Genomic DNA, 228,513 nt, shown 5'->3' with positions numbered 1-228,513 from the left:
CGACAGAACCTTCAGGCGATCGGCTTCCGGATGCTGTTCGGCCGACAGAACTTTTGCGATAACGAAGGGTTTGTAGGCGGCCTTGTCGTCGACATCCTCGACTTCGAGGCCGATCGCCGTCAGGCGTTCGCAGATCTGATCCAGCGTTGCATCGGTCTCAAGATGGTCCTTGAGCCAGGAAAGGGTGAACTTCATTCGTTTTCTCCTGAGGGCCTCGGCACGGTCATTGTTTCCATCCGTGGCAGGCCGTCATCGATATGGAAGAAAGGAAGCTGCTCGTGCACATAACCGTGCACGCGCGGCGGATACATTTCCGGCGCATCCATGGCGCCGAGCATGAAGAAGATCCGGTCGGCAAGCCGGGCGTCGGCATAGGCGATCGGCGCGCCGCAGGTGCCGCAGAAGCTGCGGCTCACCGGCGCCTTGCCGTAGGTCGAGCCCGTCTCGCCCTCAAAGGTCACGTCTTCGGCGCGGAAGCCGACAAAGGCCGCCACCGGCGCACCACTCGCCCGCCGGCAGTCGCTGCAATGGCAATAGCTGGTGTAGATCGGATCGGCGCTCGCCTCGAAGCGGATGGCGCCGCAACGGCACCCGCCTTGATGAACCTTATCCTGTCGCGTCAGCATCTCGCTCATGGGCTATCCCGTTCGTCGGGGTTCCGGTTACTGGCTCAGACCACCAAACAGCGTCGGCATGTCGAGCGGGCGGAAACCGTAGTGGTTCATCCAGCGGACATCGGCGTTGAAGAAGTCGCGCAGGTCCGGCATGCCGTATTTCAGCATGGCGATGCGGTCGAGCCCCATGCCCCAGGCAAAGCCCTGATATTCATCCGGATCGAGCCCGCCGGAGCGCAGCACGTTCGGGTGAACCATGCCGCAGCCGAGGATTTCCATCCAGTCAGTGCCTTCGCCGAATTTCACGATCGGGCCGGAACGGTCGCACTGGATGTCGACCTCGAAGGACGGTTCGGTGAAGGGGAAAAAGGACGGGCGGAAGCGCATCGTCACCGACGGCACTTCGAAAAAGGTCTTACAGAACTCTTCGAGGATCCAGCGCATGTTGGCGACGTTAGACTTCTTGTCGATGACGAGGCCTTCGACCTGATGGAACATCGGCGAGTGGGTGGCGTCCGAATCCTGGCGATAGGTCTTGCCCGGAATGACGATGCGGATCGGCGGATCCTGCGCTTCCATGGTGCGCACCTGGACCGGCGAGGTGTGGGTGCGCAGAACCTTGCGCTCGCCCTTTTCATCAGCCTGGAAGAAGAAGGTGTCGTGCATCTCGCGGGCCGGATGACCTTCGGGGAAATTCAGCGCCGTGAAGTTATAATAGTCGGTCTCGACATCCGGGCCTTCGGCGATCGAGAAGCCCATGTCGGCGAATACGGCGGTGATCTCGTCGATGATCTGGCTGATCGGGTGAATACGACCGCGCTCGGCGGGCGACGAGCGGACCGGCAGCGACACGTCGAGCGTTTCTGCCTTCAGGCGCGCGTCGATCGCAGCGTCCTTCAGAACGGTCTTGCGCTCGGTGATTGCCTCGGTGATCTCGTTCTTCAGCGCGTTGATCGCCGCACCGCGGGTCTGGCGCTCTTCCGGCGACATGGCACCGAGCGTCTTCAGAAGCTCGGAGACGGAGCCCTTCTTGCCCATGGCGTTGACGCGGACGGCTTCGATCGCCGCCTCGTCTGCGGCTGCGGCGATGTCCGCCAGAAGGGAGGTTTTCAGATTTTCCAGATCGGACATGATGTCTTCCGTTGATGTTCGGAGAGATTATTTCGCAGTCGTGTCGGGCGTTTGTCGGTCGTGTCGTGCAGTCACAACCGACAAATGCCGCAAAAGAAAAACCCGCGCCAGCCCATGCCAGCGCGGGTTTCCCAAAATCGATAAGCTTAGTGAGCCTGGGAAGCGCTGGTTAACGAACCGCGCTTTCAAACTCGTTCTTGGTGCCGGCGTCCTTGAGGTAGGACAGAGCCTTTTTGGCGGCTTCGACGAGCGCACCGAATGCTGCCGGCTCATGGATTGCCATGTCGGACAGAACCTTGCGGTCAACTTCGATGCCAGCCTTGTTCAGGCCGTCGATGAAGCGGCCGTAGGTCAGGCCGGATTCGCGCACAGCGGCGTTGATACGCTGGATCCACAGAGCGCGGAAGTTGCGCTTCTTGACGCGACGGTCGCGGGTAGCGAACTGACGCGAACGGTCAACAGCAGCCTTTGCGGCGCGAATGGTATTCTTGCGGCGGCCGTAGAAGCCCTTGGCTGCCTTGAGGGTCTTGGTGTGCTTGGCGCGGGAAGTTACGCCACGTTTTACGCGTGCCATGTCATGATCTCCTTAAACTGTTCCAAAAAGCCGATTAGTCTCAGAGACCGTTGGGCAGGTAGTTCTTGATAACCTTCTTGCCATCCGGCTCAGCGAGGATCATCGTGCCGCGTGCATCGCGGATGAACTTGTTGGAACGCTTGATCATGCCGTGGCGCTTGCCAGCAGCGGCTGCAACGACCTTGCCGGTGGCGGTTACCTTGAACCGCTTCTTGGCAGCCGATTTCGTCTTCATCTTGGGCATTTTGCTACTCCATATATGTTGTATCGAAGCAAACTGACGAGGTCTGCTTCAAGCATTTAGAACGGCCACGGCATGCCCTGCCGGACCGTTCGGACGCGCGCTTATAACCGCAGTCGGTCAAAAGCGCAATGGGGGAAATCCTGATCGGAAACCGGCGTCGAACCGGCGAAGCCGCCCATGAACAGGCGGAAGGTCTGGCGCTTAACGCGGCGCCAGAACCATCATCATCTGACGGCCTTCAAGCTTCGGCTCGGCCTCAACCTTGGCGATCTCAAGCGTGTCTTCCTTGACCTGAAGCAGAAGCTTCATGCCGAGTTCCTGGTGGGCCATTTCGCGGCCGCGGAACTTGAGGGTCACCTTGACCTTGTCGCCTTCTTCGAAGAACCGGTTCATGGCCTTCATCTTCACGTCGTAATCGTGCGTGTCGATGTTCGGGCGCATCTTGATTTCTTTGACTTCGACGATCTTCTGCTTCTTGCGAGCTTCAGCCGCCTTCTTCTGGTTCGCGTATTTCAGCTTGCCGAGGTCGAGGATCTTGCACACCGGCGGATCATTGTTCGGCGAGATTTCTACCAGATCCAGTCCCGCTTCCTCGGCCATCTTGAGGGCCTGGTCGGTGGGTACTGCACCGAGATTCTGGCCTTCGGCATCGATAAGCTGGACCTTGGGAACGCGAATTTCCCTATTGGAGCGCGGCCCCTCCTTGACGGGGGCATCGGCTTTGAATGGTCTGCGAATGGTCGTATTCTCCTAGATTGTTTCGGGCTCCGGCGACGACAAAAACTGCGCGCGGCCCGGGGCCGAGCGGAATGTCGTGATCGCCGAGGCGAAGTCAATAGCATATCGACACGAAAAAATCACCTCCTGACAACCGGTTTAAATCTGATTTATAGCTCCCGCAGTTTGCAGGAGTGAAATTCATGACCAAGGTCACAGCCCCGGACTCCACCACGATCACCGTCGGGACAGGTGCCGACAGCCGCGAGATCGCCATTATACACCGGCCCGCCACGACGCGTCCCGACAAGCCGGCGCTCGTCTGGCTCGGCGGCTATCGTTCCGACATGACCGGCACCAAGGCGATCGCGCTCGATGCACTGGCGGAAAGTCACGGCGTCGCCTGCATCCGGTTCGATTATTCCGGCCATGGCGCATCCGGCGGCGAATTCCGTGACGGCACGATCTCGCGCTGGCTGGAGGAATCGGTCGCCGTTCTCGACGCGTTGACGCCGGAAAAGGTCATTCTCGTCGGCTCGTCGATGGGCGGCTGGATCGCCCTGCGGCTGGTGCAGGAACTGAAGAAGCGCGGCTCGGGACCGTCCGTCGAAGGCATGGTGCTGATCGCACCTGCACCGGATTTCACCGCCGAACTGATCGAACCCCACCTGACCGACAAGGAGCGCCAGTCACTTCAGGAGCGCGGCTATTTCGAAGAATTTTCGGAATACAGCCCGGAGCCGAACATCTATACGCGCGATCTGATGGAGGACGGGAAGCGCAACAGCGTGATGACCGGGATCATCGAAACGGGCTGCCCGGTCCACATCCTGCAAGGCATGGCCGATCCGGACGTACCCTATCAACACGCGCTCAAGCTCGTGGAATTCCTGCCCGCCGACGATGTCGTGCTGACCCTGATCCGAGATGGCGATCATCGCCTGTCGCGCCCGCAGGACCTAGAAAAGATGGAGGCTGCGGTGGCCGGCCTAATTCTTGATGATCAAATCCTGGGCTGAGACGCAAATGCCGCAGTCTTAACCATATTTGTAAAGAGCTCCAGATTAACAAAAGCTGAACAATTGACTTCCACCCCCGTCCCCTCTTAACTTTTCGTTAGGAATTTAAGGGACGGGTCAATGAATTTAGCCCTGATGGCACGGCGTGTAGCCGTGATCCTCGCCGCTATGCTTGCGCCTGTGAGTGTCGCGATACCGGCTCCGCAGGCGGCAACGTCGATGGTAACGGGTGCCGTGACATCACAGCCGATCGGCCATTACGAGTTCTGCCAGCGCCTGCCGGCCGAATGCAATGTGAAGAGCCGTTCCGCAACGGCTGCCCGCCTTGATGAAAAGGCATGGCAGGCTGTCCGCGACGTCAACCGCGCCGTCAACGCCCGTTACATCGCCAAGACCGATATCGAAGCCTATGGCCGCGAAGAGTTCTGGACCTATCCGACCGTATTTGCCGATTGCGAGGATTACGCACTCGAGAAGCGCAAGGAACTTGCCGATCTCGGCTTCGCCCTTTCCAACCTGCTGATCACGGTCGTGCGCAAGCCCGATGGCGAAGGCCATGCGGTGCTGACGCTGCGCACGACGGAAGGCGACTTCATTCTCGACAACCTCGATAACGAGGTGATGGTCTGGTACGAGACGCCCTACACGTTCCTGAAGCGCCAGGCGACCTTCAATACCGGTCGCTGGGTCACCATCGAGAACGGCCGCGACGTTCTGGTCGGCGCCCTTCGCTGACACCTAACCTCATAGGTGAATTGTTAAGCATATAACCCGCCCTGCTTGCAGGCGCGGGTTCTTCTCTCTACTCTCTCGCGAAACAAAAAGACATTTGCCCCATAAGCCTCAAGGCCATGGAGCGTAACGATCGATCGGTTACAGGCTTGATACGTCCCCTGATACGCCCGCACGGGACCGCCCGACCGTCGCTTCCCCTGTGGCTGGCTGGGGTGCTGGTTGCCGCCGTCCTGAGTGTCGGGGCGCTGATCGTCTACGAGAACTACAATAACGCAATTCGCGAGGGCGAAGCCCGTGCCGTCTCCTCCGCCCATGTGGTCGCCGCCCATATGGAATGGATGATGGAGGCGAGCGACCTTGCCTTGCGCCGCATCGAGGCTGCGATCGGCGGACGACCGATCGACAGCTCTGCCGACCTTATCACCGACATGGAACGGGCCGTGGGCGAACTGCCCGAGGGTTTCGAGTATTCGCTTCTCGATCAGGACGGGCAGATGCGCTATTCGAGCGCGCCCGACACGGTCCTGCCCAATCATGGCGAGCGCGCCTACTTCCTCCGATTGAAGGAGGGAGGCGATCCGCTCACCTTCACCCGGCTGCTCGACAACGAACGAGCCGGAAAACCCTCCTTCATCGTCGCGAGACGGATCAGCAATGGTCCGGAATTCAGCGGCGTCGCATCGATCACCATTCCGAACGACAATCTCGATCGTTTCTGGGCCTCGATGAATCTCGGGCCGAATTCGACGATCTCGGTCATTCGTGACGATGGCTGGCTGATCGCCAGGCGACCGCCCGCCATGCAGTCGGTCGATCTCAGCAAGACAGAATGGTATCCGCTGACCCGTGAAAAGCCGACGGGCTTCTACCACAATCCGGTCTCGCAGATCGACGGTTATGCCCGCATCGTTGCCTTCTGGAAGGTGCAGGACTGGCCGCTGATCGCCCTTTCGGCCATCGAGCGGCAGGAAGTGCTGGACCAGTTCTGGAGCAACCTGTTTGCCGACGCGCTTCTCGTCGTGCCGCTGATGGCGATCTTGGTCGGCGCCTCGTTCTGGATCTATGCCCTGCTCTACAAGACTGCGACGCGCAACGACGAGCTGGAAGAGGCGCTGGAGCGCAACCGCTTCCTGCTGCGTGAGATCCATCACCGGGTGAAGAACAACCTGCAGGCCGTGCTGGCACTTCTGCGGCTGCAGAAGCTGCCGGTCGAAGCGCGCGAAGACATGTCGCGGCGCATCGGCGCGATGATTGCCGTCCACGAACAGATCTACACGACCGACCAGTTCGAGGAGGTCGAGGTCGCGCCCTATGCGACCCGGCTGATCTCCGACATCGCCTCGGGCTACGACATGCCGGTCGAACTCGATCTCGATCTCGCGTCGATCGCGCTCGACCGCGAACACGCGCTGCCGCTCGGCATGATCATCAACGAAGTCGTCTCGAACGCCTTCAAATACGCCTTTGCCGGCCGCAATGCCGGCAAGCTGACAGTCCGCATCAGCCGTGAAGGAAACGAAGTGCGCCTGATGATCCGCGACGACGGGCCGGGCGTCGCCGAAGACGCCCGCACCAACGGCATGGGCACCAAGCTGATCACCAGTTTCGTACGCCAGCTCGGTGGGCAATCGTCGATAGAGAACGACGGCGGCGCCGTATTCACGCTGACCGTGCCGCTTGCCGAGACATCAGAGAAGGACGCGGCCTGAGGTTTGACGAGGGCTGATCGGGTGATGACCAAGGAAGAGTGCGTTCGGTCTCTCATTTATCTGATCGAGAAATACGTCTCGAATGAAGATGAGAAAACCAGATTATCGAGCGTCACCAGGGAGCGTAGCGAAAGCCCTCCCGCCAAAGGCGTGGTTTACGCGATCTTCAAAGCCTACGACGGAAAGTTCTCCGCCGATGATAAAGCCCTGATCGACGAGATCAGCTTCTTTTTCGGATGACCCAGATCGCTTCCGCCGCAGGCACGCAACCCGATCACGCGTTGCCGATGAAGATGCCGGCCGCCAGCACCAGCGACCCGCCGAAGACCACCTGGAAGACGGCCCGCATGAACGGGGTCTCCATGTAGCGGTTCTGAATGAAGGCGATCGCCCAGAGTTCGAAGAAGACCACGATGGCCGCAACGATCGTTGCCGTCCAGAAATGCGGGATGAGATAGGGCAGCGCGTGGCCGAGACCGCCGAGCGCCGTCATAATGCCCGAAGCGAGACCGCGCTTGAGCGGCGAGCCGCGGCCGGAAATCTTGCCGTCGTCATGGGCAGCTTCGGTGAAGCCCATCGAAATGCCGGCACCGACCGAGGCCGACAGGCCGATCAGGAAGGTGGACCATGTATCGCCCGTGGCAAAGGCGGCGGCGAAGATGGGCGCCAGCGTCGAGACGGAGCCGTCCATCAACCCTGCCAGTCCCGGCTGCACATAGGTGAGAATGAACTGCCGGCGAGCGCCCTCGTCCTCCTCACTGCGGGCGTCGTCGGAAACGTGCTTCTCGGTCAGCATGCGGGCGATATCCTCATGCCCTTCCTCGGCCAGCGCGAGATCGCCGAGCAGCTTGCGGGTGGAGGCGTCGGAGACGAGCTTGGCCGCTTCGCGATAGAAACGGGCGGCCTGCGCCTCCATCGCCTCGGCCTCCTCCCTCACCGTATCGAGGGCCAGGTTGTTGCGCAGCCAGGTCGGCTTACGAACATAGAAACCCTGGACATGCTCGCGGCGGATCAGCGGAATGCGCTCGCCGAAGCGCATGCGAAAGATCTCGATCAGCGAATTCTTGTGGGTCTGCTCGACCTCGGCCATGTCCTCGAACACCTTTGCCGATGCCGGATACCGGTCCCGCAATCCGTCGGCATAATCGAGATAGATGCGCGCATCCTCTTCCTCGGAGGCGATCGCCAGAGCAAGAATTTCCTGCTCCGACAGGGTTTTGAACGGCCGGCGGGATGACGGCAGGATGCGGCTAAGCATGATCGACTCCGTTTAGAACAATTCTAAACTATGCGGAATCGGACCGTATTTCAACTGCTTCCACCGGGCGATGGCGAAAAGATTGTTCGAGCTCCGTGACGCAAGCCACGCGGCGCAACTTCCCGAAAGAATTTCTTTCCTCGATGTAATATATGAGAATTTCTACTTGCTCGGCATGAAACAAACAGCCTATGAGCGAATTTGGGGGGCGCCGGGAACGGGCGTGCCTATTCACTGGGAGGCTCTTTATTTCATGAACCGTAGACACTTCTTCCGCCAGGCCGCCACCGCAGGTGTTGGCGCCGCCGCCGCAACTGCTCTGGCCGCCCCGGCAATCGCGCAGGAAAGCCCTAAAATCACCTGGCGCATGACGTCGTCCTTCACCAAGAACACCGACATCCTCTGGTCCGCCAGCACGGATATCGCGGCGAGCATCAAGGAAGCCTCGGACGGCAATTTCACCATCAACACCTTTGCCGCCGGTGAGATCGTGCCTGGCCTGCAGGCCGCCGACGCCGTGTCCAACGGCACCGTCGAGATGGCGCATACCTGCTGCTACTATTACATCGGCAAGGACCCGACCTTTGCGCTCGGCACCGCCGTTCCGTTCGGGCTCAACGCCCGCCAGACCAATTCCTGGTTCACCATCGGCGGCGGCAACGAGTTGCTGAACGAATTCCTCGCCGGCCATGGCCTCTATGCCCTGCCGGCCGGTAATACCGGCGCGCAGATGGGCGGCTGGTACCGCCGCGAGATCAACACGGTCGCCGACCTCAACGGCCTCAAGATGCGCATTGCAGGCCTTGCAGGCCAAGTGATGCAGAAGCTCGGCGTCACACCGCAGCAGATCGCCGGTGGCGATGTCTATGCAGCGCTGGAAAAAGGCACGATCGACGCCACCGAATTCGTCGGTCCCTATGACGACCAGAAGCTCGGCTTCGTCAAGGTCGCCAAGTATTACTACTACCCGGCATGGTGGGAAGGCGGCCCGGCCGTCCACGCCTTCTTCAACCTCGAAAAATTCAATGCCCTGCCGAAGAGCTACCAGCGCATGCTGAAGGATGCCTGCGCCAACGCCAACCAGAACATGCTGGCCCGCTATGACGCGCACAACGCCAAGGCGTTGCGCCAGCTGGTTGCCGAAGGCGCCGTCCTGAAGCCGTTCACCTCGGAGATCCTGGAGGCGAGCTACAAGGCCGCCCAGGAGGTCTATGCCGAGATCAACGGCAAGAACGCCGCATTCAAGAAGATCTATGACAGCCAGCAGGCCTTCAAGAAGGACGGCTATCTGTGGAACCAGATCGCCGAATACAGCTACGACACGTTCATGATGACACAGCAGCGCAAGGGCACGCTGTGACATCTAAGCGAAGCTGATTTCCCACAGCAAAGCCCGGACATCTTCCGGGCTTTGCTTTTTTGACAACACGCCGAGAAAAGCGCCGTTGCGCCGGGTTTTCGGCTTGTTCTTGCCAAACCTATACGCTTAACAAGTCGCCATAATCTCAAAGGCTTTTCACCATACACGGGAGGAAGAAATCCATGGATCGCAGGCACTTCATCAAGCGGGCGACGACAGCCGGCATCGGCGCCGCGGCATCGACCGCGCTTGTTGCACCCTTGGCAACCCCCGCGATCGCCCAGGTGAGCCCCAAGATCACCTGGCGGATGACCTCCTCCTTTCCGAAAAGCCTCGACATCATCTTCGGCGCCGGCAACGAACTGGCGCAGATCGTCCGTGATGCGACCGATGGCAATTTCAACATCCAGACTTATGCCGCCGGCGAGCTCGTGCCCGGCCTGCAGGCCGCCGATGCTGTCGCCAACGGCACGGTCGAAATGGCCCATACCTGTTCCTATTACTATATCGGCCAGGATCCGGCCTTCGCGCTCGGCACCGCCATCCCCTTCGGTCTCAATGCCCGCATGACCAATGCCTGGTTCGAAAACGGCGGCAATGACATGATGAACGAGTTTCTGGCGCCGCGCGGCCTCTACGCGCTGCCGGCCGGCAACAGCGGCACGCAGATGGGTGGCTGGTTCCGCAAGGAAATCGTCACGATCGACGACCTCAAGGGCCTGAAGATGCGCATCGCCGGCCTCGCCGGACAGGTTCTCTCGAAGGTCGGCGTCACACCGCAGCAGATCGCCGGTGGCGACGTCTATGCGGCGCTGGAAAAGGGCACGATCGACGCCACCGAATTCGTCGGTCCCTATGACGACCAGAAGCTCGGCTTCGTCAAGGTCGCCAAGTATTACTACTACCCCGCATGGTGGGAAGGCGGCCCGGCCATGCACGCCTTCTTCAACCTGGAAAAATTCAACGCCCTGCCGAAGAGCTACCAGGCAATCCTGAAAGCCGCCTGTGCTGCGGCCAATACAAGCATGCTTGCCAATTACGATGCACAGAATGCGACCGCATTGCGCAGGCTCGTTGCCGAAGGTGCGGTGCTGAAGCCGTTCAGCCGCGACATCATGGAGACCTGCTTCAAGGCCGCTCAGGAAGTCTATGCCGACCTGTCGGAAAAAAGCCCGTCCTTCAAGAAGATCTACGACCACCAGCAGGCGTTCAAGAAGGACGCCTATCTTTGGTCCCAGGTGGCCGAATACAGCTATGACACGTTCATGATGATGCAGCAGCGCAACGGCGCGCTCTGAGCTTTTTCGGCGCACTGAGCGAAATGATCTGCAAGGCCCGGAGTAATCGCTCCGGGCCTTTTTGTCTTCAGATGCAAAAGCCTGGTTTAAGAGGAATTAATTCCGCGATTTCATTGATATTTCCGATCGGAAACCCATATTAGCTTCAACGAGATTTCAATCGCCTCCGCATCCGGTGCCGTATCTGCGGTGCACAAGCGCTGGCATGGTTGAATGCCACTCACTTCTCCTGACCGCGGATGTACCGGCAGCGAGACACAAGCGGGTGGTCCCGGAAAGGTCGGGTTTTTCCCGGCCTTTTTGTTTACCGGGCCGTCCAGACCCGAAAGGATATATTTTGCAGGTTATCGTCAGGGACAACAACGTCGATCAGGCCCTCCGCGTGCTGAAGAAGAAGATGCAGCGCGAAGGCTTGTTCCGTGAAATGAAGGCGCGCAGCGCCTACGAAAAGCCGTCGGAAAAGCGTGTTCGCGAAAAGGCCGAGGCCGTTCGCCGCGTGCGCAAGCTCGCGCGCAAAAAGATGCAGCGCGAGGGCCTGTTGCCCGCGCCGAAAAAGGCGGTTCGCACCCGCTGATCCAGAATTCTCCACCGTCCCATCTGTAACTCTGGGACGTGCCCGAAGCCTTCAGGAAGGAAGAGATCATGACCGCGATCAAGGAAGAACTCGCTACCCCCACCAAGCTTTCCTCTCGGGAAAAGGCCGCGGTGACCGACGAGACCGCGCGCGCCATCATCGCTGCCGAGGTCAATTCGCGCGAGGAAAAGACCGAAAGACTGCGGTTGCTTCGTCTCCAGCGCGAAGCTGCCGAGACGGAAGCCGCGCCGGCCAAGCGCAAGCGGCGCAACCCGAAGGATCACTGATCCACCCACAAAAAGGCCCGGACCGTTCCGGGCCTTTTGCTTTTGCGGGCATCACGCCGGCTGCAGCTTCTGATCCTGCCGATCGGGCAAGGGCGGAAAGGCCAGGGCGATCACAACGGCGCCGAGACCGACAAGCGCCGAGCCCAGGAACAGCCAGTTGTAATTGTTGAACGCATCGAATGCCCAGCCGCCGGCAAGCGGGCCGAAAGCCATGCCGATGCTTGACAGCATGGAGGCGGCTCCAAGCACGGTTCCAAGGATCTTCGCGCCGAAATATTCCCGCGCCAGCACCGCATAAAGCGGCATCACCCCGCCATAGGTGCCGCCGAAGATGATCGCCAGCAGATAGAAATGGGTGAGATCGGTCGCCATCGTATAGGCAGCGATCACCAGCGCCTGGATCAGCAGGCCCGCCATCAGCACAGGCTTGACGCCCAGCCGGTCTGCGAGCACCCCGTAGACGATACGCCCGCCGAGACCCGCCGCACCCTCGACGCTGTAGATAGAGACGGCAGCCATCGGTGTCACGCCGCAGAACATCGCATAGCTGACCATATGGAAGATCGGCCCGGAATGGGCCGCACAGCAGGCGAAGAAGGTGAAGGCGAGCGCCAGGAATTGCGGCGAGCGAAACACTTTACGAGCGGCATGCCGGCCCCCTCGGCCTGCGGCCCCTCGGCCGCTTCCGCCTCCGCCGGCGGATTGCGCACGAGCAGCACCGTCGGCAGCAGGATGACCCAGGCGCCGATACCGATCACCAGCATGGCGGTGCGCCAGTCGCCGAATTCGGTGATCAGCAGACGCGCCAAGGGCGAGATCGTCATCGGCGCCATGCCCATCCCGGCGGAGACCAACGACACGGCAAGGCTTCGCTGGGACTCGAACCAGCGCATGGTGAGCGAGATCATCGGCGCCATGAAGGCACTGGCCGACAGGCCGACAAGGCAGCCATAGGTGATCTGAAAGGCGAGCAGGCTTTCGACCCGGCTGGCGAGCACCAGCGACAGCCCGGCCAGCAGCGATCCGATCAGGACGACGATCCGCGTGCCGTAGCGATCGCTCGCAGCACCCCAGAGAAAGCTGCCGAGGCCCATGACGATGAAGTTGACCGTCATGGCGCTCGAGATCGCCGCGTGCGACCAGCCGGTCTGGCGCGCGATCGGCTCGAGAAAGACCGCGAGCGAGAACATCACCCCGACCGCCACGCAGCCCATCAGGCCGCCGGCAAACACGATCACCCAACGATAGCTGCTGCTCATCTCCTGCCCTCCCGTTCAACTTCCTCCAGGCGAACGATCTCGCCACGATACACCAAGGACGAGCGGACGGCAGGCTTGCCGACAGGGGACCAGATAATTTTTGGAAGGCACCCGGTTCTGTTCTCAGCACCGCGCTGCCTCCGTCATGCTCGGCCTTGTGCCGAGCATCTGCCGACGTTTCAGCCGACCGCGACGTGGATGGATCCTCGGGACGAGCCCGAGGATGACGAGCGTTGCAGCAAGGCGCCCAAAAGAAAAGGCCCCGCACGCGGCGGGGCCCCTTCGAAACTCAATGAGACATGACGTCAACTACCGCTATTGGTCCGGTTGTTGCCGACGTTGTTGTTCATCGACGACGTCTTACCGTCCGGGTTCTGGCCGTAATATGTACCACCGAGGTGGCCGCCGGCACTGGTGTTTTCCACCTGGCGCTTGGCGCGTTTTACGGCTGCTTGTACGTCACTTTTACTCATATCTGTCCTCCAGCTTTCAGGTTGGTGACACTGGTCCAACCCTTCACGTCGCGAACTGTTCCGATTTTTTCCGTTCTTTTTCGCCCCGCTCCCGCTTGACCCGCAGCGTCGTGAAGCATATTAGGAAACGATCGTTTCCCAATTGAGTTTGCGACCATGAGCCTCGATATCGATCTCGGCACCACCGCCCGTTCCGCCGGCCGCCCGCGCGAATTCGACATCGATACAGCGCTCGACAAGGCGATCTCCGTCTTTACCGAACGCGGCTATCACGGCACCTCGATCTCGGACCTGCGCGACGCGATGGGGCTGACCGCCGGAAGTTTGTACAAGGCCTTCAAGGACAAGCGTGCCATCTTCCTCGCGGCCTTCGACCGCTACAAGCAGGTGCGCAACGCATTGCTGGACGAGGAGCTGGCAAAGGCATCGAACGGGCGCGACGGCGTCTATCGCATGCTCTGCTTCTATGCCGAGAACGCCCATGGACAATCGGGGCGCCACGGCTGCATGGCGGTCGGCGTCGCGGTCGAAATGGCCGTGTTCGACGATGAGGCAGCAGCCAAGGTCGAGCGATCCATGGATCGCTTCGAGGACACGTTCGAGGCCCTGATCCGTCGCGGGCAGGAGGATGGTTCGGTCAGCCGATCGATCGAACCGAAGGCGACGGCGCGGCTTTATCTTTCCGTCGTGCAGGGCCTTCGCGTGCTCGGCAAGACGAGCCCCAATCGGGAGGAGACCTTTTCCGTGGTCGACGTGGCGATGAAGCTGCTCGACTGAAACCATTTCCGTTGCATCCAAGGACACCCTCCATGACCACCTCGTCCGCGGCGATCGATACGCCCGCAAGACATAACCAGATGAGCGCCGCGCTCACCTTCATCATGGCAGCCGCCTGCGGCCTGATCGTCGCTAATCTCTATTATGCCCAGCCGCTCGCCGGTCCGATCGCCGCCGCGATCGGCCTGCCGCCGCATCTGACCGGCCTCATCGTCACGCTGACCCAGATCGGCTATGGCCTCGGCCTGCTGTTCATCGTGCCGCTCGGCGACCTCCTGGAAAACCGCCGGCTGATCGTGATCATGATCGGCGCCGCCACGGTCGCGCTTATCGCGGCCGGCCTGTCGACGGATGCCGTGCCCTTCCTCATCGCCTCGCTTGCCATCGGACTTGCCTCCACCGCGGTGCAGATGATCGTGCCCTTCGCCGCAAGCCTTGCGCCGGAAGAACATCGCGGCCGGGTGGTCGGCAATGTCATGAGCGGCCTGATGATCGGCATCATGATGGCGCGGCCGGTCGCGAGCTTCATCACCGGTCTCTCCTCCTGGCACACGATCTTCTATCTGTCGGCTGCCGTCATGGTCGTGCTCGGCTTCATCCTCGCCATCCGCCTGCCGAAGCGCGTGCCGCATACGAAACTCTCCTATGGCGCACTGCTCGTCTCGCTCGGCACGCTCTATGCCACGCAGCCGGTGCTGCGCCGCCGCGCCTTCTACCAGTTCTGCCAGTTCGCCGCCTTCAGTCTGTTCTGGACGGTGACGCCGCTGGTACTTGCCGGCCCCGCCTTCAATCTCAGCCAGGCCGGCATCGCCATCTTCGCGCTGGTCGGTGTCGCGGGCGCCGTCGCCTCGCCGATCGCCGGCCGCTTGGCCGACCGCGGCCTCAGCCGCCCGGCCACCGTCTTCGGCATTGCCTCCGTCGGCATCGCCTTCCTGATCACCCATATCGCGCCGGAAGGCTCCATCGCGCTCATCCTGCTCGGAGCCGCCGCCGTGCTGCTCGATTTCGGCGTGGCGATGACGCTCGTCATCAGCCAGCGGGCGATCTATTCGCTTGGCGCCGAGCTTCGCTCGCGTCTGAACGGCCTGTTCATGGCGACCTTCTTCCTCGGCGGCGCGCTCGGCTCGGCCGTCGGCGCCTGGGCCTTCGCCCAGGGCGGCTGGCTCTTCGCCTCGACCATCGGCATCGCACTGCCGGTCGTGGCGCTGGCCTACTTCCTCGGCGAAAGAAAGCCGCGCCAGCACAAGGCGTGACAGGCTCGGCCATCTTCCATCCGCGAGCCGCATAAACGCCGCAAGGCCAAGCCGGTAATTAAACGACCTCGATTGCGTTCGAGGTCGTTTATCCCGTCAGCCTCTCCCATGCTCGGAGCCGTTCTCCAACAAGGCGAGGCTTCAATGAGACTGACAATAACCCTCTTTGCCCTGGCGCTCTGCGCTGCTGCGCCCGTGGCTCACGCCGCCGATCCGATCGGCGTGCGCAAGATCAGCGTCGTCACCCAGGATTATCCGAGGCCGCTGGCCGTCACGGTCTGGTACCCGTCGAAAGGTGACGGGCACAAGGTTACCCGAAATGACGACAGGATTTTCCGTAGCGATCCCGTTTACGCGGACGCCACGATCCGCGATGGCCGTTTCCCGCTCGTGCTGCTTTCCCATGGTTCAGGCGGTCGGGTTGAAGGCATGGGCTGGATCGCGGCGAAACTCGCGGAGGCCGGCTTCATCGTTGCCGGCCCCAACCACCCGGGCACGACCAGCGGCGATTCCACGCCTGCCGCCAGCCCGAAGATCTGGGAACGCACCCAGGATATTTCCGTCCTTATCACCGCGCTTGCCGCAGACCGCCGCTGGCAATCCTCCCTGGACCCAAGCCGCATCGGCGTTCTGGGCTTCTCGCTTGGCGGCATAACGGCGCTGGAACTGGCTGGAGCACGGCCCGATCTCGATGCTTTCATCCGATATTGCGACGAGGAGAAGCCTGGCCTTCTGGATTGCAGCTGGTTTCGCGGCAGGCGCGGTTTTGCCGGCGGCGAATTCGTCAAGGTCGAACCTTTCGATCTGCGTAGCATCGACCGCAAGCGCTTCGAACAATCCAACCGCGATCCGCGCATCACTGCGGTTGTCGCGATCGATCCGGGCCTCTCGACCGTCATAAAGCGGGAAAGCCTCAAAACCATCGATGTCCCCGTCACGCTGATCAATCTCGGCAGTCCCGGCAAGGTGCCGCCCGCCGTGATCGCCGATCAACTGGCAATGGATATTACCGGCGCACATTATGCGCAGATCCCGGATGCCGATCACTACAGTTTCCTGCCGACTTGCCAGCCGGGTGCCTTGGATTTCCTCAAGTCGATGGGCGAAACGGACCCGATCTGCGATGAGACGGCCCGCCCGCGCGCGGATATTCACGCCGAGCTCAGCCGGCTCATTGTCGACGCCTTCAGGAAAACATTGCGGGCAGACAACTGATTGACGGGCACGGCGGCGTTCGCCGCCGGGCTCACCCGATCCGCTTGTAGAACAAGGTCGTGCCGCAGAAACCACCCTGTGGCCAGAGCGCGTAGTCGGGAATGGTACCGACGCGTTGCCAGCCGAGGCGCGGATAGATCGCCTCGGCATCGCTGCCGGTCGCGGTGTCCAGCACGAGCAGCGTGCGGCCGCGGCTGGCCGCCTCCTTTTCCACCGCTTCCGTTAGCTTGCGCGACAGGCCGAGGCCGCGGGCCGACTGATGCACAAGAAGCTTCATCAGGTCGCCGCGATGGGGCTGGTTCGGCTTGGAGGCAAGCCCGATCTGCACCGTGCCGACGACCCGGCCATCGACCTCCGCCACGCCGAGAATGATGCCGCCTTTTTCCACCTGATCGGCAATGTCGTTCCAGTAGGCCACCCCGTCCTCGGGCACGAAGGGCAGCATGAAGCCCAGCGACGCCCCGCCATTGATGCAGTCGGACAGGACTTCGCAGAGATCCGGAATAGCGGCTCTGGCGCTACCGGCGTCGAGGATGCGGATGGTGGCGGTCATGCACGTTCCCTTGTTTGTGTCTCAGCGTCCACGATGCAGGACCACCGCATAGCGGGCAGGTGCGTCGGACGGGTTGTGGAATTCGAAGGCGTCGCCGATATCCATGAACAGGCAATCGCCGGCCTCGAGATGATAGGTCGCTTCCGGCAGGACCATGTCGAGCCTGCCTTCGAACAGCCAGATATGCTGGGTCATCACACGGCTTTCCTCGCGCGGCGGAAAGCTCACACGGCTGCCCGCCGGAAAATCGACCTCGACGATATCGACCGGGCTCGGCATGCCGGCGGGCGAGACGGCCCGGCGCAGATAGCCGGTCGCCGGATCGCGCCACAGCTGCTGCATCTCGCGCCGGGACAGCCGCGAGGCCGGCCGGTCGTCATCGGCGAAGAAGGCCGAAAGCGTCAGCCCCAGCGCCTCTGAAAGCCGCGCCAGCAGGGCAGCCGTCGGGCTCGTCTCGGCCCGCTCGATGCGCGAGATCATCGCGCGGCTGACACCGGAGCGCTCGGCAAGCTGGTCCAGCGTCAGCCCGGCCTTTTCCCGCAGCAGCCTGACCCGGGCGCTGATCGCTTCGGCAATGTCCTTGTCCTGACCTTCCATGATCTGAGATTTTCATTCTCATATGATGGAGTCAAGTGGCTTGAGTTTGGCCGTTTGGACTTGGCGTGTTTCAGCGCAATTCCAGCAAAACCGGTTCCCACTTTTGCTGGAATTGCTTTAGCGTCTGAAAATTATCGCCGGTGGCGTTTGTGCGATAGCTCATGGACATGATGTTAGGCTATGGAGGCCGAATGTGCCGCTCCGCGAAGCGGTCTTCCGGAGATTTTTCATGACGGGTCAGGCCCAGGTCAGAGTTTCGCCCCTGTCGATTGCCAGCATCGTCATTTCCATGACGATCGCCGCGATCGGCAGCGGCATCATGTTCGCCTATGTGCCCTTCATGCTGACCCGCACGGACACGTCCTGGGCGGCGGGTGCGGCCGTGACCGCCGTCGCCTTCGGCGGGTTGGTCGGCTGCGTCGTCGGCGGCCCGCTGATCAAGCGCGTCGGCCATGCGCGCCTGTTTTCCTGCTCGATGGCCATGGTCATCATCGCCGCCGTGCTGATCGCCGCAGACCTGCCCGCCTATGCCTGGATCTTCGCCCGCGGCATCTATGGTGCCGCCGCCAACGTCAATTTCATCATCGCCCAGAGCTGGCTCAACCATGCCGCGTCGAACGAATGGCGCGGCAAGGCCATGTCCTTCTTCTACATGGCCTATGTTCTCGGCCTCGGCTGCGGCGCCTGGCTGTTCGGCCAGATCCCGACCGACGGCAATCTGGCGCCGCTCGCAGTCGTCTTCTTCACCGCCATCGCCATCCTGCCGATCGGGCTCACCCGCCTGCCGAACCCGCCGGCGCCGGCGCGCGTCAATGTCGACATCCCGATGGCCTGGAAGATCTCGCCGGTCGGCCTCGTCGGCGTTCTGGCCTCCGGCGGCCTGTCGATGGTGGTCCAGGGCTATGTGCCGATCTACGCCTCGACCAACGGCGTGTCGCAGACCGATGTGGCTATGCTGATGTTCGTCATGCAGACCGGCCTGCTCTTCGTGCAATATCCGCTCGGCATCCTGTCGGACCGGATGGACCGCCGCTATGTGCTTCTGATCACCTGCATATTGATCGTCATTGCCGGCTGCGGTGCCTTTCTCTCCTCGTTCTCGCATCTCTATCTGCTGATGATCGTCTTCCTGATCTTCGGCGGCGCGGTGGAGACGGTCTATTCGGTCGGCAATGCGCATGCCAATGACCGCGCCGATCCCGGCGATTTCGTGCCCTTGTCCTCCACCCTGCTCGTCGCCTGGTCCACGGCGGCGACCATCGTGCCGCTGGCGGTCACCATGCTGACGCCGGTGCTCGGCGACCGCACCTTCATCGTCGCCGCCATTCTGGTGGCGATCGCCTATGCCGCCTTCATTCTGCAGCGCCTGACGGAACGCGGGCCGGCGCCGGAAGGGGATCGCGAAAGCCACGAGGTGCGCAGCGCGCAGCTGCCGAATGCCGCCATCCTGACCGAACCGGGTGCCGCCCAGGCACAGGCGGAGGCGCAAGCCCAGGCAGAGGCTCAGGCACAAACGGAGGCTGAGGCGGAAGCACGCAACAGCTGAGTGCCGGACGCCATCGTCAACAAAGGGTTATCTTTCCCCTTTGCGGCAGGGATTCGCACTGCTATATGCGCGAGCCATGAGCACCAATTCCCGCACCCCGCTTGACCATATCCGCAACTTCTCGATCGTGGCCCATATCGACCACGGCAAGTCGACGCTGGCCGACCGTCTGATCCAGACGACCGGCGGCCTTGCCGAACGCGACATGTCGGAACAGGTGCTGGACTCGATGGATATCGAGCGCGAGCGCGGCATCACCATCAAGGCCCAGACAGTTCGCCTGCATTACAAGGCGAACAATGGCGAGACCTATATTCTCAACCTCATCGACACGCCCGGCCATGTCGACTTCGCCTATGAAGTCTCTCGATCGCTGTCGGCCTGCGAAGGCTCGCTGCTCGTCGTCGACGCCTCCCAGGGCGTGGAAGCCCAGACGCTCGCCAACGTCTACCAGGCGATCGACAACAACCACGAGATCGTCACGGTCCTCAACAAGATCGACCTGCCGGCGGCCGAACCCGACCGCATCAAGGACCAGATCGAGGAAGTGATCGGCATCGACGCGTCCCAGGCCGTGCTGATCTCGGCCAAGACCGGCCTCGGCATTCCCGATGTCCTCGAAGCCATCGTCCACCAGCTGCCGGCGCCCAAGAGCGAGGCCGGCGACAAGGGGCCGCTCAAGGCCCTGCTGGTCGACAGCTGGTACGACACCTATCTCGGCGTCATGGTTCTGGTGCGCATTCTCGATGGCGTGCTGACCAAGGGCCAGACCATCCGCATGATGGGCACGGACGCCAAATACCAGGTCGAACGCGTCGGCGTCCTGACCCCGAAAATGCTGGCGGTGGATTCACTCGGCCCGGGCGAGATCGGCTTCTTCACCGGCTCGATCAAGGAAGTGGCCGACACCCGCGTCGGCGATACGATCACCGAGGACAAGAAGCCGACGGCGAAGGCGCTGCCGGGCTTCAAGCCGGCCCAGCCAGTCGTCTTCTGCGGCCTCTTCCCGGTCGATGCGGCCGATTTCGAAGACCTGCGCGCGGCGATGGGCAAGCTTCGCCTCAACGACGCGTCCTTCTCGTTCGAAATGGAATCGTCCGCCGCACTCGGCTTCGGCTTCCGTTGCGGCTTCCTCGGCCTCTTGCATCTCGAAATCATCCAGGAGCGTCTCGAGCGCGAGTTCAACCTCGACCTCATCGCGACCGCTCCGTCCGTCGTCTATCATCTCCACATGACCGACGGCTCGATGAAGGAGCTGCACAATCCGGCCGACATGCCGGACGTGGTCAAGATCGCCTCGATCGAGGAGCCGTGGATCAAGGCGACGATCCTGACGCCGGACGATTATCTTGGCGGCATCCTGAAACTCTGCCAGGACCGCCGCGGCATCCAGACCGAACTCACCTATGTCGGCAAGCGCGCCATGCTCACCTATGAGCTGCCGCTCAACGAAGTCGTGTTCGATTTCTACGACCGCCTGAAATCGATCTCCAAGGGCTATGCCTCGTTCGACTATCACCTGCACGGCTATCAGGAGGGCAACCTCGTGAAGATGTCGATCATGGTGAACGGCGAGCCGGTCGACGCGCTGTCGATGCTGGTGCACCGCTCGGCTGCCGAAAAGCGCGGCCGCGACATGTGCGAGAAGCTCAAGGACCTGATCCCGCGGCACATGTTCAAGATCCCGATCCAGGCGGCAATCGGCGGCAACGTGATTGCCCGCGAAACGATCTCGGCCATGCGCAAGGACGTGACCGCCAAGTGCTACGGCGGCGACGCCACCCGCAAGCGCAAACTTCTGGACAAGCAGAAGGAAGGCAAGAAGCGCATGCGCCAGTTCGGCAAGGTGGATATCCCCCAGGAAGCGTTTATCGCGGCGCTGAAGATGAAGGACGATTGAGGGGCAGACCTCGACGTCCAGAGAAAGGCGCCTCCGGCGCCTTTTTTGTTGTGCACTGATGTGCCCTGAAGAGCCGAGTATGATGCCGCGGGCCGGGCGGCCATCAGACGCGGTTATTCCCGGCTTCCCGCGCCCGCTGCACCTCGGCGATATTGGCGATCGCCCATTCCCGCAGCGGCTCGATCAGCTCGACCAGTGATGCACCGAGCGGCGTGATGTTGTATTCGACGGTGACGGGCACGGTCGGGTAGACCGTCCTGGTCAGGAAGCCATTATATTCGAGCCTGCGCACCGTCTGGGTCAGCACTTTCTGGCTGATGCCCTCGACTGTGCGCTTCAGCGCGTTGAACCGGATGGGCCCGCCAGACACCGCCATCATGACCAGCATCGACCACTTGTCCGCCAGTTGATCCAGCAATTCCCGCGTGGGGCAGGTCGCCGAGAAGGGTCCGCGCAAATCCATGGACAGTTATCTCCGGGTATCCAGGTGACATATTGGTATCTTCTTGAAACTATCTGGTCGAAATGGCAAGTCCTTGCCTGACAATCAAGCAAGGAAGTCATTTCATGTCCGATACGCCCGGCAATTTCACCCTCCGCGACATCGAGGCCAATGGCACCCGCGTCAGCGTGGCGTCGGCAGGCTCGGGTCCGCCGGTCCTCTTCTTCCATGGCTGGCCGCATACCTGGGAGATCTGGAGGCCGGTCATGGAACGACTGCAATCGCAATACACCGTCATCGCGCCGGATCTGCGCGGGCTCGGCGCCAGCGAGAGGGCAAAATCCGGTTATGACCTCCATACGCTGGCGGACGATGCAGTGGCCGTGCTTGATGCGCTCGACATCGAAACCGCAGGCGTCGTCGGCATAGACCTCGGAACGGCCATTTCATGGATGTTCGCGATGCGTCATCCCGGCCGTGTGAGCAAGCTTGCCGTTATGGAAGGGCTGGTCGGAGCGCTGCCGGGAGCGGAAGGTTTTCTCAGCAAGGGACCGCCATGGTGGTTCGGCTTCCACGGAACACCCGATCTCGCCGAAACCGTCCTGCAGGGCAATGAGGCAGCCTATATCGACTGGTTCCTGAAGGCCGGAACCAAAGACCGGCGCGGCGTGGACGCATCTTTCCGGGATGCTTTCGTCAACGCCTATGCTTCGCCGGACGCCATGCGAAGCGGCTTTGCGCATTATCGGGCCTTTGCGGAAAATGCCCGCCAGATCGATGCAATCGTTGCCGCCGGCATTCCAGACCTGCCCATCCTCGCGATTGCCGGAGGGGTGGTGGGCGATGCGCTGGCGGGCCAACTCCGCCCCATCTCAGCAGCACTGCAGGAAGATGCCATTCCGGACTGCGCTCACCTCGTTCCACTTGAACAGCCAGCAGCGCTGGCAACGAAGCTGGATACTTTCTTCAAGTAGCGGTTCTCACTGTAGTCCCGGGGCGATTGGCACATTCACTGACGGTCCGCCCTCAGGCGCATACAAGCCCCTTGAAGCATGGGCGAGATCTCCGGACCGATCTCGTTCATGGCTGCAACCTCCCGCTACATTTGAAATGCAAACTGTTTTGACCAAAATTACATAACATGTTATATAACTTCTTATGTAGAGCCTTGGAGCGCGATCTTGGTCGAAGACGTCGTCAAATCATTCGGCTATCTCACCCTCGGCACCCGGTTGCGGCGCATTGGCGAGAGGCTGCAGGCGGATACGCAGCAGATCATCGAGGAAGCCGGGCTGTCGATCCAGACGGCGCATTTTCCGGTTATGGCAGCGATGGATCGCCTCGGGCCGCTTACCATCGGTGACCTTGCCCAGGCGGTCGGGATCAGCCAGCCGGGCATTACCCGGTCGGTGTCCCAGCTGGTGCAGCTCGGCTATGTCGATCTAAAACCCACCGCCGAGGACCAGCGCCGCAAGCTCGCCTCGCTGACGGCGGCGGGGCAGGAGTTCATCGATCATTCGAAACGCGCCGTCTGGCCGCGCATCGCTCAGGCGGTCGCCGAGGTCTGCGATGGCCTTTCCGGGCCCCTCCTCGACCAGCTGGCAGCTATCGAGGCGGCACTTGCGGAGGTGCCGCTCGTCCGGCGCGGCAGCAAAACAGAGCCATCATCGGGGCGCGAAGAGCCCGCCATCAGGAAGCAGACGTCATGAGCCACATTCTCGACCGCCCGGCCTGGAGCGCCCTGACCAGCGTCCACGCCAATCTCGCCGAAGGCAATAGTCAGGCCCTACGCTATCCGCCGTCGATCGTCCCCTTCGCCGCTGCCATCGATGCACGGCCGAAAAGCCTCACGGCACTGTCGAACCTTCTGGCCGAGGGTGAGACCCTGGCCATCTTCGAAGCGGGCCCTCTTACCATTCCCGCGGAATTGACCGTCGCCGTCGAGAGCAAGGGCGTGCAGATGGTCGCCCAGCAGCCCTATGAGCGGATCAGCGACAGCCGGATCGAACCGCTGACGGAAGCGGATGCGGCCGACATGCTGGAACTGGCACTGCTCACCAAGCCCGGCCCTTTCACGCTGAGAGCGCAGATGCTCGGCACCTTCTGGGGCGTCAAGGTCGATGGACGGCTCGTCGCCATGGCCGGCCAGCGCATGCGCCAGCCGGGCTTTGCCGAGTTGAGCGGGCTCTGCACCCATCCCGATTTCCAGGGCCGCGGACTCGGCAAGCTGCTTTTCCGGTATGTCGCGGGAGAAATTTCGGCGCGCGGCGACACGGTCTACCTGCATGCCTATGCATCGAACACGCATGCGATCGCGCTCTATGAGACGCTTGGTTTCCAGCTCCGCGCGGAGATGGCGATCGCCTTCCTGACCCGTCCATCGGCGGAGCAGGCCCGACGGCAATAAGGACGCCGCGGCGGCCCGGACAAGATTCCGGCGCTAGAGGGCTCGGCGCTCCGGCGGGATCATGCCGTCCGGCGTCAGCCCGTCGACGGCATCCGGCAGGCTCTTCGCCAGCCGCTGCAGCACTTCCTCTTCCGACAGGCCGGTCTTTTCGGCCACTTCGCGCAGCACATCCGGACCGAGCGCCTGCTGCAGATCGCTGTCCTCGATCGGCTCGTTGCTTCCGGTATTCACCCAGCTGTCTGCCTTCTGCCCCTGCCCTGCCTGGCGGAACTGGTCGACGAGATCGGTCAGGCCGCCGTTGAGGATGGAGCCGAGGCCGCCGCTGGCACCCAGTCCCCCGAGAATGCTGCCGAGCCCGCCGAGACCACCACCGCCCGAGCCACCGACACCACCCGTCAGGCCACCGAGGATATCATCCAGGCCAGGCATGGCCGAACCGGATGCAGATTGGCCCGCAGAAGGCTGACCGGGAGATGCCTGGCCTGGGAAAGGCGCGCCGGGAGACGCAGCCTGTCCACCGCCGCCATTCGGCTGCGGCATGCCGCCCTCTGTCGCCCGTTTGATAAATTCGCCGATCTTGTCCCGGTTCTGGTAGCCGGCGACGGCCAGAACCGCCAACAGCGCCTTCAACGATCCGCTTGCCATGCTGCACCTCGCTCCGCTTTTCCTCGAGCTTCTTGGCTCTTCCAGCGGCGGCAACCCTTATGGACTGCCGCCGCCGCTCCCGGTCCGCCTTGCCTCGTGCCGCCTGCGCGCATGGCTCGCCGGGAATAACCCCGCTTCTTCAATGAGCCCTTCTTCAATGAGCCTGCACGCGCGCCGACCGCGCCTCGAAGACCATGTTGAACGGCGTTTCCGTCGCCCGGCGGAAATGCTGGAAGCCCGCATCCATGGCGACCTTGCGCAATTTCATCTCGCCGGCCTGGGCGCCAAGCCCAAGGCCCACATCCTGCGACAGCGAGGCCGGGGTGCAGATCATCGTCGAGGCGCCGTAATAAACGCGGCCCACGGGGTTCAGATTGTCTTTCAGCCGGTCATGGGCGAAAGGCTCGACGATCATCCACGTACCGCCCTCGGCCAGCGTGTCGCGCACATGCCGCGCGGCCCCCACCGGGTCGCCCATGTCATGCAGGCAATCGAACATGGTGACGAGATCATAGCCGCCATTGGCATCGCTGGCCGAATAGTCGGACGCCGCGCTCTGGCGGAATGTCACCCGGTCGGAAACGCCCGCCTCCTCGGCCGCCACCTTCGCCCGATCGATCGACGGCCCGTGATAATCGAAGCCGGTAAAGCGCGCGGCGGGAAAGGCCTTGGCCATCAGGATCGTCGAGGCACCGTGGCCGCAACCGACATCGGCAACATGGCCGCCCTGCTCCAATCTCTCGCTGACACCGGCAAGCGACGGTATCCACTCGTTGACCAGATGGGCGTTGTAGCCGGTGCGGAAGAAACGTTCGGTGCCGCGAAACAGGCAGGTGCTGTGCTCATGCCAGCCGACGCCCTTGCCGCTGCGAAACGCGTCCGCCACCTTCGGCTCGTCCATCCACATGGACTGCACGATGTCGAAGGCGCCGACGAAATAGGCGGGGCTGTTTTCGTCGGCAAAGATCATCGCCTGTTCCGGTGTCAGGCTGAATGTCTGGTTTCCGTCGTCGAAGGTGACATAGCCCGCGGCCGCCTGGGCGCTCAGCCATTCCTGAAGATAGCGCTCCCGGACATCCGTTCTGGCGGATAGCTCTGCGACGGTGCGCGGCACGCCATCGGCCATCGCCCTGTAGAGACCCACCTGGTCTCCGAGCACGACCAGCGCACCGGACATGGCGGCGCCGACGTCATTGACCAGCCGCCCCACGAGTTCATCAAGTTTCTGCATGTCAGGCTCACGCATGGACTCCTCCCCGGGCACATGATGAGATGCTCATAGTCTACGCCCTTGCAGTCGATCCGGCAAATCAGTCCGTGGGCTTACACGCTATGGTCATCAGCCGAACGGCGTAGACACGCTCGCCATTTCAGAAGGACGGAGGCGGCGCGGCCAGCCCGTCTACGGGGAGACGGAAGACTGGCTGCTGGCCATCACGATCCTCATGCCTGCTGAAACAGCCGCAACCCCGGGGACGTTCCGGCGCCCCATTTGAGCAAAAACAATCCCTTACGACAATCTTCATCCCCACCCTCTCGCCTCATGCCTACACTCCCTCGTCCCGTCGCGGATACACCGGAAGGCGTTCCGGCGAGGCGGGGCCGGCATCGGTGGTGAAGGGACGACGTGAACCGTCATCATCGGGGTCCGTTGAGAAAATGGTTGCCCTCCGACGACCGGGAGGCGCGGGATGAAAGTCGGACCGACATCCCGCATCACTTCCCTGATGGAGCGTCGGGCGTGCCTGTGAGGCACAAAGGGTGGCGGGACGGCGCCATGGGGCGTTCGCGGATGTCTTCGGACATTCGGCAAACATGGCGCAGGTGGATGACGTGGCCCAAGGTCGTCATGGCCCGGGTCGGGTTCCGTAAAAGGGCGTGCATGACACTCGATAATGAGACACGCCCCCGTGCCCACTGTCCCGTCCATCGCAGAGCAACCGGAGTTCACGGATAGAAACTGCCGAACGGGGCGCTGAGAGGTGTCACTTTAAACTTAAACTTACGAGGCAGCTTTCAGCGCCCCGGCCGACTTCGGATTAAGCCCGAACTTGAAAATGCCAAAGATCGCCAAGGGCGGACTCCGTCCTTCGTCCACCAAACACTCCGGAGCAGATCCATGAGGACCCGCGAGCCAACCTCCCTAGATTTTACACTTGAAACCCCTTGGAAAAAGGCGCCTTTGATCCATATAAGCGCGGCTTATTGCATTCTCATGCGTTTGGGGACTTCATGAACCATCAGGTCGTATCCGCCCATTGGCCGATTGGCGGAGGCGAGGCAGGCGAGCTCGTGCGGCAGTTCGATTGGTCGAAGACCTCGCTCGGGCCGATCGAGGCATGGCCGCAAAACCTGAGAATCAAGGTCAATTCCATCGTCAATTCGCCCATTCCGCAGGTGCTGATGTGGGGCGACGACCATGTGATGATCTATAATGACGGCTATATCGAGATCGCCGGCAACTACCATCCCCGCGCACTCGGCGATACCGTACCCGGCATCTGGCCGGAAATCTGGGACTGGAACAGCAAGATCCTGCAGGCCGGCTTCCGCGGCGAGGTGCAGTCCTTCCGCGACCAAGTGATGACCCTGCACCGCCACGGCGCGCCCGAAGACGTCGTCTTCGATCTCTTCTACACGCCGATCTATGACGAGAGCGGCAAGGTCAACGGCGTGCTCTGCACCGTGCTCGAGAATACCGAGAAGGTGAAGGCCGTCGGTGAACTGGCGCAGAGCCGTGAGGAACTGAGCCGGCTGACCAACGCCCTGCCGATCCTGGTCGGCTTTCTCGACCGTGATCATTTCTATCGCTTCGCCAATGAAGGCTATTCCGAATGGTTCGGCCTCTCGGCCGCAGAGGTCGTCGGCAGGCATGCGCTGGAGGTGATCGGCCAGGATTATTACGGCGCCCGCAAGCCGATGCTCGACCGGGCCATGGCAGGCGAGCGCGTCATCACCGACACCGTGATCCGCAAACCTGATGGCATCGACCGCATGGCGGAAGTCCGCTACCTGCCGCGCCATACCGCAAAAGGCGAGATCGACGGCATCTATGTGCTGATCATCGATATCGAGGATCGCAAGCGCTCCGAGATCGCGCTTCTTCGCAGCAACGAGCGATTCAGGGCCGCAGTCAACGCCATCCACGGCGTATTGTGGACCAATACGCCGGATGGCCGGATGATCGGCGACCAGCCGGGCTGGGCCGCGCTGACCGGCCAGAATGCCGAGGAATACCAGAATTACGGCTGGGCGAATGCCGTGCATCCCGACGACCGTGCCAGCTCCGTCGCCAGCTGGCAGGCCGCTGTCGCGTCGAAGGACACCTATATCTGGGAACACCGGGTGCGCCGCCACGACGGCGTCTATCGCACCTTCGCCATCCGCGGCGTGCCGATCATCAATGCCGATGGTGACATCGAAGAATGGGTCGGCGTCCATACCGATATCACCGTGCAGCGCGAGGCGGAAGCGAGCCTGCAGGAACATGCAAGCGACCTGGAGCGCCAGATCCGCCATCGCCTGCGTGCAGAGGAACAACTGCGACAGCTGAACGAGAGCCTGGAAGCCCGTGTCGAGGCCGAGATGGCCGAGCGCCACCAGGCGGAACGGGCGCTGCAACAGGCCCAGAAAATGGAATCGATCGGCCAGCTGACCGGCGGCGTCGCCCATGACTTCAACAACCTGCTGCAGGTCGTCGCGGGCAACCTGCAGCTTCTCGCCAAGGATATCGCCGGCAACGAGCAGGCGGAGCGACGCGTCGGCAATGCGCTGGCCGGCGTCAACCGCGGCGCCAAGCTCGCCAGCCAGCTGCTCGCCTTCGGTCGCCGCCAGGCGCTGGAACCGCGCGTCATCAATATCGGTCGCTTCATCGCCGGCATGGACGACCTTCTACGCCGGTCGCTCGGCGAGGCGGTAGAAGTCGAGGTGATCGCCAGCGGCGGATTGTGGAATACCTATGCCGACCCGACCCAGATCGAGAACGCGCTGCTGAACCTCGCGATCAATGCCCGCGATGCAATGGCCGGCTCCGGCAAGCTGACGATCGAGGTGGGCAATGCCTTCCTCGACCAGGATTACGCCCGCACCCATGCGGAAGTGTCGCCGGGCCAGTATGTCCTGCTTGCCGTTACCGATACCGGTTCCGGCATGACACCCGACATCATGGAAAAGGTGTTCGAGCCGTTCTTCTCGACCAAGCCGGAGGGCAAGGGCACCGGCCTTGGCCTGTCGATGGTCTATGGCTTCGTCAAGCAGTCCGGCGGGCATGTGAAGATCTACAGCGAGATCGGCCAGGGAACGACGGTGAAGGTCTACCTGCCCCGCTCCGCGGCCGATGAGGACCGCGAAGTGGCGGTGCAGACGGGACCCGTGGTCGGCGGCAACGAAACCATACTCGTGGTCGAGGATGACGAGGAAGTCCGCACCACGGTGATCGAGACGCTGACGGATCTCGGCTACCGGGTTCTGGCCGCCAAGGATGCCATGGCCGGCCTCAACGTGGTCGAAAGCGGCATCCCGATCGACGTGATCTTTACCGATGTCGTCATGCCCGGCCCTCTGAAGAGCCGCGAGATGGCACGCCGCGCCAAGGAGCGGCTGCCCAACCTCGCGGTGCTGTTCACATCCGGCTACACCGAGAACTCCATCGTCCATGGCGGCATCCTCGATGCCGGCGTCGAACTTCTCTCAAAGCCCTACACGCGGGAAGCGCTTGCCCGCCGCATCCGCCATGTGATCTCCAACCAGAAGCAGATCGAGCAGGCGACGGCGCCAAAACCCGAAACGTCGGCGGCAGGCATCACTTCGCAAACCGAAGGCACCGCCGAACGGCTGAGCATATTGCTGGTCGAAGACGACTTCCTGATCCGCTCCAATACCGCCGAGATGCTGGCCGAAATCGGTCATGACGTCATCGAGGCCGGCAACGGCCGGGAAGCGCTGGCGGAACTGACGTCGTCGGCAATCGACGTGCTGATCACCGATATCGGACTTCCCGACATCGATGGCGGAGAACTGGCGCGCCAGGCGGTCGTCCTCAAGCCCGGCCTCGCCGTGATCTTCGCCACGGGCGAGAACCGCAAGCCGGACGGCTCGCCCGCCAACGCCGGACTTCTGCGAAAGCCCTATGACGAGAGGGATATAGCCGCAGCGCTGAACCAGGTCATCGCCATGGCCTAACTCGCCCGGGACCTGGCAAGCCCTTGCGCGCCTGAAAGCGCTATTGTGCGGTGGGATGCGGCAGGTCGGAGGGCGTGATCCAGACCCGGCCGTCGAAGGCGACTTCGCCGTGGTCGAGCTTGCGGCTGGCGATCGTCTCGATCAGTCCGAGCTTGGAGCGCACGTCGCCGATCAGACCGTCGTTGACGACGCAGATGGCGTGGCGGGTAACATCCTCCTGCATCAGGACGAGTGTATGATGGGCGGTCTGGAAAATCCGTCCGGGCAGCGTCACAAGCGTCATGCTCTGCTCCTTGCCAATAGGGTTGTCTGGAGACGTGGCCAAGGCAGGAGGGTCGGACAACAGGGTTAACAAATAGTTAACGACAGCACTCGAAAAACAACCATCACGTGTATGATGCGCGCTTTGTCAAAAACCGTACAAAAGAAATAGAGATCGCAAAATTATACTTTAATTAACAGTGGAATACCAACGTATATCCCCAACAAAGGACCAAATTTTACATTATTCTTGGGGAGTTTTATCGTGCCGTTGTTCTCGTCCGGATCAGACCAAATATTGACAGCCCTCGATCTGTCGATGGCCATTATCGAATTCGATATAGAAGGCCGCATCCTCAAGGCAAACAAGAATTTCTGCGATGTGATGGGTTATCAGCCTGCCGAAATCGTCGGGAAACACCATAGCCTGTTCGTCGAACCAGCCTATGCCAAGTCGCCGGAATATGCGGCCTTCTGGAACGACCTGAAGAAAGGCCAGTTCTTCTCCAGCGATTTCAAACGCATTGCCAAAGGCGGGCGGGAAGTCTTCATCCGCGGCAACTACAACCCGGTGAAGAACAGCAGCGGCAAGGTGCTGAAGGTCGTCAAATTCGCCAACGACATCACCGAAAGCAAGCTGCACGCCCTAGACACCGACGCCAAGATCGAGGCGATCTCCCGCGCCCAGGCGACGATTGAATTCAACACCGACGGAACCATCATCACCGCCAATCCGAATTTCCTCGCCACGCTCGGCTATTCGCTCGACGAGATCCAGGGCCGCCATCACCGCCTGTTCGTCGACCAGGCCTACGCCGCCTCGGCCGAATACGCCGGGTTCTGGAAGCGTCTGCTGTCGGGCGAATTCGTCGCCGGCGAATTCACCCGTATCGGCAAGGGCGGACATCGGGTCTTCATCCAAGCCTCTTACAACCCCGTCTTCGGTGCCGATGGCAAGGTGATCAAGGTCGTCAAGTTCGCCACGGACGTGACGAACCGGGTGGAAAATGTCGAGCGCCTTGCCGCCTGCCTGACCAATATGGCGCATGGCGACCTGTCCCAGGTGATCGACCAGCCATTCATCTCTTCGCTCGAGAAGCTGCGGGTCGATTTCAATACCGCGTCGGCCAAGCTGCGCGACGCCATGGCGAACGTGGCGGAAAACGCCAAGGCGATCGCATCGGGATCGAACGAGGTCCGCGTCGCGGCCGACGATCTGTCGCACCGGACCGAACAGCAGGCCGCCTCTGTCGAAGAGACCGCATCGGCGCTGGAAGAGATCACCACCACCGTGAAGGATTCGAGCCACCGCGCAGAAGAATCGGGCGCCCTCGTCAATCGTGCAAAGACCCATGCCGAAAAGTCGGGCGAGATCGTGCGTCAGGCGATCCAGGCCATGGATTCGATCGAGACCTCGTCGCGAGAGATTTCCAACATCATCGGCGTGATCGACGAGATCGCCTTCCAGACGAACCTTCTGGCGCTCAATGCCGGCGTCGAGGCCGCACGCGCCGGCGAGGCCGGCAAGGGCTTTGCCGTGGTCGCCCAGGAAGTGCGCGAACTTGCCCAGCGTTCGGCAGCTGCGGCCAAGGAAATCAAGACGCTGATCAATGCCTCCAGCGATCATGTCGCAAACGGCGTGCAACTGGTCAGCAAGGCGGGTTCCGCTCTGCAGGAAATCGGTGGCCACGTCCATCAGATCAACTCTGACATTGTCGCCATCATCGACGCCTCGCGCGAACAGTCGGTGGCGCTCGGGGAGATCAACAAGGCCGTCAACCAGGTGGATCAGGGCACCCAGCAGAACGCTGCCATGGTGGAGCAGCAGACGGCCGCAAGCCGCAGCCTGGCGCAGGAATCGCAGGCATTGTTCGCACTGCTCGACCAGTTCCGCTTCGGCCAGGTGACGACCGCGCGTGCCAACGACGCCGTGCCGCAGCCGGCGTCGATCCCCTTTGCGGCGAGACAGGCCGCACGCCCCGCCGCATCGGCCGCTTCACCGCGAGCCACGACACAGCTGCGGACATCCGGGTCCGCGGCGCTTGCGGCCGACCCGGGCTGGGAAGATTTCTGATCCGGCCAGCGGAAACCGAAGACCGGATCTCGGAAACGAGAAAAGGCCGTCCGCTCATGAAGCGGACGGCCTTTTCGTTTACATCGATCCGATGCGTTACTGCTGCGGCGTGGTGGTGGAACCACCGCCCGTTGCCGGAGCGGCCGGAGCAGCAGGCGTAGCCGGTGCCGGGGTTGCCGGTGCGGCAGGCGCTGCAGGGGTTGCCGGTGCCGGCTCAGCTGCCGGCGCTGATGTCGACGAGGTCGTGGTAGGATCGGTCGAAGAGCCACCCATCTGAGACCAGACGAAAGCGCCCACGACGATGACCGCGAGGACTGCGACCCAGCCCATCCAGGAAGAGCTTTTGCGTGTCTCTACCGGGGTACGCAGGTCAGGACGGTTGTCATTCGGATTAGGATCATAAGCCATTTTCGTTTCCTCCATTTCGGCAGGTAAAATGCGCGTGACGCGAGATTGTTCCAAGCTGACCCATTTCTTTCAGTTGTAGGATCGAGGGAATGGCGTTCGCGGATCAAAGCGAATAGGACCATTCCTATCCTAATGAGCAGAGGAGTCGTGTCGCATGGAGCCCATCCGCATCGGTATTATCGGCCTCGGACGCATGGGCCGCGCCATGGCGATCCGTCTCGCATCCGAGGGTCTCCCGGTCACCGGCTGGAGCCGCAGCGGCATGCCCGCAGGCCTGAGCGACAGCGGCGTTACCACGGCGCTGGACCTGAGCAGCCTCGTGGACAGCTCCGACATCATCCTCCTCGCCCTGCTGGACGATGCCGCCGTCGACGCCGTCGTCGGCACGCTGGAAACATTCGATCTTGCAGACAAGCTGATCGTCGATACCAGCACCGTCAGCCCGCTTACGCTGCGCGCCCATCGGCCTGCGGTCGAGAAAGCCGGCGGGCGCCTCGTCGACGCGCCGATCTCCGGCGGCCCGGAAATGCTGCTCGCCGGCAAGGCCGGTTTCTACATCGGTGGTGCGGAAGAGGATTTTCGTCGCTTCCTGCCGGTCGTCGAGGTCCTCTCCGATCGCATCCACCATGTCGGCGATCTCGGCCATGGCGCGGTGGCCAAGCTGATGAACAACATGATGCTGAGCGGCATGTGGGAAAGCCTGAAGGAAGCACTGCTGCTCGGCGGCAAGGCAGGGCTCGACCGGGCGCGGATGATCGATGTCCTGTCAGGCAGTCCCGCCGCGAGCCCCGCCATGAAGGGCCGGCTTCCGGTCGTACTCGGTGAAACGGATGCCGTCGGCTTCCCGGTCTCCGGCGTGATCAAGGATGTAAGCGTCGTGCGCGATTTCGCCGCCCAGATCGATGTCGCGATCCCGGCGATGAAGGCGGCGCTGGCAAGCTTCGAGGGCGCCGCCGAGGCGGGCTTTGCCGAGGCTGACCTTGCGACCATGGTGAAGCTCGCGCTGGATGGAGCGACATCCGGCGCCAAAACGCCGACGGCAAGTGCCGCGATTGACAGGCCGCGGATCACCATTCTCTACTGCACCCAGTGCAACTGGCTGCTCAGGGCCGGCTGGATGGCGCAGGAGCTGCTGCAGACATTCGGCGACCAGCTCGGCCAGGTCGGGCTCATTCCGGGCACCGGCGGCGTGTTCGAAATCCGAATCGACGGCACGCTGATCTGGGAGCGCAAGCGCGATGGCGGTTTTCCCGGTCCGAAGGAGCTGAAACAGCGGGTGCGCGACGTGATCGACCCCGACCGCGACCTCGGCCATCTGGACCGGCATGCCGCAAAAACCGAGGCTGGCGGCACTGCCTGAGATGTGTCTCCAAAAGTTTTTCGACAACTGACACAGAAACTTGAAAAACCCGGTTGACAGGGAGGGGCCGCCCCCGTACATCGCTCTCCGTCGCCCAGATGGCGGAATTGGTAGACGCGCCAGCTTCAGGTGCTGGTATCCGAAAGGATGTGGAGGTTCGAGTCCTCTTCTGGGCACCATTCCCATTGTTTAAAGTTGAACATTTTCAATGTTCTCAGGATGTTAGCCTTCCCACCGGTACACAAACCGGTACAAGGGAAGGTACATTATGGGGCTTGTGTTGAAGTACGTCCAAGAGCCATCGGCGAGCCGAAGGCAGTACCGATATCGGCGCAGAGTTCCCGACGATCTCCAGTCCATAGCAGGCAAGAAAGAGCTGATCGCCACGCTTGGTGACAGCGAAAAAGAGGCCCTTAAAGCCTACCCTCGCATCCATGCAGGGTTTGAGGAGGAGCTTGCCCTTGCCCGCAAAGCTCTGGTCGCCGAAAAAGCCAAACTTCCCTTCGCCGAACTCTCCGATCGCGAGCGCTATGACATCCTTCTCGCCCGACTGAGGGAGTTGGGTGTCGATAATCCAGAAGCTGTCGCCAGCAATGATGAGCAGGGTTTCCAACGCGAGATAATCGCCGAGGGCATTGCTGCTCGATACCCTCATGACGAGAAGACGGGGAACCCGATCATCACCGATAAGGCGGATGCGTTCCTCATTCAGTCCCTCATGTCCAAGGCTCCGCGTAAACCTAGCCCGTCACTGGACGATGCGGTCAAGCTCTACCTGAAGGACAAGGTGGCTGGCAGCGCGTTTGATGTGAAGAAGAACACGCAGCGCGTTGAGCGTGTCATCTCGCGGCTGAAGCGGGCGTTGGGCAAGACCCCTCAAGTCGATAAGATCACGCGTGACGATGCCCGCAAGGTCAGAGATCATCTACTAGGTCTTGGCAGCTTGACACCAGCGTCAGTGCGCCGAGAGCTGAACATCGTCAAAGCAATCATCAACCATGCGATCACGGAGTTCGAGCTGGGCGGTTGCAACAATCCATTCCGAAAGCTGGACATCGCGGGTCTCGACGAGGAGAACGAGGCCGACAAGCGCTATCCGTTCCCGGCAGATATGCTCATTGAGGTCAGGAACCATATCCTCTCAACCGTAAATCCCGATCTCCAACTCATCTGGCGCTTGCTCGAAGGAACGGGCTGCCGAATGGCGGAAGTCTCCGGCCTGCGAGTGGATGATGTGACGATCATCGGCGATACACCAAACATCCGGGTCACATGGCATGAGGATCGACGCATTAAGACGAAAACATCGAAGCGTCACGTCCCCCTAGTCGGCGATGCCCTCGCAGCAGCGATTGAGGCCTTGGCTGCGGCTGATGCGGGACCAATGGTGTTCAGCCGTTACAGTGACGAGAACGGCCCCACTAACGTCTCCAAGGCGCTAATGGACCGAGTGAGGGAGATCACCGATAACTCGCGGCTGGTTGTTCACTCGCTGCGCCACAACATGAAGGACAGGCTGCTGCTGGCAGGGGTGGCGGAACTGGACCAGAACATTATACTCGGTCATTCGCTCGGAGGGGTAGGCAATCGAACCTACGGCGGCGAGCAGGCAAAGTTGGTGGTGACAACGGCAGCGATGAAGAAGGCGTTTGGGATAGCCTGATGTTCGCTTTGCCTGCCGAGTGCCTGCGGCAATACGAAAGAGCGCATAGTCCCATTACTTCGGAAAAAGTTCAGCTAGGATCGGTGCTGTAGCAAAACGATTCCTACCGTAAGAACGAAGGGCGCTGGGCCTTCTACGGAGACCGCACTCATGGAAGACTTTGAAGCCGAGTACAGACAAGCCGTACAAGCGGGACAAAGAAATATACGGGCTAAAAAGCTTCTAGAAAATTGGTGTTACCATGCCGAATTCGCCAGAACTGGCGGCGTCGGGATGATCGAAGCCAACACCGGCCTTCCGATTGGCCATATGGGGGTTCGGTGTAAGTTCTCCAAAAAGAACTCAATGTTCAGCTGGTTACTAGAAGACGCAGTGTATGACTTCTACCTGAGCAATTGCAAAGGATGCGACAAGCGAGTTCCTGTTGGGCTTCCGAACATCGCGGAGTTTATAGAGCCTCGCGAACGCAAAGCCTTGCAACGCAAAGCTCAACAACAGGCTGAGCGGGACAAACAAGATCATGCCAAAAAAGCAAGGAAGCAGACGCGTGCTGCGTTGCGGAGCGAGCTTAGCTTCGAGGAAACCCACGTACTCGATTTAATAGACGAACTGGACGACGAGAATATCACTCACGATGACCCACGGCTTGAGCAGTTCGCAAATCTCGCGCCTGAGGTCTTCGGGCAGAAGATCATCACATATCTTCTGCCTGCTGCGATTCATGAGAATTTTCCCTATTCGCTCCACGCTGCCAAAGCGCTGATAAAGGCCCCGCTTGAGCCCACGGATAAACTAGCAGTCGCGGTGAGGCTTCTAGAGAGCTATGTCAGGTCGTCAGAGGCTACCAGCTACGTTTTAGCTGAGTCTGACAAACTCAATTCGAAGCAACTATCTTCCATCATCAGCCGATTTGTATCGATGGCAGTCACTCCCCCGCCTAGCTCGAGAATCGGAGCGGAGCGGAGGGAGTATGATGACGGGCCGATCAGACAGCTATTCGAGAACAGAAAAGACGACCTAGTCAACGAGATCGACGCTCTTTTCGGGGCGTCTCAGACCGGGCAGATAGCGGCTGCCGTACGGATAATTTTAGCACTGTCGAGCGACGAGTTGTTCCGAAAAAACGCTCGTAACATCTTTGGCAAGTTAATGCGACGGAGGCGATTGCTACAGAGTGAGGGGAGGAATAGCGAGGTCCTATTTTATCTGCGCGAAGCCGCCTCTGAATGCTTCAGACGAAGCCCAAATGAAGCGGACTCAATAATCCAGTCATTCCTTAAAGATAACGACGACACCGGAAAGCAAGAGGCCATTCGTGTGTATCGCACTGCGTTCAGGCATAGTTATCGAGAAAATCCTCAGATAGGCGAGCCGCAAAAGATCGCGTTCAGAAGACTACTTTGGGCCGCCGTGGACGAGGCCGAGACAACTATGAACGAGGCAGGGCAATTCTTCAGACATGCGCAGGATGAATACGCGGCCTTAGCTGTAGAGCATCTAGATGAGCTTATAGGCGCGGCCGCGACTTTGAGTCAGAGGTACGATTCCATCGGCACCTCAAACCAACTGGAAAGCTCGGGCAATTGGTTGGCTCAGATGGAGCGCCAAAACAGTCGCAGTGCGATCGATAATTTGCAGGGCGCATTGATAAAGTGGGCCGCGATCGGCGCTCGCTTCAAGGGAAAGGATGGCGTGGACGACTTTCTAACTCTCTATCGCCACCTGCCCGAAAGTCAGACACAAATGCGCGGAAACATGATGGTTCATGTATCGGAGCTGCTGAGCGGCGTTGATAGCCTGAACGCAGTTCTCTCTGACTGGTATAGGGCGCTGATGGACGAGAGCGCCCTTGTCCGCGCAAGCGCTGTACAGGCGTGGGAAGGCATCCCGCTCGGACTCAGGGACAATTTTCCTGATCTTTTCTTCCAGGCAATCTCGGTGCTTTTGACTGATCCTTATGTGATCGTGCACAAATCAGCAGTCAGGGCGCTAGCTAGGCGCTCCTTCCCGGCGGAAAAGCGGCAACTACTGAGTTCTCCAATGTGGAATCTCATCGCCTATTATTCGCAGGCGGGCCAAGACAAAGGTTTTCTGGTCGAGTGTATTCGATTGTTTGCAAAGCTCTGTCTTACCGACGACCAGCTAAAGGGTAATTTTGGTGTCTTTCTCACTAATCTCCTGCTGACCTTAGATGATGATGCTCTGTATAAGGCTGTCGACGATCTGGTCTTCAGCTTCCAAGATGTTCCCGGCTTCACGAAAGTCGCGCTGAAGGCTCTCTCAAGCGACTACACACGCTCCATTTCCACGGAGGATTGCGTAACGGCAATAGTGCGAGCGCCGATTAAAGATGTCCGCGAGTGCGGTGACGAGATCGAGAAAGCATTCGACGTATTGAATCCATTCCGCATCAATGAATTCAGCGAAGCTCTTCTCCTCCTCTCGGCATTGACTAAGGCGAATAGATTTCAGGCTGCTCACGCTCGAGCCGTGAAGATGGTGGAGGCCATACCCGAAGAAGATCGAAATGCGCAGTGGCGTATTGAGGCTTCATTGCTTGAAACCGCCACAGCTATTGAGACCGCTCTGGCTGAGGATAAGCCGGTCGAGGAGCTGGTAAACCGGTGGAAAATATTGATCGCTGAGCTGGAGAAAGAGAATGCGGAACGAGCCGAATACCCACATGTTCCACCGCGCTTTCTCTTCGAGAATTAGCGTAATCCAATCTCTCGATAGCTCGCTGACCACAATACCTCAAGCTGCGGAAGAGCTGCGGACAGCCAGCTCCGCATTTGAACAGGAGGTCGCAGTTCTCGGCGAAGGCGATGTAGAAGATCAGTATCGAGCATACTCATTCGCCATAAACATTTTTACGCTGCTGGCGCAATGGAAGCATGCCATCCGCGCGGCGGAACCCGACGCTCAGCGCTTCCTTGCTGCCGCCAAGATGAAAGCGTCGGAGCAAGGTCAGAATGCTAAGTTCGTCGAGATCGAACCCTTAGGCTCGTTTTTGGCTTTGGTTGCAAGCATTCAAGACACGAATGATCTCGCAAGCGTCCAAGCCGCTTTGAGAGGCTGGGCTTTGCCACTACTGATGTTTGCAAATATATCAGTAAGCGGCTCAGAGAAGCAGTATCCATCTGCTGAGAGAGAAAAATCGCAGCCCACGGTAGCGTTTCTCAAATTCGATATAGATGGGCAGCCCGCACAGCAGTGGAATTATCTGAAACCCGCGACAGCCTATGACCTGACCGTAGAAGTTCGCGTATCAAATTGGCCGGACGGGGCTGAAATTCTCTCGCTGGTCCCGATCACGATCGACAGCCGTGAACGCGACTGGCTCCCGCAATTCAAGTTTGGAAGACCCGACGGCTCTGGTCCTTTCATATTCACGGGAACAGGCCGCGCTGTACTCGAAATCGCTCATTCCTTCGGTGCAAGGCCATACGAATTTTTATATGCAGCCGAATTCGACAGCACCGTGCACCATCGGAGAGTCGAGGTAGTGGGGCATCGACGCTTGGTTTTGGAAGGCAGTGACCTTTCATCCAATCCGCTAACCGGATTTCGCAATGTCGATCTTCACCTGCTGAAAATCCGCGATCGCCTCAGGTCAATGCCCGGCATAAATCAGGGTGATCTAGCTGATGCAATGGTAATTCTCGGGGGATTTGGCAGCATTGCTGCGTCAGCATTGCGTGATGCGAGTTTTCCAGAAAATTGCTCCGAAAAAGATTTTCAGTCTGAGGCGGTTAGGATGTTGCGAATGCGCCATGACATTGGCGGCGACCTTCATGGCCATCCAGAGGCTGCTGGTGGAATAACGGACTTGACCTTTCGTGACATCCCAATCGAACTCAAAGTCGAAAACACCAAAGTACTCTACCCTAAGGATTTCGCCAAATATTTTGATCAGACTGCAGCCTATGCTTTAGCGTTAGGGAAAAAGATTGCGCTTCTAGCGGTTCTGGAATCTTCTAATAAGTCGGCGCCAGTTGGAAATGTCGACGATGATATTGATGTCATCCCGCACCAAATCGGCAATTCCCTACTCGCGATCATCGTCATTGTGATACGCGGTGGGTTTCCTAAGCCCAGTTCCTACTCCAAGCGCTAAGCGAGAAAATCTTCGGAGTCTGATTAACTGCTGCCGCTCGTGGCCCGGCACAACGGATTGCCCCACCCTTTAGGACAGAGCCGCTTTACGGCAACCTCTAGCCATTGCTCGTGCCGTGTCGATTTGCACGCACATATGGAGAACCACGCGCTCACGCGTCGCGCAGCATCGGGGTGAGGCCCTCCTCCTCAAGCATCAGAACCGCGACATCTCGGGATTTTCTGCCGAGGAGATGGCTGAAGGCTTTGGCCGCGATCTCCGGCCTCTTGGCAAGGCGCTTGCCGAACTCCTTGCCCAGCCGATCGACGATCTTCATGGCTTCCGCCTCCTGCCAGCTTCCATCGAAGTCCTGATCTCCATCCTGCAGGCCCTTCTTCCATTCCGTCATTGCATCCCGCCAACCCGGCAGGCTGACAGCTCGCACGCCCAAGACTGAGAAGGCGGCTCGCATGTTATCGATTGTACCCTTGGCGATGTTGGCTCGCCTGACGAGCTGCGCCTTGGACAACTTGCCAAGAAGTTCGGCATGGACCACCAGCTTCCATGCGTAGTTCGATCGCTCCTCGTAGGTGATGCCAAGGCTCGCCTTGCCGTTGACCGCTTCGGCATGTTCGATGGCCTCATCGACGGAGCCCTTGAAGAAAACGACAGGCAGCTCCTTGGACTTCCGCCAGAGCCGGTAGGCGGCAATCCGGTGATGACCATCCACTGCGAAGTTTCGGCCACCGCAGCGCCAGACGACGATTGGATCGAGCGCACCGTGGATGGTCAGGGCCTTGACCAGATCACTGACATGCCGATCGTCCACTTCGGCGCTCCTGATCTGGAACACCTTCGGCAGCTCGACGAGCTGTGAAAGCGGGAGACGGTTCGGCTCATCATCGAGCTTGGCGGTGGCCTTCTGGGCCTGCCTGAGGGCGTCCAGCGCCTTGCTGAACGTCAGCGCCTTCAGATCATGCGGAAGGCTGCAGGCGGCTTCCTGAGCCGGTGAGGAGGGTGTTGTGCTGTTGGGTTCTTGCATCTTCGTTCTCGTCATAGGTTCTTTTTGTGATCGTCCGTCGCCAGCACGGCAGAAAAAGGCCCCGGTAATCGATCTGATCACCGGGGCTAAGGCTGAGACGAACGTGAGCGGTTGAACCAACTCCCGGTTATCGGGTCTGAAGATGGCAATGAGATCGATGATCTGGATAGCTACGAGCGGCCCCTTCGCGAGCCGACAGAAATCCCGTTCTGACCCCTTTCCTGCCCACTGCTCAGGTGCCCATTTTGGGCAGGTGACAGACACGATCGCGGCCTTGGCCTGCCTCTTCAATTGCGAGGGGCGGGCCGAGGTCGGGTAGTTTTCGGCAGAAAATTCCGAGAGGCCAATCAGATATAAGGCTAGGGCCGGTTCCCCCTGTGCCCCGGCTTGCCCTCGCATTCGGGAGCCATCGCGACCGCGACCCACCATGCTTGATGAGTTGAGCAAGCCGCTGTCGGCGATGTCAGCATGTCCGATAGGGCATACTGTAGCGGACACGGCAACACATTCTCCGATCTCGTCCGATAGGGTTGACATCGTTCTTTCGGACACATATCCATTCGGACGCAATCCTATCGGACATTCGGAGTAACCCTTGGCAACCTTCCTATACGCTCGCGTCTCTACCTCTGAGCAGACCCTTGATCACCAGAAGACCCAAGCCGAGAAGGCGGGCTTTCGGTTCGACCACATCATCGCTGATCAGGGCGTATCAGGTGTGTCGGTCTTGATGAGGGACCGCCCGGAAGGCAAGCGCCTCTTCGACATGCTGCGAGCTGGCGACACGTTGGTCGTTCGGTGGGTCGATCGCCTTGGCCGAAACTATGCGGACGTGACCGACACCATTCGAGAGTTCATGAGACGTGGTGTCGTGATCAAGACTGTGATCAACAACATGACCTTCGACGGCTCAACATCTGACCCCATGCAGATGGCGGTGAGAGATGCGATGATCAGCTTTATGGCCGCATCCGCGCAGGCGCAGGTCGAAGCCACGAAAGAAGCCCAGAAGGCTGCTATCGAGGCCCTGAAGGCGAAAGACGACGGCGCGTATAAGGGCCGCAAACCCAGCTTCACGCGAGCCGCATACGAGACGGTGGTCAATCTGCTTGGCAAGAACGCAAGCGTGTCAGAGATCGCCCAAGCATCAGGCATCAGCCGCCAGACGGTCTACAGGATCAAGGAGAACCCAGCGGCAGCGGAGAAGGCATTGGCGCTATGGTCGCTATAACGATCTGGCTGAATTTCTGATCGCCGGTTTGCCTTACCCCGATAATGTCTTTTCGGCCTGCCCGTGGTCAGCCCTCAGCGGCCTGAAGATTTCCGGTACACAAAACCGCCACCGCGTGGTACACACGCTCCACAGTGCCGGTGAGGAAGCCATCTCGCAAGACATTGAAAACGTGAAACTTTAAGACGCAGAGATGATGCCCTCGGCAAGCTTGGCTCGCCTCTTCTGGGCACCATTCCCATTGATAATGCTTAGTAATTGGCCCGCTCGCGGGCCTTTGCTGTTTGTGGCTCAAGCGTAGCGAAAACGCCCTTTCCTGTGGCTGCAACGGCCTCTTTCCGCCAAACGGCACATCTTGCAAATTCTCGCAGAATGGCGTCATGGATAGGTTGAAGAACCGATCGATCACGGGCAACCGGTTGTGACCAACGAGACGCTCAAGGGCCTCTTTCTCGCGCACCAGGGCGAACTCCAGGCCTATCTGATGAAACAGCTGCGGAATGCCGAGGCAGCCGCGGACCTGACACAGGAAACGTTTCTGCGCTACGCGGAGCGTACACCTACCGCCGTCGCATCGATCGCCAACGAACGCTCCTATCTCTACCGCACGGCGCATAACCTTGCCGTCGATTATGTGCGTCAGCAGTCCCGACGTCGGACCGACCTCACCGCGGGTGAAGCCTTTTCCGATATCGCAGACGACCGGCCGAACCTCGAGGAGGAGACGGCGGCGCGCCAGAGGCTGGCGCAGATATCCGCCACGCTTGCCGAACTGCCGGAGCTGACCCGAAAAATCTTCATCCTGAATCGGGTGGACGGGCTTACCTATGCTCAGGTCGCCGAGCGGCTTAGCATCTCCGACAGCAGCGTTCAGAAGCATCTCGCCAAGGCGCTCGCCCTCATCACCAGGCGGTTGCGGGAAACAAATTCAAGATAAGGGCCAGACGGCTTTCCCTTTACCGGGTCGGCGGGCGTCAGACGTCCTATTGCCGAAGAGGTCGATCACAGAATCAAGACGACATGCAGGACGAAGACTTGGGGCATAGCGAAAACCGGCAAGATATGATCGACGAGGAAGCCGCCCGCTGGGTCGTGCTCCTCGGCGGCGGGACCGTGCGCGATGCGGACCGGCGCGCCCTGCAGCACTGGCTGGATGCCGACCCGCGCCATCAGGCCGCCTTCGCGGAGGCAAGCGGCACCTGGCAGGAACTCGGCGAGATGGGGCAAGCGGGACAGTTCGGCTCGATCGCGCAGCCGGTCCAAAAGCCGAGCCATCATGGGACGGAGCGGCCGGTCCGGCACATTCCGGTCGCGGCGCGCCCCGCCCGGCCAGGGCCTTCGCATCGTCGGGGACCTGTGGTTCTGAAACACGCATTGGCACTGGCGGCCTGTCTCGTGGTCGCGGCCGCGGCGACGTTCTTCTGGTACGGCAATCCCACCGTCCTACTCACGGCCGACTATGTGACCGCTCCGGGCGAGAGCCGGACGATTGAGCTGTCGGACGGTACGATCGTCGATCTTGGTTCCGACAGTGCGCTCGCCGTCGATTTTTCCGATCTGGAGCGCCGGGTCGAGCTTCTTTCCGGCCGCGCCTATTTCACGGCTGCGCCCAAGGCCGGCCCGGAAGTCCGGCCCTTCGTCGTCGCAAGCTCGATCGGCACCGCGACCGCCGTCGGTACGCAGTTTTCCGTTGACCGGATCGACGAGGCCGTCGAAGTGGCGGTTGCCGAGCACAGCGTCTCGGTCGGTCTTAACGACGGCACGAAGGCAAGCGTGATGCTCAACGAGGGGCAATCGGTGCGCTATGCGCCGGAATGCGGGCTCGGCTCGGTGGAAACGAAGAACATGGATCAGGCGACGGCCTGGCGGCGCGGCAAGATCATCTTCAGCGACGTACCGCTGTCGCGCGTCATCGCCGAACTCAACCGCTACCGACGCGGTCGGATCGTCATCGTTTCCGACAGGCTGGCGAGCCTGAAGGTGAGCGGTGTGTTCGACACGAACGACCTGCCCAATGCGCTCGGCCGCATCGTCCGCGAGCTCGATCTCAGCATGTCTTCCGTGCCGCCGCTGGTCACCGTCATCTACTGACGAGCGCCGATCGCGAGGCTCGGAAATTTTTCCGAAAAAACCTTTACCGAAAAAGATGACTGGATTCGTCTTATTTTCAGCGCACCCCGAAATTGAAGGGGACGCATGGGGATATTCGAGTACCAGGGGCATTTCAGATGGGCATTTTCGGGGAAGGCCGGGCGCAGGTTCCGGCCATGCTGCGGCTGTTGGGGACGGCCAGCATATTGGCACTGACGACGGGTGCGGTGCTGGCGCCGACATCGGCAGAGGCGCAGGGGACGACGGGGCGGGTCGCGGCCGCTACGGTGTCACTCAACATTCCGGCGCAGGATCTCAACGGCGCGCTCCTCTCCTTAGCGGACCGGGCCGGAGTTCAGGTATTCTACGACACGGTGCGGGTGCGCGGTCTCAGGAGCCAGGGCATCAACGGCACGTTCACGGCGGCGGAAGGGCTTTCGCGCCTGCTGGCCGGTACCGGGCTTTCCTACAGCTTCACCGGCAATGCCTTCACAATCGGAACGCCCGGCCAGGCGGCGGATGCGGCAGGCGGTGACGCGACCAACCAGCTGCAGCCGATCATCATCCAGACCGACCGGAAATTCGGCGCGACGGACGGCTATGTCGCCGAACAGTCGCTGACGGCGACCAAGACCGGAGCGTCGCTGATCGAGACGCCGCAATCGATTTCCGTCGTCACCCGCAAGCAGCTCGACGACCAGAATGTCCAGTCCGTGTCCCAAGCGCTGCGCTACACGGCCGGCGTCACGCCGGAATCCCGCGCCGGCCGCTACGACTATCCGAATATTCGCGGTTTCGGCGCCCCCGGCGGGGCGGATGCCAATTTCGTCGGCCTGCTGGACGGGATGAGGCTGCCGCGCGGCGTCTACTACATCGCGCCGTCCGTTGACCCCTATATGCTCGAACGCGTCGAAGTGCTGCGCGGCCCCTCCTCCGTTCTCTATGGCGCGATCAATCCCGGCGGCGTGGTCAACCTGTGGAGCAAGCGTCCGACCGAAGAGACGCTGCGCGAGGTGGAGCTGCAATACGGCACATTCGATCGCAAGCAGGCGGGCTTCGATTTCAGCGGGCCGGTGACGGAAGACGGCAGCCTGCTCTACCGCCTGACGGGCGTGGCGCGCCACACCGACACGCAGATCGATTTCACTGAAGAGGAACGTTATTCGATCGCACCGGCGATCACCTGGCAGCCAGACGCAGATACGAGCCTGACGGTTCTCGGCCATATCCAGAACGATCCAAGCTCCGGTGCCTTTACCTACCTGCCCTATGACGGAACAGTTGTGGCCAGACCCGAAGGGTTCCGCTTCGACCGCGACTTCTTCGAGGGCGATCCGAGCTTCGACCAGTCGCACCGCAAGCAGAGCGCCATCGGATACGAGTTCGAGCACCGGTTCAACGATACCTGGACCGTGCGGCAGAACCTTCGCTACATGCATCTGGACTACGACTACCAGGCGGTTTTCTCCAATGGCTGGAGAAGCCCCACCGAGCTTGCCCGCGGAACGGTTGCTTCGGATGAGACGACGCGCGGGTTCACGGTCGATACCCAGGCTCAGGCCGAGTTCGATACGGGCGCCGTCCACCACACGGCTCTGTTCGGCCTCGACTACCGCCGCAACGTGGCCGAAACCCGGATCGGGATGGATGTCAGCGACACGGCGGCTCCCGATCTCGACGTCAACAATCCGGTCTACGGCCGGGACATCGTTGCGCCGGCCATGGGGCAGCTTCCGGACCAGACGCTCAATCAGGTCGGGTTCTATGCCCAGGATCAGGTGAAGTGGGACAATCTCACCTGGCTGGTCGGTGTGCGGGCGGATATCGCCGATATCGAGATGGAAGCGGGTGGTGTCACCACGGATGATCAGACGGACCACGTCTTCACCTGGCGTACCGGCCTCGTCTATCAGTTCGACAACGGCATCGCTCCCTATGCGAGCTACGCGACCTCCTTCGAACCCGTCGTCGGGGTAAATTTCGCGGGCGACACGTTCAAGCCGACGGAAGGCGAGCAGTTCGAGATCGGCGTCAAATACCAGCCGACCGGTTGGTCCGGTTTCCTGCAGGCCTCGCTGTTCGACCTGTCGCAGACGAATGTCAGAACGGCGGATAGATCCAATCCGCTGAACACGATCCAGACCGGAGAGGTGCGTTCGCGCGGTCTCGAACTGGAAGCGCATGCGAACATCACCGACGATCTGAGCATGATCGCGACCTATTCCTATATCGACATCGAAGTGACGAAGGACACGACCTATCAGGGCAAGAAGCCGATCGGTGCTCCGAGCCATCTCGCATCGCTCTGGGCCAATTATGTCGTACCGACCGGCGCACTTGAGGGGCTGAGCTTCGGCGGCGGGGTGCGCTATGTCGGTTCGTCCGCCGGGGACCCGATGAACGACATCGAGGTGCCGTCCTACACACTGGTCGACGCGGCGCTGCGCTACGACTTCGGCGCGCTGGACCCGAAATACAAGGGCACGACGCTGTCGCTCAACGCGGCCAACCTGTTCGACAAGGAGTATGTCGCATCGTGCTGGAACCAGACTTCGTGCTTCTACGGCAACGGCCGGACGATCACGGCCAGCCTGAAGGTTCGCTGGTGAGGGGTATCACCTGCGGATCAATGGAACGAGGGCCTAAGGCGCGAGGACCGGGAAGGCGTGGAGCGATCCGCGCCCTCCTCTGCCTGCTACTCTGTCTTCTCGGTTCAGGCCATGCGCTTGCCGCGCCTGTTGAATTCACCGACATGGCCGGGCGTCAAGTTAGGCTCACGGACACCCCGAAGCGGATCGCGCTCGGCGACGGCCGGCTGCTGACGGCCTTTGCGCTGGTCACGCCAGAGCCGGTCGCCCGGGTGATTGCCTCGACCGACAATCTGAAGCGCTACGACCCTATGACCTATGATGCCTATCTGGCAAAATTCCCTGCGCTTGCGGATGTGACCGATCTCGGCCCGCCATCGGCCGATCTTTCGGCGGAGGGGCTGCTGTCCGTGGCGCCGGATCTGGTACTTTTGCCGCTCTGGCTGCATAGCGACCGGAATAGCGAGGAGACGCTGACAGCGGCCGGGGTGCCGGTGGCCTATGTCGACTTCTTCTCCGATCCTGTGGCCGGATTGCCGGGCGCCTTGCGCGTCATCGGCGCGGTGCTGGAGCGGCGGAAACAGGCGGAGGCCTATCTCGCCTTCGTCGAGCGGCACATGGAGGTGATACGTCAACGGCTCGCGGATGCCGGGCCGAAACGGCCGAAAGTCTTCCTGCATGCCCGCTCGGCGGAATGGGACTGCTGCTGGTCGGCGACGGGAAAGGTGGGCGAGATCATCGCCTTTGCTGGCGGCGAGAATATCGCGAGCGGCATGATGGGTGGACAGACCGGCCAGCTCAGCCTGGAATTCGTGCTCGGCGCCGACCCGGATGTCTATATCGCCGCGGCGAGTTCGGGAGCCAGCCGGCCGGGTGATTTTCCGATCGGAGAGGGGGTGGCGGCTGCTGACGTACAGGCGGCGATGAAAGCCATCCGCAGCGAGCCGGCGCTTGGGACGCTGACGGCGGTGACGAAGGGTAACGGCCATGCGCTGTGGCTGTTTTTCTTCCAGTCGCCGACCTATGTGATCGCCATCGAGGCGATGGCGAAGTGGTTTCACCCGGAACTGTTTGCCGATATCGATCCCGCTCGCACGCTGGCGGAGATCAATGCTACCTATCTGGCCGTGCCGATGACGGGGACGTTTTTCGCGGATATGGAGCCGGCGGCTAGGCCGTAAGCTCAGCGGGGCAGGAAATGCGGGCTGATGCCGGGCACCCACTCGGTGCTTGGCATGCGCGTGCCGGTATAGGTCGCGCCGTTGGCCGCCTTGCAGTGATAAAGGCGAACCGGAACATCATCCCAGCGGAACACATCGTGGCGGCTGCGCGAGCGGGAGACATAACCGATGTCGCTGGTGCACTTATAGTCGTCCGGCTTGACGCGCTGGGCTTCGGGCACCACGCCGGGCAGGCCTTCGAAATAGGTGCCCATCGACCGGCCGAAAGGGTTGCCGTCCGCGGCAAAGACCACCGACGGCACGGCAGCAAGGATCAGCGCGGCGAACATCACGGCGGGCAATATCCAGGCACCTTTGAGCATATGGCTGAACTCCATACCATTGGTCTGCGATTCACGTGAAAGATAGGTGCAAGCCTGGAGTGATGCCATGAAGGCCTACCCAACATTCTCGTGATGACCCGCCTTTGGCCGCCATGGTGTGGCGCGGCGGCGTCAGGTCAGGCGGCGATAGCCGGTAGGCTGTTCGTAGAGCCAGCCGATGCGTTTCACCGCCGCCTCGAAATTTTCCCGCGACACGGTCATGGTGTGGCCGTTGGCGTGCAGAAGCGTCGTCTCGTCTTCCATGATGCCGACATGGCCCTTCCAGAAGACGAGATCTCCGCGGCGCAAGTCACCCCTGCCGATCGTCTCGCCGAACGAAGCCTGCATGTCGCTGTCACGCGGTGCCTTGCGCCCGACCATCATCAGGGCGAGCTGCACCAGGCCCGAGCAGTCGATGCCGAAGCCTGAGCGGCCGCCCCAGAGATAGGGCGTTTCCACGAAGCGGGCGGCCACGGCGACGTAGTCCTCCCCCACCGTTTCACCAACCGGGATACAGTGGGCGGCGATGACGGCACCGCCGTCGGCCAGGGTGAAGTAGCGGGTGCCGCGGGTTTCCGCCTCTCCAATCACGGTGACGAGACTTCCCATGGAGAGGGCCCGGGTCACGGACTTGCGCAGCTCCGCTTCGGGATAAACGAAGGTGCGCGGGGCGGCGATGCGATGGGTCGGCTCGACCGGCGCGCCGATCATCTCCTCCGGCAGATAGCCGACATAGCCGTCGAAATCCGCCTGGACCCAGGCAAAACCGTTGGCCCGATCGAAGACGCGCAGGCTTTCGCCGTGCAGAAGCTCGGTATCGATGCCACGGGCAAGATCCGCATGGGGGCGAAGCGGCGCGACCGACGTCACGACCGTGGCAGGCTCGCCCGGCACGAAGCGGGCCGCCTCGACCTGTCCCTTCAGCGTCTCGGCCGCAAGGTCCGGCCGGAAGGCATTGAGGCGTCTGTCCAGTTCCATGGTGCAATCCTTCAAGAAGCGATGCTTCTTCCTTCGCGCATGATCAGGTCGCCGAGCCGTTCGAGATAGATGGCACCGCCGACGGTTCGTTTTATCACGACATTGCGGCGATCGCGATCATCCCGCATGCGTTCAACAAGACCCATCTCGCCCATCGTATCAAGTGCGCGGGTGATGACCGGCTTTGTGACGCCGAGCGTGGCGGCCAAACCACGAACGGTATGGGGCGGCGGGACCAGGTAGATATGCAGCAGGATCGCCATCTGCCGCAGGGTCAGGTCATGGGCCTCGCCCCTGACCTGTTGCAGCGATACGCGATACCATAGCCCCAAGGCTTCCGTCGCCGACAGTTCAACCGACATTTCGGCACTCCAAGCCGATACCCAATACGGATGCCGATCCTAGAGCCAAACCGTTACCGGTGTGTTTTCAGCTCTTCTTTCCCGCCATGTCGCGGATGACGCGGTAGAGCGCGCGGATGGCGAAAGCCTCGCCACCCACCGGCGCATGGGGCTTGTCGGCGAGGTTCCAGCCGTAGATGTCGAAATGGATCCAGCTCTGAGCCGCGGTGACGAAGCGTTTGAGGAAGAGGGCCGCGGTGATCGATCCCGCCATGCCGCCGGAGGGCGAATTGGTGATGTCGGCTGCGCGGGAGCGGATGTCCTTGTCGTAGCCCATCCACAGCGGCATGCGCCAAACGGGATCGACCGCATCGCGTGCCGCAACCTGCAGCTTGCCGGCCAGCGCCTCGTCGTCAGTGAAGAACGGGGCGAGCTCCGGGCCGAGCGCCGTGCGGGCAGCGCCGGTCAGCGTCGCCATGTCGATAAGGAGATCCGGAGGAGTTTCGTCGGCATAGGCCAGCGCATCGGCAAGCACCAGGCGGCCTTCGGCATCGGTATTATCTATCTGGACGGTGATGCCCTTGCGGCTCTTGTAGATATCGCCCGGGCGGAAGGCATTGCCGGAGACGGAGTTTTCGACGGCCGGCACGAGGACCTGCAGATCGACAGCAAGGCCGGCATCCATGATCATCAGCGCCAGACCGAGAACGTTGGCGGCGCCGCCCATGTCCTTCTTCATCAGCGCCATATTGGCGGCGCCCTTCAGGTCGAGGCCGCCGGTATCGAAGCAGACGCCCTTGCCGACCAATGTCACCCGCGGATCACCCTTCCTGCCCCAGCGCATTTCGAGCAGGCGCGGAGCGGAAACGCTGGCGCGGCCGACGGTGTGGACCAGCGGGAAATTCCGCTCCAGGAGATCATCGCCGACGGTGGAGGTGACGGTCGCGCCATAATGCTCGCCGAGCGCGCGGAAGGCTGCGTCCAGCTCGGCCGGGCCCATGTCGTTGGTCGGCGTGTTGATGAGATCGCGGGCCAGGAAAATGCCGGCAAGCTGCCGTTCGATATCGGCGGCGTCAACGCCTTCGGGCATGGCGAGGCGAACATCCCTCCCCTTTTCCGACTTGTATTTCGCGAAGGAATAGGAGCCGAGGCCAAAGCCGAGGGCAATGTGTTCAGCGTCGATGCCGCCTGTCTGTACGGACCAGTCGCCGCGTGGCAGCTGCTTGAAGAGCTTGCCGGAAAGGAACGGCGTCTCCCGCTGATCACTGCCGAGACCGAAAAGCGCGCCTGCGACGGTTCCGCCCTCGCCCGGAACGGCGAGCAGGGTTCCGGCTTCCGCTTTGAAGCCCGCTGCCTTCGCCCAATCCGCCGCTTCCTTTGGCAGCGTTGCAGCGTCGAGATCGGCCGGGGTTACCGCCGTAACCGGCTTGGTCGCCGCACCGGCGGGGCTGAAAACTGAAGGGCGGAAGATGTGCTGGAAAGGGGTCATGACGGTTCGCTCGGGCTTTCATTCAAGGCTGTGGTGACCTTCGGCGGGCATGTCCGGAATCACTGCTCTTAACGGTCTGTTAGGGTTAACAGTTTATTGCAGAAGGGGAAATGCGCCACCCGTCATTGCTGTCATTCGGCGGCACCGACACCGGATCGACGAGACCCCGATGACAGCTGCAAAGACATCCGCCCCGCTTTCCACGATGGCACGCGCCGCGATCTTCATCTGCCTCGCGATTGCCGTTACCGGCTGCGCCTCGACCAAGCGCGACAATGACAATCTCACCACCGGCTCCATCCCGAAGGTCTCCTCGGCACCGCTGGACGGCATGAATGCGGTGGAGCTTGCAGCCACCGAGAAAGCAGTCGGCGGGGCCTATATCAGGGATCCGAAGAACCGGGATGTCGGCATGCGTTATGCAACCGTGCTCGGCATGACCGGAAAACACGCCCAGGCACTCGCCGTGATGCAGCAGGTCGCCATCGCACATCCCACGGATCGTTCCGTGCTGGCCGCCTATGGCAAGGCGCAGGCCGGCGCCGGACAGCTGGAGCAGGCGCTTGCCACGATCGGCCGCGCACAGACCCCGGACCATCCGGACTGGCGGCTGATCTCGGCGGAAGGCGCCGTGCTCGACCAGCTCGGACGCGCCGACGAGGCCCGGCAGAAATACCGCATGGCGCTTCAGACCCAGCCCAACGAGCCGAGCATCATGTCGAACCTCGGCATGTCCTATGTGCTCTCGGGCGACCTGAAGACGGCGGAAACCTATATGCGCGATGCGGCAAAGCAGCCGGCCGCCGACAGCCGCGTCAGGCAGAACCTGGCGCTCGTCATCGGCCTGCAGGGCCGCTTCTCCGAAGCCGAGCAGATCGCCCGCCAGGAATTGTCGCAGAGCCAGGCGGATGCCAATGTCACCTACCTGCGCTCGATGATGAGCCAGCAGAATACCTGGCAGAAGCTTGCCGCCAACGACAAGGCCAGGTCGGCCACGAACTAGGGGTTCCTTCTCCCCGCCTCGCTCAGGGTTGAGCTGAAAGACCGCATCGCGCATAGTCGGATGACACCATGGTTCTCGTCATGAGCGCCATGGCCCGCCTTATACGATAATCACAATGCGGAGCCCTGATGGCCGATACCGAAACGACGCCGATCTCCGGCACCGTCACCCTCAACTCCGCCGACAACATACGCATTCTGCTGCTCCAGCTTCCTCGCCTGTCGCTGAGACTGATAATTTTGATCATCATCGTCTTCGGGCTCGTGGGAGCGGCCGCAATCGCCTTTGATAGCCGCCTCTCTTTCACCGAAGCCCCGTTCGAAGCCATGAGTTTTGCATTTCGGCAGCTCTGGCCCTTCGCGATCGGCAGCTTCTTCTTCGTTCTTTTTCTCATGCTGATCACCAGTATGTTCAAATGGAACCGCTTTCCCGAGCAGAACAAGATCGTTACCTACACTGCCACCGAGCTTGGCATGACCACGACGGATGCTGCGGGAGCTTCGATCCACGTGCCGTGGTCGATGGTCAGGAAATCGAGGCGGACGAGCAGCTATATCTTGATGGAAACGAAGCCGGGCGCTTTTCGCTTTGCGCCATTCAGCGCGTTTTCAGCCGACGATGGCGAGAGGCTGTGGCAGCTCGTCCGCACCCATACGCCGGCTAAATAGATCAGAAGCGGTCGGCGACCTGGATGCCGGCTGGGCCGAGAATGACGGCGACGAGGACCGGCAGGAAAAACAGGATCATCGGCACCGTCAGCTTCGGCGGCAGGGCGGCCGCCTTCTTTTCCGCCTCGTTCATCCGCTCGTCGCGCCCTTCCTGGGCGAGAACACGCAGCGCCTGGGAAACCGGCGTGCCGTATCGATCGGCCTGGATGAGTGCCTGGGCGACGGCACGGACGATATCGAGCTGGGTGCGGTTACCGAGGTTTTCCAAGGCGGTACGACGGTCCTGAAGGAAGGACAGCTCGGCGGTGGTGAGCGCGAGTTCTTCGGCGAGTTCCGGCGACTGGGTGCCGATTTCCTCGGCCGCGCGACGCATGGCGGCTTCGATCGAGATGCCGGATTCCACGCAGATCAGCATCAGGTCGAGCGCGTCGGGCCATGCACGCTTGATCGAGGCCTGGCGCTTCTTCATCTTGTTGGTGACGTAGATATTGGGCGCGTAGAAGCCGAGATAGGCAAAACCGACGACCGCGATGATGCGGATGCCCATGGGCCTCGAGGCAAGATTGCCGAGAGCGAAGACCCAAATGGCGGCGGCGGCGAGAAACAGGAAAGGCAGGAGAAAGCGCGCGACGAGGAAGAGGTTGAGCGCATTCTGGCTTCTGAGGCCGGCCGCGCGCAGCTTGTTGATCGTGCCCTGATCGACCAGCGCCTCGCGAAGATTGAAGCGCTCGACGATCTTGCGCGCCGAGCGGTTGTTCTGGGCACGCAGGGTTCCCTTGGTACCTTCGGTGCTCATGCGGGCGCGTTCGCGGGCGCGCAATTCCTCGCGCTCCGTCGATACGGCCTTCATCCGCTTGCCGAGATCTCCGCGCTCCATGTAGGGCACGGCGAGCGAATAGAATGTCGCGAAGACGGCGACGGCGACGAGGATCGCCAGGAGGGTCGCGGGGTCGGTGATGGTTGCTGCCAGATCTTTCATCAACGCCCCCTCAGATGTCGAAGCTGATCATGTTGCGCATCACCAGAATGCCGATCGACATCCAGACGCCGGACACGAGCAGGATGATGTGACCCCGCGGATCGGTGAAAATGATCGAGATATATTGCGGCGACGTCAGGTAGACGAGCAGCGAGACGATGAAGGGCAAGGCGCCGATGATGACGGCAGAGGCCTTCGCCTCCATCGACAGCGCACTCACCTTCGCCTTCATCTTGCGGCGTTCGCGCAGGACTTTGGACAGATTGCCCAGCGCTTCGGACAGATTGCCGCCCGCCTGGCTCTGAATGTTGATGACGATCGAGAAGAAGTTGACTTCGGAGAGCGGCATGGTCTGCAGCATGCGCGAGCAGCCTTCCGGTATGCTGAGGCCGATCTGCTGGGATTCGACAATGCGCTGGAATTCACGCTTCACCGGCTCTTGGCCGTCCGAGGCGATCAGCCTCACTGCGTCGTTCAGCGGCAGGCCCGACTTGATGGAGCGGACCATGACATCGAGCGCGTTCGGAAATTCCTCGAGAAACTTGTTCTGTCGGCGCTTGACCAGAAAGCCGATGACCCATCGCGGCAGGCCGAAGGCAAAGACGAAGCCGGCACCGAGGGCCGGCAGCAGCGAGAGGCCAGCGATGAACGCGATGATGAAGATGAAAACGCCGAGGCCGATGGAGAAGGCATAGAAGCGTCCGATCGTCAGCGGCAGGCCTGTCTGGGCCAGCCGGGACTTGAGGCTCTTGTCGCCGACATACTTGTTCTTTTCCTGCTGCTTCTTCTCCAGGTCCTTGAGAGAATCCTGCAGCGACTTGCGGCGTTTCGACAGCTCCTGCACGCGGTCGCGGCTCGCCTTTGCCTTGTTGATATCGGTCTCGGCCGCCTTCACGCGCGAAAGCCGCGCACCGGCCTTCTTCTCCGTCTCGATGCGGGAGAACAGCAGGGCATAGCAGACCGCGGCCGCCGCCACGGCGACCAGCAGCACGATCGCCAGCATGGTCATATCAAGCCCGAACATGGGAACTGTCCCTCAGGTCCAGAGCATTTCCGCCTTCCTTCGAAAGGCGAAACTGCTCCATCTAACTGTTTCTACACAATTCCGGATGCAAAACCGGTTCCCGGTTTCGCTGGAATTACCTTAATCTCTCGCCATTTCCATCGCGTCGAGGGCGGCAGCCAGACGCCGCTCTTCGCCGAAATATCGCACCCGGTCATGGAAATGCGGCTTGGCGATGCCGGTCGAGACGTGCTTGCCGATGATGCGGCCATTGGCGTCTTCGCCGTCCATCTCGTAGCGCATCAAATCCTGGGTGATGATCACGTCGCCTTCCATGCCGATCACCTCGGTGATCTGGGTGATGCGGCGCGAACCATCGCGAAGACGGGCCGCCTGGACGATGACGTCGACCGATCCGCTGATGATCTCGCGCACCGTCTTGGCCGGCAGCGTGTAGCCGCCCATGGCGATCATCGATTCCATGCGGCTCAGGCACTCGCGCGGCGAGTTGGAGTGGATCGTGCCCATCGAGCCGTCGTGGCCTGTGTTCATCGCCTGAAGCAGGTCGAATACTTCCGGTCCGCGCACTTCACCGACGATGATGCGTTCGGGGCGCATACGCAGGCAGTTCTTGACCAGATCGCGCATGGTGATCTCGCCCTCGCCTTCGATGTTCGGCGGGCGTGTTTCCAGGCGTACGACATGCGGCTGCTGCAGCTGCAGTTCGGCCGTATCCTCGCAGGTGATGACGCGCTCGTCGGCGTCGATATAGCGGGTCAGGCAGTTCAGAAGCGTCGTCTTGCCCGAGCCCGTACCGCCGGAGATGACGACGTTGCAGCGAACGCGGCCGATAATCTGGAGAAGCACCGCGCCTTCGGGCGTGATCGCTCCGAACCTGACCAGCTGGTCAAGCGTCAGCTTGTCCTTCTTGAACTTGCGGATCGTCAGTGTGGGGCCGTCGAGCGCCAGCGGCGGGGCGATGACGTTGACACGCGAACCATCAGGCAGACGGGCGTCGCAGATGGGAGAGGATTCATCGACACGGCGGCCGACCTGGCTGACGATACGCTGGCAGATGGACAGAAGCTGCGCGTTGTCGCGGAAGCGGATCTCGGATTCGATCGTCTTGCCGGCAACTTCGATAAAGGTCTGGCCGGCACCGTTGACCATGATGTCGGCGATATCGTCGCGCGCCAGAAGCGGTTCCAGCGGACCGTAACCCAGAACGTCGTTGCAGATATCGTCAAGCAGTTCCTCCTGCTCGGAGATCGACATCGCGAAATTCTTGATGGTGATGATGTCATTGACGATGTCGCGGATTTCCTCGCGCGCGCTCTCGGTATCGAGCTTGGCGAGCTGGGAAAGATCGATCGTGTCGATGAGGGCGGAAAAGACCTGGCCCTTGGTATCGTAATACTGTTCGGTGCGCGCCGGGCGCTTGCGAGCGGCAGCGGCAGGCGCCAGCGGCGGCGGGGCAACCGGCTGACGAGGTGCCTCCAGCGGCGCGGCCGGTGCGGGAGCATCCGAACGCGTCGAGCCAGACACTGCGGGCGAATGCGCAGCAACGGGCGGCGACGTGATTGTCCCGCCCTTCCCGAACCCTTCGTTTCCGCGCTTTCCGAACATTTTGAAGACCTAATTCTTTTCTGGCTTAAAGCTACTTGCGACCCAGCATGCCGAGGACCTTGCCGAGGCCGCCCTTCTTCGCCTTCTTGACCGCAATGCGGCCAGTCACGATGTGGGAAATCTGCGAGAAGGTTTCGGCGATCGGCGACTTGCCGTCGATTTCCGAAATCATCCGGCCGCTGTTGGCGGCATTGCCGAACAGGCTGGCGTCGAACGGGATGATCGCGATCGGCTCGATCTCCAGCGGCTCGATGAAGTCCGAAGGGTTGATTTCCGGACGCTTGGGCATGCCGACCTGGTTGAGGATCAGATGCGGCGCGCGATCATTCGGCCTCAGCTTCTTCAGCGCATCGAGCATGTTCTTGGTGTTGCGCAGATTGGCGAGATCGGGCGCGGCGCAGATCACCACTTCATCGGCATCGGCCAGAATGGCGCGGGTCCACTCGTTCCAGACATGGGGAATGTCGAGAACCGCCATCGGCGCGCTGCGCTGCAGGATCTCGATGACCGGCTGGAAGGCGCCGTTTTCAAAATCATATGCGCGATCGAGGAGAGACGGTGCCGCGAGCAGCGACAGGTGATCGGAGCATTTCGTCAGAAGACGGTCGAGGAAAACCTCGTCCAGGCGCTCGGGCGCAAACACGGCCTCGGCGATGCCCTGGGTCGGATCCTGGTCGAAATCGATATTGGCCGTGCCGAAGGGCAGGTCGAGATCGGCCAGGATGGTCTCTGTCGAAAACAGGCTCGAAATGCCGAAGGCGCAATTATGGGCGACGGTCGAGGAGCCGACGCCGCCCTTGGCGCCGATGAAGGCGATCGACTTGCCAAGCGGCTCGGCATCCGGATCGACGAAAATCGACGATATCGCCGCCATCATGTCAGCCATGGCGACGGGCGCAACGAGATATTCGGAAATGCCGTTGCGAACGAGATCGCGATAGAGCGAGATATCGTTGTATCGGCCGATGATGATCACCCGGGTCGACGGATCGCAGACCTCGGCCAACGGAGCCAGTTCCGCCAGCAGGTTGCGCGGCTCCGCAGTCGTTTCGAGGATGATGAGGTTCGGCGTCGGCGACGATGCAAACATGTTGGCGGCGGCGGCGATGTTTCCGCTTGTGACGCGCAGATTGACCTTGGCCATGCGGCGGTCACGCCCCATCTTGTCGATGGTGCGCTGGACCTGCTCGCTTTCGCAGAAGGCATGGATGGAGATGCGCGGAAGCGGCCGCACTGCTTCCAGCTCGGCACCCGCCGGATGATCCTCGCCAAGCTCTCCCGGCGAAGCCTCACCCCTCATGTCGTAATTGACGGTGCTGATCATCGCATCACGCTCCAACCGTTCGACCGGCTCATCAATTGTCCTCCAGCTCGGTGAAGGCGCCGCGATAATTCTCGATGACCTGGCCACGCTGCTCGCCATCGGGCGGCGTCATGCGGCGCGGCCCGAGAACGTCGCTCGGATTTGCCATCTGAGCGGCGAGGTTGCTCTGGTTTGCGCAGCCGAAATTGTAATAGTTCTTGTTGCTGAACGTGTTCAGCGTCATGTCGGCCGGCCATTCCCCGCAGGGGCCTGCCTTGGCGGCGATCGCCACATAGCTCAGGCGCACGGGCGCGGATTCGCCGAAATCGGCCTGGAAGCCGGACTGCAGGATCTTTTCCTTCGGCACGCCCATCTTCACCATCATGCGACGCATGGAAGAGGCGGCAGCAGAAGCCGCGCCTTCATTGGCGGAGCCGCGCGGCGTGATGATCTGGATGATGCCGTTCGCGGAGCGGCGATATTCGGCGACGAAGCCGGCAATGACCTCTTCCTGGCCGCGGGTCAGCCTGGAGTCACCGGCTGCGACCGGGATATCCATCGTCTTTTCGGCCTCTCCGACGACGATCGGGTGGCGCGTGCGGTAGTCATCCGGCAGGGAGCCCGTGCTCATGCTGTCCTTGCCCGCGCAACCGGAGAGCGCCGCCGCAAGGCCGATCACAACGGCGATGGGGAAGGCGCGGCTTCCGGATATGGTCTTTCTGTCTCGCGGATCCATGGAAGGATGCCTTTCCTGCGGGTAAACGTCGCCGAACGGGTAGGGCTTGAGGTTTCTGGTCATTTGTAGATGAACCCGACATTGCCCTGGTAAGGTGCCGGCGGCGGCGCCTCCTTGCGGCCGTAGATCTTGTTGACGCGACCAAGGAAGACGCTTTCGGCGTCACTGGCCGGCTGGAAATTGTCGTCCGGGCGGGACAGTTCATTGCGCGCCACCGGGCGGACCAGATAGGGCGTCGCGATGATCACTAGTTCCGTCTCGTTGCGCTCATAACGCTTCTCGCGGAAGAGCGCGCCGATCAACGGAACCTTTGAGGCGACGGGTGTGCCGCTCATGTTCTGCTGGATATCGTCGCGGATCAGGCCGGCGAGCGCGATAGAACCGCCGGAGGGCAATTCGACCGTCGTTTCCGCGTCGCGCTTGCGATATTCGACGCTGGTGGTGCTGGCGACCGGTTCCGACACGCGGGTCTGGATCTTGAGGCTGATGCGGCCAGAAGAGAGAACCGTCGGCGTGAAGCCGAGCGAGATGCCGTATTCGTAGGTCGTGACCGTGGTCACGCCGTCGACACCCGTGGTCGTATAGAGACGTTCGCCGCCTGAATTGAAGGTGGCTGCCTGGCCAGAGATCGCCGTAAGCGTCGGTTCTGCCAGCGTGCGGATGGCATTGGCCTGTTCCAGCGCGCTGAGGACGGTATCGATGCCCAGCTTACCGATATCAGCGGAAATGGTGCCCGTCACACCGCCGGCGCCGGTGGCGAAGTTCAGAACGTCGAGCGCGTTCCGGGACGTGCTGTTGCGGGCGAAATTGTTGTCGAAACCGAGCTGCTTGATGATCTCGCGCCGTACTTCGGCGACGGTGACCTTCAGCGTGACCTGGTCCTCGCCCTCGACAGTCAGCATGTTCTGGATCTGCGACTGCTGGCGTCCTTCGGCAAAAATGGCAGCCCCCCCGCCATTGCTGCCCGTCGCCGTTTCCGTGCGCGTGGTGGCCTCGCCGCCCTTCAGGAAGATCCCGGCAAGCTGTACCGCCTTGGCCGAATCCTGCGGCGTCCTCACGCTACCGCTCAGCACGATATTGTCGGAGATGATCTCGACCTTGATATTGGAATCCGGAATGAAACGACGAAGATTTTCTTCCAGGCCGGAGATGTCGCGTTCAATCGCGACTTCGAGGGTGACGATTTCCTCACCATTCGGGCCGAAGACGAAAATGTTGGTCTGGCCGACGGTCTTGCCGAACAGGTAGATGCGGCGCGATGTGCGGGTGACGGCATCCGCCATGGATGGGTCTGCGACAAGAATGTCGTGCGCATCGGAAGGCAGATCGATGACCAGTGCCTTGTTCAAGCCGAGCGAAAGCCGGCGCTTGGCGCCGACGCCGCCCTGGGCGATACGGATCACACCGCTATCGGCGGCAGCCGCATCGCGAACCGTCAGAATGCCATCGAGCGTGCCCGGAGCGAAACCTCCCGGAACGCCGGAAAGGGTCAGGCAAAGTGCCAGCCCCACGGATGCGGCTCCACGAGTTTTGCTTTTCAAACTACCCACGTTACCGCTCCGTTCACTTCGCCTGCTGTGTCGAGCCGGTGATGATCGATCCCGACTTGATGACCTGGATGTCCGACTTGCCCCCACCGTGCAGGAGGTAATCCGCCCCTTGCGTATCCGCCTCCTGGGCGTCGGCGACCGAGCGCAAGGCAAGCGTCAGCCGATCCGCCATCTGCTGGGCCACAACGATGACCTTCGCCTGATCCGGCGTCAGTTCCAGCGTCGCGGTGGTGCCGACAACGGACTTGCTGCCGTCCGGCGCTTCCTGGATGTTCTGGTCGATGGCGAGCACACGGACATTGTTCAGGACGTTTTCGGTGATGAAGGCACCGCCGCCATCCTTGTCGGCGCGAACCATGATCACGTCGACGCGGTCGTTCGGCAGGACGAAGCCGCCTGCGCCGGTCGCAACCGAGATCTCGGTCGCCACGGCGCGCTTGCCGGAGGGAAGCAGCGACGACATGATGCGGCTCGATGAATCCGCAACCTTTTCCGAACGAATAGGCTCGCCCTTGAAGATGGGAAGGCGGACGACGGATCCTTCAAGCTCCTTCACGGCATCCGGGCGGGCTTCGTTGGTGATGAAGCCTTCGGCAATGCCGTCCTTCGGCCAGTCGAGCCACTGAAGAGTGTTCTCGTTCAGCCGGCTGCCGACAGGCAGGTTTTCGGCAGATACGAGCACGCGCACGGTCGGCGCCCTTTCGACGACCGTTTCCACCAGCTGTTCAGGCCGATTGCCAGTAAGGCTCATGGCCAGCAGGCCGGCGAGGCCTGCGGCCACGACGGCCACCGCGAGAATGATGATGCGAGCGGGCTTCATTGCCTCTTCCTGGAAGAATCTTAAACTTCTCCGCAGGATGGGCCGCAATGGTGTACTTATGGTTAATGGGATGCTTACAATTCTGGTTAATGCAGTATTGCTAGAGCTTTAACTTCAGAATGACTGCAGGGCCATAAGCGCCATGGGTGCATACGGAAATGCCAGAATACCCCCGATTGCGATGGCGATGCCATAGGGTATCTTCCTGGCTTCGACGACGGACATGGGCAGCGGAATGCCCATGGCGAGCACCGCGGATGCGCGCCAGCGCAGAAGAAGGAAAAGCAAAGTCACCACGCCGCCGGCATAAGCGACATAGACCAGAAAGCTGATGAGTGCGGGCGTCAGGCCGAACCAGAGGCTCGCTGCGGTCAGGATCTTTGCATCGCCGCCGCCCATGACATTGGCCGCGAAGAGAGCAAAACAGACCAGGAATACGCAAGTTGCAGCCGCCAGGCTCAAGCCCATTTCGCCGAGCGAAAGGCCAACGAGCGGCGCAAGGATGACGAAGGCGCAAACCAGCCCGATCGAAATCCGGTTGGAAATGGTCATCGTCAGGAAGTCCGTCACAGCCGCCCAGAGCAGCGCGACGGGTAGAGAGATCAGCACGGCAAGGGCAACCACTTCACCCAGCATGGACGGATCTTTCTTGCAATACGATCAGCGCTTCGACTGAAACGGATATAAGCCGCCCCACAGGGCGGCTTGAACCGTTGTCATCGTGCCGAACCTGGCGCCGATTATCGGCCGGCAGCAGTGGTGTTCGCGGCGCTCATCTTGCCAGAGAGAGTCGTGAACGTGTTGGCAATGTTGTTGCCGAGAGTCGAGGCGCCAGCGATCAGGGCGACGGAGATGAGCGCTGCAATCAGACCATACTCGATGGCAGTCGCACCAGATTCATCCTTACGAAAACGAGCGAAAATCTTGGACATGAGGCTCTCCTATTTCCAAACTTGTTGTTCAGCACTTCCCGACAACTGTTGCCGTTGCTCGGATGACTGAAAACTACATTAGGACGATTGCCATCCACTTAAAGAACAAGATTAACAATGTCTTAAGTGGAGCAAGTCATATTGGATGGTGAGCGTTTCGTCATTAAAATCACTCAAATGCGATCCATGTGCCAAGCACTGCTTAAGCGCTGTAAAAGCGATATTTTATCACAGTTTCGACGCCATCGCAGCGGGCCCGATATTGTAACGTTAGAAACTACTAACATATTAATATCAAACGATTTCGGGACAGCCGCTCCGACTTAAAGCTTCATTCACCATTCGGCGTCATCCTTATTAATCAAAGAATTTCGTCCGGGGACTTTCATGGCGCTCCGTCGCATGCTGACCGCATTCATCGCCGCTACCTGTGTCATCTCGACCGCCTATGCCGCCGAGGACCAGGATCTGCTGCGCGTATTCATGAATCACGCGCGCGTGCTGAAGCTCGATCGGCCGGTCGCCAAGGTGATCGTCGGTAATGCGGAAGTGGCGGATGCGACGGTGGCCGATCCGACCACAATCGTGCTGACCGGCCGCAGCTTCGGCACCACCAATCTGGTCCTGCTCGATGCCGACGGCAATGCCATTGCAGACGAACGCGTGCTTGTGTCCATCGACGAGGGCAACACGGTGCGCGTGTTCAAGCAAACCGAACGCTCGGTTCTTTCCTGCACCCCGAATTGCGAACAGCACGTGGAAGCCAAGAGCGCCACGCCCTGACCGGCGATTTGCACCAATTTGCATCAGTCGGGAAACGGATTTTCAATATTCGTTGAGTATGGTCGCTGCCTACTCCCGCCGTTCGCCGGAAGGAAGACATGCAGCAGGATCATAAGGGAACGGCCGATGGTCCTTCCGGGAAAAGCCGCTCGAAATCCGGGCTGAGACGTCTGTTCCGATCGAAAGACGGCGCGGCGGCCATCGAATTCGCGCTGCTTGCGATCCCCTACTTCCTGATCGTCTTCGCCATCATCGAGACCTTTGTCGCCTATACGGGCGAGCAGCTGGTCGCCAACGCGGTCGACACGATGGGCCGAAAGCTGCGCACCGGCAACATCACCTTTACCGACACCAGTGCATCGACATACATGGACAGAACCAAGTTCCGCCGTGCGTTCTGTGGTGAAATTTCGATCCTGATCCAATGCGGCGAAGCCGAGATAACCACGCCGAACAAGCTGTGGATCGATGTGAAGAGCTATACCGATTTTTCGGCCATGCCTGCAACCGTGCCGATCAATTCCAGCGGCGATCTCGACACTTCGGCCACCTCCATCTCCTACGCGCCGGGCGGACCGGGCACGAAAAACATGCTGCGCGCCTACTACAAGTGGGACATCATCACCGACCTGCTGCGACCCTATATTTCCAATGTCCGCCCGACCCAGGGATCCAAATATTTCCTGATGGTGGAAACTTCCGTCTTCAAGAACGAGGACTATCCGTGATGGGGCCGAAGGCACGGCGCAGGCTCTCAAGCCTGCTATTGTTCGATCGGCTCGGCCGTCTGCGCGACGACGTCCGCGGTATTGGCGGCGTCGAATTCGCGTTGATCGCACCGCTGCTGCTCAGCCTCTACATCACCTCGTTCGAGCTGACGATCGGCCTCAGCGTCTCGAAGCGCGTGACACGCACGGCAAGCACCATCGCCGACCTCGTGACGCAGTCTTCCACGGTGACCCCGAGCGACCTGCAGCAGATGATCAACGTCACCAACGGGATCTTCACGCCCTATTCGCCGAAGGACCTGTCGTTGAAGATTACCGGTGTCACCCTCGATACATCCGGCAATCCGACGGTCGCATGGTCCTGGGCCCAGAATGGATCACGGCCCTATACCAACGGCTCCGCCGTGAACGTGCCGACGGACATGCGTTCGGCAAGCACCTTTCTGGTACGCGCGGAAGTGTCGGTTACGCACCAATTGCTGATGTTCATGCCGGGCATCATGCCGGCAAGCCTTCAGACTATGACGCTGAGACGTGAATTCTATTACCGGCAGCGCGTCGGCTCCGCCATCACCTGCAACGGTTGCTGACCGTCTGTGACGTGCTACCTTTGCCAACCGCGTCGCGGAACTATATGTATCGCGATTCAATCCGATCATGAGATCGTGAGATGCGGCAATGAGATAGCGGTTGCAGATGGCGCGTGCCTTCCTCTTCGTACTTGATTCCTTCGGCGTCGGTGGCGCCCGTGATGCGGCAGATTATGGCGACCTCGGGTCGAATACGCTTGGTCATATCGCCGAGTTCTGCGCGGCCGGTGCGGCCGACAGGGCGGGATTGCGGCAGGGACCGCTGAAACTGCCCAATATGTCCTCGCTCGGGCTGCTGGAAATTGCCAAGCTGGCAAGCGGCAGCCACCCCGCCGGGATGCCAATTCCCGAACGTCTCTTCGGGCTTTACGGCGCCGCGAATGAACTGTCCAACGGCAAGGATACCCCTTCCGGCCATTGGGAAATTGCCGGAACACCCGTCATGTTCGACTGGGGATATTTCCCGAGCGAGGGAGATGCCTTTCCGCCTGAGCTGGTGCAGGCGATCTGCCGTGAGGGCGACGTTCCCGGCATACTGGGCAATTGCCATGCCTCCGGTACCGAGATCATAGCGCAGCTGGGCGAGGAGCATATCCGCAGCGGCAAGCCGATCTGCTACACGTCGAGCGACAGCGTGTTCCAGATCGCGGCGCACGAGGTTCATTTTGGTCTCGACCGGCTGATCGATCTTTGCCAGGTGGTGCGCAGGCTGATCGATCCGCTCAATATCGGCCGCGTCATCGCCAGGCCCTTCGTCGGCGAAACGCCGGATACGTTCGAGCGGACCGGCAACCGCCGCGATTTTTCGGTCCTGCCGCCGGAGCCGACCCTGCTCGACCGGCTGGTGGAGGCCGGCCGCACCGTGCATGCCGTCGGCAAGGTGGGCGATATCTTCGCCCATCAGGGCATTTCCCGCGTCATCAAGGCGAATGGCAATGCCGCGCTGATGGATGCGACGCTTGCCGCCATGGACGAGGCCGAGGACGGCGATCTGGTTTTCACCAATTTTGTCGATTTCGACATGGTCTACGGCCATCGCCGGGATGTGCCGGGTTATGCGGCGGCGCTCGAGGCCTTCGATCTCAGCCTGCCCGACGTGCATCGGCGTCTCAAGCCCGGCGACCTGGTCATCCTGACCGCCGACCATGGCTGCGACCCCACCTGGCGCGGCACCGACCATACGCGCGAACGCGTGCCAATCATGGCCTTCGGTCCCGGCATCCGCACCCGCTCGGTCGGCATCCGATCCTCCTATGCCGATATCGGCGAGACCGTCGCCGCACATCTTTCCATACCTTCAGGCCGCCATGGATGGAGTTTCCTGTGACGCAACATCTGCTGAAAGCCGAAATCCATTGTCACATCGAGGGCGCCGCGCCGCCCGCGCTGACGAAGGCTCACGCCGAGAAATACGGCGTCGATACCAGCGCCATCCTGCGTGACGGCGCCTATGTCTGGCGAGATTTTGCGGAATTCCTCGTCGCTTATGACGCGGTCGCGAGCCTCTTCAGGACGGCAGGCGACTATGCGCTGCTGACCGAGACCTACCTGACCGAGCTTGCGGCGATCAACACGATCTACAGCGAGATCATCGTCTCTCCCGATCACGGCGACCGGATCGGGCTCGGGGCCGACGCCTATCTTGCCGGCATTTGCGACGGCATCGTCGCGGCGAAGGAGAAGACCGGCATAGAGGCCCGGATCATCGTGACCGGCGAGCGGCATTTCGGGCCGGAGAGTGTCATCTCGGCGGCGGAATATGCGGCGCGCGCGAAAAATCCGCTCGTGACCGGATTCAACATGGCCGGTGAAGAGCGCATGGGAAGGGTGGCCGACTATGCCCGCGCCTTCGATATCGCCCGCGATGCGGGCCTCGGGTTAACGATCCATGCCGGCGAGGTCTGCGGTGCGTTCAGTGTGGCGGATGCGCTGGATCTGGTGAAGCCGAGCCGCATCGGACACGGAGTGCGGGCCATCGAGGATGCGGCGCTGGTCGAGCGGCTGGCCGAACTCGGCACCGTGCTCGAAGTATGCCCCGGTTCTAATATCGCGCTCAGTGTTTTTCCGGATTTTGACAGCCATCCGCTCAAGGCGCTCAAAGCCGCCGGTGTAAAAGTCTGCATCAATTCGGACGATCCGCCCTTCTTCGATACTTCACTTGCCCGCGAATACGAGATCGCCTCGAAGACGATGGGCATGAGCGACGAGGAGATCAATGCGATGACGCGGACGGCGCTCGAAGCCGCCTTTGTCGACGAGGCGACAAGGACGGCCCTTCTGGGACGCTTCGATGGCCGGATCTAGCGCCTATTGGGGATCATGCGACGACCGTGATCTCGACACTTGCGGAACGGGACGTTTTTCGAAAAAGAAGAGACAAGCAACGAAAAGGAAAAAGGCCATGGACGGCGTCACAGTCATCAATCACCCGCTGGTGCAGCACAAGCTGACGATCATGCGCAAGAAGGAGACGTCGACCGCCGGTTTCCGCAGGCTGCTGCGCGAGATCTCGATGCTGCTCTGCTACGAGGTGACGCGCGATCTGGAGCTGACGCTGGAGACGATCGAAACGCCGATCACGCAAATGCAGGCGCCGATCGTGGAAGGAAAGAAGCTCGTCTTCGTTTCCATCCTGCGCGCCGGCAACGGCCTTCTGGAAGGCATGCTGGAACTGGTGCCTTCTGCCCGCGTCTCGCATATCGGCCTCTACCGTGACCATGATACGCTGCAGCCGGTGGAATATTACTTCAAGGCGCCGGACGATCTGGACGAACGCCTGATGATCGTCGTCGATCCGATGCTGGCGACCGGAAATTCGGCGATTGCCGCGATCCAGAAGCTGAAGGAACGCGGCGCCAACAACATCCGCTTCCTCTGCCTGCTGGCCGCCCCGGAAGGCATCAAGAATTTTCAGGAAGCCCATCCAGACGTGAAGATCTACACCGCGTCGATCGACAGCCATCTCAACGAGAAGGGCTATATCGTGCCCGGCCTTGGCGATGCCGGCGACCGAATGTACGGTACGAAGTAAGGCTCTTCAGCAATTCCTTACCAAAACTGAAGAAGGCGGCCGACCGATAAGGTCCGGCCGCTTTTTCGTAAACCATTGGCGTTAGCATGGATGTCCCGAATCCGAGGACAGACCATGCTTCTCCGTACCGCGATCTTTGCGGCCGTCGTCGCCGTGCTGGCAACGCAGATCCCCGCCTTGCTCCCGCAAGGCGACAGCGGAGCACCACCCGAGACGGCACAACAGACCGAGCAGACACCACGGACACCTCAGGCGCCCGCTCCCCAGGTCGCGGCACGGACACCTCAGGCGCCCGCTCCCCAGGTCGCGGCACTGACGCCGGGCAGCACGGTGCTGGCTGCCGACGGGCGGGGCCACTTTACCGGCACCTTCCGGCTCAACGGGAAGTCCGTGCCGGGCATGGTCGATACGGGGGCATCTCTGGTTGCGATCAACGAGAGCACGGCCCGCAAGCTCGGCTTCGGCGTCAACGGCCTCGAATTTCGCTATGAGGTGAATACCGCCAACGGCAAGACGGATGCGGCGCTGATCGTGCTCGACCGGGTCGAGATCGGCAATGTGCGGGTGCGGGATGTCGAAGCCTTCGTGCTGCGCGACAAGGCACTTGGCGATACGCTGGTCGGGATGAGTTTTCTCAAGAAGCTCAAATCCTACCAGGTGAAGGGCGAAAGCCTGACGCTCGCCAACTGACCCTTCGTTTCTTCAGCCTATCCGCTCGATGATGACCGGCGACAGTTCTGGTGTTTCCGTATCGATACGGTAGCCGGCCAGCACCGTTTTCGATGCCTGCTCGGCTTGTTCCTGCGAGGCGGCGTGCACGCGGGCGATCGGCTGGCCTTTCGATACAGCCGAGCCGAGCGGCAGAAGCGCGCTCAGGCCAACGCGGTGATCGATCGCGTCCGAGACCTTGCGACGACCTCCGCCAAGATCCACGACCGTGAGGCCGAGAGCGCGGGCGTCGCAAGCGACGAGATAGCCGTCGGCCGGGGCCGGGACATCGAGTGTGATCGGCGCTTGCGGCAGATAGGATTGCGGGCGATCGCAAAAATTACCGGGGCCGCCGAGTGCGTGGACCAAGCGGGCAAAGACCTCCATCGCCCGGCCGGATGACAAAGCCTGGCGTGCGAGGCATTCGCCGGCCGAAGCGCTTGCGACCAGCCTTGCCTGGAGGAGCATTTCCGCAGCCTCGGCGAGAACCATGGTTTCCAGCCGTGTGCCGGACTTCCTGCCTGCAAGGAAATCAACGCAGTTGGCGATCTCGACCGTGTTGCCCGCGGCATCCGCCAGCGGCTCGTTCATGTCGGTGATCAGTGCGGCCGTCGGGACCCCTGCCCCGCCGGCGACTTCGACCAGCGAGCGGGCCAGCACGCGGGCTTCCTCGATATCCTGCATAAAAGCGCCGGTGCCGACTTTCACATCCATCAGCAAAGTCTGCAGGCCGGCTGCCAGTTTCTTCGACAGGATGGACGCGGTGATCAGCGGCACGGATTCGACCGTGGCGGTGACGTCGCGGATCGCATAGAGGCGGCGGTCGGCCGGGGCGAGATCGGCCGTCTGGCCGACGATGGCGCAGCCGACTTCCCTGACCGTTCTGACGAAGCGCGCCTCATCGGGCGCGATGTCGTAGCCGGGGATGGACTGCAGCTTGTCCAGCGTGCCGCCGGTATGGCCGAGGCCGCGGCCGGAGATCATCGGCACGGCGAGGCCGCAGGCGGCGGCGATCGGCGCCAGCATCAGCGAGACATTGTCGCCGACGCCACCGGTCGAATGCTTGTCGACGATCGGGCGATCGATGCCGGACCATTTGAGTACCGAACCGGAATCGCGCATGGCGAGCGTCAGGAAGACGGTCTCGTCACGGGACATGCCGCGGAAGAACACCGCCATGGCGAAGGCGGCGGTCTGGGCGTCCGATATGCTCTCGCTCGTCAACCCCGTGATGAAGGCGGCGATATCATCCCGCGAGAGGGACTGGCCGTCCCGCTTTCTGCGGATGATCTCCTGCGGGAGCATCCGGTCAGTAGCCGCCCGCGGCTGCGCGCGGCGACGCGTTGCCGCCGAGAACCGCCAGGATATCATCCAGCAGGCTGGACGCACCGAAGCGGAAGGTCGACGGCATGATCCAGTTGGGACCCATGATGGTTTCGGCAAGCCGCAGATAGAGGTCCGCATCGGCGACAGTGGAAATGCCGCCGGCCGGCTTGAAGCCGACCTTGGCCTTGGACTGACGGATGGCCGTCAGCATGATGTCGGCGGCTTCCAGCGTCGCATTGACCTGAACCTTGCCGGTCGAGGTTTTTATGAAATCAGCACCGGCGGCGATCGCAAGCTCGGATGCGAGGCGCACCAGTTCCCTGCTCTTGATCTCGCCTGTTTCCAGGATGACCTTGAGGCAGGAATTCGTGCAGGCGGCGCGCACGGCGGCAACCATGGTCGTGACCGCATCCTCGTCGCCGGCGATGAAGGCCTTGTAAGGGATGACCAGATCGATCTCGTCTGCGCCGTCCTGAACGGCCTTGCTGGTTTCCGCGACGACATCTTCGACGGCAAGTTCGCCGGACGGGAAGTTGACCACGGTCGCGATGCGCACCGCATGATCGGACCCAAGAATCTGGCGGGCATGGGCGACAAAGCGCGGCCAGATGCAGATCGCGGCGGTATTGCCGTAAGGGGTCTGCGCGCGCAGGCACAGGTTTTCGATCGCGGCATTGTCGCAATCGTCACGCAGGTTCGTCAGGTCGAGAAGAGACAGGGCAAAAGCCGCCGCCTCGCGCGGGCTCTGGAGTTCCATGGTGTCCTCCGCTTTTAAGTGAGGGGCTATCTTTAGCGTTCAATCGATTTGACGCAACCCGCTCATTCTTATGGATTGGCCCAGATGCCGCTATGGCTCTGATAAGTCAGATGTTGTTTGCAACCATTTCGTACAAAACATTGGCCAGGCGCGCGCCACCTATTGGCGCCATGTCCTTGGTTTCCTCATGGCTGAGTTCCGCACCGGTCATGCCTGCCCCATAATTGGTGATGACGGAGACGGCTGCAACTCTAAGCCCAAAATAGCGGGCGAGAATGACTTCCGGCACAGTGGACATGCCGACGGCATCGGCACCCAGCGTGCGCGCCATGCGGATTTCCGCCGGCGTTTCGAAGCTCGGGCCGGAAAACCACATATAGACGCCTTCGAAGAGCGGCACACCGGCGCGGATCGCGGCATTGCGCATTTTCAAGGCCAAGTCGGCGTCATAGGCGCTGGTCATACCGACGAAACGGCCGTCGCCATGCTCGCCGATCAGCGGGTTCATGCCGGAATAGTTGATATGGTCGGTGATCTGCATGACCGAGCCGGGCGGCATGTCTTCGCGTACCGAACCGGCGGAATTGGTGAGGATGATGGACTGGACGCCGATGCCCTTCACCACCTCGAGCGGGAAGCGCATGGCCCGCGCATCGCCCTTTTCGTAATAATGCGCGCGGCCGGAGAGCATGATGACCGGCTGGCCGCCGAGATAGCCTGCTACCAGTTCGCCTGCATGGCCGGTGACGCCGCTGACAGGGAAGCCGTCGAGCTCGCTATAGGAGATGCGGACCTGATCGGTGATGCCGTCGACCAGCGAGCCGAGGCCGGAGCCCAGCACGATCGCCACCCGCGGCACCAGGACGCCCAGCCGTTCGACGAGCAGATCGCTGACCGGGCTCATCCGATGACATCCGTCTCGAAGGCGTAGGGGAGGAGATCCGCCATGGTGACGGTCTTCGCCACGCCGGTCTCGTCGCAAAGATAGATGCGGGTGTCGGCCGAGGCGAATTCGGAGATCTTCTGCCGGCAGCCGCCGCAGGGCGTGCAGAGCGGCAGCTTTTCGGCGATCACCGCCAGCTCGACGATCTTCTTTCCACCACCCATGACCATGGCGCCGATTGCCGTCGGTTCGGCGCACCAGCCCTGGGGGAAGGAAAGGTTCTCGATATTGGCGCCAAGATAGACCTTGCCGTCATCGGCCTTCAGCGCGACGCCGACGGGGAATTTCGAATAGGGCGCATAGGCCTTGGCCATGGCCTCGCGGGCGGCTTCGAACAGCTCATGAGACCTGGGATCAGAAGACATGGGTTCAACGCTCCTTGGAATAGGCGACACCGCCGGCCTTGGGCGGGCGGGCGACGCCGATGAAGCCCGCAAGCAGGACGCAGGTGAGGATATAGGGCAGCGCCTGGAAGATCTGCACCGGCACCTCGCCGATCAGCGGCAGCGACTTGCCCTGCATGAAATTGGCGAAGGCATCGAGGAAGCCGAAGAGCAGGCAGGCAAACATGACCGGCACCGGCTTCCACTTGGCGAAGATCAGCGCTGCGAGCGCAATATAACCCTTGCCGGCCGACATGTTGTTGATGAAGGCGGCCGACTGGGCGATCGCGAGATACGTGCCGGCAAAACCGGCGAGGAAGCCGGTGACGATCAGCGCACGGTAGCGCAGCCAGGTGACCGAGATGCCGGCCGTATCGACCGCGCCCGGATTTTCACCGACGGCGCGCAGGCGAAGGCCGAAGCGGGTGCGATAGAGCACCCACCAGGAAATCGGCACCATGAGGAAGGCGATATAGGTGAGGATGTTGTTGCCGGAGATGACGTTGGCATAGAGCGGGCCGATGATCGGAACCTCGCGCATCATGTCGGCGCCCGGCAGGACGATGCCGGAGAAACGGCCTTCCGGCGGCACCTGACCAGTACGGCCGCCCTGGTTGAACCAGGCGGTGCCGAGCACGATCGTGAGACCCGCCGCAACGAAATTGAGCGCCACGCCGGAGACGATCTGGTTGCCGCGATTGGTGATCGAGGCAAAGCCGTGCAGCATGGAGAAGATGATCGACACCACGATGCCGGCGCCCAAGCCCGCCCAGGCATTGCCGGTCCAATAGGCGGCGCAGGCGGCGGCGAAGGCGGAGGCCAGCATCTTGCCTTCCAGCCCGATATCGAAAATGCCGGCGCGTTCGGAAAAGAGACCGGCGAGTGCCGTGAACAGCAGCGGGATGGAAAGGCGGATCGCAGAGCCGAGGATGCTGACGAATGTATCGAAATATTCCATGGCTATCTCCCCTTCGCCGTCTGGTAGAGCCTGACCATGGCCGGGCGCAGCATGTATTCCAGCGCACCGGCAAAGAAGATGACCAGGCCCTGGATGACGACGATCATGTCGCGGGTGATGCTCGGCATTTCGAAGGAAAGGTCGGCGCCGCCCTGATAAAGGATGCCGAACAGGAGTGCGGCGAAGATGATGCCGACCGGGTGGCTGCGCCCCATCAGCGACACGGCAATGCCGACGAAGCCGGCGCCGGCGACGAATTCCACCTGCAGGCGGGCCGACGCGCCCATGACGGCGTTGAGCGACATCATGCCGGCAAGGCCGCCGGAGATCAGCATGGCGATGATGACGGTGCGGACGTAAGGGATGCCGGCATAGACGGCGGCTGTCGGGCTGATGCCGAGCGTGCGCATCTCGTAACCCAGCTTGGTGCGCCAGATCAGCAGCCAGACGAGGTAGCACATGACGAGCGCGATGATGAAGGACACGTTGAACGGTGCCGGGCCGAGCTTCAGGCCGAACAGCGCCATCAGCCAGTCGAGTTTCGGCAGTTGGCCACCGGGCAGGAAGGTGCGGGTTTCCGGCGCCATCTTGCCGGGCACGATCAGCACATGCACGAGCAGATAGACCATCAGCGCCGCGCCGATGAAGTTGAACATGATGGTGGTGATGACGATATGGCTGCCGCGCTTGGCCTGCAGCCAGGCGGGGATGAAGGCCCAGGCCGCACCGAAGACGGCAGCGCCGACGATCGCAAACGGCATGGTCACGTACCATGGCACGTAATGATCGAGCGACAGCGCCACGAGAGCCGCGCCGAGACCGCCGACATAGGCCTGGCCTTCCGAGCCGATGTTGAACAGGCCGGCATGGAAGGCGACCGCGACGGAGAGGCCGGTAAAGATGAAGCTCGTAGCATAGAACAGCGTGAAGCCGATCGCGTCACCGCGGCCGAGCGCGCCCTGGATGAGGAATTTCAGCGCCTCGAACGGGTTCTCGCCGATCGCCCAGACGACGAGGCCGGAGAAGAAGAAGGCGAGGACAAGGTTCAGGAGCGGGATGACGCCATAGGAAATCCAGCCGGGCAAGGGAACGGATGCGGTGCTCATGCCACGCTCCTCGTCAGGCCGGCAGCCATGTGTCCGTCACTCATTGCGTACTCCAACACTCTCTCGAGGGCGCGCATCATCATGCCGCGATCCCCGCCATCATCAGGCCGATGGACTGTTCGTCGGCATCCGAAGGCTTTTCACCTACCACCTTGCCGGCAAACATGACGAGGATGCGATCCGACAGGGATCGGATCTCGTCGAGCTCGACCGAGACCAGAAGCACGGCCTTGCCTGCATCGCGCATCTCGATGATGCGCCGGTGGATGAATTCGATGGCGCCGATATCGACGCCGCGGGTCGGCTGTCCGATCAGCAGCATCTTCGGATCCCGCTCGATCTCGCGGGCGACGACGATCTTCTGCTGGTTGCCGCCGGAGAAATTCGCTGTCTTCAGCCGCGCATTCGGCGGGCGGATGTCGTATTTGGCGATCTGTTCCTCGGCGCTCTTCCTGACGGCGTCGAGGTCCAGCATCGAGCCGCGGCCATAACGCGGGTCATGGTGATAACCGAGAATCGAGTTTTCGTATTCCTCGAATTTCAGCACGAGGCCCATGTGATGCCGGTCTTCCGGGATATGGGCGAGGCCAAGTTGGCGCAGCAGCGCCGGATCGGCGGCCTCGACGACCTTGCCGTCGACGAGAATCTGGCCGGAGACGGGCTTGCGGATGCCGGCGAGCGCTTCCAGAAGCTCCGACTGGCCATTGCCGGCGACGCCCGCAATGCCGACGATCTCGCCGGCGCGGACATCGAAGGAGACGTCGTCGACCATGGTGACGCCGCGGCCGTCCTTCACCGTCAGGTTCTTCACCGACAGGAGAACCGGGCCGGGATTGGCATCGCCCTTTTCGACGCGCAGCAGCACGCGGCGGCCGACCATGAGTTCGGCCAGTTCCGCCACCGTCGTCTCCGAGGTCTTGCGGGTCGCCACCATTTCGCCGCGGCGCATGACCGATACCGTGTCGGTGATCGCCATGATCTCGCGCAGCTTGTGGGTGACGAGAATGATCGTCTTGCCCTGGTCGCGCAGGACTTCGAGAATGCGAAACAGGTGATCGGCCTCGGCCGGCGTCAAGACGCCCGTCGGCTCGTCGAGAATGAGGATGTCGGCACCGCGATAGAGGGCTTTCAGGATCTCGACGCGCTGCTGGCTGCCGACCGGCAGTTCCTCGATCAGCGCATCCGGATCGACCTCAAGCCCGTAATCCTTTTCCAACCGCTTCAATTCCTTGCGGGCACCGGCAACACCCTTCGCCAGCAACTGGCCGCCTTCGGCGCCGAGCATGACGTTTTCCAGCACGGTGAAATTCTCAACCAGCATGAAGTGCTGGTGGACCATGCCGATGCCGGCCGCGATCGCCGCCTGGCTGTCCTTGATCGTCACCGGCTGGCCCTGGATACGGATCTCGCCCTCGTCGGCATGGTAGAAGCCGTAGAGGATCGACATCAGCGTCGACTTGCCGGCACCGTTTTCGCCGATGATGCCGTGGATCGAACCCTTGCCAACGGAGAGGTTGATGTTCTTGTTCGCGTGGACAGCGCCGAACTTCTTGTCGATGCCGACAAGTTCGATGGCCGGCTCTTTCGCGGGCTCATGGGAAGATTGGAGGCTCAATGGTGGACCTTTCGCCTGATACGCAAAAAGGGCGCGTGGCGGAAACCGCCACGCGCCCCTTCGATAATAGGCTTAATTCGGGCAGGCGTTGTCCGACATGTAGTCGTGCACCTTGACGGTGCCGGCAACGATATCAGCCTTGGCCTTATCGACAGCTGCCTGCATTTCCGGCGTGATCAGCGACTTGTTGTTTTCGTCGATCGCAGCGGTAACGCCGTCTTCCTTGATGCCGTTTGCCTGGACGCCGGCGGTGAACTTGTCTTCGGCCGTGTCCTTGTAGGCGTTGTAGACGGCGAGGTCGACGCGCTTGACCATCGAGGTCAGGACCGAGCCCGGATGCAGGTGGTTCTGGTTCGAGTCGACGCCGATCGAGAACTTCTTGTTGTCAGCTGCGGTCTGCAGCACGCCAAGGCCGGAAGCGCCGGCTGCCGCATAGACGACATCCGCGCCCTGGTCGATCTGGTTCTTGGCAAGCTCGCCGCCGCGAACCGGGTCGTTCCAGGCCGCACCTGTCGTGCCGACCATGTTCTGGAAGACCTGCGCGTCAGACTTGACCGCCTTGACGCCCTGCGCATAGCCGCAGGCGAACTTGCGGATCAGCGGAATGTCCATGCCGCCGACGAAGCCGACCTTGCCGGTCTTCGACGCCATGCCGGCCAGGATGCCGGTGAGGTAGGAACCTTCCTCCTCCTTGTAGACGACCGAGCGGACATTCGGCAGGTCAACGACGGAATCGACGATGACGAACTTGGTGTCCGGGAATTCGGCTGCGACCTTTTCCATCGCAGACGTCCATGCGAAGGACACTGCGACAACCGGGTTGTAGCCACGGCTTGCGAAGTTGCGGATCGCCTGCTCGCCCTGCGTGTCGCTGGTCGGCTCGAAATCGCGATATTCGGTGCCAGTTTCCTTCTTGTAGGCCTCGGCGCCTGTAGCGGCCGCTTCGTTGAAGGATTTGTCGAACTTGCCGCCGGTGCCATAGACCAGCGCCGGCTTGATCTCGGCCGCCAGCGCGGTCGTGGAAATGGCAGCCACGGCAAGAAGGCTCAAAAGGGTATTCTTCATCATGCAGCCCTGTTTTTTAGTGTTTAGGTCCTCCCGCGGATTCACCCAAAGGACGCCACGCGGTCACCTGCCCCCCTCTTTAGAAGGCTTGGCTGCATATACTCTTGCATGTGCCGCTGAAAAATTCACCAGATTTTTTTCAACTGGTAAAATAGCCTATCCCTTTGGCAGTCTGCACGAATTCGTCGCGGACCCTGCATAAATCCGCGGCGTTATACTTTTGCTCACAATGGTTCCCGGGTGGCTTTAGCCCACCGGGCAGGAGACGCCGGTACCTTTCAGGCCACAATAGCCGCCGGGGTTCTTGGCGAGATATTGCTGGTGGTAGTCCTCGGCATAATAGAAGTCCGGCACCGGGGCGAGTTCCGTCGTGATGACCGTATCGCGGCCGGCCTTTGTCAGCGCGTCCTGGAAGGCATTAAGCGCGTCGCGAGCTTCCCGTGCCTGGGCATCGCTCGTCGTATAGATGGCCGAGCGGTAGGTCGTTCCGATATCGTTGCCCTGGCGCATGCCCTGGGTCGGATCATGCTCCTCGAAAAAGACCTTCAACAACTGCCGGTAGGAAACGACCGACGGGTCGAAGACGACCTTGACGATCTCGGCATGGCCGGTCTGGCCCGTCGTCGTCTCGTGATAGGTCGGGTTGGGCGTGATGCCGCCGGCGTAACCGACCGCCGTCACATAAACGCCCGGGATCTTCCAGAACAGGCGTTCGGCACCCCAGAAGCAGCCCATGCCGAAATAGGCGACTTCGAGGCCTTCCGGATAAGGCTCCATCAGCGGCCGTCCGTTGACGAAATGGATGTCCGACGTCGGGATCGGCTCGGGACGTCCCGGCAATGCGGTTTCAGCGGACGGCATTGCCGTCTTCTTGGAGAAGATGTCGATCAGGTTCATTGTCTTGCCTCCAAATCCGGCGGGTTCGCCCTCGCCGCTGCCGGATCACGTCGACTGACGGATCAGGCCGAGAAGCGTCCGGCAAAGGATGCTCTCTTGTAGCCGATGATCCAGAAAACGAGTGCCAGCAACAGAAACACGGCAACGGCTGGCTGAGCCAGGACCGGTGCCACGAAGGGTCGCCATATATCGGCGCTGATATAGTCATTCGCGGCGAATTCTGCCAGTGTCAGGCTTTCGGCATCGAGATTGAGCCAGGCATTGCCGAGGCTGGTAAGTACGATCTCCGATGTCGAGACCGACTGGATCGAATCGATCGTGCCGACGAGGATAGCCGCCGCCAGAGCCACCAGGCTGAGAAAGTGGAAAACTGCCCGCAAACCGCTCACCGCGCAGATCTTCCTTCCTTGCAACAGACTTCTTTGACAGCAGGATAGCTTTCACACCCCGGCTTTGCAACGCGAAGGACGCATTCCGTGGGAGATGTCAAAAATCCTTCAGAATCGGGTTGATCCTTCAGCAATGATCGGTATATATCGCGGCCGTTCCAACGTTTTGCCTCGAAGACGGCGCAAAACATCCTAAAGGACAGGTGGCCGAGTGGTTTAAGGCGCACGCCTGGAACGCGTGTGTGCGTGAAAGCGTACCGTGGGTTCGAATCCCACCTTGTCCGCCATTTTCCCAAACCAATTGTGAAATCTTCAGTCGGCTGCTCGCCAGCAGAAGACCATATGCAAGACGATCCTGCCGCGCGCCTCCTTTCTCAGCCCGAGACCGGGCGAAGCGGGAAGAGCCTGCCGCGCAGCAGGAGGCCGAGCGTCAGGGCGGCAAGAAGCCCGATCAGTGCGTTGACGACCAGAAAAATCGGCATGGCGAGCGCGGGAACGGGTCCGACATCGCCGCGCTCGGACATTCGTACAACGGCGGTGGCAAGAGCGGTCAGTCCGAAGGAAAATGCCCAGTAGGCTGCCGTGAAGGGCTGTTTCAGCAGCCAGGGCAGGATGCGGATCATCAGCAGCGCCTGCAGGAGGCCATAACCCAGCATGGCGTGGGCCAGCATGTCCGGCAGGCCGGTGGTGGCACTCAGATAGGCGACAGTGCCGACGGTTGGCGGTGCGAGCTGGATGCCCATCGTCGGCCGGATCGGCTCAACCATCTCGCCTGCCGTCAGCAAGCGGTTGAGCAGCACTGATTCGATGGCGAGCCACGAGAAAAAGCCGGCGCCGAAGACGAGCTGGCCAAGCCCCTCGTAACCCAGCGCGCTTCCCACGATGCCGGTGACAAAAGAGCCGGCGACTGTCGGCAGGTAGAGGACCGCGGTGGTGGTCGATGGATCACGCTCGCCGCGCCACAGGGCGCCGGTGCGCCAGAGCGCGAAGAGTGCCGTCCAGAGAAAGCCCAGCCAGAAGAGGGCCTCGGCCAGCATATGGGAGAAAGGCAGCGCCACATTGGCCACCAACATGGTCGCAACGCCGACGAGGCCGACGAAGCAGCACTGGACCGGATGTTCCAGTTCTTGGAGCGCATCCTGCCGGAAAGCCATCCACTTCAGGGCATAACAGACGATGAGAGCCAGCCATATGGCAGCGCCAATCATTCCGATGATTTCACCGACCAGGGCGGAGACGCCCCAATAGGCCGTTGCGGCCCGCCAGCTGCCTGCAAGGCCAACGACACCCAGCACCATGCCGAAGGCTGCGACCGGAACGACCGGCAGCTGTATACCGGCGGGGACGGGTTGAGAACTGCTATCTGAAACCATGGCCTGTTCCTCGGATCTACGCTGCTCCACGGCAGGATGCGGCCGTGCCCGCCGCCCTGCATATCCGGCGGAGTGGCCGATCGCTTGCACGATCGGCCTGACAAATGATCCGGTTGTCTCGAGTTTTGACAGGATGGCATGGGCGCCGCCTCATCGTTCCAGCAGCAAAGCCCCCGCCTCTCCCATCGCCCCGGCGGCGCCTTCCGGCGGGCATATTTCAGTCAGTGGAGCCGATAGACGTCAGACACCCTCATAGACGAGCTTGGTGAAGAAGTCGGGGCCGATGACGAACTGGCCCCATTTCTCGTCGAAGACCTTTGTTGGCTTCTGGGCCTGGGTCTCGGCCAGGCTCAGCCCTTTGGCCTTTAGACTGGCAACATTGTCGCGAATTGCGACGAGCATGTCATGAAAGGCCTGCATCTCGACCACGTTGCTGACCGGCGCGCCATGACCGGGAATGATGATCGTGTCGCGCTCCGCCAGGCCGAGATTCTTCTCCAACGCACTGATCGTCCCGTCGATGCTGCCGCCGGTCGAATAGTCGATGAACGGATAGATGCCATTCCAGTAGGTATCGCCGACATGCAGCACGTTGCTTCTCTCGAACAGGACGAGGATATCGCTGTCGGTATGGGCGCCACCAGCGTAATAATCCAGCTTGAGGGTGTCACCGTTGGCCGAGATCTCATGGCTGCTGGCGAATGTCTCGGACGGCAGTGCCTTGGGCGGTGCCGGCGGAAAATCGAAATCCCAGTCTTCGACGCGTTGGGCTGCCTTCAGGTGCACCAGGGTTTTCTCCTGGGCAATGATGCGCGCGCCGTCGCTTGCAATCCATTCGTTGCCGTCCGCGTGATCGAAATGCCAATGGGTATTGATGAGCTGGCGGATCGGCCCGGCGCCCAGATCGGCAAGGGATTGCCTGATATGCGGCTGGGAGGCGGTGATGCCGGCATCGACCAGCAGGGTTCCGTCCGCGCCGGAAGAGACGAGGATGTTGCCGCCGGAGCCTTCGAGCACGGCGAGGCCGCCGCGCAGCTTGTGCGTTACGATCTCCGCCTCTGCAGCTGCATCCCGCATGTTGTCGACAATACCCTTGGCCTTGGCAAAAACCTGACGTGGAGAAAGGGACACGCCACTGGCCGCCAGCGTCATGACACCGACGCAGCAGAGGCAGAAATTGCGACGAAGAACTCCTTCAGACTGAACGGACATTTGCAAATCTCCCTGGTGATTGAAACGTTGCAGCGTCACAAGTCCTCGCGCCGCAAAGCTGTCAAAAGCGATGCGATCCTGGCAGACCAGTTCGATGGTGCGCTGATGGGGAGAGGTTAGCGGATCAGGAGTAGTTCGCTTGTACATTCCGCTCAAAACACGCAAGGCGTGCATTTCTGCAGATCTGCGGCCCGAGCCCCTGCAGCATCAAGGGCCGAAAGACCCGCGAACCGCCGCGTATCGCTATTGAACCGCTCTTACCTCCCCGAACAGTCATGATCCTGTAGCTCTTCTGCTGAGGCGAGATTGAAATCGAACAGGTCCCGCTCGGTGGCCAGCAGGATGACCTCGCCGTTTTTCGCCGCTGCCATGGCGATAGACACGCGGTCCATCGCCATGGCAGCGCGCGGCATTCCCAGCGCAACGACACGAAAGGCTCCGACCTCCTCGAACTGGGTGAGGCTTATGCGCCGGACGAAATAGTCATGTCCTTCCAGATCCACCGGGAACTGGGACCAGAATTCGGGAATGTTGCCGTCGAACCGTGCAAGAAGCTGGCCGACTTCCGGCTTGACGCAAGCAATGTGGATGTGGAGCTGCCCCTGCGATCTGCCGAATTTGGAATTTATCGCCAGGAGCACATCCTGGTCGGGCAACGGTGCCTGGCGGCCGATGGACAAGACCTTTCTGGCGGACCAGGCAAGCTCGAAATAGTTGGGAAGCGTGCCGGAGAGAAGTTCTTCGTTCTCGACGCCGGAAATGCGTCTGGTCGGCAGCAGGAGGTAGTGGCTGCTGCCCTTGCGGTCCTTGATCAGAACATAGCCTTCGAACGGATCGGCCAGGATGCAGGGAGGATCAGTCGTTCCGGCCGGGCTTGCAAGGCAGGCCTGCTCGATCCGCCAGAGCGCGTTGGCTTCCAGGTTGAAGATGGTGGAGCCAAACATCATCCATGCGATGAAGGCGACCAAGACGACCGACACCGGGGCTGAAATGACAGCCCATACATATCCTCTTTTCAAGATTTTCCCCCTGCCTGTTTTCATGCTGATGGATCGGACGGTGGTAAAAGTCGCGCGCAGCACCGCAATGCCACCACTGCGAAACATGAGCTAACCCAATAGCTGGATGCCCATTCTCTCGGATGCGGCCACCACCCGCTGCATCAGTTCCTCGGTGAATTCGACCGGCTTGGCTTCGGTTGCCGTATCCGACAGCGGCTCGCCGACCTCGCGCAAAAACTGCGCATGCCGTCCACCCGGCACCGATGTACAGATCATTCGCGCACGCTTCGACGTCTCGTTGCGAAAGGCATGCGGCACGCCGGGGACGCCGATCACGAAGGTCCCCGGATGCGCGTGGATCGTCTCATCCCCCAGATTGAAGGTGACGACGCCATCGATGACATAGAAAGACTCGGTCTCGACCGAATGAACATGGCGTGGAGTCCCGCCGCCGGGTGGCACGGTGACATCGAAGAGATCGCTTCCCTGGGTCGATCCCGCATCCCAGACGATGCGCACGAACGTGCCGAGCACGTTCCAGTTTTCTACCTTCACCTTGTCCATAATGTCTCTCCGCGGCAATTCGATCGTGGCGGGAAGCTCTTCGGTACCGATGACAGGTTTGTTTCCGGGCAGGTGGCATCCGTTACAATTGTCGCGCGGGCTCGAGGCCCCCTGCATGCGGCAAGTCATGGACCCTGAGGCACGGCACCCTATCTTGGCCATCGGGACGATACCCTGCCGGTCCGGCCGGGTTCGATGCGAGGCTGCTAGTAGCGAGGATCTGGATTGATATTGCGGCTTATGGGATCCTTATGTGCCACGGGCACATTGCTCGCGCTCTTCTTCTTCGCTGGGTCGCTCACGCCGAGCCTCATGCCGCGCTCCTACATTGTCCAGGGGCTGCTATCGGGCATCTGTGCCGCGGTGGGATATACAATCGGCGTGTTCCTCAGCTGGTTATGGCGCTATCTCGAGCTGCCTTGGCTCTCGAGACATGCCTTGCCGCTACGCGCCTTCACCCTTCTGGCGGCACTCATCATAGCCGCCATCTTTCTCTGGCATGCCGTCGGATGGCAGAATTCCATTCGCTCACTGTGGGGGATGGAACGGCTCGACAGCGCGGATCCGGCGCGTCTGGCCGCCATCGCAGCCGCTACGTTCGCTCTGCTGTTTGCCATCGGCCGGCTGTTCCGCCTTGCCGCCAACCGGCTCTCCGACTGGCTGGACGCGGTCATGCCACGCAGGGTGTCCAACGTGATCGCGTTTGCGCTGGCGATCGTCCTGTTCTGGTCCATCGGGCAAGGCCTATTGCTGCGATGGGGCCTGAACGCAGCGGATGCATCGTTCCAGAAGGCCGACGAAATGATCGTGCCGGACGAGAAGCCTCCCGCGGGCGTCGACGTCACCGGCGGGGATCAATCGCTCGTCGCCTGGGACGATCTCGGTAGGCAGGGGCGGTCATTCGTCTCCAGCGGACCACGCTCCCAGGCGATCGGCGACTTCTGGAAAACGCCGGCGCTCGATCCGATCCGCGTCTATGTCGGGCTGAACAATGCAGAGACGGTCGAGGATCGTGCAAAGCTGGCGCTAAAGGAGCTGCAGCGGCAGGGAGGGTTCGAGCGATCGCTGCTGGTGGTGATCGCTCCTACCGGAACCGGCTGGGTCGATCCTGCCGCCATCGATACGCTGGAATATCTCCACAGGGGCGATATCGCGAGCGTCGCCCTGCAATATTCCTATCTCACGAGCTGGCTTTCCCTGCTGATCGAGCCGGAAAGCGGCCAGGACGCGGCCAAGGCCATGTTCCAGGAGGTCTACAAATACTGGAAGACACTGCCCGCCGATAAACGCCCTCGCCTCTACCTCCATGGCCTCAGCCTCGGCGCGCTGAACTCACAGCTCTCCACCGATATTTACGACATCGTCGGCGATCCGTTCAACGGCGCTCTCTGGAGCGGGCCGCCGTTTCGAAGCCAGACGTGGAACTATATAACTGCATCGCGCGAAGCCGGCTCTCCGGCATGGCTGCCGCGTTTCAGGGACGGATCCGTCGTCCGCTTCGCGAACCAGAACACCACCGCAAGCGGCGACTTTGCTCCCTGGGGAGCGATGCGGATCGTCTATCTCCAGTATGCCAGCGACCCCGTCGTGTTTTTCGACCCGTCGTCGTTTTTCCGCGAACCGCAATGGCTGAAGGGCGCGCGCGGTCCGGACGTATCGCCCGATTTCACATGGCTCCCGATCGTGACGGCACTGCAGCTTGTCGTGGACATGGCGATCGCCACCAGTTCGCCGGTGGGATATGGCCATGTCTACGCGCCTCAGCACTATATCGATGCGTGGATACCGCTGACCGATCCGCGGGATGTTTCGCCGACCGACATCCCGCGCCTCAAGGAGCATCTGAAATCGGTCGCCGGCTGAGCCCGGCCGACGCCCGCTACTTGTCCAGGCCGGTCGCCACGACCGAAACGCGGAACTTGCCGTCGAGATTGCGGTCGAAGATCGCGCCGACGACGATATCGGCTTCTGCCTCCACCTCGTCGCGGATACGGCTTGCGGCCTCGTCGACCTCGAAGAGCGTCATGTCGGAGCCGCCCGAAATCGAGATCAGGACGCCCTTGGCGCCTCTCATCGAGATGTCGTCGAGCAGCGGATTGGCGATCGCGGCTTCGGCGGCCGCCATCGCGCGGTTGTCGCCAGAGGCTTCGCCCGTGCCCATCATTGCGCGGCCCATGCCGCGCATGACCGATTTCACGTCGGCGAAATCGAGATTGATCAGGCCTTCCTTGACGATCAGGTCGGTAATGCAGCCGACGCCGGAAAAGAGCACGCGGTCCGCGATCATGAAGGCGTCGGCAAAGCTGGTCTTGGCATCGGCGATGCGGAAGAGGTTCTGGTTGGGAATGACGATGACGGTGTCGGCCGCATCACGCAGTTCCTCGATGCCCGCTTCCGCCGTCTTCATGCGACGCTGGCCTTCGAAGGTGAACGGCTTGGTGACGACCGCGACCGTCAGGATGCCGGCGGCGCGAGCAGCACGGGCGATCGCCGGCGCTGCGCCAGTTCCGGTGCCGCCGCCCATGCCGGCGGTGACGAAGCACATATGCGAGCCTGCCAGATGATCCATGATCTCGTCGATCGATTCTTCTGCGGCCGCACGCCCGACATCCGGCAGCGAGCCCGCGCCGAGACCTTCCGTCACCTGAGCGCCGAGCTGGATGCGGCGCGATGCCTTGGATGTGGCGAGAACCTGTGCGTCCGTGTTGGCCGCAACGAATTCAACGCCCCTCAGGTTCTCTTCGATCATGTTGTTGATCGCGTTGCCGCCGCCGCCGCCGACGCCGATCACGGTGATCTGCGGCTTCAGCTCGACCAGACCGCTTCCAAACTCCGCCATCTTCGTCTCCTTCGACTGTCTCTGATCGCCCTCGCTGCGGGGCGACGAATCACGCGACAGGCTATCCGCCCAAGACGTCAGAAACTAGGAGATCATCGAGCGTATATGCGAAGGAATGCAGTCACCGGAGAGCCGATGACTGCGAAGACACACGCTCAATCCGCCAAAGCCGCCCTGATCGCCTTCCAGGACGCCTTGTCCGGTGCCGCCAGCAGGTGGCCTTCGGTCATAGTCGGCCTGTAGATTTCGCCCGCCATCGTGGCCGCATGGCCGCCCGCTTCGGCATGGATGAGCACGCCCGCCGCATGATCCCAGGGCTTCAGGCTCTCGTTGAGGCAGAAGCTCATCGCGCCGGTCGCCAGCATGCGATATTCCCAGGCCGAGCAGCGCCAGGTGGTGATGCGCAGGAAGCGCAACAGGCGCGGCGCGAGCTTGTCCCGCAGATCCGGCTCGAACATATGCAGTGGAATGAAACCGTGCATCTCACCGACGGATGTGGGTTCCGCTACGGAAAGCCGTGTCTGCGTGCCGTCGGCGGCGACATGCCAAGCGCCCTGCCCCGGTCTCGCAACCAGGAAATCGCCGAGAACCGGGTAATGGATCAGGCCGGCGATCGTCTGGCCGCCGGAAACGATCGCAAGGATGCTGCCGAACATCGGCGTGCCATGGGCAAAATGCCAGGTGCCGTCGACCGGATCGATGACGGCGGCCAGTTCCGCCTCGGCAAGGCGCGCCAGGATGGAGGCATCGTCGGAGACCGCTTCCTCGCCGATGATGGTGATGCCCGGCAGGCGCGCGTTCAGCTTGTCGCTGATCATCCTTTCGGCAGCGATATCGGCATCCGTGACGATATCGTCGGCAATGGTCTTGGCACGGATGGTATCCGAGGTGACGGAGCGGAAGCGCGGCAGGATCTCATTCTCCGCCGCTTCGCGCATATCCGCCATCAGGGCATTGAGCAGTTCGTCGCTGACGGTCTTCATGCGCGGCGTCCTTCGATATAGGCCTTGAGCGCTTCCGGCTCGTCGGTCTGGAAGACGCTGACGCCGGCATCCATCAGCCGGCCCCAGATGCTGTCTGGATCAACGAGAGCCGTCTTGTCCAGCCACGTGCCGCTTGCTGCCATGTTGAGCGTGTTCATCCACAGGGCCATGCCCGAATGGTGGAACATCTGCCTGTTTTCGCTGATCGTTTCGATGCGGTCGAAGCGCATTTCACACATGAAGGGCTTGATTTCGGACAGGAGCGCCATCGTATCCGGCAGGTATTCTGCGGTAAAGGTGGCCATCGCCATGAAGGGCACGCCGTCAATGTTCTGGGCACGCACCCAGTCGAGCTCCTCGCGGGTCATAACGCGCGTCTTCAGGTCGACATAGGAGGCGGCGTTCATTTCTCGGGCGCAGGCGGCGACCTCGGAAAACAGGCCGCGATCCTTCAGGTCGAGATCGGCAAAGATACGGCCGCGGAGAACCTCAAGCGCCTGCTTGAGGGTCGGGATGCGCTGGTCGGTCGTCGTGCGATGTTCGCCGCCATCGTCTTCGCGTAACGCAATCGCCTGCAGCTCGGCAATGGTGAAGGTCTCGGCGTCGCGGTCGATACCAGCCATGCGCTTGAGCGTGTCATCATGCATGATGAATAGCTCGCCATCGGCGCTCTTGCGGATGTCGAGTTCGACGATATCGGCGCCGACGGCAATGGCACGCTCGATCGCGGCCAGGCTGTTTTCCGGAGCACCATGCCAGGCGCCGCGATGGGCAACGATGGCGGGGTCGCGATTCGGATCGGCGATAAAGTCCGTGTAGTGGGTCATTTTGTTTTCCTTGGGATATGTCAGCTGCGGCGGGCCGCGAGGTAGGATTTGAGGGCCGCCGCCTCATCGGTCTGGATGACCGAGATGCCGGCATCGATCAGGCGACCCCAGACGGCATCGGGATCAAGCAGTGCGGCGGTATCGGTGAAACCGGCGCAGGCGACGGAATCGAGCGTATTGACCCAGAGCGCCATGCCGCTGTCGCGCAACGGGCCGTCGAGGGTGGAAAGCTGTTCCAGGTGGTCGAAGTAGATCTCGCAGACTGACGGAGAGAGGTCTCTCAGAAGCGCGAGCTGGGTTGCGGCATCCGGCACGTTGAGCCGGGTCTTGGCCATGAAGAGCACGTCATGGGGTGCGATGGTCTTGCGGATCCAGGCGAAATCCTCCGTCGTCTTTAGCGCGGCCCAGAAATCCACCTGGTCTTCGACGCCCATCAGTTTCGCGCAGGCGATGACATCCGGAATGATGCCCCGGTCCTTGACGTCGAGATGCAGGAATATGCGTCCTCTCGTCAGCTCGAAGACCTCCACCAGGCGCGGCAGCCTTTCGTTGGTGAAGGCATTGTCGGTGCCGCCGTCGCGATTGCGCAGGTATAGAGCTGAAAGTTCCCGCGAAGACAGATTTTCCGGCGCCGCCTCGACACCCGCCATGCGCTGCAGGCTATCGTCATGCAGGAGGACCAGCCCGCCGTCGGCGCTGCGGCGCACATCGATCTCAACCACATCATAACCGGCGTCGATGGCCCGCTGGATGGCGAGAAGGCTGTTTTCCGGCGCTTCCCGCCAGATACCTCGATGGGCGACAACCGCGCAGTCCCGGGCGGGATCGGCGATAAAGTCTCTGTAGCTCACTGATATTCCTTCATGGACTGGGTGGTGGCCGCAGTGCCGAATGCTTCGGGAATGGCGCGGCCCGTCTCGCCGTCGAAGAGGTGCAGGCGACCTCGCGGGAAGGTCAGGGACAGCACCGACGTGGTGTCTATCTCGACTCCGAAGGGTGTCGCGATGCGCAATTGCTGGCAGCCGATCTCGGTCTCGAGGATTTCGTGGGAACCGAGGTCTTCGCGGTAGCGGATCCGGGCCTTGATGGAGCCACCGGCATTGACCGAGATGTCTTCCGGGCGGATTCCCAGCTGAAAGCTACCCTTGCCGGAATAGTTCGCCACGGCCTGACCGTCAGGAAGCCGCAAGACGGAACCGTCGCCCGTGACCTGAAGAATGTTCATCGGCGGCGCGCCGATGAACTTGGCAACGAAAACGGAGGCGGGATGGTGATAGATCGCCTTCGGCGTGTCGAACTGCTCGACGCGACCCTTGTTCAGGATGAGGATGCGGTCGGCGAGCGTCATCGCCTCCACTTGATCGTGGGTGACGAAGACGCTGGTCGCGCCGATGCGGCGGTGCAGGTCGGCAAGCTCGACGCGCATGTCGTGGCGTAGCTGTGCATCGAGATTGGACAGCGGTTCGTCGAAGAGCAGCACACCCGGCTCGCGGATGATTGCGCGGCCGATCGCGACCCGCTGGCGCTGTCCGCCGGACAGCTGTGCCGGCTTGCGGGCCAGAAGATCTGACAGGCCGAGCATTTTCGCCACTCCCGCGACGCGTTCATTGCGCTCGGCCTTTGGGATGCCGGCGACCTTGAGGCTGTAGGCCATGTTCTCGGCCACCGTCATGTGCGGATAAAGCGCGTAGTTCTGGAACACCATGGCGCAGCCGCGGTGCTTCGGCTCCAGGTCCTGCACCTCGCGGTCGCAAATGAGGATCTTGCCTCCGCTCACCCGTTCGAGGCCGGCGATCATCTGCAGAAGGGTGGACTTGCCGCAACCGGACGGCCCCAGGATGACCGTGAATTCGCCGGGGCGAAGCGCAACACTGAGCGGCGGGATGACGACGTTCTTCGCATCATAGGTCTTGGTAACGCCGATCAGTTCGATATCGGCTGAAGCGTCGCGAATGGTGGTACCGATGGCGACCATGGTTATTTCTCCGAGAGAACGAGGCCCTGGACGAGATAGCGCTGCAGCAGCGCGATCATGGCCAGGGGAACGAGGGAGACGAGCACGGCGCCGGCCATGATCATCGGGAAATCGGGAACCTGACCGTCGGCATCCGGCACCAGGCGGGCAAGGCCGACCACAGCGGTCTGCATGTCGGGCGTCGAGGCGCCGACCAGTGGCCAGAGATATTGCGTCCAGCCGCTCAGGAAGGTGAGCACAAAGAGTGAGGCGACGCTCGTGCGTGAAAGCGGCAGCAGGATATCAATGAGAAAACGGATGGGCCCAGCACCATCCATCCGCGCCGCCTTGAACAGGTCCTTGGGCAGGGTCAGGAAAAACTGCCGGAACAGGAACGTGCCCGTACCATGGGCCACGAGCGGCGCGACGAGACCGAAGCGAGTATCGAGCACGCTGAGTTCGAGATGGACAGGCGTGCCGAAGATGTCTGCGATCAGGCTGTTGAGGCCGGTGAAATCCAGCACCGCATTAAGCGGCGAGAAAATGTTGGAGGCGACCTGATAGGTGGTGATCACACGGATATCGAGCGGCAGCATGATCGTCGCCAGGATAAGCGCGAAGACAATACCGGCCCAGCGGATGCGGAAATAGACGATCGCATAAGCCGACAGGAAGGACAGCGCACAGGTGGCGAGCGCGTTGGAGAAGGCCACTGTCATGCTGTTCAGCATCTGGATCGGGATGCGCGTTTCGTGGATGACCTTGCTCATGTTGGCGAACAGTTCACCACCCGGGATCCAGGCAAGACCGTTGCGCAGCATGTATTCGTAGGACTGCGAGGCGGTGGACAGCGTCAGGTAGAGAGGCCCGACGATATAAACGATGCCGATGATGAGCAGCAGCGTCGCGGTGATGTTGATGGAACGAGCTTTCTCGACCATGGCTCAGCGCTCGTAATTGATGCGCCGGCCGAGGTAGAAGAACTGGCAGGCTGCGAGAAGGAGGACGAAGACCATCAGGATGGCCGTCTGGGTGGAGGCGCCGGAGAGGTCGAAACCGGAAAAGCCGTCGACATAGATCTTGTAGACGAGCAGCGTCGTCGATCCGCCGGGGCCGCCCTTGGTGATTGTATCGATCAGCGCGAAGACCGAGGTGATGCTCTCGGTGAATTCCAGGACGAAGGTCAGGAAGAGCTGCGGCATGATGAGCGGCAATTGTACGTCGAAGATTCGCCGCCACGGCCCTGCCCCGTCGATCGCGGCGGCCTGGGTCAGGGTATGCGGGATGGACCGCAGGCCGGCCAGAAGAATGACGAAATTGAACGGGATGCCGCTCCAGACATGGGCTGCGACCAGCGTGATGAAGGCATCGGTTCCGTCGATGCCGGGGTTCCACGCGCCGGGAAACAGCGTGTTGAACGGCGCCATGAGGCCGACGAAGGGATTGAACAGGAAGGCGAAGACGACGCCGATCGAGGCGCCAGCAACGCCCTTGGGCCAGACGAGGATGTTGCGGGCCGGAAAGGACAGCGCGATCCTGCGGTCGGCGGCGATCGCCAGCATCAGCGGCACGACAACCGCGAGCAGCGAGGCGGTCAGCATGAAGACGATGGTGCGCCAGCCTGCCATCCAGAATTCAGGATCGGAGAGGACGCGCTTGAAATTCTCCAGCCCGACGAATTGTGATCCACCGCCGAAAGGCTGTTCCAGGAAGAACGACCAGTAGAAGGCCTGAAAGACCGGTATGTAGAAGAACAGAACGACCAGCAGCATCAACGGCGCCACCAGCAGGAGCGGCAGCCAGCGGTGGCTGAACATTGAGGATTCCGACGACATCAGGCAGTCCAAGCGAATAGAGGCCCAAAACGATGAAGGCCCGGACAGAATGAAGGCCCCACAATATGAAGGCATGGGGCGGCAAACCGCCCCATGCCGCGTATCGGAGATGCAGGATCAGGGAAGCTGCTTGCCCTTGTAGGTCTGCTCGAAGCGGCGCAGCAGCTGATCGCCGCGCTTCTTGGTGTTGTCGAGTGCCACCTGCATGGTCTGCTGGCCGGCGAAAGCCTTCTGGGTTTCTTCCATGAAGACTTCGCGGAACTGCACGTAGAAGCCGAGGCGAATGCCGCGCGTATCCGGCGTGGCAGGCTGGTTCATCGATTCGACGCCGACTTTGGCGGTGGCATATTTCGGCGAATCCGCCTCGTCGCTTTCAGCAATCGCATCCAGTACGTCGGTCGTGACCGGCACGTAACCGGTGTTCGCCGTGAAGAACATCTGCTGTTCCGGCTTGCGCAGGAAGTCGAGGAAGGCCTTGGCGGCTTCGATCTCGGCCTTGTCGTGACCCTTCATGACATAGATGGAGGCACCGCCGACGAAGGTGTTGTGGCGCTCGTAACCCTTGTACATCGGCGCCATGGTGACGGTCAGCTCATACTTGCCGTCAAAGGCCTTGGCGGCCGCGGCGTAGGAGCCGGAAGACTGTTCCATCATCGCGCATTCGCCGGCGTTGAAAGCGGCGGTGTAATTGCCGGCCTTGGTATCGGCGGCGAGGCGGACGAGGCCTTCGTTGCGCCATTCGACGAGATTGGCGAGATGCTTGGCGGCGAAGGTGGTGTTGATCACATATTCGGCGTCGAGACCGTCATAGCCGTTATGCTTCGTGGCAATCGGCAGGCCGTGACGCGCCGAGAACTGTTCGAGAATACGCCAGGTGTCACCATCCGTGACGAAGGGGCAGGCATGCCCAGCGGCCTTGAGCGTGCGCGCGGCATCGATCACCTCTTCCCAGGTGGTCGGCGTCTGCATGATGCCGGCTTTCTCGAGCTCGGTCTTGTTCGTATAGAACAGCAGAGTCGAGGAATTGTAAGGCTGGGCGAAGAGCTTGCCCTTTGAGGTTTCGTAATAGGCACGGGCACCGGCGATGTAGCTGTCCCACTTCACATCCGGCATCAGGTCCTGGACCGGCTCGACGGCATCCGACAACATCAGGTCGAGCGTGCCGGCATCGAAGAACTGGATGAGGACGGGATGGTTCTTGGCGCGATAGGCGGCAATCGCCTTCTGCATCGAGACCTCGTAGCTGCCCTGGCCGACGCAGTTGATATGATGCGCGCTCTGGGCAGCATTGAAGGCATCGCACTGCGCCTTGATCGCGGTTTCTACCGGGCCGGTATTGCCGTACCAGAATTCGATATCCGTAGCCTGTGCGCTGCCTGCGCCAAACGCCAGCGCGGCAACAGCCGCCAGGGTAAGATTCTTCATGCTGCCCTCGATAGATTTGCATTGGGCCGAGCATCCCCTCGTCCCATCACGCTTATTATTACACTTTATGTGTAACAATTCAATGACGCTGCAAACCCCTTGATGCACATGCGTTTCGCGGATAATCAGCATGTGAGCGGGGCATTCAGTCGATGCCAGATACACTCTGAAAGTAAGGTTCTGAGGCCGTGTCCGATTTCTATGTTCCCGAGGCTTTGATCCCGGAACGCTTCCTGAGGCCCGGCGAGACCGGCGTCGTCTCCTCAAACGAACGAAAGCTGCTGCAGCTGATCTGGCGCAATCCCGGCATTTCCCGTTCGGAGATCACCGGTCACACGGAGCTCACCCAACAATCGGTGCATCGCATCCTCGACACGCTGGCGGAACGCGGCATCATTTCGCTTGGGAATGCCAAGCCTGGGCTTGGCCGCGGCCAGCCGAGCCCGATGCTGCGGCTGAACGGCAGCCATGCCTATGCCTGCGGGATTTCCGTCAATACCGACATTATCGGCATCTGCCTCATGGACCTCGGCGGAAAGATCCTGGGCGAAAGCACGGTGGCATTGCGCGAACAGAGCATGGCCCAGTCGCTGCAGATGGTGAAGCAGCAGTTGCTGGACCTGCAAAGGCAGAACAAGCTTGCCGATGAGGATTTCTTCGGCGTCGGATTCGCCTTCGCCGGCTTCCATATGGGAGACACCCGCTATAACGGGCCGCTGCCTCTGCATGAATGGTCACTGATCAGGCTCGGCCCGATCGTGGCCGAACTTTTCAGCCGGCCCGCCTGGGTGATCAATGGCGGGAAAGCGGGAGCAGTCGCCGAATCCATGTTCGGCGTCGGGCGCTTCATCCGCAACTTTGCCTATCTGAGCTTCAATTACGGCTTCGGCGGCGGCGTTATCATCGACGGTGAGCTTTTGCAGAGCGGCAATGGCAACGCCGGCGAGTTTTCGGGAATTTTCGATACCGAGGAATCCAAGCGCCGGCCGGCGCTGCAATATCTGATCGCGAGGCTCAACGAGAACGGCATCAACGTTCCGTCGATCCATTACATGCGCCAGCATTTCAATCCTGACTGGCCGGGTGTCGCCGAATGGGTGGAGGAGGTTACTCCTGCCTATAACCGCCTGGTCAACGCCATAAGGGCGGTGACCGACCCGCAGGCAATCGTCTTCGGTGGCCAGGTTCCGCAGGATCTCGCCGAGATGCTCATCGAGCAAACGCGCATCTACGACAGGCCGCGATATGGCATCGTGCGTGCCCACCCGAAGATGATCATCTCGGAAATTTCCAGCGATGCTGCCGCCATGGGAGCGGCCGTCAGGCCATTCCAGGCCAGCTTCTTCTAGATCAGCCGCCGAGGAAGGCGCTCCTGTTTTCCTGGACGACGGTGGTCAGGTAGTCCGCCACGGCGCGAACCCGCGGCACCCGGCTCATGTCCCGGTGCCGGACCAGGTAATAGTGCCGAGTAAGCTGCACGTCATCAGGCAGCACGATCTGCAGCTCCGGCTGACGGCAGGCGATGAAATGCGGAAGGATGCATAAGCCCTGGCGCTGCAGCGTCGCCGTCATCTGTGCCGAGATGCTGGAACTCTGGAAGCGTGGCTTGATGCCGGGATGCACGTCGCCGAGATAGTCCAGCCCCGGCGCGAAGATCATGTCCTGGATATAGCCGATGAAGGGATGCAGAAGCAGGTCCTCCCGCCTTCTGATCTCCGGCCGCTCGGCGAGATAGGATTTTGCGCCGTAGATGCTGAGGCGATAATCGGTGATCTTCTCGATCTCGTAGGGTCCCCCCTTCGGCGGGTCCAGTGAAATCGCGATGTCCGCCTCCTTGCGGGAGAGCGACATGATCTGCTGGATCGTTACCAGTTCGAGTGCGAGATTGGGGTGCTGGGCGGTGAAATCCCCGATCTGATGGGCGAGAAAATAGTTTGCGATGCCTTCCGGGGCGCTCAGCCGCACGACACCCTGATGGGCAGCGCTGCCGGATGCGATATCCATCTGCAGCCGGTCGGCTTCCGCCTCCATGCGTTCCGCCGCATCGATGAACCGCTGGCCGACGCCGGTCAGCACGTAACCGCGCGGGTTGCGCTCGAACAACTTGACCTTGAGGGTGAATTCCAGGCGATCGATGCGGCGGGAGACCGTTGCATGACTGGTGCGCAGATGCCGGGCGGCCACCGAAAGCTGGCCTGTTCGTGCCACTGCCAGGAAATACTGGAGATCATCCCAGGTAAAGCCGGGATGGCCGAAACTGGAATTGCCGGTCATTCGCTCACCCGTCAGATCCTCCACCGATCTGTTCAGAAATGAACAGATGCTGTCCGCAATTAATAATGCGACACTGCTTGCGTCAACGGCCGTTTTACTGAACCATGCCGCATGGAAGGGCTGCTTTGAGGAGGGCGACCCGCCGATTTTGAACAGATTCGCAGCCTGCAATCTCTGGGAGGAGAACTTATGCGAAAGACGTTTCTGACGTCGCTGGCCCTGGTGCTGGCGAGTGGCACTGCATTTGCTCAAAGCGCATCCGACGGCAAGGTGAAAATCGGCGTCCTGAACGACCAGTCGGGCGTCTATGCCGATTTTGGCGGGAAGTCGTCGGTCGAGGCCGCCAAGATGGCGGTCGAGGACTACGGTGGCAAGGTGCTCGGAGTGCCGGTCGAAATCGTCGATGCCGACCACCAGAACAAACCGGACGTCGCCTCCAACATCGCCCGCCAATGGTATGACACGCAGCAGGTCGATGCGATCATGGACCTGACCACCTCGTCGGTCGGTCTCGCCGTGCAGGCTCTTTCCAAGGACAAGAAGAAGATAACCATCAATACCGGCGCTGCGACCGTCGACCTGACCGGCAAAGCCTGCACGCCCTATGGCTTCCACTGGGCCTACGACACCCATGCGCTGGCCGTCGGCACTGGCGGCGCCATGGTCAAGCAGGGCGGCGACAGCTGGTACTTCCTGACTGCGGACTATGCCTTCGGCTATTCGCTGGAACAGCAGACCGGCGACTATGTGAAGGCGAATGGAGGGCAGGTGCTGGGCTCGGTCCGCCATCCGCTATCGACGCAGGACTTCTCGTCCTTCCTGTTGCAAGCCCAGTCTTCCGGCGCCAAGGTGATCGGCCTTGCCAATGCAGGCCTCGACACCGCGAACGCGATCAAGCAGGCAGCCGAATTCGGCATCGTGCAGGGCGGCCAGAGCCTTGCCGCGCTGCTGTTCACGCTCGCCGAAGTGCATGGTCTTGGCCTGGAGGCGGCCCAGGGCCTGACGCTGACCGAAGGCTATTACTGGAACCTCGACGACCAGAGCCGCGAGTTCGGCAAGAAGTTCTTCGCCCGCACCAACAAGATGCCGAACATGGTTCATGCGGGTACCTATTCCGCGGTCACTCATTATCTCAAGGCGGTCGAGAAGGCCGGTTCGGATGATGCCGACGCGGTGGCGAAGGCAATGCGCGAAATCCCCGTCGACGATTTCTTCGGGCGAGGTGGCACGGTGGCGGCAAACGGCCGCATGATCCACGACATGTATCTCCTGCAGGTCAAGAAGCCGGACGAAAGCAAAGAGCCGTGGGACTATTACAACGTACTTGCCACGATCCCCGGCAAGGACGCCTATCTCGACCCGGCCAAGGCCGGATGCGAGCTGGTGAAATAATGGCAGTCGCCTCATCAGCACTGCACGAGGAGCCGCGGGTGGTCTTATCCGCCCGCGGTCTCTCCAAGAGTTTCGGTGCCTTTTCGGCGGTGAGAAATGTCGATCTCGATATCCACCATGCCCGCGTCCATGCCCTGATCGGCCCGAACGGCGCAGGCAAGACGACGGTCTTCAACCTGCTGACCAAATTCCTGCAGCCGACGGCGGGTTCGATCACCCTGCTCGGCTCTGATATCACCAAGACCCCGCCGGACAAGGTTGCCCGCATGGGACTGGTGCGATCTTTCCAGATCTCGGCGGTCTTTCCGCATCTTTCGGTTCTCGACAACGTGCGTGTCGCGCTGCAGCGGCCGAATGGGCTTTCGACGCAGTTCTGGCTGCCCGCATCCTCGCTTGATCGGCTGAACCAGCAAGCCGACGCACTGATCGAGACGGTAGGCCTCAAACGCGAGCGCGACGCCGTGGCCGCCGACCTCTCCTATGGGCGCAAGCGGGTGCTGGAGATCGCAACGACGCTGGCACTCGACCCGAAGGTCCTCCTGCTCGACGAGCCGATGGCAGGCATGGGGCAGGAGGATATCGGCGCTGTCTCCAACATCATCCGCGAGGTCGCCAAGACCCGCGCCGTGTTGATGGTCGAGCACAATCTTTCGGTCGTATCCGACATCTGCCACCAGGTGACGGTGCTCCAGCGCGGCGAGATCCTGGCGGAAGGCGACTACGAGACCGTGGCAAAAGACGAGCGTGTTCGCCTCGCCTATATGGGCACGGAGGACGCGTGATGGCTCAGCCGCTTCTGCAGGTCTTCAATCTCAATGCCTGGTATGGCGAGAGCCATGTCCTTCACGGCGTCAACATGACGGTCAGGGAAGGCGAAACGATCACCATTCTCGGCCGCAACGGCGTCGGCAAGACCACCACGCTGCGCACGATCATGGGCATCATCCGCGAACGCAAGGGTGAGATCCGCTTTGCGGATAAGGACATGCTATCGGTACCGCTGCACAGGACGGCTCATGCGGGCCTCGGCTTCGTGCCGGAAGAGCGCGGCATCTTCTCGACGCTGACGGTCGAGGAAAACCTGATGCTGCCGCCCGTGGTTTCAAAGGGTGGCATGGCGATCGGGGAGATCTACGAGCTTTTTCCGAATCTCTACGAACGCCGCTCCAGCCCGGGCACGAAACTTTCCGGCGGCGAACAGCAGATGCTGGCGATCGCCCGCATCCTGCGCACCGGCGTGAAGCTGCTCATTCTCGACGAGCCGACCGAGGGCCTGGCGCCCGTCATCGTCCAGCGCATCGGCGAGGTTTTGAAGACACTCAAGGAGCGCGGCATGACCGTGCTGATGGTGGAGCAGAATTTCCGCTTCGCCAGCCGCGTGGCCGATCGCTTCTACCTGATGGATCACGGCAAGATGGTTGCCGATTTCCCGGTCGACGAACTGCCGCAGCGCATGGAAACGCTGCACAAGGTATTGGGAGTGTGAGGATGAGGCGTATGATGACGAGCGTCAAAATCTCCTCCCTCATTCCTGTGCCCCTAGGGCTTCGCCCACGGTATGTCACAGGAATCCAGCAGCGTCGCGTCTGCGGAGCAAAGGAGTCCTTTCGGCCCGAAGACTCGGGCCGGCTGGATCCCTGTGACAAGCACAGGGATGAGGGCCGCGAGCAGAGGAGTGTGAAGCCATGACGATGATCTTCGGCATTCCGCTGCAGGCCTTCATGGGGCAGCTTCTGATCGGCCTGATCAACGGCTCCTTCTACGCGCTCTTGAGCCTCGGTCTCGCGGTCATCTTCGGCCTGCTGCGCGTCATCAACTTTGCCCATGGCGCGCAATATATGCTCGGCGCCTTCGTCGCGATGCTGATGCTGCAGTATTTCGGCATCAATTACTGGTTCGCGCTGCTGCTGGCGCCCATCGTCGTCGGCCTCTTCGGCGCGGTGATCGAGCGGCTGCTCCTGTCGCGGCTCTACAAGCTCGACCATCTCTACGGCCTGCTCTTCACCTTTGGCCTGGCGCTGACGATCGAGGGCACGTTCCGGTATCTCTACGGCTCGTCCGGCCAGCCCTATGCGCCGCCGCCGCAACTGACGGGCGCCACCAATCTGGGTTTCATGTTCCTGCCGAATTACCGCGGCTGGGTGGTCGTCGCGTCGCTGTTCGTCTGTATCGGCACATGGCTGCTGATCGAAAAGACCAAGCTCGGCGCCTATCTGCGGGCAGCAACCGAAAACCCGACGCTGGTGCAGGCCTTCGGCGTCAATGTGCCAATGCTTTTGACGCTTACCTACGCGCTCGGCGCCGGGCTTGCCGCCTTTGCCGGCGTGCTGGCGGCACCCGTCTATCAGGTGTCGCCGCTGATGGGCTCCAACATCATCATCGTCGTCTTCGCCGTCGTCGTGGTCGGCGGCATGGGCTCGATCATGGGCGCGATCATCACCGGCTACATTCTGGGCATTGCGGAGGGGCTGACCAAGGTCTTCTATCCGGAAGCATCCAGCATCGTGATCTTCGTGATCATGGCAATCGTGCTTCTCATCCGGCCGGCCGGCCTTTTCGGCCGGGATGCGTAAGGAAGGATGCCTGAATGAGTGACGTGATGCACACCACCTCCACCGCGCGAACCGGACGTTCCGCTACAGCGTCGAGAACATACGCGGCCTTCCTCGGCATCGGCCTCGTCCTGCTTATCGTCGCCCCTTTGTTTTTCTACCCGATCTTCCTGATGAAGCTGCTCTGCTTCGCGCTCTTCGCCTGCGCTTTCAACCTGCTGCTCGGCTATACCGGTCTGCTCTCGTTCGGCCACGCAACCTTCTTCGGCGGAGCGGCCTACTTCACTGCCCATGCCGTCAAGGAATGGGCAGTGACGCCGGAGATCGGCATTCTCGTCGGCGTCTTAGGCGCTGCGGCGCTCGGTCTTATCATGGGCTTCTTCGCCATCCGCCGGCAGGGCATCTATTTCGCGATGATCACGCTGGCGCTGGCGCAAATGTTCTTCTTCTTCTGCCTTCAGGCGGAATTCACCCATGGCGAGGACGGCATCCAATCCGTGCCGCGCGGACATCTCTTCGGCCTCGTCGATCTCAACGATACGACCAGCATGTATTATTTCGTGCTCGGCGTGTTCCTGATCGGCATGATCGTCATCTGGCGCTTCATCAACTCGCCATTCGGCATGATCCTGAAATCGATCCGCGAGAACGAGCAGCGCGCCATCTCGCTCGGCTATTCCGTAGCCCGCTACAAGCTCGGTGCCTTCGTCATGTCGGCGGCGCTCGCAGGCCTTGCCGGCGGCACGAAGGCGCTGGTCTTCCAGTTCGCGACCCTCACGGATGTCGGCTGGCAGATGTCCGGCGAAGTCATCCTGATGACGCTCCTCGGCGGCATCGGGACGCTGATCGGGCCGATCTTCGGCGCGGGCCTCGTCGTCACGCTGCAGAACTATCTGGCGACGTCGCAATTCCCGGTCACGATCATCACCGGTGTCGTCTTCATGGTCTGCGTACTCGTCTTCCGGCGCGGCATCATCGGCGAGTTCTATGCGTCCAGGCTCGGACGCAGGCTCGGCTTCGAGCACAGGCGCTGATCGGCGATCATCATGGACACCTACGACTACATCATCATCGGTGCCGGCAGCGCCGGCTGCGTGCTTGCCAACCGGCTCTCTGCCGATGGGCGTAACCGGGTTCTGCTGCTGGAAGCCGGCGGCAACGACAATTATCACTGGGTGCATATTCCGGTTGGCTATCTCTATTGCATCAACAATCCGCGCACGGACTGGTGCTTCACGACAGAGAAGGAAGAGGGGCTGAACGGCCGTTCGCTTTCCTATCCGCGCGGAAAGCTGCTCGGCGGGTGCTCGTCGATCAACGGCATGATCTATATGCGCGGCCAGGCCCGTGACTACGATCTCTGGCGGCAGATGGGCTGCGCCGGCTGGGCCTGGGACGACGTGCTGCCCTTCTTCCGGAAGAGCCAGGATTTCTACAAGGGTGGCGACGCGATGCACGGCGCGGGCGGTGAATGGCGGGTGGAAAAGGCGCGCGTGCGCTGGGCCGTGCTCGACGCCTTCCAGAAGGCCGCGGAAGAGGCAGGCATTTCGCCGATCGAGGATTTCAACCGTGGTGACAACGAGGGTTCCAGCTACTTCGACGTCAACCAGCGCTCCGGCATCCGCTGGAACACCTCAAAGGCTTTCCTGCGCCCGGCGATGAAGCGGGCGAACCTTAATGTGCTCACCAAGGCCCATGTCAGACGGCTGATCGTCGAGAATGGCGACGTGAAAGGCGTCGAGTTCCAGCATGACGGGGTAACGAAAACCGTCCATGCTAGGCGCGAGACGGTACTGTCGGCCGGCGCGATCGGCACGCCGCATGTGCTCGAGCTATCGGGCATCGGCCGCGGCGAGGTGCTCTCGGGCGCGGGCATCGAAGTGGTCAAGGAGGTCAAGGGCGTGGGCGAAAACCTGCAGGATCACCTGCAGCTTCGCCTCGTCTATAAGGTGACCGGCGTTCCGACGCTGAATGAGAAAGCCTCGCGTCTTCTCGGCAAGGCGGCGATCGGGCTGGAATATGCGCTGAAGCGCTCCGGTCCGATGTCCATGGCGCCGAGCCAGCTCGGCATATTCACGAGATCCGGGCCGGACAAGGATACCGCCGATCTCGAATATCACGTCCAGCCGGTTTCGCTCGACCGATTCGGCGAACCGGTCCATGCCTTCCCGGCGATGACCGCGAGCGTCTGCAACCTGCGGCCGGAAAGCCGAGGTTCGGTGCATCTGAAAGGCCCGGATTTTGCCGCCGCCCCGGCAATCCGGCCGAACTACCTGTCAACGGCTGCAGACCGGGATGTGGCGGTACGGTCAATCCGGCTGACCCGGGAGATCGTGAAAAAGCCAGCCTTTGCCCGTTATCATCCCGAGGAATACAAGCCGGGGCCGAGCTACGAGAGCGATGCCGATCTGGAGCGGGCCGCCGGCGAAATCGGCACGACGATCTTCCACCCCGTCGGCACCGCCCGCATGGGCACTGACGCCGACAGCGTGGTCGATCCGCGGCTGAAACTCAGAGCGCTCGGGCGGCTGCGCATCGCCGACGCCTCGATCATGCCGACCATTACCTCCGGCAACACCAATTCGCCGACGATCATGATTGCCGAGAAGGCAGCTGAAATGATCCTCGCCGACAACAGATGAGGAGAAACGACATGGCCAGTATCGCTTTCATCGGTCTTGGAAACATGGGCGGGCCGATGGCTGCCAATCTGGTGAAGGCCGGACACACCGTCTCCGGCTTCGACCTTTCCGAGACCTCCGTGAAGGCGGCCGCCAGGGCCGGCGTAAGGCCGGCGACGACGCTTGCCGACGCGCTGCGGGATGCGGAATGCGTCATCACCATGCTGCCCAAGGGACAGCATGTCATCTCCGTCTGGTCCGCGCTCATCGCGCTCATTTCGGAGAATACGCTGCTGATCGACTGCTCGACCATCGATGTCGAAAGCGCCAGGCGGGCTCACGAGCTGGCGGCTGAGGTAAACTGCCTCTCGCTCGATGCTCCGGTCTCCGGCGGCACATCTGGTGCGGCAGCGGGAACGCTGACCTTCATGGTGGGAGGATCGGACAACGCCTTTAACGCGGGGCAGCCAATCCTTGAGGCCATGGGCCAGAAGATCGTCCATTGCGGTGGCGACGGCGCGGGACAGTCGGCCAAGATCTGCAACAACATGATCCTTGGCATTTCGATGATCGGCGTCTGTGAGGCCTTCGTGCTGGCGGAGAAACTCGGTCTGTCCCACCAGGCGCTGTTCGACGTGGCCTCGACCTCTTCCGGCCAGTGCTGGTCGCTGACCACCTATTGCCCGGTGCCTGGCCCGGTGCCGACCTCGCCTGCCAACAAAGAGTACAAACCGGGTTTCGCCGCGGCGCTGATGCTGAAGGATCTCATTCTATCGCAGGAGGCCGCCAGGCTGTCAGGCGCGGCAACACCACTCGGGGCGCATGCCGCCGAGCTTTATGCGGCGTTCGAGAATGCCGGCCACGGCGGGGAAGACTTTTCCGCAATCATCCGTACATTGCGCGACCAATAGAAAGAAAGGTCGCGCAAGCCGAACGAGCAGGCTTCAGTTCGCCTCGATATAGCCGATCAGCATGGCGACGGTCAGCGCCGCTAGATAGGACGTGGCGCCGGTCTTGACGTCGAGCGGCGGGTTGACCTCGACCAGATCGCAGCCGACGACGTTGAAATTGCCGGCGATGACTTCGAGGATCGAGCGCATCTCGGTGAAGGACGGGCCGTCAGGCTCGGCGGAGACGCAGCCGGGAACGAGCGGCGCATCATAGGCATCGATATCGATGCTGAGATAGACCCGTGCGCCCTCCGGAATATGGGATACGGCGGAGATCGGGCCACGCTCACGCAATTCGGGCATCGTGACAATGCGGCTGCCATCCGCCTTGGCCTTGTAGAAATCCGCCGGGTTGGTGCGATAGCTGCGAATGCCGATCTGGGTCAGGCTCTTTACGTTGGGCTGTTCGTTGATCTGGCGAAAGCCCTGGCCGTTGCCGTAGCGGAACTCATCGTCATACTTGCCGTAGTCGATATGAGAATCGAGCTGGATAACGTGGATATCCTCCTCGAATGCGCGGACGGACGGAAAACTGACGGCATGGTCGCCGCCGAGCATGACCGGGATGGCACCCTTGCCACGCAGTTTCTTCACGGTTTCAGTCAGGCCGGCGAACGTGCGCGCAGGGCTGCTCGGGACAATGTCGATATCGCCGATATCGACCAGTTTTCCCTGGCGGATGACATCGGTCAGATAGGACGTCTCGGTTGCCGGATCGAAGATGCCGTCGGGGCTGAAGCGCAGTGAGTGCTCGCGGATCGCCCGCGGCCCGAAGCGCGAGCCGGGGAGAAACGGAGAGCCTTCATCGTAAGGAACGCCGAAGACGGCGTATTTCGCATCCAGCGCCTCGATATCCGCGCAGTAATTGCTGCGCAGGAAGGTGGGAATGCCGACATAGCCACGATTGAGACGGCCGTCTTCGCCCAGCATGTTCATTTCGCTCTCCTGAAATCTCTCGCGATCAATGGGCCATCATGCCGAGCAGGCTCTGCAGCTGCTCGGTCTTCGGCGCGCTCATCACGTCCTTGGGTGGGCCGGCTTCGACGATCTTGCCCTTGTCCATGAAGATGAGGTGATTGCCGAAATTGCGGATGAAGCCCATTTCGTGGGTGACGCAGATCATCGTCATGCCATCGGCCACGAGATCCTGCAGGACGGCGAGCACCTCGCGCACCAGTTCCGGGTCGAGCGCAGATGTCGGCTCGTCGAGCAGCATCAGTTCCGGCTTCATCACCAGCGCGCGGGCGATCGACACGCGCTGCTGCTGGCCGCCGGAAAGTTCGCTCGGATAGGAGCCGGTCTTTGTCCCGAGGCCGAGCTTGGTCAGCATGTCGGCGGCGCTCTGACGGGCCTCCGCCCAGGACTTCTTCTGGACGCGCACCAGCGGCAGCGCGACATTGTCGAGCGCGGTCTTGTTGGCCCAGAGGTTGAACTGCTGGAAAACGAAACCGATACGAGCGCGGAACTGGGTCAGCTCGCGCTCCGACTGGTAGCGCCAGCGCCCCTGTTCCTGCGGCACGCGGCCGATGAACTCGCCGCGCAGGTTGACCGAGCCGTCGTCGATCTTTTCCAGCCCGTTGATGCAGCGGAGCAACGAGCTCTTGCCGCAACCGCTGCGGCCGATAATGCCGACCACGTCGCCGGATCGGACTTCCAGGCTGACGCCGTTCAGGACACGGGTCGGGCCGTAGGACTTGACCAGATTGTCGATCGTCAGGATCGGGGCCTTCATGCGCGCCTCCCGGCATCGAGCGTCAGATATTTGCGGGCGATCGGGCTGCGGTAGACGGCAGCCAATTCGGAAGAGCCGAGGTGCTTTTCTGCCCGCTTGAAGAGGTGCGACAGGAAGGCGGTGTAGATCCAGTACAAGCCGGCGACCGCGAAAAAGACTTCGAATGGCGCAAAGGTCATGCCTTGGACGATAAGGCCCTGATAGGTCAATTCGGCAACCGTGATGGTGCTGAGGATGGAGGATTCCTTCACGGTCATGGTCGTCGTGCCGGCCATGGGCGGCAGAGCGAATTTCCACATCTGCGGGATGATGACGTCCCTCAGCGTCTGCGAGAAGGTGAAGCCCATGGCGCGGGCCGCCTCGACCTGGCCGCGCGGCACGGCGGCCATGGCGCCGCGAATGATCTCGCCGTAATAGGCTGACGCGAACATCGACAGCGCGATCGTGCCGGCCACCTGGCCCGGCAGGCGAATGCCGGCAAAGGGCAGGCCATAGAAGAAGATGAAGAGCAGGATGACGAAGGGAATGTTGCGCAGCACTTCGACATAGACGCTTGCGGCGATGCGCAGAACACGGAAGCGGCTGGTGCGGATCAGCGCGATGCAGAAGGCGATGCAGAAGCCGAGGACGATGGCCGCGAGCGACACCTGGATGGTCATCCAGATGCCCTTGGCAAAGAGCGGCCAGTTGTTGGTGACGACGGTGTAATCCATATCTTTTCCCTCAGCCCCTTCCTCAGACGCCGCGGCGCAGCGCGAAGCGGCGCTCCAGCCAGAGCCCGAACTGGCTGATGACCAGGCTCATGGCAAGGAAGACCAGGCCGGCGGCCACGAATGTCTCGAACGGGCGGAAGCTGCTGGAGCCGATCTGCTGGGCGGTGCGGAACACTTCCACGACGGTAATGACGGCGAGCAGGGCAGTTCCCTTCACGACGATAGTGCATTCATTGATGATCGCGGGAAGCGAGCGCATGTAGAGCTGCGGCAGGATGACCTTCAACCAGATCGCCCGCGACTTGAGGCCGAGAGAGGCGGAAGCCTCGATCTGGCCGGGCGGGATGCTGGCAAGTGCGCCGCGGAAGATTTCCGTCATGAAGGCCGCGTTGTTGGCGGTGATCGCCAGAACACCGGCAGTGACAGGGCCGAGCTTGATGCCGATCGCCGGCAGTGCATAGAAGGCGAGGAAGATCTGGACCAGCAGCGGAGTGCCGCGGATGAAGCTGATATAAAGTTCGATCGCCATGTTGACGGGCCTGATCTTCAAGGCCCGGATGACGGTCAGAAGCGTGCCGACAGTGATCGACAGGCAGATTGCGATCGCTGCCACACGGATCGTTACGCCTGCTGCCGAAAGCAACGCCGGTATGGTTGAAAACATGAACTCAAAGCTGAATTCCATGGTGTTGCTCCGCAGTCGGCAAGTTCACGCGAAGGGCGGACCTAAGAGCCCGCCCTCGCCTTGCATTTTTTCTTAGAGGGCGCCTTCGGGGAGATAGTCGCTGTCCGGCGTATCCATCTTGAAGCCGAACCACTTCTCCTGCAGCTTGCCCATCTCGCCGCTCTTGTTGATCTCGGTGAAGAACTTCGAGACGAAATCGCGGAAATCGCCGTCTTCCGGACGGGCAACCCAGGCAAGGAAGCTCTTCTGGTCGGTCAGTGGGCCCATGAGCTTGAACACGCCCTGGCGCTCCTTGACGAGAACGGCGAGAGCCGGGCCGGACTGGACGACGGCATCGACAGAGCCGTTGGCGAGCGCGACATAGGTTTCCGGGTAAGAGGTGAAGAGCTTCAGCTCAGCCAGGCCCGGCTTGCCTTCCGCCTTCATCTTCTCGTCAAAGCCGCGGGCGACCGGCTCGCTGGCCGATGCCATCTGCGTGCCGATGATCTTGCCGTTCAGGTCTTCCGGCGTCTTCAGCGTTTCGGCATCGCCGGCACGGATCATGACGGTCTGGGCGGAGACGGCGATCGGACGGGTATAGGCATAGCGCTTGGCGCGATCGGCATTGATGCCGACCGAGGTTGCGACGAAGTCGAACTGGCCGGCGCTGAGGCCCGGCAGGATGCCCTGGAACGGCAGGTCAAGCTGTTCGAGGGTGACTTCCTTGCCGACTTCCTTCGACAGGGCCGCCATCAGGAGGTCGAGAAGATCCTTGCCGTAACCGACGATCTTGCCGTCCTTCGTGAACTCGAAGGGAGGGTAGGACGCCTCGGTCGCGACCGTCAGCTTGCCGGTCTCCTTGACCTTGTCCATGACCGGGCCGGCGAGTGCGGCGACCGGAAGAGCGAAGAGAGCAGCCGCGACACCGGCTGCCTTGATGAAATTCGGGAATGCCATCGTGTTCTCCTGTGGTGGTTTTGTCTATCGTTTTTTATCGAAGTAGCCGGCCCGCACGGCGGCGCCGATCATGTTGAAGTAGAAGCGACCGGCGGCGATCAGGGTACGGCGGTTATGGTCGCGGTCCGGGGCGATCTCGACGACATCCATGCCGACGACGCTGCCCTTTTTGACCAAGCCCCGGATCAGTGTGAGCATCTGCGGATATAGCAGGCCGCCGAAGGCCGGGCCGAGAACCGCCGGCATCAGCGACGGGTCCATGCCGTCGGCATCGATGGTGAGGTAATAGTTGCCGCCATCGGGAATGCGGTCGAGGATCGCCTGCATGCCGACATTGTGGACTTCTTCCGCCGTGATGAGGTTGGCGCCATAGGCGACAGCCGCCTCGTATTCCTCGGTGCGGCCACTGCCGGAAGCACGCAGGCCGATCTGGAAGATGTCGCCGAAATGGTCCATTTCAGACGCGCGGCGGATCGGGCTCGACAGGCCTTCGTCGACGCCGTTGATTTCCATGCGCCAGTCGAGATGGGCATCGACCTGGATCAGCGTGATCGGCTTGCCGAGTTCCTCAAGCGCCTTGAAGATCGGGATCGGCGTGGAATGGTCGCCGCCCATGACGATCGGCATGGCGCCGGCCTTGAGGATCTTGCGGACGGCGAGTTCCGCGTTCTTCTGGTGCACGGTCGGGTCGGCCGGGTGGCCGGCGACGTTGCCGCAATCGACCATCTTGATCGGCTTGTTGTCGAGCAACGTGCCGCCGATATCGAAGTCATAATGATCGAGGCCGCGAACGATACGGTCGGTCGCCTTGCGCATGGCATCCGGGAATTTCGACTGTTCGCTGGAAACCGCGAACTGGTCGTAGGCCGCACCATAAGGAATGCCGAGGAACGCGATGTCGGCATCAAGCTGATCGAGATCGTAGCACGGCGTGGAATAGAGCAGCGTGTCGTGGGTGGGTGCGGGTTTAACGGTAGGCAAGGCATTCTCCTTCTCGAAAGTCGCTCCAGCATGAGGAGAATGACCGAAGTTGCAACAAGCCCATTTCAGGCTTTGCTACTGGAGCAAATACAACACTTCCCTTGCCGCGAGTCCACAAATGCTGGAAAACAAAGGGCTTTCGGAGGATGCGGCGGATCATCGCGCCTTGGAGCGATACATCCGGATGGCCGAAATAACCGGTTATCTTGAAATAAATTCATTCTAACTGCATAGTGCCACTGCATCTGCCTATTTTTTAGGACGCTTATTCCAATGCAACCAACACGCGACTTCGACCTTGCGGATCTCGATGCCTTCATCGCCGTCTGCGAGACCGGCAGCATGACGGAAGCGGCGCGCCGACTGGGCCTGACGGAATCCGCCGTATCCCACCTCATCCGGCGCATGGAAAAGCGGATGGGCGTGATGCTGTTCGATCGGTCCTTCCGGCCGCTGAAGCCGACGGTGCTCGGGACGCAGCTTTTCAGCCGCGGGCAGCAATTGCTGCAGGACGCCACGGGTATAAACCAGGAACTAAGGACAAAGGGCCGGGTGAAGCATGCCCATCTGGGCATCGGCCTGATCGAAACGCTCGGCACATGGTTCGCAACCGGCCTCGTCGAGCATCTGGCCGCAAATTCCCGCTCCTGGACCGTGGTCAGCGGCAGTAATGCGGGCCTGTGGGAGCGCTTCTATGCGCGTGAACTCTCCGCCCTGATCGTGCTTGACGACGACGAGCGGCGCGAGGGGGCGACGAAACTGAACCTTTTGACGGAATCGGTGGTGCTGATCACGCCGCCGCTTCTGAGCCATCTTTCGTTGGCCGAGCTTGCGGCAGGTGTGCCCATGGTCGGGGCCCACAAGGATTCAGGCTTCGGCCGCCTGACGTCCGCCTATCTGTCACGCCTCAAGATCGACGTGACGCCTGCCGCAACCTTCGACATTCTCGATTCGGTTCTGATGATGGTGGCGCACGGGTTCGGTTGGGCCCTCGTGCCCTCGCTGCTGCTTCTGCGCGAGACGCCTGAGCGGCACCAGGTGAATATCCGGCCGCTGGATAAATCGGCCATCTCCCGCAGGATCACGCTTGCCACCCGGCAGTACGAGCTGGGTGCTCTGACAGATCTGATCCAGCAGAGCGCCCGGCAGGTCTTCGAGAGCCAGTTGATCAGAACCCGGCAGCAGCACCCGGAACTCTACGGACGACTGAGCTTCAGCTTCGAGAGCTAACCGAGCGCGGCCCCGATCGTTGCCGTATAGACGGCATAGACTGAACGGGTGGCGGTTATGAACAGCCGGTTGCGGCGCGGGCCGCCGAAGGTGACGTTCGCGACCGTCTGGGGAATGAGGATCTTGCCGATCAGCTTGCCGTCCGGCGCGAAGCAATGGACGCCGTCGCCGGCGCTCGACCAGACATTGCCGAAGACATCGACGCGGAAACCGTCCGGCAGGCCCTTGTCGATGGTGCAGAATTCGCGGCTGTTGGAAAGCGTGCGGCCATCCACGACATCGAAGGCACGGATATGGCGCGGCGCCTTCGGATCATGGCTCGAAGACGAGTCCGCCACATAGAGAATTTTCTCGTCCGGCGAGAAGGCAAGGCCATTGGGCTGGCCGAAATCGGTCACGACGGCCTCGATCTCGCCCGTGTCGGGATCTAGGCGGTAGACATTGCGGGTCTTCTGCTCGGGATCGGCGCGAAACCCTTCGTAGTTGGACATGATGCCGTAGGTCGGGTCGGTGAACCAGACGCTGCCGTCGGAACGCACCACCACGTCATTGGGGGAATTCAGCCGCTTGCCTTCGAAACTGTCGGCAAGCACGGTGATCGAGCCGTCGATTTCGGTGCGCGTCACCCGCCGCGTGCCGTGCTCGCAGGTGACGAGCCGGCCTTGCCGGTCGCGGGTATTGCCGTTGGAGAAATTGGACGGGCTGCGGAAGGTGGAGACGCCGCCGCCTTCGACCCAGCGCAGCATCCGCTCGTTGGGATTGTCGCTCCAGATCAGGCAGCCGAGATCGGCGAACCAGACCGGCCCTTCCGCCCAGCGGCATTCGGAATAAAGCTCGTCGAGCGGCGAGGTCGGGACGATCAGATACCGGAAACGATCGTCGTGGATTTCATAGACGGAGGGTGTATCAGGCATGGCATTGCGTCCGGTTGAGGTTGTTTCGACGATCGGCGGTCAGCGGAGGGATTGCCGGCCGCCGGCGAGCAGAATGACCGCGATGATGATGAGGCCGGTCAGGATGAGGCGGAAACCGGCACCGAAGCCGTAGGTGTTGAGCATCGACACCACGAGGAACATGAAGAGGGAAGCGCCCCATATGCCCGGTATGTTGGAATTGCCGCCCGCTACCGCCGTGCCGCCGATGACGACGACGGCGATCGACATCAGCAGGTATTCCGATCCCATGTTGAGGGCCGCGCCGCCGGAGAAGCTGGCGAGAAGATAGCCGCAGACGGAGGCGAGCACGGCGCAGAGCATGTAGGTTACGAGCCGCGTGCCATCGACCGGAATTCCGGTCATGCGGGCCGCAAACGTGCTCTGGCCGATTGCCGAGATCCAGCGGCCGTAGATCGACTTTTCGAGCAGCACCCAGGCGAGCACCGAAAGCACCAGCGCTACGAGTGCGATGTTGGGTATGCCGAAGAGGCCGGACGTGGCAAAATTCGCCAGCACCTCCGGCGGCTTGATGCGCAGGCCGCGATTGCTCCAGATCGCCACCGACTGGACGATGAAGCTCATCGACAGGGTGGCGATGATCGGCGGGATGCGCAGGAGCTTGATCAGAATATAGTTGCCAAGCCCGATCACGAGGCCGATGCCGATCGAGGCGATGAGCCCGACTGCGATCATGCCGTCCTGCACATCCATCAACTTCAGCGCCAGCGTGCCGGAGAGCGTCATCGTCGCCGGCACGGAGAGATCGATATTGCCGGGTCCGAGCGTGATGACGAACATCTGGCCGATGCCGACGATGACGGAGAAAGCGGCGAAGGTAAGTGCAGCCTGCGAGAGGCCAAAGGAGCTGGCGCCGCCGGTGAAGAGCACGGTGACGACCCAGACGACAATGGTTGCGGCAAAGGACCAGATCCATGGTTTTGCCATCAGAAACCGATGCAGGGTCATTGGCTCTTCTCCCGCTTTTCCAGCCGGTTGAGGGCTAGGCGCAGGGCGAGGACGACGATCAGGATGGCGCCCTGGGCGCCGATCTGCCAGTCCGGCGAAATGCGCATGAAGGACAGGAAGGAACCGGCAAGTGTCAGCGTCAGCGCGCCGATCACCGCACCGATTGGCGAAACCTTGCCGCCAACGAACTGGCCGCCGCCGAGAATGACGCCGGCGATCGACAGAAGCGTGTAACGAAGCGCGATATTGGCATCGGCGGAGGTAGTGAGCCCGACCAGCGCGATGCCGGCGAGCACCGCAAAGACACCAGCCAGCGCGTAACTGCCTGCGCGGATGCCGATCACCGACCAGCCGGCGCGTTCTACCGAACGGTCATTGCCGCCGACGCCGCGCATCAGGACGCCGAAGGACGAGCGCATGACGATGTAGTGGGTGACGGCCGCGATCAGCACGCTGGCGACGATCGCCATCGGCACGAGCGGCGGCTTGGCCGTCATCAGCCAGCGCGCCCATGTGGGCGCCGTGCCGCCCGGCGACGGCAACAGCAGAACCGCCAACCCGCCCCAGACGAAGCTCATGCCGAGCGTCACGACGATCGACGGCAGTTCGCGCAGGTGAATGACGACGCCGATGACGGCATAGGCGGCTATCGCGCCGAGGAAGATCAGGATGCCGAGCGCCGGCTGGGCCTGCAGGAAAGTGGCGGTGACACAGGCGCAGAAGCTGACAAAGGTGCCCATAGACAGGTCGAGATCGTTGACCGACATGATCAGCATCTGCGCGATCGTGGCGAGCGCGATCGGCACCGCAAGATTGAACAGCAGGTTCAGCCCCGTATAGCTCATGGCGCGCGGCTGCATGTAGAAGACGGCGGCGAGCAGCAGGACAAGCGAGGCTGCCGGAATGATCAGGCGGACCGTGCCGGAGGAAAGCTTCATGCCGCCTCTCCTTCGCTGAAGGAAGCTGCAAGCACGTTCTTTTCGCTGATATCGTCTCCGGTGAGTTCGGCGACGATGGCGCCTTCGCGAAAAACATAGACCCGGTCGCAGAGGCGGATCTCGTCCATCTCTGTCGAATACCAGACGAAGGTCCGGCCATTGGCCGCTTCCGAGCGGAGGATCTCGTAGACTTCCTGCTTGGTGCCGATATCGACGCCCCGCATCGGGTCGTCCATCAGCACCGTGCCGGCGGTGGTTGCGAGCGCGCGGGCGAAAAGCACCTTCTGCTGGTTGCCGCCGGAGAGCGACAGGATGCGGTTTTCCATGTCAGGCGTGCGAATCTCGATCCGCTTCTTCCAGCTTGCGCCGAGCGTTTCCTCTCGTGCCCGATCGACCATGCGGTTCGTCGACAGCTGACTGAGCGAGGCGATGGACAGGTTTTTGAGGATGCTCCACAGCGGGAAGGTGCCGTTGAGGCTGCGGTCACCGGCGACGAAGGCGATCTCGCGCCTTCTCGTTGGCCACCAGTTGCTGTTGCGATCGAGATAGAGGTCGAGCAGCGCCTCGGTCTGGCCATGGCCGCCGAGGCCGGCAAGCCCGATCATCTCGCCGCGCCAGGCCTCGAAGGCGAGACCGTTGCCGCGCCGGGGCGGCATGGACAGGACCGGCTGGCCGCTTCTTGCAGCAGTCGCGCGCGAAAATTCCTGCTCACGCACGACATTGCCCATGGCCTCGACGAGGCTGCGAGTGGTGAACTCCCTGGCGCCGCGATCGGCGACCACGCGGCCGTCCTTCATCACCACGATGCGGTCCGAGGTGGAGAGAATTTCGCCGAGGATATGGGAGATCAGCAGGACCGAGCCGCCCTGCGCCACGAAACTGAGGATATAGGCCATGAGCTGCGCAGCCTGTCCCGCATCGAGCGAGGAAGTCGGTTCGTCGAGAATGACGAGTTTCGGCGGGGCTTCGATGCCGGCAAAGCTGATGGCGATCTCGACCATCTGCCGTTCGGCGATCGACAGGTCGTCGACAGAACTGTCGCAATCGATCGCATGACCGGGGAAGATCTGGGCGAGCTGCGCCTCCACCAGTTCGAGCGCGCGGCCGCGCCAGTTCCAGCCCTTCAGCTCCGCATGCATGATGCGGGCATTCTCGCCGACCGTCAGGTTGGGGCAGAGCGACAGTTCCTGGAAGACGCAGCGGACGCCGCTGGCGCGGGCGGCCGAAATGCCGTGGCCCTCGCTGTCGCAATAGGTGAGCGAGCCCTCGTGCGGGCTCAAGCCTCCATTGATGACATTGACGATGGTGGACTTGCCGGCGCCGTTATGGCCGACCAGCCCGACGCATTCGCCGGCATGGATGACGAGGTCGGCGCCGTCGAGCGCCTTGACGGCACCGAAGGTCACCCGGATGCCGCGCGCGGCCACCACCTCTTGTCGCTTCAAGGTTTCGGTCATGCAATCGCTGTCGAGTTGAATGGTGAGCTGAAAAACATGCCGGAACGCAGGGGTTGGGGACCTGCGTTCCGGCACTCGGGAGGCGCCGTCACTTGGCGGCGATCACCTTCTGGGCGTCTTCCAGCGAATATTCGACATTCGCCACGCCACCCTTTTCAGTGTTCTTCAGGTTCTCTTCCAGGTTGGCCTGGTCGATGCTGAGGAAGGGCACGACGAGGTCTTTCTTGACCTCCTTGCCATCGAGGATCTGCTGGGCCACCCAGAAGGCGAGCGTCGACACGCCGGGCGCGATCGACACCGACATGGTCTCGTAGCCGTCCTTGTCCTTTTGGCTCTTCCACCAGACGAGCTCGTCTTCGCGGTTGCCCATGACGATGGTCGGCGTCGGGCGCTTGGCGGCGGCGAATGCCTGGGCCGCGCCGTAACCATCGCCGCCCTGAGTGACGACCGCCGCCACTTCCGGCAGGCTCGGCAGGATGCCGGCGACGGCGCGCTGGGCGACGTCCTGGGCCCAGTCGCCGTTGACCGAGCCGACGATCTTGAACTGGCTGTTTTTCTTCACGCCCGCCTCGATGCCGGCATGGATCTCGTCGTCAACTGAGACGCCGGCAAGGCCGCGGATCTCGAGCAGGTTGCCGCCCTTAGGCAGCTTCTTGGCGAGATAATCGACCTGGCTCTCGCCCATCGCCTTGAAGTCGACGGCGATGCGCCAGGCACAGGGTTCGGTGACGATGCCGTCGAAGGAGACGACCGTGATGCCCGCATCGCAGGCTTCCTTGATCGCGCCGTTCAGCGCCGTCGGCGAGGCGGCATTGATGACGATCGCATCATAGCCCTGCAGGATCATGTTCTGGATCTGGGCGGCCTGTTCGGTCGCCTGGTTCTCGGCCGTGGTGAATGGGTCGGCAGCGGCGACGACGCCCTTGGAGACGGCCTCCTTGGTGATCTTGTCCCAGCTGGTCAGCATCGCCTGGCGCCAGGAATTGCCGGCATAATTGTTCGAAAGCGCAATCTTCTTGTCGGCCGTATCGGCCAGCGCAGATCCGCCAAGGCACGCGAGTGCCACGGATGCCGCGAGCATCGTCCTGATGGTCATGATTTCCTCCCAAAAGCTCCCTGCATATCTTCGGGCCGCTCCTCAACGGTGATCCGGAGATAATGATTGCCCTGAGCCCCTTTTGCTCAGTACATCGAGAATGGAGGAGATTTCAGATGTTGTACAGGCGCATCCAAGCACGCTTTCTGCGGGCTTCCGCGCAAGATCTGCGGGTTCCCGCAGGACAGCGAGGCAGACGAAGCGCTTAGATGAAGCCTTGAGGACTTGGAGGAGGTCTTCGCATGCTCAACCGGGCGCGCAACGCGCTGTTCGACCGCTATCTCGGGATCTCCCGGCTGCTGGCGGGCCAGCTCGATTTCAATTCGATCATCAAGGCAGTGGCAGAAGAAGTCAGCCACATCATTCCGCACGACCATCTGGATGTATGCATCAAGATGGTCGATGGGAAATATCACATCGCCTATGAGAGCGGGCTGGAAACCGCCTGGAGCAAACACCCGCCGGCGCTTCTGACGGGAAGCCCTATCCGCACGCTGCTGGCGGGAGAGGTGGATTATCTTCTGTCTGCCGACGCCTGCTCCGATCCGCGCTTTCACTTCGACGGTGCCTTTTCGAGCCCGATCATCGAGCTTTCGCTCCACAGCCGCCTGCATGTGCCATTGAGGGTTCAGGGCAATGTCATAGGCGCGCTCAGCTGTTCCAGCCGGCAATCGGACTGCTACACGGTGGAGGATGTCGAGAACGCCCGGGCGGTGGCTGATCTGCTGGCGCCCTATTTCTTCGCGTTACGTGCGGCCGAGCAGGCAAAGCGCTCGGCCGTGATCGAAACCGAGGCGAGCGCCCGCGAGGAGGGACTTCGCCTCGGCGCGCTAAAACTCACCGAGGCGCTGGAAGCCGAGCGGCAGCGGATCGGCATGGACCTGCACGACCAGACGCTGGCCGATCTCACCCGGCTGACCCGCCGCATGGAGAAGCTGCGGCACGACGTGACCCTGCCCGGGGATGCGCTGGAGCCGCTCTGCCGGTCGCTGCAGCAATGCATGCACGATCTTCGCCAGATCATCGAGGAAGCCAAGCCGACGGTGCTGCAACTCTTCGGCGTCGCCGAGGCGATCGAAACGCATCTGGAGCGATCGGTGTGTGAAAGCGGCCAGGCGATCGACTGGCAGATGACCGACGAGAGCGGCGGGGCGCTGCGCGACCTCGACCCGACCGTATCCGTCGCCTTATTCCGGATCGCTCAGGAAGCCATCAACAATGCCATCCGCCACGGGCAGTCCGACAGGATCATGGTGCGGCTCGGGCAGGCGGATCATGCGCTTTACATCGAGGTCGAGGATAATGGCCGAGGCATGGGCGCCAGCAACGACGGCTGGTCGGGACACGGGATCGACAACATGAAGACCCGCGCCCGGCTGATTTCCGCCCGTTTCGAGATCGGTCAGAGGCCGTTCGCAGCTGTAAGCGGCGGCGGAACACGCGTGCGCGTGGTGCTGCCGATCAATCTTCCAGCTCTTACGGAGACCGTGTGATGGATGTTCTGATCGTCGAGGACGACGCTTTGCACCGATCCTTCCTTCAGGAGGCGGTGCGCGCCGCACTGCCGGAATGCGGCCATGTGGTCGAGGCGGAGAACGGCGCGAGCGGCGAGGTGCAGGCGCGCTCGGCCCGCATCGAAAACGTCGTCATGGACCTGCAGATGCATGAGCGCAACGGCATCGAGGCGGCGCGCACCATCTGGCGCGAACGGCCGGATACGAAGATCCTGTTCTGGTCGAACTATTCCGACGAGGCCTATGTGCGCGGCGTGGCGCGGATCGTGCCCGAGGGGGCGACCTACGGCTATGTGCTGAAATCGGCCTCCGAGGAGCGGCTGAAGCTTGCGCTGCGCAGCGTCTTCATCGAATCCCAGTGCGTGATCGACCGCGAGGTGCGCGGCATCCAGCAGAAGAGCCTCGGCAATTCGCTCGGCCTTTCCGATGTCGAATACGAGATCCTGGTCGACGTGGCGCTCGGGCTTACCGACAAGGCGATTGCCCACCGCAAGCACCTGTCGCTTCGCAGCGTCCAGAACCGGCTGCAGCAGCTCTACGAGAAGCTCGGCATCTACGAGACATCAGGCCATGGCAACGAGGGTTGGTTCAACCTGCGCACCCGTGCCGTCGCGGTCGCCCTTTCCCGCCGCGTGCTGAATGCCAGCGCCATCGAGAGGGCGGAGCGGGACCTGAAGGAAGCGTCCGGCTCCCATTGAGGCGTGTCTATTCCTCGCGAAACGTCTGGGCCAGCTGGTCGGTGAACGGCTTGACGAAATAGGAGATGGCCGAGCGGTCCGCGACTTTTATGAAGACGTCCGCCGGCATGCCCGGATAAAGAGCCAGGTTTCCGAGCCTGGAAAGGCTGTCGGCATCAGGCTTGATCCGGACCGGATAATAGCTGACGCCGGTACGCTCGTCGGCGACGATATCCGGCGACATCGATATGACCTCGCCCGTCACCTCCGGCGTCGTGCGCTGATCGAAAGCGCTGAAACGGATGTCCACTGACTGGCCGGGCTGGACCTGATCGATATTACGGGAGGCGATCTTCGCTTCCACCGTCAGGTCCCGCGAATCCGGCGCCAGCAGCATCAACGGCTCGCGGGCATCCGCCACGCCGCCGACGGTATGGACCGCAAGCTGGTAGATCCGGCCATCCATCGGGGCACGAAGGTCAAGCCGGCTCAACTGGTCGATGGCAGCGATGCGACGCTCCGCCATCTCGGCGATCCTCGCCTCGACGTCGGTCAGGTCCTTGGCGTTCTCCGTGCGGCGATCCTCGTCGAGCTGGAGGATCTGCAGATTGATCTCGTTGATCCGGCCTTCGGCCTGAGCACGTGCCGACATGCGCTCGCCGCGATTGCCGTCGAGTTCGACACGCTGGCGCTTCAGAGCGTTGACACGCTGCATGGTCGTCAGCTGCTGCTGATACAGCGAGTTGATCGAGCGAAACTCCTCGTCGATCAACTTGATTGCCTCCTCGGTCGCCTGGATCTGCAAGGTGTTGCCGGCGATCTCTTCGGTGAGCTGGCTCCGGCGTTCCTCAAGCTGCTTCTTCATGCCCGCAATCGAGGATTTCCGTGTCGTGAAGAACTGGATCTCGCCATCGACGAGCTTGCGGTTCGCCTCCACATCGATGCCGCTGTCTGCCAGATCGGCGACGGAAAAGCTCTCCTGTCCCAGCCTCTCGGCCTGAAGCCTGGCGCGGCGGGCATAAAGCTGCGCCAGCGCGCTGTCGACGATGCCGAGATTGGCGCGGACCATGGTGCCGTCCAGCCGCAGCAGGACATCGCCGGCCTTCACATGCGATCCCTCCCGCACCCGCAATTCGGAGATGATACCGCCGGTCAGGTGCTGAATTTTCTTGACGTTTTCGTCGATGATGACCGTGCCCTCGCCGACAACGGCGTTGGAGAGCGTGGCTGTGGCCGCCCAGCCGCCGACGCCGCCGAGGAGGCAGAGGCCGAGCACGCTGACGAACAGCATGTGGCGGCGCAGGGAACGTTCGGATGGCAAGGCCGTCACGACCTCTACTCCTTTTTCTCGCGGACCACCTTCAGGGAGGCGGGACGGGGCTCGGCGACATGCGCCATCGGCGGCGCGTCGCGACGGATGATCCTGGGCAGGATCTCGTCTCTCGGACCGAAGGCGGCCATGCGGCCCTCCGTCATCATCATGATCAGATCAACGCTTGCCAGGGCGCTTGGCCGATGGGCCACGACGATCGCGATCCCACCACGTTTTCTTACGCTGACGATGGCCTCGCTGAGCGCCACTTCCCCTTCGGCGTCGAGATTGGAATTCGGTTCATCGAGGATAACCAAAAAAGGATTGCCGTAGAGCGCCCGGGCCAGCGCGATACGCTGCCGCTGGCCCGCCGAGAGCATCGAGCCGCCCGGCCCGATTTCCGTCTCGTAGCCGTTCGGCAATTTCAGGATCAGCTCGTGGACGCCGGCATCACGGGCGGCCTCTATGATCGTCTCGGCATTGGCGTCCGCCCTGAAGCGCGCGATGTTCTGCGCGACCGAGCCCGCAAACAGCTCGATGTCCTGGGGCAGATAGCCGATATGCCTGCCGCGTTCCATATCGCTCCACTGGTCAAGCGTGGCACCGTCCATGCGCGCGGAGCCGCGATGGATCGGCCAGATGCCGCTCAATGCTCTCGCCAGCGAAGATTTTCCGGATGCGCTTGGCCCCACGACCCCGACGGCGCTGCCTGCTTCAGCCACGAAGCTGACATTGGAGATGAGGATCTCCTGCCTGCCGGGAGGACCGCTTGCAACGGAATCGACCGCGAGACGCTGATTGGGAGCCGGGAGAGCCAGCGAATCCGGTGCTTCCTTCAAAGTTTCCAGTGCCGGCCTGAGGCGAGCCCAGGACTGCCGCGTCGAGACGAAGCCGCGCCAATTGGCGATCGCCTGTTCCACGGGCGCGAGCGCCCGCGATATCAGGATGGACGCCGCAATGATGATGCCGCCTGTGGCCTGGTTCTCGATCACCAGGACGGCGCCGGCTGCCAGTACGCCGGACTGGAGGGCGATGCGAAAGATCTTGGAGACGGTCGAATAGCCGTTCGCGGTGTCGGAATTGCGCCGATAGGACGAGCGGTATCTGTCGTTGACGCCGGCCCAGGAGCGGGCAAGATCCTCGCCCATGCCCATCGCCTCGACCACTTCCGCATTGCGATAGGCCGCGTTGAGACGGTCATGGCGCTCATTGCCGATCTCGTAGATCTGTCGCGTCGAACTCTGCGTGCTGCGGTTCGTCAAATAGGTCAGCGCAACCAGGATGAAGGCGCCGCCGATTGCGATCCAGCCGATGACGGGATGAATGAGAAAGCAGATCCCGACATAAAGAGGGAGCCAGGGCAGATCGAAGAAAGCGGCAGGGCCGGGGCTCGACAGAAATGTGCGGACCTGATCGAAATCGCGCATCATCGCCAGGCCGTCTGTCGTCCCCGCCACTCCTCGCGACTTTATCGGCGCCTTGAGAACCGCCTTGAACACGCGCTTGCTCATCACCTCGTCGAAAATGCCGGATATGCGAGCCAGCATGCGGCCGCGCGCAATCTCGAACGCACCCTGGAAGAGATAGAGCATGAGCGCCAGGAGACTGAGCGCGACAAGCGACGGAATACTGCGGCTTGGAATGATCCGGTCGTAGATCTGAAGCATGAAGAATGAACTGGTCAGATAGAGCACGTTGATCAGCGCGCTCGCCAGACCGACGGCAAGAAAGCCGGCGCGGCTTCGTTTCAACGCATCCTGTGCAAGATCTTTTTGCGGATGCTCGGCAGAGGTCGTGCCGGTATCGCCCATTCATCAACTCTCGAATAGGTGCTTGAACAAAGCGAGCCAAGCGAAGGCGCGGAATCTCTCCCTGCCCTTCCCCGGGTTCGCATGAAACCCAAATCCTTCGTGAAGATGGCCGCACCATCCAGCTTTGAAGCGATACGGCGTCAGCCGGCGCCTCTCAAAGAACATTCGCATTCAAATCGGCGTGCCAAGCGGCACGCGTCATGTCGGCCATAGAACGGCTTTTTGATTAATCCTGCAAGGAATATAATTACAAATTACAAATAGCGGGGCAGCTGACGCCGCCCCGCGGGGTAACCGTGCCTAGCGTTTCGCCGGCACGTCTACCGTATCGATCGTACGGCTCAGAACCAGAGCGAGAATCGTGCAGATCGCGCCCGAGATCAGATAGCCGCCGATGAAGATGATGCCGAAATTGCTGGCCAGCCCCAGGGCCACCAGCGGCGCAAAACCGGCACCGATCAGCCAGGCGAGGTCGGAGGTCAGAGCCGAACCGGTATAGCGGTAGGCCTGCGTGAAACGCGACGAGACCGAACCGGAGGCCTGGCCGAATGACAGGCCGAGGATCGCAAAACCGAGGATGATGAATGCCGCCTGGCCGGTGCTACCGGCGTCGAGCAGGAAAGGCGCCGAGAAGCTGAAGATGGCGATGATGACGGCACCGATCAAAAGCTGCTGCCGCCGTCCCAGGCGGTCGGCGAGGAAGCCCGACAGCACGATGGTGGCGAAACCGACGAGCGCGCCGAGCACCTGCACGAACAGAAAGGCTGCGGGTGACTGTCCTCCATAGAGCGTTACCCAGCTCAGCGGGAAGATCGTCACGAGGTGGAACATCGCAAAGCTCGCGAGTGGTGCAAAGGCACCGATCACGACGTCGAAGCCGTGGACGCGCAACATCTCGGTGATCGGCTTGGCTTCCAGCTCATGGTTTTCAAGCGCTTCCCCGAATTCATGCGAGGCGACGATGCGCAGACGGGCGAACAGCGCCACGACGTTGATCGCAAAGGCGACGAAGAACGGATAACGCCAGCCCCAGCTCAGGAAGTCGGCATCCGACAGGCTGTAAACGAAGTAACCGAACAGGATGCTGGCGAGCGCAAAGCCAATAGGGGCACCCAATTGCGGGATCATCGCATAGAAGCCGCGACGGTTCTGAGGCGCATTCATCGCCAGAAGCGAGGCAAGGCCGTCCCAGGCGCCACCGAGCGCAAATCCCTGGCCGAGCCGGAACAGCGCCAGCAACGCGATGGCCCACATGCCGATCGACTCGTAGCCGGGAAGGAAGGCAATGGAGGCGGTCGATCCGCCGAGGATCAGCAGTGCCGTCGTCAGCTTCGTGCCGCGCCCGTAGTTGCGGTCGATCCACATGAAGACGAAGGAGCCGACCGGGCGCGCCAGGAAGGCGAGCGAGAAGATGGCGAAAGAATAGAGCGTCGCGGTCACCGGATCGGGCGCGAAGGGAAAGAAGAGCCGAGGGAAGACAAGCACACAGCCGAGACCGAAGACGAAGAAATCGAAAAATTCGGATGTTCGTCCTATAATGACGCCGATCGCGATGTTACCTGCCGATACCGGCTTGTCGTCGTGCATATGCCGGGCATCTCGCTCCAGCGCTGCCGACGACGGATGAATTACTGCTTCTGCCATGACTAACGTCCTCCTTCGCGTCACTGCATCATGAGAATGTTGGCGGGCCGCGCTGTCAATCAAGACTTTCGACATGCAAAATATGGCTTCACGTTTTTTTTGATGATCTGCCGCCGATTTTCGCCTCTAGTTTTAGCATTTTCTAATGCGCATCTGTCGAGGACTGAATTAATAGGTTAAATTGCCCTTGCCCCGAAATCCGATTTCTTGTGGGGGCATAGTCTTCCATTGCAATGCCAACAAAAATGCTGCACTGCGACGATACACCTCATGGAGAAGCTGCTGGCGCTCCGATAGGCGAACTGAACAAAAAGCAAGTTTGAGCAGACCAATGTCCCCAATTTTACGGCGTCTTTGCCAACTTTCCCTCCTACTGATCCTTCCGCTTATGTCGGGCTGCGACCTCGTCGTTATGTCGCCTTCCGGCGATATCGCCCAGCAGCAGGCCGATCTCATCGTCATATCAGTGGTTCTGATGCTGCTGATCATCGTGCCGGTGCTGTTCCTCACCCTCTATTTCGCCTGGCACTATCGCCAGTCGAACACGGCGGCCAAGTATGATCCCGAATGGCATCATTCCACCCGTCTTGAAGTGGTGATCTGGGCAGCGCCTCTCGCGATCATCATCGCACTCGGTGCCATCACCTGGGTCAGCACCCACAAGCTCGACCCCTATCGGCCGCTCGATCGCATCGATGCAGAGCGCTCTATCCCGGAAAACACCCAGCCTCTCGAAGTCGAAGTCGTCGCACTCGACTGGAAGTGGCTCTTCTTCTACCCGGAATATGGCATTGCCACGGTCAACGAGATGGCCGCCCCGGTCGATCGCCCGATCAACTTCAAGCTGACGGCATCGTCGGTGATGAATTCCTTCTATGTTCCGGCGCTGGCAGGCATGATCTACACCATGCCGGGCATGGAGACGAAGCTTCACGCCGTGATCAACAAGGAAGGCGTCTTCGACGGCCTGTCCTCGAACTACTCGGGCGCCGGCTTCTCGCACATGCGCTTCAAGTTCCACGCACTGAACAATGAAGGCTTCGATGGCTGGGTTGCTCGCGTGAAGCAGAATGGCACCGCGCTCAACCGCGACGCCTATCTGAAGCTTGAAAAGCCGAGCGAGCGCGAGCCCGTGCGTTACTACGCCACCGTCGAAGACGGCCTTTATCGCCGCGTTCTCAACATGTGCGTTGCCGAAGGCAAGATGTGCATGGACGAGATGATGCACATCGACATGATGGGCGGTGCAGGCGTTGAAAGCCACGAGAACGTCGAGCGGCTGACGCACGATGACCGCCACGCTGACCTGAGCACCGGCCACAGCGCCGCTCCGGGCGCAACCGTCCCGGCTTCCGGCGTCCCGCCCCGCAGCGAGCAGCCGGAGAACGGCCAGCCCGCACATGAGGGTCATTCGATGCCCGGCATGAACCATGACAGCGAAGGGGCCGCGCCGGCCCAGCTCAATAATTGAACCTGGCGCTTTGCGTCGTACGACATCAATGAACGGGTTGTCCCATGTTTTCCAATCCTGACCTCCTGAAGTTTATCTTCGGTCGGTTGACACTCGAGTCCTTCCCCTATCACGAGCCGATCCTCGTCGTGACCTTCTGTGCCGTTGTGCTCGGCGGCATCGCCGTGCTCGGCCTCATCACCTACATGAAGTGGTGGGCGCCGTTGTGGAACGACTGGATTACCAGCATCGACCACAAGAAGATCGGCATCATGTACATCATCCTCGCGATCGTGATGCTGCTGCGCGGCTTCGCGGATGCGATCATGATGCGTATCCAGCAGGCCATTGCCTTCAACGGCAACGAGGGTTACCTTAACCCGCACCACTACGACCAGGTCTTCACCGCCCACGGCGTGATCATGATCTTCTTCGTCGCGATGCCCTTCGTGACGGGCTTCATGAACTATGTCGTGCCGTTGCAGATCGGCGCGCGCGACGTTTCCTTCCCGTTCCTGAACAACTTCTCGTTCTGGATGACGACTGCCGGCGCGATCATCATCATGATCTCGCTCTTCGTCGGCGAATTCGCCCGTACCGGCTGGCTCGCATACCCGCCGCTTTCCGGCGCGGACTACAGCCCCGGCGTCGGTGTCGACTATTATATCTGGGGCCTGCAGGTCGCGGGCGTGGGAACGACGCTTTCAGGTATCAACCTGATCGCCACGATCGTTAAGATGCGTGCGCCCGGCATGTCCTTCATGAAGATGCCCGTCTTCACCTGGACCTCGCTCTGCACCAACATCCTGATCGTCGCCTCCTTCCCGATCCTGACGGCAACGCTCGCACTCCTTTCGCTCGACCGTTATGCCGGCACGAACTTCTTCACGAACGATCTCGGCGGTAACCCGATGATGTACGTGAACCTGATCTGGATCTGGGGTCACCCGGAAGTCTACATCCTGGTCCTGCCGGCATTCGGCATCTTCTCCGAAGTCGTCGCGACCTTCTCCGGCAAGCGCCTGTTCGGCTATGCCTCGATGGTCTACGCCACCTGCGTGATCATGGTCCTGTCCTACCTCGTGTGGCTGCACCACTTCTTCACCATGGGTTCGGGCGCCTCGGTCAATGCCTTCTTCGGCATCACCACGATGATCATCTCGATCCCGACAGGGGCGAAGATCTTCAACTGGCTGTTCACCATCTATCGCGGTCGCGTTCGTTACGACGTTCCGATGCTGTGGACGATCGGCTTCATGATCACCTTCGTCATCGGCGGCATGACCGGCGTCATGCTCGCAGTTCCGCCGGCCGACTTCGTGCTCCACAACTCGCTGTTCCTGATCGCCCACTTCCACAACGTGATCATCGGCGGCGTGCTGTTCGGCCTTCTCGCCGGCGTGAACTACTGGTTCCCCAAGGCGTTCGGCTACAAGCTCGACCCGTTCTGGGGCAAGATGAGCTTCTGGTTCTGGTTCGTCGGCTTCTACTTCGCCTTCATGCCGCTCTACGTGCTCGGCCTGATGGGCGTCACCCGCCGCGTGTCGCAGTTCGAAGACCCGTCGCTGCAGATCTGGTTCATCATCGCCGCCGTCGGCGCCGGTATGATCGCGATCGGCATCGCCTCCTTTATCATCCAGCTCGTCGTCAGCTACTTCAAGCGCGAAGAACTGAAGGACGAGACGGGCGATCCGTGGAACGGCCGTACGCTGGAATGGTCGACCTCGTCGCCGCCGCCGGAATACAACTTCGCCTTCACGCCGATCGTCTACGACCATGACGGCTGGTACGACATGAAGAACCGCGGTCACGCCCGCAAGCTGGAAGGCTACAAGCCGATCCACATGCCGAAGAACACCGGCACCGGCGTCATCCTCTCGGGTCTCAGCGTTGCACTCGCCTTCGGTCTGATCTGGTACATGTGGTGGCTGGCTGCGCTGTCGTTCATCGCCATCGTGGCGGTCTCGATTGCCCACACCTTCAACTACAAGCGTGACTACTACATTCCCGCGGAAGCGGTGGAAGCCGAGGAAACCCGGCGCACCGAACTGCTGGCGAAGCAGGTGTAACAATGAGCAAGATCGAAGCCCAAACCGCGGAAAACCCGCAATTCTACGTCGACGAAGAGCCTCACGTAGAAAACAGCACGAACCTCGGGTTCTGGCTGTATCTGATGAGCGACTGCCTCATCTTCGCGATGCTGTTCGCCACCTACGCCGTCGTCGGCCGCAATTACGCGGCCGGCCCATCCCCGGCGGATCTGTTCGACCTGAAGCTCGTCGCGATCAACACCGCGATGCTGCTCTTCTCGTCGATCACCTACGGTTTCGCGATGCTGCAGATGGAGCGCAACGCCAAGGCGGAAACACTGTTCTGGCTCGGCATCACGGGCCTGTTCGGCCTCGCCTTCCTGGGTCTCGAACTCTATGAGTTCTACCACCTGATCCACGAGGGTGCCGGTCCGCAGCGTTCGGCATTCCTGTCGGCCTTCTTCACCCTGGTCGGCACCCACGGCCTGCACGTCACCTTCGGCATCATCTGGCTCGTGACACTGATGGTCCAGGTTTCCATGCACGGCCTGATCCCGGAAAACCGCCGTCGCCTGATGTGCCTGTCGATGTTCTGGCACTTCCTCGACGTCGTCTGGATCGGTGTCTTCTCTGTTGTCTATCTCATGGGAGTCGTCGGATGACCGCCAAATCCCCCTCGCACGAAGATGCGCATGAAGCACATCATGGCCACAGCCACGGCCATGAGGCCGGTCACGGCTCGTTCAAGAGCTACGTGACGGGCTTCGTCCTCTCGGTGATCCTGACGGCCATCCCGTTCTGGCTCGTCATGGGCGACGTACTCGACAGCAAGGTCGCAACCGTCTCCGCCATCATGATCCTCGGCGTCGTCCAGATCGTCGTCCACATGATCTACTTCCTTCACATGAACACCCGTTCGGAAGGCGGCTGGACGATGATGGCGCTGATCTTCACGATCGTCATCGTCGCCATCGCGCTGGTCGGCTCGCTCTGGGTCATGCATCACCTGAATACGAACATGATGGTGATGTCGCCCGAGATGATGAAGAACATGCCTTGAGGCAGCCCGGGGCCGCGCATAGCGCGGCTCCAAGGCAAACGGACTAACTGACAAGGCCTATAGACAATGGAAAAGCCCGCAAAATCGCACCTCGCATTGCGGGCTTTTCTGCTTTTTGCAGCTCTCGTCTTCATCGCCCTCGGCTCATGGCAGATCCAGCGCCTGTTCTGGAAGCTGAACCTGATTGCCCGCGTCGATGCCCGCGTCCACGCCGAGGCCGTCGCTCCGCCGGCCAGGGCGGAATGGAACTCCCTGCAGCCGAGTGACGTCGAGTACCGGCATGTCGCGCTCAAGGGCACGTTCGACCACAATCTCGAAACACTGGTCCAGGCCGTGACCGAACGCGGTGCCGGCTTCTGGGTTCTGACCCCCCTCACCCAGGCCGATGGCGCAACCATCATCGTCAATCGCGGTTTCGTTCCACAGGATCGGCGTGATCCACAGTCGCGCGCTGAAGGCCAGATCGGCGGCGAGGTCAGCGTCAGCGGCCTGCTTCGTCTCAACGAGTCGGGCGGCGCCTTTCTTCGCAGCAACGACCCGGCCAAGGGCAACTGGTATTCCCGCGATGTCGTCGCAATTGCGGAAGACAAGCGGATTTCCAACGCCGCCCCCTATTTCGTCGACGCGGATGCGACGGCTAATCCGGGCGGCCTGCCGGTCGGCGGCCTGACGGTCGTCCAATTCCGCAACAGCCACCTGGTCTACGCACTGACCTGGTTCACGCTGGCGATCATGTCGCTCGTCCTTACCGCCATGATCCCGAGGCTTCTGACCCGCGATCCCTGATTTTGATGCATTACGATTGCATCCCGACTGGGCGAACCTGCAACATGCAGGGAATAATTCGACGCTTGTCTTGAACGGGCGCATCTTCGACACGAAATTGCCGATCAATGCGACTCAGGCAGGCTGCACCGGGTCCTTGCCGCCCGTTCATGGAACGGCAGACATCCGGCTACGCAGCCCCGCCATACTGACTGTCTGACCGCAGAACGCTGCCCGATTTTCCGTTTCCGGAAATGACGGAATGCGAACTGCGATCAAGAATACTCGTTAAAACCCTTAAGACGCGCTATACATTGCCGGATGCAGCTTATCCGACACGGAGTTGATAACGCTGTCGCTTTGGTGAAGGTCTAATGCAGAAGACTTTGCTACGCTACATCTGGACGCATACGCGCCCCCAGCAGAGCTGGATTCTCTTCATCGTAGCGTTATCGATGATACCCTACTTCCTGGCCTTCGATCTGCCCAAGCAGATCATTAACGGCCCTATCCAGGGTGAGGGCTTCGAGGACCTGAATGCGACCCAGAACTTTCTGGACTTCTCCTTCAACATACCGCTGATCGACCAGCCCCTGGCCTTTGACGGCTTCCCGCTCGACCGCATGCAGACGCTCGTTGCCCTTAGCGGCGTGTTCCTGCTGCTGGTCATCATCAATGGCGGGTTCAAGTATTATATCAATACCTACAAGGGCCGGCTCGGCGAACGCCTGCTGCGGCGCATCCGCTTTGAGCTCTTCGACCGCGTCCTGCGCTTTCCGCCACGTTATGTGAAGAGCCTGAACGGCGCGGAAATCGCCAGCATGGTCAAGGACGAGGTGGAGCCCTTCGGCGGGTTTACCGGCGACGCCTTCGTCCAGCCGGCACTGCTCGGCGGGCAGGCACTCGCCGCCCTCGTCTTCATCATCCTGCAGAACTTCTGGCTCGGCATGGTCGCCGCATTCATGGTGGCGATCCAGGTGATCATCATCCCGAAGATGCGTCGCCGGCTGATCGAGCTCGGCCGCCAGCGCCAAATCACCGCCCGTCGGCTCGCCGGCAAGGTCAGCGAAGTCGTCGAAGGCCTCGGCACCATCCATGCCTACGACACCTCCAACTACGAGCGCGCGGATGTTGCGAGCCGGCTTGGTGAGATCTTCCGCATCCGCTACGACCTCTACCAGTGGAAGTTCCTCGTCAAGTTCCTCAACAACTTCCTGTCGCAGCTGACGCCTTTCCTGTTCTATCTCATCGGCGGATATCTGACGCTGCGCGGCACGCTCGACGTCGGTCAGCTTGTTGCCGTCATCAATGCCTACAAGGACCTGCCGGGACCGCTGAAGGAACTGATCGATTGGGATCAGGCGCGCCAGGACGTGCAGGTCAAATACGAGCAGGTGGTCGAGAATTTCGAAATCGAGGACATGATCCCCGTCGGGCTGCACGCACTGACGCGTGAGAACAGCCACCCCAAGGGCGAAGCACTCCAGGCCGCCGCCGTCTCCGTCAACGACGACAGCGGTGCAAAGGTTGTCGACCACGTGACCATGAAGGTGGAACGGGGCGAATCCGTCGCGATGATCGATCATATCGGCCGCGGAGCCGAAGCCATGGCGGAGGCACTGGGTCGTGTGACATGGCCATCAAGCGGTCGGGTCTGCCTCGGCGAGACCGACATCCGGGAACTGCCGGAATCGGTAACGGGCCGCTATATTTCCTATGTTTCGACCGACAGCTATTTCTTCCACGGCACGTTGCTCGACAACCTCGTCTACGGTCTCAAGCATGCGCCGGTGAACAAGATCGAATATACCGGCAAGGATGCGCGGCAACGGCTCTGGGAGGTTCGCGAAGCCAAGCTAGCCGGCAATCCGCATCTCGATATCCGGGCCAGCTGGGTGGACTACACTTCCGCAGCACTCGGCGGCGGCACGAAGGAAGATCTGAAGAAGTCCCTGCTCGCTGCACTCGACGTCGTGCAACTCACGGATGATATTTTGGAACTTGCACTCCATTCAACCATTGACCCCAAGGAAGATCCGAAATTCGCCGCAAGGGTCGTTGAGATGCGACATGCCCTGAGAGAACGCATGCAGGAGCTCGGAATGGACACGCTTGTCGTCCCATTCGAGCCCCATGCCTATAATTCGGAGGCTACCGTTGCCGAGAACCTTCTGTTCGGCGCGACGCTCGAAACGCTGTCGGCGGAAAGCGAACTTCTTTCCAGCGAACATTTCTACGCGGCGCTGCGCAAGGTCGGGCTGCAACGGACATTCGTGGAAATCGGCAGGACAGTAGCGAAGAACCTCGTCGAGATCTTCGGCGGGCTGCCCGCCGACCACCCGTTCTTCCGGCAGGTCACATCCTTGTCGGCCGAGGACATCACCTATTACCAAAGCCTGCTGCAGCGCAGGAGCGAGCCGAAGCCCGCCAACTTCCGCCTGTCCGACCCGGACAAGGCGTTCATCCGTCTGACGCTCGAATATGTCGAACCGCGTTATCGTCTCGGTATCCTGACGACCGAGTTGCAGGACAAGATTGTCGGCTCCAGGGAGCTCTTCTACACCGAGCTGCCTTCTCATCTGCGCGACCTCGTCGAGCGCTACGATCCGGACAAATACGTATCCGTCGCGACGCTGCGGGAGAATATCGTGTTCGGCAAGCTCAGCAACCGCAACGCCGACGGCGTTGCCGAGCTGCGTGCACTGGCATCGAAAGTCTCGCAGGAGCTCGGCTTCAGCGACCAGCTTGTAAGAGCGGGCCTGGATTACGATATTGGTGCAGGCGGGCGGCGTCTGACGCCCATACAGCGACGCAAGCTTAATCTTGCCCGCGCACTGCTGCGCCGCTCCGATTATTACGTGTTCAACAAGCCCCTTCCTGGCCTCGAGCGGCATGCCCAGGAAGAAATCGTACAGAACGTGCTTGCATTTCTGCGACAACAGGAGAATGATCCGGCTGTAATCTGGGTTTTGTCAAACATCTCTTTGTCACGTCTGTTTGATAGGGTGGTGATGTTTGATAGTGGTGCTATACTGGAGGAGGGGTCCTACGAGACCCTTGAACAGGAAAGTGGTACCTTCAAGGCCTTGGTGGCTTAGCGATCGATCCGACGGGAAAGGCGGTAAGAGCGATGTTGCTATGTGATGAAGTCCAACTGCTGCGGAAGCTTCCGTACTTTGCGGAGGTCGACACGTGCAAGCTCAAGCTCCTCGCATTTGCATCGGAACGCGTGTCATTCAAGTCCGGCCAGCGGCTTTTCAACCAGGGTGAGAGCGGCGATTTCGCCTATTTCATTCTGAGCGGCACCGTGGAATTCATGGTCAGCACCCAGGACGGCCCGGTGAAGGTCAGCGAACGCGGCGCCAACTCGATCGTCGGCGACATTTCCATTCTCTGCGACGGTCCCCGCAGCTCCACCGTACAGGCGGCATCGCCGGTGGAAGCGCTGAAAATCAACAAGGACTATCTGTTCCGGATCATGGACGATTGTCCCGGCATGACCATGAAGGTGACCCGCGCGCTTGCCGAGCGTCTGCGCCTCACCTCTTCCGAGCTGGACAAGGTCCGCGCCCTGCAGAAGGCCTGAAAGGGCGCGTCAGGCTCAAATCTTCCTGTACATGTGGTAGCGGCCTTCCTCGACAGTGGGAAGCCGTTGCAATTCCTGCAGCTGCGGATGCGACAGCGACAAACCACTGACCGCGACGCCTCCCGATTGAAGCATATCGGCCACGATCTGCGGCAACCATGACATGATAACGGCCTCGCTCTCCGGATAGCCGGTGCCTATGTCTGCATGAACCAGCGCGGCTTCGCTGCCGGCAAAATTCCTGCCTGTCTCGTTGATCTCTCCCAGGACAAAGTCATCACCTTGCGGAAGAGTGGTGCGATGCGCGTTGAGAGCCCTGTCGAAGGCGACAATCCTGCGATCGGGAAAGAGCTGACGCAGATGGCTGTAAGTCCGGCCGTTACCGAGCCCCACCTCCAGAATGGCGCCTTCGGGTGGCAGTCCCAGATCATGGGCAACGTGATTGAGGATATCGCGCTGGGCGGACATGCGGCTGATAAATGTATCGAGACGGCTCATTAAAATTCCGGTTCCTCAGGCTTTGACGATGGCATTGGATTCGATGCCCTTTCGGGCAAAGACGTTGCGGGTATCGACGATCACGGGGGCAATACGGGCAATTGCCTCATAGTCGACATTGTCATGATCCGTCGCGATGACCACGGCATCGAAGGACCTGATTGCCTCCAGATCCCAGGCGAGCGAACGCCGGCCCTTGAGTTCGGCATATTCGCGGGTCGACGGGATTTCCGTCACATAGGGGTCGAAATAGGCAGCAGCTCCGCCGCGGCGCTCGATCAGCTCCATCAACCGCAGCGAGGGGCTTTCGCGGATATCCGGTACGTTCTTCTTGTAGGCAAGACCGATCAGCAGCACCTTGGAGCGGCTGAGCGCCTTGCCGGAACGGATGTCGAGCGCTTCAGCCAGCCGCGTCACGATATGATGGGGCATGGCCGTGTTGATCTCGCCGGCCAATTCGATGAACCGCGTCGGCACCTCGAATTCGCGAGACTTCCAGGTCAGGTAGAAGGGGTCGATCGGGATGCAATGACCGCCCAATCCGGGGCCGGGATAAAAGGGCATGTAACCGAAGGGCTTGGACTTGGCCGCGTCGATGACCTCCCATACATCGATGCCCATGGCGTCGTAGACGAGCTTCAACTCGTTGACGAGAGCGATGTTGACCGCCCGGAAGATATTCTCCGTCAGCTTCACCGCTTCGGCGGTCGCCGTCGTCGAGACGGGCACGACGGCCGATACGGTCGCGCCGTAGAAAGCCTGCATCAAGGCGGCGGCGGCTCCGCCGTCACCGGCAACGACCTTCGGGATGGTGGCGGTCTGGAACTGGCGGTTGCCCGGGTCTTCCCGTTCCGGCGAATAGCCGAGGAAGAAATCCACGCCCGACTTCAGACCCGTCTTTTCCAGGATCGGCTTGACGATCTCGTCCGTCGTGCCGGGATAGGTAGTCGATTCCAGAACGATCAACTGGCCCGGTCGCAGGGTCTTCGCAATCGCTTCCGCCGTCTTCGCCACATAGGATAGATCGGGGTCGCGATGGGCGGTGAGTGGCGTCGGCACGCAGATCGCAATGATATCGCATTCGCTCAGCCTGTCGAAATCGCAGGTCGCCGAGAAGCGGCCGGCCTCGCATTCGGTCTTCAGCACATCTTCCGGCACCGCCTCGATATAGCTCTCCCGGTGTTCGATATGCTCGATCTTCGACGGATCGATATCGAAGCCGGTAACGGGGAAGCCGGCTCTGGCAAAGGCCATCGCGAGCGGCAGGCCGACATAGCCAAGCCCCACGACGCCTGCCCTTGCCGTGCGGGCGTCGATCATCGCTTGAAGCGCGGCGGAAAGGGGGGTGTCGGTCATGGCTGGAGAATTCCTTGCGGTGAGGCAGCAGGCGACAGTTGTGATGGAAGCACCGACGTGTCAAGAGTGGGTCACAGGGAGATGATCCTTACAGACAATGCCAGGTCTATGAAAATCCTGTTCTATTCGCCCCTCAAGTCGCCCAACCATCCCGTACCGTCGGGTGACAGGCTGATGGCGCGGCTCATCATCAGAGCGCTCGGTCTTCTCGGTCATGATGTCGCGGTGGCATCCGAAATGCGCAGCTTCATGCGATCGCCGGACATGCCGGACGCCCTGGACGAGAACAAGGCTCAGGCAGCGCGTGAGATCGAGCGCATCATGACGGTGTTCTCGGGACAAAAGGCGCCCGACCTCTGGTTCACCTACCATCCCTATTACAAGGCGCCCGACCTTCTGGGGCCGGCTGTCAGCGGGCGTCTCGGCATACCACTGATCAATGCCGAAGCCTCCTATTCGACCCGCCGCAATCTCGGAGTATGGAAGCAGTCGCAGGACATGCTGCTCGAGAGCCTCGACGCCGCGACTGTCAACCTCTGCTTCACCCGCCGCGACATGGACGGGCTGCAGGCCGCGGCACCCGGTGCCCGCCTCGAACTCATACCGCCATTCATCGACAGCACGCCTTATGGCGCCCTTACGCCATCGCCGGAGCCGATGCGGCTTGTCATCGTCGCGATGATGCGCCCCGGTGACAAGCTGAGCAGCTACAGAGCGCTGGCGGAAAGCCTAAGCCGGATTGCCGACCTGCCCTGGACACTGTCGATCGCCGGAGACGGCGAATGCCGACAGGAGGTGGAGGCCGCGTTCGCCTTGTTCGGACCTGACAGGATCGAGTGGCTGGGAGCGCTTTCGGAGGATGCGGTCGGGGCACTTCTGGCACGCGGCTCCGTCTTCGTCTGGCCAGGTCACGGCGAGGCCTATGGACTTGCCTATCTTGAGGCGCAGGCGATGGGCCTGCCGGTCGTGGCCGAAGCGATTGCCGGCGTGCCGGAGGTCGTCAAGCACGATCGCACGGGCCTGCTGACGCCTCCCGGCGACCCCGAGGCGCTCGCGGCAGCCATGGCACGCCTGCTGACCGACGACGCGCTGAGGTCCCGCCTCGGGCAACAGGCGCGACGATTTGCGACGGAAGAAAGATCCATCGCCGGTGCGGCGGAAGCCCTGCGCCGGATCCTTGATCGATATGTGAGATAGCCCATGAGCCGCAACCAGTTCCTGCAAACGCTCGATGCCTATGCCCGCGACAGCCGGACCGCACAGCTATGGCTGCGCGACGACGATGCGATCGAACCCACCGAGGCTCTGTCCCGTCTTCTCGATCTGTCGACCCGGTGGGCTGCACCGATGACGATCGCGGCGATCCCGGCTGGCGCGACCGACGCCCTTGCCGGTCTCCTGAAGGCATTGCCGGCGATCTCAGTTGCCGTTCATGGCTGGGATCACGCCAACCACGCGCCGGCACCCGAGAAGAAGCAGGAACTTGGACTTCATCGCGGCGAAGCCGCCGTTCTCGCGCGGCTTGCCGACGGGCTCGCCCGCATCAATTCCCTGTTCGGCGACAGGGCCGTGCCGCTTCTCGTGCCGCCGTGGAACCGGATCGCAGCCGGCCTGATCCCCCACCTGCCGGAAATCGGATACCAGGCACTGTCCGTGTTTGGCCCGGAACGAGATGATAGTCCGCTGCCGCTGGTGAATACCCATGTCGATATCATCGACTGGAAGGGAACCCGCGGGGGACGCCCGATCGATATTCTCTACGCAGAAGCTACCGCGCATCTGCAGATGGCGACGGCATCGCATGTCCCGCTCGGCATCCTTACCCATCACCTCGTGCACGACGAGGCGGCATGGCGGTTTCTGGACGACCTGTGCGAACTCACTGCCGGTCACCCGGCCTGCCACTGGGTTTCCGTTCGTGAGCTGATGCGCGAAACCTGAGCCTTACCAGGGCTTCCATGGAATAAGCAGGCCGCCGCCTCTCGCCTCGTTATCCGCCGCCAATGCATCCAGATCGGCCAGCAAAGCGCTGGCCGGTGCAGCGGCCGCGACAAATCCGGCATCGGCAAGGCTGATGGGGCCGGAACGGGCGACAACGGTGAAGATGAGGGGGCCGGTCGACCACCAGGCCGGCACGTCGCCCAGATCATCGACCACCGCCGTCAGTGCGTCGCAGAGCCGCGCGAAAACGGGATTTCCCGGCGGCGTCGCGATGAAGGAATTGGCAAGCAGCGTGCTGCCCTTCCCGGTGTTGCGCGGCGTTTCCTCGGCAAAGGCGGACAGGCCGGTCAATGGCAGGAAGTCGTGGAAGGTGACACTGGAGCGGGCAGGATACCAGTCGCAATCGAGATAGATACCGCCCATATCCCGCAGGATCATGTATCGGGCGACATCGACCGCACCCGGAAAGTCGCCTTCGTCGAGCATATGTCTGAGCGCCGGATGGCGGTCATAGCCCGCTTGCGCAAGATCTTCCTCCCGCCACAGCCTGTGCTGATATCCATGGGCGGTGGCGTGGGCCGACCATGCACCGACGGTCGGGGGAACGGGTCTTGAACCCAGCCATATCTGGTGAATGCAGCGCGGAACGGCTGTCCGCGACAGCTCGACCATCGCCCTGCGCTCTTCGGCCGAAAAGGTTGCATATCGCGCCAGCCTTTCGGGCGGCGGCACGAGATGGAACTGATAGGCGATCCTGCTCACAGCATCGCCCTTTGCCTTGGCAAGCTTCAGCAGCACCGACTGGAGCCTCCGGGGCAGGCCGAGAGACGTCGCGGGATCGCCGTTTCCGAGGTTTTTCGCCTCGATCTGTCGCAAAAGATCGTGCGCCGCGTCCAATTCACTCGCCAGAATCAGCTTCCTGGCCTCTGCAAGCATCTTTTTGTAGTCTGCGTCGTTTATCATCGGTAGCGTTACAGCAACCTTCTCGTGCCATGGACTAACTTCACCGCTCTGCGCTACGCTCTTTAGCGTTTTGGCGTCAACCCGAACAGGTAATCACATGTCTCAGCCATCGAAAGGCGTTTGATGACGATCGTGCCCGACCTTCTGCGTATCGAGAACCTCAGCGTCGGCTTTTCCGTCTTCGGGGGCACCATCCAGGCCGTCAAGAACCTGAACTTGCGGATCCAGCCCGGTAAGGTGACCGCACTGGTGGGGGAGTCGGGATCCGGCAAATCCGTGATCGGCCGCACCATCGTCGGCATCGAAAGCCCGCTCGCCACCACGCAGGGGCGCGTCCTGTTCAACGATCCGCTGACGACGGAAGGTCCGGTCGACCTCCTGAAGCTGCCGCAGGACGGGCGCCAGATCCGTGCGATCCGCGGCAACCGGATCGGCATGATCTTCCAAGAACCGATGACGTCGCTTTCGCCGCTCCATACGATCGGCAACCAGATCGACGAGGCGTTGCGCATCCACGATGTATCGTCGGCCGCCGAGCAGCGCGAGCGGGTTGAAGAGACGCTGTCGCTCGTCGGCTTCAAGGATCCGGCCAAGGTTCACCGGATGTATCCTTTCGAGCTTTCCGGCGGCATGCGCCAGCGCGCCATGATCGCCATGGCGCTCGTCTGCCGTCCCGCCCTGCTGATCGCCGACGAGCCGACGACCGCGCTCGACGTGACCATTCAGGCGCAGATCCTGAAACTCCTGAGAGACCTGCAGTCGCGCTTCAACATGGCGATGCTGCTCATCACCCACGACCTCGGGATCGTGACCAACCTCGCAGACGAGGTCGTCGTCGTCTATCGCGGGGAGGTGATGGAGGCCGGCTCGGTGGACGACATCTTCCGCCGCCCCGCGCATCCCTATCCCAAGGGCTTGATTTCGGCGATACCGACATTCGAAATGTCCCGCGAGCAGCGCTTGAAGCCGCTGCGGGAAATCGCCGTCGACACGGCCGACCTTATGGGCAAGTCGAAGAAAACCGAAGGCGGCTCGCCCGTCATCCTGTCGGTCCGCAATGTCAGCAAGACCTTCAAGGCAAAAAAGAAGAAGATCGGCAGCAGCGAAAGCAGCGTGACCGTGGCCGTCAACGACGTCAGCTTCGACATCCGACGCGGCGAAAGCCTTGGTCTCGTCGGCGAAAGCGGCTGCGGCAAGACCACGCTCAGCAAGATCCTGATGCGCGGGCTGACGGCGGATACCGGTTCGGTTACCTTCAACAGCGAAAAAGGCCCGATCGACGTGCTTTCGGCGAAAGGCGACGAACTGGAGCTGCTGCGCAAGCGGGTGCAGATGGTGTTTCAGGACCCGATCTCTTCGCTGTCGCCGCGCATGACCGTCCGGGAGATCATCTCCGAGGGTCTGGAAATCCACGGCCGCGGCTCGCGGCAGACGCGACTTGAGGCCGTTAGCCGGCTATTGCGCACCATTGGCCTCGATGACAGCGCGATGAACCGCTACCCGCACAGCTTTTCCGGCGGGCAGCGCCAGCGGATCGGCATCGCAAGGGCGCTAGCGCTCGGGCCGGAACTGCTGATCTGCGACGAGCCGGTGTCCGCGCTCGACGTGTCGATCCAGGCGCAGATCCTCAACCTCTTGAAGGATTTGAAGAAGGATCTCGGGCTGACCTACCTGTTCATCTCCCACAATCTGGCGGTGGTGAACTACATGGCGGACCGCGTTGCCGTCATGTATGCGGGTCAGATCGTTGAGATCGGTCCCTGCGAAGTCATCATGCGCAATCCGGTCCATCCCTATACCCGCCGGCTGATCGCTGCCGTTCCCATCCCGGATCTCGATCGCCCGCTCAATCTCGATACGCTGGAAATTCCCAAGAAGCCGACCCAGAACTGGAGCCCTGTTTTCGTTCAGGATGAAGGCGGGGCGCATCTGACCCATCTCGATCTCGGCGAGGGCCATCTGGTGCTCGCTAAACCCCAGGCAGACATGCGGGAGTTACGCCCATGATCTTGCGAAGAACAGTTCTCGGGCTGATGGCCGCGGCATTCAGCCCATTTAGTGCCAAGGCGGCATTTACCGGATCGGGGATACTCGACGATGCCGTCAAGGATGGCTCGATGCCGGAGGTCACTGCGCGACTGCCGCTCAATCCCCGCGTCGTCAATCTGTCTGCGGCCAACAGGCAGCCGGGCCGGCACGGCGGCGTCGTGCGCATGCTGATCGGTGGCCAGCGCGATATTCGCCTCATGCCGATCAACGGCTATTCGAGGCTCGTCGGCTACGACGAGAAACTCAACCTCCAGCCGGATATCCTCGAAAGCTATACGGCGGAGGAAGACCGGATCTTCACCTTCAAGCTGCGCGAAGGACATAAATGGTCCGACGGCTCTCCGCTGACGACGGAGGATTTCCGTTACAGCTGGGAAGACGTGATGAACAACCGGGACCTCCACAAGGGCGGCATACCGGTGGATCTGAGGGTCAACGGCAAGGGGCCGCAGTTCGAACTGATCGACCAGTGGACGTTGCGCTACACCTGGGAAGAACCCAATCCGGATTTCCTGGCCCAGCTTGCCAGCCCCTCCCCGCTCGTCATCGTGATGCCCTCAGCCTATCTGAAGCAATTCCATCCGCGCTACCAGGATGCGGACACGCTCGCCAAGCTGATGAAGAAGAACAAGGCCGAGGAGTGGGGTGACCTTCACAAGAAGATGTCGCGCACGGTCAGACCGGAAAACCCGGCGCTGCCGACGCTCGATCCCTGGTTCAACAGCACCAGCCCGCCGGCGCAGCAGTTTGTCTTCAAGCGCAATCCGTATTTTCATCGCGTCGACGAGAACGGCCTGCAATTGCCCTATATCGACAAGTTCGTGCTGAATGTCAGCGGGCCGGATCTCATTGCGGCCAAAGCCGGATCCGGCGACAGCGACCTGCAGCCCGCCAATGTCGATTTTGCCGATTACACCTTCCTCAAGGCGGCCGAGAAGCGCTTCCCGCTCAAGGTCGACCTGTGGAAACGGACGCAAGGGTCGCGCGTGGCGCTGATCCCCAACCTCAACTGCAAGGATGATGGCTGGCGCCAGGTCTTCCAGGATGTCCGCGTCAGGCGGGCGCTGTCGCTTGCGATAGACCGCGAGGAGATCAACAAGGCGGTCTTCTTCGGGCTCGCCCATGAGGCGGGAAATTCGATCCTGCCGGACAGCCCGCTATTCAAGCCCGAATACGAGCAGGCCTGGGCAAGTCACGATATCGAGCAAGCCAACCGACTGCTCGACGAGGCCGGGCTGGACAAGCGCAACGAGGACGGGCTGCGGCTTCTTGCCGATGGCCGGCCGGCGAAGATCATCATCGAGAGCGCCGGCGAAAGCACATTCGAAAGCGACGTGCTGGAACTGATCACCGACCATTGGTCTAACATCGGCATTTCCATCTTCACCCGCGTGTCGCAGCGGGAAATCTTCCGCAAGCGCGTGATCGGCGGCGAGACGCTGATGGGCATCTGGATGGGATTGGACAATGGCGTGCCGACGGCGGAAATGTCGCCGAAAGAGCTCGCTCCGACCGCCGACGACCAGCTGCAATGGCCGGTATGGGGTCTTCACTTCCTCTCCGGCGGCGGCGATGGCCACCCGCCGGACCTGCCGGAGGCGATGCAGCTCCTTGACCTGATGAAGGACTGGAAGACCGCGGGCACCCACGCCGAGCGGGAAGCAATCTGGCATTCGATGCTCGATATCTTCACCCAGAGCGTCTTCACCATCGGCATCGTCAACCAGGCGCTGCAGCCGATGGTAAAATCGTCCAGGCTGCGCAACATCCCGGAAAAAGCACTCTACGGTTTCGACCCCACATCCTATCTGGGTGTCTATATGCCCGATACCTTCTGGTACGAGGAGAACCAGGCATGATCCGTTACATACTCTGGCGGATCCTGGTGATGATTCCGACGCTGGTGCTGATCTCGATGCTCGTCTTCACGATCATCGAGTTGCCGCCTGGCGACTATTTCGAGAGTTATGTCGCTGAAATGCGCGCGATCGGCGAAAGCGCCGACATGCAGGAAATCGATGAGCTTCGAGCCCGTTACGGCTTCGACCAGCCCTTGCCGATCCGTTACCTGCACTGGGTCGGCGGCATGCTGGTCGGCGATTTCGGCTATTCGTTCGAATACCGGCTGCCGGTATCGGACGTCGTCGGCGACCGGCTGTGGCTCACCGTGCTTGTATCGGTCGTGACCATCATCGTCACTTGGCTGCTGGCTTTCCCGATCGGCATCTACTCCGCGACGCACCAGTATAGCTGGGGCGACTACGGACTGACGCTGCTCGGCCTGATCGGGCTAGCCGTTCCCAATTTCGTGCTCGCCCTGATCCTGATGTATTTCGCCAATGTCTGGTTCGGCACGTCGATCGGCCATCTGATGGACCAGAAATACCTCAACCAGCCGATGAGCTGGGACAAGGCCCTATCGATCCTCGAACATCTCTGGATCCCCGTCATCATCATCGGCACGGCCGGCACGGCGGGCATGGTACGGCGCCTGCGCGCCAACCTGCTCGACGAGTTGCGCAAGCAATATGTGATGACGGCGCGAGCCAAGGGACTTCACCCGTTCAAGGTGCTGACCAAATATCCGCTGCGCATGTCGCTCAATTTCTTCATCTCCGACATTGGCTCTATCCTGCCGCAGATCATCTCGGGCGCGGAGATCACCGCTGTCGTGCTCTCGCTCGAGACGACTGGACCGATGCTGATCAAGGCGCTGCAGACGCAGGACATGTATCTCGCCGGCTCGTTCCTGATGTTCCTCGCTGTACTGACCGTTGTCGGGGTCCTGATCTCCGACATCGCGCTTGCCCTCTTCGATCCACGCATCAGGCTTTACGGAGGCAAGACGCGATGAGCATGCAACTGCCCCCTGACGGCCAGCCATTGCCGCATTACGTCTCGACAGCACCCTTCGACCCCTATGCCTTTGACAAGGGCGTGGAAGGTGCGGCGATCGCCAAGCAGGCCTCTCAGCTGCAACTGATGTGGTGGCGCTTCCGGCGCCACCGGCTGGCGCTGATCTCCGGCATATTCCTGCTGATCGCCTATCTGTCGATCATCGTCGCGGAATTCCTGGCGCCCTATAATCTGCACACGCGCGACATGAACAATATCTATGCGCCGCCGCAATCGGTGCACTGGTTCCACGAGGGCTCCTTCGTCGGCCCGTTCGTCTATGGCCGGACGATGGAACTGGACATGGAGAACCTGAAGCGGGTCTATCGCGACGATCCGAACCAGGTCCAGCCGCTGCGCTTCTTCTGCAAGGGCGACAGCTATCAGTTCTGGGGCTTCATCTCTGCCGAGCGGCACCTCGTCTGCCCGGCGGAAGGCGGCCAGATGTTCCTGTTCGGCACCGACCGGCTGGGACGCGACGTGCTCTCCCGCGTCATCTACGGCGCGCGCATCTCGCTGACGATCGGTCTGCTCGGCATCACCACCAGTTTCGTGCTCGGCATCCTGATCGGCGGGCTTGCCGGTTACTGGGGCGGCAAGTTCGATCTCGTCGTCCAGCGCATCATCGAGGTGCTGCAGTCGATCCCGAGCATTCCGCTCTGGCTGGCACTGGCCGCGATCATGCCGGCCGACTGGAGCCCGTTCGTCATCTATCTCGGGATCACCTTCATCCTCGGGCTGCTCGACTGGACGGGCCTGGCGCGCGCGGTGCGATCCAAGCTCCTGTCCCTGCGTGAGGAGGACTATGTTCTCGCCGCGCAGCTGATGGGCGCCGGTCACTGGCGCATCATCGGCCGGCATCTGATCCCCGGCTTTATGTCGCACCTGATCGCCAGCGCGACACTGACCATTCCCGGCATGATCCTTGGCGAGACGACGCTGAGCTTCCTCGGGCTCGGCCTGCGGCCACCGGTAACAAGCTGGGGCGTGCTGCTCACCGAGGCGCGCACAGTCAATGTCGTGGCGCTCTATCCGTGGCTGCTCATTCCGGTCATTCCGGTCATTCTCGTCATCCTCGCCTTCAACTTCCTGGGAGATGGATTGCGCGACGCCGCCGACCCCTATCACTGATCTTGCGGACCCGGTGATCGGCGGATACTGCTTTGCGGCTGGCCAAGTTTTCAGGGCCCGCCGCGCAAGACCGCATAGGATCGACTTTGAACATACCCAATAAGATGGTCGTGCTGCTGAAGGGCTATCCGCGCCTTTCGGAAACCTTCATCGCCCAGGAATTGCGTGGCCTCGAACTCGCCGGCTTTCGGCTCGAGCTCGTGTCCATGCGCCGCCCGACCGACAAGAAGCGACATCCCGTCCACGACGAGATCGAGGCGCCGGTCCACTACCTGCCGGAATATCTCCACGAGGAGCCGCTACGGGTCGCCAAAGCGCTTCTGCACTGGATCGGCAAGCCCACCTTCCGCAAGGCGGCAGCGGCCTTCCTGAAGGACCTGCCGCGCGATATCAGCCGCAACCGCTTCCGCCGCTTCGGGCAGGCTCTGGTTCTGGCCCGCGAATGGCCGGAAGGGGCGGACTGGCTGCACGTCCATTTCATCCACACGCCGGCCGCTGTCGCACGCTATACGTCCCAGCTCCTCGCCATGCCGTTCAGTGTTTCCGCCCATGCCAAGGACATCTGGACGAGCCCGGACTGGGAACTGAGCGACAAGCTTACCGACGCCCACTGGACCGTGACTTGCACCCGCGGCGGGGCCGAACATCTGCGCGCATTGTCGCTGAGCCCTGACAAGGTGCATCTCAGCTATCACGGACTGAACCTCGACCGCTTCCCTGCCCCTGACAGGGCGCCCGCGAGACGGGACGGTTCGGATCCGAACGACCCTATCGCCGTTCTGGCCGTCGGACGCGCCGTGCCGAAGAAGGGTTTCGACATCCTGCTGCGCGCGCTGGCCCTGCTTCCTGCAGATCTTTCCTGGCGGCTGGATCATGTCGGCGGCGGCGACGAACTCAGGACATTGAAGCCGCTCGCAGAAGAGCTCGGGCTGTCGGATCGGGTGCGTTGGCACGGATCGATGTCGCAGCAGGAAGTGCTGGCACACTACGGCAAGGCCGATATCTTCGCCCTGCCCTGTCGGATCGGCAGGGACGGCGACCGCGACGGGCTGCCGAATGTGCTGGTCGAGGCGGCGAGCCAGCGGATCCTCTGCATATCGACGACGATCTCCGGCATTCCCGAACTGTTCGTCGATGGCGAAAACGGCCTGCTCGTCGAGCCGGAAAATCCGCAGGCACTGGCCGACGCCCTCGAAAAGGCAATTCGTAACCCTTCGGAGCGCGACCGGATGGCTGCGAATGCGGAAGCCAAGGTCCGCGGCCATTTCGACCACCGCACCAGCATCAGGGACCTGGAGGTGCTGTTCTCCTCCGCCTATGAAGGCCGAAACGCCAAGGAGTTACATCCATGACATCCCCACGCGTGCTCTTCTATGTCCAGCATCTGCTCGGGATCGGCCATATCGCCCGGGCGAGCCTCGTCGCATCCGCTTTGGCCGAGGATGGCTTTGATGTGACCATGGTCACAGGCGGGCTTCCCGTGCCGGGCTTTCCCGGCCCTGGCATCAGGCATGTCGCACTTGTTCCGGAGGTGACGTCCCGTGAAGGATTTTCGGGATTGCAGGACGCGAATGGAACTCCGCTCGATGCGGAAGGCGAGCACCGGCGTGCCGAACAGCTCCTCGCAATCCTCTCCGATACCCAGCCTGATATCGTCATCACCGAAGCTTTCCCGTTCGGGCGCCGGCAGATGCGCTTCGAGCTTCTGCCGCTGCTCAATGCGCTCAAGAAGATGCAGCCCAAACCCCTGCTCTTCGCCTCGATCCGCGATATCCTGCAGACCAACAAGAAGCCCGGCCGCGACGAGGAGACCGTCGCACTGGTGAAGGAGCATTTTCATCGCGTGCTGGTCCATGGCGATCGGAACCTGACGCAGATCAAAGATACCTTTCCGCTTGCGGACCAGATCGACGAGAAGATCCTCTATACGGGTCTCGTCGCTCCGCCGGCGCCGATCGCCTCGCCTGAAATATATCGAGTCGTCGTTTCGGCCGGGGGTGGCGCAGTCGGGCACAAGCTGTTGAATGCGGCTGTCGCGGCCCGCAGCCTGCTGCCCGATCCCGGCCGCTGGTGCGTCATCGCCGGGCCGAACCTCGATCAGGAAAGTTTCGAGGGCCTGTCCGCCCAGAGTGGCGACGACATGGATGTCTTCCGCTTCAGGAGCGACTTTCGCCAATTGCTCGCGAGTGCCGAGCTGTCGATTTCACAGGCCGGCTACAATACCGTCTGCGATATATTGAGAGCCGGATGCGGCGCCCTGCTCGTTCCATTCGCGGCCGGTGGCGAAACGGAGCAATCCGTCCGCGCCGCCAAGCTCCAGGAACTCGGCCTGGCGCAGATGGTGGACGAAGCCTCGATCACGCCGCAGGCTGTTGCGGCCGGCATCGAGGCCGCGCTTGCACAGCGCGGCTCCGCGGAACTCGACCTGCAGATGGATGGTGCGCGGGAAACGGCACGGCTGCTGCGCAAGGAGCTTCGCCACGCCGGCTGAAGCTTAGCCCAAACTCAGTTCTCGACGACGGATAGATAGCCCGGCGCTTTGCCTTCGAGCCATTCCTGCACGATAGCCGACAGGTTCGGCAGTCCTTCCAGTCGGAAATGCGGTGCCGTCACGGACGGCGGCTCGCGGACCAGAAGCGACTTGATGGCCTGCGACAGCCGCAGGCCGTCCGGCGAATGATCCGGATGCAGCATGGCGACGAGTTCAAGCTCGGTGGCACGCATGGCGCGGATCAGCTGTTCCTGGCGGGGCACCATGCGCGGGATGATCAGCGCCGGTTTGTCGAAGGACAGTATCTCGCAATAGGTGTTGTATCCCCCCATGGCGACGATCGCGCGGGCATTGGCGATCAGGTGCTCCATGCGGTTGTCGAATTCGATCACCTCGAGACAGCTATGTTCCTGCGCCGCCTGCTTCAGCGCCTGACGTTGCTCGCCCGGCATATAGGGGCCAAGGACGATTAGTGCCCTTTCAGTCAGTGTCGGATCGGCACGATAGGCGTTGATAACGTCGCGGACGAGCTCGAACCCGTCGCCGCCACCGCCGGTCGTGACGAGGATGTAGTCTCCCCGCCGATTGGCCGCCGGCAATGGCCGGGCCCAGGCCTTGCGCTGCAGGAACCCGACGAATGTCATCTTCCGTCGCAGCGAGGCGGGCACGTCGAGACCGACGAGAGGATCGTGGAAATCCGGTGGGCCATAGACCCAGACGTGGTCGTAGAGCTGGTCGATCTTCGCCATCACGTCGTTGCGCCGCCATTCGGCATCGAGCAGATGCGGCGCATCCATGACGTCGCGCAGACCGAGAACCAGAAGCGTGCCGCGGCTCTTCAGATAGGCCAGCGTGTCTTCCACTTCCCGCCTGAGGCCGAGTGGCTCTTTGTCGACGATGAAGATGTCGGGCTGGAAGGATTCGGCCGTCTGGCGAATGATCGCCTGACGCATTTCCAGCGTCTCTTCCAGATTGATATGCTCGTCCATCGACGTGTAATCGCCGTTGCGCAGCTTGATGACGCTCGGGATCTTCACGTAATCGACGCGCGAACGGTAGTCGAAGGCACCAGCAATCGTGGCGCCCGAGATGATCAAAACATGGGCGCCATGGAAGGTCTCAACCAGGTGGTTAGCGATCGTCATGCACCGGCGAATATGGCCAAGACCGAAAGTGTCATGGCTGTACATGAGGATGCGGGCATCTCTGAAACCCTCTGACATGCCCTTAACCTTTGGTAACATCTGACCCGCCTTTCGCGGCAACATAAATTCTTTCAAAAATGAATCCAAGCCAGCCGGTTGCAGGCTGGAACGAATGCACCATCACGTCTTGGACAATCCTGCAGTCGCGAACTGGCCTGAATAGATGAATTGGGACGCGAAGGTCGATGCGGCAAGCCTCTTCCGGGAGACGTGATACCATCGTTATCCGGCGCTTCCTATGCCAAGGATGTTCAGTCGATCTCGGCGCGGTGATCGAGATACCACCGCACGAATGCTTCAACACCGACCTCAAGGCCGGTTTCCGGCTTGCGGCCCGTCAGCGCCAGGAGAAGATCGGGGCTGGCGAAAGTGCGTGGCACGTCGCCCTGCTGCATCGGCAGCATCTTGCGACGCGCCGGCTTGCCCATCACACGCTCGATCACATCGATGAAATCGAGAAGCCCGACCGGCTGCCCGCCACCGAGGTTTACCGTGCGGAAGGGACCCTGCGCCGACAGCGTATCGATGCTTGCTACGCGATTTCCCTCCACCGGCTGAACGCTCGCCAGATCGGCGATGGAATCGACAAGGTCGTCGATATAGGTGAAGTCGCGGCTCATCTTGCCTTCGCCGTAGACCTCGATCTCCTGGTCGTCGATCATCGCCTTGACGAACTTGAAGAGCGCCATGTCCGGCCGGCCCCAAGGGCCGTAGACGGTGAAGAAGCGGAAGGCCGTCGTCGGGATCTTGTAGAGATGGGCATAGCTGTGCGCCATCGCCTCCATCGCCTTCTTGCTGGCGGCATAGAAGGTGAGCGGCTCGTCGGCCTTGTCGATTTCACGGAACGGAATATCCGGATTGGCACCATAGACCGAAGAGGTCGATGCGAGCATCAGGTGGCCTACCTTGGCTTCGCGCGCGATTTCCAGGATGTTCCAGGACCCGATAAGGTTGGAGTCCAGATAGGCCTTGGGATTTTCCAGGCTGTATCGAACGCCGGCCTGCGCCGCGAGATGGACAATGACGTCAGGCTTGAACGACGTGACGGTCTCGCTCAGGAGCGCCTTGTCCTCCAGCATGCCTTCAACGAAGCGGAAAGCGGGAAACTGGACGAGGCCCGCATTGCGGGCTTCCTTGAGGCGGAGACTGTAGTAAGGCGTCATGCCGTCATAGCCGACGACCTCATGACCATCCTGCAACAGCTTGCGGGCGAGATGAAACCCGATGAAACCCGCCGTACCCGTAATGAAAAAACGCATATGTGCTTCCGCCGCCTGATCAAGATCACTTAATCAATCCAAGGGATCGAAGCAACGACCGTTAATGGAAAAGCCGAAGCCTTGCCGGTGGAACACCGGGCTTGCCGTTCTTGCGGTCGACGGCGAACTGAATGAGATCCATCGAGGCCTGGTCGGTCAGGGGCTTTGCCATCACGCCGACGACGCCGTTTACGCCCGAGGCGACCACGCCGGGATTGCCGGTGATCATGATGACGACGATGCCGTATTCGGCGAGCACCCTCGCAATCTCCGGGCCGGTCTCGCCGTCAGCAAGCCGCACGTCGACGAAGGCGATATCGGTTTCCCGCGTATAGTTCAGCGCCACTTTCATGTCCGGCGCGATGCCGACAACATCGTGCCCGCTGCGCTGCACGGCATCCTCGATATCCATGGCAACCAGCAGACTGTCTTCGACGATCAGAAAGCGATATTCCACGAGCGTCTCCTCACATCACTGAGGCGGCAAATAGCTTGGCGGGCCGGCTTGGCAATAGGCGGAAGTGTCGCAAGCTTTATTTTTCGCAGTCGATACCGCGCTTTAGCCGGGTTACGCCCGCAGCGTTTCACCGCCCAGACGACGCCCCACGCCAATGAAACCGCGCATACAGAAGACATATGTCGCGCGGCCGAAGTAGCGTTCAGCGCTCTCCAAACGTTTCAACGCATCACTGAAGGTGAACTCAAGTTCGGAACGGTTCACGCATCTGAATGGTTCTTTGGCCGGGCGTGAAAACAGGAGAAGAAAAATGAAACGCATCATTCTCGCTTCCTGCGCAATTCTTGCCGCAACTATTGCCGGCCAGGCCAGCGCACAACAGAGCACCGTCAACGGCGCAGCCGGCGGTGCAGTGACTGGCGCCATCGTCGGTGGCCCTGTCGGTGCCGCAGTAGGCGGTGTTGCCGGCGCAATCGCCGGCTCGGCGATCGACCCGCCGCCGCGTGAAGTCGTCACCTATGTCGAGCAGCAGCCGGCGCCGACGACGGCCGTGACCGTCGAGCAGCCGATCGTTGTCGGCAAGCCGGTTCCCGAAACCGTCGTGCTGACACCGGTACCGAGCAATACCCAATATTCCTATACGGTGGTGAACAACCAGCGGGTCATCGTCGATCCGCAGACCCACACCGTCGTGCAGGTCCTTGAGTAAAATTTCAAAGCCCCGCTCCGAACCGATTTCGAAGCGGGGCTTTCTTATGCGCGATTTACAGGAGGCAGGATCTCAAACGAGGACCGTCTGTTCCACCCGATCTTCCTCGCCGAAGAAACGGATATAGCGTTCGACTTCCGATGGCTCGCCGGTCGCCTTCTGCGGATTGTCGGACAGTTTTACCGCCGGATAACCGTTCGCATCGGTCACTTTGCAGACAACCGAGATCGGCTTCAGACCGTCGATCTGGATCGGCGCGCAGCCGGCAAAGTCGTTGGTGAGGTTGGTGCCCCAACCGAAGCTCATGCGGACGCGTCCCTCGAAATGGCGATAGGTATCGATGATGGCGTCGACATCCAGCCCGTCGGAAAAGATCAGCAGCTTGCTCTTGGGATCGCGCCCCATCTTTTTCCACCATTCGATGATCTTCTCGCCGCCTTCGATCGGCGGGGCGCTGTCCGGCCTGAAGCCGGTCCAATCGGCCACCCAATCCGGCGCGTTGCGCAGGAAGGCTGCCGTTCCGAAGGCGTCCGGCAGCACGATCAGCAGGTTTCCGTGATAGAGCCGGTTCCAGTCCTTCAATACCTGATAGGGCGCATTGGCGAGTTCCTCGTCCGTGCGGGCAAGGGCTGCCGCCACCATCGGCAGTTCATGCGCGTTGGTGCCGACCGCCTCGAGATCGGAATCCATTGCCAGAAGCACGTTGCTGGTTCCAGTAAAACCGCTGCCGATACCTTCCTTCAGCGCTTCCACGCACCAGCGTTGCCAGAGGAACGAGTGGCGCCGACGGGTGCCGAAATCGGAAATTCTCAAGCCCGGAAGTGCCCGCAGACGTTCGACCTTCTCCCACATGCGGGCCTTGGCCCGGGCGTAAAGCACGTCGTGAGTGAAGTAGCCGAGCGAACGCATGGCGGAGCGCGAGCGCATCTCGTTGATGATGGCGAGCGCCGGAATTTCCCACATGGTCGTGTCCATCCATCGGCCGTGGAAGGTCAGCTCATATTGTCCGTCGCGCTTGGAAAGGTCGTATTCCGGCAGCCTGTAGGTCGAAAGCCAGTTCAGGAACTCCGGCTCGAATATCTGCTTGCGGCCATAAAACGTGTTACCCGCCAGCCAGATCATTTCCTTTTTCGACAAGGTCAGCGTTCGGGCGTGATCCAGCTGCTCGCGCAGGGCACCCTCGTCGATCTCCTCCGCCAGCTTGACGCTGGTCGTGCGGTTGATGACGGAAAAGGTTGCATCGACATCCGGATAAAGTTTCCAGATCATCTGCAGCATCAGAAGTTTGTAGAAGTCGGTATCGATCAGACTGCGGATGATCGGATCGAGTTTCCAGCTGTGATTATACACTCTGGTCGCGATATCGGTCTTGGTCATGCCTGCCCCTGCTCCGGCCACCCGGCCGGCTCCACCGCTTCAGTGCATCAGGGATCGACCGCGTGTCGAAACCCGGGCGCAAGTTCTATCGGCAAAAGCCGGGATAAGTCCAGAACGCAATTCGGCCGAAGCGATACGGCAGCCGGTGATATTGCACGGAGCGCCCTTAGGGATTTCCGCTTGGCCGATCATTGGTCGCTGGCGCATCCGGCTGCGTCACCGGCGCATTGCTCGGCGCTGCACCGGAATTGCCCGGCGTATTTTCCCCGGCGGGCGGCGTTGCGGTCTGTTCGGCCGGCGGATCGGTGGATTCGCCCCACCATTCCGCACCGGCCCAGGCGATCCCAGCCAGGATCAGGGCAGCGACCAGAACCTTGAGCACCGGCGTGCCCTTGCGCCCCTGGCGGGCTTCTGTCGCCGTCTCCTCGATCGGAGAGCCGATAGGATTGGGATGACGGGTCGTCCGGTCTTCAGGCTCCATTGCTGCGCTCCTCCTGTCGCCGGCGACGCCGGATCATACAGAAGAAACGAACGGCCGGCGGCATTCGTTCCCGCCAGCCGACTTCAGATCGTGGAGGCTACGTCAGTAACCGGTCGTCCTGTCGACGAGATGCTGCAGCGCCTCGTTCCGCTCGAAGCGTTCCATCTGGATCTCCGCATTGCGGAACAGCGCCCGGACATCGGAAGCCGAGGCCGCGTGGGGCGTGACGATGACATTGTCCATCGCCCAGAATGCACTGTCGGCCGGCAGCGGCTCTTCATTGAAGACATCGATCGACGCGCCGCCGAGGATACCACCCTCGAGCGCCGCGATCAGGTCCGCCTCCACCTGGCTTCCGCCCCGCCCGGCATTGATGAAGACGGGCTTTCCAAGCGCGCCGCCCTGACGCAGTTTCGAGAACAGAGATGCATTGAAGATGCCGCGGGTTTCTTCCGTCAGCGGCAAAAGACCGACGAGCATATCGGTCCGCCCCAAAAAGGCATCGAGTTCGCCGGCATCGAATGTCTCGATACCATTGATCGTCTTGCGGGTGCGCGACCAGCCGATCACGTCGAATCCCATGATCTTCAGCTTGCGGGCCGAATCCTGCCCGAGAACACCGAGACCCATGATGCCGACCGTAAGCTCCTTCGCCTCGGGCTGGTGCAGTTCACGCCAGACGCGCGAGCGCTGCTGGCCGAGATAGGCCGGGACTTGGCGCAAGTGGCTCAGGCACTGGAGAACAACCCATTCGCTCATCCGCGTGGTGAGGCTTTCGTCGACGAAACGGACGATCGGCAGGTCGGGAAGGCCGGGGACCGTGAGGATGGAATCGACGCCGGCGCCGCCCGAAAAAAGCACCTGCAGGTTCGGCGCCCGCTGGAAAAGGTCGAGATCCGGTTTCCAAAGCACCGCATAACGCGCATCGGAAAGATCGGCCGACTTGTCGGAAGCGTGCAGCACCTTGCGCCCCTCAAAAGCGTTCGACAGCGCCCTGTCGATTTCCCGGCGTTCGAATTTCAGGTCGATGACGACCGCGCCCTTCTCAGACACTACAGTTCCCTCGCTTGTTGCCTCTCGCCACGCTATTGGCCGACGGCACCGTTCTCGACGGCTTCCATATTGAAGGCGGCGGCCATCAGCGCGCGGGTATAGTCCTCTTTCGGCGCGCGGAAGATTTCCTCCGACGGCCCCTCCTCCACCACCTTGCCCATGCGCATGACGATAACATGGTTCGCCAGCGCCTTCACGACCTTCAGGTCATGGCTAATAAAGAGATAGGCGAGATCATGCTTGGCCTGCAGGTCGCGCAGCAGGTCGACGACCTGCGCCTGAACCGTCATGTCCAGCGCAGATGTGGGCTCATCCAGCATGACGAAGCGCGGCTTCAGGACCATGGCGCGGGCGATCGCGATGCGCTGCCGCTGGCCACCGGAAAACTCGTGCGGGTAACGCCAGCGGGTTTCGGGATCGAGGCCAACCTCCTTCAACGCCCAGGAAACCCGCTCGTCGCGCTCATTGGCGGACAGGCCGCGCTCATGCACCTTGAGGCCCTCGGCAATGATCTCGCCCACCGGCATGCGCGGACTGAGCGAACCGAAGGGGTCCTGGAAGACCACCTGAAGGCGGTTTCGATAGGGCAGCATCTGCTTGAAGGAATAACCGTCGATGGCATTGCCGATGAAGACGATCCGCCCTTCCGACGCGATCAACCGCGTCAGCGCGAGGCCGAGCGTCGTCTTGCCGGATCCGGATTCGCCGACGATGCCGAGCGTTTCGCCCGCCCTCAGCGTCAGGTCGATGCCATCCACCGCCTTCACATGATCGACCACCTTGCGCAGGAAGCCCGCCTTGATCGGGAACCAGACGCGCAGATCCTTGGCCTCCATCACCACGGGACGCTCGGGATCGGCAACCGGCGGCTCGCCACGCGGCTCGGAGGCGAGAAGATGCTGGGTATAGGGATGCTGCGGCCGTTCGAAGACGTCGGCGACCGAGCCTTCCTCTACGATCTTCCCCTTGGTCATGACGCAGACCCGGTCGGCGAATTTCCTGACGATGCCGAGGTCGTGGGTGATGAACAGCATGGACATGCCATGCTCGCCCTTCAGCGAGCGCAGGAGATCGAGGATCTGCGCCTGCACCGTGACGTCGAGCGCCGTCGTCGGCTCGTCGGCGATCAGCAGTTTCGGGCGGTTGGCGAGCGCCATCGCGATCATCACGCGCTGCCGTTGGCCCCCGGAGAGTTCGTGCGGATAGGCGGTCAGGCGCTTTTCCGGCTCGCGGATGCCGACCTGGTTCAACAGTTCGAGCGTGCGCGTGCGGGCCGCATTGCCGCTGATCCCCTGGTGCATTTCGAGGATCTCGCCGATCTGCTTTTCGATCGTATGGAGCGGATTGAGCGAGGTCATCGGCTCCTGGAAGATCATCGTGATGTCGTTGCCCCGCACCCGGCGCAGTTCCGCATCCGATGCCTTGAGCAGATCCTTGCCATCGAACAGGATTTCGCCCGAAGGATGGCTGGCGGCCGGATAAGGCAGGAGTTTCAGGATGGAATTGGCCGAAACGGATTTTCCTGAGCCGGATTCACCGACCAGCGCAACCACCTCGCCCGGCCTGATATCGAAGGACACACGGTCGACGGCGAGCGTTTCCGTGCCGCCCTGGTGAAAGGCGACGGAAAGGTCACGAACGGAGAGAAGAGCGTCTGTCATCATGTCACCGGAACGTCTTTCTCGGGTCGAAGGCGTCGCGCACCGCCTCGCCGATGAAGATCAGCAGCGACATCATGATCGACATGGTGAAGAAGGCCGTCAGCCCGAGCCAGGGCGCCTGCAGGTTGTTCTTGCCCTGGGCGATCATTTCGCCGAGCGACGGCGAGCCGGGCGGCATGCCGACGCCGAGGAAGTCGAGCGAGGTGAGCGTTGCGATCGATCCCGACAGGATGAAGGGCAGGAAGGTCAGGGTCGCCACCATCGCGTTGGGCAGGAGGTGACGATACATGATCGTCCAGTTGCCGACGCCGAGCGCGCGGGCTGCCCGGACATATTCGAAATTGCGGGCACGCAGGAATTCGGCGCGCACCACGCCGACGAAGCCGACCCAGGAGAACAGAAGCATGATGCCGAGCAGCACGAAGAAGCCCGGCGGCAGGATCGCGGCGATGATCAGCAGGATGTAGAGAACCGGCATCGACGACCAGATCTCGATGAAACGCTGCATCAGAAGATCGGTCCAGCCACCGAAATAGCCCTGCACCGCGCCCGAGGTAACACCGATAACCGCCGACGCGATGGTCAGCGCCAGGCCGAACAGGACCGAGATGCGGAAACCATAGATCATCCGCGCCGTCACATCACGCGCCTGATCGTCGGTTCCGAGCCAGTTGAGATTGCTCCAGTTGCAGTTCGGGTCCTGGTCGCCCTGCGGATAACCCGTGCAACGGTCTTCCCTGGCCATCAACCAGAAGGGCTCCGTGGGCGCCGAATGGGGGATATTGGAATTGACCGTCTGGTAGGAATAGCGGATCGGCGGCCAGACCGCCCAGCCGTTGGCGTCGATCTCTTGGCTGATGAAGTCCGACCGATAGTCGGTCGTCGCCAGGAAGCCGCCGAACTTCTCTTCCGGATAGTCGACGAAGACCGGATAGAGGATCTCGCCCTTGTAGGAGGCGATGATCGGCCGGTCATTGGCGATGAATTCGGCGCAGAGGCTGGCAAAGAACAGCACCAGAAAAATCCAGAAGGACCAATAGCCGCGTTTGTTGGCGCGGAAATTCGCCAGGCGGCGCTGGTTGGCCGGCGAGATCCACGGGCGCTTCGGCGCTGCGGCGGACTTGCTGACGGCGGTTACGGTGGAAGCTTCCATCAGACGTCCCTCCGCTCGAAATCGATGCGCGGGTCGATCCAGGTATAGATCAGATCGGAGATCAGGCTGACGAAGAGGCCGATCAGCGAGAAGATGTAGAGCGTGCCGAAGACGATCGGGTAATCGCGGTTGATGATCGACAGGTAGCCGAGACGCCCCAGGCCATCGAGCGAAAAGATGTTCTCGATCAGAAGCGAGCCGGTGAAGAAGGCGGAGATGAAGGCACCGGGGAAGCCGGCAATGACGATCAGCATGGCGTTGCGGAAGACGTGGCCGTAAAGCACCTGCCGCTCGTTCAGGCCCTTGGCGCGGGCGGTCGTCACATACTGCTTCTTGATCTCGTCGATAAAGGAGTTCTTGGTCAGCAGCGTCGTCGTGGCGAAGGCCGAGAGCGACAGCGCAATCAGCGGCAGGGCGAGATGCCAGAAATAGTCGATGATCTTCTGCCACCAGGAAAGCTGGTCGAAATTGTCCGATGTCAGCCCGCGCAGCGGGAACCAGTCGAAGAAGGATCCGCCAGCAAAAAGCACGATCAGCAGGATGCCGAATAGGAAGCCCGGCACGGCATAACCGACGATGACGATGCCCGAGGTCCAGACGTCAAAGGCCGAACCGTCCTTGACCGCCTTGCGGATGCCGAGCGGGATGGAGATCATGTAGGAAACGATCAGGATCCAGAAGCCGAGCGAGATCGATACCGGCAGCTTGTCGATGATGAGATCGATGACCGAGGTGTTGCGGAAGAAGCTCTCGCCGAAATCGAAGCGGATATAGTTCCACATCATGTCGAGGAAGCGGGTGAGCGGCGGCTTGTCGAAGCCGAACTGCTTTTCCAGCTGCGCGATGAACTCCGGATCGAGGCCCTGCGCGCCGCGATAGTTGCCTTCATTGCCGCCCTGCTGGCCGAAGAGATCACCACCCGAGCCGCTCAGACGGTCGGCCGCGCTGTCGCCCTGACCCTGGATCTGCGCGATGACCTGCTCGACCGGGCCGCCCGGTGCGAACTGCACGACGAGGAAGGAGATTGCCATGATGCCAACGATGGTCGGGATCATCAGCAGCAGGCGGCGCAGAATATAGGCTCCCATCAGAACCCACCGTCCAGATGAGTGGAGTTTTTCTCACCACGGGTCTGCGCAACGATCAAGCGTACTTCCTTCGTTTTCGGGCTTCGTTATTGGCCGGTTCGGCGAATCAACCGATCCGTCATATGGAACAGTTCGCGCCTGTCGACGCAAGACTTGGCCCTTATTTGCCGGCCTTGGTAGACCACCAAGTGCTCGGCAGTCCGATCGAATATTCCGGCAGCGGATCGGGATGGGCGACGGTATCCCAGAAGGCGATGCGCGACGTCTTCGACGAATAGGTCGGTACGATGATGTGATTGGCCAGCAGGACACGGTCCAGCGCCTTGACGGCAGCCACCTGATCATCGCGGTCCTTGGAGAAGATGACCTTGCGGATCAGCGCATCCACGCCCGGGTCGCTGATGCCGCTGTAGTTCTGCGACCCTTCGCGCTTGGCGGCGTCGGATCCCCAGTATTCCGCCTGCTCATTGCCTGGATTGATGCTTTCGGCCCAGCCATTGTACATGACGTCATAATCGCGGGCGCGCCAGCGGTTGGTGAACTGTGACTGCTCGACGCTGCGCACCGTCGCCTCGACGCCGATCATCTTCAGGTTCCGGGCAAAGGCCAGCGCGACCGGCTCGATCGTCGGTCCACCGAGCATGATCTCAAAGGACAGCGCCTGGCCGGTCTTGGCATTGACCATGCGGTTGCCCTTCAGCTCGTAGCCCGCCTCGCGCAGCAGGCCGACGGCCTTGCGAAGGTTTTCTCGGAGCTTGGCCGGATCACCATTGACCGGATTGACATAGGGCTTGGTGAAGACGTCGGCCGGAACCTTGTCCTTGACCTCGTTGAGGATTTCCAGTTCACGCCCTTCCGGCAGACCCGAAGAGGCGAGATCGGTGCGATAGAAGAAGCTGTCGATGCGGTCATAGGAATTGTAGAAGATGGTGCGCTTCAGTTCCTCGAAATCGAAGGCATAGTTCAAGGCCTCGCGCACCTTGGGATCTGCGAATTTTTCGCGGCGAAGATTGAAGATGAAGCCAACCATGACGCCGGCCTTGCGGTACTCGTTCTCCACCTCGTCGCGCTTGATGCGGCCCTGCTGCACGGCGGGAAAATTATAGCCTGTCGCCCAGCGCTGGGCTCGGTTCTCCCACCAGTAGTCCTCGTTGCCGGAGCGGAAGGACTCGAACATCACTTCGCGGTCTGCGTAGTAGCGGTAGATGATGGTGCGGAAATTGTGTTGGCCGACATTCACGTTGAGGTCCTTGCCCCAATAGTCGTCGCGAAGCTCGTAATTGATCGCGGCACCCGGAGAGACCGAGGCTACCTTGTAGGGCCCGGAGCCCATCGGGATCTCGAGGCTGGTGCGGGTGATATCGCGTGGCTTGCCGTCAGCGCCGTTCGCCTCCCACCAGTGTTTCGGAACGACGACGAGCTGGCCGACGATCTGCGGCAGTTCGCGATTGTTGGGCTCGTCGAAGGTGAAGGTGATCTCGCGCTCGCCGGTCTTTTCCGCCTTGGTGACGTGGCGATAGTAGAACTCCATCTGCGGATCGCCCTTCTTGGCGCTCTCGAGGCTGAAGATCACATCCTCCGGCGTGACAGGCTGGCCGTCGGCCCATTTGGCTTCGGCCCGCAGTCTGAAGGTCACTGAGGAATAATCCGCCGGATGTTTAACGGCTTCCGCCAGCAAGCCGTACATGGAGGACAGCTCGTCGTCGGATGCCACCATCAAGCTTTCGAAGACACCACCGAGGCCGGAAACGGCCTCGCCTCTTGCCAGAACGGGGTTCAGCGTGTCGAAGGCGCCCTCGGCGGAGAGCCTCAGCGCACCGCCCTTTGGCGCTTCGGCGTTGACGTAGTCGAAATGGGAGAAATCGGGCTTGTATTTGAGCTCGCCAATCGTCGCGATCCCGTTTCTCCATTCCCCGCCATCCTGTGCTCCGGCCGAAGAGCCGAGGGCGGTAACACCCAATGCGATGGAGAGAAGAAGTGCCGCGGACCGTTGAGCCAAACCCATGCGATATCCCTTTATGTCTTTCGCGTTGCAGCGAAGCATAGGGTAAATGACGGCAAAAAACAGGAGCACCCGCTCACAAGCGATTTATCGCGCCTATGGCCGACGACAGATCTCCATTTCACCAAATTCGCATTTCACGGTAAGCTTGAGGGTGAAGTGATTTGCGGCAGACATATATGAAATCGATCTCGAAAATCATCCTCGGACTGACGGCAGCGGCAATGCTCTGCGGTGGCCTTGCCGAGACCTCGCTCGCCCAGGAGGCAAAGACAGCCAAGCAGCTGTTCGGCTCGGTCAAGCTGCCAAACGCGGCATCGCCTTCGCCTCTCGGCTTCTACGCCAAGGGCTGCATGTCCGGCGCGGTGGCGCTACCCACCGACGGGCCGACCTGGCAGGCGATGCGCCTGTCACGCAACCGGCGCTGGGGCAATCCGGCTATGATCGAGCTTCTGGAACAATTTTCACGCGATGCCGCCCAGATCGGCTGGGGAACGGGCATTCTCGTCGGCGATATTTCCCAGCCCCGTGGTGGCCCGATGCCGAGCGGGCACGCCTCGCACCAGATCGGTCTCGATGCGGATGTCTGGTTCACGCCAAAGCCAGCGCAGGCGATGAGCATGCAGCAGCGAGAAGACCTTCCCTTCACCTCCATGCTGGATAAGAGCAAGTTTCTCACCGTCGACAACCGCCGCTGGACCAGCACCCATGCGCGCCTCGTCATGCAGGCCGCGAGCTATCCGCAGGTACAGCGCGTCTTCGTCAATCCGGCGATCAAGAAGAAGCTCTGCGAGACTTGGACCGGCGACCGCAGCCTGCTCGGCAAGGTGCGCCCAGTCTACGGGCATGACGAGCATTTCCATATCCGCATGAACTGCCCGCCGGGCGCGGCCGGCTGCGAGCGACAGGCTGCCACACCGAGCACCGACGACTGCAACAGCAAGGCGCTGGCCTGGTGGTTCACCAAGGAGCCCTGGGCTCCGCCGAAACCGGCCGACCCGAACAAGAAGCCGGTCAAGCCGCGCCAGGTCATGCTGTCGGACCTGCCCAAAGCCTGCTCGGCCGTGCTTGCCGGCAAATCCCGCTCGGAGGAAGACGCCACTTATGGCGGTCCGGCCATGGCGTATTCCAGTCAGTCGGCAGCACCTGCCGCAGTCGGCGAACTCAACGCCATCGCGGCCGATCCGACAGATGTGCCGGCCGACGTTCCGGTGCCACGCGAGCGGCCGCTGCGCTGACGGTCACTCCACCACCACTTGGCGTTGATCGAAACGCCATCATGATCGCCAGCCTTCCCATATCCATTCCGGCAGGCTAGAACGCCTACGCTTCGCAACAGAAATTCGAGAAGATTTCTATCGCGAAGCGTTGTTCATCGAGGTCGGCGCGCCCTAGTTAGATCCCTTCGACTTGCGCGCCGAAAAATCAATCGGCCTTGTGGAGGAGTGCCCTTGGATCCTGTCCAGCCTTGTATTGCGCTGATCGCGCATGACGAGAAGAAGGACGACATGGTGGATTTCGCCCGTGTCCATCAGGCCGCATTGTCGAAATATCGTATCGTCGCCACCGGCACGACCGGCGGCCGCGTGCAGGATGCATGCCCCGGCCTTCAGGTCACCCGCCTGAAAAGCGGCCCCCTCGGCGGCGACCAGCAGATCGGCGCGATGATCGCCAGCGGCGACGTCAGCATGCTGATCTTCTTCATCGACCCCTTAAGCGCGCTTCCCCACGACGTCGACGTCAAGGCGCTGACCCGGCTTGCCACCGTCTATGACATTCCGATGGCGCTCAACCGCGCCACCGCCGAAAACTTTATCGCCTTTCAATAATCCGCGAGATCCGTCCATCATGGCCGACATTCATTCCGACACCCTGCCTTTTCCGATCCTGATCGGCGATATCGGCGGCACAAATGCGCGCTTCTCGCTGCTCGTCGATGCCGAGACCAAGGCCACGGATTTCATCCATGTGCAGACGGCGGACTACGAAACGATCGACGATGCGATCGTCGAGAAAGTTTTCGGCACCGACCTGCCGAAGCCGCGCTCCGCAATCCTCGCTGTGGCCGGGCCGATCGACGGCGACGAGATCGACCTTACCAATTGCGACTGGATCGTGCGGCCGAAGAAGATGATCGGCGAACTGGGTTTCGACGCCGTTCTGGTCCTCAACGATTTCGAGGCCCAGGCTCTCGCGGTCGCCTCGCTGACGGAGAAGGACCGGGAAGCAATCGGGCCGAACCTTCCGGCGATCGACGCTACCCGCGTCGTGCTCGGCCCCGGCACCGGCCTTGGCGTTGCCGGGCTTCTACATGCCCGTGACACCTGGTTTCCCGTGCCCGGCGAAGGCGGCCATGTGGATATCGGCCCCCGCTCGGAACGCGATCACCAGATCTTCCCGCATCTTGCGAGGATCGAAGGCCGTGTCTCCGCCGAAGAAATCATTTCAGGCCGCGGTCTTCTCAACATCTATCGCGCCGTATGCGCCGCCGATGGCGTCAAGCCGAGCCTCGACAGCCCGCCTGAGGTGACCGAGGAAGGCCTTGCCGGCAAGAACAGCCAGGCTGTCGAAACCCTTGAACTTTTCGTTGCCTACCTTGCACGGCTCGCCGGCGACCTCGCACTGATCTTCATGGCGCGCGGCGGCGTGTTCCTCGGCGGCGGGATCTCGCCGAAGATCCTTTCGGAGCTGAAAAAGCCGAAATTCCGCGCCGAATTCGAAGACAAAGCGCCGCATCAGGAGCTGATGAAGACCATTCCGACCTTCGTCGTTACGCACCCCCAGGCTGCACTTGCGGGCCTTGCCAGCTATGCCCGCTCGCCGGCGACTTACGGTATCGCAACCGAGGGGCGCTGCTGGCGCCGATGAGTGCCGGAATGCAACTGCATTAACGAATTGGGCGGGATCGTCTGGCAAAACTCCGCCCGAGGGGGTAACAAGCCCCTTCGATACAATGCGGCATGACGCCGAAACGGGACTTTCCATTGAAGGCTAAAAAAGAAAAAAAACGCCATGTCGATTCCGGCACGGTCGTCAGCGTCTTGAAGCGGATCATCTCGGAGAACGGCCGGGATCATATCCGCGGCTACGTCTTTGCGATTGGCTGTCTTATAGTGGTGGCACTGTCGACCGCTTTCACTGCATGGATCATGGAATCGGTCGTCAACGAGGCATTCGCCAATCGACGCGCGGACATGGTCTGGCTGATCTGCGGCGCGATCCTGGCCGCTTTCGTGCTCAGGGGCTTCGCCACCTACGGTCAGGCCGTTGCCCTGTCGAAGATCAGCAACAATATCGTGGCCCGCTATCAGCGGCGGCTTTACAACCACCTGATGACGTTATCGGTCGGCTTCTTCTCGGAGGCACGTTCCTCCCATCTGGCGGCGCAGATCAGCCAGAATATCGCCGGCATTCGCGACGTGATGAACCTTACCGTTACCTCCACCGCGCGAGACCTGCTCACGCTTGTTTCGCTGATCGGCGTGATGATTTCCAAGGACTGGGTACTGACGCTCATCGTCTTTGCCGTCGCTCCTCCGCTTCTCTATGCATTACGCTACGTGTCGCGGCGGCTGCGCCTCGCCACCCGCGAGTCTGTCGAGATCAACAGCCGCGTTCTCGGCGCCATGCAGGAAACCGCTCAAGGTATTGCAGTGGTGAAGGCCTTTACCATGGAGCAGGAGCTGGCGCGGAAGGTCGAGAAGATCATCCAGACAGCCGAAGCGCGCTCCAACCGCATCGCCCGGCTCTCCGAACGCACCTCGCCGCTGACGGAAACCTTCGCGGGCTTCGCGATCTCCAGCGTACTGGCCTATGCCGCTTTCCAGTCGATCAATGATGGGGTGCCGCCCGGTGCCTTCTTCTCCTTCGTCACTGCATTGCTGATGGCCTATGATCCGGCTCGGCGCCTTGCCAAGTTGCAGGTGCAGATGGACCGCGCAGTCGTCAATGCCCAAATGATCTACGCCCTCCTCGACATGCAGCCGCAGCAGCGCGAAAAACCCGGCGCCGGCGATCTCGTCATCACCGAGGCAAAGGTCGAGCTCAAGGACGTCGTGTTTTCCTATTCCACCGGCGCACCGATCCTGCGCGGCGTGAACCTGATTGCCGAAGGCGGCAAGACGACTGCGCTCGTTGGTCCGTCGGGTGCAGGCAAATCCACGATCATCAATCTCATTCCGCGCTTCTACGATCCGTCGGAAGGCGAGATCCTGATCGACGGGCAGAACATCGCCGACGTCACCAAGAAGTCCGTGCGCCACCAACTCGCCTATGTGTCGCAGCAGCCCTACATGTTCGAAGGCACAATCCGCGACAACATCCGCTACGGACGCCCGGACGCGACCGATGCGGAAGTGGAGGAAGCAGCGAAGCTTGCCTATGCCCATGATTTTATCATGACGCAGCCTCAGAATTACGACACGCCGGTTGGCGAAAACGGCGTGACGCTGTCCGGCGGCCAGCGGCAGCGGCTCTCGATTGCCCGCGCGCTTGTTCGCAACGCGCCGATCCTGCTGCTCGACGAAGCGACGTCCGCGCTCGACAATGAGTCGGAAGCCGCGGTCCAGAAGGCGCTCGATACCGCCATGCGTGGCCGTACCGTCATCGTTATCGCCCACCGTCTGTCGACCGTCGTCAACGCCGACAAGATCGTCGTGATGCAGGACGGGCGGGTTGTCGAGGAAGGCACCCATGAGGATCTTGCGCGGCGCAAACAGGGTCTTTACGCTCGCCTCAACAATCTGCAGGCGCCCGAACTCACTTGAAGCATAGAGCAGGAACAGGCTGGACATGAGTAGCAGTGACATGAAGCTGGTGGTGGTTGGTGCCGGCGGAAGAATGGGCCAGGCCCTGATCCGCGTCATTCACGAGACACCCGGCGTCACGCTTCATGCGGCCATCGAGCGCGAAGGCTCGCCCTTCGTCGGCAAGGATGCAGGCGAACTGGCCGGCGTGGGGCCGATCGGCGTTGCCGTCACCTGCGATCCGCTCGAAGCCTTTCTCAATGCCGAGGGCGTCGTCGACTTCACCGCGCCTGCCGCAAGCGTCACCTTTGCCGGTCTCGCCGCTCAGGCGCGGATCGTGCATGTCATCGGCACGACCGGCTGTTCTACTGAGGACGAGGAGAAATTCTCCGCCGCCGGGCGCCATGCCCGCGTCGTCAAGTCCGGCAATATGAGCCTCGGCGTCAACCTGCTAAGCGTGCTGACGAAGCAGGCCGCGCGCGCGCTGCCGGCCGATGGCTGGGATATCGAAGTCGTCGAGATGCATCACAAGCACAAGGTCGACGCACCGTCCGGCACCGCACTTCTGCTCGGCGAAGCGGCTGCGGAAGGGCGTGGCATCGATCTCGCCGCCCAGTCAGTGCGCGTGCGCGACGGCCATACCGGCCCGCGTCCCGGCGGCACGATCGGCTTTGCGACGCTGCGCGGCGGCTCGGTTGTCGGCGACCATTCGGTCATTCTTGCCGGCGAGGGCGAACTCGTGACGCTGTCGCACAGCGCCCGCGACCGTACCATTTTTGCCCGCGGTGCAATTGTCGCGGCACTCTGGGCGCGCAACAAGAAGCCCGGTTTCTATTCCATGCTCGACGTGCTCGGGCTCTCTTAAAATCCTGGAGGAATTTTCAATGAGCGGTACCCTCGTCCTCGTTCGCCACGGCCAGAGCGACTGGAACCTCAAGAACCTGTTCACCGGCTGGAAGGACCCGGAGCTGACCCCGCTCGGCATCCAGGAGGCCGAAACCGGCGGCCAGGCGCTCGCCGATACCGGCATCAAGTTCGACATCGCCTTCACCTCCGACCTGAAGCGCGCCCAGGACACGCTGAAGATCGTGCTTGGCAAGCTCGGCCAGGAAGGCCTCGAAACGATCCGCGACCAGGCGCTCAACGAACGCGACTACGGCGATCTTTCGGGTCTCAACAAGGACGATGCCCGCGCCAAATGGGGCGAGGAACAGGTGCATATCTGGCGCCGCTCCTACGATGTCCCGCCTCCGGGCGGCGAAAGCCTGCGCGACACCGGCGCCCGCGTCTGGCCCTACTACCTGACGGAAATCCTGCCCCGCGTGCTCCGCGGCGAAAAGGTTCTGGTCGCCGCGCACGGCAACTCTCTGCGCTCGCTGGTGATGGTGCTTGACCGACTGAGCAAGGAAGAGATCCTGAAGCTCAACCTCGCGACCGGCGTGCCGATGGTCTACGTGCTCAACGCCGATTCCACCGTCGCATCGAAGGAAGTCCTCGGCGACATGTCCAGCGCGCATTGAGCACCGCACATTCAGAACATTGGGCCAGCCGACAGGAAACTGCGGCTGGCTTTTTCATATCCCGCGGTCTCAATTCTCGATCGTAAATTGCACCGCGTCCGCCGGAAAGCGGCTGACGGCATATTGAACCGGCACACCATCAGGGTCGGCGTTCAGCGCGCGGGTCACAAGCACGATCGCACCCGGCGAAAGTTCCAGCGTGGAAAGATCATCGCTGTCGGCATGCACGGCGGTGATTTCCGTCGAGACGCGCACGTAGTCGGTCAGGCCTACCGCCGCGAAGGCCGCGGTGATCGATCCGCTGTCGCGATAGGCATCGGCAATTCCGGCGAAACGCTCTGCGGGAAACCAGGCCGTAGCGCGCGAGACGGGGCGGCGGTCGGCCTTTCTCAAGGTTTCGAGGCGGATGACGCGCGCTCCTTTCGGCAATTGCAGCCGGGCGGCGAGGTCCGCGGATGCGGCTTCTTCAGAAGAAGCCAGCAGCAGGCCTTCTTTTTCCCGCGCCTGATCGCCGACGCCTTGATTGAAGCGGGTCCGCTTCGAGATCGGGAAATTGATCCGCTCCTTGCGCAGGATCAGCGTGCCGCGACCCTGTACGGCCTGGACGATGCCTTCCTGCGCAAGTGCGGCGAGCGCACTGCGTACGGTATGGCGATTGACGCCGAACTGGGCCGCCAGCACCATTTCCGGCGCCACTTTTCCAGCCTCATCATATTCACCGCTGGCAATCGCGGACCGAATTCGATCCGCGATCTGCCGCCACAGCGCCACCCCGTTTTGCCGGCGAACCGCCGCTTCCTGCATATCCATGTCACACGCTTGTTATATCTGAAAGTTATGGCTAAGTTATCTTGTATGGTTGTCTATATCAATAGACATTTTGGAGATTGGCCATGGATGTTGCACAGCAGACCGTGCCGGATACGGACTTAGCCGGGCGCCGTCGCTGCGCCGGCCTTCTGGCCGGCGCCACCCTCAATGAAATTCGCGCCGCCTGGGATACGCTGGCGGAAAAGCCGGAGGCCAGACCGGTCCGCGGACCCGAGACCGGGCTCGTCATGGTTCGCGGCCGCATCGGCGGCGGCGGCAGCCCGTTCAACCTCGGGGAAGCGACCGTCACCCGCGCCACGGTAGCACTTGCTTCCGGCACTGTCGGCCATGCCCAGGCACTCGGCACGGATAAGGACAAGGCCCGGCTTTCGGCGATCTTCGATGCACTCTGGCAGGAAGAGGCAAGCCGCGATTTCGTCGAGACCGCCATCCTTGCGCCGGTCGAAACGCGGCTCGCCGCGGAAGAAGCTCAAAAGGCCGAAGAGACCGCCGCGACCCGCGTCGACTTCTTCACCATGGTACGAGGAGACGACTGATGGCCGCCAATACCGAAGCTTTTTCCGGCGGATTTTCCAATCCGGTCTTCGAATCCCAAAGCGTCTTCCGCATGGTGATGGACGGCATGGCTCGCCCCGGCACGATCCGTACCGTCGAGCAGGATGCCGGTCAGCCGGACCCGCTCGGCTCGGCCGCCGGCGCCATCGCGCTGACGCTGTGTGACCATGACACCCCGGTCTGGTTGAGCGCCGGCTTCTCGCAATCGGCCGTCGCCGAATGGATCGGCTTCCATTCCGGCGCGCCGATCACCCGCGAAAAGGCCGAGGCGCGTTTCGCCTTTAAGGAAGCGTCTTCGGCGCTGTCCTCCTTCGGCCTCTTCTCCGCCGGAACCCAGGAATATCCCGACCGGTCGACGACCCTGGTCATCGAAGTGGAAGCGCTCGGCGAAGGCCAGGAGCTGACGCTTGCCGGCCCGGGCATCCTGCACAGCACGACCGCCAAGGTCGCCGGTCTGCCCGAGACATTCCTCAGGCTCTGGGCCGACAACCGCACGCTCTTCCCGCGCGGCATCGACGTGATCCTGACGGCCGGACGGCATTTCCTGTGCCTGCCCCGCACCACCCGGATCAACGGCTGACGCCATAACGCAACGACAAGGCTCCGATCGCACCGTCACAGGCGCGAGACGGGCAGGAGAATGAACCATGTATGTTGCCGTCAAGGGTGGCGAGGCCGCCATCACCAACGCCCACCGGCTGCTCGCCGACCGGCGCCGGGGCGACCGCTCGCTGCCATCCGTCACCATCGACCAGATCGCCGAACAGCTCGGCCTCGCCGTCGATCGCGTCATGGCGGAGGCCTCGCTCTATGACCGTTCGCTGGCCGCCCTTGCCGTGCGCCAGTCACGCGGGGACCTGATCGAGGCGATTTTCCTCTTGCGCGCCTACCGCACCACCCTGCCGCGCTTCGGCAGTTCCGTCCCGCTCGATACGGCCGACATGCAGGTCGAACGCCGCGTCTCGGCGACCTACAAGGATCTTCCCGGCGGCCAGCTGCTCGGCCCGACCTTCGACTATACCCATCGCCTGCTCGACCCGTCGCTCCTGTCCGACGAGGCTGTCGAGGAACCCGCCCGGCGGGAAGCCGGCGAGGAGGCGATCATGCGCGTCTCCGATATTCTCGCCCATGAAGGCCTGATCGAGGCCGATGGCGACCTGCCGCAGGACCAGCCGGCCGGCGACCTGACACGTGAGCCGCTGGAATTCCCGATGAGCCGCGACCTTCGCCTCCAGGCGCTTGCCCGCGGCGACGAGGGCTTCCTTCTCGCGCTCGGCTACTCCACCCAGCGCGGCTATGGCCGTAACCACCCGTTCGTCGGTGAAGTCCGCATCGGCGAGGTCGAGGTGGAGATGGATATTCCCGAACTCGGCTTCGCCGTCTCGCTCGGACGCATCCGCGTCACCGAATGCCAGATGGTCAACCAGTTCAAGGGATCGTCCAAGGCCCCGCCGCAGTTCACCCGCGGTTACGGCCTCGTCTTCGGCCAGAATGAACGCAAGGCGATGTCCATGTCACTGGTCGACCGTGCGCTGCGCGCAGAGGAACTGGGTGAGGACATCACCGCACCGGCGCAGGACGAGGAATTCGTCATTTCCCATTCCGACAACGTGCAGGCGACCGGCTTCGTCGAACACCTGAAACTGCCCCATTACGTCGACTTCCAGGCCGAACTCGCAATGGTCCGCAAGATGCGCGCCGATATCGAAGCTGCGCGAAACGGCGAAAACGAGATGAAGGACGCTGCCGAATGACTGCCGATCTCGCCACCTACAATTTCGCCTATCTGGACGAGCAGACGAAGCGGATGATCCGTAGGGCGATCCTCAAGGCGATCGCCATTCCCGGCTATCAGGTGCCGTTCGCTTCCCGCGAAATGCCGATGCCCTACGGCTGGGGCACCGGCGGCGTACAGGTGACCGCCTCCATCATCGGCCCGGAAGACGTGCTCAAGGTCATCGACCAGGGCGCCGACGACACGACGAATGCCGTCTCGATCCGTGCCTTCTTCCAGAAGGTCGCCGACGTTGCCGTCACGACCCATACCAAGGACGCGACGATCATCCAGACGCGCCATCGCATTCCCGAACAGAAGCTGACCGAAGGCCAGATTCTCGTCTACCAGGTGCCAATCCCCGAACCGCTCCGCTTCCTCGAACCGCGCGAGACCGAAACGCGAAAAATGCATGCGCTGGAAGAATACGGCCTCATGCATGTGAAGCTCTACGAGGACATCGCGATCAACGGTCGCATTTCCAAGACCTATGCCTATCCCGTGAAGGTGGATGGCCGATACGTGATGGACCCCTCGCCGACGCCGAAATTCGACAATCCGAAAATGCATATGTCGGATGCGCTGCAGCTCTTCGGCGCCGGCCGCGAGAAGCGCATCTACGCGGTGCCGCCCCATACGCAAGTAGTCAGCCTCGATTTCGAAGATTACCCGTTCGAGATCCAGAAATTCGAGCAGGACTGCGCGCTTTGCGGCGCCCACGGCGTCTATCTCGATGAAGTCGTGCTCGACGACAAAGGCGGCCGCATGTTCGTCTGCTCCGATACCGACCATTGCGAAGACCGCCGCGAACACGGTCATGTGGGTGCGATGCTGGCGACCGACCGGGAGGCTGCGGAATGAGTTACCCCCCTCTGTCCTGCCGGACATCTCCCCCACAAGGGGGGAGATCAGCTGGAAGCAATCTCGCAGCACTTCTCAGCATCACTACCTGCCGCACACTCAACCTTCGTGGAGGATCGAGGCTTCTCCACTTGTCGATCTCCCCCCACGTGGGGGAGATGTCCGGCAGGACAGAGGGGGGCAAGCCGCACGCGCCAACATCAAAGGACATCACGCCATGACCGACACCCCTCTCCTCAAAGTCAGCGGCGTCTCGAAATTCTACGGCAGCCGCATCGGTTGCAAGGATGTCAATTTCGAACTCTGGCCAGGTGAAGTTCTCGCCATCGTCGGCGAATCCGGCTCGGGCAAGACGACGCTGCTCAACTGCCTGTCGACCCGGCTGATGCCGACGGCCGGTAGTGTCGAATACCGGATGCGTGACGGCAATTTCCGCGATCTCTATCACATGAGCGAGGCGGAGCGCCGCTTCCTGATGCGTACCGACTGGGGCTTCGTGCACCAGAACCCGGCTGATGGGCTGCGCATGACGGTCTCTGCCGGCGCCAATGTCGGCGAGCGGCTGATGGCGGTCGGCGACCGGCATTACGGCCGCATCCGCGAGACGGCGACCGACTGGCTCGGTCGCGTCGAGATCTCCGCCGACCGCATCGACGACCAGCCGCGCGCCTTTTCCGGCGGCATGCGCCAGCGCCTGCAGATCGCACGCAACCTCGTCACCGGCCCGCGCCTGGTCTTCATGGACGAGCCGACCGGCGGCCTCGACGTCTCGGTTCAAGCCCGCCTGCTCGACCTCGTGCGCGGCCTCGTCAACGATCTGGGCCTCGCCGCAATCGTCGTCACCCATGACCTCGCCGTCGCCCGCCTGCTTTCCCACCGGATGATGGTGATGAAGGACGGCCATGTGATCGAGCACGGCCTGACCGACCGGGTGCTCGACGATCCGCGCGAGCCCTATACCCAGCTTCTCGTTTCCTCCATCCTACAAGTATAAAGGAGATCCCGATGGCCACTCCCCTCGTCGTCTCGGAAGTCTTCAAGAGCTTCACCATGCACTTACGCGACGGCATCAAGCTGCCTGTCGTCAACGACGTGAACTTTTCCGTCGCAGCCGGCGAATGCGTCGTGCTCGGCGGCCCGTCGGGCATCGGTAAGAGCTCGATCCTGAAAATGCTCTACGGCAACTATGCCGTCGATGCCGGCCAGATCCTCGTCAATCACCAGGACCGTATCGTCGATATCGCCAGCGCCGATCCGCGCACAATCATCGACGTGCGCCGCCAAACCATGGGTTATGTCAGCCAGTTCCTGCGCACCGTACCGCGCGTCGCCGCAATCGACGTGGTCGCTGAACCGCTCACCGCCCGCGGCATCGACGCGGCGGAAGCGAAGGCCAAGGCAGAAGAGCTGCTTTCCCGGCTCAACCTGCCGCGCGAACTCTGGACGCTGCCGCCCGCCACCTTCTCCGGCGGCGAGCAGCAGCGCGTCAACATCGCCCGCGGCTTCATCACCAGCCACACCATCCTGCTTCTCGACGAACCGACCGCCTCGCTCGACGCCACCAACCGGCGCGTCGTGGTCGAGATGATCGCCGCGAAGAAGCAAGAGGGCGTCGCCATGCTCGGCATCTTCCATGACGAGGAAGTGCGCGAGGCGGTGGCGGACCGCATTCTCGACGTCAGCGCATTTTCTCCCCGAAAGGCCATCGCAGCATGAGTGCCAAGGTCGGTCTCGAACCCGTCATCCATCCGACCGCGAGCGTCAGCAATTCGACGATCGGCCGCTATACCGAGATCGCCGAGCGCTGCCGCATCGACGAGGCCGAGATCGGCGACTATTCCTACATCATGCAGGACGGTTCGATCTGGTGCGCGACGATCGGCAAGTTCGTCAACATGGCCGCCTCCGTGCGCCTCAACGCAACGAACCATCCAACCTGGCGCGCCACGCTGCATCACTTCACCTATCGTGCAGCCAACTATTGGGACGATGCCGAAAACGAGAAGGACTTCTTCGAGTGGCGGCGTGAGAACCGCGTGACGATCGGCCATGACGTCTGGATCGGCCACGGCGCCACCGTGCTGCCGGGCGTCACCGTCGGCAACGGCGCGGTGATCGGTGCCGGCGCCGTCGTCTCCAAGGACGTGGCACCCTACACGATCGTCGGCGGCGTTCCGGCCAAGCTGATCCGCGAGCGCTTCACCAAAGAGATCGGCGAGGGCATGGATCGGCTGGCCTGGTGGGACTGGGATCATCTCAGGCTGCGCAAGGCTCTGGATGATTTCCGGGCGCTTTCCGCGGAGGACTTTCTGTCCCGATACGGCACGTAACGAAACTGTGACAACCCCGTCATTCTTGTTACAAAACCGACATCAAACCGACATTCAGGCTTCATCAACCGGGTCTAATCCGATGCCCAGCAGGGGTTAGGACGGACTGAAAACATGATGTTTGAACTGAGGAATGTAACCAGGCGTTTCGGCGACCGTATTGCGGTCAATGCCGTCAACGTCGAGATTCCCCAGGGCCAGATGGTTGGCATCATCGGTCGCTCCGGCGCCGGCAAGTCCACTCTTCTGCGCATGATCAACCGTCTTCAGGAGCCAAGCTCGGGCTCGATCCGGTTCAACGATATCGAAGTGTCGTCGCTCAAGGGTGCTGCCCTGCGCAACTGGCAGCGCGACTGCGCGATGATCTTCCAGCAATTCAATCTCGTGCCGCGCCTCGACGTTCTGACCAATGTCATGCTCGGCCGGTTAAACCACCGCTCCACGTTGATGAGCCTTCTCAACATCTTCTCCGACGATGAGCGTCTCGCTGCAATTGCGGCCCTCGAGCGCCTCGGCATCGAGCAGACCGCCATGCAGCGCGCCGGAACGCTTTCGGGTGGTCAGCAGCAGCGTGTCGCGATTGCCCGCGCGCTGATGCAGTCGCCGAAGATGCTGCTTGCCGACGAGCCGATCGCCTCGCTCGATCCGCTCAACGCCAAGATCGTGATGGACGCGCTTCGCGACATCAACGAGCGCGAGGGCATCACCGTCATTACCAATCTTCATACGCTCGATACCGCCCGCAGCTATTGTGAACGGATCATCGGCATGGCTGGCGGCCGCGTCGTATTCGACGGCACGCCATCGGAACTGAATGCGGAAGCTGTCCAGGAGATCTACGGCTCCGACAGGGACGGCGCAGGCATCGACGAAACGATGACGTCGACCAGCATCAACATCCCCGCTGCTCAGGTGAGCACGGCAAAGGAATCGGGCGGCATCAGCACACTGGCAAGCGCCAGGGCCTGAGCCCGCACAAGACGATCGTCTGCCCGCGTAAAGGGCGCAATTTTTCATGACCCAACTCCGGAAAACCCGGAAACAGGAGATCACCATGCTGAGACAAGCTCTTCTTGCTGCCGTCGCGCTGAGCGTCGTTGCAGGTTCCGCAATGGCCCAGGACGTCAAGGTCCTGCGCATCGGTCTCGACGGCTCGGAAAACGAAGCCGACCAGATCCGCAACACCCAGTGCGTCGCCGATGGCCTGAAGGCCTTCACCGGCGTTCCGGAAGTTCAGATCTTCCCGTCGCCGGACTATAACGGCGTCATCCAGGGCCTGCTCGGCGGCACGATCGACATCGCTTCGATGGGCGCTTCCTCCTACGCCGCAATCGCGCTGAAGGACCCGAAGGCCGTCGACCCGATCCTGACCTACACCCAGTCGGACGGTTCCAGCGGTTACTACTCCATCATGGTTGCCCGCAAGGATTCGGGCATCAAGACGCTCGCCGACGCAAAGGGCAAGAAGATCGGCTTCGCCGACCCGGACTCAACTTCGGGCTACCTCGTCCCGAACGTCGCCCTGCCGAAGGAAATCGGCGCACCGGTCAAGGAATATTTCTCTGAAAGCGGCTTCGGCGGCGGCCATGAGAACCTCGTTCTCGCCGTTCTCGACAAGAAGTTCGACGTCGGCACGACCTTTGGTTCGGGCGTTGGCAAGTGGGAAGAAGGCTATACCGGTGGCAACCTGCACCAGATGGTCAACAAGGGCATCCTCGACATGGACGACGTCGTCGAAGTCTGGAAGTCCCCGCTGATCCCGAACGGCCCGCTGATGGTCAACAACAAGCTGCCGGAAGACATGCGCGCCAAGGTCGAAGCCTACTTCCTCGAACTGCCGAAGAAGGACCACGATTGCTTCAAGGCCTACACCCAGGGCGACAACAAGGAATACATCAAGGTCGATCCGTCCTTCTACCAGACGATCATCGACGCTCGTAAGTCCGTCATCGGCGGCTGATCCACCCCTTGATACCGATCTGACGGCGGCGCCCTCGGGCGCCGCCGTTCTGCAAAGAGAGCACGGGACGCAGGCTAATGGCGACTATGAGCGAACATAACAACGCAGTCCCGGGGGGTGGAATTGGCCCGGCCGCATCCCTGATGATGCAGCACTACCGGCAGCAATTGCGCACGCGCCGTGTCTATACCGCGATCTCGATCGTCGTTTTCCTCGTCGTGCTGTTTGCCTCGCTGCAATTCGCCAATGATGCGAATGCCGGCAAGTTCTTCGAGCGCCTGCCCTATTTCTTCGATTTCATCCGTAGCTTCGTGCCGGACAGCCCGATGGAGATCATCCGGGCGATGTTCGACCTGCCCTCACCCTATGCAGATGGCTCGCTGAAATACAATTATACGGCCGACCGCCACTACATTACCGACACGTTCTACATCCCGAATTTCTTCTACCAGCTGATCATCACCATCAATATCGCACTGGTCTCGACCATTATCGGCGCGGCGCTTGCCTTCCTTCTCTGCTTCTTCGCCTCGACCAATCTGGTCGGCGCCGGCGCCACGCGCTTCGTCGTGCGCCGGATCATGGAAGTGCTGCGCGCCTTTCCCGAAATCGTCATTGCCGGCCTCCTGACCGCGATCCTGTCGATCGGTCCGATCGCCGCGATCATCGCCATCACTGTCCACACGATCGGCGCGCTGGGAAAACTGTTCTTCGAAGTGGTCGAAAATTCCGACATGAAGCCGGATGAGGGCCTCAGGGCCGCCGGCGCAAGCTGGGTCGAGCGCGTGCGCTTCGCCATCGTTCCCCAGGTCCTGCCGAATTTCGTCTCCTATACGCTGCTGCGCGCCGAGATCAACGTACGCGCCTCGACCATCATCGGGGCCGTCGGCGGCGGCGGTATCGGCGAGGTCTTCCGTCTTGCAATCGGCCGCGACCATGCCGCCAAGACCTATGCGATCATCATCCTGCTGCTCGTCAGCATCATCATCATCGACCAGTTCTCCGCATGGCTGCGCCGCCGGCTGATCGGCCAACAGTCCTTCGAACTCGGCAGGGGAGCAGCCTGATGACGTCCTCGGTTCCCAGCATCAACGCCTCCGACCGCGAGCGCCTGCGCGCCGCCTATCCGGAAGTCTTCCACCGCTCGTTCATGCGGCGCTACGGCCTGCTCGTCGGCTCCGGCATCGTCGTCATCTATCTGACGATCTGCTTCTTCGCCTTCAATGTCGGCCCGGCCTTCATGAACGGCCAGTGGGATCGTGCCTCACTCTATGTCCAGGACTGGTATTCCTGGCGCGCCCAGCCGCGCCTGCGCTTTCAGGATGACGGTACGGTCAAGCCGCAATGGTCGAGCCGAGGACAATATGCCGAAGGCGCCGACATCTTCTGGCTGCAGCCGACCCCGAACGGCGGCTATTCGGTCACCTATGGCAGCGAGGCCGACCGTCTCGACGTGACGACCAGCCGCGTCGACGTTTATCTCAACGGTACCGCCTATCCGGTCACGATCACCGAAGACGCCGCAACCGCTCCAGCCGGTGCGCCTGCTGCCATTCAGCAGGATGGCAACAAGGTCATCGTGAACTACGGCTATGAAGGCCAGGCCGAGATCCGCACGAGCCAGGTCTATGTCCAGCGCCGCTTCCTCGGCTGGGCGAACTTCCTGTTCGACACCAAGTCGGATTTCTGGGGCAAGAGCTGGGGCCAGCTCGCCGCCCTCGCGACCGTCGGAGAACGTCTCGATCCGGCACGCTCGAATATCGGCCACATGGTCGACGACTTCCTCGGCAACAATGTCTGGCAGCACGCCGACATCCTGTCCAAGCTCTTGCAGACGCTGGTCATGGCCTTTGTCGGCACGCTGCTCGGTACGATCTTTGCCTTCCCGCTCGCCTTCATCGCCGCCCGCAACATCACCCGCAACCGCGCCGCCAACTGGGGCATGAAGCGGTTGTTCGATTTCCTGCGCTCGGTCGACATGCTGATCTGGGCGCTGTTCTTCACCCGCTCCTTCGGCCCCGGGCCGATCCCTGGTATCGCTGCGATTTTCTTCACCGATGCCGGCGCGCTGGGCAAGGTCTATGCGGAGGCGGTCGAAAATGTCGACGACAAGCAGCGCGAGGGCGTAAAATCGGTCGGCGCGCCTCCTGTTATCGTCAACCGCTTCGGCGTCGTGCCGCAGGTTCTGCCGGTGTTCATCTCCCAGTCGCTGTATTTCTGGGAATCCAACACCCGTTCGGCGACCGTCATCGGCGCCGTCGGCGCAGGCGGTATCGGCCTCAAGCTGCTCGAAGCGATGGGCACCAATGCCGACTGGGACAAGGTCGCCTATATGGTGCTCCTCATCCTCCTCGTCGTCTTCCTGTTCGACAATGTCTCGAACGCGATCCGTTCGCGCCTGATCGGCGGCCCTACCCATTAAGGGCCGCAGAAAAAGCGCCGGACATCATCATTCTGTCATGGAAATCTTTTAGGCGCAGGGCCTGTCTTCGGGCGCGGCAGAGGGCTACTCTCCCCGCGCCGCCCTGCTCCTGATTCCGGACCGATACCTTGCGCTACGCGATCTATTTTTCCCCCGCCGCGGACCACCCGCTGACGACAACTGCGTCCCGTTGGCTCGGCCGCGATGCCTTTACGGGTGAGACGTTTCCGACGCCCGATGTTGCAGGCATTTCCACCGGTGACGTGCACGCCCTGACCGCTGATCCGCGCCGTTACGCCTTTCACGCGACGCTCAAGGCACCGTTCGAGCTGGCCGAGGGAAATACGCAGGAAGAGCTCCTCGAAGCCTTCGAGGACTTTGCTGCCTCGACGCCTGCCTTCGACATTCCGAATGTCGTGATCGGCCAGCTTGGACGCTTCTTCGCGCTGGTGCCGGACCGCGCCTATCCCGTGCTGCAGGATTTCGCCGCCGAGATCGTCGAGGATTTCGAACCTTTTCGTGCACCGCTTTCCGACGCCGACATCGCCCGGCGAAAGCCGGAGAGCCTGTCGCCGGAGCATCGCGCCAATCTGGAGCGCTGGGGCTACCCTTACGTCATGGACGAGTTCCGGTTCCACATGACCCTGACCGGCCAGGTGCCGCCGGAACAGGCGCCGGCCATGCGGGACGCGCTCGAAGCGCGCTTTGCCGACTTCATCAATGTCCCGCTTGCCATCGACGGACTGGCCATCTTCGTCGAGGCCGAGCGCGGCGCTCCCTTCACCGCCCTTCGCCACATTCCGCTGGCATCCGTCTCCGACCTCAGAAAGACCGCCCCATGACCGCCGAACTCGTCATCACCAATGCCCGCATCGTGCTGGAGGACAGCATGATCTCCGGTTCCGTGCAGATCCGTGACGGCAAGATTGCCGATATTTCCGAGGGCAATGTCGGGACGGGCGAGGATTTCGAGGGCGACTACCTGATCCCCGGCCTGGTCGAACTGCATACCGACCACCTGGAGCAGCACTATTCGCCACGTCCCGGCGTGCGCTGGAATGCGACGGCCGCGATCCAGGCGCATGACGCGCAGATCGCCTCGTCCGGCATCACCACGGTCTTCGACTGCCTGCGCATGGGCTCGGACGAGGACGGCGGCTTCGAGCATGGCGAGATGCGCGAGATGGCCGATGCCATCCAGGCCGCCGAGCGTGACGGTCGCCTGCGCTCGGAGCACCTGATCCACCTGCGCTGCGAAGTCTCGGCCGACAACGTGCTGCAGCATTTCGCCGATTTCGAGAACGACAGCCATGTGCGCCTCGTCTCGCTGATGGACCATGCCCCCGGCCAGCGCCAGTTCCAGACCATGGAACAGTACATCTTCTACTATCAGAAGAAGCGCGGGCTTACCGATGAGGCCTTCAAGATCTTCGTCGACAAGCGGGTCGAGGAATCGCAGCGTAATTCGACGCCGCATCGCATCGCCATCGCCAAGCACTGCGCCGCGCACGGAATCACGGTCGCGAGCCATGACGATGCGACACTCGCCCATGTCGACGAGGCGATCGAGAACGGCGTCAAGCTCGCGGAATTCCCGACCAGCTTCGAGGCCGCCAAGGCGTCGCATGAACACGGCATGAGCGTCCTGATGGGCGCCCCGAACGTCGTTCGCGGCAAATCCCATTCCGGCAATATCGCAGCCCGTGATCTGGCCGCCAAGGGCGTGCTCGACGTGCTGTCTTCCGACTATGTGCCGCTCAGCCTTCTCTATGCGCCGTTCATTCTTGCCGACGACGTAGACGGCATATCGCTGCCCAAGGCGATCTCCATGGTGACCGCGACGCCTGCTCGCACCGCCGGCCTCGACGATCGCGGCCGGATTGCCGTCGGCCTGCGCGCCGACATGGTCCGGGTGCATCGCCAGGAAGGTGTGCCGGTATCGCGCGCCGTATGGCGCCAGGGCCGACGGGTGGCGTGATGGACGCCCGCCCGCAGAGCCTCGAGGACAAGCGCACCGGCTGTATGGCCGTCGTGGTCGGCCCGAGCGGGGCCGGCAAGGACACGCTGATGGCCCATGCCGCGCGCATCTTCGCAGACCGCCCGGACGTCATCTTCGCCCGGCGCATCATTACCCGCGATGCAACAGCCGGCGGCGAGGACCATGACGGCGTCTGCGAGGCGGAGTTCGCAAAACTGGAGGCGGAAGGCCGCTTTGCCGTCTCCTGGGCAGCGCATGGGCTGCATTACGGCATACCCGCCGAAACCCGGGAGGCTGTCGCAGGTGGCGCACTCGTCATCGCCAACGGGTCGCGATCGGCACTTGCGGCCTTTGCCAATGCCTATTCCTGCCTCGTCGTCATCAACGTCACGGCACGGGCGGAAGTGCTTGCTGCGCGGCTCGAGGCCCGGGGGCGGGAAAGCAAGGAAGACATCCTTCGCCGACTGCAGCGCAGCTCGCTCGGCGTGACCGGCGACTACAATGTCGTGACGATCGATAATAGCGATACGATCGAAGCGGCAGGTAATGCCATGGTCGAAACGCTTTCAACTTTCCTGCCACAGTATCAATAGCCGGCGTTAAAAATAACGCCGCTACGCTTTAAAGTTTCAACTTCTCCCCTAGTTCATCTATTCCGAATATATAATGGAGTCGGGGCGGTGGGCGAAACTTCCAAGCGGGATGGCGCGGATGCCGACGGATTATTAAGAGCCGATCTCGAGGCACGCATGGTCGTGCTCGAGATCGTATCGATGACGGCGCTGGCGCTGGCGCTCGACACATCTGAGAATGGCAGTCCGGAACAGGCGCGGGGGATTGCCGAGCTGATCCAGGACACAGTGCGGCAAAGGTGTCGCGAGGTCGGACTGAGCGACAAGGACCAGAAATCCGCCAATGCCTATGCCGACGAACTTCTTTCGACGGCACTCGTCTCGCTCTATCCGGATTGATCGACAGTCTGCGCGAAGCTCACTCGATCAGTGAGCTTCGTCCCAGTTGGAGGCGGCGCGCGCATCGACCTTCAGCGGAACCTTCATCGAGATTGCCGGCATGGCCGCCTGTTCCATGGTCGAAACGATCACCGGCATCGCCTTTTCGACGTCTCCATCCTCGACCTCGAAGATCAGTTCGTCATGCACCTGCAGCAGCATGCGCACGCGATCGCCAAGTCCGGCCTCAGCCAGCGCGGGCTCCATCTTTACCATCGCGCGACGAATGACATCAGCGGCCGATCCCTGGATCGGTGCGTTGATCGCCGCCCGCTCGTTGAAGGCGCGCATCGAGGGGTTGGACGACTTGATCTCGGGATAATGCGCACGACGGCCGAAAATCGTCTCGACATAGCCATGCTCGCGCGCGAATGCCTTCGTCGAGTCCATGTAGTCGCGGATGCCCGGGAAACGCTCGAAATACTTCTTGATGTAGTCGCCGGCTTCAGACCGCTCGATCGACAGCTGGTTGGCCAGACCGAAGGCGGAAATGCCGTAGATGATGCCGAAGTTGATCGCCTTGGCGCGTCGGCGGATCTCACTCGGCATGCCCTCCACCGGCACGCCGAACATTTCGGACGCCGTCATCGCATGGATGTCAATGCCGTCCTCGAAAGCCTGACGCAGCTGCGGAATGTCGGCCACATGGGCAAGCACGCGCAGCTCGATCTGGCTGTAATCGGCTGACAGGAGCTTGTGGCCGGGCGATGCGATGAAGGCCGTGCGGATCTTGCGGCCCTCGGCGTTGCGCACCGGAATGTTCTGCAGGTTCGGTTCGGAGGACGACAGGCGCCCGGTCGTGGTCGAGGCCAGCGAATAGGACGTGTGAACCCGCTTCGTCTCGGGATGGACATAGCCCGGCAGCGCATCCGTATAGGTGGATTTCAGCTTGGTCAGCTGGCGCCAGTCGACGATCTTGCGCGGCAGCGGGTGCCCTTCGGCAGCAAGATCCTCCAGCACACTCGCCGAGGTGGACCACTGGCCGGTCTTGGTCTTTGCGCCACCCGGCAGGCCCATCTTGCCGAACAGGATGTCGCCGAGCTGCTTCGGCGAACCGATGGTGAAACGTTCGCCGGCCAGTTCGTAGATCTCATCCTCGAAGGCGGCCGCCTTCTGCGCCAGTTCGCCGGAAAGGCGCGACAGGATCTGCCGGTCGATGGAAATGCCACGCTCCTCCATGCGCGCCAGAACCTCCACCAGCGGACGTTCCAGCCGCTCGTAGATACGTGTCAGGCCCATGGAGGCCAGCTGCGGCTTCAGCACCATCCAGAGACGCAGGGTCACATCGGCATCTTCAGCCGCATAGGTCGTCGCCCGGTCGATATCGACGAAATCGAAGGTAACGCCGCTCTTGCCGGAGCCTGCAACATCCTTGAAGGCGATCGGCTTGTGATTGAGCCAGCGCTCGGACAGGCCGTCCATGCCGTGATTGCCCTTGCCGGCGTCAAGCACGTAGGACATCAGCATCGTATCGTCATAGCTCTCGACCGTGATGCCGTGCCGCTTCATGACGAGATAGTCGAATTTCAGGTTCTGCGCGACCTTGAGCACTGCCGGATCTTCCAGCAACGGCTTCAGGCGATCCAGCGCATCGCGCGTCGGGATCTGGTTTTCCGCCATGCCGCCGCCGAGAAGATCGCCGACGCCGGTCTTATGGGTGAGCGGCACGTAGCACGCGCGCACCTCGAGCCCGGACGGATTCTCGGTATTGTCGGCGATGGCGAGCGAGAAGCCCACCAGTTCGGCCTGCATCGGGTCGAGCGAGTTGGTTTCCGTATCGAAGGCGACCAGGCCGGTCTCGCGCGCAGCGCGGATCCAGTCGTCGAGCGCTTCGACATCGCGGATCGTCACGTAATTCTCGGTATCGAGTTTTGCCTTGGCAAAGGCTTCGATGCGGGTGGCGGCAAACTCAGCCGGTGTGGCGCCGTCTGTGCCCTTGGCGACGGCCGTCTTGGCGGGATGCGCCGGCGCATCTGCAGCCGCATCGCCAGTATCACCCGATGTCGCGGCATCAAGATCCGGACCACGGGCGTCAGCGCCCCACTCCACCTCGATGGTGACGGGGTCGATGGCATTCGCATCGCAGTCGCAGGCAGCAGCCACGCGGCGCGTCAGCGTGCCGAATTCCATGGCCTTGAGGAAGCCGATCAGCTTCGGTCCATCCTGAGGCTCAAGCACAAGAGCCCCGAGGTCGAGCTCCAGCGGAACATCGGTTCTCAGCTCGACGAGCCGGCGGGACAGGCGCGCCTGCTCCGCGTAGGTCTGGATGCTCTCACGACGCTTGACCTGCTTGATTTCACCGGCGCGTGCCAGAAGCGTATCGAGGTCGCCGAACTCCTCCAGAAGCTGGGCAGCCGTCTTCGGGCCGATGCCCGGAATGCCGGGCACGTTATCGACCGAGTCACCCACCAGCGCCTGCAGGTCGATCAGCTTTTCCGGCGGAACGCCCCATTTTTCGATGACGTCGGGAATGCTGATCTGCTTGTCCTTCATGCTGTCATACATGTGGACCGTGGGCGTCACGAGCTGCATCAGGTCCTTGTCGGACGAAACGATCGTAACGTCAGCGCCTGTGGCCTCCGCCTGGCGGGCATAAGTGGCGATGATATCGTCCGCTTCGAAGCCTTCGGTCTCGATGCAGGGCAGGTTGAAGGCGCGCGTCGCCTGGCGGATGAGACCGAACTGCGGAACGAGCTCTTCCGGTGGCGCCGAGCGGTTTGCCTTGTAGGCGTCATAGATGTCCTTGCGGAAGGTCTTCGACGAATAGTCGAAGATGACCGCGAAATGCGTCGGCGTGACCCCAACCGAGGTGTCGCGCGCATCGGTCAGCAGTTTCCACAGCATGTTGCAGAAACCCGACACGGCACCGATCGGGAGACCGTCCGATTTGCGCGTCAGCGGTGGCAAAGCATGGAAGGCGCGGAAGATGAATCCGGACCCGTCGACGAGGAAGAGATGATCGCCTTTTTTCATGGGCATGGCATAGCGTGACCCATGCGCGGCGTCCATGAAAACTTGTGATCGAAAAGGTCTCACAGCTCCCGGCAACGTTACCGAATTGTAATCCACGCTTCCCTTGAAAAGCCGCATTCCGCCTCACATTTCAAGGTCACCGGCGATTGATCACGCCGCAGTCTGACAGAAGGCTCGTCCCCCGCCTCTTCAGACCGGGCAAAGGCTCATCCCCCTCTCCGGGCCTTTGTCCTCCCATCCGACGCCACGGCCGTTCCCCTCCCGGCCGTGGCGTTTTTTTGTGTCTCGCCCAGCACACATCTTGCCAATTCCGAGCCGCTATCACAGTGTTCGAAATCATCGCGTGCCAGCAACCCGTGGGGAGGGTAAGGACCGAGGCCATGGGATTTGATCGTTCGCAGTCGGCCACCTATCTGGCCGGCCAGCTCGCCCGGGTATTTTCGCGATCGCTGCAGAAGCGGGCCGTCGTGCTCGGCTTCTCGCCCGGCCAGTTTCCGGTGCTGCTGGAGCTATGGCAGGAGGACGGGCTGACGCAGAAGCAGCTGCTCGACAAGCTTGAGGTGGAGCAGGCGACGCTTGCCAATACGCTCGCCCGCATGGAACGGGACGGACTGATCGCCCGCGCACCCCACCCGCGCGACAAGCGCGCCCAGATCATCAGCCTGACCGACCTTGGCCGCTCATTGGAAGCGAATGCCCTCGAAGCCGCCGCAGAGGCCGACAGCGCGCTGTTTGCCGGCTTCCGCACATTCGAGCGGGAACTGATGATGGAATATATGCGCCTCATCATAGGCAACAGCCGCAAGGCCTGAATTCTCCCGGAGAACACAAACGCCGCCCGAACTGCTCCGGGCGGCGTTTTCGCATCGGTTCCTGCCTGGCTTACGGCTGCACCACCACCATGGCGGTGAACGGCCAGACATAGGCCTGCAGCGTGACAAGCACGCCGACAAGGCAAGCAAGTACGATCGAATGCCAGAAGACGAAGCGCAGGATGCTGCCCTCGTGGCCGAACCACCCGGTCGCGGTCGAGGCAACCACGATCGACTGGGCGTCGATCATTTTGCCCATGACGCCGCCGGAGGAGTTTGCAGCACCCATCAGGATGGGCGACAGACCGAGCTGTTCCGACGTCACCTTCTGCAGGTTGCCGAACAGGATGTTCGACGCCGTGTCGGACCCCGTCAGCGCGACACCCAGCCAGCCGAGCAACGTGCCGAAGAAGGGATAGAGCACGCCCGTCGCGGCAAATGCCAAGCCGAGGGTCGAGTCGATCCCCGACAGGCGCGTCAGCGTACCGAGCGCCAGCATGGCGGCGATGGTGATCAGCGAATAAGCGCAGAGCTTGATCGTCTGGCCATAGGTTTTCAGCATCCCGATTGGCGTGAAGCCCATGGCCAAGCCCGAGAGCACCGCCGCTATGAACATGCCCGTGCCGGTGTAGGACAGCCAGGTGAAGGAGAAGGTCGCAGCTTCCGGAGTCGGCCCAGGTGCCACGGGCGGCATCTTGGCGATCATCTTGTCGAGGCCTGGCACCGGATAATTCCACACCGCCCAGGAATTGACCGCCGACTTGAAGAAGCCCGTGCCCCAGATCAGCAGCACGACGCAGACGATCACCCAGGGCGTGAGTGCGGCGCGGATTTCCTTCGGCGACGGGCGGATGACGGGCTTTGCCTCCTTGAGCGTGCCGTCATCGGAAATGTCATGGCCGCGCAGCTTGGGCGAGGTCCAGACCTCCTTCGGCTGCCAGACCTGCAGGAAACCGATCAGGCAGGCCATCGAGATCAGCGAGGCGCCGATGTCGACGATCCAGGGGTTGATGTAGTTGGAAATCGCAAATTGCGAGATGGCGAAGGATGCGCCGGTCACCAGAATGGCCGGCCAGATCTGCATCATGCCCTTGCGGCCGGCAAAGACCCAGATCAGCCAGAACGGCACCAACACGGAGAAGAACGGCAGCTGCCGGCCCACCATGGCGCCGAGCAGGTAGGGATCGATGCCCGTCACTTGGGACAGGCCTTGGATCGGCGTGCCGAGCGCGCCATAGGCGACCGGCGCCGTATTGGCGATCAGCGACAGGCCGGATGCCGCAAGCGGCGAAAAACCGAGACCTATCAGGATCGCACCGGTGACGGCAACCGGCGTGCCGAAGCCCGAGGCGCCCTCGAAGAATGCACCAAAGGCGAAGGCGATGAGCAGCAACTGGATGCGGCGATCGTCCGTTACGCTGCCGATCGTCTGCTGCAGTTTCTCGAACTGCCCTTTCTCCACCGTCAGCCGGTAGAGGAAGATGACGTTCAAGACGATCCAGCCGATCGGGAAGAAGCCGGTCACGGCGCCGAGAACGGTTGCAGACAGCGACATGCCAACTGGCATGGTGAAGATAAATATGGCGATGAGATTGGCGATGATCAGCGCGATAATGGCGGCGACATGCGCCTTGACGACATTGGTGGCGATGAGGCCGAGAAGAATGAGAACAGGGATTGCAGCAAGAATGGTGGACAGCACGGGGCTGCCCAAAGGATCATAAACTTGATTCCACATGACGCCCCTCCCAAGGCCGGACGGAATATTGTCCGATCCCGGAACATACAACCCGACAACGCCAGCAGTCCAGAGTTGCATGCCAAGACCAAAGTTGCATACCGGCGATATGAAGGGTGGCAGGCGTCGATTGAAACGGCATTTGCCATTGTGCCGTGCCGCCCTTGCTTGCTAACACTCGGGGCGCGGAAGCCGGCCGCCCCTCGTTGCGACCGCCCGCTCAAAGACAGGGTGATTTCCATGACCGATATTTCCGCCGTTCTCGATCGCGCCGACCAGAACCTTGATGCCAGCATCGAGCGTCTCTTCTCGCTGGTGCGCATCAAGTCGATCTCGACCGATCCGGCCTACAAGGACGATTGCCGCAAGGCCGCCGAATGGCTGGTGACCGAGCTCACCGGCATCGGTTTCGAGGCTTCGGTTCGCGACACGGCCGGCCATCCGATGGTCGTTGCCCATCACGACGGCGCAACCGCCGACGCGCCGCATGTTCTCTTCTACGGCCATTATGACGTCCAGCCGGTCGATCCGATCGAGCTCTGGGAAGACTCGCCCTTCGATCCGAAGATCAAGGAACTGTCGCCCGGCCGCAAGGTTCTGACCGGCCGCGGCACCGCCGACGACAAGGGCCAGTTGTTGACCTTCGTCGAGGCCTGCCGCGCCTACAAGGAAACCCATGGCAAGCTGCCGATCAAGGTTACGATCCTGTTCGAGGGCGAAGAAGAATCCGGCTCGCCGTCGCTCAAGCCCTTTCTCGAAGCCAATGCAGAGGAACTGAAGGCCGAATATGCGCTGGTCTGCGATACCGGCATGTGGGACGGCGACACGCCGGCGATCGCGGCAGCGCTGCGCGGCCTCGTGGGTGAGGAAATCACCGTCAAGGCCGCCGATCGCGACCTGCACTCGGGCCTATTCGGCGGCGCTGCGGCGAACCCGATCCATATCCTCACCGACATCCTCGCCGGCCTGCATGACGAGACCGGCCGCGTTACGCTCGAAGGTTTCTACGAAGGCGTCGAGGAAACCCCGACCAATATCAAGGAGGGCTGGGAACAGCTCGGCCGCAGCTCGGAAAGCTTTCTCGGCGGCGTCGGCCTGTCCATTCCGTCCGGCGAAAAGGGCCGTTCCGTGCTGGAACTCACCTGGGCGCGTCCGACCGCCGAAATCAACGGCATTACCGGCGGTTATACCGGCGAAGGCTTCAAGACCGTGATTGCCGCCCAGGCTTCGGCAAAGGTTTCCTTCCGCCTCGTCGGCCAGCAGGATCCGGCAAAGATCCGCGAAGCCTTCCGCGCCTATGTCCGCTCGAAGATCCCCGGCGACTGCACGGTCGAATTCCATGAGCATGGCGGTTCGCCGGCGATCCAGCTCTCCTACGATTCGCCGGCCCTGACCAAGGCGAAGGGCGCTTTGTCGGACGAGTGGAAGAACCCGGCCGTCATCATCGGCATGGGCGGCTCGATCCCGATCGTCGGCGATTTCCAGAAAATGCTCGGCATGGATTCGCTGCTGGTCGGCTTTGGCCTTGTCGACGACCGCATCCATTCGCCGAACGAGAAATACGACCTCAAGTCGTTCCACAAGGGCATCCGCTCCTGGGCCCGCATCATGACGGCACTGGCTTCCTGAGACGTTTCTGCGCAGCGGCCCTGCCCCGGTGGGGCCGCTTAACGTGCAACTTGGGTAAAAAAACAGAAGCCTGAAAAACAAAAAGGCCGGGCAAGCCCGACCTTTCCACTCCCGTCCTTCGTGCCAGTACATCCGTGGTCACTGCAAAACGGGGCAAGCATTCCGATGCCGCCGCATTTCCGGACCTTTCGGTCCAGGCGGCTATAGCATTCATCATCTCTAAAACAGGTAAAGACAGCGTTAACGCGAATCTGAGCCTGTTCCGGGACGGCACGGTTTCCCGTATCTGCCTTTTCGCCGCGCGCGACATCTCGGTTGCTCATCGCGGCATGCATCGGAACGCTGCTTGAATGGTAGATGGTGGGCGGCGGCGGCGATTTCAAGCCCGACGGCTGCAACGGGCTGCGGGCATGGCGTTTCGCTTCCCGGCTCCCAAAGACCGCTCATAAAAAAAGCTCGCGGCAGCAGGGCTACCGCGAACTTCATTGCTCAGGCAGATGCCTGGAGCTGATTAGGCAGACTGCAGCTGGTCAGCAGCAACCTTGCCCGAACGGCGGTCCGTCGTCAGCTCGTAGGAGAGCTTCTGACCGTCGTTGAGCTGGCCGAGGCCTGCGCGCTCGACTGCAGAGATGTGAACGAAAACGTCCGCACCGCCATCATCCGGCGAAATGAAACCATAGCCCTTGGTTGCGTTGAACCACTTTACCGTACCCGTCGCCATATCGATGCCTTTCTAGTGCAATGACCGACCGTCCCACTCCTTGCGGAGAAGAACTAACTTAATTTCGAACTTTGCAGAGTAGAACGTCGCAGGCGAGGCAGGAGCCAAGTGCTGGCCATCAAACAAATTTCGATGCAAGGCACTTAGGGCTTGCTCACATGCCCGTCAAGATTGACGCGACGCTGCGAGATTTCCCAACCGTGCTTTAAAAACAGAAAAGCCCGACGCGGGAGGAGGTGCGTCGGGCTTCTGAATCTGGCCAACAACCGGGAGGAGGAGGTGTTGTCGGCCCCACGAAGGACACTGGGAGGAGGAGTGCGTCCTTCGATGGTTTGAATATACAGGAGGCGCGCTTAAAAAACAGACACGATTTCGCACCGCAGTAATGCGTCGAATGCATAGCTCTCGAGAGGCTTGCCCAAAATCGGTTCATGGGCGATGTTGGCTTCATGAGCCTTCAGTCAGTTCGCGCCTTCTTCGCCCAGCATTCTCCGGATATCAAAGTGATCGTCACTGAGGAGAGCTCCGCAACGGTGACACTCGCGGCCGCGGCCCACCAGGTGGAGCCGGACCAGATCGCCAAAAGCATCTGCCTGCGCGCTGGCGAGGAAACAATGATCGTCGTCATGGCCGGCACCGCGCGGCTCGACAATCGCAAGTTCCGCACGCAGTTCGGTTCCAAGCCGCGCATGCTGGATGCCGGGACTGTGGCCGAAATCACCGGCCACCCGGTCGGCGGCGTCTGCCCGTTCGGGCTCGAAACACCGCTACAGGTCTATTGCGACATTTCCCTGAAGCGGTTTGACGAGGTCGTTCCGGCTGCTGGCGCAACGAATGCCGCCGTTCGCATCAGCCCGGCGCGCATGGCGGAACTGACGGGCGGCATCTGGATAGACATCGCCCAGGAACCGGGTCCGCAAGAGGCTGAGGGCGCTTAACGCGCCCTTCGAACGATCAGAAGCGATCGCCGAGATAACGCTGGTACCAGGCCTGCTTGCTTTCGGCCGTCGCGGTGGCAACGGCATAGCCCAACGCAAAACCGACTGCCCCGATCAGCGTGAACAGCGTCGTGGTTGCCGCCGGATGCTCCTTGATGGTGCCGGCAACGGAACTTGCTTCGGACGAGACGTAATTCGCCGCGCTGCTGGCGCGATCGGCCACGCGCTCGTAGACGATGCCGGTCTTTTCCGAAAGAAGCGAGCTCAGCTCGGCGATCTGCGAACGCAGGCCCTGGATCTCGTCGGAAATCTCGCTCGGCTGATGATCGAAGGACGGGGTCTTGTTGCTCGGGGTGAAGCTCTTGACTGTATCTGCCATGCTGGCCTCCATGAGGTTGATCGAGAGACCAGTCAACTTTTCAAGTCCGCGATCGGTTCCCCGCCAAGGCAAAGATATGGAGATGTGCGGGACCGCTCAGCGGCTCTGAACCAGGGCCTCGGCCAACGCCTCCAACTGGTCCTTTTCGCTCGAACCCTTCTGGAGAGAGTTGACCAGGATCAGCGCCAGCGCTTCCGCATCCGGGCTATCCTTCTCAATCTCGTGTTCCGAGCAGGTCGTATCGAACACTTCCTGGAGAAGCGTAAGCTGTTCCGGATTAACTGGATTACGGATCAACGGCGTCGGCATCAAAATCCTCCCGATCTAAAGCCCATCGCAGACTTTCATGTCGGCAGAATCGGGCAGCTCGAAAAAGACGATGAACGGAGCCGGCTTCAAATCACCCGTCTCATGTCCACGTCAGACTGACTTAACCCCAACCACAGCGGCGCCAATTTGGAGACGCAGTGGCTAAAGATCAACAACAAGTTAACGCGGGTACAATCTTGGGGCTTAACGCCTGTCCTGACGCGCCTATGGCGGGCACAATGCTGGCCCGCCATAGGATCTGTAGAGATTGTGTAAAAGCGCTCAACGCTAAGCCATTCCGGCAGGATCGCCGACCGGCAGAAGTGCCGGATCCAGCGTAGGATCCTGAGGGTTCTTGCTGTCGCCCTTGTCCTGCGCCGGCGTCAACGGCGGCTTTTCCTGGGTCCTGTCGGGAACGCCGCCAGTGGGAACAGGGCCTCTCGGCGTATCGGATGTGGGCGTCGGAATAGGATCTCTGTTCGGCATGTTCGCCTCCTTTCAGGTTCCTGAAAGTCCAACGGTGATCCCGGCGCTTGGTTCCCGGAATTGACCGGCCAAAATCTAGCCGAGGCGGGCATCGGTCGCTTGACCGTTAGTGCCAGCGGCCCGAGCGCGATGCGGAGGTGGCGCCAAGTAGATAGCCGATCGCCAGTCCCACAAGCCCTACGGCAACGATCGCGGAACCGGTTGCAGTTGGATGATCGGCCGCGTGAGCGGCAACCATGCCGGCTTCGTCCTTGGCCCTGGCGATCGCCGTTCTCGTCTTGGTCGAGACGCGTTCGTCCTCGTCCACGTCGCCGGTAAAACCTGCAGTCAGGGATTTCTTGGCCATGTTCTTCTCCTCGGTCTGGAGAAGACAATCCCGCGCGGCGCGAGATGTTCCACGCAGCCACTGATCCGCGCCGGACGAAGGAGCCCGACGCGGAGGTTTCGATTATTCCGTGGTATTCTGGGCTTCCTTGGCGGGTTCAGCCTGCTGGCCCGCCTGTTTCAACTCCGCTTGGGCCGGAGTTGTCGCAATGCTTGCGGTGGTGAACTCCTTGTCCACCTCTTTCGAGGCCGTGACCTTGTGACCGGCGCATTCCGCAAGGGCTGCGGAAGACGTCAGGCCGAGCACGGCAGCGACGACGAGAAATGTCTTCATGTCATTCTCCTTTCGCTTGTTGCGTGAAAAACAATGGCATGCCGGGGCGGATCGCCCAAATCACGAATGCGCGTTCGCCGCCGGGTTGCATTCTCTCATCCACGGGATCCGGCCATGACATCGGGTCAGATCATTTTGGCAAGAACATCGCGACTGACGAATATATCCGTCCTGCCCGCTTCATGTTCCGGATGGCTGAATTCGAAATTCGACCTCTCGACCATCTCCAGCGCCTGCTTGATGGTCATCAGGCCGATCGGGGTGCGACGGTCGCCATTACGCACCACAGCTTCGACGATCTTATGCATTGCTCCCTCCGTCAGGGCCTCCATGCAGAGACTGCGCAAGCTCCTCTCTCGCGCAGCATCGGATGCCAAGTCTCACGTCTTCTTTATTTCAGCATTTACTCATATTACCAAACCCGGAAAACCTTGAAAAGGCCCGTATTCGCAAGGTTTCCGCTTCCTTACAAAACAGTTCACTCGATAACCCCTTCCTCCCTTTACCATCCGTTTGCCTTTTACACCTCCTTAAATCGCCGCATTTAGAGTCCAGCGAGGGCCTCTGGGAGCAGAGGGCCACAGATTGTTGTCGGGATTGTTTCCCGATACGCGCATATTACGGGGACCGCCGGCCCATATGGCAGCCAAGGGCAGATCAGACAGACGCGTCGAACCTTCCTTCGAAGACGAAGTGGAAGACGACGAAGAATTTCGCCTGGATTCCGACGATCGTATCGGCGGCCAGCGGAAGACGTCGAAGCGCGCCCGGTCCGAGCCCAAATCCCAATCCCGCTCCGAAAACAGCCGGCGTGACCGCGGCAAGCCGGCCAAGGCTTCCAAGCGCAAGGACCGCCGCGACGACGGCGATGACGGCGGCGGCGGACTGTTCGCGCCCTTGCGCCGGCTCATCTACTGGTGCGTCGTGCTCGGCATATGGGGCGCGATCGGCATAGGCGGCCTGGTGCTCTATTACGGCGCGCAGATGCCGGCGGCGAGCACCTGGTCCATTCCCGATCGCCCGCCGAACATGAAGATCACCGCGATCGACGGCTCCGTCATCGCCAATCGCGGCACGACCGGCGGCGAGGCGCTGTCGCTGGAACAGATGTCGCCCTATCTGCCGCAGGCGGTCATCTCGATCGAGGACCGGCGTTTCTATTCGCATTTCGGCGTCGATCCGTTCGGGCTTGCCCGCGCCTTCGTCAACAACCTGACCGGCCAGCCGATCCAGGGCGGTTCGACGATCACCCAGCAGCTCGCGAAAAACCTGTTCCTGTCGCCGGACCGTACCTTCGAGCGCAAGATACAGGAAGTGCTCCTGTCCTTCTGGCTGGAACACAAGTTCAGCAAGGACCAGATCCTGGCCATGTACCTGAACCGGGTGTTCTTCGGGTCCAGCGCCTATGGTGTCGAAGCCGCATCCCGCCGCTATTTCAATAAGTCGGCGCAGGAGATCAGTCTCGGCGAGGCCGCCACGCTTGCCGGTCTTCTGAAAGCACCTTCGCGCCTTTCCCCGGCACGCGACCCGGAGGCTGCGAAAGAGCGCGCCAAGGTCGTGCTCGGCACCATGCGCGAGGAAGGCTATATCACCGACAGCGACTATAACACCGCGATGGCACAGCCGCCGGCCAAGGCCAAGAGCTACTGGTCCGGTCCGCAGCACTACGCCGCCGACATGGTGGTCGACGAGGTCAAAAGCCTGATCGGCGAGCCGAAGGTCGACGTGACGGTCGAGACGACCATCGATACTCGGCTCGAAGACGCGGCCAGCAAGTCGCTGAACGACATCCTCGACAAGGAAGGCAAGAAGCTCAACGCCTCGCAGGCAGCCCTCGTCTCCGTCGATGCGACAGGTGCCATCCGCGCCGTCGTCGGCGGCCGCGACTATGCCGAAAGCCAGTTCAACCGCGCCGCCAAGGCCAAGCGTCAGCCCGGCTCGGCCTTCAAGCCCTTCGTCTATGCGGCGGCCCTGGAAGGTGGCTATACGCCGGAGACGATCGTCAACGACGCGCCGGTCAGGATCGGCAACTGGACGCCAGAAAACTACGAGAAGGAATACAAGGGCCCCGTGCCGCTATCCTATGCGATGGCGCATTCGCTGAACACGGTCGCGGCGCAGCTCGTCATGGCGATGACGCCGGAGAAGGTCATTTCGCTGGCGCATCGCCTCGGCGTCGATTCCGACATCCAGCCGAATGCCTCGATCGCGCTCGGCACGTCGGAAGTCTCGCTGGTCGAGCTGACGTCTTCCTACGCCTCCTTCATGAACGGCGGCTACAAGGCGACGCCGCATATCGTGAAAAGGATCACCGATCCGGACGGCAAGGTTCTCTACGAGGCCGATTACAGCAATCCGCCGCGCGTCCTCAGCGAACCGGTGGCGGCCGCGATGAACAGCATGATGAACGGCGTCGTCAACAACGGCACCGGCCGCGCCGCAAGGCTCGACGGCTGGCAGGTCGCAGGCAAGTCCGGCACGACCCAGTCGTTCCGCGACGCGCTTTTTGTCGGATACACGAGCATCATGACGACCGGCATCTGGTTCGGCAACGATGACGGCACCTTCATGAAGAAGGTGACGGGCGGCGGTCTGCCGGCCAAGGCCTTTAAGGAATACATGACGACCGCGATGCACGGCTACAGCCCGACGCCGCTGTTCGGCTCCAGCAACGGCCTCGCCCTGCCGCCGGCCACCGAACAGGAACAGTCTCCGTCGACCTCGATCGGCGACATCATTTCGGGCATCATTCCCGGCTCGGGCCAGCAGCAGCAGGATTACCCGTCGCAGGACGCCTTCCCGCCGGCTCCCGCAGCGCCGTCCCAGCAGGCCTCCCCGCAGCAGCAGGTCCCGGGACGCATCCCGGACCGGTCGAAGGCCGCACTGGAGCAGCCCGCTCAGCGGCGCGGAAATCAGCAGCCTTATCCCGAACCGGCTCGGGCGATCCCCTGCCCCTATGGCGACAACGCAGTGTGCGATACGGGCGGCGGCAATGCCGGCTATGACAATCGCCCGCCGCGCGACTATCGTGACGGCAATTATGGCGGCGGCAATGCGCGGGCGGACCAGCGCGGCGGATATCGCGATTATCGCCAGTATCGCGGCCCTTACGATGCCGGCGGACCGGTGCCTCCGGGCGATGTCGGCGGCGGCATGATGCCCCCTGCAGACGTCGGTCCGGACGGCGGACATGTCTACCAACCGCAGCAGACTCGCCGCACGACGCTTCTCGACGTCATCATGGGCCAGTAGGGCCACCGAAAGAGGCAATCGAAAAAACGCTATTTTTTGCCGGAAGGCAGGCGATTTCCTGCCTTGCAGTCCGAAAAACCCGTCCTTATATACGCCGCATGACCGCAGCCGATGCTGCGACAATGCAAAGACCATCCCAGTCGAGGAACTGTCACCGGAACGCCTCTCGGGGTCCAGACAGTTCGCTTAAAGGAGAGAGAAGAAATGGCAAAAGTAATTGGCATCGACCTCGGCACCACCAACTCCTGCGTCGCCATCATGGATGGCAAGGACGCGAAGGTGATCGAGAACGCCGAAGGCGCGCGCACCACGCCCTCCATGGTCGCATTTACCGAAGACGGCGAACGCCTCGTCGGTCAGCCGGCCAAGCGCCAGGCTGTGACCAACCCGACCAACACCCTGTTTGCAGTCAAGCGCCTGATCGGCCGCCGCTTCGAAGACCCGACGGTCGAGAAGGACAAGGGCCTCGTTCCCTTCGACATCGTCAAGGGCGACAACGGCGACGCTTGGGTCAAGGCTCACGACAAGTCCTATTCCCCCGCCCAGGTTTCCGCGATGATCCTTCAGAAAATGAAGGAAACCGCTGAATCCTACCTCGGCGAGAAGGTCGAAAAGGCCGTCATCACGGTTCCTGCCTACTTCAACGACGCACAGCGCCAGGCAACCAAGGATGCCGGCCGCATTGCAGGTCTTGAAGTTCTGCGCATCATCAACGAGCCGACCGCGGCTGCCCTTGCCTACGGCATGGACAAGAAGGACGGCAAGACGATCGCCGTCTACGACTTGGGCGGTGGTACGTTCGATATCTCGGTTCTGGAAATCGGCGACGGCGTCTTCGAAGTGAAGTCGACCAACGGCGACACCTTCCTCGGCGGTGAAGACTTCGACATGCGTCTCGTCGAATATCTCGCCAACGAGTTCAAGAAGGACCAGGGCATCGACCTGAAGAACGACAAGCTTGCCCTGCAGCGCCTCAAGGAAGCTGCCGAAAAGGCCAAGATCGAACTGTCGTCCGCGCAGCAGACCGAAATCAACCTGCCGTTCATCACGGCTGACGCCTCCGGTCCGAAGCACCTGACGCTGAAGCTGACCCGCGCGAAGTTCGAAAGCCTGGTCGACGATCTCGTCCAGCGCACCGTCGCACCGTGCAAGGCAGCGCTCAAGGATGCCGGCGTCACGGCTGCCGAGATCGACGAAGTCGTTCTCGTCGGCGGCATGAGCCGCATGCCGAAGGTACAGGAAGTCGTCAAGCAGCTGTTCGGCAAGGAGCCGCACAAGGGCGTCAACCCGGATGAAGTCGTCGCACTCGGCGCAGCAATCCAGGGCGGCGTTTTGCAGGGCGACGTCAAGGACGTCCTGCTGCTCGACGTGACCCCGCTGTCGCTCGGCATCGAGACCCTCGGTGGCGTCTTCACCCGCCTGATCGACCGCAACACCACGATCCCGACCAAGAAGTCCCAGGTCTTCTCGACCGCGGACGACAACCAGTCGGCCGTGACGATCCGCGTGTCGCAGGGCGAGCGCGAAATGGCTGCAGACAACAAGCTGCTCGGCCAGTTCGACCTCGTCGGCCTGCCGCCGGCACCGCGCGGCATGCCGCAGATCGAAGTCACCTTCGACATTGACGCCAACGGCATTGTCCAGGTTTCGGCCAAGGACAAGGGTACCGGCAAGGAACAGCAGATCCGCATCCAGGCATCGGGCGGTCTTTCCGACGCCGAGATCGAAAAGATGGTCAAGGACGCCGAAGCCAATGCCGAGTCCGACAAGAAGCGTCGCGCCGGCATCGAAGCCAAGAACCAGGCCGAAAGCCTGATCCACTCCAGCGAGAAGTCTCTGCAGGAGTATGGCGACAAGGTTACCGAGACCGACCGCAAGGCGATCGAGGATGCCATCGCTGCCCTGAAGACCTCGGTCGAGGCCTCCGAGCCGGACGCCGACGATATCCAGGCCAAGACCCAGACCCTCATGGAAGTTTCCATGAAGCTCGGCCAGGCCATCTATGAGGCCCAGCAGGCTGAAGGTGGTTCCGAAGAAGGCGGCAAGAACGACGATGGCGTCGTTGATGCCGACTACGAGGAAATCAAGGACGACAAGAAGTCGGCCTGACGGGCTCCGTTGACGGACGCCCCAAGATAGTCGACTAAGAAATCCGGCTGCCTTGTGCAGCCGGACTACGTTTCCGGAGCCGGTTACCTGAATGGCCAAAGCAGACTTTTACGAAACCCTGGGTGTCGCCAGGACGGCTGACGAGAAGGAGCTGAAAAGCGCCTTCCGCAAGATGGCCATGAAATATCACCCGGACAAAAATCCGGGCGACGCGGAAGCTGAAAAGAAGTTCAAGGAACTCAATGAAGCCTACGAGACGCTGAAGGACCCGCAGAAGCGTGCGGCCTATGATCGCTACGGCCATGCGGCCTTCGAACAGGGCGGCATGGGCGGTGGCGGCGGCTTCGGCGGCGCACAGGGCGGTTTCTCCGACATTTTCGAAGACATATTCGGCGAGATGATGGGTGGCGGGCGCGCCAGGCGTTCGGCCGGTGGCCGCGAGCGCGGCGCCGATCTCCGCTACAATATGGAAATCTCGCTGGAAGAGTGCTTCACCGGCAAGACGGCGCAGATAAGGGTTCCGACCTCGATCACCTGTGACGTCTGCACCGGCTCGGGCGCCAAGCCCGGCACGCAGCCGAAAACCTGCGGCACCTGCCAGGGCTCGGGCCGCGTTCGCGCTTCCCAGGGCTTCTTCTCGGTCGAGCGCACGTGCCCGACCTGTCATGGCCGCGGCCAGACGATCACCGATCCCTGCACCAAATGTCACGGCCAGGGCCGCGTGACCGAGGAGCGTTCGCTCTCGGTCAATATCCCGGCCGGTATCGAGGACGGCACCCGCATCCGCCTGCAGGGCGAAGGCGAAGCCGGTGCCCGTGGCGGCCCGGCGGGCGATCTCTACATCTTCCTGTCGGTGACGCCGCACGAGTTCTTCCAGCGCGACGGGGCAGATCTCTATTGCGCCGTGCCGATCTCGATGACGACGGCAGCCCTCGGTGGCACGTTCGATGTCGGCACGCTCGATGGTTCGAAGTCGCGCGTGTCGGTGCCGGAAGGCACCCAGGCCGGCAAGCAGTTCCGCCTCAAGGGCAAGGGCATGCCGGTACTGCGCTCGTCGCAGACGGGCGATCTCTATATCCAGATCGGCATCGAGACCCCGCAGAAGCTGACCAAGCGCCAGCGCGAACTCCTGCAGGAATTCGAGGAAATCTCGTCCAAGGAGAACAATCCCGAATCGACCGGCTTCTTCGCCCGGATGAAGGAATTCTTCGACACCTGACCGGCGCGACATCGCCCTAAGAAATTAAAAGCCGCCCAGCGAGATATCCTCGCGGGCGGCTTTTTCTTTAGGCTGAATTCCTTCAGGCCCGCTGTCGGGGCGGCATGGGCAGGCCCGCAACGAACCAGCCCAGATGCCGGTTGACCGTCGGCGAGACGATGAAGACGATCGAGAACACCATGATCGGCGCGATCACCAGCGTCCGGTGCCAGATCTCCCAATTGGCCGTCAGCGGCATCACCACGTAGAGCAGCACGGTGATGATCGGATAGACGGCGACCACCATCAGAAGCGCGAATCTCAGCTTTGATGGGGTGGGGCGCGGTGCGGGGCTCGGCGGCAGGTCCAGCTCCGCCTCTTCCAGCATTTCGACGAGTTCCTCTTCCTCGGTTGCAACATGCTTTCCGGAATCACTCAAGTCGGCCTCCATAGAAACGGATCGTTTCGTTCACATGAGCGATATAACGAAACGCGCCGTTTCGTTCAAGCGATAATTTTGTTATGATCGCTGCCTGAGACTGACGGGAGGAAGACATGACCGACGACACGGCCGAAATCCGGCGCACCTCGATCGGATCGCAGCGCAATCCGGCAAGCCAGGAGGCGATCCTCCAGGCCGCCGAAGACATCCTCGTCGAAGGCGGCTTCGGCGCGTTTTCGATCGAGGCGGTGGCCCGGCGCGCCCATGCGGGCAAGCCGACGATCTACCGCTGGTGGCCAAGCCGCGCCGCCCTGCTGCTCGATGTCTATCAGCGGCAGAAATACGATGCTTCCGGCACCAACACAATCGCGCCCGATACCGGCAGTATCGAAGGCGATGTCTTCACGCTGCTGAGCGGGCTGTTCAATTACTGGTACACCGGCCATGCCGGCGACGTGTTTCGCTCGGTCATTGCCGAAGCGCAGTCAGACCCGACCACCCGCCAAGCGCTCGCCGCCTATATGGAAGACCGTTATGATCAGGGTGGCGAGATGTTCCGCCGCGCCAAGGTTCGCGGCGAGGTGGCCGACTGGGTGGAGCCGAAGCTTGCCATGGAAATCGTCACCAGCTTCGCCTGGCAGCGACTGCTGACCGACCGGCTGGACGAGGATCCCGGCCAGCTCGAGGAAGCCGTCCGCCTGATCTGCATGGGCTTCAAGACGAGAAGGTAGCGAGCGCTCGTCTCAGGCCAGCGATTGAAGCGACGAGCTCGCAAGTATCATCGCGAAAAGCAGCAGGCAGGCGGCGGCGACCCGCCGGATCACCACCGGCCTGATCGCGAAGCCGCCCGCGCCGCGCATCAGCTGACCGAACAGGATCCAGCCATTGGCGGCGAAAAGCACGAGACCGGCAAACAGGACGAGCCAGGGCAGCAGCGCGGCCAGATCGCCATGGGGCATGATCACCAGCGCGATGATCAGCGCCTTGGGATTGAGCATCGTCGTGATGAAGACCTGGCGGACCGAGATATCCTGCGCCTCGTCCGACGGCTTTTTGGCGGAAATCCAGAGCCGGACGCTGAGAAAGAGAACCCAGGCGACCGCCGCGCCCTTTGCCGCGAGTGAAGCCTGCGGATAGGCCTGGAAGAAGGGCGCCGCAAGCGTCGCCACCGGCACGATCACCAGCAGATAGCCCCCGAGTTCGCCGCCGATCAGCGGCAATGCCCGGAACCAGCCGCGCGAATAACCGCCAAGCGCCATCAGCGTATTCGTCGGGCCGGGCGTGCAGAGGAGAAGGAGGATCGCGAGGACGAACTGCAGAACTGTCACGATCGAAATACCCCTCTGGCGCCACCGGAATTGCCCGGCATGATCTGTCCGTCAAGCGATAGCAGCTTCACCCGAGGCTGGCTTGACCTCGGTCAATCCGCAAGGGCGAAACAATCGCGATCCGCCCTCCCCTCCTTTCGAACCTGCGCCCTACATAGATGCCGGATCGCCGGAAAATGCCCGGCAACACAGAGGGACAGGAATGGCCGCGACGGATACGGACAGCAAGCATCACTGGCTTCGCCGGGATGACCACGAATCGACGAAGGCGAGTTTTCCGGAACTGTTCTTCGACCTCGTCTTCGTCTTCGCGCTGATCCAGCTGTCCCAGACGCTCGCCTCCGACTTTTCCTTCGGCATCGCCTTCGATGCGCTCATCTTCATCTTCGCGCTCTGGTGGGTGTGGATCCACACGACATGGGTCACCAATCTCCTCAATGCCGAGATCGTACCGGTACGGCTCCTGCTCTTCGGGCTGATGTTCCTCGGCGTGGTAATGGCGATCGCGCTGCCCAAGGCCTTCGAGGAGGCGGGCATAGTCTTCGCCCTCGCCTACGCGCTGATGCAGCTCAGTCGCTCGCTCTTTGCGCTCTACGCCTTCAAGGGCACCGATGACGCGTCCTACATGACCTTCGTGCGCATCACGGTCTGGCTGCTCGTGTCGAGCGCCTTCTGGATCGGCGGCGGCCTGGTCGGGCCGGAAAGCCGGGCGCTGTTCTGGATCATCGCGCTCGCCATCGAATATGCGGCGCCGATCTTCCGCTACTGGCTGCCCGGCATCGGCGCCTCGCCGCCGGAGACGCTCGACGTCAACGGCGAGCATCTGGCCGAACGCTGCGCGCTCTTCGTCATCATCGCGCTCGGCGAGACGATCCTCACCACGGGCAAGACCGTCTCCAGCCATGCCGATGGCGGGCCGATCGTCTTTATCGTGCTGGTCGGCGCCTTCCTGTCGACTGTGCTGATGTGGTGGATCTATTTCCATGACGGCCAGGAGCAGGTCTCGGAGACGGCGGAAGATACGAGCGAGCCGCAGACCACGGCACACCATCTCTTCACCTACGGACACCTGCCGATTGTCGCCGGCATCATTCTCGCCGCGGTCGGCGAGGATTTCGCAATCACCCATCCCCACGAGAAGGGCGCGTTCAACCACGCGCTTGCAATAATCGGCGGGCCGATCCTGTTTCTCGCCGGGACGATGTGGATGAAGATCGTCGCATCCCGGATGGTGCCATGGTCGCATGTCATCGGCATCGCGCTCGCGACAGCCAGCTTTCTGGCGGTGCCCTATGCCGAGAACGTGGTCATCCAGTTCCTCGCCGTCGCGATCCTCTTTACCGTCGCGCTGTGGGAATATGTGGCTCTGCGCCGCTTCCGGCGGGATGCCGCCTAGCGCGGCGGCATCAATAGTGCGGCGGACGGGTGATCGCCGGCGCGTCGAGGGAAGTCTCCTCCAGCGTCAGAAAACGCTCGGTCAGCCGGTCGAGCTTGGCGCGCGTCTGCTCGACCACTTTCCACTGTTCGGCAAGCTGGTCGGAAAGCTCCTCGATCACCTTCGCCTGGTGGGCGGCAAGCTCTTCCAGCTGCACCAGCCTCGTCTCGTCAGTCATTTTCGTTCTCCTTGGCCGTCTTCCATTGCCGCACCTTGTCCGGCAGCCCGTCATGGTCCCCGAGGGGACGCACCGGCGCGTCGTTCCAATAATCCGGACGGACGGCCTGCTGCGCGGCGTTCTTCGGGTAGACGATGCGGTTTTCGTCCTTGTTGGCTTCGCCCACCACCAGCAGGCACACGTCCTCGTCGCTATTGTTGATGAAGCTGTGCGCGATGCCCGTGCCCGCCGGAAATCCGACGGAATCGCCGGGCTTCAGCGGGTGCAGCACGCCGTCGAGCCAGACATCGGGCCGGCCTTCGATCACGTAGACAAATTCCTCTTCATGGCTTTCCGCATGGGGAAAGGACGAGCGACGGCCGGGCGGCAGGCGATGGTGATGGATGCCGAGCCTGGTCAGGCCGAAGCGCCAGGCAAGCGGCGCACCGAAACCCATAGGCTCGTCATCCCCGCTATAATGCCTTTCCGCCTGATTTTCCAACTCGCTCCAGTGACGAATGAAGTCTGGACGCTGCGGATCTGCCATCGGAACCTCCTTCAGGTCTTTCGGCTGTCTCGGGCGGGGATAATATCGCGCGCCACTTATGCGCAATCAATGGCTTGGCAAATTCTTCGTCCCCGTCTTCCGAACCCGTGCCTAGAATTCTCCCGCTTCCGTCGCCGGAGTGTTTCGCGAGACGTTCGCGGGCAGGCGGGAGCCGGCGCTTTCGTCCGAACCGTAACGTGCGGCAAGGGCGAAAGGGGTGAAACTCATGGAGGAACTGTCGCAAGGCGGCCGCTCCTATCAAGCCTTCCCCTGGCAGCCATGCCGGGTTCGGTTGAGCCGTCCAAGTGTGGGAAACCACATGCAGCGAGGCGAGAGGATCATCCGTAGGGACCGGAAGTCCCGACAAAACGCCGAGGGCCACGCATATGCGGAGCCATATTACTTACATTCCCTGAGGCCCCGCATATGCGTGCGCTTCTCCGGATGGGTCTTTGACAACCACGGCAGTGGGCTGCTCGGGGCGGGATTGGTGTGTGCGCAGAAAGATCCCCTCACCAACAAAATCTAAGACTTAGCTGAAGCTAAGATCATGATTTTGTAACCTCTCCCACAAGGGGGAGAGGTAGGCATCGAGGGCGCGGTACCGGTATCTCTCCCCTAGTGGGAGAGAAAGCGATTTCAACATCTTAGCTTTAGCTAAGTGTTAGAAATCGCAAGTGAGGGGATCCCAACGCAACCGGATCATAGAATGTCCCCAACACAAACCTTGCCTTATCCGTCCATAATCCTTAGCTCCATGCCAACGACAAACCGCAGGCCCCGATGGCGCAGAAGACTTCCCTCTCCCGGCTGAAGCTTACGGATTTCCGCAATTATGCGGCGATCTCGCTTTCGCTCGACGGCCGGCATGTGGTGCTGACGGGCGAGAACGGCGCCGGCAAGACAAACCTGCTCGAAGCCGTCTCCTTCCTGTCGCCCGGCCGCGGTTTTCGCCGCGCTGTGCTGACGGATGTCACGAAGGTCGGCGCGGATGGCGGCTTCACCATCTTCGCCGATGTCGACGGCATGGACGGCGAGGTGGCGATCGGCACCGGCATCGAACCGGGCGACGGCGAGAGCGTCAGCCGCAAGGTCCGCCTCAACGGCACCCCGGCAAAGTCGACCGAGGAATTGTCCGACCACTTGAACGTCTTGTGGCTCACACCGTCCATGGACGGGCTCTTCACCGGTTCATCCTCGGACCGGCGGCGGTTTCTCGACCGGCTTGTCCTGTCCCTCGATCCGGCCCATGGACGCCGTGCCAGCGATTTCGAACGGGCGATGCGCAGCCGTAACAAGCTTCTCTCCGAAGGCCGCTTCGACCCGGCCTGGCTGACGGCGATCGAGGCGCAGATGGCCGAGCTCGGCATCGCCATGGCTGCCGCCCGGCATGAAATGCTCGGCCTTCTGCAGACCCTGTCGGCGAATTCGGACGAGACCCCATTCCCCACCCCGGTGCTGGCACTCGAAGGCTTTCTGGACGGCGGCATGGATCGTCCGGCGGCCGATCTCGAGGACGACTATATCGAGATGCTGCGCAACGGACGTGGCCGCGATGCCGCCGCCGGGCGCACGCTCGAGGGGCCGCATCGTGTCGACCTCCTCGTCCGTCACGGGCAGAAGGATATCGAGGCGGCCCGCTGCTCGACCGGTGAACAGAAGGCGCTGCTGATCGGCCTGATCCTCGCCCATGCGCGGCTGACGGCCGACATGACCGGCTATGCGCCGATCCTGCTGCTCGACGAGATCGCCGCGCATCTGGACGAAGGGCGGCGCGCGACCCTCTTCGATCTCGTCGACGGATTGGGCGGGCAGTCCTTCATGACCGGCACCGACCGATCGATGTTTTCGGCGCTCGGCGAGCGGGCGCAGTTCTTCACCGTGTCACACGGGTCCGTCTCTTCCGGCGTAGAGTGACAAAGCCCGCTTACCCGCCGCCACAGCCGGTGCTATGATGAAACTCATGGAAAACCAGCCCCCACAAAACCCGGCCGCGCCCCTCACGCAGGATGAGATCGAGCGTTACCGCCGCCATATCCTGCTGCCGGAAATCGGCGGGACAGGTCAGCAGAAGCTGAAGAATGCCCGCGTCCTGATCATCGGCGCCGGTGGCCTCGGTGCCCCGGTCCTCGAATATCTGGCCGCTGCCGGCATCGGCACGATCGGCATTGTCGACGACGACCGCGTTTCGCTCTCCAACCTGCAGCGCCAAGTGGTCCACGATACCGGCACGATCGGCGAGATGAAGACGAAAAGCGCCAGGGAGAGGATCGCGCGCCTCAACCCTCATGTCCGCACCGTCGATTTCGAGGAACGCTTTTCGGAAGATTGGGCGAGCCGACACCTGCGACGCTTCGACATTCTCGTCGACGGATCCGACAATTTCGACACCCGCTATGCGGCGGCGGACGCGGCCGAAGATGCCGCAATCCCGCTCGTCACCGGTGCCGTCGGGCGTTTCGACGGTTCGCTGACCGTGTTGAAACCCTATGAGACCGGCACCAGCGGCGTGCTCAATCCAGGCTACCGTGACCTGTTTCCGGAAAAGCCGCCGGAGGGCCTGATCCCTGCCTGCGCGGAAACAGGCGTGGTCGGCGCGCTGACGGGTGTGATCGGCACGCTCATGGCGATGGAAGTGATCAAGCTCGCCACTGGCATCGGCGAACCGCTTGTCGGCCGGCTGATGCTCTATGATTCCCTGTCGGCCCGGTTCGACGTGATCAAGTATAAGCGGGTACAGAAAGCGGCGGCCGAGTGATGGAGATCGTCAGGATCGACGACAGTTTCAGCCGTTGGGACGAACTCCTCGCCCTCATCCTCTCCTCCTTCGCCTATATGGACGGGGTTATCGATCCGCCGTCCTCCGCCCAAAGGCTGACGCTCGCCTCGCTTGCCCAGAAGGCCAAGGACGAGATGGGTTTCGTCGCGCTCGCCGATGGCAGGATCGTCGGCTGCATGTTCCTCAAGCCGGAAGACAAATCCCTTTACGTCGGCAAGCTCGCGGTTGCGCCGGGCGCGCAGGGCAAGGGTCTCGGTCGCAAGCTGCTCGATGTCGCCGAGGACGTGGCAAAGGCGCTGCAATTGCCGGCACTGCGGCTGGAAACCCGTATCGAGCTCGTCGGCAACCATACGACCTTCAGCCGCTGGGGTTTCTTCAAGTCGGCCGAAAAGTCCCATCAGGGCTTCAACCGCAAGACCTTCATCGAGATGCGCAAGGATCTGGCCTGACTGCAGGGCAATCAGTTGCGGCCCGGCAGAACGCGGTTCGGCGGGCGGTGGCCGTCATAGAAGGCGCGGATGTTGATGATCACCTTGTCGCCCATGTCGATCCGGCCCTCGATCGTCGCCGAACCCATATGCGGCAGAAGCACCACCCGGCCCTGGTTGGCGAGCTTGATGAGCTTCGGATTGACCGCCGGTTCGTTCTGGTAGACGTCGAGGCCGGCACCGGCGATCTTTTCCTCCTGCAGAAGCTTGATCATCGCCACCTCGTCGATGATGTCGCCGCGGGACGTGTTGACGATGATCGACGTCGGCTGCATCAGCGCCAGCCTGCGGGCCGAAAGGAGATGGAAGGTCGCGGGCGTCGACGGGCAATTGACCGACACGACATCGACCCGCGCCAGCATCTGGTCGAGGCTGTCCCAATAGGTGGCCTCGAGCTCTTCCTCGGTCGCCGGGTTGGCGCGCTTGCGGTTATGATAGTGAATGGAAAGGCCGAAAGCCTTGGCGCGCCGCGCCACCGCCGTGCCGATGCGGCCCATGCCGACAATGCCGATCCGCTTGCCCCATATACGGCGACCAAGCATCCAGGTCGGGGCCCACCCAGCCCATTCGCCCGGATTGTCGGTGAGGATCCGCGATCCTTCGGCGAGCCGGCGATTGACGGCGAGGATCAGCGCCATCGTCATGTCGGCCGTGTCCTCGGTCAGCACGTTCGGCGTGTTGGTGACCGTGATGCCCTTCTCGGCGGCAGCGTCGACATCGACGTGATCGGTGCCGTTGGAGAAGCAGGCGATCAGCTTCAGCTGCGGTCCCGCCGCCGAAATCAGCGCCGCATCGATCCGGTCGGTAACCGTCGGGACGAGCACGTCGGCCGTCGCCATGGCGGCCGCCAGTTCCTCGTGCGACCGCGGCCGGTCATCGATGTTGAGCTCGGCGTCGAACAATTCCCGCATGCGTGTCTCGACGGCATCGGGCAGTTTGCGGGTGATGTAAACCTTGGGTCTTTTCTTCGCCGTCATCAATCCGAACCGGGAGCTTTAGCAAGTCGTTAACCAAGTCGCGCGATAGTCGATCTATCCCTTGGGCGTTCTACCAGACCAATCGGCGAAGACAATTAAAACCTCGCGGAGATCTGGCGGCACACTTCAGGAATATCAGCCCGGATCCTCGCCCATGCGCCGCCTCGTCATCATCATTCTCGCCATCATCTGCTTCCCGACCATCGCGGCGCTTTCGGCCATGGCACCCGTCTATGCACAGGGTGCCGCCAAGGGGTCGAGCGGTCTGCCGCTTCCGCGATTCGTCAGCCTTAAATCGAAAAAGGTCAATATCCGCATCGGCCCGAGCACGGACTATGCGGTCTCCTGGATGTACATGAAGTCCGGCACGCCGATGGAAATCATCCAGGAATATGACAACTGGCGCCGGGTGCGCGATGCCGACGGCACCGAAGGTTGGGTCAACCAGGCGCTGCTTTCCGGCGAACGCACTGCCGTGGCCGCCCCGTGGATGCGCGGCAAGGGTGATGACGTCTACGTCAACATGCGCCGCGACCCGCAGAGCTCCAGCAATGTCATCGCCAAGCTGCAGCCGGGCGTGCAGCTCAACATCCAGGAATGCAACGGCGACTGGTGCCACGCGGAAGCGAACGGCACCGAGGGCTGGGTGGCCCAGGCAGAGGTTTGGGGCGTCTACCCGGGCGAAGCCTTCAAATAAGGCCGGCTTCGGCAGCCGCGTCCTTCAGCGACGCCATGGGCCGCGGGCCGATCTGCTGGATCACAATCGCGGCCGCCAGGCAGCCGAGCTTGCCGCAGTCTTCCAGCGAACGATCCTGCGTGTAGCCGTAGAGGAAGCCCGAGGCGAACAGATCTCCGGCACCGGTCGTGTCGACCAGTTCCTCGATCGCAAAGGCATCGATCTTAACCCGTTCCTTGCCGCGCACGATTACTGCGCCCTCTTCCGACAGCGTCACTGCCGCAAGCTTGCAGTCGACCGCGATCTTGCCGAGCGCCAGTTCGAAATCTTCCGTCTCATAGAGTGACAGCAGTTCCTGCTTGTTGGCGAAGACGATGTCGACCGTGCCCGACCGCATGAGGTCGAGGAATTCGGCGCGGTAACGACCAACGCAGAAAGGGTCGGACAGGGTCATGGACACTTCGCGGCCGTTCTCGTGGGCGATGCGAGCGGATTCGCGGATCGCTTCCTTGGCGCGCGGCGGATCCCACAGATAGCCCTCGAAATAGGTGACCTTGGCTTCGGCGACGACTTCGGGCTCGACATGTTCAGGACCGAGTTCGACGCAGGCGCCGAGATAGGTATTCATCGAACGCTCGCCATCGGGCGTCACGAAGATCATCGAGCGGGCGGTCGGCGGGTTCTGGCCCTCGGGCTTGGTCTGGTAATGGACGCCCTGGGCGCGGATGTCGTGCTGGAAGATGCCGCCCAGCTGATCTTCGGCGACCTTGCCGAAATAGGCCGCTTTGCCGCCGAAACCGGCAATGCCGGCCGCGGTATTACCCGCCGAACCACCGGAGGCTTCCACCGCCGGGCCCATTTTCGAATACAGAAGTTCGGCGCGCTCGGCATCGATGAGGTTCATCGCGCCCTTGATGATCGTGTTATCCTCGAGGAACTGATCGTCACAGCGGGCGAGAATATCGACAATCGCATTGCCGATCGCGAGCACGTCGAACTTTGGCATCCAGTTTTCATCCTTTTATTTCGCAGTTGCGTCATCGGTAGTGACGTTTCCCGTGCAATGGAAGGGAAAATATCGGCGGTGGAGAAAAGCCGACCTTTTGCCGCTCGATGTCATGCGGACGTCATGACCAGCCACTATGTCTACAGCCATCCGGTTTGGTTGGCTGTCACGGATGTACTGGCGGCTGACCGCCGGGTGCCTTTTCAGGAAATCTCCCCCAGCGACCAGACGGTTCACGGCACAGTTGCGCAGCGCGCATTTGTTGCAAGGGAACTTATGCGCTAAACGCATGGGAACATCCTCTCCCAAGGTCTTCCCGTGTCCTCAGTCCTCGCAAACGTCCTTCCCGTCTTCATTCTCATTCTCGTCGGCTGGCTTGCCGCAAAATCCGGCCTGCTGAAGGCTGAGACGGGCGACGCGCTGGGAGAGTTCGTCTTCAAGATCGCCGTGCCGATGCTGATTTTCCGGACATTGGCGACGGCCCATTTCGAAGGCGTTTCGCCGTTTCGCCTGTGGTCGGCCTATTTCATCGGCGTCGCCATCACCTGGACGGCGGGGCATCTGGTCGCGCGGCACATCTTCAAGCGGGATGCCAAGATCGCCGTCATTGCCGGCATGTCCGGCAGCTTTGCCAACAACGTCTTCATCGGCCTGCCGCTCGTTTCCCACATCGTGGGGCAGGACGGCCTCGTTGCGATCTCGATCCTGCTGGCGATCCACCTGCCGATCATGATGATCGCCGGCACGATCCTGATGGAGAGCGCATCCGCCAAGGTGGATGGAACGGCGGCGCGCTCGGTCGGGGCGGTGCTGAAGCAGGTCGGGTCCAACCTTGCGCGCAATCCGCTCGTGATTGCCCTGATCGCCGGCCTCATCTTCAACCTTTCCGGCCTGACGATGAATGCGCCCATCGGCATGGTCGTCGACCAGATCGCAGCCTCCGCAAGCCCGGCGGCGCTCGTCTCGATCGGCATGGCGCTCACCCGTTATCCGATCAAGGGTGACCTCGGCCTTTCCTCCAGCGTCACCGTGCTGAAGCTCTTGCTGATGCCCGCCGCTGTCTTTGCCGCAAGCTGGGCGCTTAATTTGCCGCGCGACTGGGCGGCGGCGCTGGTTCTCACCTCATCTGTTCCGACCGGCATCAATGCCTGGCTGATCGCCCAGCGCTTCCGCTCCGGCCAGAGCCTTGCCGCCTCGGTGATCAGCATCACCACCGCATTCGGCGTGGCATCGGTCAGCTTCTGGGCCTGGGTGCTTACATAGAAACGGACAACGAAAAACGCCCGGCAAAGCCGGGCGTTTTCATTCGGGCCTTGTAGCCGTCAATCAGTTCGTCGCAGGCGCCGGCGCATTCGGATCCGGCAGCGGTGCCGGGCTGTCCGACTGTTCGCGGATATAGGCGAGCAGGTTGGCGCGTTCCTTGTCGTTCTTGAGACCGGCAAAGCCCATCGCGGTGCCCTTCACATAGGCCTTGGGGCCGGCAAGGAAGTGGTTCAGGTGATCGAAGGTCCAGGTTTCCTGGCCACCTTTGGAAAAGTCCTTCATGCCGGCCGAATAGGAAAAGCCTTCGTGGGTGGCGATCGGACGGTTCACGAGGCCCCAGAGATCAGGCCCCACCTTGTTGGGCCCTCCCTTCTCGATCGAATGACAGCTCTGACACTTCTTGAAAACGGTCGCACCAGCGGCGGCATCGGCACCGGCCAAAAGCTGGCCCACCGGAACGGCGGCTGGCGCGGCTTCTGCGGCTTCCCCACCGGCCGGCTCCTCAGCGGCGACGATGGCGAACCCTTCCTTTTCAGGAGCAGGCGAATGAAAAATGCCTTCCGAGGCAATCGAGACGGACATCATCACGAAAACCGTGGCAAGCAACGCGCCTACCGTCATGTTGACATAAGGGTTCATTCCAGGGCTCCTCCCAACCCGCCGCACCAACCATTGGTTCAGGCGACCATCTTGCAATCGCGCAAAAGCTATGTCTTTTGCAGGGTCCTTGCAACACGTAACCAAGTGCTACGCGTGAGACTTTTTGACACTGCTCGCGCTGGAATAGAAGGCCTGCGATGACTGTCTACGCCCTCGAGAAAACTTTGGTGATGATCCCTGCCCGCATGGCTTCGACCCGCCTGCCCGGCAAGCCGCTGGCGGATATCGCAGGCCTGCCGATGATCGTGCAGGTGGCAAAGCGCGCCGAGGAGGCCAAAGTCGGCCGGATCGTCGTTGCCGTCGATGAACAGGAAGTGTTCGACGTGGTCAAGGCCGCCGGCTTCGACGTCGTCCTGACGAGGGCCGACCACCAGTCCGGCTCCGACCGCATTTACGAGGCGCTGACCAAAGCCGACCCGGACGCGAAGGCGGACTATGTGATCAACGTCCAGGGAGACCTGCCGACGATCGAGCCCGAGGCGGTGCGCGCCTCGCTGCGTCCGCTCATCGACAATGCATCGACCGATATCGCCACGCTGACGGTCGAGATCACCGACGAGCACGAGAAGACCAATCCGAACGTGGTCAAGATCGTCGGCTCGCCGCTGTCCGACACGCGCCTTAAGGCGCTCTATTTTACCCGCGCCACAGCGCCTTACGGCAACGGCCCGCTTTATCACCATATCGGCCTTTATGCCTATCGCCGCGCGGCGCTCGAAAAGTTCGTCACGCTCGGTCCTTCCGTGCTCGAAAAGCGCGAGAGCCTGGAGCAGCTGAGAGCACTCGAGGCCGGCATGCGGATCGACGCGGAGATCGTCAATTCGGTGCCGCTTGGCGTCGACACGCCGGCCGATCTCGAAAAGGCCCGCGCCATCCTTTCCTCACGCCAGCCGTAACAGGTAGTTTCATGACCACGCTGACCAATCGCATCGCTTTCCAGGGCGACTATGGTGCAAATTCCGACATGGCGTGCCGCGACATGTTTCCGGACATGGAGCCCCTGCCCTGCCCGACCTTCGAGGATGCCTTCCAGGCGCTCGAAAGCGGCGAGGCTGACCTGGCGATGATCCCGATCGAAAACACGATCGCCGGACGCGTGGCCGACATCCACTACCTTCTGCCGGAATCGCGGCTGCATATCATCGGCGAATATTTCATGCCGATCCGCTTCCAGCTGATGGTGCTGCCGGGCGTCACCCATGACGAGATCCGCACCGTGCACAGCCACATCCATGCGCTCGGCCAGTGCCGCAAGATCATCCGCTCGAACGGCTGGAAGGCGGTCGTTGCCGGCGATACGGCCGGTGCGGCCAAGATGGTGGCGGAAAAGGGCGACCGTTCGATGGCGGCACTCGCCCCTCGGCTTGCCGCCGATCTCTACAAGCTCGACATCCTGGCCGAGAATGTCGAGGACACGGAAAACAACGTCACCCGCTTCGTCGTCCTGTCGCGCGACGAAAAATGGGTGCAGCGGAACAACCCGGAAGACGTTATCGTCACCACCTTCGTGTTCAACGTCCGCAACATCCCGGCCGCGCTCTACAAGGCGATGGGCGGCTTTGCGACCAACGGCATCAACATGACGAAGCTCGAGAGCTACCAGCTGGGCGGCAAGTTCATCGCGACGCAGTTCTATGCCGATATCGAAGGGCATCCCGACGATGCCCCGGTGCGCCGGGCGCTGGAGGAACTGCGCTTCTTCTCGGAGAAGGTTCGCGTGCTGGGCACCTACAAGGGGCACCCAATGCGCGGGACGCTGCAGAACGGGTAATCCGCCCGGCCACTCGCTTTGGGCTCGTGGCGTTCATCGCTGCAATCGGTTCGCCGGACCGATTGCTCAGGCTACGCCTGATCGCTCTTCACCCAATCCAGCCAGTCCTTCATCAGCCGATAGGCGATCGCGCCCTGGGCCGGGCCGAACGGTTTTACGTCCGGGCCGGCGTCCAGCATGGCCGCAACCTCCGCGCGGGAGAACCAGCGGACATCCGACATTTCCTGCGGATCGATGGTGATCTCGGTCGACGTCGCTTCCGAATAGCAGCCAATCATCAGTGAATGCGGCATGGGCCAGGGCTGCGATGCGTGATAGCGCACCCGGCCGATCTCGATGCCGGATTCCTCGACCGTCTCGCGGCGGACCGCACTTTCGATCGTCTCGCCCGGCTCGACGAAGCCGGCAAGGCAGGAATACATGCCCTCCTGAAAATGATGGCTGCGTCCGAGCAGGCAGCGGTCGCTTTCGACATCGACCGTCAGCATGATCACGACCGGGTCGGTGCGCGGAAACATCATGTGCTGACACCGGGTGCAGACGCGCTTGTAGCCACCGATATGCATTTCCGTCGGCGAACCGCATTTGCCGCAGAAGCGGTTGGCGGCGTTCCAGGTCAAGAGCGAAACGGCCTGCGCCACCTCGCCCTGCAGCTCGCCTTCGATCAGGGCTTCACGATAGAGCGCACGTGCATCGGTCGGCTTGTAGTGCCCGGCGAGTTCCTCGGCGGCGACCATGACCGGCACGGCGATCCGAGGTTCGCCGTTGTCGCGGTAGCCGAGCAGTACGGCATTGTCGAAATCGGGCTGCAGCTCGGCCAGTTCGTAGGCCGCAAACAGCGGGTCGAGGATCTGGCCGTCATGCTTGAGGATCAGCTTGGCGCCAGCGAAGGCGAGGATGTGCATGCCTTCGACGGCGAGCGCCTTCTCGACGCAATCGTCCGCCCGGTATTCGGCCCGCCGATCGAGCATATTGCCGGCGAAGGCGGTGAGGCTGCTCGGATCCGGATGAGGCACATCCGATGCGAAAAGGTCTTTTGTCATGATGCGAGATTTTCCGTCAGCCGGTTGATGAGGGCCTGCTTTTCCGTTTCGTCATAGGCTTGGGGCTGACCGAAACCCCAGATCGGACCGGGCCAGTTGGGATCTCCCTCCGACCGCGCGACGATGTGGACATGCAACTGACGGACGATGTTGCCGATGGCGGCGACGTTGATCTTTTCCGCACCCGTCGCCCGCTTCAGCGCCTCGGCGACCATGTTTGTCTCGAAAGTCAGGAGCGCCTGATCGAGCGGCCTGAGCTCGAACACTTCGCTGACCGCGTTGCGCTGCGGCACCAGCATGAGCCAGGGCCAGCGGGCGTCCTTCATTATTCGAAGCTGGCAGAGGCCGAGGCTTTCCACCAGTTCGGTATCCCTGGCGAGCCGGGCGTCCAGTTCAAATCCACTCAAGTGTTCCTCCCGGCATTCTCATTGCTATGATTTTCTGAAGGGTATCGCGATCCCAGGGGCTCGCGATACCCTTCAGGTCTTTGTTTTATCGCATGTCGTTTTCGCAAAACCGCTGCACACTTTTGCGCGACATGCTCTCGATACAGTTTTTTACAGTGTTGGCTTGCATTTGGAAGCATTATTGCCGATATGTGCGGCGGGAGGTTGGTGGTGGACGAGCCACTCGCCAACCGGGTCAGGTCCGGAAGGAAGCAGCCCTAACGAGCCAGGCACGGGTCGCCGTGCCAGCCTCCCACCTTCTCATCTTGGTCAACACCCGGTCCGGTCAAGATCGCCTCGGCCACCGGAATGGCCCGTACAGGCGGCCGGAAGGCCTATAGTCAGGACCTTATGAGCGACAGCGGGCCGACATCCTCCACTCCTTCTTCGTCGGCCTCGGCCGGCAGCGCCTACCGGGTGCTCGCCCGCAAATATCGCCCGAAGGATTTCTCCGATCTGATGGTCGGCCAGGAGCCGATGGTCCGCACGCTGACCAACGCTTTCGAGACCGGCCGCATCGCCCAGGCCTATATGCTGACCGGCGTGCGCGGGGTGGGCAAGACGACCACCGCCCGCATTCTCGCTCGCGCGCTCAATTACAAGACGCCGGAGATCGACCGTCCGACGATCGACCTTCGCATCCCCGGCGAGCACTGCCAGGCGATCATGGAAGGCCGACATGTCGACGTGATCGAGATGGACGCCGCCTCCCATACCGGCATCGACGACATCAGAGAGATCATCGAGCAGGTGCGCTACCGCCCGGTTTCGGCGCGCTACAAGGTCTATATCATCGACGAAGTGCACATGCTCTCGACGCAGGCCTTCAACGGCCTGTTGAAGACGCTCGAAGAGCCTCCGGAGCATGTGAAGTTCATCTTCGCCACGACCGAGATCCGCAAGGTTCCGATCACCGTCCTGTCGCGCTGCCAGCGCTTCGACCTGCGCCGGATCAGCGCCGCCGACCTCGTCGGCCTGTTCTCCACCATTCTCGAGAAGGAAGGCATTCCAGCCGAATCCGAAGCGCTGGCGATGATCGCCCGTGCTGCCGAGGGCTCGGCGCGTGACGGCCTGTCGCTGCTCGACCAGTCGATCGCCCATGGCGGCGGCAGCGTGCTGGCCGAGACCGTGCGCGGCATGCTGGGCCTTGCCGACCGCGCCCGCATCGTCGACCTGTTCGAGCATGTGGTGAAGGGCGACGTGACGGCCGCACTCTCCGAGTTCACGGCACAATACGAGGCAGGCGCCAATCCGGTCGTGGTGCTGACGGATCTTGCCGATTTCACCCATCTCGTCACCCGCTTCAAGTTCATTCCCGACGCCGCCAACGACCCTTCGCTGAGCGAAGTCGAGCGGGTGCGCGGCCGGGAGTTTTCCGAAAACGTCGCAGTCAGCGCGCTGTCGCGCATCTGGCAGATGCTCTTGAAGGGCATTCCCGAGGCGGAAGCCTCGTCGCGGCCTGCGGGCGCCGCCGAGATGGTGCTGATCCGGCTTACCCATGCCGCTTCGCTTCCCTCCCCGGAGGACGCGGCCCGCAGGCTTGCCGACTTCGCCAATGGCGACGCGGCACCGAACGGAATGCCGAATGGCGGCGGCAATGGACGCGGCGCGCCAATGGGTCAAGGCCCGAACGCTGTCGCTACCCGCGGCATCGAAATGGGCGGACAGCGCATGCCGTCCGGCGGCCCGACCGCCATGCTGAAGGCGGTTCCCAACACGAGCCCGCGCGAAATGCCGGTCGGCCGGATAGAGGAGCGTCCTTCCGAGAAGCCGGAGCCGACGGTTGCCGTGCGCTCGATGCACGATATCGTCGATCTCTGCACCAGGAACCGCGACCCGAGGCTGAAGGCGCTGGTGCGCAACTTCGTCCGGCTGGTGAAGATCGAACCGGGCCGCCTCGACATCCGCATGACGGACGGCGGACCGGGCACGCTGCCCGGCGAGCTCGGCGTCAAGCTGAAGGAATGGACCGGTATCCATTGGATCGTCTCGCTCAGCAAGGAAGAGGGCGAACCGACACTGGTGGAAGCGGATGCCAGCGCCCGCGAGGCGCGGCTGACCGATGCCCGCTCCGATCCCGATATCGTGGCGATCCTGGCGCAGTTTCCCGGCGCCAAGATCACCGACGTCAGAATCCGCGCGACGGAAGAAGACGAAAATGACGCCGAGGATGCGCCGGCACCGGCGATCGCCGAATCCGAAGAGGGCGACATCCTGCCCGGCGACGACATCGAAATCTAGTAAAAGCAAGAGGATACACCGATGCGCGACATCATGGGCATGATGGGCAAGGTCAAGGAAATGCAGGCCAAGATGGAGACGATGCAGGCGGAGATCGCCGCGCTCGAAGTCGAAGGCACGGCCGGCGGCGGCCTCGTGACCGTCAAGATGAACGGCAAGGGCGAGCTTCTCGGCCTCAAGCTCGATCCGTCGCTGTTCAAGGAAGACGATGTCGAGATCCTCGAAGACCTGATCGTTGCCGCCCACAAGTCGGCCAAGGACCGGGCCGAGCAGATCACCGCAGAAAAGACCAAGGAACTGACCGCCGGCCTGCCGATCCCGCCCGGCATGAAGCTGCCGTTCTGATAGCACGACCTCTGGGAGGAGGCTGCGATGACGCTGACATCCGTACTGGTATTTGCCGCCGCGCTGTTCGTGGCGGCCGGGTCGCCCGGGCCCAGCATCGCGGCACTCGTCTCCCGCGTGCTGTCCAAGGGCTATCGTGACGTGCTGCCCTTCGTCGCGGCAATGTGGGTGGGCGAGGCCATCTGGCTCTCGTTTGCGGTCGCCGGTCTCTCGGCGCTCGCCGAAAGCTTCCACGTCGTCTTCGTGGCCATCAAATGGGCCGGCGTTGCCTATCTTCTCTATCTCGCCTGGAAAATGTGGTTCGCGGAGCCCAGTGGCGCAGACGGCGAGCTGCCGGAGAGCCGGTCGGCGCTGAAAATGTTCTTCGCCGGACTGACCGTGACGCTCGGCAATCCGAAGATCATGATGTTCTACGTGGCGCTATTGCCTTCGATCATCGATCTCAACGGCGTGACGCTGACAGGATGGCTGGAACTGGTCGCGGCGATGCTGATCGTGCTTGCCGCTGTCGACATCGTCTGGATGACGCTTGCCGCCAAGGCGCGGCAGTTCCTGAAAAGTCCGCGGGCGGTCAGGATCGCCAATCGCATTTCAGCCGGCACGATGGCAGGCGCGGCCGCGGCGATCGCGGCGCGCTGATACCTGACTTTTAGAAATTATACCGGACGCCGATGACGTTGGCGTTCGATCCGCCATGCATATCGCCGAGCGTGCCCCAGGCGCCGGACCGGTGATGCAGGCGCCAGAAGACTTCCAGTTCCGGACGGGAGACCGTGCTGAAGCTGAGTTCCGGGCCGAGATAAAAGAGCGTGCTGGCGTCGCCGTTTCGCTCTTCCTCGTTCTTCTTCTCGCGGCCTTCCATCGTTTCGGTGACATGGCTGATGCCGAAGGTGAAGGAGGGGATGATGCGGATCGTATTGGCGATCTCGATGCCCTCATAGCGGCCGACAACGCCGCCCCAGATCTCCGCATTGGTATTGCCACGGAAACGGCCCGCAAGACCGGCTTCCAGGCCGAATTTCAGATCACCGATGCTGTAAGGGAAAAACTGGTAGCCGATGCCGAAGATCGGATGGTTCTCGTATCCGACACCGAAGGGATTGGTCGATTCCGCCATGTCGCCGTCGACCATCGCGCCGCCAAACCCGAAGATCGCCTGATCCGTGTGCTCCTCCGCGAAGACCGCCGTGGCCGCGGTCACATGAAGCAGCAGTACGCCGGAGTACAGACCAACAGGAAAGCGCCTCACAATACTCATCGAATACTCCGTCTTCACATCATGCTATGCGGTATATGGCCTGATCGAAAACAGGCAACATCATCAAGTCTCACGGTTTCGTTACGATTTCCTTTTTTAGACTTACCTGTGCCGCTTCCGTCACTTTTTATCGCTCCGGTTGCGCCCCGGCTTCGAACATCGCCCGTAAGCGTGTCCCGATCGGCGCAGCGAGGAAACGCGCCCTCTCGTTCTCGGCCAGGTTCCGCCCAAGCGTTGCCAGCAATTCGGAAAGCAGGACACGCTCGCCGGCATAAGGCTCGTACTCAACGGGAACTCCCGGTGAGACCGTTCCCTGCCGGATGACCCGGCAATAGATGCCCGGACGGGCGGCCCTCAAGAAGCGCTTTGCGAATTGCCTGTCCTCCATCCGGGCCGCGAGCGTGTTGCAAGGCGAACGTGGACAGGTCGCTTCCAGGATCACCTCTCCAATGCGCAACCGATCGCCGACGGCGACATCGCGGTTGTCCAAGCCGTCGATCACGAGGTTTTCGCCGAATGTGCCGAACGGAAGGTCGCGACCTAGCTCTGCGGCCCACCAGTCGAGCGTCAGTGTGCCTTCGAGCAGGATCGCCTGATCGGGTCCGCCGTGATGCTTCCTGTTGCAGACCGCATCGCCGACGACGCCGAGCGTGTCGATCATCATCGCTGCATTGACCGGGGCCTTGTAGATGCCGGTCCTGTAGCTTTTGCCGGGCAGGCGTTCGGCGCTGCCCGTGCAGATCGCGAGAAGTTTCATCGGCCAAGTGTCCTTGCGGCGTTTCCGTTTGCCCGACATATGGGCTAAAGGGAGGACATGGCAAAGCGAGTCACCGGCCCCGAAATCGAAAAACTGATCCAGCTCCTGGCGAAGGTTCCGGGCCTCGGGCCGCGGTCGGCCCGCCGCGCGGCGCTGCACCTGATCAAGAAGAAGGATCAGCTGCTCGGCCCGCTGTCGCATGCGATGGGCGAGGCCTATGACAAGGTGAAGATCTGCTCGCGCTGCGGCAATGTCGATACATCCGATCCCTGCACCGTCTGCACCGATATCCGCCGCGACCACTCGATGCTGATCGTCTGCGAGGACGTCTCCGATCTCTGGGCGCTGGAACGCGCCGGTGCGATGAACGCCGCCTATCACGTGCTCGGCGGCACGCTGTCGCCACTCGACGGCGTGGGTCCCGACGATCTCAATATTCGCGGGCTGGTCGATCGCGTCAACGAGGGGACCGTCAAGGAGATCATCATCGCGGTGAATGCCACCGTCGAAGGCCAGACGACGGCCCATTACATCACCGACCAGCTGTCCGATTTCGACGTCAAGATCACAAGGCTGGCCCATGGCGTGCCGGTGGGCGGCGAGCTCGACTATCTCGATGAAGGCACGCTGACGGCGGCCTTGAGGGCGCGGACGGCGATCTGATTTCAGGAGGCAACGGATGCGCAAGTTCACCCCCCTCTGGCCTGCCGGCCATCTCCCCCACAAGGGGGGAGATCAGCTGGGCGTGCGCTCACTGGCCCAATGCAGCGTGTCTGCCGGGGACAGGGGATTTTTTGGGGCGAAGGTCCGGCCACTTGTGATCTCCCCACCTGTGGGGGAGATGCCCGGCAGGGCAGAGGGGGGCTTGCTAGCGCAAACAGCAAAGGTCCTGTTCGCTACACTCCTCGCCCTCCTCCCCCTCCCCGCGCTTGCCCAGAACAAGCCCGACGTCGAACGGCAATTCCAGCGATGGATCGCCAGCGATCTTTCTCCCGAAGCCCGCAAGGCCGGGGTGTCGGCGCGTACGATCGATGCCGCCTTCAAGGGTGTGACGCTGAACTGGGATCTGCCGGATCTCGTGCCGCCCGGTTCCAAGCCGCCGAAGCAGCAGGACCAGAGCCAGGCGGAATTCTCCTCTCCCGGCGCCTATTTTTCAGAGAAGCGGCTGCAGGGCCTTGCCGCCACCGGCCGCGGTCTTGCCTCCACCCATGCCGCGACGCTGAAGCGCATCGAGGCGGCCTATGGCGTACCGGGCGAGGTGATCGTCGCGATCTGGGGCCGGGAATCCGGTTTCGGCAAGGCTCGGCTTCCTTATTCAGCAATCGAAGTGCTGGCGACCAAGGCCTTCATGTCGACCCGCAAGCCGATGTTTCGCGAGGAGCTGATCGCAGCGCTGACGATGATCGAGCGTGGCGACGTCAGCGCGTCCGTGATGAAGGGTTCCTGGGCCGGGGCGCTCGGCCAGCCGCAGTTCATGCCGACGAGCTATCTCAAATATGCCGTCGACTTCGACCAGGACGGGCATCCGGACATCTGGAACTCCGTGCCGGATTCGCTTGCCTCCATAGCGCACTATCTTCAGCAGGAAGGCTGGCAACGCGGTCGGGACTGGGGTTTTGAGGCTTCGATCCCCGTCAATGTCTCCTGCGCGCAGGAAGGTCCGGACCTCGCCAAGCCGATTTCCGCCTGGGCCTCGACCGGCATCACGCGCATTTCCGGCAAGGCCTTTCCGTCTTCCGAGCTGAAGGCGCCGGGGATGATGCTGCTTCCGGCCGGACGGAACGGTCCCGAATTCATCGTCACGCCGAATTTCTACGTCCTCAAGGAATACAATAATTCCGACCTCTATGCGCTGTTCATCGGCAATCTCGCCGACCGCATCGCCTATGGGGTGGGCCCGTTCCAGGCAAGCTGGGGCGATGTCGGCAAGATGTTGCGTTCCGACGTGCTTGCAATGCAGAAGGCATTGGTCGCCAAGGGCTACGACGTCGGCAATGTCGACGGGTTGCCGGGCTTCAAGACCCGCCGCTCGCTGGGCGACTGGCAGGCCAAGGCCGGGATTGCGCCGACCTGCTATCCCGATGCTTCGCTGAAGGCCAAGTTACGTTAGGTCGAGCTTCAGCCCTTCATGGCTCGCGACGAAGCCGAGTTTTTCATAGAAGCGGATCGCTTCCGGTCGCTGCTTGTCCGATGTCAGTTGCACGAGGCCGCATCCGCGTAGCCTCGCCTGCTCCATCGCCCATTCGATCATGACCGTTCCGAGCCCGCCGCCCCGGTGCGCGGCTGAAATTCTGACGCTTTCTATCTGACCCCGCCACATCCCGCTGCGTGAAAGGCCGGGGATGAAAGAGAGCTGCAGGCAGCCGATTACGCGGTCATCGTCATCGACGGCCACCGCCAGCAACTGGTTCGGATCGGCTTCGATCGCGGCGAATGCTTCCAGATAGCGATGATCCGTTCGGACGGAGGCACTTTCCCTGGCTTTACCCAGCGGATCATCCGCCAGAAGAGCCACGATGTGCGGCAGATCGGCGGAACGGGCCTTGCGAAACTCGGCCATGGCTCAATGCAGATCCACATGGTGCTTGTGAAAGATGTCGCTCTTCGGCGGGATCGTCTGGCGCTCGATCATACGATGAACGCGCGGCCCCTCCTCGCCCTTGTGCAGCTTGCGGATCGCGTCCCATATCTCGGCGTCGATCTGCAGCCTGCGCCGGTTGTGCCGGACGTAATCCGCCCAGGTGGCGGTGTGATAGCTCTCGGTCCAGATGTCGGGATGCTCGAGGTCGCGCATCAGCGCCCACTGGCGGGCACCGTCGCGGATCCTCACCCGGCGACGGCGCGACATCAGCATCAGGAATTCGGGAATGTCGGCCTCGCCGATCTCGTAGTCGATCTGCAGCACGATCGGTCCGCTTCGCGGCTGGAGATCAAGACGCAGCATAGGCTCGTTGAAGCGGTTGAGGGGGCTGAGATCCACATCGGCGAATTGCGGCAGCGGCGAGCGAAGCCCTGCCGCGGCACCGACCAGCATGGCGAGGCTTGCGAGACTGAGAGAGACCGAAACGCCGAATGTCTCGGCCGCCACGCCCCAGACCCAGCTGCCGACGGCGATGCCGCCGAATGTGGCCGTCTGGTAGAAGGATAACGCACGCCCGACGACCCAGCGGGGCGCCGAAAGCTGCACCGTGGTATTGAACAGCGACAGCGCCAGAACCCAGCAGGCGCCGGGGATCAACAGGACGAGCGCCGTCAGCGCCGTGTTGCCGCTGAGTGCTATGACGGCCGAGCTCGCGGCAAAGCCGACAAAGGAGAGCCGTACGATCGCTTCGCTGGACAGCACTTCGCGAAGCCTCGCATTGGCCATCGCCCCACCGATCGCGCCGACGCCGAAGGCTCCGAGCATGACGCCATAGGTCAGCGGCCCGCCGACGACCAGATCGCGCGCGACGATCGGCAGGAGCGCGAGGATTGCACTTGCCGCAAGGCCGAAAAGGAGGCCGCGACAGAGCACGTTGAGGATGGTCGGCGACATGGAGACATAGCCGAGGCCCGCCGACAGTGCCCTGAGAAGGGTTTCGCGCGGAAGGCTGTCGTCGCGGCGCTCAGGCTTCCAGCGCAGGAGCGCGAACATCAGCGCGACATAGCTCGCAGCATTGACGGCAAAGGCGGCGGCCGCACCGGCGGCAGCAACGATCGCGCCACCGATGGCGGGGCCGACGCTGCGGGTCATGTTGAAGCCGATGCTGTTCAGCGTCACCGCCTGCGGCAGCATCTCCCGGGAGACGATATCGCCGACCGAGGCCTGCCAGGACGGATTATTGAGCGCCACGCCGCAGCCGATCAGGAAGGTAAAGAGCAGAAGCAGCCAGGGCGTCAGCAGACCGAGATAGGCAAAAACCGTCAGCGTGATCGAGACGACCAGCATGAAGCCCTGGGCGGCAAGCATCAGGCTGCGGCGGTTGAAATTGTCGGCAAGCGCACCGGCAATCAGCGAGAACAGCATGATCGGCAGCGCGGTGGACGCCTGAACCAGGGCCACCATATCCTGCGAACTGGTGATCGAGGTCATCATCCAGGCCGCGCCGACGGCCTGGATCAGGCCGCCGAAATTCGATGCAAGGCTCGCTATCCATATCGTGCGGAAGGTTTTGTTCTTGAACGGCGCGAGTGTTGCAATTCTCTCCGGCACGATCTGGTCCCCGTTTTTTATTCTTGCCTGTTGACCGGTTATAGACCCCGAGCGGGTTAAATCCAGCGGAGATGGGGCAGAAATGGTCCAGTCTTGCAATTGCGGGACCGAGGGCGTATATGGAGCCCATATTCTTGATCGTCCGATGAAGAGTGGGCCCTCCCGGACCCGCTCTTTTTTGTTAGGCGATCGCTTCAGCCCGCATCCTTAAGCGGGAATTGAACCGGAGAGCTTATGCAGCAGACAGACCACGAGCCGCGTCTCATCGTCGAGACAGGACTCGACCTGAGGATCGCCGAGATCATCGAGCCGGTATTGACCGCAATGGACTTCCGGCTGGTCCGTGTGCGCATGCTGAATCAGAACGGCATGACCCTGCAGATCATGGCCGAGCGCAATGACGGCACGATGGATGTCGAAGGCTGCGAGGCCGTGTCGGTCGCCATCTCACCGGTTCTTGATGTGGAAGATCCGATCGATCGCGAGTATCATCTCGAAGTATCCTCGCCCGGCATCGACCGGCCGATGGTGCGCAAGTCGGATTTTGCCCGCTGGACCGGCCATCTGGTGAAATGCGAGACGTCGATCATGATCGACAACCGCAAGCGGTTCCGCGGCAAGATTACCGACGTCAACGAAGAGGGCTTCACCCTCGAGCGCGACCAGGTCGCCTATGGTGAAGAGCCGCGCGTGACGATCCCGTTCTCGGCACTGGCCGAGGGCAAGCTGATCCTGACCGACGATCTGATCCGCGACGCGCTGAGGGCCGACAAGATGGCCAAGCAGCAGGCCGCGAACCAGAACGACGAAGACGAAACCGAAGACAACGAATAACCGACCAACACACTGGCTCTTTCCGAGGAGGCAAGAGCCGCCAGAATTGGACCTACGGAGACCAACGACAATGGCAGTGAGCGCAAACCGGCTTGAACTTCTGCAGATCGCAGATGCTGTGGCCCGCGAAAAGGTCATCGACCGCGAGATCGTGCTGGCTGCGATGGCCGACGCCATCCAGAAGGCCGCCCGCTCGCGCTACGGCTCGGAAACCAATATCCGCGCCGACATCAATTCAAAGACCGGCGAAATCCGCCTGCAGCGTCTTCTGGAGGTCGTCGAGCATGCCGAAGACTACGGCACGCAGATCCCGCTGACGCTCGCCCGTGACCGCAATGTCGACGCCAAGATCGGCGACTTCATCGCCGATCCGCTGCCGCCGATGGACTTTGGCCGCATCGCCGCCCAGTCGGCCAAGCAGGTCATCGTGCAGAAGGTGCGCGAAGCCGAGCGTGACCGCCAGTTCGACGAGTTCAAGGATCGCGTCGGCGAAATCGTCAACGGCACCGTCAAGCGCGTCGAATACGGCAACGTAATCGTCGACCTCGGCCGTGGCGAAGGCATCATCCGCCGCGACGAAATGATCCCGCGCGAAAACATGCGCTATGGCGATCGCGTCCGTGCATACGTATATGATGTTCGTCGCGAACAGCGCGGCCCGCAGATCTTCCTGTCGCGTACCCACCCGCAGTTCATGGTGAAGCTGTTCACCATGGAAGTTCCGGAAATCTACGACGGCATCATCCAGATCAAGTCGGTTGCCCGTGACCCGGGTTCGCGCGCCAAGATCGCCGTCATCTCGAACGATTCGTCGATCGATCCGGTCGGCGCCTGCGTCGGTATGCGCGGTTCCCGCGTCCAGGCCGTCGTCGGCGAGCTTCAGGGCGAGAAGATCGACATCATTCCGTGGTCCCAGGACCCGGCATCGTTCATCGTCAACGCCCTGCAACCGGCTGAAGTCGCCAAGGTCGTTCTCGACGAGGATGCGGAACGCATCGAAGTCGTGGTTCCGGACGAGCAGCTGTCGCTGGCCATCGGCCGCCGCGGTCAGAACGTCCGCCTCGCCTCGCAGCTGACCGGCTGGGACATCGACATCATGACGGAAGCCGAAGAGTCGGAACGCCGTCAGAAGGAATTCAACGAGCGCACCAACCTGTTCATGGAAGCGCTCGACGTCGACGAGATGATCGGCCAGGTTCTCGCTTCCGAAGGCTTCGCCCAGGTCGAGGAACTCGCCTATACCGAACTCGACGAAATCTCCTCCATCGAGGGCTTCGACGAGGATACGGCAAACGAGATCCAGACCCGCGCCCGCGAATACCTGGAGCGCATCGAGGCAGAGAACGACGCCAAGCGCATCGAACTCGGCGTCAAGGACGAGCTGAAGCAGATCGACGGCCTGACGGCCCAGATGCTGGTCGCGCTCGGCGAAGAGGGCATCAAGACTGTCGAAGACTTCGCCGGCTGCGCCGCTGACGATCTGGTCGGCTGGTCGGAGCGCAAGGACGGCGAGACCAAGAAGTTCGAGGGCACGTTCTCGAAGTTCGACGTTTCCCGCGTCGAGGCCGAGAACATGATCGTCCAGGCCCGCCTGCTCGCAGGCTGGATCACCGAAGAGGATCTCGCCAAGGAACAGGCCGAGGCCGAGGAGGAGGCAGTCGCCGCCGATCAGGAATGATCTCGGACGGCGACCAGGTGAATGATGCAGATGCCCCGGACGACCACTGGCCGGACGATTTCGTCGTGAACGACCGCACCTGCATCGTCACCCGCGAGGCCACCAGCCCGGATCAACTGATCCGTTTCGTCCGCGGCCCCGACGGGGCCGTGGTGCCGGACCTGAAGCGACAGCTTCCCGGACGCGGCTGCTGGATCCGCGCGGAGCGACAACTGGTCGACCGCGCGGTGAAGAAGCAGCTTTTCGCACGGGCGCTGAAAAGCGATGCAAAGGCGTCAGCCGATCTCGGCGCCCTCGTCGACCGCCTGCTCGTGGCAGATCTTGCCGGCATGATGAACATGGCGCGCAAGGCGGGCCAGTTCGTCTCTGGCGCGATGAAGGTGGACGCCGCAGTCCGCTCGGGAGCCGCCGTCGGCGTCTTCCATGCCTCGGATGCCGCAGCAGACGGGGTGAGAAAGATAGACCAGGCCCGCAAGGCCTGGAAACTCGGCACGGATGCCGGGGAAGACATTCCGGCCTTTTTGCTCCTCACCGGGGCGGAATTGGACGAAGTGATGGGCGAGAATGCTTTTATCCATGCTTGCGCGCTTGCAGGGCAGGCGGGTGAGGGTGTAGTGAAGCGCGCAAACCTACTTGAACAGTACCGCAAGGGCGGTCTGTCCCAGACAAAGGGTGTCGCTGACATGCCGAAACAATGACGCGGTCACCGGCTGTAGCCGGACGCAGATCGATTTGTACGTAGTGAACGACAGGTTCTGATGGCTTCCATCTGTTCCTGTACGAAGGAACAGGAACGGAATGACCGATAATAACGACGACAAGACACTGGGCGTAAAGAAAACCCTCTCCCTGAGACCATCAGGCGTGACCCAGGGTACTGTACGCCAGGACATGGGTCGCGGCCGCAGCAAGGCGGTCGTCGTCGAGACGGTGAAGCGCCGCCCGACCCGACCCCAGGATGAAAAGCCGATAACGCCGATCGCCACGCCCGCAGCTGCCGCACCGGCCGCTCCGCGTCCGGTAGAAGCGGCAGCCCAGCCAGCAGCCGCGCCGCAGCAGCCGCGTCCGCAGGCAGCCGCACCGCAGCCGCGTGTCCACCAGCCTGCGCCGCAGGGCCAGCGCCCCCCGCAGCAGGGCCAGCGCCCTCCGCAGCAGGGTCAACGCCCGCAGCAGGCGCCGCAGAGCCGCCAGCCGCAGCGCCCGAACGTGCTTCACGATCTCTCCGCAGGAGAGATGGAAGCCCGTCGCCGCGCGCTGATGGAGGCCCAGGCGCGTGACGTGATCGAAGCCAAGCAGCGCGCCGAAGACGAAGCACGCCGCCAAGCGGAAGAAGAGCGCCGCAAGATCGAGGAAGCAGCGGAAGCTGCACGTCGCGCCGCGGAACCCGCTCCGGAGCCGGAACCTGAGCCTGTCGTCGCAGAAGCGGCTCCGGCCGTTGCCGATCGGACGACCGACCGTGCTCCGGCTTCCCGCCCGCAGGACGCCCGTCCCCAGCCGACGCGGCCGGGCGCAGGCGCACCCGCGGCAGCACAGCCGGGTGCCGCTCGCGGCCGTCGCGGCGAAGACGACGACGATCGCGGTCCGTCCCGCGCCGGTCCCGGCGCGCCGGGTCGCGGCCGCGTGGCCACCCCCGTTCCGGCCAAGCCTCCGGCACGCCCGAAGGGCGACGAAGGCCGCCGCCAGGGCAAGCTGACGATCACCGCTGCCAGCACGGACGATGACGGCAACGCCCGTGGCCGTTCGATGGCGGCCATGCGCCGCCGGCAGGAAAAGTTCCGCCGCAGCCAGATGCAGGAGACCCGTGAAAAGGTTATCCGCGAAGTCATCCTGCCGGAAACCATCACCATTCAGGAACTGTCGCAGCGCATGTCCGAACGCGCCGTCGACGTCATCAAGTACCTGATGAAGGAAGGCCAGATGATGAAGCCGGGCGACGTCATCGACGCCGACCTCGCAGAACTCATCGCCTCGGAATTCGGCCATACCGTCAAGCGCGTTTCGGAATCCGACGTTGAAGAAGGTATCTTCGACAAGGCCGACGATGCCGGCGAAATGGTATCCCGTCCTCCGGTCGTCACGATCATGGGTCACGTCGACCACGGCAAGACCTCGCTGCTCGACGCCATCCGTCAGGCCAACGTCGTCTCTGGCGAAGCCGGTGGCATCACCCAGCATATCGGTGCCTATCAGGTCGAACAGAACGGCCAGAAGATCACCTTCATCGACACCCCCGGTCACGCCGCCTTCACGGCCATGCGTGCCCGTGGTGCACAGGCGACGGATATCGCGATCCTGGTGGTTGCAGCCGACGACAGCGTGATGCCGCAGACGATCGAATCGATCAACCACGCCAAGGCGGCCGGTGTTCCGATCATCGTGGCGATCAACAAGATCGACAAGCACGAAGCCAAGCCGGACAAGGTCCGTCAGCAGCTTCTGCAGCACGAAGTCTTCGTTGAATCGCTCGGCGGTGAAGTGCTCGACGTCGAAGTTTCGGCCAAGAACAAGACGAACCTCGACAAGCTGCTCGAAGCCGTCCTGCTGCAGGCCGAAATTCTCGACCTGAAGGCCGACCCGACCCGTACCGCCGAAGGTACCGTCATCGAAGCCCAGCTCGACCGTGGCCGCGGTGCGGTTGCGACCGTGCTGGTCCAGAAGGGTACGCTGAAGCCGGGCCAGATCATCGTTGCCGGCGACCAGTGGGGCCGCGTCCGCGCTCTCGTCACCGACAAGGGCGACCACGTCAAGGAAGCCGGTCCGGCTACTCCTGTCGAGGTGCTCGGTCTTTCCGGCACGCCGGCTGCGGGCGATCGCTTTGCCGTCGTCGAGAACGAAGCCCGTGCCCGCGAGATTTCCGAATATCGCCAGCGTCTTGCCCGCGACAAGGCGGTTGCCCGCCAGACCGGCCAGCGCGGTTCGCTCGAACAGATGATGAGCAAGCTGCAGAATACCGGCTACAAGGAATTCCCGCTGGTCATCAAGGGTGACGTGCAGGGTTCGGTCGAGGCGATCATCGCATCTCTCGACAAGCTCGGCACCGACGAGGTGCGTGCCCGTATCGTCCATTCGGGCGCAGGCGCGATCACGGAATCGGACATCTCGCTCGCCGAGGCATCGGATGCTGCCATCATCGGCTTCAACGTCCGTGCCAACGCCCAGGCCCGTACGGTTGCCGAGCGCAACGGCCTCGAAATCCGCTACTACAACATCATCTACGATCTGGTGGATGACGTGAAGGCTGCGATGTCGGGTCTACTTTCGCCGGAACGCCGCGAGACCTTCCTCGGCAATGCCGAGATCCTCGAGGTCTTCAACATCACCAAGGTCGGCAAGGTCGCCGGTTGCCGTGTCGTCGAAGGCAAGGTGGAACGTGGTGCAGGCGTACGCCTGGTTCGCGACAACGTCGTCATCCACGAAGGCAAGCTCAAGACGCTCAAGCGCTTCAAGGACGAAGTTGCCGAAGTGCCGATGGGTCAGGAATGCGGCATGGCCTTCGAGAACTACGAAGACATCCGCGCCGGCGACACGATCGAGTGCTTCCGCGTGGAACACATCACGCGTACGCTTTAAGCATCGCGTCAGGAATGTTACGAAACCGCCGGGCCCAACGCCCGGCGGTTTTCGTTTGAGGAGAGATGCGCATGTCCGTTTCGTTCGACCTGACCGGCAAGACGGCGATCGTGACCGGCGCCAATACCGGGCTTGGCCAGGCAATCGCCGTCGCTCTGGCGGAGGCAGGCGCCAAGGTGGCGCTCGTCGGACGGTCTTCGATGGCCGAAACTGAGGCCCGGATCGGCGCGGCAGGCGGACAAAGCCTCTCGATCTCCGCCGATCTTTCCACGCTCGAACCGATCGAGCGGATCCTCGACGAGACGACCTCCCGGGCCGGCAGTGCCGATATCGTGGTCAACAATGCCGGTATCATCCGCCGTGCGGACGCGCTCGATTTCACCGAGGCGGACTGGGATGCGGTGATGGATATCAACCTGAAGGGCGTGTTCTTCCTTTCCCAGGCATTCGCGCGGCGGCTCGTTGCCGCAGGCCGTCCGGGCAAGATCATCAACATCGCCTCGCTCCTGTCCTTCCAGGGCGGGATCCGCATACCCTCCTACACTGCGTCGAAAAGCGGGCTTGCCGGTCTGACGCGGCTGCTGGCCTGCGAATGGGCGGCCAAGGGCATCAACGTGAATGCCATCGCGCCCGGCTATTTTGCCACCAACAATACCGAGGCGCTGAGGGACGACCCGGACCGAAATGCCGCCATCCTCGCGCGTATTCCCGCCGGCCATTGGGGAAAGCCGGAGGAGATCGGCGGGGCGGCCGTATTTCTCGCCTCGCCCTCGTCAGACTATGTGCACGGAACCGTGCTTCCCGTCGACGGCGGCTGGCTCGCCCGCTAAGCGCGCCTCCCGTCATCAGAACGCCAGCCTGCAAATGGAAATCTCGCCGATATCGCGGCCACTGGCGAAAACGTGAAAACTTGCTACGATTTTGACTCTGATACTCAAGATTTATTAGTTGCCATTTCAACTCATGTTTATTATCGCATAGCAGCAAAGTTTGCTGCCGGCACAAGACCGGCCCACGACTGATCAATAGCGTGCCGAGCTGGTCAAAAAGTGCCTTTCGGCAAATAGTCGGAGTATCGTCTGCCATGTCTGCATCCATCGCCCCTGCCATTGCCGGACACCGCCGCCTCGCGAGCACCGCCAAACAGCTTGGGACGACGGTCGCCGCGCTTGCCATGCTGACTGCTGCAGCATTCGCCCAGACTCCGGAGACGACCACTTCCCAAACGGCTGCGCCGCAGGGCCAGCCGGCCGCGCCGCAGAACCAGTCCGCCGAGCCTCAGCAGCCGGCACCGACCTCACCCGCTTCGCCGACCACAGGCCGGACAGCGCCTGCAGCCACGGCACAGCCTTCGACGCCTGCCCAGCCCTCTACACCGGCAGCACCCGCGACACCTCCGGCAGCGCAGGCTCCGGCCAGCAATGCCGCGCCGGCTGAACCCCAGTCGCCTGCGGCCAGCCAGGCTCCTGCACCGAGCCAGACCGCTCCCGCTGCGCCAGAGGCGGCTGCTCCTGCTGCTCCGCAATCCGGGGCTCCTTCGGCCGTAACGCCATCCACACCTGCCGCGTCCGAAGCCGGCGCTGCGCCGGCCCCGGGCGCATCCGCCCCCACCCCGGCCCCGCAGGAGACCGTGACGGATCTGGCACCGGCGGAAGAAGCCGAAGCGCTGACCATTCCCCACGACCTTTCGCCCTGGGGCATGTTCATGGCCGCGGACTGGGTCGTGAAATCGGTGATGATCGGCCTTGCCATCGCATCGCTCGCCACCTGGACAGTGTGGCTGGTGAAGACGCTGGAGCTTGCCGGCGCCCGCGCCCGTGCCGGCCGCATCATCAGGATCATCCGCAATTCGCGCACGCTTGCAGAAGCCGTCGAGGCTTCGTCCGGCCGCGGCGGCCCGGCCGCCTACATGCTGAGGGCTGCGGCCGAAGAAGTGGAAATGTCTGAAGCCGCGATCGAACATGCCGACGGCGACGGCGTCAAGGAACGCGTCGGATCGTCGCTTTCGCGCATCGAGGCATTTGCCGGCCGGCGCATCGCCCGCGGCACAGGCATTCTTGCGACGATCGGTTCGGTTGCTCCTTTCGTCGGTCTGTTCGGCACGGTCTGGGGCATCATGAACTCGTTCATCGGTATTTCCGAAACGCAGACGACCAACCTTGCCGTCGTTGCACCGGGCATCGCCGAAGCGCTTCTTGCGACCGCGATCGGCCTTGTCGCCGCCATCCCGGCCGTGGTGATCTACAACCTCTTCGCCCGCGCCGTGACCGGTTACCGCCAGCTTCTCGCCGATGCCGCTGCCGGCGTCGAGCGTCTGGTCAGCCGCGACCTCGACTTCCGCAAGATTCCGCCGGGCGGCCGCACCCGTCCCGTCTCGCTCGTTGCCGGAGAGTAAGTCATGGCTGGCGGTATTCGCGAACATCACGGCGAAGAACTTCCCGAAAACCACGAGATCAACGTGACGCCGTTCATCGACGTCATGCTGGTTCTCCTGATCATCTTCATGGTCGCCGCGCCGCTTTCGACGGTGGACGTCAATGTCGACCTGCCGGCCTCCAGCGCCAAGCCTGCCGAACGTCCCGACGAGCCGCTTTACCTGACGGTTCAGGAAGACCTGACGCTCAACCTCGGCAATGACCAGGTGGCGCGCGAGCAGCTGACGGAACGGCTGACCACGCTGACCGGCGGCAACAAGGATACCCGTATCTTCCTGCGCGCCGACAAGGCCGTCGACTACGGCCAGTTCATGGAAGTGATGAACCTGCTGCGCGACGCCGGTTACCTGAAGATCGCGCTGGTCGGGCTCGAGACCCTGCCGGGCGCTGCTGCCCCTGCCCCAGCCGCAGGACAGCCGGCGGCACCTGCCCCGGCGGCGCAACCTGCCCCCGGAGCGGCTCCATGAACCCAGCCGCGCCCTATCGCAGCAAAGCCGGGAAGTTTGGTGAATTCTCGCTGTGGACCGGCGCCAGCGTGTTGGTGCTGAGCGCCCATATCGCGGCCGCGGCACTGCTGATGCAGGAAGAGCCGATCGTCGACGCCGACAGTGCACCGCCGGCAGCGATCATGATCGAGCTCGCGCCCGAGCCCGAAGCCGTCAACACGGAGGCGGACCAGGTCGCTCCCGATATGACGGAAGTCGAAAAGGTCGAGAGCGAAGAGACGCAACCGGTGGAGGAGGCCCAGCCCGAACCAACGCCGGAACCGGTGGAGCCGCCGCCGGAAGTGGCCGAAGAGCCGCCACCGCCGCCGCCCGAACCAGAAATTGCCGAGCCCCTACCCGAACCGCCGCCGGAGCCGATCGAGGAACCGGACCCGATCGAACAGCAGATGACGGCTGCGCTGGAAAACGTGGAAGTGCCGCTGCCGACCGTGCGGCCACCGCCGCCGCCTGAAGTCGCCGAAAAGCCGGAGCCGAAGAAGGAGCCGGTGAAAAAGGTCGAGCGTCGCAAGCAGCAGCAGGCGCAGCAGGAACAAGCGCAGGCCAAGGCGCAGGTGACCCAGTCCAACCGCAATGCGGCGAGCCAGAGTTCGAGCGGCCAGACCTTCTCCGCCAATATCTCACCCGCTCGCTGGATGACCCGCGTCCGCTCGAAAATCGCCCGCAATGCGCGGCGCTGCCCGGGCAATGCGACAGGTGTCGTGACGGTGCGGTTCAGCTTCGACGGCAGCGGCAATATCGGCGCCGTGTCGGTCGCCCGCTCCTCAGGCGATCCCACCATCGACAGCTATGTCACATCTGCCGTCAAGCGCGCGTCTCCGATCCCGGCGCCGCCTGCGGGTGTTGCAAGCTCCCTTAGCCAGCCGGTGAAGTGCGAGTAAGAACCTGGTCTGGCGCATCGGCCCGAAAGCGGATGCGCCACCTTTGAAAGACCGGAGTGTCCTCCCCGTCGAAACGCTCCATTTTTCGTTTTAGCGCGATTCCGGACGCAAAACCGGTTCCCACTTCTGCTGGAAATGCTTTAACACTGCGGGACCGCCCTTCCTCCTGACCCAGCCGGAAACTCCCCGCATGTATATGAGCCTCATCGAAGCCGAGACGCTGGTCCGCAGCGTCTTCGAAGACAATCGCGTCCTGCCCTCGACCGCACTTTCCGTCGCCCGCGCCCTCGTCCAGTCGGAGGCCGCCGGCCAGTCCGGCCACGGCCTGCGCCGCGTGCCGGCCTATGTGAAACAGGTGCGCAGCGGCAAGGTGGACGGCGCGGCCGTACCGCAGCTCTCCCGGCCGAAGCCCGCCGTTCTCGCCATCGATGCCGCCCATGGTTTTGCCTATCCCGCGCTGGATCTCGCGATCGCCGAACTGCCCGCCGTTACCCGCGAGCAGGGCATCGCCTTTGCGGCTATCGGCCGGTCCCACCATGCGGGCGTGATGGCGCTGACCGTCGAGCGCTTTGCCGAACTCGGCCTCGTGGCCATGATGTTTGCCAATGCGCCGGCGGCGATGGCGCCCTGGGGCGGCAAGGTGCCGCTCTACGGCACCAACCCGATCGCCTTTGCCGTGCCTGTTGCCGGTTCCGATCCTCTCGTCATCGACCTCGCGCTCTCCAAGGTGGCGCGCGGCAAGGTGATGGAGGCGACGCAGAAGGGTGTCAGCATTCCCGACGACTGGGCCTTCGACGTGGACGGCAACCCGACGACCGATGCTCACGCTGCGATGAAGGGCACGATGGCGCCTTCCGGCGGCGCCAAGGGGGCTGCACTGGCGCTGATGGTGGAAGTGCTGTCCGCCGGCCTTGCAGGCGCCAATTTTTCCTATCAGGCAAGCTCGCTGTTCGACGCGGACGGCCCGCCGCCGGAGCTCGGCCATTCGATCATCCTCATCGATCCCGATGCGGCCAATGGCGGCGGCACGGCGGAGCGCATGGCAGGGCTTGCCGGCGAAATGGCGAAGCAGGAGGGTGTGCGCCTTCCCGGCCGCCGCGGCCGCAGCCTGCGCGCTCAGGCGCTTACCAACGGCATCGAGATCGAGGACAACGTGATCTCCGCGATCCACAAGCTCAGCGCTTAACCTGCAAGATTTTCCGGCTCAGGCCCTGAGTGCCTGGGCCGGAGACTGCCTGTAGGCGAGAAGAGCCGGTACGGCGGCGAGCACGGCGGCAAAGCCCAGCAGGACCAAAGCGAGGCGCAGATCCTCTCGGGTGAACCCGACCGGCAGGATGACCCCGCTCTTTTCGGTAAATAGCTGCGCGCCGACATGGGCGGCACCGAGGCCGAGCAGGAAGCCGATGCCGACACCGAACGCGACCAGCAGGAACAGCTCAAGCCAGACGATCAGGAAGACCGATCCCCGCGGTGCACCGAAAGCACGCAGGGCGCCGATCTGGCGGCGCCGCTGTCCCACATGGATGACCGTAACCAGAACCAGTGCCGCCGCCACCAGCCCCTGCGAGCCGGCAGCGACGGCGCTCAAGACCATCTTAGCGTCGCCGAGCGTGGCGTAGAGGCCGGTCAGCACCTCGCCCGGAAAGACGGCCAGCGTGCTGCCGGTTCGATATTCCTGGCGCAGGCGATAGGCGTCGGCGATCGTCTTCGGTTTCACCAGGATCGCCGGCAGGCCCGGCGTGTGCTCGCCGAAGCTTTCGACGACAGGTGCATCCGGATCGATGCTGCCGTGATGTTCTTCCTCGACATGGGATGCGGAGGCGGTGCCGAGCGCGAAGGCATGCCGCTGACCCTGGCTTTGCTCGGCAACGGCGACTGTTTCCGGATGATCCGGCTCGCCTTCGACGTGCTGCCCGCCCTCTTCATGGGCGTGATCGTCTTTTCCGTGTTCCTCCGCATCATGCCCGTCTTCGACATGTCCGTGGCCAAGGCCGTGGACATGCCAGACGGCCTGGATCGGCACCAGGATGGCACGATCCCAGGGTGTGCCGGTGGGCTTCAGCCGGCCGACGACCTTGTAGGCAGAATCCGCATGGGTATGTCCGCCGGTCTCGGCAGTGCCATGCATAGGCTTTATGTCGGCGCCGAGAGGCAGCCTGACGGCCGCGCCGAGAACCGCTTCGCCTTCCAGCGCAAACATCTTGCCTTCGATAAAGCCCGAGGTCGTGCTGTCGATGAGACTCGTCGTGGTGCCGACGATCGGATAGCCGGAAAAGCTGTCGCCGAAGCCGACGGGAGCGGCCCAGGCGACGCGTGGATCGGCTGCGAGCTTCGCCAGCACATGACCATCGACCAATGGCAGAGGCGCGGCCTGGAGGAAGACGGATGAGAGGACAAGTTGCGTCTCGCTGCCGGCGGCGCCGACCACGACGTCGAACTTGTCCGCTGCCCGCGCGCTGCCGAGGCGAAGTGCGCGCTCTTGCAGGGTGACGGCGACGCCAAGCGCGGTCGCCAGCGCCACCAGAAGCACGACGACGGCACCGCCGAGCCAGAGCCGGCGGAGATCGGCGAGGATGAAGCCGATCATGCCGCTATCTCCCTTGCATCCGTATCGGCCGCAATGCGGCCTGCCTTCAGCGTCAGGCGGCGGTCGAGCCGTTCCACGAGGCGCTGGTCGTGCGTGGCGAGGATCAAGGTCGAGCCGGCATCGGCCGCGACCGAGAGCAGAAGGTCGCCGACCGCATCCCCACTTTCGAGATCAAGGCTAGCAGTCGGTTCGTCGGCGATGATGACACTGGGACTGCGCAACAGGGCACGGGCAATCGCTACGCGCTGCATCTCGCCGCGCGACATGGTCTCGACATGCTGCTCTGGGCGCTTGAGGCCAACGGTCTCGAGTAGAGTATGGGCGCGCTTGACGAGGTCAGCATTTGCAACACGCGAGAGCCGGGCAGGCAGAAGGATATTATCGAGCGCCGACAGGCCGGGAAACAGATGAAAATCCTGCATGACGAGACCGATATTGGCGGCGCGCCAGCGGTCACGACGACCTTCGGAGAACTGGGCCAGATCCTGCAGGCCCCATAGCACGCGGCCAGTGCGGATGCGCTCCAGGCCGGAGATGATGTTGAGAAATGTACTCTTGCCCGAGCCGGAGCCACCCGTCAGCGCGACATGGCTGCCTGCACTGATCTCGAGACTATCGATGGCGAGGACCGGCGCCGCGAGGCCGGCAAAGGACACGGCTAGGTTTTCGATGTTCAGCGGCAGCATGCTGTCAGACCGTCGCGTATTCGGCCTGGCGGATGCGCAGCAGGCTGACGAAACCGGTATCGGGATCGGTCCAGGAGCCCATTTCCAGCTTGCCGCGCACTTCGATCGTCTGGCTGGGCTGAGTGAAGGTCTGCTTTTTAGAGAGATAGACGACGACGATATTGTCCGGCCAGTCTGCATCCGTGGAACAGAAGGGGCAGATCGACATGGGGATTTCGGTCAAAACGAAGAATGCAGCCTCAGCCTTCAGCGGCGGCGCCATGAAGCCCTTCATGGCGATATCCTTGCCGTTGAGCTGCTTGACCTTGTCGGAGAATTCGAGCCCGAGAACGCTGACCTTGCCGTAGAGCTCGTCGAAGGTGATGTCGCTTTCGGCACGCGCGCGTCCCGCCACGGAAAGCAGGGGCAGACCGGCCATG

The 228,513-nt window shown here is 61.8% G+C and carries 222 protein-coding genes, 2 tRNA genes, 1 other RNA gene and 2 pseudogenes (1 of these 227 only partly in view); 120 read left to right on the top strand and 107 right to left on the bottom strand.

All coding sequences use genetic code 11. From position 1 onward, the window contains the following. The 6 genes from pheT to infC all read right to left on the bottom strand — a co-directional run. Positions 1–195, bottom strand: partial view of a phenylalanine--tRNA ligase subunit beta gene (gene pheT, locus BM216_RS05240; protein WP_092996041.1) — the start only. It extends 2,241 nt beyond the left edge of the window; the window shows 195 of its 2,436 coding nt (coding positions 1–195); it begins with the start codon at positions 193–195; its stop codon lies beyond the left edge, outside the window. Beyond that, positions 192–635: a GFA family protein gene (locus tag BM216_RS05235; protein ID WP_244530084.1), complete on the bottom strand. Its 444-nt coding sequence runs from the start codon at positions 633–635 to the stop codon at positions 192–194. The genes pheT and BM216_RS05235 overlap by 4 nt, the downstream gene beginning before the upstream one ends. Before the next feature lie 27 nt (positions 636–662). Continuing rightward, positions 663–1,745 (bottom strand): phenylalanine--tRNA ligase subunit alpha, encoded by a 1,083-nt coding sequence (gene pheS, locus BM216_RS05230; RefSeq protein ID WP_092996038.1) that lies wholly within the window; start codon positions 1,743–1,745, stop codon positions 663–665. Positions 1,746–1,914: 169 nt separating this feature from the next. Next, complete coding sequence (gene rplT / locus BM216_RS05225) at positions 1,915–2,319, bottom strand: 50S ribosomal protein L20 (protein WP_092996035.1); 405 nt, start codon at positions 2,317–2,319, stop codon at positions 1,915–1,917. A gap of 40 nt (positions 2,320–2,359) precedes the next feature. Then, a complete protein-coding gene (rpmI, locus tag BM216_RS05220) occupies positions 2,360–2,563 on the bottom strand; it encodes a 50S ribosomal protein L35 (RefSeq protein ID WP_046793986.1) in 204 nt (67 codons plus the stop codon). Positions 2,564–2,764: 201 nt separating this feature from the next. After that, positions 2,765–3,301 (bottom strand): translation initiation factor IF-3, encoded by a 537-nt coding sequence (infC, locus tag BM216_RS05215; RefSeq protein ID WP_092996032.1) that lies wholly within the window; start codon positions 3,299–3,301, stop codon positions 2,765–2,767. Positions 3,302–3,483: 182 nt separating this feature from the next. Between infC and BM216_RS05210 the strand changes: the two genes are divergently transcribed. The 4 genes from BM216_RS05210 (at position 3,484) to BM216_RS05195 (ending at position 6,983) form a co-directional block, all read left to right on the top strand. Then, positions 3,484–4,299 (top strand): alpha/beta hydrolase, encoded by an 816-nt coding sequence (locus BM216_RS05210; RefSeq protein WP_092996029.1) that lies wholly within the window; start codon positions 3,484–3,486, stop codon positions 4,297–4,299. A gap of 120 nt (positions 4,300–4,419) precedes the next feature. Then, positions 4,420–5,034 carry a transglutaminase-like cysteine peptidase gene (locus tag BM216_RS05205; RefSeq protein WP_092996026.1) on the top strand — a complete coding sequence of 205 codons (615 nt, stop codon included), beginning with the start codon at positions 4,420–4,422 and terminating at the stop codon, positions 5,032–5,034. Positions 5,035–5,180: 146 nt separating this feature from the next. Then, positions 5,181–6,743, top strand: coding sequence for a sensor histidine kinase (locus BM216_RS05200; protein WP_177230713.1), 1,563 nt, complete (start codon positions 5,181–5,183; stop codon positions 6,741–6,743). A gap of 24 nt (positions 6,744–6,767) precedes the next feature. Beyond that, positions 6,768–6,983, top strand: a complete 216-nt coding sequence (locus BM216_RS05195; RefSeq protein WP_092996021.1) for a hypothetical protein — start codon at positions 6,768–6,770, stop codon at positions 6,981–6,983. Between the two features lie 34 nt (positions 6,984–7,017). On the opposite strand, the gene mbfA is transcribed toward BM216_RS05195, so the two are convergent. Next, on the bottom strand, positions 7,018–8,001 hold the full coding sequence (gene mbfA / locus BM216_RS05190; protein WP_092996018.1) for an iron exporter MbfA: 984 nt from the start codon (positions 7,999–8,001) through the stop codon (positions 7,018–7,020). Positions 8,002–8,254: 253 nt separating this feature from the next. On the opposite strand from mbfA, the gene BM216_RS05185 reads away from it, so the two are divergent. The 4 genes from BM216_RS05185 (at position 8,255) to BM216_RS05170 (ending at position 11,520) form a co-directional block, all read left to right on the top strand. Further along, complete coding sequence (locus tag BM216_RS05185; RefSeq protein ID WP_092996016.1) at positions 8,255–9,361, top strand: TRAP transporter substrate-binding protein; 1,107 nt, start codon at positions 8,255–8,257, stop codon at positions 9,359–9,361. A gap of 182 nt (positions 9,362–9,543) precedes the next feature. Beyond that, complete coding sequence (locus BM216_RS05180; protein WP_092996013.1) at positions 9,544–10,659, top strand: TRAP transporter substrate-binding protein; 1,116 nt, start codon at positions 9,544–9,546, stop codon at positions 10,657–10,659. Positions 10,660–10,996: 337 nt separating this feature from the next. Beyond that, positions 10,997–11,233, top strand: coding sequence for a 30S ribosomal protein S21 (gene rpsU / locus BM216_RS05175; protein WP_092996010.1), 237 nt, complete (start codon positions 10,997–10,999; stop codon positions 11,231–11,233). 68 nt (positions 11,234–11,301) lie between these two features. Beyond that, a complete protein-coding gene (locus tag BM216_RS05170; protein WP_092996007.1) occupies positions 11,302–11,520 on the top strand; it encodes a hypothetical protein in 219 nt (72 codons plus the stop codon). Between the two features lie 51 nt (positions 11,521–11,571). Here the strand turns inward: BM216_RS05170 and BM216_RS05165 are convergent. After that, positions 11,572–12,779 (bottom strand): annotated as a pseudogene (locus BM216_RS05165) (MFS transporter). 305 nt (positions 12,780–13,084) lie between these two features. Beyond that, complete coding sequence (locus tag BM216_RS33965) at positions 13,085–13,252, bottom strand: hypothetical protein (protein WP_092996004.1); 168 nt, start codon at positions 13,250–13,252, stop codon at positions 13,085–13,087. A gap of 156 nt (positions 13,253–13,408) precedes the next feature. Between BM216_RS33965 and BM216_RS05155 the strand changes: the two genes are divergently transcribed. The 3 genes from BM216_RS05155 (at position 13,409) to BM216_RS05145 (ending at position 16,497) form a co-directional block, all read left to right on the top strand. Next, positions 13,409–14,029: a TetR/AcrR family transcriptional regulator gene (locus BM216_RS05155; RefSeq protein ID WP_092996001.1), complete on the top strand. Its 621-nt coding sequence runs from the start codon at positions 13,409–13,411 to the stop codon at positions 14,027–14,029. 32 nt (positions 14,030–14,061) lie between these two features. After that, positions 14,062–15,282: an MFS transporter gene (locus tag BM216_RS05150; protein WP_092995998.1), complete on the top strand. Its 1,221-nt coding sequence runs from the start codon at positions 14,062–14,064 to the stop codon at positions 15,280–15,282. A gap of 144 nt (positions 15,283–15,426) precedes the next feature. Beyond that, positions 15,427–16,497: an alpha/beta hydrolase family protein gene (locus BM216_RS05145; protein WP_092995995.1), complete on the top strand. Its 1,071-nt coding sequence runs from the start codon at positions 15,427–15,429 to the stop codon at positions 16,495–16,497. Between the two features lie 31 nt (positions 16,498–16,528). Here the strand turns inward: BM216_RS05145 and BM216_RS05140 are convergent, their stop codons facing one another. Together BM216_RS05140 and BM216_RS05135 are read right to left on the bottom strand one after the other, a co-directional pair. Continuing rightward, positions 16,529–17,050, bottom strand: a complete 522-nt coding sequence (locus BM216_RS05140) for a GNAT family N-acetyltransferase (protein WP_092995992.1) — start codon at positions 17,048–17,050, stop codon at positions 16,529–16,531. A 21-nt stretch (positions 17,051–17,071) separates the two neighbouring features. Then, the gene (locus BM216_RS05135; protein WP_092995989.1) at positions 17,072–17,647 is read right to left on the bottom strand and encodes a helix-turn-helix domain-containing protein; all 576 of its coding nucleotides are present in this window, start codon (positions 17,645–17,647) and stop codon (positions 17,072–17,074) included. A 229-nt stretch (positions 17,648–17,876) separates the two neighbouring features. Between BM216_RS05135 and BM216_RS05130 the strand changes: the two genes are divergently transcribed. Next, positions 17,877–19,193 carry an MFS transporter gene (locus BM216_RS05130; RefSeq protein ID WP_092995986.1) on the top strand — a complete coding sequence of 439 codons (1,317 nt, stop codon included), beginning with the start codon at positions 17,877–17,879 and terminating at the stop codon, positions 19,191–19,193. Between the two features lie 76 nt (positions 19,194–19,269). Beyond that, positions 19,270–21,093, top strand: coding sequence for a translation elongation factor 4 (gene lepA / locus BM216_RS05125; RefSeq protein WP_092995983.1), 1,824 nt, complete (start codon positions 19,270–19,272; stop codon positions 21,091–21,093). Between the two features lie 103 nt (positions 21,094–21,196). Here lepA and BM216_RS05120 read toward each other — a convergent pair whose 3' ends face one another. Next, entirely contained in the window at positions 21,197–21,556 is a 360-nt protein-coding gene (locus tag BM216_RS05120; RefSeq protein WP_092995980.1) for a winged helix-turn-helix transcriptional regulator, read from the bottom strand. Positions 21,557–21,660: 104 nt separating this feature from the next. On the opposite strand from BM216_RS05120, the gene BM216_RS05115 reads away from it, so the two are divergent. From BM216_RS05115 to BM216_RS05105, 3 genes are all read left to right on the top strand, one after another. Next, a complete protein-coding gene (locus tag BM216_RS05115) occupies positions 21,661–22,509 on the top strand; it encodes an alpha/beta fold hydrolase (protein WP_092995977.1) in 849 nt (282 codons plus the stop codon). A gap of 207 nt (positions 22,510–22,716) precedes the next feature. Then, positions 22,717–23,244 (top strand): MarR family winged helix-turn-helix transcriptional regulator, encoded by a 528-nt coding sequence (locus BM216_RS05110; RefSeq protein ID WP_092995974.1) that lies wholly within the window; start codon positions 22,717–22,719, stop codon positions 23,242–23,244. Continuing rightward, positions 23,241–23,942 (top strand): GNAT family N-acetyltransferase, encoded by a 702-nt coding sequence (locus BM216_RS05105; RefSeq protein ID WP_092995971.1) that lies wholly within the window; start codon positions 23,241–23,243, stop codon positions 23,940–23,942. Before BM216_RS05110 ends, BM216_RS05105 begins: the two co-directional genes overlap by 4 nt. 33 nt (positions 23,943–23,975) lie before the next feature. On the opposite strand, the gene BM216_RS05100 is transcribed toward BM216_RS05105, so the two are convergent. Both BM216_RS05100 and BM216_RS05095 read right to left on the bottom strand, forming a co-directional pair. Next, the gene (locus BM216_RS05100) at positions 23,976–24,587 is read right to left on the bottom strand and encodes a YidB family protein (RefSeq protein WP_092995968.1); all 612 of its coding nucleotides are present in this window, start codon (positions 24,585–24,587) and stop codon (positions 23,976–23,978) included. A gap of 154 nt (positions 24,588–24,741) precedes the next feature. Then, positions 24,742–25,833: a class I SAM-dependent methyltransferase gene (locus BM216_RS05095; RefSeq protein ID WP_092995965.1), complete on the bottom strand. Its 1,092-nt coding sequence runs from the start codon at positions 25,831–25,833 to the stop codon at positions 24,742–24,744. Positions 25,834–26,819: 986 nt separating this feature from the next. Between BM216_RS05095 and BM216_RS05090 the strand changes: the two genes are divergently transcribed. Beyond that, positions 26,820–29,768: a hybrid sensor histidine kinase/response regulator gene (locus BM216_RS05090; protein ID WP_092996955.1), complete on the top strand. Its 2,949-nt coding sequence runs from the start codon at positions 26,820–26,822 to the stop codon at positions 29,766–29,768. 40 nt (positions 29,769–29,808) lie between these two features. Here BM216_RS05090 and BM216_RS05085 read toward each other — a convergent pair whose 3' ends face one another. Continuing rightward, positions 29,809–30,051 carry a hypothetical protein gene (locus tag BM216_RS05085; RefSeq protein WP_092995962.1) on the bottom strand — a complete coding sequence of 81 codons (243 nt, stop codon included), beginning with the start codon at positions 30,049–30,051 and terminating at the stop codon, positions 29,809–29,811. Positions 30,052–30,348: 297 nt separating this feature from the next. On the opposite strand from BM216_RS05085, the gene BM216_RS05080 reads away from it, so the two are divergent. Continuing rightward, a complete protein-coding gene (locus BM216_RS05080) occupies positions 30,349–32,103 on the top strand; it encodes a methyl-accepting chemotaxis protein (RefSeq protein WP_092996952.1) in 1,755 nt (584 codons plus the stop codon). 96 nt (positions 32,104–32,199) lie between these two features. Here BM216_RS05080 and BM216_RS05075 read toward each other — a convergent pair whose 3' ends face one another. Next, complete coding sequence (locus BM216_RS05075) at positions 32,200–32,511, bottom strand: hypothetical protein (protein ID WP_092995959.1); 312 nt, start codon at positions 32,509–32,511, stop codon at positions 32,200–32,202. 154 nt (positions 32,512–32,665) lie between these two features. Between BM216_RS05075 and BM216_RS05070 the strand changes: the two are divergent. From BM216_RS05070 to BM216_RS05050, 6 genes and pseudogenes are all read left to right on the top strand, one after another. Further along, positions 32,666–33,499, top strand: a pseudogene (locus BM216_RS05070) (NAD(P)-dependent oxidoreductase); the annotation flags it as partial. 63 nt (positions 33,500–33,562) lie between these two features. Beyond that, complete coding sequence (locus BM216_RS33960; protein ID WP_244530099.1) at positions 33,563–33,871, top strand: Rdx family protein; 309 nt, start codon at positions 33,563–33,565, stop codon at positions 33,869–33,871. Positions 33,872–33,963: 92 nt separating this feature from the next. Then, a tRNA-Leu gene (locus BM216_RS05065) sits at positions 33,964–34,050 on the top strand. 89 nt (positions 34,051–34,139) lie between these two features. Further along, on the top strand, positions 34,140–35,534 hold the full coding sequence (locus BM216_RS05060) for a site-specific integrase (RefSeq protein WP_092995956.1): 1,395 nt from the start codon (positions 34,140–34,142) through the stop codon (positions 35,532–35,534). Positions 35,535–35,684: 150 nt separating this feature from the next. Next, positions 35,685–38,249, top strand: a complete 2,565-nt coding sequence (locus BM216_RS05055) for a hypothetical protein (protein WP_092995952.1) — start codon at positions 35,685–35,687, stop codon at positions 38,247–38,249. Next, on the top strand, positions 38,194–39,651 hold the full coding sequence (locus BM216_RS05050) for a hypothetical protein (RefSeq protein ID WP_092995949.1): 1,458 nt from the start codon (positions 38,194–38,196) through the stop codon (positions 39,649–39,651). Before BM216_RS05055 ends, BM216_RS05050 begins: the two co-directional genes overlap by 56 nt. A 151-nt stretch (positions 39,652–39,802) precedes the next feature. Here BM216_RS05050 and BM216_RS05045 read toward each other — a convergent pair whose 3' ends face one another. After that, on the bottom strand, positions 39,803–41,170 hold the full coding sequence (locus BM216_RS05045; protein ID WP_177230712.1) for a ParB/RepB/Spo0J family partition protein: 1,368 nt from the start codon (positions 41,168–41,170) through the stop codon (positions 39,803–39,805). Positions 41,171–41,267: 97 nt separating this feature from the next. On the opposite strand from BM216_RS05045, the gene BM216_RS05040 reads away from it, so the two are divergent. The 5 genes from BM216_RS05040 to BM216_RS05020 all read left to right on the top strand — a co-directional run bounded on the left by BM216_RS05040 (position 41,268) and on the right by BM216_RS05020 (position 47,763). Next, positions 41,268–41,903: a recombinase family protein gene (locus tag BM216_RS05040; RefSeq protein ID WP_092995943.1), complete on the top strand. Its 636-nt coding sequence runs from the start codon at positions 41,268–41,270 to the stop codon at positions 41,901–41,903. Between the two features lie 421 nt (positions 41,904–42,324). After that, entirely contained in the window at positions 42,325–42,840 is a 516-nt protein-coding gene (locus BM216_RS05035) for an RNA polymerase sigma factor (RefSeq protein ID WP_092995940.1), read from the top strand. 83 nt (positions 42,841–42,923) lie between these two features. After that, positions 42,924–43,994 carry a FecR family protein gene (locus BM216_RS05030; RefSeq protein WP_092995937.1) on the top strand — a complete coding sequence of 357 codons (1,071 nt, stop codon included), beginning with the start codon at positions 42,924–42,926 and terminating at the stop codon, positions 43,992–43,994. 137 nt (positions 43,995–44,131) lie between these two features. Continuing rightward, complete coding sequence (locus BM216_RS05025) at positions 44,132–46,603, top strand: TonB-dependent siderophore receptor (protein ID WP_092995934.1); 2,472 nt, start codon at positions 44,132–44,134, stop codon at positions 46,601–46,603. Continuing rightward, a complete protein-coding gene (locus tag BM216_RS05020; RefSeq protein ID WP_244530083.1) occupies positions 46,531–47,763 on the top strand; it encodes an ABC transporter substrate-binding protein in 1,233 nt (410 codons plus the stop codon). The genes BM216_RS05025 and BM216_RS05020 overlap by 73 nt, the downstream gene beginning before the upstream one ends. A 2-nt stretch (positions 47,764–47,765) precedes the next feature. Here the strand turns inward: BM216_RS05020 and BM216_RS05015 are convergent, their stop codons facing one another. The 4 genes from BM216_RS05015 to BM216_RS05000 all read right to left on the bottom strand — a co-directional run bounded on the left by BM216_RS05015 (position 47,766) and on the right by BM216_RS05000 (position 50,933). Beyond that, a complete protein-coding gene (locus tag BM216_RS05015; protein WP_092995928.1) occupies positions 47,766–48,194 on the bottom strand; it encodes a hypothetical protein in 429 nt (142 codons plus the stop codon). Positions 48,195–48,257: 63 nt separating this feature from the next. Beyond that, a complete protein-coding gene (locus BM216_RS05010; RefSeq protein ID WP_092995925.1) occupies positions 48,258–49,103 on the bottom strand; it encodes a C40 family peptidase in 846 nt (281 codons plus the stop codon). Between the two features lie 11 nt (positions 49,104–49,114). Beyond that, positions 49,115–49,465, bottom strand: a complete 351-nt coding sequence (locus BM216_RS05005) for a MarR family transcriptional regulator (protein ID WP_092995922.1) — start codon at positions 49,463–49,465, stop codon at positions 49,115–49,117. A gap of 67 nt (positions 49,466–49,532) precedes the next feature. Further along, positions 49,533–50,933 carry a leucyl aminopeptidase family protein gene (locus BM216_RS05000; protein ID WP_092995920.1) on the bottom strand — a complete coding sequence of 467 codons (1,401 nt, stop codon included), beginning with the start codon at positions 50,931–50,933 and terminating at the stop codon, positions 49,533–49,535. 169 nt (positions 50,934–51,102) lie between these two features. Between BM216_RS05000 and BM216_RS04995 the strand changes: the two genes are divergently transcribed. After that, complete coding sequence (locus BM216_RS04995) at positions 51,103–51,936, top strand: tetratricopeptide repeat protein (RefSeq protein WP_092995917.1); 834 nt, start codon at positions 51,103–51,105, stop codon at positions 51,934–51,936. Between the two features lie 128 nt (positions 51,937–52,064). Next, positions 52,065–52,604 carry a YcxB family protein gene (locus BM216_RS04990; protein WP_092995914.1) on the top strand — a complete coding sequence of 180 codons (540 nt, stop codon included), beginning with the start codon at positions 52,065–52,067 and terminating at the stop codon, positions 52,602–52,604. A 1-nt stretch (position 52,605) separates the two neighbouring features. On the opposite strand, the gene BM216_RS04985 is transcribed toward BM216_RS04990, so the two are convergent. The 9 genes from BM216_RS04985 to BM216_RS04945 all read right to left on the bottom strand — a co-directional run bounded on the left by BM216_RS04985 (position 52,606) and on the right by BM216_RS04945 (position 61,553). Next, positions 52,606–53,586, bottom strand: coding sequence for a type II secretion system F family protein (locus BM216_RS04985; protein WP_092995912.1), 981 nt, complete (start codon positions 53,584–53,586; stop codon positions 52,606–52,608). A gap of 7 nt (positions 53,587–53,593) precedes the next feature. Beyond that, positions 53,594–54,607, bottom strand: coding sequence for a type II secretion system F family protein (locus tag BM216_RS04980; RefSeq protein ID WP_092995909.1), 1,014 nt, complete (start codon positions 54,605–54,607; stop codon positions 53,594–53,596). Positions 54,608–54,727: 120 nt separating this feature from the next. Beyond that, a complete protein-coding gene (locus tag BM216_RS04975; RefSeq protein WP_092995906.1) occupies positions 54,728–56,212 on the bottom strand; it encodes a TadA family conjugal transfer-associated ATPase in 1,485 nt (494 codons plus the stop codon). A 31-nt stretch (positions 56,213–56,243) separates the two neighbouring features. Continuing rightward, complete coding sequence (locus BM216_RS04970; protein ID WP_092996949.1) at positions 56,244–57,533, bottom strand: CpaE/TadZ family protein; 1,290 nt, start codon at positions 57,531–57,533, stop codon at positions 56,244–56,246. A 34-nt stretch (positions 57,534–57,567) separates the two neighbouring features. Continuing rightward, positions 57,568–58,251, bottom strand: a complete 684-nt coding sequence (locus BM216_RS04965) for a CpaD family pilus assembly lipoprotein (protein ID WP_092996946.1) — start codon at positions 58,249–58,251, stop codon at positions 57,568–57,570. A 59-nt stretch (positions 58,252–58,310) separates the two neighbouring features. Beyond that, on the bottom strand, positions 58,311–59,744 hold the full coding sequence (locus BM216_RS04960) for a type II and III secretion system protein family protein (RefSeq protein ID WP_244530098.1): 1,434 nt from the start codon (positions 59,742–59,744) through the stop codon (positions 58,311–58,313). Between the two features lie 70 nt (positions 59,745–59,814). Then, on the bottom strand, positions 59,815–60,621 hold the full coding sequence (gene cpaB, locus BM216_RS04955; RefSeq protein WP_092995900.1) for a Flp pilus assembly protein CpaB: 807 nt from the start codon (positions 60,619–60,621) through the stop codon (positions 59,815–59,817). A 114-nt stretch (positions 60,622–60,735) separates the two neighbouring features. Continuing rightward, a complete protein-coding gene (locus BM216_RS04950) occupies positions 60,736–61,257 on the bottom strand; it encodes an A24 family peptidase (RefSeq protein WP_244530081.1) in 522 nt (173 codons plus the stop codon). A 104-nt stretch (positions 61,258–61,361) separates the two neighbouring features. After that, a complete protein-coding gene (locus BM216_RS04945; RefSeq protein ID WP_092995897.1) occupies positions 61,362–61,553 on the bottom strand; it encodes a Flp family type IVb pilin in 192 nt (63 codons plus the stop codon). Between the two features lie 402 nt (positions 61,554–61,955). Between BM216_RS04945 and BM216_RS04940 the strand changes: the two genes are divergently transcribed. The 7 genes from BM216_RS04940 to BM216_RS04910 all read left to right on the top strand — a co-directional run bounded on the left by BM216_RS04940 (position 61,956) and on the right by BM216_RS04910 (position 67,375). Continuing rightward, positions 61,956–62,336, top strand: coding sequence for a pilus assembly protein N-terminal domain-containing protein (locus BM216_RS04940; RefSeq protein WP_244530097.1), 381 nt, complete (start codon positions 61,956–61,958; stop codon positions 62,334–62,336). 98 nt (positions 62,337–62,434) lie between these two features. Continuing rightward, entirely contained in the window at positions 62,435–63,064 is a 630-nt protein-coding gene (locus tag BM216_RS04935) for a TadE/TadG family type IV pilus assembly protein (RefSeq protein WP_092995891.1), read from the top strand. Further along, a complete protein-coding gene (locus BM216_RS04930) occupies positions 63,064–63,654 on the top strand; it encodes a TadE/TadG family type IV pilus assembly protein (RefSeq protein WP_092995888.1) in 591 nt (196 codons plus the stop codon). The genes BM216_RS04935 and BM216_RS04930 overlap by 1 nt, the downstream gene beginning before the upstream one ends. Before the next feature lie 106 nt (positions 63,655–63,760). Next, complete coding sequence (locus tag BM216_RS04925) at positions 63,761–64,981, top strand: phosphopentomutase (RefSeq protein WP_092996940.1); 1,221 nt, start codon at positions 63,761–63,763, stop codon at positions 64,979–64,981. Beyond that, complete coding sequence (locus BM216_RS04920; RefSeq protein ID WP_092995885.1) at positions 64,978–65,958, top strand: adenosine deaminase; 981 nt, start codon at positions 64,978–64,980, stop codon at positions 65,956–65,958. The genes BM216_RS04925 and BM216_RS04920 overlap by 4 nt, the downstream gene beginning before the upstream one ends. Positions 65,959–66,055: 97 nt before the next feature. Continuing rightward, on the top strand, positions 66,056–66,685 hold the full coding sequence (gene upp / locus BM216_RS04915) for a uracil phosphoribosyltransferase (protein ID WP_092995882.1): 630 nt from the start codon (positions 66,056–66,058) through the stop codon (positions 66,683–66,685). Positions 66,686–66,799: 114 nt separating this feature from the next. Next, positions 66,800–67,375 (top strand): TIGR02281 family clan AA aspartic protease, encoded by a 576-nt coding sequence (locus tag BM216_RS04910; protein ID WP_092995879.1) that lies wholly within the window; start codon positions 66,800–66,802, stop codon positions 67,373–67,375. A gap of 12 nt (positions 67,376–67,387) precedes the next feature. Here BM216_RS04910 and deoA read toward each other — a convergent pair whose 3' ends face one another. The 10 genes from deoA to BM216_RS04860 form a co-directional block, all read right to left on the bottom strand. Continuing rightward, the gene (gene deoA / locus BM216_RS04905; protein ID WP_092995876.1) at positions 67,388–68,698 is read right to left on the bottom strand and encodes a thymidine phosphorylase; all 1,311 of its coding nucleotides are present in this window, start codon (positions 68,696–68,698) and stop codon (positions 67,388–67,390) included. 4 nt (positions 68,699–68,702) lie between these two features. Then, positions 68,703–69,476 (bottom strand): deoxyribose-phosphate aldolase, encoded by a 774-nt coding sequence (deoC, locus tag BM216_RS04900; RefSeq protein ID WP_092995872.1) that lies wholly within the window; start codon positions 69,474–69,476, stop codon positions 68,703–68,705. Positions 69,477–69,582: 106 nt separating this feature from the next. Next, complete coding sequence (locus BM216_RS04895; protein ID WP_092995868.1) at positions 69,583–70,380, bottom strand: purine-nucleoside phosphorylase; 798 nt, start codon at positions 70,378–70,380, stop codon at positions 69,583–69,585. Further along, positions 70,377–70,784, bottom strand: coding sequence for a cytidine deaminase (locus BM216_RS04890; RefSeq protein ID WP_092995865.1), 408 nt, complete (start codon positions 70,782–70,784; stop codon positions 70,377–70,379). Before BM216_RS04890 ends, BM216_RS04895 begins: the two co-directional genes overlap by 4 nt. Before the next feature lie 4 nt (positions 70,785–70,788). Then, on the bottom strand, positions 70,789–71,760 hold the full coding sequence (locus BM216_RS04885; protein WP_092995862.1) for an ABC transporter permease: 972 nt from the start codon (positions 71,758–71,760) through the stop codon (positions 70,789–70,791). Positions 71,761–71,762: 2 nt separating this feature from the next. Continuing rightward, on the bottom strand, positions 71,763–72,866 hold the full coding sequence (locus tag BM216_RS04880; RefSeq protein WP_092995859.1) for an ABC transporter permease: 1,104 nt from the start codon (positions 72,864–72,866) through the stop codon (positions 71,763–71,765). Positions 72,867–72,945: 79 nt separating this feature from the next. Beyond that, positions 72,946–74,481: an ABC transporter ATP-binding protein gene (locus tag BM216_RS04875; RefSeq protein WP_092995856.1), complete on the bottom strand. Its 1,536-nt coding sequence runs from the start codon at positions 74,479–74,481 to the stop codon at positions 72,946–72,948. Between the two features lie 72 nt (positions 74,482–74,553). Then, entirely contained in the window at positions 74,554–75,546 is a 993-nt protein-coding gene (locus BM216_RS04870; protein ID WP_092996937.1) for a BMP family lipoprotein, read from the bottom strand. 246 nt (positions 75,547–75,792) lie between these two features. After that, positions 75,793–76,443 carry a peptide-methionine (S)-S-oxide reductase MsrA gene (gene msrA / locus BM216_RS04865; RefSeq protein ID WP_092995852.1) on the bottom strand — a complete coding sequence of 217 codons (651 nt, stop codon included), beginning with the start codon at positions 76,441–76,443 and terminating at the stop codon, positions 75,793–75,795. 62 nt (positions 76,444–76,505) lie between these two features. After that, positions 76,506–76,832 carry a hypothetical protein gene (locus tag BM216_RS04860; protein WP_092995849.1) on the bottom strand — a complete coding sequence of 109 codons (327 nt, stop codon included), beginning with the start codon at positions 76,830–76,832 and terminating at the stop codon, positions 76,506–76,508. A 197-nt stretch (positions 76,833–77,029) separates the two neighbouring features. On the opposite strand from BM216_RS04860, the gene BM216_RS04855 reads away from it, so the two are divergent. After that, a tRNA-Ser gene (locus BM216_RS04855) sits at positions 77,030–77,119 on the top strand. An 87-nt stretch (positions 77,120–77,206) separates the two neighbouring features. Here BM216_RS04855 and tehA read toward each other — a convergent pair. From tehA to BM216_RS04835, 4 genes are all read right to left on the bottom strand, one after another. Next, positions 77,207–78,205 (bottom strand): dicarboxylate transporter/tellurite-resistance protein TehA, encoded by a 999-nt coding sequence (tehA, locus tag BM216_RS04850; RefSeq protein WP_092995846.1) that lies wholly within the window; start codon positions 78,203–78,205, stop codon positions 77,207–77,209. A gap of 240 nt (positions 78,206–78,445) precedes the next feature. Further along, positions 78,446–79,417, bottom strand: a complete 972-nt coding sequence (locus BM216_RS04845; RefSeq protein ID WP_092995843.1) for an MBL fold metallo-hydrolase — start codon at positions 79,415–79,417, stop codon at positions 78,446–78,448. A 257-nt stretch (positions 79,418–79,674) separates the two neighbouring features. Then, complete coding sequence (locus tag BM216_RS04840; protein WP_177230711.1) at positions 79,675–80,436, bottom strand: CDP-diacylglycerol diphosphatase; 762 nt, start codon at positions 80,434–80,436, stop codon at positions 79,675–79,677. Between the two features lie 90 nt (positions 80,437–80,526). Further along, positions 80,527–80,982, bottom strand: a complete 456-nt coding sequence (locus BM216_RS04835) for a cupin domain-containing protein (RefSeq protein WP_177230710.1) — start codon at positions 80,980–80,982, stop codon at positions 80,527–80,529. 240 nt (positions 80,983–81,222) lie between these two features. Between BM216_RS04835 and BM216_RS04830 the strand changes: the two genes are divergently transcribed. Further along, a complete protein-coding gene (locus BM216_RS04830) occupies positions 81,223–82,845 on the top strand; it encodes an alpha/beta hydrolase (RefSeq protein ID WP_092995834.1) in 1,623 nt (540 codons plus the stop codon). Positions 82,846–82,861: 16 nt separating this feature from the next. Here BM216_RS04830 and ftsZ read toward each other — a convergent pair whose 3' ends face one another. From ftsZ to BM216_RS04790, 8 genes are all read right to left on the bottom strand, one after another. Further along, positions 82,862–83,821 (bottom strand): cell division protein FtsZ, encoded by a 960-nt coding sequence (ftsZ, locus tag BM216_RS04825; RefSeq protein WP_092995831.1) that lies wholly within the window; start codon positions 83,819–83,821, stop codon positions 82,862–82,864. A gap of 155 nt (positions 83,822–83,976) precedes the next feature. Continuing rightward, on the bottom strand, positions 83,977–84,804 hold the full coding sequence (locus tag BM216_RS04820; RefSeq protein ID WP_092995827.1) for an inositol monophosphatase family protein: 828 nt from the start codon (positions 84,802–84,804) through the stop codon (positions 83,977–83,979). Further along, the gene (locus BM216_RS04815; protein WP_092995823.1) at positions 84,801–85,631 is read right to left on the bottom strand and encodes a glycerophosphodiester phosphodiesterase family protein; all 831 of its coding nucleotides are present in this window, start codon (positions 85,629–85,631) and stop codon (positions 84,801–84,803) included. The genes BM216_RS04820 and BM216_RS04815 overlap by 4 nt, the downstream gene beginning before the upstream one ends. 20 nt (positions 85,632–85,651) lie before the next feature. Next, the gene (locus BM216_RS04810) at positions 85,652–86,482 is read right to left on the bottom strand and encodes a glycerophosphodiester phosphodiesterase family protein (RefSeq protein WP_092995819.1); all 831 of its coding nucleotides are present in this window, start codon (positions 86,480–86,482) and stop codon (positions 85,652–85,654) included. Next, the gene (gene ugpC / locus BM216_RS04805; RefSeq protein WP_092995816.1) at positions 86,479–87,606 is read right to left on the bottom strand and encodes an ABC transporter ATP-binding protein; all 1,128 of its coding nucleotides are present in this window, start codon (positions 87,604–87,606) and stop codon (positions 86,479–86,481) included. The genes BM216_RS04810 and ugpC overlap by 4 nt, the downstream gene beginning before the upstream one ends. A gap of 2 nt (positions 87,607–87,608) precedes the next feature. Then, a complete protein-coding gene (locus BM216_RS04800) occupies positions 87,609–88,526 on the bottom strand; it encodes an ABC transporter permease subunit (RefSeq protein ID WP_092995813.1) in 918 nt (305 codons plus the stop codon). Between the two features lie 3 nt (positions 88,527–88,529). Then, on the bottom strand, positions 88,530–89,420 hold the full coding sequence (locus BM216_RS04795; protein ID WP_092995810.1) for a carbohydrate ABC transporter permease: 891 nt from the start codon (positions 89,418–89,420) through the stop codon (positions 88,530–88,532). A gap of 117 nt (positions 89,421–89,537) precedes the next feature. Beyond that, a complete protein-coding gene (locus BM216_RS04790) occupies positions 89,538–90,845 on the bottom strand; it encodes an extracellular solute-binding protein (RefSeq protein ID WP_092995807.1) in 1,308 nt (435 codons plus the stop codon). Between the two features lie 188 nt (positions 90,846–91,033). Between BM216_RS04790 and BM216_RS04785 the strand changes: the two genes are divergently transcribed. Then, positions 91,034–92,194 carry an ROK family transcriptional regulator gene (locus BM216_RS04785; protein ID WP_092995803.1) on the top strand — a complete coding sequence of 387 codons (1,161 nt, stop codon included), beginning with the start codon at positions 91,034–91,036 and terminating at the stop codon, positions 92,192–92,194. 1 nt (position 92,195) lies between these two features. On the opposite strand, the gene BM216_RS04780 is transcribed toward BM216_RS04785, so the two are convergent. After that, positions 92,196–93,119 carry a LysR family transcriptional regulator gene (locus tag BM216_RS04780; RefSeq protein WP_092995800.1) on the bottom strand — a complete coding sequence of 308 codons (924 nt, stop codon included), beginning with the start codon at positions 93,117–93,119 and terminating at the stop codon, positions 92,196–92,198. Positions 93,120–93,308: 189 nt separating this feature from the next. On the opposite strand from BM216_RS04780, the gene BM216_RS04775 reads away from it, so the two are divergent. The 7 genes from BM216_RS04775 to mmsB all read left to right on the top strand — a co-directional run bounded on the left by BM216_RS04775 (position 93,309) and on the right by mmsB (position 100,595). Further along, entirely contained in the window at positions 93,309–94,511 is a 1,203-nt protein-coding gene (locus BM216_RS04775) for an ABC transporter substrate-binding protein (protein WP_092995797.1), read from the top strand. Further along, entirely contained in the window at positions 94,511–95,293 is a 783-nt protein-coding gene (locus BM216_RS04770) for an ABC transporter ATP-binding protein (protein WP_092995794.1), read from the top strand. Before BM216_RS04775 ends, BM216_RS04770 begins: the two co-directional genes overlap by 1 nt. After that, a complete protein-coding gene (locus BM216_RS04765) occupies positions 95,293–95,997 on the top strand; it encodes an ABC transporter ATP-binding protein (RefSeq protein WP_092995791.1) in 705 nt (234 codons plus the stop codon). The genes BM216_RS04770 and BM216_RS04765 overlap by 1 nt, the downstream gene beginning before the upstream one ends. Before the next feature lie 199 nt (positions 95,998–96,196). Further along, positions 96,197–97,084 carry a branched-chain amino acid ABC transporter permease gene (locus BM216_RS04755; RefSeq protein ID WP_092995788.1) on the top strand — a complete coding sequence of 296 codons (888 nt, stop codon included), beginning with the start codon at positions 96,197–96,199 and terminating at the stop codon, positions 97,082–97,084. 14 nt (positions 97,085–97,098) lie between these two features. Further along, positions 97,099–98,097 carry a branched-chain amino acid ABC transporter permease gene (locus BM216_RS04750; protein WP_092995785.1) on the top strand — a complete coding sequence of 333 codons (999 nt, stop codon included), beginning with the start codon at positions 97,099–97,101 and terminating at the stop codon, positions 98,095–98,097. Between the two features lie 12 nt (positions 98,098–98,109). Next, the gene (locus BM216_RS04745; protein WP_092995782.1) at positions 98,110–99,705 is read left to right on the top strand and encodes a GMC family oxidoreductase; all 1,596 of its coding nucleotides are present in this window, start codon (positions 98,110–98,112) and stop codon (positions 99,703–99,705) included. A gap of 11 nt (positions 99,706–99,716) precedes the next feature. Next, on the top strand, positions 99,717–100,595 hold the full coding sequence (mmsB, locus tag BM216_RS04740) for a 3-hydroxyisobutyrate dehydrogenase (protein WP_092995779.1): 879 nt from the start codon (positions 99,717–99,719) through the stop codon (positions 100,593–100,595). A 33-nt stretch (positions 100,596–100,628) separates the two neighbouring features. Here the strand turns inward: mmsB and BM216_RS04735 are convergent, their stop codons facing one another. The 6 genes from BM216_RS04735 to BM216_RS04710 all read right to left on the bottom strand — a co-directional run bounded on the left by BM216_RS04735 (position 100,629) and on the right by BM216_RS04710 (position 105,681). Continuing rightward, positions 100,629–101,570, bottom strand: a complete 942-nt coding sequence (locus BM216_RS04735) for an arginase family protein (protein ID WP_092995776.1) — start codon at positions 101,568–101,570, stop codon at positions 100,629–100,631. Positions 101,571–101,595: 25 nt separating this feature from the next. Continuing rightward, positions 101,596–102,366, bottom strand: a complete 771-nt coding sequence (locus BM216_RS04730; protein WP_092995773.1) for an amino acid ABC transporter ATP-binding protein — start codon at positions 102,364–102,366, stop codon at positions 101,596–101,598. Beyond that, on the bottom strand, positions 102,363–103,079 hold the full coding sequence (locus tag BM216_RS04725) for an amino acid ABC transporter permease (RefSeq protein WP_092995770.1): 717 nt from the start codon (positions 103,077–103,079) through the stop codon (positions 102,363–102,365). The genes BM216_RS04730 and BM216_RS04725 overlap by 4 nt, the downstream gene beginning before the upstream one ends. Before the next feature lie 22 nt (positions 103,080–103,101). Next, positions 103,102–103,764 (bottom strand): amino acid ABC transporter permease, encoded by a 663-nt coding sequence (locus BM216_RS04720; RefSeq protein WP_092995767.1) that lies wholly within the window; start codon positions 103,762–103,764, stop codon positions 103,102–103,104. A gap of 72 nt (positions 103,765–103,836) precedes the next feature. Beyond that, complete coding sequence (locus tag BM216_RS04715; protein WP_244530080.1) at positions 103,837–104,700, bottom strand: transporter substrate-binding domain-containing protein; 864 nt, start codon at positions 104,698–104,700, stop codon at positions 103,837–103,839. Between the two features lie 24 nt (positions 104,701–104,724). Further along, positions 104,725–105,681 carry an agmatinase gene (locus tag BM216_RS04710; protein WP_244530079.1) on the bottom strand — a complete coding sequence of 319 codons (957 nt, stop codon included), beginning with the start codon at positions 105,679–105,681 and terminating at the stop codon, positions 104,725–104,727. Between the two features lie 273 nt (positions 105,682–105,954). On the opposite strand from BM216_RS04710, the gene BM216_RS04705 reads away from it, so the two are divergent. Beyond that, complete coding sequence (locus BM216_RS04705; protein WP_092995764.1) at positions 105,955–106,911, top strand: LysR family transcriptional regulator; 957 nt, start codon at positions 105,955–105,957, stop codon at positions 106,909–106,911. On the opposite strand, the gene BM216_RS04700 is transcribed toward BM216_RS04705, so the two are convergent. From BM216_RS04700 to BM216_RS04680, 5 genes are all read right to left on the bottom strand, one after another. Next, positions 106,908–107,825 (bottom strand): SMP-30/gluconolactonase/LRE family protein, encoded by a 918-nt coding sequence (locus BM216_RS04700; protein ID WP_092995762.1) that lies wholly within the window; start codon positions 107,823–107,825, stop codon positions 106,908–106,910. The genes BM216_RS04705 and BM216_RS04700 overlap by 4 nt on opposite strands. 39 nt (positions 107,826–107,864) lie before the next feature. Then, positions 107,865–108,812 (bottom strand): ABC transporter permease, encoded by a 948-nt coding sequence (locus BM216_RS04695; RefSeq protein ID WP_092995759.1) that lies wholly within the window; start codon positions 108,810–108,812, stop codon positions 107,865–107,867. After that, the gene (locus tag BM216_RS04690) at positions 108,809–109,750 is read right to left on the bottom strand and encodes an ABC transporter permease (RefSeq protein WP_092995756.1); all 942 of its coding nucleotides are present in this window, start codon (positions 109,748–109,750) and stop codon (positions 108,809–108,811) included. Before BM216_RS04690 ends, BM216_RS04695 begins: the two co-directional genes overlap by 4 nt. Next, positions 109,747–111,207, bottom strand: a complete 1,461-nt coding sequence (locus tag BM216_RS04685; protein ID WP_092995753.1) for an ATP-binding cassette domain-containing protein — start codon at positions 111,205–111,207, stop codon at positions 109,747–109,749. The genes BM216_RS04690 and BM216_RS04685 overlap by 4 nt, the downstream gene beginning before the upstream one ends. An 88-nt stretch (positions 111,208–111,295) precedes the next feature. Next, a complete protein-coding gene (locus BM216_RS04680; protein ID WP_092995750.1) occupies positions 111,296–112,303 on the bottom strand; it encodes an ABC transporter substrate-binding protein in 1,008 nt (335 codons plus the stop codon). Positions 112,304–112,545: 242 nt separating this feature from the next. Between BM216_RS04680 and BM216_RS04675 the strand changes: the two genes are divergently transcribed. Beyond that, positions 112,546–113,796, top strand: coding sequence for a GAF domain-containing sensor histidine kinase (locus BM216_RS04675; RefSeq protein ID WP_092995747.1), 1,251 nt, complete (start codon positions 112,546–112,548; stop codon positions 113,794–113,796). Then, positions 113,796–114,515, top strand: coding sequence for a response regulator transcription factor (locus BM216_RS04670; RefSeq protein ID WP_092995745.1), 720 nt, complete (start codon positions 113,796–113,798; stop codon positions 114,513–114,515). The genes BM216_RS04675 and BM216_RS04670 overlap by 1 nt, the downstream gene beginning before the upstream one ends. A gap of 7 nt (positions 114,516–114,522) precedes the next feature. Here BM216_RS04670 and BM216_RS04665 read toward each other — a convergent pair whose 3' ends face one another. From BM216_RS04665 to BM216_RS04655, 3 genes are all read right to left on the bottom strand, one after another. Beyond that, positions 114,523–115,785: an HlyD family type I secretion periplasmic adaptor subunit gene (locus BM216_RS04665; protein WP_092996925.1), complete on the bottom strand. Its 1,263-nt coding sequence runs from the start codon at positions 115,783–115,785 to the stop codon at positions 114,523–114,525. Between the two features lie 44 nt (positions 115,786–115,829). After that, a complete protein-coding gene (locus BM216_RS04660; protein WP_092995742.1) occupies positions 115,830–117,617 on the bottom strand; it encodes a type I secretion system permease/ATPase in 1,788 nt (595 codons plus the stop codon). Positions 117,618–117,917: 300 nt separating this feature from the next. After that, positions 117,918–119,261: an MFS transporter gene (locus BM216_RS04655; protein ID WP_092995739.1), complete on the bottom strand. Its 1,344-nt coding sequence runs from the start codon at positions 119,259–119,261 to the stop codon at positions 117,918–117,920. A 331-nt stretch (positions 119,262–119,592) separates the two neighbouring features. On the opposite strand from BM216_RS04655, the gene cyoA reads away from it, so the two are divergent. From cyoA to BM216_RS04620, 7 genes are all read left to right on the top strand, one after another. Then, complete coding sequence (gene cyoA / locus BM216_RS04650) at positions 119,593–120,732, top strand: ubiquinol oxidase subunit II (RefSeq protein WP_092995736.1); 1,140 nt, start codon at positions 119,593–119,595, stop codon at positions 120,730–120,732. A 44-nt stretch (positions 120,733–120,776) separates the two neighbouring features. Continuing rightward, positions 120,777–122,780, top strand: coding sequence for a cytochrome o ubiquinol oxidase subunit I (cyoB, locus tag BM216_RS04645; RefSeq protein ID WP_092995733.1), 2,004 nt, complete (start codon positions 120,777–120,779; stop codon positions 122,778–122,780). Between the two features lie 2 nt (positions 122,781–122,782). After that, positions 122,783–123,403: a cytochrome o ubiquinol oxidase subunit III gene (gene cyoC, locus BM216_RS04640; RefSeq protein ID WP_092995730.1), complete on the top strand. Its 621-nt coding sequence runs from the start codon at positions 122,783–122,785 to the stop codon at positions 123,401–123,403. Then, positions 123,400–123,801 (top strand): cytochrome o ubiquinol oxidase subunit IV, encoded by a 402-nt coding sequence (gene cyoD, locus BM216_RS04635; protein ID WP_092995726.1) that lies wholly within the window; start codon positions 123,400–123,402, stop codon positions 123,799–123,801. The genes cyoC and cyoD overlap by 4 nt, the downstream gene beginning before the upstream one ends. A 66-nt stretch (positions 123,802–123,867) precedes the next feature. After that, on the top strand, positions 123,868–124,587 hold the full coding sequence (locus tag BM216_RS04630) for an SURF1 family protein (protein ID WP_092995723.1): 720 nt from the start codon (positions 123,868–123,870) through the stop codon (positions 124,585–124,587). A gap of 353 nt (positions 124,588–124,940) precedes the next feature. After that, complete coding sequence (locus BM216_RS04625; RefSeq protein ID WP_092995720.1) at positions 124,941–127,664, top strand: ABC transporter transmembrane domain-containing protein; 2,724 nt, start codon at positions 124,941–124,943, stop codon at positions 127,662–127,664. A 131-nt stretch (positions 127,665–127,795) separates the two neighbouring features. Next, positions 127,796–128,152, top strand: a complete 357-nt coding sequence (locus BM216_RS04620; RefSeq protein ID WP_348271993.1) for a Crp/Fnr family transcriptional regulator — start codon at positions 127,796–127,798, stop codon at positions 128,150–128,152. 15 nt (positions 128,153–128,167) lie between these two features. Here BM216_RS04620 and BM216_RS04615 read toward each other — a convergent pair whose 3' ends face one another. Together BM216_RS04615 and BM216_RS04610 are read right to left on the bottom strand one after the other, a co-directional pair. After that, positions 128,168–128,650 carry a class I SAM-dependent methyltransferase gene (locus BM216_RS04615; protein ID WP_092995714.1) on the bottom strand — a complete coding sequence of 161 codons (483 nt, stop codon included), beginning with the start codon at positions 128,648–128,650 and terminating at the stop codon, positions 128,168–128,170. A gap of 15 nt (positions 128,651–128,665) precedes the next feature. Further along, a complete protein-coding gene (locus BM216_RS04610) occupies positions 128,666–130,006 on the bottom strand; it encodes a nucleotide sugar dehydrogenase (protein ID WP_092995711.1) in 1,341 nt (446 codons plus the stop codon). 108 nt (positions 130,007–130,114) lie between these two features. Between BM216_RS04610 and BM216_RS04605 the strand changes: the two genes are divergently transcribed. Together BM216_RS04605 and BM216_RS04600 are read left to right on the top strand one after the other, a co-directional pair. Then, the gene (locus BM216_RS04605; RefSeq protein ID WP_092995708.1) at positions 130,115–131,203 is read left to right on the top strand and encodes a glycosyltransferase family 4 protein; all 1,089 of its coding nucleotides are present in this window, start codon (positions 130,115–130,117) and stop codon (positions 131,201–131,203) included. Between the two features lie 3 nt (positions 131,204–131,206). Beyond that, positions 131,207–131,947, top strand: coding sequence for a polysaccharide deacetylase family protein (locus BM216_RS04600; protein ID WP_092995705.1), 741 nt, complete (start codon positions 131,207–131,209; stop codon positions 131,945–131,947). A 3-nt stretch (positions 131,948–131,950) separates the two neighbouring features. Here BM216_RS04600 and BM216_RS04595 read toward each other — a convergent pair whose 3' ends face one another. Beyond that, on the bottom strand, positions 131,951–132,844 hold the full coding sequence (locus tag BM216_RS04595) for a glycosyltransferase family 32 protein (RefSeq protein WP_244530078.1): 894 nt from the start codon (positions 132,842–132,844) through the stop codon (positions 131,951–131,953). A gap of 189 nt (positions 132,845–133,033) precedes the next feature. Here BM216_RS04595 and BM216_RS04590 point away from each other — a divergent pair, with 189 nt between their 5' ends. The 6 genes from BM216_RS04590 (at position 133,034) to BM216_RS04565 (ending at position 141,476) form a co-directional block, all read left to right on the top strand. Continuing rightward, positions 133,034–134,917: an ABC transporter ATP-binding protein gene (locus tag BM216_RS04590; protein WP_092995702.1), complete on the top strand. Its 1,884-nt coding sequence runs from the start codon at positions 133,034–133,036 to the stop codon at positions 134,915–134,917. After that, complete coding sequence (locus tag BM216_RS04585) at positions 134,914–136,818, top strand: ABC transporter substrate-binding protein (RefSeq protein WP_092995699.1); 1,905 nt, start codon at positions 134,914–134,916, stop codon at positions 136,816–136,818. The genes BM216_RS04590 and BM216_RS04585 overlap by 4 nt, the downstream gene beginning before the upstream one ends. After that, on the top strand, positions 136,815–137,813 hold the full coding sequence (locus tag BM216_RS04580) for an ABC transporter permease (RefSeq protein ID WP_092995696.1): 999 nt from the start codon (positions 136,815–136,817) through the stop codon (positions 137,811–137,813). Before BM216_RS04585 ends, BM216_RS04580 begins: the two co-directional genes overlap by 4 nt. Next, positions 137,810–138,985 (top strand): ABC transporter permease, encoded by a 1,176-nt coding sequence (locus BM216_RS04575; RefSeq protein WP_092995694.1) that lies wholly within the window; start codon positions 137,810–137,812, stop codon positions 138,983–138,985. Before BM216_RS04580 ends, BM216_RS04575 begins: the two co-directional genes overlap by 4 nt. Positions 138,986–139,071: 86 nt before the next feature. Then, positions 139,072–140,337: a glycosyltransferase family 4 protein gene (locus BM216_RS04570; protein ID WP_244530077.1), complete on the top strand. Its 1,266-nt coding sequence runs from the start codon at positions 139,072–139,074 to the stop codon at positions 140,335–140,337. Continuing rightward, entirely contained in the window at positions 140,334–141,476 is a 1,143-nt protein-coding gene (locus BM216_RS04565; RefSeq protein WP_092995688.1) for a glycosyltransferase family protein, read from the top strand. Before BM216_RS04570 ends, BM216_RS04565 begins: the two co-directional genes overlap by 4 nt. A gap of 14 nt (positions 141,477–141,490) precedes the next feature. Here the strand turns inward: BM216_RS04565 and BM216_RS04560 are convergent, their stop codons facing one another. The 4 genes from BM216_RS04560 to BM216_RS33260 form a co-directional block, all read right to left on the bottom strand. After that, a complete protein-coding gene (locus BM216_RS04560) occupies positions 141,491–142,699 on the bottom strand; it encodes a glycosyltransferase family protein (protein ID WP_092995685.1) in 1,209 nt (402 codons plus the stop codon). Between the two features lie 233 nt (positions 142,700–142,932). Then, positions 142,933–143,940 (bottom strand): NAD-dependent epimerase/dehydratase family protein, encoded by a 1,008-nt coding sequence (locus BM216_RS04555; protein WP_092995682.1) that lies wholly within the window; start codon positions 143,938–143,940, stop codon positions 142,933–142,935. Between the two features lie 61 nt (positions 143,941–144,001). After that, positions 144,002–144,397: a response regulator gene (locus BM216_RS04550; protein ID WP_092995679.1), complete on the bottom strand. Its 396-nt coding sequence runs from the start codon at positions 144,395–144,397 to the stop codon at positions 144,002–144,004. 111 nt (positions 144,398–144,508) lie between these two features. Then, a complete protein-coding gene (locus tag BM216_RS33260) occupies positions 144,509–144,721 on the bottom strand; it encodes a hypothetical protein (protein ID WP_143102725.1) in 213 nt (70 codons plus the stop codon). On the opposite strand from BM216_RS33260, the gene BM216_RS04545 reads away from it, so the two are divergent. Continuing rightward, positions 144,708–145,106, top strand: a complete 399-nt coding sequence (locus tag BM216_RS04545) for a DUF1236 domain-containing protein (protein WP_092995676.1) — start codon at positions 144,708–144,710, stop codon at positions 145,104–145,106. The genes BM216_RS33260 and BM216_RS04545 overlap by 14 nt on opposite strands. Positions 145,107–145,178: 72 nt before the next feature. Here BM216_RS04545 and pncB read toward each other — a convergent pair whose 3' ends face one another. The 7 genes from pncB to BM216_RS04510 all read right to left on the bottom strand — a co-directional run bounded on the left by pncB (position 145,179) and on the right by BM216_RS04510 (position 153,924). Continuing rightward, a complete protein-coding gene (gene pncB / locus BM216_RS04540; protein ID WP_092995674.1) occupies positions 145,179–146,483 on the bottom strand; it encodes a nicotinate phosphoribosyltransferase in 1,305 nt (434 codons plus the stop codon). 166 nt (positions 146,484–146,649) lie between these two features. Beyond that, complete coding sequence (locus BM216_RS04535; RefSeq protein ID WP_092995671.1) at positions 146,650–146,964, bottom strand: hypothetical protein; 315 nt, start codon at positions 146,962–146,964, stop codon at positions 146,650–146,652. 102 nt (positions 146,965–147,066) lie between these two features. After that, positions 147,067–148,017 carry a 2-hydroxyacid dehydrogenase gene (locus BM216_RS04530; protein WP_092995668.1) on the bottom strand — a complete coding sequence of 317 codons (951 nt, stop codon included), beginning with the start codon at positions 148,015–148,017 and terminating at the stop codon, positions 147,067–147,069. A gap of 32 nt (positions 148,018–148,049) precedes the next feature. After that, the gene (locus tag BM216_RS04525; protein WP_092996919.1) at positions 148,050–149,678 is read right to left on the bottom strand and encodes an ABC transporter ATP-binding protein; all 1,629 of its coding nucleotides are present in this window, start codon (positions 149,676–149,678) and stop codon (positions 148,050–148,052) included. A 4-nt stretch (positions 149,679–149,682) separates the two neighbouring features. After that, positions 149,683–150,831, bottom strand: a complete 1,149-nt coding sequence (locus BM216_RS04520) for an ABC transporter permease (protein WP_092995666.1) — start codon at positions 150,829–150,831, stop codon at positions 149,683–149,685. After that, positions 150,831–151,919 (bottom strand): microcin C ABC transporter permease YejB, encoded by a 1,089-nt coding sequence (locus tag BM216_RS04515; RefSeq protein ID WP_092995663.1) that lies wholly within the window; start codon positions 151,917–151,919, stop codon positions 150,831–150,833. Before BM216_RS04515 ends, BM216_RS04520 begins: the two co-directional genes overlap by 1 nt. 160 nt (positions 151,920–152,079) lie before the next feature. Next, positions 152,080–153,924 (bottom strand): extracellular solute-binding protein, encoded by a 1,845-nt coding sequence (locus BM216_RS04510; protein WP_092995660.1) that lies wholly within the window; start codon positions 153,922–153,924, stop codon positions 152,080–152,082. 221 nt (positions 153,925–154,145) lie between these two features. Between BM216_RS04510 and mepA the strand changes: the two genes are divergently transcribed. From mepA to BM216_RS04480, 6 genes are all read left to right on the top strand, one after another. Continuing rightward, positions 154,146–155,159, top strand: a complete 1,014-nt coding sequence (mepA, locus tag BM216_RS04505) for a penicillin-insensitive murein endopeptidase (protein WP_244530096.1) — start codon at positions 154,146–154,148, stop codon at positions 155,157–155,159. Positions 155,160–155,372: 213 nt separating this feature from the next. Further along, positions 155,373–155,750, top strand: a complete 378-nt coding sequence (locus BM216_RS04500; RefSeq protein WP_280141668.1) for a methylglyoxal synthase — start codon at positions 155,373–155,375, stop codon at positions 155,748–155,750. A gap of 19 nt (positions 155,751–155,769) precedes the next feature. Beyond that, a complete protein-coding gene (locus tag BM216_RS04495) occupies positions 155,770–156,789 on the top strand; it encodes a glucokinase (RefSeq protein WP_092995655.1) in 1,020 nt (339 codons plus the stop codon). Positions 156,790–156,905: 116 nt separating this feature from the next. Next, complete coding sequence (locus BM216_RS04490; protein ID WP_177230709.1) at positions 156,906–158,687, top strand: ABC transporter ATP-binding protein; 1,782 nt, start codon at positions 156,906–156,908, stop codon at positions 158,685–158,687. A gap of 25 nt (positions 158,688–158,712) precedes the next feature. Further along, positions 158,713–159,531: a 4-hydroxy-tetrahydrodipicolinate reductase gene (gene dapB / locus BM216_RS04485; protein ID WP_092995649.1), complete on the top strand. Its 819-nt coding sequence runs from the start codon at positions 158,713–158,715 to the stop codon at positions 159,529–159,531. A 19-nt stretch (positions 159,532–159,550) separates the two neighbouring features. Next, positions 159,551–160,186, top strand: coding sequence for a 2,3-bisphosphoglycerate-dependent phosphoglycerate mutase (locus BM216_RS04480; protein ID WP_092995646.1), 636 nt, complete (start codon positions 159,551–159,553; stop codon positions 160,184–160,186). 69 nt (positions 160,187–160,255) lie between these two features. Here the strand turns inward: BM216_RS04480 and phnF are convergent, their stop codons facing one another. Continuing rightward, positions 160,256–160,990 carry a phosphonate metabolism transcriptional regulator PhnF gene (gene phnF / locus BM216_RS04475; protein WP_092995643.1) on the bottom strand — a complete coding sequence of 245 codons (735 nt, stop codon included), beginning with the start codon at positions 160,988–160,990 and terminating at the stop codon, positions 160,256–160,258. 89 nt (positions 160,991–161,079) lie between these two features. On the opposite strand from phnF, the gene phnG reads away from it, so the two are divergent. The 15 genes from phnG (at position 161,080) to BM216_RS04395 (ending at position 173,868) form a co-directional block, all read left to right on the top strand. Beyond that, the gene (gene phnG, locus BM216_RS04470; RefSeq protein ID WP_092995640.1) at positions 161,080–161,553 is read left to right on the top strand and encodes a phosphonate C-P lyase system protein PhnG; all 474 of its coding nucleotides are present in this window, start codon (positions 161,080–161,082) and stop codon (positions 161,551–161,553) included. After that, complete coding sequence (phnH, locus tag BM216_RS04465; RefSeq protein WP_092995637.1) at positions 161,553–162,152, top strand: phosphonate C-P lyase system protein PhnH; 600 nt, start codon at positions 161,553–161,555, stop codon at positions 162,150–162,152. The genes phnG and phnH overlap by 1 nt, the downstream gene beginning before the upstream one ends. 67 nt (positions 162,153–162,219) lie before the next feature. Continuing rightward, on the top strand, positions 162,220–163,326 hold the full coding sequence (locus BM216_RS04460) for a carbon-phosphorus lyase complex subunit (RefSeq protein WP_092995634.1): 1,107 nt from the start codon (positions 162,220–162,222) through the stop codon (positions 163,324–163,326). After that, positions 163,323–164,207 carry an alpha-D-ribose 1-methylphosphonate 5-phosphate C-P-lyase PhnJ gene (locus tag BM216_RS04455; RefSeq protein WP_092995631.1) on the top strand — a complete coding sequence of 295 codons (885 nt, stop codon included), beginning with the start codon at positions 163,323–163,325 and terminating at the stop codon, positions 164,205–164,207. The genes BM216_RS04460 and BM216_RS04455 overlap by 4 nt, the downstream gene beginning before the upstream one ends. Before the next feature lie 217 nt (positions 164,208–164,424). Further along, positions 164,425–165,201 (top strand): phosphonate C-P lyase system protein PhnK, encoded by a 777-nt coding sequence (gene phnK, locus BM216_RS04445; RefSeq protein ID WP_092995624.1) that lies wholly within the window; start codon positions 164,425–164,427, stop codon positions 165,199–165,201. An 11-nt stretch (positions 165,202–165,212) separates the two neighbouring features. Further along, positions 165,213–165,923: a phosphonate C-P lyase system protein PhnL gene (gene phnL, locus BM216_RS04440; protein WP_092995621.1), complete on the top strand. Its 711-nt coding sequence runs from the start codon at positions 165,213–165,215 to the stop codon at positions 165,921–165,923. Beyond that, on the top strand, positions 165,920–166,537 hold the full coding sequence (locus tag BM216_RS04435) for a DapH/DapD/GlmU-related protein (protein WP_092995618.1): 618 nt from the start codon (positions 165,920–165,922) through the stop codon (positions 166,535–166,537). Before phnL ends, BM216_RS04435 begins: the two co-directional genes overlap by 4 nt. A gap of 117 nt (positions 166,538–166,654) precedes the next feature. Next, complete coding sequence (gene phnC / locus BM216_RS04430) at positions 166,655–167,506, top strand: phosphonate ABC transporter ATP-binding protein (protein ID WP_177230721.1); 852 nt, start codon at positions 166,655–166,657, stop codon at positions 167,504–167,506. Between the two features lie 85 nt (positions 167,507–167,591). Beyond that, on the top strand, positions 167,592–168,497 hold the full coding sequence (phnD, locus tag BM216_RS04425) for a phosphonate ABC transporter substrate-binding protein (RefSeq protein WP_092995612.1): 906 nt from the start codon (positions 167,592–167,594) through the stop codon (positions 168,495–168,497). A 146-nt stretch (positions 168,498–168,643) separates the two neighbouring features. Beyond that, positions 168,644–169,564, top strand: a complete 921-nt coding sequence (gene phnE, locus BM216_RS04420; protein ID WP_177230720.1) for a phosphonate ABC transporter, permease protein PhnE — start codon at positions 168,644–168,646, stop codon at positions 169,562–169,564. Continuing rightward, positions 169,564–170,919: a phosphonate ABC transporter, permease protein PhnE gene (gene phnE / locus BM216_RS04415; protein WP_092995606.1), complete on the top strand. Its 1,356-nt coding sequence runs from the start codon at positions 169,564–169,566 to the stop codon at positions 170,917–170,919. The genes phnE (BM216_RS04420) and phnE (BM216_RS04415) overlap by 1 nt, the downstream gene beginning before the upstream one ends. Positions 170,920–171,047: 128 nt before the next feature. Next, positions 171,048–171,761 carry a DUF1045 domain-containing protein gene (locus BM216_RS04410; RefSeq protein ID WP_092995603.1) on the top strand — a complete coding sequence of 238 codons (714 nt, stop codon included), beginning with the start codon at positions 171,048–171,050 and terminating at the stop codon, positions 171,759–171,761. Continuing rightward, entirely contained in the window at positions 171,758–172,897 is a 1,140-nt protein-coding gene (locus BM216_RS04405) for an alpha-D-ribose 1-methylphosphonate 5-triphosphate diphosphatase (protein WP_092995600.1), read from the top strand. Before BM216_RS04410 ends, BM216_RS04405 begins: the two co-directional genes overlap by 4 nt. Next, positions 172,897–173,490 carry a phosphonate metabolism protein/1,5-bisphosphokinase (PRPP-forming) PhnN gene (gene phnN, locus BM216_RS04400; protein WP_092996913.1) on the top strand — a complete coding sequence of 198 codons (594 nt, stop codon included), beginning with the start codon at positions 172,897–172,899 and terminating at the stop codon, positions 173,488–173,490. Before BM216_RS04405 ends, phnN begins: the two co-directional genes overlap by 1 nt. Positions 173,491–173,577: 87 nt before the next feature. After that, the gene (locus tag BM216_RS04395; RefSeq protein ID WP_143102724.1) at positions 173,578–173,868 is read left to right on the top strand and encodes a hypothetical protein; all 291 of its coding nucleotides are present in this window, start codon (positions 173,578–173,580) and stop codon (positions 173,866–173,868) included. 27 nt (positions 173,869–173,895) lie between these two features. On the opposite strand, the gene polA is transcribed toward BM216_RS04395, so the two are convergent. Then, the gene (gene polA / locus BM216_RS04390) at positions 173,896–176,880 is read right to left on the bottom strand and encodes a DNA polymerase I (protein WP_092996910.1); all 2,985 of its coding nucleotides are present in this window, start codon (positions 176,878–176,880) and stop codon (positions 173,896–173,898) included. Positions 176,881–177,260: 380 nt separating this feature from the next. Here polA and BM216_RS04385 point away from each other — a divergent pair, with 380 nt between their 5' ends. Then, a complete protein-coding gene (locus BM216_RS04385; RefSeq protein ID WP_092995595.1) occupies positions 177,261–177,692 on the top strand; it encodes a MarR family winged helix-turn-helix transcriptional regulator in 432 nt (143 codons plus the stop codon). A 70-nt stretch (positions 177,693–177,762) separates the two neighbouring features. Here the strand turns inward: BM216_RS04385 and BM216_RS04380 are convergent, their stop codons facing one another. Beyond that, entirely contained in the window at positions 177,763–179,430 is a 1,668-nt protein-coding gene (locus BM216_RS04380) for an L-lactate permease (protein WP_092995592.1), read from the bottom strand. 240 nt (positions 179,431–179,670) lie between these two features. Here BM216_RS04380 and BM216_RS04375 point away from each other — a divergent pair, with 240 nt between their 5' ends. Next, entirely contained in the window at positions 179,671–181,059 is a 1,389-nt protein-coding gene (locus tag BM216_RS04375) for a dipeptidase (protein WP_092995589.1), read from the top strand. 134 nt (positions 181,060–181,193) lie between these two features. Further along, positions 181,194–181,409: a hypothetical protein gene (locus BM216_RS33255; RefSeq protein WP_143102723.1), complete on the top strand. Its 216-nt coding sequence runs from the start codon at positions 181,194–181,196 to the stop codon at positions 181,407–181,409. Between the two features lie 161 nt (positions 181,410–181,570). Here the strand turns inward: BM216_RS33255 and BM216_RS04370 are convergent, their stop codons facing one another. Continuing rightward, entirely contained in the window at positions 181,571–181,780 is a 210-nt protein-coding gene (locus BM216_RS04370) for a cold-shock protein (protein ID WP_092995586.1), read from the bottom strand. Between the two features lie 449 nt (positions 181,781–182,229). On the opposite strand from BM216_RS04370, the gene BM216_RS04365 reads away from it, so the two are divergent. Further along, a complete protein-coding gene (locus BM216_RS04365) occupies positions 182,230–182,718 on the top strand; it encodes a YbaK/EbsC family protein (RefSeq protein WP_092996907.1) in 489 nt (162 codons plus the stop codon). Positions 182,719–182,734: 16 nt separating this feature from the next. On the opposite strand, the gene BM216_RS04360 is transcribed toward BM216_RS04365, so the two are convergent. From BM216_RS04360 to BM216_RS04335, 6 genes are all read right to left on the bottom strand, one after another. After that, positions 182,735–183,097, bottom strand: a complete 363-nt coding sequence (locus BM216_RS04360) for a hypothetical protein (RefSeq protein ID WP_143102722.1) — start codon at positions 183,095–183,097, stop codon at positions 182,735–182,737. 96 nt (positions 183,098–183,193) lie between these two features. After that, positions 183,194–183,406 (bottom strand): hypothetical protein, encoded by a 213-nt coding sequence (locus tag BM216_RS04355; protein ID WP_092995580.1) that lies wholly within the window; start codon positions 183,404–183,406, stop codon positions 183,194–183,196. Positions 183,407–183,694: 288 nt separating this feature from the next. Further along, entirely contained in the window at positions 183,695–183,892 is a 198-nt protein-coding gene (locus BM216_RS04350; RefSeq protein WP_092995577.1) for a hypothetical protein, read from the bottom strand. A 106-nt stretch (positions 183,893–183,998) separates the two neighbouring features. Further along, positions 183,999–184,238 carry a hypothetical protein gene (locus BM216_RS04345; RefSeq protein WP_092995574.1) on the bottom strand — a complete coding sequence of 80 codons (240 nt, stop codon included), beginning with the start codon at positions 184,236–184,238 and terminating at the stop codon, positions 183,999–184,001. A 102-nt stretch (positions 184,239–184,340) separates the two neighbouring features. After that, positions 184,341–184,550 carry a hypothetical protein gene (locus tag BM216_RS04340; protein WP_092995571.1) on the bottom strand — a complete coding sequence of 70 codons (210 nt, stop codon included), beginning with the start codon at positions 184,548–184,550 and terminating at the stop codon, positions 184,341–184,343. Positions 184,551–184,675: 125 nt separating this feature from the next. After that, positions 184,676–184,858, bottom strand: a complete 183-nt coding sequence (locus tag BM216_RS04335; protein ID WP_092995568.1) for a hypothetical protein — start codon at positions 184,856–184,858, stop codon at positions 184,676–184,678. Positions 184,859–185,189: 331 nt separating this feature from the next. On the opposite strand from BM216_RS04335, the gene BM216_RS04330 reads away from it, so the two are divergent. The 3 genes from BM216_RS04330 to dnaJ all read left to right on the top strand — a co-directional run bounded on the left by BM216_RS04330 (position 185,190) and on the right by dnaJ (position 191,130). Further along, a complete protein-coding gene (locus tag BM216_RS04330) occupies positions 185,190–187,802 on the top strand; it encodes a transglycosylase domain-containing protein (protein WP_092995565.1) in 2,613 nt (870 codons plus the stop codon). A 204-nt stretch (positions 187,803–188,006) separates the two neighbouring features. Further along, positions 188,007–189,911, top strand: a complete 1,905-nt coding sequence (gene dnaK / locus BM216_RS04325) for a molecular chaperone DnaK (protein ID WP_092995562.1) — start codon at positions 188,007–188,009, stop codon at positions 189,909–189,911. A gap of 91 nt (positions 189,912–190,002) precedes the next feature. Beyond that, the gene (gene dnaJ, locus BM216_RS04320) at positions 190,003–191,130 is read left to right on the top strand and encodes a molecular chaperone DnaJ (protein ID WP_092995559.1); all 1,128 of its coding nucleotides are present in this window, start codon (positions 190,003–190,005) and stop codon (positions 191,128–191,130) included. An 82-nt stretch (positions 191,131–191,212) separates the two neighbouring features. On the opposite strand, the gene BM216_RS04315 is transcribed toward dnaJ, so the two are convergent. Continuing rightward, positions 191,213–191,548, bottom strand: a complete 336-nt coding sequence (locus tag BM216_RS04315; protein ID WP_244530076.1) for a putative antibiotic biosynthesis monooxygenase — start codon at positions 191,546–191,548, stop codon at positions 191,213–191,215. Between the two features lie 116 nt (positions 191,549–191,664). Between BM216_RS04315 and BM216_RS04310 the strand changes: the two genes are divergently transcribed. Beyond that, positions 191,665–192,282 carry a TetR/AcrR family transcriptional regulator gene (locus BM216_RS04310; protein WP_092995556.1) on the top strand — a complete coding sequence of 206 codons (618 nt, stop codon included), beginning with the start codon at positions 191,665–191,667 and terminating at the stop codon, positions 192,280–192,282. A gap of 12 nt (positions 192,283–192,294) precedes the next feature. Here BM216_RS04310 and BM216_RS04305 read toward each other — a convergent pair whose 3' ends face one another. After that, positions 192,295–192,879, bottom strand: a complete 585-nt coding sequence (locus BM216_RS04305; RefSeq protein WP_092995554.1) for a LysE family translocator — start codon at positions 192,877–192,879, stop codon at positions 192,295–192,297. A gap of 202 nt (positions 192,880–193,081) precedes the next feature. On the opposite strand from BM216_RS04305, the gene BM216_RS04300 reads away from it, so the two are divergent. After that, positions 193,082–194,275, top strand: coding sequence for a low temperature requirement protein A (locus tag BM216_RS04300; protein ID WP_092995551.1), 1,194 nt, complete (start codon positions 193,082–193,084; stop codon positions 194,273–194,275). A gap of 10 nt (positions 194,276–194,285) precedes the next feature. Here BM216_RS04300 and BM216_RS04295 read toward each other — a convergent pair whose 3' ends face one another. Together BM216_RS04295 and BM216_RS04290 are read right to left on the bottom strand one after the other, a co-directional pair. After that, the gene (locus BM216_RS04295; protein ID WP_092995549.1) at positions 194,286–194,492 is read right to left on the bottom strand and encodes a SlyX family protein; all 207 of its coding nucleotides are present in this window, start codon (positions 194,490–194,492) and stop codon (positions 194,286–194,288) included. After that, on the bottom strand, positions 194,485–195,018 hold the full coding sequence (locus tag BM216_RS04290) for a cupin domain-containing protein (RefSeq protein WP_092995546.1): 534 nt from the start codon (positions 195,016–195,018) through the stop codon (positions 194,485–194,487). Before BM216_RS04290 ends, BM216_RS04295 begins: the two co-directional genes overlap by 8 nt. 783 nt (positions 195,019–195,801) lie before the next feature. Here BM216_RS04290 and recF point away from each other — a divergent pair. From recF to BM216_RS04270, 3 genes are read left to right on the top strand one after another with little or no spacing between them, the layout of a single operon-like run. After that, entirely contained in the window at positions 195,802–196,935 is a 1,134-nt protein-coding gene (gene recF / locus BM216_RS04280; RefSeq protein ID WP_092995540.1) for a DNA replication/repair protein RecF, read from the top strand. 46 nt (positions 196,936–196,981) lie between these two features. Beyond that, a complete protein-coding gene (gene moeB / locus BM216_RS04275; RefSeq protein WP_092995537.1) occupies positions 196,982–197,776 on the top strand; it encodes a molybdopterin-synthase adenylyltransferase MoeB in 795 nt (264 codons plus the stop codon). Further along, positions 197,776–198,246 (top strand): GNAT family N-acetyltransferase, encoded by a 471-nt coding sequence (locus BM216_RS04270; protein WP_092995535.1) that lies wholly within the window; start codon positions 197,776–197,778, stop codon positions 198,244–198,246. The genes moeB and BM216_RS04270 overlap by 1 nt, the downstream gene beginning before the upstream one ends. A gap of 11 nt (positions 198,247–198,257) precedes the next feature. Here BM216_RS04270 and BM216_RS04265 read toward each other — a convergent pair whose 3' ends face one another. Continuing rightward, positions 198,258–199,262 carry a 2-hydroxyacid dehydrogenase gene (locus tag BM216_RS04265; protein WP_092995532.1) on the bottom strand — a complete coding sequence of 335 codons (1,005 nt, stop codon included), beginning with the start codon at positions 199,260–199,262 and terminating at the stop codon, positions 198,258–198,260. A gap of 154 nt (positions 199,263–199,416) precedes the next feature. Between BM216_RS04265 and BM216_RS04260 the strand changes: the two genes are divergently transcribed. Then, entirely contained in the window at positions 199,417–199,959 is a 543-nt protein-coding gene (locus BM216_RS04260; protein WP_092995529.1) for an SH3 domain-containing protein, read from the top strand. On the opposite strand, the gene BM216_RS04255 is transcribed toward BM216_RS04260, so the two are convergent. Further along, positions 199,952–200,944: an adenosine kinase gene (locus tag BM216_RS04255; RefSeq protein WP_092995526.1), complete on the bottom strand. Its 993-nt coding sequence runs from the start codon at positions 200,942–200,944 to the stop codon at positions 199,952–199,954. The genes BM216_RS04260 and BM216_RS04255 overlap by 8 nt on opposite strands. Before the next feature lie 123 nt (positions 200,945–201,067). On the opposite strand from BM216_RS04255, the gene BM216_RS33955 reads away from it, so the two are divergent. Together BM216_RS33955 and BM216_RS04250 are read left to right on the top strand one after the other, a co-directional pair. Beyond that, positions 201,068–201,229, top strand: coding sequence for a hypothetical protein (locus tag BM216_RS33955; RefSeq protein WP_177230708.1), 162 nt, complete (start codon positions 201,068–201,070; stop codon positions 201,227–201,229). 33 nt (positions 201,230–201,262) lie between these two features. After that, positions 201,263–202,207, top strand: a complete 945-nt coding sequence (locus tag BM216_RS04250) for an AEC family transporter (protein ID WP_092995523.1) — start codon at positions 201,263–201,265, stop codon at positions 202,205–202,207. A 63-nt stretch (positions 202,208–202,270) separates the two neighbouring features. On the opposite strand, the gene BM216_RS04245 is transcribed toward BM216_RS04250, so the two are convergent. After that, the gene (locus BM216_RS04245) at positions 202,271–202,846 is read right to left on the bottom strand and encodes a c-type cytochrome (protein ID WP_092995520.1); all 576 of its coding nucleotides are present in this window, start codon (positions 202,844–202,846) and stop codon (positions 202,271–202,273) included. A 158-nt stretch (positions 202,847–203,004) separates the two neighbouring features. Here BM216_RS04245 and BM216_RS04240 point away from each other — a divergent pair, with 158 nt between their 5' ends. After that, positions 203,005–203,763, top strand: a complete 759-nt coding sequence (locus BM216_RS04240) for a 3-deoxy-manno-octulosonate cytidylyltransferase (protein WP_092995517.1) — start codon at positions 203,005–203,007, stop codon at positions 203,761–203,763. Positions 203,764–203,774: 11 nt separating this feature from the next. Beyond that, positions 203,775–204,638, top strand: a complete 864-nt coding sequence (locus BM216_RS04235; protein ID WP_092995514.1) for a prephenate dehydratase — start codon at positions 203,775–203,777, stop codon at positions 204,636–204,638. A 71-nt stretch (positions 204,639–204,709) separates the two neighbouring features. Here BM216_RS04235 and nudC read toward each other — a convergent pair whose 3' ends face one another. Further along, positions 204,710–205,681, bottom strand: a complete 972-nt coding sequence (gene nudC / locus BM216_RS04230) for an NAD(+) diphosphatase (RefSeq protein ID WP_092995511.1) — start codon at positions 205,679–205,681, stop codon at positions 204,710–204,712. Next, positions 205,678–206,088: an HIT family protein gene (locus BM216_RS04225; protein WP_092995508.1), complete on the bottom strand. Its 411-nt coding sequence runs from the start codon at positions 206,086–206,088 to the stop codon at positions 205,678–205,680. Before BM216_RS04225 ends, nudC begins: the two co-directional genes overlap by 4 nt. 199 nt (positions 206,089–206,287) lie before the next feature. Here BM216_RS04225 and ffs point away from each other — a divergent pair. From ffs to BM216_RS04205, 4 genes are all read left to right on the top strand, one after another. After that, positions 206,288–206,384: signal recognition particle sRNA small type (gene ffs, locus BM216_RS04220), an RNA gene on the top strand. A gap of 94 nt (positions 206,385–206,478) precedes the next feature. Beyond that, positions 206,479–208,368, top strand: a complete 1,890-nt coding sequence (locus tag BM216_RS04215) for a DNA polymerase III subunit gamma/tau (RefSeq protein ID WP_092995505.1) — start codon at positions 206,479–206,481, stop codon at positions 208,366–208,368. 21 nt (positions 208,369–208,389) lie between these two features. Continuing rightward, positions 208,390–208,713 (top strand): YbaB/EbfC family nucleoid-associated protein, encoded by a 324-nt coding sequence (locus BM216_RS04210; RefSeq protein WP_092995501.1) that lies wholly within the window; start codon positions 208,390–208,392, stop codon positions 208,711–208,713. A 27-nt stretch (positions 208,714–208,740) separates the two neighbouring features. Then, positions 208,741–209,352, top strand: a complete 612-nt coding sequence (locus BM216_RS04205; protein ID WP_092995498.1) for a LysE family translocator — start codon at positions 208,741–208,743, stop codon at positions 209,350–209,352. 10 nt (positions 209,353–209,362) lie between these two features. Here the strand turns inward: BM216_RS04205 and BM216_RS04200 are convergent, their stop codons facing one another. After that, the gene (locus tag BM216_RS04200) at positions 209,363–209,971 is read right to left on the bottom strand and encodes a hypothetical protein (protein WP_177230707.1); all 609 of its coding nucleotides are present in this window, start codon (positions 209,969–209,971) and stop codon (positions 209,363–209,365) included. Between the two features lie 127 nt (positions 209,972–210,098). Further along, positions 210,099–210,728, bottom strand: a complete 630-nt coding sequence (locus BM216_RS04195; RefSeq protein ID WP_092995495.1) for an MOSC domain-containing protein — start codon at positions 210,726–210,728, stop codon at positions 210,099–210,101. 57 nt (positions 210,729–210,785) lie between these two features. Between BM216_RS04195 and recR the strand changes: the two genes are divergently transcribed. Both recR and BM216_RS04185 read left to right on the top strand, forming a co-directional pair. Continuing rightward, a complete protein-coding gene (gene recR, locus BM216_RS04190; protein ID WP_092995493.1) occupies positions 210,786–211,391 on the top strand; it encodes a recombination mediator RecR in 606 nt (201 codons plus the stop codon). A 202-nt stretch (positions 211,392–211,593) separates the two neighbouring features. Beyond that, complete coding sequence (locus BM216_RS04185; RefSeq protein WP_244530075.1) at positions 211,594–212,838, top strand: lytic murein transglycosylase; 1,245 nt, start codon at positions 211,594–211,596, stop codon at positions 212,836–212,838. Here the strand turns inward: BM216_RS04185 and BM216_RS04180 are convergent. Together BM216_RS04180 and BM216_RS04175 are read right to left on the bottom strand one after the other, a co-directional pair. Further along, a complete protein-coding gene (locus tag BM216_RS04180; RefSeq protein WP_092995488.1) occupies positions 212,830–213,288 on the bottom strand; it encodes a GNAT family N-acetyltransferase in 459 nt (152 codons plus the stop codon). The genes BM216_RS04185 and BM216_RS04180 overlap by 9 nt on opposite strands. A gap of 3 nt (positions 213,289–213,291) precedes the next feature. After that, on the bottom strand, positions 213,292–214,920 hold the full coding sequence (locus BM216_RS04175; protein ID WP_092995483.1) for an MFS transporter: 1,629 nt from the start codon (positions 214,918–214,920) through the stop codon (positions 213,292–213,294). 234 nt (positions 214,921–215,154) lie between these two features. On the opposite strand from BM216_RS04175, the gene rimP reads away from it, so the two are divergent. From rimP to BM216_RS04130, 9 genes are all read left to right on the top strand, one after another. After that, positions 215,155–215,754, top strand: a complete 600-nt coding sequence (gene rimP / locus BM216_RS04170) for a ribosome maturation factor RimP (protein WP_092995480.1) — start codon at positions 215,155–215,157, stop codon at positions 215,752–215,754. A 70-nt stretch (positions 215,755–215,824) separates the two neighbouring features. Next, positions 215,825–217,432, top strand: coding sequence for a transcription termination factor NusA (gene nusA, locus BM216_RS04165; RefSeq protein WP_092995477.1), 1,608 nt, complete (start codon positions 215,825–215,827; stop codon positions 217,430–217,432). Positions 217,433–217,449: 17 nt separating this feature from the next. Then, positions 217,450–218,130 (top strand): RNA-binding protein, encoded by a 681-nt coding sequence (locus tag BM216_RS04160; protein WP_244530074.1) that lies wholly within the window; start codon positions 217,450–217,452, stop codon positions 218,128–218,130. 100 nt (positions 218,131–218,230) lie between these two features. Continuing rightward, positions 218,231–221,002 (top strand): translation initiation factor IF-2, encoded by a 2,772-nt coding sequence (gene infB, locus BM216_RS04155; RefSeq protein WP_092995471.1) that lies wholly within the window; start codon positions 218,231–218,233, stop codon positions 221,000–221,002. Positions 221,003–221,073: 71 nt separating this feature from the next. Continuing rightward, positions 221,074–221,832 carry a 2-dehydro-3-deoxy-D-gluconate 5-dehydrogenase KduD gene (gene kduD, locus BM216_RS04150; RefSeq protein ID WP_092996898.1) on the top strand — a complete coding sequence of 253 codons (759 nt, stop codon included), beginning with the start codon at positions 221,074–221,076 and terminating at the stop codon, positions 221,830–221,832. Positions 221,833–222,086: 254 nt separating this feature from the next. Beyond that, on the top strand, positions 222,087–223,397 hold the full coding sequence (exbB, locus tag BM216_RS04145) for a tonB-system energizer ExbB (protein ID WP_092995468.1): 1,311 nt from the start codon (positions 222,087–222,089) through the stop codon (positions 223,395–223,397). Positions 223,398–223,400: 3 nt separating this feature from the next. Further along, the gene (gene exbD, locus BM216_RS04140; protein ID WP_092995465.1) at positions 223,401–223,904 is read left to right on the top strand and encodes a TonB system transport protein ExbD; all 504 of its coding nucleotides are present in this window, start codon (positions 223,401–223,403) and stop codon (positions 223,902–223,904) included. After that, entirely contained in the window at positions 223,901–224,821 is a 921-nt protein-coding gene (locus tag BM216_RS04135) for an energy transducer TonB family protein (RefSeq protein WP_092995462.1), read from the top strand. Before exbD ends, BM216_RS04135 begins: the two co-directional genes overlap by 4 nt. A gap of 190 nt (positions 224,822–225,011) precedes the next feature. Continuing rightward, entirely contained in the window at positions 225,012–226,007 is a 996-nt protein-coding gene (locus tag BM216_RS04130) for an Ldh family oxidoreductase (RefSeq protein ID WP_092995459.1), read from the top strand. Between the two features lie 18 nt (positions 226,008–226,025). Here BM216_RS04130 and BM216_RS04125 read toward each other — a convergent pair whose 3' ends face one another. The 3 genes from BM216_RS04125 to BM216_RS04115 are packed head-to-tail and all read right to left on the bottom strand — an operon-like array spanning position 226,026 to position 228,512. After that, positions 226,026–227,408 (bottom strand): ABC transporter permease, encoded by a 1,383-nt coding sequence (locus BM216_RS04125; protein WP_092995456.1) that lies wholly within the window; start codon positions 227,406–227,408, stop codon positions 226,026–226,028. Then, complete coding sequence (locus BM216_RS04120; protein WP_092995453.1) at positions 227,405–228,094, bottom strand: ABC transporter ATP-binding protein; 690 nt, start codon at positions 228,092–228,094, stop codon at positions 227,405–227,407. Before BM216_RS04120 ends, BM216_RS04125 begins: the two co-directional genes overlap by 4 nt. Before the next feature lie 4 nt (positions 228,095–228,098). Further along, complete coding sequence (locus BM216_RS04115) at positions 228,099–228,512, bottom strand: hypothetical protein (RefSeq protein WP_244530095.1); 414 nt, start codon at positions 228,510–228,512, stop codon at positions 228,099–228,101. Between the last annotated feature and the right edge of the window lies 1 nt (position 228,513).

The sequence above is a fragment of the Rhizobium sp. NFR07 genome, from assembly GCF_900111905.1.
Classification (GTDB): Bacteria; Pseudomonadota; Alphaproteobacteria; order Rhizobiales; family Rhizobiaceae; genus Neorhizobium.
The sequence above is the reverse complement of the archived record's forward strand: the minus strand, read 5'-3'. Positions and strand labels throughout refer to the sequence as shown.

Bases quoted from the DNA above. Each gene is read 5' to 3' on its own strand.
- BM216_RS05235 (WP_244530084.1), bottom strand. From the start codon at position 635: ATGAGCGAGATGCTGACGCGACAGGATAAGGTTCATCAAGGCGGGTGC.
- pheS (WP_092996038.1), bottom strand. From the start codon at position 1,745: ATGTCCGATCTGGAAAATCTGAAAACCTCCCTTCTGGCGGACATCGCC.
- rplT (WP_092996035.1), bottom strand. From the start codon at position 2,319: ATGGCACGCGTAAAACGTGGCGTAACTTCCCGCGCCAAGCACACCAAG.
- rpmI (WP_046793986.1), bottom strand. From the start codon at position 2,563: ATGCCCAAGATGAAGACGAAATCGGCTGCCAAGAAGCGGTTCAAGGTA.
- BM216_RS05210 (WP_092996029.1), top strand. From the start codon at position 3,484: ATGACCAAGGTCACAGCCCCGGACTCCACCACGATCACCGTCGGGACA.
- BM216_RS05205 (WP_092996026.1), top strand. From the start codon at position 4,420: ATGAATTTAGCCCTGATGGCACGGCGTGTAGCCGTGATCCTCGCCGCT.
- BM216_RS05195 (WP_092996021.1), top strand. From the start codon at position 6,768: ATGACCAAGGAAGAGTGCGTTCGGTCTCTCATTTATCTGATCGAGAAA.
- mbfA (WP_092996018.1), bottom strand. From the start codon at position 8,001: ATGCTTAGCCGCATCCTGCCGTCATCCCGCCGGCCGTTCAAAACCCTG.
- BM216_RS05185 (WP_092996016.1), top strand. From the start codon at position 8,255: ATGAACCGTAGACACTTCTTCCGCCAGGCCGCCACCGCAGGTGTTGGC.
- BM216_RS05180 (WP_092996013.1), top strand. From the start codon at position 9,544: ATGGATCGCAGGCACTTCATCAAGCGGGCGACGACAGCCGGCATCGGC.
- BM216_RS05170 (WP_092996007.1), top strand. From the start codon at position 11,302: ATGACCGCGATCAAGGAAGAACTCGCTACCCCCACCAAGCTTTCCTCT.
- BM216_RS33965 (WP_092996004.1), bottom strand. From the start codon at position 13,252: ATGAGTAAAAGTGACGTACAAGCAGCCGTAAAACGCGCCAAGCGCCAG.
- BM216_RS05155 (WP_092996001.1), top strand. From the start codon at position 13,409: ATGAGCCTCGATATCGATCTCGGCACCACCGCCCGTTCCGCCGGCCGC.
- BM216_RS05150 (WP_092995998.1), top strand. From the start codon at position 14,062: ATGACCACCTCGTCCGCGGCGATCGATACGCCCGCAAGACATAACCAG.
- BM216_RS05145 (WP_092995995.1), top strand. From the start codon at position 15,427: ATGAGACTGACAATAACCCTCTTTGCCCTGGCGCTCTGCGCTGCTGCG.
- BM216_RS05140 (WP_092995992.1), bottom strand. From the start codon at position 17,050: ATGACCGCCACCATCCGCATCCTCGACGCCGGTAGCGCCAGAGCCGCT.
- BM216_RS05135 (WP_092995989.1), bottom strand. From the start codon at position 17,647: ATGGAAGGTCAGGACAAGGACATTGCCGAAGCGATCAGCGCCCGGGTC.
- BM216_RS05130 (WP_092995986.1), top strand. From the start codon at position 17,877: ATGACGGGTCAGGCCCAGGTCAGAGTTTCGCCCCTGTCGATTGCCAGC.
- lepA (WP_092995983.1), top strand. From the start codon at position 19,270: ATGAGCACCAATTCCCGCACCCCGCTTGACCATATCCGCAACTTCTCG.
- BM216_RS05120 (WP_092995980.1), bottom strand. From the start codon at position 21,556: ATGGATTTGCGCGGACCCTTCTCGGCGACCTGCCCCACGCGGGAATTG.
- BM216_RS05115 (WP_092995977.1), top strand. From the start codon at position 21,661: ATGTCCGATACGCCCGGCAATTTCACCCTCCGCGACATCGAGGCCAAT.
- BM216_RS05105 (WP_092995971.1), top strand. From the start codon at position 23,241: ATGAGCCACATTCTCGACCGCCCGGCCTGGAGCGCCCTGACCAGCGTC.
- BM216_RS05100 (WP_092995968.1), bottom strand. From the start codon at position 24,587: ATGGCAAGCGGATCGTTGAAGGCGCTGTTGGCGGTTCTGGCCGTCGCC.
- BM216_RS05095 (WP_092995965.1), bottom strand. From the start codon at position 25,833: ATGCGTGAGCCTGACATGCAGAAACTTGATGAACTCGTGGGGCGGCTG.
- BM216_RS05090 (WP_092996955.1), top strand. From the start codon at position 26,820: ATGAACCATCAGGTCGTATCCGCCCATTGGCCGATTGGCGGAGGCGAG.
- BM216_RS05085 (WP_092995962.1), bottom strand. From the start codon at position 30,051: ATGACGCTTGTGACGCTGCCCGGACGGATTTTCCAGACCGCCCATCAT.
- BM216_RS05080 (WP_092996952.1), top strand. From the start codon at position 30,349: ATGGCCATTATCGAATTCGATATAGAAGGCCGCATCCTCAAGGCAAAC.
- BM216_RS05075 (WP_092995959.1), bottom strand. From the start codon at position 32,511: ATGGCTTATGATCCTAATCCGAATGACAACCGTCCTGACCTGCGTACC.
- BM216_RS05060 (WP_092995956.1), top strand. From the start codon at position 34,140: ATGGGGCTTGTGTTGAAGTACGTCCAAGAGCCATCGGCGAGCCGAAGG.
- BM216_RS05055 (WP_092995952.1), top strand. From the start codon at position 35,685: ATGGAAGACTTTGAAGCCGAGTACAGACAAGCCGTACAAGCGGGACAA.
- BM216_RS05050 (WP_092995949.1), top strand. From the start codon at position 38,194: ATGCGGAACGAGCCGAATACCCACATGTTCCACCGCGCTTTCTCTTCG.
- BM216_RS05030 (WP_092995937.1), top strand. From the start codon at position 42,924: ATGCAGGACGAAGACTTGGGGCATAGCGAAAACCGGCAAGATATGATC.
- BM216_RS05025 (WP_092995934.1), top strand. From the start codon at position 44,132: ATGGGCATTTTCGGGGAAGGCCGGGCGCAGGTTCCGGCCATGCTGCGG.
- BM216_RS05015 (WP_092995928.1), bottom strand. From the start codon at position 48,194: ATGGCATCACTCCAGGCTTGCACCTATCTTTCACGTGAATCGCAGACC.
- BM216_RS05010 (WP_092995925.1), bottom strand. From the start codon at position 49,103: ATGGAACTGGACAGACGCCTCAATGCCTTCCGGCCGGACCTTGCGGCC.
- BM216_RS05005 (WP_092995922.1), bottom strand. From the start codon at position 49,465: ATGTCGGTTGAACTGTCGGCGACGGAAGCCTTGGGGCTATGGTATCGC.
- BM216_RS05000 (WP_092995920.1), bottom strand. From the start codon at position 50,933: ATGACCCCTTTCCAGCACATCTTCCGCCCTTCAGTTTTCAGCCCCGCC.
- BM216_RS04995 (WP_092995917.1), top strand. From the start codon at position 51,103: ATGACAGCTGCAAAGACATCCGCCCCGCTTTCCACGATGGCACGCGCC.
- BM216_RS04990 (WP_092995914.1), top strand. From the start codon at position 52,065: ATGGCCGATACCGAAACGACGCCGATCTCCGGCACCGTCACCCTCAAC.
- BM216_RS04980 (WP_092995909.1), bottom strand. From the start codon at position 54,607: ATGTTCGGGCTTGATATGACCATGCTGGCGATCGTGCTGCTGGTCGCC.
- BM216_RS04975 (WP_092995906.1), bottom strand. From the start codon at position 56,212: ATGTTCGGAAAGCGCGGAAACGAAGGGTTCGGGAAGGGCGGGACAATC.
- BM216_RS04965 (WP_092996946.1), bottom strand. From the start codon at position 58,251: ATGGATCCGCGAGACAGAAAGACCATATCCGGAAGCCGCGCCTTCCCC.
- cpaB (WP_092995900.1), bottom strand. From the start codon at position 60,621: ATGAAGCCCGCTCGCATCATCATTCTCGCGGTGGCCGTCGTGGCCGCA.
- BM216_RS04950 (WP_244530081.1), bottom strand. From the start codon at position 61,257: ATGCTGGGTGAAGTGGTTGCCCTTGCCGTGCTGATCTCTCTACCCGTC.
- BM216_RS04945 (WP_092995897.1), bottom strand. From the start codon at position 61,553: ATGTCCAAGATTTTCGCTCGTTTTCGTAAGGATGAATCTGGTGCGACT.
- BM216_RS04940 (WP_244530097.1), top strand. From the start codon at position 61,956: ATGCTGACCGCATTCATCGCCGCTACCTGTGTCATCTCGACCGCCTAT.
- BM216_RS04935 (WP_092995891.1), top strand. From the start codon at position 62,435: ATGCAGCAGGATCATAAGGGAACGGCCGATGGTCCTTCCGGGAAAAGC.
- BM216_RS04930 (WP_092995888.1), top strand. From the start codon at position 63,064: ATGGGGCCGAAGGCACGGCGCAGGCTCTCAAGCCTGCTATTGTTCGAT.
- BM216_RS04925 (WP_092996940.1), top strand. From the start codon at position 63,761: ATGGCGCGTGCCTTCCTCTTCGTACTTGATTCCTTCGGCGTCGGTGGC.
- upp (WP_092995882.1), top strand. From the start codon at position 66,056: ATGGACGGCGTCACAGTCATCAATCACCCGCTGGTGCAGCACAAGCTG.
- BM216_RS04910 (WP_092995879.1), top strand. From the start codon at position 66,800: ATGCTTCTCCGTACCGCGATCTTTGCGGCCGTCGTCGCCGTGCTGGCA.
- deoA (WP_092995876.1), bottom strand. From the start codon at position 68,698: ATGCTCCCGCAGGAGATCATCCGCAGAAAGCGGGACGGCCAGTCCCTC.
- deoC (WP_092995872.1), bottom strand. From the start codon at position 69,476: ATGGAACTCCAGAGCCCGCGCGAGGCGGCGGCTTTTGCCCTGTCTCTT.
- BM216_RS04895 (WP_092995868.1), bottom strand. From the start codon at position 70,380: ATGAGCCCGGTCAGCGATCTGCTCGTCGAACGGCTGGGCGTCCTGGTG.
- BM216_RS04890 (WP_092995865.1), bottom strand. From the start codon at position 70,784: ATGTCTTCTGATCCCAGGTCTCATGAGCTGTTCGAAGCCGCCCGCGAG.
- BM216_RS04885 (WP_092995862.1), bottom strand. From the start codon at position 71,760: ATGGAATATTTCGATACATTCGTCAGCATCCTCGGCTCTGCGATCCGC.
- BM216_RS04880 (WP_092995859.1), bottom strand. From the start codon at position 72,866: ATGAGCACCGCATCCGTTCCCTTGCCCGGCTGGATTTCCTATGGCGTC.
- BM216_RS04870 (WP_092996937.1), bottom strand. From the start codon at position 75,546: ATGAAGAATACCCTTTTGAGCCTTCTTGCCGTGGCTGCCATTTCCACG.
- msrA (WP_092995852.1), bottom strand. From the start codon at position 76,443: ATGAACCTGATCGACATCTTCTCCAAGAAGACGGCAATGCCGTCCGCT.
- tehA (WP_092995846.1), bottom strand. From the start codon at position 78,205: ATGGTTTCAGATAGCAGTTCTCAACCCGTCCCCGCCGGTATACAGCTG.
- BM216_RS04845 (WP_092995843.1), bottom strand. From the start codon at position 79,417: ATGTCCGTTCAGTCTGAAGGAGTTCTTCGTCGCAATTTCTGCCTCTGC.
- BM216_RS04835 (WP_177230710.1), bottom strand. From the start codon at position 80,982: ATGGACAAGGTGAAGGTAGAAAACTGGAACGTGCTCGGCACGTTCGTG.
- BM216_RS04830 (WP_092995834.1), top strand. From the start codon at position 81,223: ATGGGATCCTTATGTGCCACGGGCACATTGCTCGCGCTCTTCTTCTTC.
- ftsZ (WP_092995831.1), bottom strand. From the start codon at position 83,821: ATGGCGGAGTTTGGAAGCGGTCTGGTCGAGCTGAAGCCGCAGATCACC.
- BM216_RS04820 (WP_092995827.1), bottom strand. From the start codon at position 84,804: ATGAAGACCGTCAGCGACGAACTGCTCAATGCCCTGATGGCGGATATG.
- BM216_RS04815 (WP_092995823.1), bottom strand. From the start codon at position 85,631: ATGACCCACTACACGGACTTTATCGCCGATCCGAATCGCGACCCCGCC.
- ugpC (WP_092995816.1), bottom strand. From the start codon at position 87,606: ATGGTCGCCATCGGTACCACCATTCGCGACGCTTCAGCCGATATCGAA.
- BM216_RS04800 (WP_092995813.1), bottom strand. From the start codon at position 88,526: ATGGTCGAGAAAGCTCGTTCCATCAACATCACCGCGACGCTGCTGCTC.
- BM216_RS04795 (WP_092995810.1), bottom strand. From the start codon at position 89,420: ATGTCGTCGGAATCCTCAATGTTCAGCCACCGCTGGCTGCCGCTCCTG.
- BM216_RS04790 (WP_092995807.1), bottom strand. From the start codon at position 90,845: ATGAAGAATCTTACCCTGGCGGCTGTTGCCGCGCTGGCGTTTGGCGCA.
- BM216_RS04780 (WP_092995800.1), bottom strand. From the start codon at position 93,119: ATGACCGGCAATTCCAGTTTCGGCCATCCCGGCTTTACCTGGGATGAT.
- BM216_RS04775 (WP_092995797.1), top strand. From the start codon at position 93,309: ATGCGAAAGACGTTTCTGACGTCGCTGGCCCTGGTGCTGGCGAGTGGC.
- BM216_RS04770 (WP_092995794.1), top strand. From the start codon at position 94,511: ATGGCAGTCGCCTCATCAGCACTGCACGAGGAGCCGCGGGTGGTCTTA.
- BM216_RS04765 (WP_092995791.1), top strand. From the start codon at position 95,293: ATGGCTCAGCCGCTTCTGCAGGTCTTCAATCTCAATGCCTGGTATGGC.
- BM216_RS04755 (WP_092995788.1), top strand. From the start codon at position 96,197: ATGACGATGATCTTCGGCATTCCGCTGCAGGCCTTCATGGGGCAGCTT.
- BM216_RS04750 (WP_092995785.1), top strand. From the start codon at position 97,099: ATGAGTGACGTGATGCACACCACCTCCACCGCGCGAACCGGACGTTCC.
- BM216_RS04745 (WP_092995782.1), top strand. From the start codon at position 98,110: ATGGACACCTACGACTACATCATCATCGGTGCCGGCAGCGCCGGCTGC.
- mmsB (WP_092995779.1), top strand. From the start codon at position 99,717: ATGGCCAGTATCGCTTTCATCGGTCTTGGAAACATGGGCGGGCCGATG.
- BM216_RS04735 (WP_092995776.1), bottom strand. From the start codon at position 101,570: ATGAACATGCTGGGCGAAGACGGCCGTCTCAATCGTGGCTATGTCGGC.
- BM216_RS04730 (WP_092995773.1), bottom strand. From the start codon at position 102,366: ATGAAGGCCCCGATCCTGACGATCGACAATCTGGTCAAGTCCTACGGC.
- BM216_RS04725 (WP_092995770.1), bottom strand. From the start codon at position 103,079: ATGGATTACACCGTCGTCACCAACAACTGGCCGCTCTTTGCCAAGGGC.
- BM216_RS04720 (WP_092995767.1), bottom strand. From the start codon at position 103,764: ATGGAATTCAGCTTTGAGTTCATGTTTTCAACCATACCGGCGTTGCTT.
- BM216_RS04715 (WP_244530080.1), bottom strand. From the start codon at position 104,700: ATGGCATTCCCGAATTTCATCAAGGCAGCCGGTGTCGCGGCTGCTCTC.
- BM216_RS04705 (WP_092995764.1), top strand. From the start codon at position 105,955: ATGCAACCAACACGCGACTTCGACCTTGCGGATCTCGATGCCTTCATC.
- BM216_RS04700 (WP_092995762.1), bottom strand. From the start codon at position 107,825: ATGCCTGATACACCCTCCGTCTATGAAATCCACGACGATCGTTTCCGG.
- BM216_RS04695 (WP_092995759.1), bottom strand. From the start codon at position 108,812: ATGACCCTGCATCGGTTTCTGATGGCAAAACCATGGATCTGGTCCTTT.
- BM216_RS04690 (WP_092995756.1), bottom strand. From the start codon at position 109,750: ATGAAGCTTTCCTCCGGCACGGTCCGCCTGATCATTCCGGCAGCCTCG.
- BM216_RS04685 (WP_092995753.1), bottom strand. From the start codon at position 111,207: ATGACCGAAACCTTGAAGCGACAAGAGGTGGTGGCCGCGCGCGGCATC.
- BM216_RS04680 (WP_092995750.1), bottom strand. From the start codon at position 112,303: ATGACCATCAGGACGATGCTCGCGGCATCCGTGGCACTCGCGTGCCTT.
- BM216_RS04675 (WP_092995747.1), top strand. From the start codon at position 112,546: ATGCTCAACCGGGCGCGCAACGCGCTGTTCGACCGCTATCTCGGGATC.
- BM216_RS04670 (WP_092995745.1), top strand. From the start codon at position 113,796: ATGGATGTTCTGATCGTCGAGGACGACGCTTTGCACCGATCCTTCCTT.
- BM216_RS04665 (WP_092996925.1), bottom strand. From the start codon at position 115,785: ATGCTGTTCGTCAGCGTGCTCGGCCTCTGCCTCCTCGGCGGCGTCGGC.
- BM216_RS04660 (WP_092995742.1), bottom strand. From the start codon at position 117,617: ATGGGCGATACCGGCACGACCTCTGCCGAGCATCCGCAAAAAGATCTT.
- BM216_RS04655 (WP_092995739.1), bottom strand. From the start codon at position 119,261: ATGGCAGAAGCAGTAATTCATCCGTCGTCGGCAGCGCTGGAGCGAGAT.
- cyoA (WP_092995736.1), top strand. From the start codon at position 119,593: ATGTCCCCAATTTTACGGCGTCTTTGCCAACTTTCCCTCCTACTGATC.
- cyoB (WP_092995733.1), top strand. From the start codon at position 120,777: ATGTTTTCCAATCCTGACCTCCTGAAGTTTATCTTCGGTCGGTTGACA.
- cyoC (WP_092995730.1), top strand. From the start codon at position 122,783: ATGAGCAAGATCGAAGCCCAAACCGCGGAAAACCCGCAATTCTACGTC.
- cyoD (WP_092995726.1), top strand. From the start codon at position 123,400: ATGACCGCCAAATCCCCCTCGCACGAAGATGCGCATGAAGCACATCAT.
- BM216_RS04630 (WP_092995723.1), top strand. From the start codon at position 123,868: ATGGAAAAGCCCGCAAAATCGCACCTCGCATTGCGGGCTTTTCTGCTT.
- BM216_RS04625 (WP_092995720.1), top strand. From the start codon at position 124,941: ATGCAGAAGACTTTGCTACGCTACATCTGGACGCATACGCGCCCCCAG.
- BM216_RS04615 (WP_092995714.1), bottom strand. From the start codon at position 128,650: ATGAGCCGTCTCGATACATTTATCAGCCGCATGTCCGCCCAGCGCGAT.
- BM216_RS04610 (WP_092995711.1), bottom strand. From the start codon at position 130,006: ATGACCGACACCCCCCTTTCCGCCGCGCTTCAAGCGATGATCGACGCC.
- BM216_RS04605 (WP_092995708.1), top strand. From the start codon at position 130,115: ATGAAAATCCTGTTCTATTCGCCCCTCAAGTCGCCCAACCATCCCGTA.
- BM216_RS04600 (WP_092995705.1), top strand. From the start codon at position 131,207: ATGAGCCGCAACCAGTTCCTGCAAACGCTCGATGCCTATGCCCGCGAC.
- BM216_RS04590 (WP_092995702.1), top strand. From the start codon at position 133,034: ATGACGATCGTGCCCGACCTTCTGCGTATCGAGAACCTCAGCGTCGGC.
- BM216_RS04585 (WP_092995699.1), top strand. From the start codon at position 134,914: ATGATCTTGCGAAGAACAGTTCTCGGGCTGATGGCCGCGGCATTCAGC.
- BM216_RS04580 (WP_092995696.1), top strand. From the start codon at position 136,815: ATGATCCGTTACATACTCTGGCGGATCCTGGTGATGATTCCGACGCTG.
- BM216_RS04575 (WP_092995694.1), top strand. From the start codon at position 137,810: ATGAGCATGCAACTGCCCCCTGACGGCCAGCCATTGCCGCATTACGTC.
- BM216_RS04565 (WP_092995688.1), top strand. From the start codon at position 140,334: ATGACATCCCCACGCGTGCTCTTCTATGTCCAGCATCTGCTCGGGATC.
- BM216_RS04560 (WP_092995685.1), bottom strand. From the start codon at position 142,699: ATGTCAGAGGGTTTCAGAGATGCCCGCATCCTCATGTACAGCCATGAC.
- BM216_RS04555 (WP_092995682.1), bottom strand. From the start codon at position 143,940: ATGCGTTTTTTCATTACGGGTACGGCGGGTTTCATCGGGTTTCATCTC.
- BM216_RS04545 (WP_092995676.1), top strand. From the start codon at position 144,708: ATGAAACGCATCATTCTCGCTTCCTGCGCAATTCTTGCCGCAACTATT.
- BM216_RS33260 (WP_143102725.1), bottom strand. From the start codon at position 144,721: ATGATGCGTTTCATTTTTCTTCTCCTGTTTTCACGCCCGGCCAAAGAA.
- pncB (WP_092995674.1), bottom strand. From the start codon at position 146,483: ATGACCAAGACCGATATCGCGACCAGAGTGTATAATCACAGCTGGAAA.
- BM216_RS04535 (WP_092995671.1), bottom strand. From the start codon at position 146,964: ATGGAGCCTGAAGACCGGACGACCCGTCATCCCAATCCTATCGGCTCT.
- BM216_RS04525 (WP_092996919.1), bottom strand. From the start codon at position 149,678: ATGACAGACGCTCTTCTCTCCGTTCGTGACCTTTCCGTCGCCTTTCAC.
- BM216_RS04520 (WP_092995666.1), bottom strand. From the start codon at position 150,831: ATGGAAGCTTCCACCGTAACCGCCGTCAGCAAGTCCGCCGCAGCGCCG.
- BM216_RS04515 (WP_092995663.1), bottom strand. From the start codon at position 151,919: ATGGGAGCCTATATTCTGCGCCGCCTGCTGCTGATGATCCCGACCATC.
- BM216_RS04510 (WP_092995660.1), bottom strand. From the start codon at position 153,924: ATGGGTTTGGCTCAACGGTCCGCGGCACTTCTTCTCTCCATCGCATTG.
- mepA (WP_244530096.1), top strand. From the start codon at position 154,146: ATGCTCTGCGGTGGCCTTGCCGAGACCTCGCTCGCCCAGGAGGCAAAG.
- BM216_RS04495 (WP_092995655.1), top strand. From the start codon at position 155,770: ATGGCCGACATTCATTCCGACACCCTGCCTTTTCCGATCCTGATCGGC.
- dapB (WP_092995649.1), top strand. From the start codon at position 158,713: ATGAGTAGCAGTGACATGAAGCTGGTGGTGGTTGGTGCCGGCGGAAGA.
- BM216_RS04480 (WP_092995646.1), top strand. From the start codon at position 159,551: ATGAGCGGTACCCTCGTCCTCGTTCGCCACGGCCAGAGCGACTGGAAC.
- phnF (WP_092995643.1), bottom strand. From the start codon at position 160,990: ATGCAGGAAGCGGCGGTTCGCCGGCAAAACGGGGTGGCGCTGTGGCGG.
- phnG (WP_092995640.1), top strand. From the start codon at position 161,080: ATGGATGTTGCACAGCAGACCGTGCCGGATACGGACTTAGCCGGGCGC.
- phnH (WP_092995637.1), top strand. From the start codon at position 161,553: ATGGCCGCCAATACCGAAGCTTTTTCCGGCGGATTTTCCAATCCGGTC.
- BM216_RS04460 (WP_092995634.1), top strand. From the start codon at position 162,220: ATGTATGTTGCCGTCAAGGGTGGCGAGGCCGCCATCACCAACGCCCAC.
- BM216_RS04455 (WP_092995631.1), top strand. From the start codon at position 163,323: ATGACTGCCGATCTCGCCACCTACAATTTCGCCTATCTGGACGAGCAG.
- phnK (WP_092995624.1), top strand. From the start codon at position 164,425: ATGACCGACACCCCTCTCCTCAAAGTCAGCGGCGTCTCGAAATTCTAC.
- phnL (WP_092995621.1), top strand. From the start codon at position 165,213: ATGGCCACTCCCCTCGTCGTCTCGGAAGTCTTCAAGAGCTTCACCATG.
- BM216_RS04435 (WP_092995618.1), top strand. From the start codon at position 165,920: ATGAGTGCCAAGGTCGGTCTCGAACCCGTCATCCATCCGACCGCGAGC.
- phnC (WP_177230721.1), top strand. From the start codon at position 166,655: ATGTTTGAACTGAGGAATGTAACCAGGCGTTTCGGCGACCGTATTGCG.
- phnD (WP_092995612.1), top strand. From the start codon at position 167,592: ATGCTGAGACAAGCTCTTCTTGCTGCCGTCGCGCTGAGCGTCGTTGCA.
- phnE (WP_177230720.1), top strand. From the start codon at position 168,644: ATGCAGCACTACCGGCAGCAATTGCGCACGCGCCGTGTCTATACCGCG.
- phnE (WP_092995606.1), top strand. From the start codon at position 169,564: ATGACGTCCTCGGTTCCCAGCATCAACGCCTCCGACCGCGAGCGCCTG.
- BM216_RS04405 (WP_092995600.1), top strand. From the start codon at position 171,758: ATGACCGCCGAACTCGTCATCACCAATGCCCGCATCGTGCTGGAGGAC.
- phnN (WP_092996913.1), top strand. From the start codon at position 172,897: ATGGACGCCCGCCCGCAGAGCCTCGAGGACAAGCGCACCGGCTGTATG.
- polA (WP_092996910.1), bottom strand. From the start codon at position 176,880: ATGAAAAAAGGCGATCATCTCTTCCTCGTCGACGGGTCCGGATTCATC.
- BM216_RS04385 (WP_092995595.1), top strand. From the start codon at position 177,261: ATGGGATTTGATCGTTCGCAGTCGGCCACCTATCTGGCCGGCCAGCTC.
- BM216_RS04380 (WP_092995592.1), bottom strand. From the start codon at position 179,430: ATGTGGAATCAAGTTTATGATCCTTTGGGCAGCCCCGTGCTGTCCACC.
- BM216_RS04375 (WP_092995589.1), top strand. From the start codon at position 179,671: ATGACCGATATTTCCGCCGTTCTCGATCGCGCCGACCAGAACCTTGAT.
- BM216_RS04370 (WP_092995586.1), bottom strand. From the start codon at position 181,780: ATGGCGACGGGTACGGTAAAGTGGTTCAACGCAACCAAGGGCTATGGT.
- BM216_RS04365 (WP_092996907.1), top strand. From the start codon at position 182,230: ATGAGCCTTCAGTCAGTTCGCGCCTTCTTCGCCCAGCATTCTCCGGAT.
- BM216_RS04360 (WP_143102722.1), bottom strand. From the start codon at position 183,097: ATGGCAGATACAGTCAAGAGCTTCACCCCGAGCAACAAGACCCCGTCC.
- BM216_RS04355 (WP_092995580.1), bottom strand. From the start codon at position 183,406: ATGCCGACGCCGTTGATCCGTAATCCAGTTAATCCGGAACAGCTTACG.
- BM216_RS04350 (WP_092995577.1), bottom strand. From the start codon at position 183,892: ATGCCGAACAGAGATCCTATTCCGACGCCCACATCCGATACGCCGAGA.
- BM216_RS04345 (WP_092995574.1), bottom strand. From the start codon at position 184,238: ATGGCCAAGAAATCCCTGACTGCAGGTTTTACCGGCGACGTGGACGAG.
- BM216_RS04340 (WP_092995571.1), bottom strand. From the start codon at position 184,550: ATGAAGACATTTCTCGTCGTCGCTGCCGTGCTCGGCCTGACGTCTTCC.
- BM216_RS04335 (WP_092995568.1), bottom strand. From the start codon at position 184,858: ATGCATAAGATCGTCGAAGCTGTGGTGCGTAATGGCGACCGTCGCACC.
- BM216_RS04330 (WP_092995565.1), top strand. From the start codon at position 185,190: ATGGCAGCCAAGGGCAGATCAGACAGACGCGTCGAACCTTCCTTCGAA.
- dnaK (WP_092995562.1), top strand. From the start codon at position 188,007: ATGGCAAAAGTAATTGGCATCGACCTCGGCACCACCAACTCCTGCGTC.
- dnaJ (WP_092995559.1), top strand. From the start codon at position 190,003: ATGGCCAAAGCAGACTTTTACGAAACCCTGGGTGTCGCCAGGACGGCT.
- BM216_RS04310 (WP_092995556.1), top strand. From the start codon at position 191,665: ATGACCGACGACACGGCCGAAATCCGGCGCACCTCGATCGGATCGCAG.
- BM216_RS04300 (WP_092995551.1), top strand. From the start codon at position 193,082: ATGGCCGCGACGGATACGGACAGCAAGCATCACTGGCTTCGCCGGGAT.
- BM216_RS04295 (WP_092995549.1), bottom strand. From the start codon at position 194,492: ATGACTGACGAGACGAGGCTGGTGCAGCTGGAAGAGCTTGCCGCCCAC.
- BM216_RS04290 (WP_092995546.1), bottom strand. From the start codon at position 195,018: ATGGCAGATCCGCAGCGTCCAGACTTCATTCGTCACTGGAGCGAGTTG.
- recF (WP_092995540.1), top strand. From the start codon at position 195,802: ATGGCGCAGAAGACTTCCCTCTCCCGGCTGAAGCTTACGGATTTCCGC.
- moeB (WP_092995537.1), top strand. From the start codon at position 196,982: ATGGAAAACCAGCCCCCACAAAACCCGGCCGCGCCCCTCACGCAGGAT.
- BM216_RS04270 (WP_092995535.1), top strand. From the start codon at position 197,776: ATGGAGATCGTCAGGATCGACGACAGTTTCAGCCGTTGGGACGAACTC.
- BM216_RS04265 (WP_092995532.1), bottom strand. From the start codon at position 199,262: ATGACGGCGAAGAAAAGACCCAAGGTTTACATCACCCGCAAACTGCCC.
- BM216_RS04260 (WP_092995529.1), top strand. From the start codon at position 199,417: ATGCGCCGCCTCGTCATCATCATTCTCGCCATCATCTGCTTCCCGACC.
- BM216_RS04255 (WP_092995526.1), bottom strand. From the start codon at position 200,944: ATGCCAAAGTTCGACGTGCTCGCGATCGGCAATGCGATTGTCGATATT.
- BM216_RS33955 (WP_177230708.1), top strand. From the start codon at position 201,068: ATGACCAGCCACTATGTCTACAGCCATCCGGTTTGGTTGGCTGTCACG.
- BM216_RS04245 (WP_092995520.1), bottom strand. From the start codon at position 202,846: ATGAACCCTTATGTCAACATGACGGTAGGCGCGTTGCTTGCCACGGTT.
- BM216_RS04240 (WP_092995517.1), top strand. From the start codon at position 203,005: ATGACTGTCTACGCCCTCGAGAAAACTTTGGTGATGATCCCTGCCCGC.
- BM216_RS04235 (WP_092995514.1), top strand. From the start codon at position 203,775: ATGACCACGCTGACCAATCGCATCGCTTTCCAGGGCGACTATGGTGCA.
- nudC (WP_092995511.1), bottom strand. From the start codon at position 205,681: ATGACAAAAGACCTTTTCGCATCGGATGTGCCTCATCCGGATCCGAGC.
- BM216_RS04215 (WP_092995505.1), top strand. From the start codon at position 206,479: ATGAGCGACAGCGGGCCGACATCCTCCACTCCTTCTTCGTCGGCCTCG.
- BM216_RS04210 (WP_092995501.1), top strand. From the start codon at position 208,390: ATGCGCGACATCATGGGCATGATGGGCAAGGTCAAGGAAATGCAGGCC.
- BM216_RS04205 (WP_092995498.1), top strand. From the start codon at position 208,741: ATGACGCTGACATCCGTACTGGTATTTGCCGCCGCGCTGTTCGTGGCG.
- BM216_RS04200 (WP_177230707.1), bottom strand. From the start codon at position 209,971: ATGAGTATTGTGAGGCGCTTTCCTGTTGGTCTGTACTCCGGCGTACTG.
- BM216_RS04195 (WP_092995495.1), bottom strand. From the start codon at position 210,728: ATGAAACTTCTCGCGATCTGCACGGGCAGCGCCGAACGCCTGCCCGGC.
- recR (WP_092995493.1), top strand. From the start codon at position 210,786: ATGGCAAAGCGAGTCACCGGCCCCGAAATCGAAAAACTGATCCAGCTC.
- BM216_RS04180 (WP_092995488.1), bottom strand. From the start codon at position 213,288: ATGGCCGAGTTTCGCAAGGCCCGTTCCGCCGATCTGCCGCACATCGTG.
- rimP (WP_092995480.1), top strand. From the start codon at position 215,155: ATGCAGCAGACAGACCACGAGCCGCGTCTCATCGTCGAGACAGGACTC.
- nusA (WP_092995477.1), top strand. From the start codon at position 215,825: ATGGCAGTGAGCGCAAACCGGCTTGAACTTCTGCAGATCGCAGATGCT.
- infB (WP_092995471.1), top strand. From the start codon at position 218,231: ATGACCGATAATAACGACGACAAGACACTGGGCGTAAAGAAAACCCTC.
- kduD (WP_092996898.1), top strand. From the start codon at position 221,074: ATGTCCGTTTCGTTCGACCTGACCGGCAAGACGGCGATCGTGACCGGC.
- exbB (WP_092995468.1), top strand. From the start codon at position 222,087: ATGTCTGCATCCATCGCCCCTGCCATTGCCGGACACCGCCGCCTCGCG.
- exbD (WP_092995465.1), top strand. From the start codon at position 223,401: ATGGCTGGCGGTATTCGCGAACATCACGGCGAAGAACTTCCCGAAAAC.
- BM216_RS04135 (WP_092995462.1), top strand. From the start codon at position 223,901: ATGAACCCAGCCGCGCCCTATCGCAGCAAAGCCGGGAAGTTTGGTGAA.
- BM216_RS04130 (WP_092995459.1), top strand. From the start codon at position 225,012: ATGTATATGAGCCTCATCGAAGCCGAGACGCTGGTCCGCAGCGTCTTC.
- BM216_RS04125 (WP_092995456.1), bottom strand. From the start codon at position 227,408: ATGATCGGCTTCATCCTCGCCGATCTCCGCCGGCTCTGGCTCGGCGGT.
- BM216_RS04120 (WP_092995453.1), bottom strand. From the start codon at position 228,094: ATGCTGCCGCTGAACATCGAAAACCTAGCCGTGTCCTTTGCCGGCCTC.
- BM216_RS04115 (WP_244530095.1), bottom strand. From the start codon at position 228,512: ATGGCCGGTCTGCCCCTGCTTTCCGTGGCGGGACGCGCGCGTGCCGAA.